Genomic DNA, 230,686 nt, shown 5'->3' with positions numbered 1-230,686 from the left:
TTCATCATCAGATAGTACCATTAAACTTGCTGTATCCTGACTAGGACGATCAAGATAAACAATAGGCGTTTTATTAGCTGTTTGCGGATAAAAATCCTGCGGATTAGGTAAACAGGTAGAAACGATTAACGCATCAACTTTCCGTAAAAAAAGATTTTTAGCACAATCTTTTTCGTTAGCAGGGTTATCGTTAGAACAAGTAATAATTAACTGATAACCATGTTCTCTACAACGGTTTTCTAACGCATTGGCTATTCTAGCATAACTACTATTTTCAAAATCAGGAATAATTAACCCTATGGTATTTGTCTTGCCTGCCCTTAACCCTGCGGCAATGGCGTTAGGTTTATATTGATATTGTTCAATAAGTGCGGTTACTTTTTGAATAGTTTTATCACTAACGCGGTATTCCTTTGCTTTACCGTTTACCACATAACTTACGGTAGTCCTTGATACGCCCGCAATTTTTGCGAGTTCATCTAACTTCACATTTCACTCCTTAAAATGCCGATCTAACGAATTGATTATACTTTTCGTCTTAAAAGAAAAGAAGTGCGAATTTAACGCACTACCTAGTATTTATTGTTTTTTTGATTAAAGACAATTTTTCTCGCCACGAGATAAGCTAATTAAGCCCGATCGCACCACTTCAATCACGCTTGTTTCTTGTTTCACTGCAGCAATGAAAGCATCAAGTTTATCTTTAGTACCACTTAACTGAATGGTATAAGATTTTGTGGTTACGTCCACAATTTGCCCACGAAATATATCCGCTAAACGTTTGATTTCATCACGGGTTGCCCCTTGTGCACGAATTTTTAATAGCATGACTTCTCGCTCAATATGTTCACAATCACTTAAATTCATTACTTTAAAAACATCAACTAATTTATGTAATTGTTTCTCAATTTGCTCTAATACCTGTTCATCGCCATAGGCTTCTATTGTCATACGAGATAAGGTGGGATCATCTGTAGGTGCAACAGTTAAGCTCTCAATATTAAAGGCTCGTTGGGAAAACAACCCTACTACACGCGATAACGCACCAGATTCATTTTCTAATAATACTGATAAAATTCTACGCATTATGCTGTCTCCGTTTTAGTTAAAATCATTTCATTCATTGCCCCACCCCTTACCAACATAGGATAAACATGCTCCGTTTCATCAACTTTAATATCAACAAACACCAATTTATTTTTAATACTAAACGCTTGTTTTAATTTTTCCTCTAATTCTTCAACATGATCAATAGCAATGCCCACATGCCCATAAGCCTCTGCGAGTTTGACAAAGTCTGGTAAAGAATCCATATAAGATTGAGAATGACGACCAGAATAAATCATATCCTGCCACTGCTTTACCATACCTAAAAAGCGGTTATTTAAACTAATAATCACAACAGGAATATTATATTGTTGTGCGGTGGATAATTCTTGAATATTCATTTGAATACTGCCATCTCCCGTTACACAAACCACCGTTGCTTCTGGGTGAGCTAATTTTACTCCTAAAGCCGCTGGCAAACCAAAACCCATTGTACCTAGCCCACCAGAGTTAATCCAATGACGAGGTTTATCAAAAGGATAATATAATGCCGTAAACATTTGGTGTTGTCCCACATCAGAGGCGACATAAGCCTGCCCTTGAGTGAGCCGATAAACCGTTTCAATGACCTGTTGTGGCTTAATAACGCCACTATTACGATGATAATCAAGGCATTTTTTTGCACGCCATTGCTCAATTTGTTGCCACCATTTTTGCAATTTATCACTGGTGAGTTCCGCCTGTTTATCCGCTAATAAGGCTAAGAATGTTTCTAATACATTTTCCGCACTGCCGACAATTGGAATATTGGCAACCACATTTTTAGAAATAGACGTAGGATCAATATCAATATGGATAACTTTAGCATTTGGACAATATTTTGCCAGATTATTGGTGGTGCGATCATCAAAACGTACACCCACCCCAATAATTAAATCGCTATGGTGCATCGTATTGTTAGCTTCATAGGTCCCATGCATACCCAACATACCTAGAAATTGAGGATCGGTACTTGGAAATGCCCCTAAGCCCATTAATGATGAAGTAACAGGTAAATTAAGTGCTTTAGCAAATTTAATCAATTTTTCACTGCAATTTGCGGTAATTGCACCGCCCCCTACGAACAATACGGGCTTTTTCGCCTCTAGAATAGCTTTAAAGGCTTTTTTAATTTGCCCTTTATGCCCTTGTAACGTTGGGTTGTAAGAACGTAAACTGACTTGCTCAGGATAATGATAAGGCACTTTGATTGCCGGATTCATAATATCTTTAGGTAAATCAATGACCACTGGCCCCGGCCGTCCTGTTGAGGCAATATAGAAAGCTTTTTTTACCACCGAAGGAATATCTTCAACCTGTTTCACTAAAAAGCTATGCTTTACCACAGGGCGAGAAATCCCCACCATATCACATTCTTGAAAAGCATCACTACCAATCAAATTACTCATTACCTGCCCAGAAAAAATGACTAAAGGAACAGAATCCATATAAGCGGTAGCGATACCTGTAATGGCATTTGTTGCCCCCGGACCAGAGGTAACCAATACGCACCCCACTTCGCCCGTAGAACGAGCATACCCATCAGCCATATGTACCGCCCCTTGTTCATGACGGACTAAAATATGCTCTATGCCCCCTAAAGTATGAATAGCATCATAAATATCCAGTACAGATCCCCCAGGATAACCAAATAAAAATTTAACGCCTTGATCACGCAAAGATTGTACGATCATCTCTGCACCAGACAATTTCTTCATACCTTTCTCCTATTCTCATTTATTCTTTTTATACTTTTTTACAACAGAACAACAGTTTTACCGAAAGTTAGCAATTTTGTCTAGCAAATATTAGTGCTTTAATCATTTTATTCTTCACTTTTTTATGGCTTAATAAAAATTCTCTATCACACCTTTTTATTCAGCACAGTTTTCTGCCAGTAAACAAAGTGATTGATGTACACAAGATAAGGTAACTTTGCTACCAATTTCAAAGGATTGATAATGTTGAACATCAATTTGCTGTTGATGAATATGTACTTTATATTGATAAAAATAACCAACAAATAATTTATCAACAATGACACCTTTACCTTGAGGATCAAGTTGAAGTTGAATATGTTGTGGGCGTAAAAGGCAATATAAAGGTTTTTGAGGGTCAATGGCTGTTCCATCAGTATAATAAAAGCCCTCGGGATTATGATGAAATCCCAATACAGTTTCAATTTGATTGGCGGAATGATAACGTGCTACAAGATAATTACAATGCCCGAGAAAATCTGCCACAAATTTATTAATAGGGTTTTCATACAGTTGTTGCGCTATACCAAGTTGTAAAATTTTACCTTGTTGCATAATGGCAATTTTATCCGCAAAGGCAAAAGCCTCCTCTTTACTATGGGTAACAAAAATAGCTGGAATATGTTGTTGTTTTAGTATAGAGCGAATTTCAGTGATCATTTCTTGCCGTACTTGGCTATCAATATTAGAAAAAGGTTCATCTAATAATAATAATCTTGGTTGGCAAGCTAAAGCTCGAGCAATCGCAACCCGTTGTTGTTGCCCACCTGAAAGTTGATGGGGATAGCGTTGTAATAAGCCATCTAAACGTACAAGTGCGGTCATTTTTTCCACTGTTTTTTGTTTTTTATCGGCGGATAAATGGGTTAAACCAAAGGCAATATTCTCTTGCACCGTCAAATGAGGAAATAACGCATAATCTTGAAAAATTAAACCAATATGACGATGTTCCACTGCAACCTGCGTTAAATCTTTTCCCGCTAAATGTATGCTACCTTGCTGAGCAGGTAATAAGCCCGCAATGGCTTTAAGTAAAGTGGTTTTACCGCAACCACTTGCCCCTAATAAACAAAGAATATCATTATCTTCTAAGGTTAAGTTTAAACCTGACAAAATGGGATTATTGCCATATTGACAAGTTAATTGATTTATTTGTAATACAGACATCATTTATCTCTCTTTATTACTTGTCATAATCAGAGAACGGGTCAATAAAATAACGGGGATTAATCCTGTTAGCACTAAGGCAATGGCAGGTAAAGACGCGCGTTCTAACTGTTCATCGGAGGTAAAAATAAATACATGGGTTGCTAAGGTATCAAAATTAAATGGACGAAGTAACAATGAGGCATTTAATTCTTTCATGCTTTCAATAAATACCATTAACAACGCCGTCAACATGCCTTTAGACAATAAAGGAAAATGCACTTTCCGTAACATCATAAACCCATTTTTTCCAAGGGTTTGGCTTGCCATATCTAACGACGGCGAAATTTTGCCAAAAGAGGCTTCTAAACTACCGATCGCCATAGCGGAAAAACGGATACAATAGGCAACGACTAGAGCAAAAATTGAACCAGAAAAAACCAAACCAACGGGGGATAAGCCTAAACTTTTTAACCAATGATGTAATTGATGATCCGCAAAAGTCAAAGGAGATAATAAACCAATGGCTAATACTGTGCCGGGAATGGCATAACCTAATGAAGAAACTTGTAACAAAGTACGAGTATTTTTAGGGGTTAATAATCCCCCTTGTAAACTTAAGCGATGGGTAAAATGCAACAATAAGGCAAAAAATAATGTAACAAAAGAAGCTAGACAAGATACGAGTAAGCTATTCTTAGCATATTGAACAAAATTCGCATTCCAAGATTGCTCAAAATATTCATAAGCCCAATACAATAACTGAGCAAGGGGCAAGAAAAACGCACAACTCAATAACCCCCAACACCATAATTGAGCCAACAAAGCTCGATACCCTGTTAATGTTTTTAACCTTTGTTTCTTTTCATAACCACGTTGATAAGTTTTTTGTTTACGCCGACTATAAGACTCTAGCACAACTAAAACAAAGATCATCAATAACATAAATAAAGATATTTGGCTTGCCGTTCCAATATCGTGAAAACCTAACCAAGCATCATAAATGGCTGTGGTCAAGGTAGGAACAGCAAAATAAGCTACCGTACCAAAATCCCCCAAGGTTTCCATTGCCACTAAGGTCATACCCACCGCCACAGAAGGGCGAATAAGCGGAAATGTGATTTTACGAAAAATGGTAAAGGGTGAAGCTCCTAAGGTTTTTGCACTTTGCACTAAATTTTCAGATTGTTCTAATAAAGCTACCCTAGCTAATAAAAAAATATAGGGATAAAGCACCAAGGCTAATACAAAACTTGCTCCGTATAAGCTACGAATTTGTGGAAACCAATAATCTTGCGGACTTGACCAAGCAAATAACTGACGTAAAAAAATTTGTAATGGCCCAGAGTAATCTAATAAATCCGTATATAAATAAGCAATCAAATAGGCAGGCATCGCCAAAGGCAAACATAGTAACCATTGTAAAACCTTATGTCCCCAAAAGCGATAATGGGTTACAAGCCAAGCACTGGGTAAGGCAAATAATAAAGCAAGTAATACCGTTGAACACACTAATATTACTGAATTCGCCACATAATGCCCCAGCATTGTTTGCCAAAAATGTTGTAAATTTTGCCATTGCCCATCAATGGCATGATAACCAATAGCCAACAACGGCAATAAAATAAAGCCAGTAGATAGCAAAGCAGATAATTGCCAACCAATAAATTTGGTGGAATAAGGACGTGAAAATTTTTTTTGCATAATATAACAGGAAAAAATATCCCCTTTATTTTGCCAATAAAGGGGATATAAATTTATGGATTATTGATCGAATTTCACTTCATCAACTAATTTTAGTGCTTTACCATAGTTCTCAGCAATTTTCTCTAATGGTAAAGAATCCGCTTGGAATGTTCCCCAGCTTTCTACCAATTCTGATAATTGAACGCCCGGTTTCACTGGATATTCATGGTTCAATTCAGCATACAATTTTTGCGCTTGATCGCCACTTAAATACTCAACTAATTTTACTGCATTTTCTTTGTTTGGAGCATATTTCGCCACCGCTACTCCACTGATATTCACATGGGTATTAAACTTGCCCGCTGGGAAATTAATAATGCTCGCTTCTGCCCATTCTTTTTGATTGTCGTCTTCAAGCATTTTGCCATAATAATAGCTATTGCCTAAAGCATAATCACAAACTCCTTCTTTGATTGCTTTCACTTGAACACGATCGCCACCTTGTGGTTTTTGTGCCAAATTCGCTTTTAAACCTTGTAAAAATTCTTTGGTTTTTTCTTCACCATAATGTTCAATCATCGCAGCAAATAACGAAACATTATAAGCATTTTTGCCTGAACGCACACAAACTTTGCCTTTATATTCAGGTTTCGCTAAATCTAAATAATCAAAATCAGCTGGCAATTTACCTACACGATCTTTAGAGGTATAAATTACTCTTGCTCTGGTGGTTAAACCAAACCATTGATCAGCAGAATCACGATATTGAGCAGGGATATTTTTTTCTAACACTTCAGAATGAACTGGCTGTGCCAAACCTGCATTAACAATATCCATTACTCGGCTAATATCAACAGTTAATAATACATCAGCAGGGCTTAACTCCCCTTCACTTTTAACACGCTCAACCAACCCTTTATCCGCAAAAATCACATTGACCTTAACGCCAGTTTCTTTTTCAAAATCTTTTAGCATTGGTTCAATTAAATAAGGCTGGCGGTAAGAATACACATTAACCTCGTTCGCGGCAAAAGCATTGGTACTTAGTACAGTGGCAATAGCAAGACAAGCAAGCGTTTTTTTCATAGGTAATCCTCTTTAAAGTTAGTTTAGATGTTATCTATATTAAGAAAGAAATTGACAAAAACAGCCATTACTTTACCAATAAAATTAAGATTGTCAATGATAATAATTATTATTTATTTTGTTTGTTTAAATAATAAAGAGAGGGGTTATTGGTAAAAGGATAACTATGTGAGTTAAAGTGCGGTGGGTTTTGGGATTTTTTTCACTGCTATTTCTCTGACTTCATAAATGTATTTCGCACATTCGTGCGACTTACTTTCTTTGCTTGCACAAAGAAAGTAAGCAAAGAAATGCCCCCCTAGAAAAATTCTGCTCCTGTGTTTCAACTTGAACCATCACGACACATTTCTGAACTCGCCTTGCTATGCAAGGCTCAAACAGCAGAAATGTGCCTATGGTTCTAAGTTTTACACAGGGAATTTTTAAGGGGGAATAGTCGGAAAATTAAGATTGTTAGGAAAATTTTTCTAAAACTGACCGCACTTTATTAATACAAAACAAATAAAGAGAATAACGCTCTCTTATCCCCCTTAAAAAGCCCCAGCCTAAACTTAGAACGATAGAATAATTTTGGCTGTTTGAGCGTAGCGAGTTCCAAAATTATTCGTATATCGTTCTTGGTGAAAGGCTGGAAAAAGGCTTTTTCTAGGGGCGTGTTTCTTTGCCTACTTTCTTTACACGAGTAAAGAAAGTAGGTCGCCTACGGCGAAATCCGTTCACTAAGTCGGAGAAATAAAAGAAAAAAATCCTAAAAAACACCGCACTTGAAAATAAAGACAAAAATAATGTCTAACCTAACAACTTTACCCCATACTCATAAACTTGCTGCAATAAGGCTAATTTATCGGGTTGATCCTGATATTCCTCGGCTAATTGTTGTAAACGTTGTTCAAAGTTGACCGCACTTTTTTCCAGCTTATTACGGCGATATTTCTCCCAACGTACTTGTTCTGCTCGTGTTAGACTGGCATAAAAATGCCTTGCCCGATAATGAAAAAGCAAATCAGCAATGCGTTTATCTTCAAAGGTTAAATGAGGTTGAGCCAGTTGTTCCGCTGATAAGGTACGCAAAATTGCAAGATTATTTTTATCCGCATAACTAAAAAATCCTGCATATAATTCCGTTTCCACATTATCGCTGGGTTCAAATGAATGTTCTTGATTAAAAATCTCAATGACTTTTTCACGAATATCTAAGCTAGCACGCAATTTTTTTAAGTTCATCAAACAACGCTCACGATTAATGCCTAAACGTTGAGCAGTTTCTGGTAACAATGTTTTGGCGGGAGCAATAATCGGGCATTTATTAATATGTACCAATTTTAATGGTACATGACGAATCCCCTGCGCTTCTAATTGTGCTTTTGGGGTATATAAATTGGTGCGTAATTGATCCGCACTTTCGTTTAATAAATCCTCAATATCAGCATCTAAATCGCATACAATTACCGCATTTTGGTTTGTTGGGTGCCAAGCTAAGGGAGCAATCCAAGTGGTATTACCTCGATAATTGCCTAACATACCAGATACATGCACCAATGGCGTCATTTCTGCGGTATCGAGCATCGCCTCAATCGCTTTTTTTCCACGATTTTCAAAGAAGAATTGAAATAATTTTGGTTGTTTTTGCTTTATTAGTTTTGCCATTTCAATAGTGGCATACACATCAGCCATTGCATCATGGGCTTGACTATGTTCAATACCATTGGCTTTCGTCAATTTTTCCAATTTAAAAGAAGGCATACCCTGTTCGTCATAAACCCAATTAATACCTTCTGGACGCAACGCATAACAAGCTCGCACTAAATCCAATAAATCCCAACGAGAATTACCGTTCTTCCAACTATATTCGTAGGGATCAATAAAATTTCGGTAGAAAGTATAGCGAGTCATTTCATCATCGTAACGAATGTTGTTATAACCGATAATGCAGGTTTGAGGCTGGCTAAATTGTTGTAAAATCTGTTCGGCAAATTCAGGTTCAGGTAAACCTTGTTGGTTGCAAATTTGTGGTGTAATTCCTGTAACTAATACTGCTTCTGGGGCAGGTAAATAGTCATTGGTTTGTTTGCAATACAACATTACAGGCTCGCCAATAATGTTAAATTCCATATCGGTACGAATACCCGCAAACTGAGCGGGGCGATCTAATGCAGGATTTACCCCAAAACTTTCATAATCATAGAAAAAAAAGGAAGGTTGTTGCATAACTTGCCTTATATAAGAAGATCCCAATAAAAAGACAGAGAATAGAAATTACCAAACCTATTCAATTTACTCATTTTTTCTTTAAAATAATATACTTGTTGAATTAATATCTTAGATTTCACGATTTTAAGCAAAATTACCACAGATACACTAAAAAAGATGGCAAGGATTAAAAATATCATAACCTATATCTTACACTCAATCTGTGACAACGTAACCAGTTTTCTGAATTAATTCTTTACCTTGTTCTGATTTAATCCATTGTAATAAGGCTAAAACTTGTTCTGTTTCACGCCCTGCAATAGTCACAGCATAAAAGTCATAGGTAAAGGGATAATGATTATTAGCAATATTTGTTTTATTTGGCATAACACCATCAATACTTAATAATTTAATTTGCTCATTCGTTACCATTTCAGTGGCATAAAGTAAAAATGAAAAACCGATAGCATTCTCATAATTACGATAATGAGCAACCTGACTAATAATTCCCCCCATATTAGTTGGGACATCTTCTTTTGGAGCGGGCATCAATTCAGTACCTTGCATAATCCGCTGTAAAGCCGTTTGTGAGCCTGAATTTTCTGGGCGTTGAAATGCTCTAATTTTCTTATTTCTGCCATTAAGAGGTTGCCAGTTTGTAATTTTTCCTGAATAAATATCAATAATATTTTGAATACTAAGATTTTCAACAGGGTTCTTTTTATGAACAAAAAAGACAAAGGCTTCGCGTCCTATAGGCAATAAATTAAAAGATAAGCCTTTTTCTTGAGCTTGTTTTAAATGATGCTTTGAAGGAGCTGGTACAAAAATAATATCAACCTCCCCTTCAAGCAAATTATTATAGGCTTGTCCTGTTTTACTTTGTCTTACTTGACGCCACAAATCAATCAACACCAATTTAGGATAGGTAGCATTAACAAATGCAGCATAAACAGGAAAAAGTGCCGTAGAACCATCTAAGCGAGGTAAGTTTTCTTTTGATAATTGTAATGTGCTTTTTTGTGCTAATTTCGCTAATTTATTATTTTCATTAAAAGGTTCATAATCATGGCGCGAAAACTCTGTCACTGTGGGTATTGCTCGCACATAATTGACATAACCAATATAACCTAAATAAGAAACGATACTGGAAACAAATAAACCAATGATAACTTTAAAGGTATTTTTCTTTAATTGATAAGAATGGGTATAAAAATAGTAAGTAGCAAAGTAGCTAATGATTGCCATAATAGGTAAAAAACCAGAGAATTTATAACCCGCAAAAACTAAACTAAGCCATAAGAAGAAAGCAATAACAACAACTGCAATAGCTCCTAAAATGAGAAATAATATTCTAATCATATTTGCTCCATATAAAGTGCGGTCAAAAATAATTTTATTTTTTAACCGCACTTTTTACCTTATTCGCTGGCACCAAATCCACGCAAGCCCACCACATGCACATGCTCTTGGTTACCTGCGATTTTACGCACTAATTTATAGGTTGTACCTTTTTCTGGGCTGATATTTTCAGGGGCGGCAATCAATAACTGCATATCTAAACGTTCACAAAGCTCAAATAAGGTGGATATGGATTTACCGTCTAAGCGAGCCGCTTCATCAAGGAATAATAAACGACATGGAATAATATCTTTACCACGAATACGGCGGCTTTCTTCTTCCCAGCTTTGTACCACCATAAGCAAAATGGACATACCTGTACCAATGGCTTCCCCCGTAGATAATGCCCCACTTTCCGCACGCAACCAACCATCAGCACCTCGGAACACTTCCACTTCTAGTTCTAAATAATTGCGATAATCTAGTAATTCTTCGCCAATGGTTTGGGCTGTGCGTTGTCCCATATCAATATGCGGATTAAGACGTTGATAAAGTTTTGCCATTGCCTCGGAAAAAGTAATTCGATGATCACTAAATAAATCTTGATATTGCTCTTGCCCTGATAAAGCATCAAGTAACATTGCGTGTGTATCACGAATATTGACTACTAAACGAACGGATTTTACCTGACCAAAGGCAATATTTTGTAACCCTTGATTTAGCAAGCGAATACGATTTTGTTCCCGTTGAATGGTTTTACGCATAATATTCGCCACACTCTCGGAACTGATCGCTAATTTATGTTCACGATTGGTAAGCTCGTCAGTCAATCTCGCTAACTCAATTTCCATTTGCTCAATGGCATCAATAGGATCATCGGTTTTGATAATATCTTGGCGAATACGCTCTCTAAGGTGTTGATAAACCGCAATAAAGAATTTTACTTTATTTTCAGGTTTGGCACTGTTTTCGGATAAACGTAAACTATCACGCAAATATTCATTATCCGCCACCGCATTACGCAATGCCCCTAAGGCTTTATCAGACATTGAACGTAGTTCATCAGCGGATAAATAGGCAAATTCTCGGCGGTGTAAACGTTTTTCCACATCGCTATTGCGTGATAAACGCAAGACCACACACCAACTCACTTTTGCACCAACCACTAATTGACGCTGATTTTTATATTCTTTTTCCGCTTTACGAATACGGCGAATTAAATTCTCGCTTTCACTCTCAATTAAGGTTAATTGTTTTTCCACATAATGATGACGCTGACGACTGGTGGAAAGCTGTTGCTGTAATTCATCACGCCGAGATCTCGCTCGTTGTTCTGCCCCTTGATCCGCTTTTACCCCCAAGCTATTAATTTCTTGGATTAACTCTTGTAACATTTGATTTTTTGCCTCAAAGCTACTGCGTAAACCAATAAATATTTGGTTAGATTGGCTAAAATATTGTTGAGCTTGGCGTAGGCTTTCACGTTGTTGTTCACGTTGTTGTTGAGCTTGCTCTAAGCGTTGGCGTAATTGATCATTTAACGAATGGCTTTCCGTTTGCTCCGCAGGCTGATAATTAAAATGATTTTTACGTTGTATAACGTCCGCTAGGGCAAATAAGCGTTGTTGAATTTGTTTTTGTAACTCAACCACTTGCTGATAATCTGCCGTCAGTTTGTCATAGTTCTCTGGATCGGATTGTAATACATTAACCATAGGCTCTAATTGTGACAATGTCACGCCATGCTGATTAAGATACATTTCATCTTGTTCCGCAATATCAAGCTGTTCTTGACATTCTTCTAAACGATCAAGCAAACTTTCATCGGCAAGCACATTCAATAATGGCAATAACTTATTCAGGGCTTGTAATTGCTCTTTGCTATTCTCCAATTTAATACGCAGTTGTTGTTCTGTGGTACTTAGTGAAGTTAACTCTCGTTCAATTTCACTACGTTCCGCTTGTAACTGTCGCATAATCTGTTCAGGGTTAGGCTGAAAAGCTAGAGCTAAATGCAAGCCAACAAATTGGCTAAATTGTTGGTGTAAACGTTGGCATTTTTGTACATCAAAAGCGATTTGAGCATATTGTTCTGACACTTGCTCTAATTGATTTTCAAGCTCCGCTAAATGTTTTTCTCTGGCGGCACGCCCAAATAATGGAATTTCTGGAAAACGAGAATAGCGTAATTGACGATCAGACACCTGTACAACCACCCCACAATCCAATTCTTGTGCGGAAAAAACATTATCATCAAATGCCGCTGGATCGCCTTCAATTAAATATAAATCATCAGGACAATCCGCTAAATTTGCTAATTGTTCACGCACCGCATTTAAATCTCTCACCACAATCGCATGGCGAGCAGGTCCATATAAGGCTGAAAAATAAGGGGCATCTTCAATCGGTACATCATCATAAAGTTCTGACAATAGCACCCCACCAAAACGCTCAGCTAAAACATTAAGACGAGCATCTTCTGAACCATCAGGTTGACTTAAGCGAGAAATTTGTTGCTCTAATTGTAAACGCTGTTGCTCTAATTGATCACGTTGAATGGTTAATTCTCGTTCTTTTACCAACTGAGCTTGCATAAAGTGAGTAACATCTTGGCTATCGGCAAAGTCTTGCCCTGTTTGCTCTTGTAAGCGTTCCAAGGCGGATTGTGCTGTTAGCCAAGCTGGCGCTTTATGTTCATTTTGCTGATAAAGACTGAGTAAGTTTTCTCGTTTTTGTCGTAACACTGAACGCTGTTCAACCTGTTCAGCAAGTTCCGCATTTAAATCCTCAACGAACGTTTCTTGCTCTGCATAATATTCTTCAATTTGCTCCGCACTCTCTAAATTTAATGCCGCACGTTGATTAAAATGTTTTAATAAACTGACCGCACTTTGTTGCTGTTCATAACGTTGTGTTAATTCGTGAAGTTTGGTGCGTAATTGTGGTGCTTGTTGAGCCTGTAAACGTTGCTCTGGATATTGACGCAACAATTCTTTCGCACTGTCAAACGCCGCTGAGCGTGGAATTTCCCCTGCAATTTTACACACTAATTGATAGGCTTTATCAAATTGCGATTTCGCCGCCTCGGAAATTGACATTTTTTGTTCAAGCCCAAGCACACGTTCAGTAATTTCTTCCGCTTGTAAAGCAAATTCATTATGGTATTCATCAATATTTTTTATAGATAAATCCGCTAAACCACATAAGTTTTTTGCTTTTTCCAAGGCTTGAATGGCTTGTTGATATTGCAAGGCTTGGGTTTGTTGTGCGTCTAAGGCTTGTTGATAATCGGCTAATTGACTGCGTAATTGATCGATCTCTTGTTCACTTTGCTCAAATTGAGCTTGTTTTTCCTCTAATGCCTCTTGAGCGGTTTCTAATACGATTTTTTGCTCTTCTAAACGTGCTAATAATTCATTTACGTCTTGTTGATATGTACTGATTTTTTCTTGATGACGTAACGCATTAAGCACTAAATTAAGATGATCTAATGCACTTTGATGATCAATCTCAAGGCTTTTTTCCAATTCTGCTAGCTCTTGGGCTTCTCGGCTTAATTCTACAAGGCGATATTGGGAAAGAGATTGTTCATCTTTGGCTTTATACCATTCTCGCCGAAATGCCAGAGCTTGTTCAATATTTCCACGACGTTCATTAGCATTACGCATATAATCCGCTGCCACATAATTGGTAGATTCGGTAATCAAATGTTTAAATAAATCTCGATCCGCCTGAGTAACCTTAATCGCTTCTAAGGTCATACGGTTTTCACGCAATGCCGATTCCATATCCTGAAAGGCTTTACGCACACCAAGATTTTCAGGCAAAAGATAATCTCGTAGAGAACGTGTAATGGCACTGGAAATACCGCCATATAAAGAGGCTTCAATTAATTTATAAAATTTACTTCTATCCGAAGAAGAACGTAATCGTTTAGGAATAATCCCCAAATCAAACATCATTCCATGATAATCGGTAATAGAATGATATTGTTTAAATTGGGCTTGCATACTATCCAGTTTTTCTTTTAGTTCAACCAGATTTAATACTCTTGCTTGGCGTTCTGTTAACTTTTCGGTAAATAAATCCGTAGGATTAACAGATAAAGGCAAACTTTGAATGGAAAAAGATTTAATATCTACTTTTTTATCTCGCCCTGCCACCTGTTGCAAACGCACACCTGTTAAAACACGTTGATGACGAGAATTGATACTATCCAAGACGGCATAACAAACCCCGGGACGCAATTTACCATGTAAACCTTTATCCCTTGAGCCTGTGGTTGCCCCAGCCTCTGTGGTATTACGAAAATGTAATAATGTCAGATCAGGAATAAGTGCGGTAACAAATCCTGCCATCGTGGTAGATTTCCCTGCCCCATTGCCCCCTGATAAGGTGGTAACTAATTCATCAAGATCAAAGGTACGAGCAAAAAAACCGTTCCAGTTAATTAAGGTTAAAGAACGAAACTTACCACGAGGCACAGACTGCACCAAGCCAGTAGCGGTTACATTGTCTGATATAGGGTTTAGGCTATCCATTTCATGTTCTAAGGTAATTTCTGACATTATTGTTGCTCCTCAGTGAGTTGTGCCATTTCATCGTCTTGGTCTAGTTGTTCTTTATCTTGTGGATCTTGCATTGCTTGCGTGGCGGCTAAAGAGTCTGGGTTGGCTGCCTCTCCCTCACGAATTAAACGCCGTTGTGCCTCTCTCGGATCATCACCACTTCTTACTTCTGCTCCAAAGCGGAAAACCGCCTCTGAAATAGTAAATTTACCACTATATTGATCGCCCACTTGGTGGATCATTCCTAAACGGCGTAAACGATTTAATGCTGCCCGTACTTTTTCCGCTAATTTTTGTTTATCTAAGTCAGAACCTGCTGATCGTTGATTAACCACTTTAAGTAACTTATTTTCTTCCGCCAAATTTAATAGCTCATCATAAACTTCTTGACTGGTAAAAATGCCTTGTTGTGCTAAACGTTCTGGGCTTAAATATAAATAGCACAATACTTTGCCCACTAACATTTCTAGTTCCGTTAGAACCGAACGGGCGATTAAGGTTGTAGCTTTAGGACGCAAATAGAAAAAGCCTTCAGGGGCACGAATTAATTCCACATTATAACGGCGATAAAAAAGGTCTAGTTCCGTTTGAAAATCCGCTAAAAAACTATAATGATCAAGATGCTCTTGCGCAATATGTTTACCTGAACGTAATTGACTATCCACTGTTGGAAATAATGGATTAGCAATGGCATTGGCTAATTGGGGAGAAATCACTTCAGCTTGTGTTTGTTCTATCATACTCTTCTCTTATAAAAATTTTTCAAAAAGACACCGCACTTTTCTATTTTGGGGTTAGACATTAATATTCATCAATAATATTAGCTTGTACCTCTGCACCTTGTGCATCAATTGGTTGCCATTGAGGATAATGCCCTGCAAAATCAGCACTTGCCATACCTAATCGTACGGCTTGATCCACAATAATACGTGCCACATCAAAATGACGGCTAGCAGGGAAATTTTCCAGTTGTTGTCTTAATACTTGGCTTAAATCAATGGCTTGATGATTTTCACGATATTGAATCAATAACATTTGCATATGTTCAATTAACTGTTCTTGTAAATCAGATAAGGACTCATACTGTAATTCTTCCGGCAATTCGCCTAAAGCATCTTCATCACGCAAAACAAGTTCTTCATCACGCAAATCCATTAAACGTTCCGCTTGTGCTGTCCACAAATACCAAGGATTATCCCAATAATCCGCAATAGAACGGCGTAAACGTTGTGAAAAGACACGATTTTTATCCATATCAATGGCGGTACGAATAAATTTATGTACATGGCGATCATAACCAATCCAAAGATCGATAGCTTGTTGCCCCCAGCTGATAATCCTATCTAATTTAGCCTGTAAATTGACAATAAGCTGATCGATAAAATAAAGTTCATCACGTCCAATCACACAATCTTGAATACGCAAAAGCTGTTCTTGCAATTTATCGCCTGCAGCATTTAAGGTATCTTGTAATTCTCTTAGATTTCCTGAGGTTTCATTTAATAATTGTTCACAACTGGCAATGGCTGCCTGCCAATCTTTGGTTAATAATTCCGCGATTTGCTCTTTAATACTTTGTTGGTTTTCGTCCATAATACGTTGCGATAAATCAATGCTATCAAAGATTTCTGCTACTGAATATTTTAACGGTGCAAACACATTACGCCGCCAAAAATATTCATCGCCATCTTCTTCTGCCGCTTCTGTGGCTCGATGAATTTCATCAGCCACAATGGATAACTGTACAGATAATCGCAAAGCGGAAAACTCACGTTGACGAATATAATAATCGGAAATTCCAATACCTAAGGGGGTTAAACGATAAATGGCTAATCCCTCGGTAAATTCGCTACTAAAACGGTTTAAAAAACGCTGTTTTACCAAATCATTAATGGCGTTATTGGCACGATATTGCACATTTTCTTCCGTTTGGGTAAAAGCATTGGATACATAACGGAAAATATCAACTAAATCGCTTTCTAACATTTCGCCATCTAAGCGATCGTTATTATAAATCGCAATGCCTAACAAAAAAGCCAAGCGTTCATTGGACAAGTTTAACGAAAATTCTCGTTCTTTCGCCCAAGAAACCAATTCAGGAATTGTTTGTGAAACTTCATTCATGAAAAATAATCCAAATTTTGACCGCACTTACTTGACGATCCATAAGATATAGCATTATTAAAAACTTAGTTATTATACAGATTTTTAGCTAATAGCCTAATAGTCAAATGGATTTATTTTTTATAAAGTAAAGAAGCTCCCCGCTATTATTGTCTTTTCAATTTAAAATAAGACAAGAGAGTACGCCGAAGTCAGTACAAAATTGCAGAGCAAGGGGTGCCAACACTGTATTGTTTTAATATGGAACGGCAACACCAATAAAAATTTGAAAATTCCCATTATTGATCATACTATACGCAACATTTTTAGCGGAAAAACCTTACATACTGATCAAAAACAAATGGAAATACTATGAACCAAACAGTGCCTTTTACCACCATACAACAAGATAAAAAACAACATTATAATTTGAACAAATTACAAAAAAGGTTACGCCGTAACGTAGGTAATGCCATTGCTGACTTTAATATGATAGAAAATGGCGATAAAGTAATGGTTTGCCTTTCTGGCGGTAAAGATAGTTACACTTTACTTGATATTTTACTCAATTTACGTCTGAATGCTCCTATTCATTTTGATATTGTGGCAGTAAACCTTGATCAAAAACAACCCGGCTTTCCTGAACATATTTTGCCAGAATATTTATCAAATCTAGGCATTGAATACAAAATTGTGGAAGAAAATACTTATGGCATTGTGAAAGAAAAAATTCCAGAAGGTAAAACCACTTGTTCACTTTGTTCTCGTTTACGGCGTGGTATTTTATATCGTACAGCAACAGAATTAGGGGCAAGCAAAATTGCCTTAGGGCATCATCGTGATGATATGTTAGAAACCTTATTTCTGAATATGTTTTATGGCGGTAAATTAAAATCCATGCCACCTAAATTAATCAGTGATGATGGAAAACAAATTGTTATTCGTCCACTGGCTTATTGTCGTGAAAAAGATATTGAAAAATATGCTATTGCTAAACAATTTCCGATTATTCCTTGTAATCTTTGTGGCTCACAACCCAATTTACAACGCCAAGTAGTCAAAGAAATGTTACAAAAATGGGATCGTCAATATCCCGGCAGAATAGAAACTATGTTTAGTGCTATGCAAAATATTGTTCCCTCTCATCTTTGCGATAAAAATTTATTTGATTTCAAACATATCCAACGAGGTCAAGCATTAACCGGCATTGAGGGAGATATTGCCTTTGATAAAGAAGAGATTACCAATCCTCTGACCTCTCAAGACAATGATTTTGCTCAAGAGGAAATGATTTTATTTAAACAAATAAAATAGCTTTAAGATTATAGTCGTTTCAATTTAAAATGAGACAAGGCGGTACGCCGAAGACAGTACAAGTAGTACGGCGAGGCGTACCAACACTGTATCATTTTAAAGTGGAACGACTATAAAAATACATACATAAAAAAAGTGCCTCTATTTGAGGCACTACTCGGAAAGCAAAATATGTTGGCTACTTACGATAGCACTTATTCTTTATGGTTGAAAGCATAGTTTATCCTGTGAAAATGTGCAAATAAAACCTTGCAAAATGTAAGACTAATTTTTAAATTTGTGATCTAGTGCAAAGTTTTAAACAACATTCTTCCCTTTCTTTCTTAACAAATCCTATTTTATCGTCATTTCATAAAGCACACCTTACTGTATTATTTTAAAGTGGGACGACTATAAATAATTTGTTAAAACTGACCGCACTCATTATTACATAATCATAACAATAAAATAAAATTGATAATTTATTCTTTCTACTAAATGAGAATGATTAATATTAAAATCCCCTTAAAAATTAATAACTTATGTGAAATTTTTTTATATTTACCTATTTCATTCTCATTAACTTTAGGCTACAATAGCCGCCGTTGTTTGTTATAGCGATCAATTTATCCCTAATTGCCTATAACAAATCATAAAAAAGGAAAGGAGCAAACTATGTTAAACAAAGCGATTACTGAAAAGTTAAACGATCAAATTAATTTGGAATTTTATTCTTCTAATGTTTATTTGCAAATGAGTGCTTGGTGCTATAACCATGGCTATGAAGGAGCAGCTGCATTTTTATTACGCCATGCTGACGAAGAAATGGAGCATATGCAAAAGTTATTTACTTATGTGAATGAAACAAGCGGTATGCCATTACTTGGCAAAATTGAAGCGCCAAAAAGCGATTACCAATCTTTGCGTGAAATTTTTGAAATTACCCTTGAACACGAAAAACACGTTACGGCGAAAATTAATGAATTAGTAGAAGTAACTTGGGCAAATAAAGACTACTCTACTTTTAATTTCTTACAATGGTATGTGGCTGAACAACACGAAGAAGAAAAATTATTTAGCAGTATTATTGATAAATTTAATTTAATGGGCGAAGACGGTCGTTCTTTATATTTCATTGATCGTGATTTAGCAACTTTAGAATAAGAGGAGAATAAAAATGTTATCTAAAAATGTTATTGATTTATTAAACGCACAAATGAACCTTGAGTTTTATTCTTCAAACTTATATTTGCAAATGAGTGCATGGTGTGAACAAAATGGTTTTGAAGGCACTGCAAAATTCTTAGCAGAACACGCAGCCGAAGAAATGCAACATATGCGTAAACTTTTCACATATCTAAATGAAACAGGTGCAATGGCGGTTATCACTGCAATTAATGAACCACCTCACGAATTTTCTTCACTAAAAGAAGTGTTAGAAAAAACTTACGAACACGAAAAATATATTACGCAAAAAATTAATGAATTAGTCGGCACAACCTTTGAAGAAAAAGACTATTCCGCCTTTAATTTCTTACAATGGTATGTTGAAGAACAACATGAAGAAGAAAAATTATTTAGTAGCGTACTAGATAAATTAAATCTATTAGGTACTGACGGTAAAGGTTTATACTTAGTAGATAAAGATTTAGGTAATCTTTCTAACAAAAGATAAATTTGCTAATAATGTGCGAATAAAAAGCCGATCATAGGATCGGCTTTTTTATGCTTAAAATGTTTTTTCCAATAATAATTGAAATTGTGATTTATCATAAGAATAAAACTCTGGAATATTAGAGTTTATTCGTTGATAACGATATTGCAGTTTTGGGGTAAAATTAAACCAATGCCAATCTCTTTTCCATAAAGTAAGATTAATGCGCATTTCTTTATCCTGTCTAATAATTTGTTTTAAATTATCCTTATCTTTAAATTTTCTTAAACCCAGTTGGATATGTAAATTGCTGGAAAGCCCATATTTCCATTCCTGTTGCCAGCCTAATCTCAACATATATTTATTAGACTGTTCAAGATTAATATTAGACCGCTCTACTAATATATCTGCGCCACCGTATAATAAACGTTTCGCATTAGCAATATACAATAAACTCCCCGAATATAATTGAGAATATTTTATTCTTTCTGAACGTTTATAACTTGTTTTACTTAATTCCAATGCAGTAACTAATTGCCATTGATTTGATAACCATTTATCCCCTTCTAGCCGAATGCCATAACCTTGGCTATATTGCTTGTTTGCATACCAATGTTTTTGATAAAGCGGTAATAATGCGAAACGATAATGTGCATTCTGGTATTGATAACCAAGATAAGTTCTATTCTCTGTTTCCGAATAATCTTTATTATTCCAATAATATTTTCCATAAGTATGATTTTCTAAATAAAGATAATGATGATCTATAAGGTTAAATAATTTACTTACATTCAAATTATAAGAAACCCCTTGCCCCTTTTGTGGCAAGTAACGGGGATCTTTCACAAATTGATATTGATCAAGATAAATATATTTAACCGAAGAAGCATTATTAATATTATTATCATTTAAATAACTTAAACCAAAACGGATTTTTAGTTCATTTTGTTTCTCTATGGTATGTAAATATTGCCCAATTCTAAAATGAATTTCTTTGGGTAAATATTCGGCATTTAATTTACGGAACTGATCTTTAGCCGCAGTAAATTGTTTATCTTCAAATAAAAATTGTGCCAATTTAAACCGCACTTTAATTAGATCAGGATAGTCCGCTAATAACTGGCGATAATTAGTGATTGCTTGTTGGTAATTCCCCTGTGATTGTGCATAAATACCTTGAGCATATTGAATTAAAATAGGATCTGCTTGAGAATAAACTTGATACATGGCTAATAGCTCAGGCAAAAGTTCCGCTCTATGCTGATCAATGGCTTGATTAATAAAAATTTCAATTAATGCTGGATTAGCAGATAATTCTTGATTATTAATATGATAAGTTTTTTGTGGTTCTTGTGAAAGTAATTGGGGCGGTTCAGGTTGCTCAAGTTGAGGCATTGCAACAGCGATTTCTTGTTCTAACTGATTTTCAAAAGATTGAGCTTGCCCCGAAATAACAATAATGCTAACAAGCAATAAAAAAGATAATGGAAATTTCATAATATCCTTATTAATTAAAATATGCCCTTATTAGCAGAATAAGGGCATTATTTTTAGTTAAAAACGAATTTCACCACCAATTAAGTAGCTACGTCCTCTAGCGTAATTAGTATAAGTGTATCCATCTCCATTGCCATTGGCTACATATTGTGAAGGGGTTGCATTTTGGCTATTAAGAGGATCAATGTAAAGAGAATTAAATACATTTTGCACTGATACCTTAAGCATAAAATTCTTATTGATTTGATAATTTAAATACAAATCCATAATCATCGGTTGGTTTGGTAAATCTTGAGCATCATCTAATCTTGCGAGATCTGTATTAATTCCCATTGGTGAAAGGCGTTTAGCTTTACCTGTATATTTTAGTAAACCACCAATGACTAATTTTTGATCTAATAACCTTGTACCAATATCTAAGGTTGCATAATGTTTAGGTAACTCATAAATATCACCAAATCTAAAGTTATCTGCCGCAGTTTGTACACTTAATGGCAGTGAGGTTTTCTCATAGCTATATGATAATCTTGTGAAAAAACTTTTCATATCATAGTTTAATTCTAGTTCTATGCCATTAGTACGTAGCTTGTTAGATGAATTTAAGGATATTTGAGCATGATAAGGAATATGTCCTAATAAATTAATATCACTAGTCAAATTCCCATAATGATCAAGATAGAAAGATTTTGAAGTAATAAAATCTTTAATATAACTACGATAATAAAGTAATTTTATTCCCAAAATATCCTGTTGCGTTAACCAATTATGCTTAAAGGTATTAAAACCAACTTGGTAAGTATTAGCTATTTCTGGTTTTAAATAAATATTCATCGATCCTCCACTCTGGTTATTAAAGAAGATTTCTTGAATATTTGGCATACGAGTAGTCCTAGAATAACTAATAAAAGGACTAAACCAATCATTTAGATTTAAAGATAACATTACTGATGGATCAACAGAATAATGTGTAATATCTACGTCATAAGCCCCAAAAGGAATACAAAGAACAGGAAGATAATACACATCTCCTCCCTCTACACCACAGTCAGGTTTAAAGCCCGTAAAATTAGATCGACTATAGACTAATCCTAAATCTAATTCATAAATACTCTTTTTCCAATTTAAATTAGTATAAGCACTTAAAATTTTCTGTTTACCCGGTGGAGAAAAAACTGTATAATCCAAATTATCTTGATCATCTCCTACAGCCTGACGACTATATTTATTATCAAAATAACTTATACCATTTGTCCAACTCAAATCAGAATTAAACCAATTTATATAGCTGGTATTATTTAAATCAAAATAAGTTGATTTATTTTTTGTATTTGCATCGGTTAACTTAAATATTGCTGAATCAGCATTATAAATTTGTTTATTCATGGTATAAGATGCTAATAAGGCTAAATCAATCCAATTAGATTCAGGCTGATAATTATAATTTAAACTATAATTTTTATTATCTAATTCTCGTCCACCAATATTAGTAAGATAGCTACGTCCAGAAAATAAAATTTTATGTTGCCGATTAGGTTTAATTTCTAATTTAGTCAACCAAGATTTAGGTTTTTGATCCATGCTTTTAACATAGCCGTTTTCTGTAGCATACCGTCCATCACCACGTTTATAATTTGCCCCAATATCACGTTGGCTATAAGCAAAAAATGCCCCTATGCTACCTGTATCGGTAAAGGCAGTTGTTTTACCGCCTACCGCTAACATGGCATTATAGCCTAGTTTATTAGTACCATAACCAAAACGAGAACGTATTCCCACTTGATTACCGGGCAAAACAATATCGTCAACTTCAAAGGTTCTATAAGAAACGGAACCAGCAAGGGCGTTGACCGCATTTGCCCCAGTAACAAATCCTTTATCCACCCGAATTTCAGTGAAAAAATTAGGATCAACCATCACACCGAATTGACCACTCGGACCTAGCCCTCCTTTTTCATCATGAAAACGTCTATCGCCATTTGCCGAAGTACCAAAAAAGGTTTGTGGAACACCATCTATCGTGGTATTAACACGTCCTAAACCACTCATACCTCGGATATTAACATTCACTGTTCCCTGTGCGGGATCAATATTACTATAAACCCCGGGTAAAGAACGTACCACACTGTCTAAAGATTGCATACGTTCATCAGCTTCACGAACAACCACACCGCCAGCTTGGCTAAAAACTTGATCCGCCTTATTATGGGTTACCTGCCCAGAAATATTAATATCATCAAGCACTAAAATATCTTCAGCAAATACGTAAGAACTTACTAGCCCTGCAATGGCAGTGGTAGCAACGAGAGATTTTCGGCTCATTACTTCGCCTCCACTGCACCAAAGCTAGCAAAGTTGCTACCACTGTTAATTTCACCAACCACTTCTTGAGCTTTATCTCCCGCAAATACTCCACCATAACCACCAACTGTTACTGTTTTTCCGGTATCTGGTGCGGCAAAACTTAATCCATCAGTAGGCTTACTAAAGGAAATGCGATTATTATGAACCGTAATATCGCTTTCTTCTAAATTAATCGGCAATGTTCTATAAGTATTTATCCGTTGCTCCATTTGCTCTTGAGTAATTAACTCAACCCAACCTGGGTCAACTGCTTCAGGATCAAGGGTATATTCTTTACCCATAGCACCTTCTGAATATTTAGCCATATTAGACAAAAGTTCATCATTACGATTGCTAATAACACCAGATATTTTCATACGGCTAAAATCAGCGTTTAAGGTAAGATTAGCTAAATGGAAATTACTGGTTGCTCTATTTGAATTAGCGATAACATGCCCTTTATAAGTGGCTTGTCCTTTTTGAGTAAGAATTTCACTATTGGCTGGCGTAAGGTTAGCAATATAAGAGGTACTAGAATCATATTCTGGATCACCATAGGGACTAGGTATTTTTTCTGATTTCCAGGTCATATAGCTGGCGTTTTGTTGATTAACAAAACCAACTTTCATTACAGACTGTCCACCTTTCTCAATATTATAAGTTTGTAATTTATCTGGATTTACTGCTGCTTGTTTTAAAAAATCAACATTATAATTTTCATCTCTAAGAGAATGAGTAGCACCTGTACTATCAACATAATAGAAACCTCCATTTAAATAGTTTGCTATTTGAGCTTGTTCGGTTGATACCCTAGGATTAGAGGCATGATAGGTAGGAGTGTCATTATCAAGTTTATCAATTTTTAATTCTTTCCAAACAACGGTTACCGTTGTTTGATTATTATTCGGTAAATTACTGCTTGAGCTAGTGGGATTTGTTACATTAGAGGAATTTTGTGTTGCCGTATTCGTTGTTGACGGGCTACTTGTTGCACTAGTTGACGATTGCGTTGTTGTTGATGACGAACTATCCGTTGTTGGGGTAGACTCGGATTGAGAGGATTGAGAAGATTGACTACTTGCATTTACCGTTTGAGAAGTGCTATCATTCCCCCCCCCCTACAGATACGGGCGTTGAATTATCGCTACTACCAGAACAAGCAGAAATTCCCATTGTACTAATTATGGCTAATGTCAATAATTTGATATTTTGATTCATAACGTTTTCCTTATTAACTAAATCAAATAATAAAAGAACATATTGCAAATTTATTTTGCTGACATTAGCGAAAACGGCTTTGCTCTGATAAGCAATAATAAATGTTGCAATAAAGTTTTGTATCACTATATAAATCACAACTTTTCATTACATAGTGGGCTTTTTGTGCTATATACTCCGTCAGTTAGCCTGAAACTACACCACAAATTTTTTTAAATTCTGTCTAAAAATATTTATCGTAATCAAAATTAATAGGCACAATAAACTGTAATGTTTGCCCTGAAACTAAATGTGCTGGCGGTTTAGGCAAAGGCGAGGCTCTTTTTACATTTGCAATGGCTTCATGATCAAATTCAGAACGACCACTGGATTGATGCAAAGATACCGTAAGAACTTTACCATTAGGATCAATGGTAATACGTACCATTGTCCGCCCTCGCCATTTTTTATTTAATGCCTGTTGGGGATAACGTAAATAACGCTCTAAATGAGAACGAACTAATGCATTCCAAGTTACCTGCTTAGCATTTCCTTTGCTACTACTGGTAAACTCTGCCGCAATTTTTTGACTATTTCCCTCTACTGGGGCAGTCGTTAAATGATTACTATGGGGCGATTCCACTTTATCAATAACCGCTTGTTTTACTTTATTTTCTCGTTGCTTTTTAATTAATTGTTGTTTGTTATGCGATACATTTTTATTGGTTTTTGCTTTCTCAATGGTTTCTTTATTTTCTTGCTTTTTCACCACAATTTCAGGTTCAACCTCTGGTGGCGAATATTCTTCTACACGAGGCAAATTATCCTGCTGAGCTTGATTTTCTTGGTGTTCAGGTAATTGTGTTTTCTTTACCATTTGTTGAACTGGCCCTATTGGCACTTGTTCCACAATAGAAATGGATTGTGGTGGATCGGAAAATTCCAACATAACAGCGGACATTAACAAAGGCGATTGAGGTTGTAATGGCGTACGAATAAAATAATAAATAACAAGACAATGCAATAACAAAGAAACAAGCATTGTTATACTCCATTGCTTATAATTATTCGTAGAACAACCTAATCCTTGTTGATTCATTGATTACTCCGCCGAACTTTCATTTAAGCCCACTAAACCAATTTTTAAATAACCATTTTTGCGTAGGCTGTTCATAAGTTGCATTAACAATTCATATTTCACTTCCTTATCAATACGAAAGAAAATAACGGTTTCTTTATTCCCTTTGGTTACCTCCTCAATATGTTGGGGAATATTATCCATAGCGATTAAATCATTACCAATAAAGAGTTCATGTTGGGCATTCAAACTTAAAATCACTGGTTGGCTATTATCTGAGGTAGATTCAGTAGTTACTGCAGGTAAATCAAGAGGAATATGTACCGTAGCAAGTGGAATTGTCGCCATAAAAATAATCAATAATACCAACATAACGTCAATAAAAGGGGTAACATTAATTTCACTCATTTCTTCTTGTTGATCATCATTCTGTATTTTTAACGCCATCACTTATTCCTTGCTATTTCCCACTTATTTCATTCCATTCTCACGACGTATTGCTAATAAAATAGATGAAGTAACACGTTGTAACTGTTCTGCATAGTTTTGTGTTTGACGCACAAAAAAGTTATAAATAACCACCGCAGGAATTGCTGCGACAAGACCTAATGCAGTGGCAAATAAAGCTTCGGCGATACCGGGGGCAACAGCAAAAAGATCAGCGGATTGATTTTGAGCGATACCAATAAAACTATTCATAATTCCCCACACTGTACCAAATAAACCGACAAAGGGAGTTACTGCACCAATAGAGGCAAGAATACCAATACCATAGCGAATATATTGCTGCATCATTTTACTTTGCTGAACCAAACGAAATTCAATACGTTCAATCAGATCCTTATCTTGCAGAGAGGATAATTGCTTTTCTTGTAAAACAATCTGCAAAAATTGTTGAGTGATAAAACTATAATCTCCCTTTTTTTCCATCTCCGAGAAAAGGCTATACTGAGGTAATATGCGTAAATCACGCTTTATTTTAGAACGAGCAACCATAAACTGATAAGATTTAAGCAATAATATTGCCCAAGTGATGACCGAACAAAACACCAATAACCAAATAACAACCTGTACAACAATATGGGCTTGTAAATACAAAGATTTTGGTGAAAAATCTAATGTTGGCGGGTTTAAATTCACTACCTCAGAGATAGCAATGCTATTCTCAGCATAAGCAAATAATGGAAAAAATAATAATAAACTCAATAATCCCTTGATACGCATAATCTTCTATCCTTAAATTTTATGGAATTAACCAAAGAAAATCAGCTTGCTCAACCGTAATCCCTTGTTGTTCATTGCTCATCATGATTACCGTTGCATTTGCTTGATTGCCTGATAGCTCTTGCAAATGCACTGGCACTCCAAATAAACGATTAACATGATGATTACCTGCAATTAATACATTAGTGGGTTGCGTTGATTGCCATAATTTTTCCGCCATACGGCGATCTCTAAATTGTTGCACCTCTACCATGCGATTGATTAACTCAGCGGAACAACAATTTCCCGAATGATTGGCTAAAATTAAATCGGCAATTTGTTGCTTAATTGCCACCGCCGTTGATGTTTTACCTCGTAAAGGTTCTGCCCCTCGCATAATGGTATTTACTTCTTGTTGAGTAAGATTTGTGGCTACCACGCTATAATCAGCAAATAAAGCACGTTCAATTAATTCGCCATACCAATCCCAACGCCAGCGATGATCCCATTGAATTAAATCTGCCAATTTATTTAAAGGGATCGATTGTTTTGGTAAATCATCTAATGCCGATTGCTGATTAACTGCTAACATTTCTAATAACAAGCTACCTTGTGGGCGTTTTTCTACCAGTTTATCTAAAAACCAATATTGAGCCTGATGATGTGAGAACTGATCATGAATTTCACCTAATAAAATAATAGGATCTTGAGCCACTCGTTCAATCAAATCCTGCGGTGTGATTTGTTGCCCTGAGTGTAAATCAATCACAATACCTAACTTACTAGGTTGTATTGACGTAATAGAATGAGAACAAGCAACCAGTAAAATGGATAAAAAGAGAATAACGGCTTTCAAAAAATCACCACTGATAATAAAAATAATTATCAATAATAATTTAAACAAAAATGTAACACAAGCTATTTTTAATAATTAAATAGATTAAATTAATGAAAGGTAAAGAACTAAGTGGTTAATGTATGGAAGTGCGGTTGGAAATTAAGATATTTTTGAAAAACATACCGCACTTTAATCCAATACTATAGCCATTTATTTTAAAGTGGGACGACTATATCTATAAAACTTTTCTATCTCAACATTTTCATCTTGCTTTCTAATCCCTCTAAAATGGGTTCAATAATCTTTCTTGGCAAATGTGCTGTATTAATCTCACTCACTAATGGATAAGATTTTACTAATTCATGTAAAATATCTTCTACTGTTTCTGAGGATAAATTGGCTAATTTAGCCGTATCAAAAATATGCCGTAATTTAATTTCTCGCCACCAATAATGACGGTTTTTGCCTTGCCAAGCCATTGCCATTTTTATTTTTTGTCGTTGTAATCCACTTGAACTGATTAGAGGATAAGCGGAAATTACATCATAAAATGGCGTTAAACGATAATGATTTTGTGGCTCTAAGTACAAACTAAAATTTTTTGCATGCCCATCAATAGCACAGAGTAACCAAAACACAATTTGAGCCTTAAAAAAGCGTTTACGGTCTTGGATAGGATCGGCAGATCCTTTGAGTAAATCCATAATCTTCACAATACCAATACCACTATCTGTCTCATATTTACGAGCAGGGGCAATTCCCAGAGCTTGGCACATATCCTCTTGTGGTAAGCGGATCAACCAATTTCCCCTAGATGACCAACGGCGATCAAAGCGTTCAACAATCAATACTTTGGTTTCACCAAATTGTTTAATCTCAGCATTGGGGACGGATAAACCAAATTTTTGTAAAATCTGTAAGCAAAACCATTCATTTTCACAACTATGCGATAAATCCAATTGTCCTTGTCCTACAATACCAATTGGTAACTTAAAAATATGGCTAGTTGCGGTTGCATGTAATGGGCGTTGCCATTGATTTTGATACCATAATAATGCGGTTTTTTCCTGTGCTCCCGCAAGAGAAATGCGGAAATCATCTAATTCGTCCATTCCTAGCGGTGAAGTGCGGTAGTTTTTTAATAAATTTTCAATCTCTTTCTCATTTAACGGTTGGGATTGAATTTGTTGAACTAAATGACTTTCCCCTTGATAAAGTTGAATAGCACCAACACAGTCTAACCCTATGGCAGAAAGTAAATCAAAGGGAGACTTGGTGATCGTTTGAAAACGTTGTTGAATTCGTGAGCGAATTTGCTCATTATCGGGCAACAAATTATCAAAGAAATTATAGACCACATCTCCTTTATGGGGAGTATGGGAAAGCGGTAACGATAATGAAATAGCCCGACAGCGAGGGAAACTTAACCAAGTGTCATCATATTGAAATTCTGTTCCTCCATTCGTATATTTTCGCCATTCCCCTACTTTTATTCCATTCATTGCCACTGTTAAAATATTAGAATTTACCATATATCCTCTACCTCATCTTGAGTTAATAATGAGATATTCTTTGGACGAGGTTGCACCACTAATTCCAATTCAAGTCCAGCCAACAACTTAAATAAGGTTTCTAATTTAGTGCTGTCAGGGGTATTTTCAAATGCTGACACTGTAGCTTGTTTCATACCTACAATTTTGGCTAAATCCGTTTGAGATAAGTGATTTTGATAACGAAATTCACGTAATATGTGAGCTAACATTTTACTTGAGGTAACTACCATTTTTTGTTTCCTTATCCTTTATAAAGGGTAAAATAGATTTTATCCCTTAAAAGGGATAAATGCAATATTATCCTTTTAAGAGGATAATAAGAATATATTAGAAAGATAGGAAATGATTAAAGTGCGGTTGATTTTGAAATTATTTTTTATAGCCGTTCCAGAGGAGGTATAACAGAGAACAGAATTCATTATTAAAATTCTCGTTTTTTGGGAAAAATAATTTAAAAACAGACCGCACTTTAGAAAATACCAAAATAACGATAAAAATAATCCCCTACCGTATAACGCATAGGGGAATTAAGGGATTATTGGTTAAATCAATGATGATAAATTATAACCAACCTGCACCTATTAAGAATTTCCACCATAATATACCTACGGTGCAATGGATAAGTAAACTACCAAAAGCAATTACTGCACCTGTTGCCCACCAAGATTTAATATCATTATAGCCTGCTCCAAAGGTAATTGGACCCGGACCGCCGCCATAATGGGTTACACTTCCGCCGTAGGAATTCGTAAATAATAATCCTAAAGCAAGTAATTCCACTGGTGCACCTGCTACTTTACCTACTGTGGCAAAGACAGGTACCATAGCGGCAACATAAGCACCACCAGAGGCAAACAAGTAACGTACTGCGACACTGATAAAGAGGATAACCATTAATGCGATATTGCCATGACCATCAAAGTTTAGATAGGTTTCAAAGGTTGTGGCTAACCATTTAAAGAAACCAGCTTTATCTAAAATTGATGACATACCGATAATACCACCGTACCAAATTAAGGTATTCCAGCCTGCTTTATTTTTTAGAATATCGTCCCAAGCAACAATGTTTAATATGATACATAGTACCATAACCGTTAGTGCCACAGTGGTCGCATTAACATTTAATACATTAGCAAAGATCCAGCAAAATAAGGCACCAATAAACAAGACTATGAGGGCTTTTTCACGAAACTTCATTGGCCCTAATTCTTCTAAGCCTTTGCGTGCGATTTCTTTATTATCCACTTCTTTTAATTCTGGCGGGCAAATAATATAACCGACCAATGGAATTAAAAATAGGCATAGCAATCCGGGTACAGAAGCGGCTAAGAACCAATGAATCCAATCTAGGTTAAAGCCTAAAATAGGTGCCATAAGAGATAAGGCTAACGCATTCGGTGCCATAGCGGTTAAAAAGATATAGCTGGTTGTTTTTACCACCATATAAACATTCATTAATAAATAACGTCCTGCTTTTTTAGGGGTTTCATTTGGGGTAGAACCTAATGCCACTGCAATACTGTTGATGATTGGGAAAATAATTCCCCCTGCTCTTGCGGTATTAGACGGCGTTGCGGGCGAAAGTAATAAATCTAGGAACATGGTAACATAGCCTAAACGTAAGGTGGTACTCCCTAGCCAGCCAATCATATGATAAGCAATACGTTTACCTAACCCTGTAATCACGAAAGCTGAACTTAAAGTAAAAGCGGTGAAGATTAACCAAGTTGTCCCTGATTGATAACCGCTTAATGTTTGTGAAACTTTTACCAACTCGCCTGCCCCTGCGGTATTCCCAATCACCACAGAAGATGCCGCAACGGCGGCTAATAAGATGACAGGTTCGCCATAAGGCTTAATGACTAGCCCCACTATTGTTGCTAAATAAATACCAAATAATCGCCACGCAATTAATGGTAAACCATCTGGAGCAGGGAGTAAGCCGATAATAATGGGAATTGCCACTAATATCGCTACTTTTTGCAATTTACTTAATGCCATATTTTCCTCGTAAGATTAATGATTAAAATAAAAAAATTGATAAATAAACCAAGAAAGTGCGAGTAAATCCGCACTTCCTCCGGGACTAATATTGTGATGAATACATTGTTGATTAAAGGTATTCAATGCTTGCTCTAATACTTCAATCTTTGTGATAATCTGTTGTTGTTCAAGTAATTGTTTCGCGGTAGAACGAAACCAATTTAATCCCTCCATACCTGCACGATGAATAACATTAGTATCTTGATTATTGGCACAGAGTTGTAGTAATGCCAATAATAAACCATGTTGTTCACCATAATCCTTTGATTGTAATAATTCTGATAAAGCATATTGCACTAATGGAAAGCCTTGCTCTGCCTCTCCCCTCGCTCCTTTTATGCCATAATGTTGATAAATCTTGATACCTGCTGTGGCTGATTGGCTAGGTTGTACTAATTCTTGACTAATGCCTTGACACATTTGTGCAATTAATGAAGACACATCTTGCCAATCAAAAGATTGTTGTTGAACAAATAAACGCCCTAATGCAGCACACGTCAGTCCAAAGGCAAAAATACTGCCTTTATGGGTATTGATGCCTTGGGTAGCATTGAACATTGCCTGCTCTGCTTGTAATCCTAAAGGACGTAACTCAGCCAATATTTGTGCAACAGGTTGTTGAGCGGTTTTTATTCCTTGATAAACAAAGGCTGCCCAAAACGGATAAAGAGCTTGGCTACTTAATAAGAAAGTAGCAAGATTCATATCTTGATGCGCCCCGTTGTCAGCTTGATCCACTAACCCCGGTTTTGGTGTTAACCTTGCTTCCGTTAATAAGGCTTGATTGACTAAATTTGCCACATAATCAGCAAAATAATGTTGTGTAACAATTTGTTGCATAATTTGATAAATATCAGACAGACTATGTTGACGGGATCTCGCACAATGTTTCGCTTCAGCTTGGCAAATTAAGCAACAACGTGGGGAATAATCAAAGTCTGAACGGCTAAGTAGCCTCCCTTTTTTATCAAAGACATCAATATCCCATAGGCGGGCAAGGGGCGAGCTTTGCTCTAAAACCATCGTCTGTTGTTTTAATCTTGTGGCATCAATATCCAGTACAAAAATAGCTTCATGCCCTGTATCTAAAGGGCGGATAAAAGAGGCGGTAGGCTTAATTGCCAATGTTTGCCATAACTGTTCAAGTTGTGTTAATGCTTGAGTAAATACATAATCAAGTAATTCATTCTTTTTAACTGCACCTGGTGCTAATAAAGTCAAACTCAGTAAGGATTGATGATATTGACTTAAGCATTGTTGTTGTAACAAGGCTCGTTGCTCTTTCGCAACAAGCAATTCCTCTAGCGAGATAGCCTTTCCCGCTAGAGAAAAGTCAGGCAAAAATTGACCAACATTAAACATCAGTGTTTGCCTGTTTGACTTGATAAACCACATCAATCACTGAACCATCACGATAACGCACGACCGCCACAGGTTTATTTGTAAATTCAATCGGTTTCGGCTTGCCTGTTAATTGATATGCACGTTCACATAATTGTTCAATAGTAAATAATTGAATACCTTTTTCTGTTAAGGTTTTGATTAAATCAGGACGCTTAGGATTGACTGCGACACCATGATCTGTAACCAAAATATCAATATTTTCGCCCGGCGTAACGCAAGTTAAAACATTCTCAACCACCGTTGGAATTCTTCCTCGTACCAATGGGGCAACAATAATGGCTAATTGCGCACTTGCGGCGGTATCACAATGCCCACCCGATGCCCCACGAATAACCCCATTTGAGCCAGTCAAGACATTAACATTAAATTGCGTATCAATTTCTAAAGCACTTAAAATCACAATATCTAATCGCTCAACAGAAGCCCCTTTAGAGCTATAATTAGCATATTGATTTGCACTTACCTCAATATGATTTGGATTACGAGCCAAAGATTCTGCCGCTGCCTTATCAAAACTTTGCACATCAAGCAATTTCTTAATTAAACCTGCCTCGTGCAATGCAACCATACTGGCAGTAATCCCCCCTAAGGCAAAATCAGCTTTAATATTTTGCTTACGCATTTTATCTTCAAGAAAACGGGTTACCGCCAAAGAAGCACCGCCACTTCCTGTTTGCATAGAAAAGCCATCTTTAAAATAACCACTGGCAAAAATCACTTCCGCTGTTTTACGTGCTATCAACAACTCACGAGGATTTTTGGTCATTCTTGTGGCTCCGCCACCAATTTTCTTTGGATCGCCAACTTGCTCAACTTTTACAATTAAATCCACTTGATCCTGTGCAATACTGATTGGGTGATGCGGATAAGCGACAATTTCCTCTGTTAATAACACCACTTTATCAGCAAATTCCGCATCAACACGTGCATATCCCAATGAACCACAAACATTTTTACCACTATAACCATTGGCATTACCAAAATCATCACAACTCGGTACGCCTAAAAATGCCACATCAATCTTGAGTTCACCGCTTTTAATTAAATGCACTCGCCCACCATGGGAATGAATTGTTGCTGGCTCGTCCATTAAACCTTCAGAAATTCTATCCGCTAATTCGCCACGTAAACCAGAACTATAAATCTTACGAATTACCCCATTTTTAATATGTTGTACTAAAGGGGCATGAATATCCGTTAAAGAACTTGAGGCTAAAACTAAATTCTTAAATCCCATTTCAGCCAGTTTATCCACCACCAAATTAACCACAAAGTCCCCTGCTCGGAAAGCATGGTGAAACGAAATAGTCATACCGTCTTGTAAACCACTACGACGAATAGCTTGTTCTAAAGAATCACATAATTTTCTGTCTTTATGATTTTTTGCCAAGGATTCTACTTTCGCAATTTGTTGATATTGTTGATAATCCTTATGTTGTTGGCAAATTGCATTGACCCGTTGTTGTCTATTATCCATCATTATCCCCTTATTCTTCTCTTATGCCAGAAAGTTCCGCACGTTGTAATACTAATTTCGCACGTTCAATGATCGGCGAATCCACCATTTTTCCATTTAATGACACAACACCACTGCCCGCTTTTTCTGCCTCTGCTGCCGCCTCAATAACACGCTGAGCAAAATCAACGTCTTTTTGCGTTGGGGCATATAAATTATGGATTAATTCAATCTGGCGAGGATTAATTAAAGATTTACCATCAAAACCTAATTGTTTAATTAAGCTGGCTTCTTGTAAGAAACCTTCTTCGTTATCAGCATTAGAATAAACTGTATCAAATGCCATTAAGCCATTAGCTCTGGCGGCTTGCAAAATACTGCAACGGGCAAATAATAGCTCAATGCCTTCTGGGGAACGCTCAGTTCTGAGATTACGCACATAGTCCTCAGCCCCCAAAGCGATACCCATTAAACGAGGGGAGGATTTGGCAATATCATTCACTTGCGTAATCCCTAAAGCGGACTCAATAGCGGCTAATAATTTGGTACTCCCTACTTCCCGACCACATTGCTTTTCAATTTCAGTAATGGCATTATCCATCGCAATCACATCTTGAGCAGTGTCGGTTTTCGGTAAACGAACAATATCTGTTCCCGCTCTTACAACGGCATTTAAATCCGCTAACCCAAATTCGGACTCTAAAGGATTAACCCGCACAACCGTTTCAATTTCTTGATAAAAAGGGTGTTGTAAAGCCTGTGCAACCAACATTCTGGCACTGTCTTTTTCCTTTAATGCTACCGAGTCTTCTAAATCAAACATAATAGAATCAGGTTTATAAATAAAACTATTACTCACCATTGCTGCATTTGATCCCGGCACAAACAGCATACTTCTTCTTAATTTCATAGTACGTTCTCCCAATTCACCGCTTCATCTGTGGCACGCAATAACGCAGCTTTAAGTCTTGCTCTCAAGACACAATCCAACGCCCCTTTATCCTCAATAATCAATTGCACTGCCTGAACATCTAATTGTTTTAATACGGCATGCACCGTATTTAAAATATCATCACCGAATTGTTCTATTACCGAGCTATTCAGTTCAATATCAATGTCATCATGAGGAGCAACACGAACCAAAACATCACTAGATTCCAATGTTCCCGCCACGGCTATCTTCGTAATTTGCATTTTTTCTCCTTAACCCTAAGGTTTAATACTAAAAATTTTTGTAAAAATGACCGCACTTCCCTAATCCTCTTATGTATTAATGATTAGGTTTGATGCCATTATTCGCCTCTAATAACGCTAAAGTGCTAGTAGGCACATAATGGGTTAATGCTGACCAGTTTTTTTGCTGTACCAATAACCTTACTTTTGATGCTGAAATTGGTTCGCCTTGATAGGTTTTTCTTTGAATTTCAACCACCTTAATAGAAGGGGCTTTCATATCGGCTTGTTGTAACCAATAGGACATATTTTGGTTATATAATGAGGTAACAGGACAATTCGGTTCTGTGCCAACAAAACGATGAGTTATGCCTAACGCAGGGGCAATATGACAACGGAATAATTTGAGATCAATTTCCATAAAACAATCATCAATTAAACCTTTATCTTTCAAAAAGTAACTTGGAAATGTTGCACGAGAAATAATATAACTTGAACTCGGATATAAACTGACTTTATCCACTAAATCAGCTATCCCCTGTTTAACTAAGGTAAATCTTTCCGTATAACTATATTTAGAAGCGTCTTCTTCAACTAAAAATAAATGTAAATAATCACATTGCTTAAGTGCCTGTTCAATCAAGTAACGGTGTCCCAAAGTAAAAGGATTGGCATTCATTACAATGGAACCTATTTTTTCGCCCGGTTGACGATATTGCGCTAATTTTTCACAATATTTTTTTAAACGCACCGCACTATTTTCCATTAACACCATATGAGGATAAGCCGTAGAAATGGTATGAAAACCACATCGTGCAAATAAGGCTTCATTTTCTGGTTTGGTATAAAGGAATAAACGGAAATAACCTAATTCAGTGGCAAAATTAATCAATTCGGTAGCAAGCTGTAAGCTGATACCTTGCCCTCGATAATCTGGGGAAACAGCAACACATTTAATAATATTAGGGGCAATGCCACCACAGGCAATGATTTGGTGATCTTCAGTACGATAAAAAACGATAAAATATTCAATTTGTGAATCCAGATCTAACTGGTTTTGTTGTAAAAAGACTTTAATTTGCTCAATTTTACTTGTATCGCTTATTGCGACAGTTTGCCAATAATAATTATGCTCAAACATATAAATCTCAAAATACGGTTAGCTACAATCAAACTATCAAAGGCATGATAGGACGTTTTTTACCTCTAAACGGACAGGACGATCATAGCATAAACAAGACAAGATTGATACGAAAAGAAATAAAAAATAATATTAAAAAACAATAATTTAACAGCATATTATAGCTTGTTTAACATTTTATTTAACAACGGTTATGGCTAGTAACTTTTAGGTAATCAAAGGACAGAAAATCAGGCCATTTAAGAAAAAATTGGGGCTGTATCAGATAAGCCCTAAATTTCACCGCATTTTCGCAAGATTTTAAGTTGCTCAGAAGGTGTCCCAAAGTTAAACCGAAACTCGCATTCTTTCAAGAATAAAGGAAAGAATTTTCGGTCAATGCCATTGATGTGATTTTTCTTTACCGCAAAATGGCTTTGATGATTAATCCGATAATGTTTAAACTCACTCACATCAAGAACATCATCACTGCGATAATAATCCGTATATACCATGCTATCTGGCTGAATTTTTCGTTTAATAACAGGAAGTCAAGTTTTCGTCTGTGTATTTTCAACTACAATGGTATAAACCTTACCTTGGCGTTTTAGCATACCGAAAACAGCGATTTTCTCTGCCTCCCCAGCCCTCGTTTTCCTTTCTTTACTAACGTTTATCTTGGCCAACTCCGCCCTCAAAAACGTCATGAACTTGTAGAGCAAGATGATAGCAAATCACTTGGTAAATTTTTACAGTAAAAAAGTGCTGAAGAATTAGGATTTATTCTTAATAGCTCAGCAGCTGCTCTTGCCGTTACTTCAAAAACCAAAAACTCAAGGAGCTTTAGCAGTTTTTCCTTTTAATTTACAAGGAGTTATATTCATTTTTGATGTCTATCATAACTTTAATCTAATACAGCCTCATAAAAAATTCTATTGAGTAAAGTGCGGTCAGTTTTACGATTTTTTTATAAATGTGTCTTAATAGTCATCTCAATTTATGAATACAAGGCGGTACGCTGAAGATAAAAGAGTACCGCGAGACCTGCCAACACTGCATTATTTTAAAGAGGGACGACTATAATAAAAAATCGGTACAATCCCCTACCCCAAACTCTTAATCAAATTTATAATTCGTTTATCTGAGATTGGATATTTGGTGCCAAGTTGTTGAGCAAATAAGCTCACTCTCAGCTCCTCAATCATATAAGGAATTTCTTGTACCTGCGGACTAAGGGGTTTGGCTTTAGGTAATTTATTTAATAACTGTTGATAAGTCTCGCTGACTTGCTCCACACGTAACATTGCGGCACGATCCCGATTAATATCTTGGGCTAATTTATCCATGCGTTTATCTATCGCTGTTAAATAACGCTGTAAATCCGCTAAACGCTCATAGCCTGTTTTTGCTACAAAATCAGGGTAAATTAAGCCTTGCAGTTGCTGTTTCATATCCGCCAAGGCAAATGCCTGCGTAAAATCCATTTTGCCTTTTAGTCGTTTATTTAACTGAAAACTGGTGGTAAGAATTTGTTCCACTTGTTGGGCTATGTCAATGGTAGTTTGGTTTAAATTCTCACGAATAAAATGGCGTAATTGCTCAAATTGTTGTTCGTTCCAAACTAAACCGCCAAAATCATTTATCAATTTATCCACTGCACAAGCAATACAATCATCAATCAACGCCAATACTGAGCCAAAGGGTGTAAAATATAAGCCTAATTTGGCTTTATTTGGCAATTTTTCGTGTAAATATTTAATTGGCGAGGGGACATTAAGTAACAATAACCGTCTTAGCCCTTGTTGCATAGCAATTTGCTGTTCATATTCGGTTTCAAACAGCTTAATTCCTACGGCATTTTTTTCATCTACTAAGGCGGGATAAGCCTTGATAGAAAAACCGCGTTTTTTTTGTTCGTAATATTGAGGTAACTGAGCAAAGCTCCAAATATGTAAGCCCGATTGCTCAATATCATCGTCTGCCACTGCCGCAATACTTTGTTGTACTTGTTGTTTTAACTCAAACTTTAGTTGATCTAAATCAGTGCTTTCCGCAATTTTGCGCCCTTTATCATCAATAACTCTAAAATTCATTTTGAGATGATGAGGTAATTGTTGCCAATTCCAATCTTCACTTTCTACACTTACCCCTGTCATACGCCGAAATTGCTCACTTAAACTTTGTAATAAGGGTTGTTGTAAGTCCGTTACCCTTGCTAAAAATGCCTCGGCATAATTTGGTGCAGGTACAAAGTTACGGCGTAACGACTTAGGTAAAGATTTAATTAATGCCACCACCAATTCTTGGCGTAATCCCGGGATTTGCCAATCAAAGCCCATATTCTCTATTTGATTAAGCAAGGGTAACGGAATATGTACGGTTACACCGTCCGCCTCTGTGCCAGGCTCAAATTGATAAGTTAATTTCAACTTGATATTGCCTTGATACCAAAAATTAGGAAAATCTAATTCACTTACTTGTGTGCCATTTTGTTTGGTTAAAAAAGATTTTTCAAAATTGAGCAAATCAGGCTGCTCAGCCCCTACTTTTTTCCACCAACTATCAAAGTGTCGCTGTGATACAACTTCGCTACCAATACGCTGATCGTAAAAATCAAATAAGGTTTTTTCATCAACCAAAATATCTCGCCGTCGAGATTTATGCTCTAAATCCTCGACTTCTCGGATCAAACGCTGATTTTGTATGAAAAACCGATGCTTTGTATGCCAATTTCCTTCAATTAACGCCGATTGAATAAAAATTTCTCGGCTTAGCACAGGATCAATCTTACCATAATTAACAGGGCGATTAACCACAATAGGGACACCATAAAGGGTAACTTTTTCCTTAGCCATCACCGCACCTTTTGTTTTTGACCAATAAGGTTCAGCATAGGATTTTTTGATTAAATGGGGAGCTAATGGCTCAATCCATTCAGGCTCAATTTGTGCAAGCATTCGTCCCCATAATTTTGAAGTTTCCACCAATTCCGCAGCCATTAGCCATTTAGGCTGTGATTTAAATAACACAGAATTTGGAAAAATTGCAAAATGGGCATTTCTTGCTCCTAAATATTGGGCTTTTTCTTGTTCTTTCTGTCCAATATGGCTCAATAAACCTGTTAAAAGTGCGGTATGAATTTGTTCATATTTCGCTTCAGTTGAATTAATCGGCAAGCCCATTTCTCGCACTGTTAAACGGATTTGCTGATAAATATCTTGCCATTCTCGTACGCGTAAATAATTAAGATAATCTTTTTGGCATAAACGGCGAAATTGGTTTTTACTGATGGCTTTTTGCTGTTGCTGTAAATATTTCCATAAATTCACAAACGCAAGAAAATCAGATTTTTTATCAACAAAACGGCGATGTTTATCCTCGGCGGATTGTTGCTTTTCCTGTGGGCGTTCACGTGGATCTTGGATAGATAAGGCGGACACAATGATCATAATTTCCTGTAAACAACCAAATTGTACCGCACTGACGAGCATTTTTGCCAAACGTGGATCCACAGGAAGTTGTGCAATTTGACGTCCAATCGGCGTTAATTGGCGACGATGTTTAACCATTTTTATCGCCTCTAACTCCTCTAGTAAACGCAATCCGTCTTGAATATGACGCTTATCGGGAGCATCAACAAAAGGAAATGCCTCAATATCCTCAAACCCCAAAGCCGTCATTTGCAAAATAACCGAGGCAAGATTGGTGCGTAAAATTTCTGGATCAGTAAATTCTGGGCGTGCATTAAAGTCTTGCTCAGAATATAAGCGAATACAAATTCCCTCTGACACCCGTCCACAACGCCCTTTACGCTGATTAGCCGAGGCTTGCGAAATAGGCTCAATGGGTAAACGTTGTACCTTGGTGCGATAACTATAACGTGAAATTCTCGCCATACCGGGATCAATCACATATTTTATATTGGGAATAGTTAAAGAGGTTTCCGCCACATTGGTGGCTAACACAATGCGATTTAAGTTAGTAGGTTGAAAAATACGATTTTGCTCTTGGGCAGATAAACGAGCAAATAGCGGTAAAATTTCGGTCAAAGGGAAATTTTGCTTTTCAAGTGCCTCCGCTGTATCACGAATTTCTCGCTCACCACTCATAAAAATAAGAATATCGCCCTTGCCTTCCTGTTGCAGTTCCTCAATGGCAGATAAAATCCCTTGCAACTGATCTTGCTCTTCATTCTCAATTAAAGGACGATAACGCACTTCCACAGGGTAAGTCCGTCCCGAAACCTCAATAATGGGGGCATTATCAAAATGCTTAGAAAAACGCTCTACGTCAATGGTGGCAGAAGTGATAATAACTTTTAAATCAGGACGGCGTGGTAATAATTGCTTGAGATAGCCTAAAATAAAATCATTATTTAAACTACGTTCATGTGCCTCATCAATGATTAACGTATCATATTGATTAAGATAACGATCTTGCTGGATCTCTGCCAATAAAATCCCATCAGTCATTAATTTTATTTGGGTATTTTCGCTAATGTGATCATTAAAACGCACCTTATAACCTACGGTTGTGCCGAGTTCCGTTTGCAATTCTTCCGCAATACGCGTTGCCACCGAACGTGCCGCAATACGGCGAGGTTGGGTATGCCCAATCATTCCCTTTTGCCCTAAACCAAGCTCAAGGCACATTTTGGGTAATTGGGTCGTTTTTCCCGAGCCTGTTTCGCCAGCAATTACTACGACTTGATGCTGTTTAATTTGTTGTAGTATTTCTTCACGTCTTGCACTAACAGGCAAATCAGGATAAGTAACTTGAGGGGTTAAAACTTTTCGCATTTCTAACCGCACTTTGGCTTGCTCAATACCTTGTTCAATTTCTTGAGCAAGCTGTTGTTGCTTTTCTACTTGACGGATTTTCTGCACCGCACGAATGCGTGCCAAAAGACGGCGAAAATCCACATTCATTAGTGGATTAGCGTTTAATTTTGCCAATAATTGTTGTAATTGATTAAATCTTTCTCTGCTCATTACGCTTTACCAATAAATAACGATAAAATCCCAGCGGCAATTAAAGGCCCAACAGGAATACCGCCGAGTAAGGCAACGCCAATAATTGTGCCAACAATTAATCCTGTTACAATAGTTGGGTGATGAGTCATCACAGACACCCCTCGCCCACCAAGCCAAGCCACAAAAATCCCCACTAGAACGGCTAATATCATTTTTAGATTTATAAATTGTGCCAAGCTATTAATTTGGATTTTGCCAGACACAATGGGGGCTAACACGCCAATAGTTAAAATAATAATACCAATTTTTAACCCATATTTTTCAACCACATCCACATATTTTGACAACAAAGTTTGTTGCATAATCAACAAAACCGCGGCAGCAATAGTAATCGGCGAATTATGGCTTAATATTCCTAAGACAATTAACACCACCAATAACATCGCCACAGAATTAAATTGTAATGACATCGTTTTCCCTCAACTTCAACCTAAGTTGCTCAATAATAGTAGGCTAAGCGGATAAGTCAATAAATGATTTTGTGCTTGTTTCAAGTGCGGTAAGTTTTTAAATTATTTTTGCTATGATTTTGCTTATTTTGCTATCTATTTTCACAATTAATCCGCATTTCTATTGATCAAAATCAAACATTCTCAAACTAACTGCCCTTTTTCCGTTGAAAATCCAAACATAATAACCTAGTATTACAGTCAAGTATTTATGTGAGGAAATTTTCAATGAGCCTAGATCTTATTTGCTACAAAAAAATGCCTGTTTGGACTAAACAAACCTTGCCTAAAATGTTTCAAGAAAAACATAACACTAAGGTAGGCACTTGGGGAAAAATTACTGTATTACAAGGGCAATTAAAGTTTTATGTATTAACGGAAGATGGCGATATCTTGAGTGAACATATTTTTACTGCCGATCAGGATACGCCTTTTGTTGAACCTCAGCTTTGGCATCGTGTTGAGGCGTTATCTGATGATTTGCAATGTTATTTGGAATTTTATTGCCAAAAAGCGGATTATTTTAGTAAAAAATATAATATGACGGCGACACATTCCGAAGTAAGAAATGCCACAGATTTATTTAAGGCTAATAGCCAAGTGTTAGATTTAGGTTGCGGACAAGGGCGGAATAGCTTGTATCTTGCATTACTTGGTCATCAGGTTACTGCTTTGGATCATAATCCAAACAGCCTTGCTTTTTTACAGCAAACCGCTGAAAAAGAAAATCTTGCAATTCAGACCGCACTTTATGATATAAACAGTGCCAATATTCAACAACAATACGATGTGATTATTTCTACTGTGGTATTGATGTTCTTAGATCGCAATGCCATTCCTCACATTATTGCCAATATGCAACAGCACACTAAATCAGGTGGTTATAATTTGATTGTAGCCGCTATGTCCACTGATGAAGTGCCTTGTCCGTTGCCATTTTCCTTTACCTTTGCAGAAAATGAATTGAAAAATTATTATCAGGATTGGGAATTGGTTAAATATAATGAAAATATGGGCGAATTACATAAGACCGATGAACAAGGTAATCGCATCAAAATGAAATTTGCCACATTATTAGCCAGAAAACCTTAATTAATTTTAGCCCCAATTTGGGGCTAATTTATAGTCGTTCCACTTTAAAATGATACTATATCCTTACTTTCACTAAACGTTGTGGACGAATAACGTTGTATTGATCAATGGTGGCTATGCCAAGAAATTGCTGGCTAGCTTGTGCAAACAATCTCACTTGCCCTTGTAACCGTTGAGGATTATCAAATTTTATCCGTTGCCCAAAGCCAATGGCTTTGCTTTGTTGTTCATCAAGCTGTAAAGCTGGCAAACTGGCGACAGCAGTATCTATGGGTAATAAATACTTATCTAGCTCAGTTAATGGCTTTTCTGTTGCCATTTGTTGTAAGTCCTGCCAACTTAACATTGCCTGACTAGGATAATCCGCTACGGCAGTACGGCGTAACTGAGTAACATGGGCTCCACAGCCCAAATATTCGCCCAGATCATCAACTAAGGTGCGAACATAAGTACCTTTTGAACAATGTACTGATAAAGTCAAATAAGGAGCTTGGTAATCCACCAATTCTAAAGCGTAAATATGAATAGGGCGAGCTTCTCGCTCAATGATAATCCCTGCTCTAGCATATTCATACAAAGGTTTACCTTGATGCTTCAAGGCTGAAAACATGGTTGGTACTTGTTTTATCTCGCCACGAAATTGCTCAAGTGCGGTCAAAATTTGGGATAAATTTACTGCTACGGGGCGAATTTCCACCACCTTTCCCTCCGCATCGGACGTGTCAGTACGTTCGCCAAGTTTAGCGGTTACTAAGTAACCTTTATCCGCATCAAGTAAAAACTGGCTAAATTTAGTTGCCTCACCAAAACAAATGGGCAACATTCCTGTTGCCAAAGGATCTAATGCACCTGTATGCCCTGCTTTGTTCGCTTGAAACAAACGCTTTACTTTTTGCATAATGTCATTAGAACTCATACCTTGTGGTTTATCTAATAGAAAAATCCCATCAAGATCTCGCCCTCGCTTACTTGGTCTAGCCACTATTCTTCCTCTTGATGACGCTGTTTATCTTCACGCACTACTTGGCTTACCAAATTGGACATTTTCATTCCTTCAATCAGAGAGTTATCATAAATAAAACGTAATTCAGGCACAATGCGTAAACGCATAGCTTTTGCTAATAGGCTACGCACATAAGGTGCTGCTTTTGTTAGGGCTTTCAAGCCATCTTGTACCGCTTGCTGATCTTCATCAAATAAGAAAGTAACAAACACTTTTGCATAAGCTAAATCGCTAGACACTTCAACATCAGATACCGTAACCATACCAATACGAGGATCTTTCACTTCGCGTTGTAAAATCACTGCGATTTCTTTTTGTAATTCCTGAGCAACACGCTCAGAACGTTTAAATTCTCTCGCCATGTTTATTCTCCTTACTTAGGATAAAAATAATAAAAAAGCACCGCACTTTAGTCTTTATTGATTAAAGTGCGGCTAATAAATTAAATGCTACGTTGTACTTCAACCACTTCAAAGACTTCGATTTGATCGCCGACTTTAACGTCATTGTAGTTTTTCACGCCAACACCACATTCCATACCGCTGCGAACTTCGCTTACATCATCTTTGAAACGGCGTAATGATTCTAGCTCCCCTTCAAAAATCACCACGTTATCACGCAACACACGAATTGGGTTATTACGTTTAATTACCCCTTCGGTAACCATACAGCCTGCAATCGCACCGAATTTCGGTGAGCGGAAGACATCACGCACTTCTGCCAACCCAATAATTTCTTGTTTAAATTCAGGGGCAAGCATACCGCTCATTGCCGCTTTAATTTCATTTAATAGTTCATAAATGATTGAATAATAACGTAAATCAATATTTTCATTTTCAATCACTCTACGAGCAGCAGCATCAGCACGCACATTAAAGCCAAGAATAATCGCATTAGAGGCGGCGGCTAATGTGGCATCTGTTTCGGTAATTCCACCAACGCCAGAACCCACCACACTCACTTTTACTTCAGAAGTAGAAAGTTCTTGTAAGGCTTGTACAATCGCCTCCACAGACCCCTGTACATCAGCTTTAACAATCACATTTAATTCAGCAACATCGCCTTCCGTCATATTGCTAAACATATTCTCAAGTTTCGCTTTTTGCTGACGAGCTAATTTCACTTCACGGAATTTGCCTTGACGATATAACGCAACCTCACGAGCTTTTTTCTCATCACGCACCACTGTCGCTTCATCACCAGCAGCAGGAACGCCTGATAAGCCTAGCACTTCAACAGGAATAGAAGGCCCTGCGGCTTGAATATCTTTACCGTTTTCATCACGCATAGCACGCACACGACCATATTCAAACCCACAAAGTACAATATCTCCACGATTTAATGTACCTGATTGTACAAGAATCGTTGCTACTGGGCCTCGTCCTTTATCTAGGTAAGATTCAATCACAACCCCACTTGCCATACCCTCTTTAACAGCGGTTAATTCTAGCACTTCAGATTGCAATAAAATCGCCTCTAATAAATCATCAACCCCAGTTCCTTTTTTCGCAGAAACATACACAAATTGGGTATCACCACCAAATTTCTCGGCGACCACATCATGTTGCAATAATTCCGTTTCTACTCGCTCTGGATTTGCCTCTGGCTTATCAATTTTATTCACTGCAACCACAATCGGTACACCTGCAGCTTTAGCGTGTTGAATAGCTTCAATGGTTTGTGGCATTACACCGTCATCAGCCGCCACTACAAGCACCACAATATCAGTCGCTTTCGCACCACGAGCGCGCATAGAAGTAAACGCTGCATGTCCCGGTGTATCCAAGAAAGTAATCATCTTACCATCATCGGTTTCCACATGATAAGCACCAATATGCTGCGTAATCCCCCCCGCTTCGCCTGCGGCCACTTTTGCTTTACGAATATAATCAAGCAATGAGGTTTTACCATGGTCAACGTGTCCCATAATGGTAACCACTGGTGCACGTGTAACCAATTCAGCATTGGTATCACGATCACTCATTAAGGCTTCTTCTAATTCATTTTCCTTACGAACAATGACTTTATGCCCCATTTCTTCCGCTACAACCTGTGCGGTTTCTTGATCGATCACTTGGTTAATGGTTACCATTTCGCCCATTTTCATCATAGTCTTAATGATTTCTGTGGCTTTCACTGCCATTTTATTGGCTAATTCTGCTACAGTAATAGTTTCGCCAATGACCACATCATTTTTTACACTTTGTACAGGTTTTGTGAAAGCTTGTTGTAATGCAGAACCTTTTTTACCATGCTTACCTTTAGCTCGATGATCTTTATGATTACGGCGATTGGCTTCACGCTCATTTTTATTTCCACTTTCGTCTTCGCGCCCACCTTTTTTCGCTTTAACCACTTTCTTACCACGCCCACGACTTTCATTACGGCGTTGCTCTTCATTTTCTGCCTCTAAGGCATAGCTTGAAGTAAGATTATAGTCTGCGTAGTCATCATCATTATCTTGACTATTATCATCAGCAAAATCTGCATAACGTTTTGCATCTTCCGCCGCTTTACGAGCTTGCTCTTCCATTTTCTGACGAGCTAACTCATCTGCTTTACGGCGTAATTCAGCCTCTTCTTCTTTACGTTTTTGCTTAGCTTGATCCTGTGGTTTCGCCTCTGCTTTAGCCACTTTCTCTTGCTTAGCTTGTGTTTTTTTCGCCTGCTCTGCTTTTTCTTTTGCCTGCTGTTTCGCCAATTCTTCCGCCGCTTTCTCAGCCTCTAATTTAGCTTTAGCCTCAGCTTGACGTTTCGCTTCTTCTTTAGCCCGTTGTTCTGCTTCTTGTTTAGCTTTTGCCTCTGCTTCCAGACGTGCTTTTTCTTCTTCTGCCGCTTTAGTATTAACAACCCGTTTTTTACGCACTTCAACTTGCACTTCTTTACTCTTACCCGTAGCCCCTTGTACTTTTAATGTGCTACGTTGCTTACGTTGTAAAGTTAATTTTTTCGGTGTTGTTGTTTTTTTCCCACTCAAAGCAGCCAATAACTTCGCTTCTTCATCAGCAGTAACCTCTGAATCTGCAGTTTTTTGGATTCCTGCATCAGCGAACTGTTTTAATAATTGTTCAACTGGCGTATGAATTTCCTCTGCCAGCTGGGTTATTTTTTTATCACTCATAACTTATTCAATCCCCTACGCTTCGTTTCCAAACCAACAAATTTGACGAGCAGCCATAATTAGCTCTGCCGCTTGTTCTTCACTTAGCTCCTCAATATCCGCTAAATCATCAACACTTTGTTCAGCCAATTCTTCCAAGGTGGTAATATTTTTACTTGCTAATTTAACAGCGAGGTGTCTATTCATACCTGCTAAATTTAGTAAGGCTTCTTCTGCGTTTGCTTGCGATAATACTTCCTGTTCAGCTAAGGCAATGGTAGTTAATGCGTTTTTCGCTCTAGTACGCAATTCTTCAGCTAACTCCTCATCTAAATCTTCAATATCTAATAATTCCTCTACTGGAATATAAGCAAGCTGTTCTAAGCTAGTGAAGCCCTCTTCAACTAATAATTCAGCAAACTCTTCATCAATTTCTAAATGTTCTACAAATAAATCCACTGATTTACGGCTTTCTGCTTGATGCTTATTTTTCAATTCTTGGCTGGTCATCACATTCAATGTCCACCCCGTTAATTGAGTCGCTAAACGTACATTTTGCCCGTTACGTCCAATGGCTTGTGCTAACGCCTCTTCTTCTACCGCAATATCCATTGAATGGCTATCTTCATCAACCACAATAGAACTGACATCAGCAGGTGCCATAGCATTAATCACAAACTGAGCAGGATTATCGTCCCATAATACAATATCCACACGTTCGCCACCTAACTCATTAGTAATGGCTTGTACACGAGAACCACGCATTCCCACGCAAGCACCAACAGGATCAATACGTTTATCATTGCTTTTCACTGCAATTTTAGCTCTTGAACCCGGATCCCTTGCTGCACCACGAATTTCAATCAATTCCTCGCCAATTTCTGGCACTTCTAAACGGAAAAGCTCTATTAACATTTCAGGTTTAGAGCGGGTAACAAATAGTTGTGCACCTTTTGATTCAGGGCTAACTCTATATAGAACACCACGCACACGATCACCCGGACGGAAATTCTCTCTCGGTAATAAGTCTTCACGCAAAATAACCGCTTCTGCTTGATTACCCAAATCTAGCACCACATTATCACGACTGACTTTTTTAACTGTACCAATAATCAATTCCCCTTCTTGCGAACGGAATTGCTCAACAATTTTATTGCGTTCAGCTTCACGAATTTTGCTACTAATAACCTGACGTGCTGTTTGCATGGTAATACGATCAAAGGCAATAGAATCAATTTGATCTTCAACATAATCGCCCACTTGCACATTAGGATTATCAAATTGTGCCGCTTCTAAGGTAATTTCCTTTGTTGGATTATGTACTTCCTCTACCACTAACCAACGGCGAAATGTATCAAATTCTCCCGTTTTCTTATCAATCACAACCCGAACGTCAATTTCTTGCTCATACTTCTTTTTAGTAGAAATGGCTAAAGCACTTTCTAAGGCTTCAAAAATTTTCTCACGCGGTAATAATTTCTCGTTTGATACCGCTTCAGCGGCTAATAAAATCTCTTTACTCATAGTCTTTTTACCTCTGTTAAACAGATAAAATCTCAATTAAAATTTAGGCACAATATTGGCTTTTTGGATATTACTAAAAATAAAATGCTGTTCTTGCCCTTCTACCAATAAGGTAATCGTATCACCTTCAACGGCTTGTAATATTCCCTGCCATTTACGGCGATCACCCATAGCAATACGCAAATGAATTAATACCTCTTGCCCCACAAAACGTTGAAAATGTGCCAACGTAAACAAGGGACGATCTAACCCCGGGGAAGACACTTCAAGATTGTATTTATCTGCAATAGGATCTTCTACATCTAGCACTGCACTGACCTGACGACTAACATCGGCACAATCATCAATGGTAACACCGCCCTCTTTATCAATAAATAATCTAACGGTTAAATAACGTCCCATACGCTGACATTCAATACCGACTAATTCAAAACCTAAGTCTTCAACACTGGGCGTTAATAACTCTTGTAAATTTTGTTCTAGGGTTGCCAACACAGCCTCCAATTTTCAGATATAAAAAAAGGGCTTATCGCCCACTTTATTGTTGCCAAATTGTTATAGTCGTTCCACTTTAAAATAATACTGTGTTGGCACGCCTCGCCGTACTATCTTCGGCATGCCGCCTTGTCTTATTTTAAATTGAAACGACTACACATAAAAAAAGCCCACTTGGGCTATTCTTATTTAAAAGTGGTTGCGGGGGCTGGATTTGAACCAACGACCTTCGGGTTATGAGCCCGACGAGCTACCAAGCTGCTCCACCCCGCGTCCGAAAGAAATATGGGCGGTATTATACACATTTCATACCAAATAGCAAGCCTTGTAAAAAATAAATTAAAAACTGACCGCACTTTATCTATTAATCAATTTCTTTCGCATAATGAGAAAGTAAATGATGTCCATCACTCGCCCCTTTCTCGTTAAATTGTGTTGGCTTAATTCCATTGACGCTCCAACGTTCATTAGAACGAATTAATTTACGATATTGTTTAGGAGAAATACCCACCATTTTTTGAAAATTATCATAAAATCGGCTCAACGAGCTAAAACCTGCTGTACTAGAAATATCAGAAATAGAACGTTCTGTATCGCTTAATAATGCCTTAGCATGATTAATCCGCATACTGGTAATATATTGTTTTATCGTCAATTTCATTACCGCTTGAAATAAACTCATGGCATAATTTGCGTTTAATCCCACAGCACTTGCTACCTGCTCTACGGTTAAAGATTGATTATAATGTTTAGCAATGTAGGAAAGCATCACATTCACATAATGTTGAGTATGGCGAGAAGCACCCGTTGTATTTAAACAAAGTGTTTTATTATTCAATAATGTTTGCCAACCATCTAATGCCATACGCCTTACCATTAATTGTACTTCATCACAAACTAACTGATGACGACTCATTTGCGGAAGTTTTAATTCAACAAGCCAACGTTTAATTTCAAATAAACTAACTAAGTTTGCTTGCTTTGATTGAATAACCTGCCCGTAAGTAATTTGATTAATAAATTCTTTTGGCAATGTCCAAGCTAAAAATTGTTGAATCGGAATATCCAATACAGCCATATTTTGACAACGATAACGCTCAACCAAACGATGAGGAATCGTTGCCCAAAATAAAGTAATATGATTCGCTTTTAATTCAATATTATGACCATTAAAAATATATTCTACCTTATCATCAAAAGGAATATTTATCTCAATTTGCCCATGCCAATGATAAGCTGGCATTGCCTCTGGCGGTTGTTGCAAATCAATATGTAAAGGTAAACTCTCGGCATAAAGTGATAGAGGGCTAATCTGTTCTGCACTAACGTTTTCTGTTCGTGTTTTTTTCTTTAACATCATTTTCCTCAACATAAATAATTTATTTTACACTATGATATTTTTTTGCAAAAAATTCCTAAAAACTCTGATTTTTCCAACCATATCACATAAACTAAGTTTTCAGGAATATTTTACATAAATTTAGTAAATATTTCTTTTGGAGTCTATGGCATTATCCTATTAACCTTTCTTAGATGAATATAAGGAGAAAACTATGTCAGCCCCTAAAATTACCTTTATCGGCGCAGGATCTACCGTTTTTGTCAAACATATTCTTAATGATGTCTTTCATAAACCAGCATTAAAACAAGCTGAAATAGCATTAATGGATATTGATCCCATACGACTACAACAATCTCATTTAGTCATTGAAAAATTGATGCATTCCACTGGAGCAACGGGCAAAATATGCTGTTACGATAATCAACGTGAAGCCTTGCAACAGGCTGATTTTGTGATAGTTGCTTTTCAAATTGGTGGCTATGAACCCTGTACCGTTACTGATTTTCGTATTTGTAAAAAATATGGTTTAGAGCAAACCATTGGGGATACCCTTGGGGTTGGCGGTATTATGCGAGCATTACGCACAATTCCACATCTTTGGAAAATATGTGAAGATATGCTCGCCGTTTGCCCAAATGCGACATTACTTAATTATGTGAACCCTATGGCAATGAATACATGGGCAATTTACGCAAAATATCCACAAATAAAGCAGGTTGGCTTATGTCATTCTGTACAGGGAACTGCTGAAGAACTTGCTCGAGATTTAGATCTTGATCCCCAAGAACTACGCTATGTTTGTGCTGGTATTAATCATATGGCATTTTATTTGAGCCTTGAAAAACGCCTTAGTAATGGTGAATACCAAAATATTTACCCTGATCTTTTAGACGCTTTCGCACAAGGCAAAGCACCTAAACCAAGAATGGACAACAATCCTCGTTGCAACAACTTAATTCGTTATGAAATGCTGAAAAAATTGGGGTATTTCGTTACTGAATCCTCTGAACATTTTGCCGAATATACCCCTTATTTTATCAAGCCTCATCGCCCTGATTTATTAGAACGTTATCAAGTTCCTCTTGATGAATATCCTAAGCGTTGCATTGAACAAATGGAAAATTGGCAACAAGATCTCAAGATGTATCAAACAGCAGATCGGATTGATATGCCAGAATCTCGAGAATATGCAAGCACGATTATCAATTCCATTTGGACAGGACAACCTAGTGTCATTTATGGCAATGTGAAAAATCAACATTTAATTACTAATTTGCCTGAGGATTGTTGTGTAGAAGTGGCGTGTTTAGTTGATGCGAATGGAATTCGTCCAACCAAAGTGGGCAAAATCCCAAGCCATTTAGCGGCATTAATGCAAACCAATATTAATGTACAACGACTTACAACAGAAGCCATTTTAACGGAAAACAAACAGCATATTTATCACGCAGCAATGCTTGATCCGCATACCGCAGCTGCACTTGGCTTAGAGGAAATCTATCAATTAGTTGATGAATTGCTAGATGCACACCGAGATTGGCTACCTAATTGGGTTTACCAACAATAATTCTGCTAGCCATACATACTGCTCGCAAACCATTTTGCGAGCGACTTTTCATCAAAAAGCGAGGTTATTATGAGCCTAACAATGAAAACAAAACTCAGCTATGGGCTAGGTGCTTATGGCAAAGATTTTGCTATTGCTATCGTATATATGTATTTAATGTACTATTATACCGATGTTCTTGGTGTTTCTGCGGCAATCGTAGGAACAATTTTTATGGTAGCAAGAATTTGGGACGCATTAAACGATCCAATTATGGGCTGGATTGTAACCAATACTCGCTCTCGTTGGGGAAAATTTAAGCCTTGGATATTTATTGGTACGATTCTTAATTCCATCGTGTTATTTTCTCTTTTTTGTGCTAACTATTTCTCAGGAACAGCCTTAGTCATTTATATTACAATTACTTATATTTTATGGGGAATGACTTATACCTTAATGGATATCCCATTTTGGTCATTAGTTCCTACACTTACCTTAGACAAAAGAGAACGTGAACAACTTGTTCCCTATCCAAGATTTTTCGCTAGCCTAGCAGGATTTGTTACAGCAGGTATAGCAATGCCTTTCATTGAGTATGTTGGTGGGCAGGATATAAGTTTTGGTTTTAGAATGTTTACCCTTGTGATCATTATTTTCTTTGTGGGATCAACTTTGCTAACCTTAATCAATGTAAAAGAACAATATAGCTCTGAAAGCCAACCTCAATCTAATCATATCCCACTAAAACAAGCAATCGCCTTAATCCCTAAAAATGATCAACTTAGTAGTTTATTACTTATGGCATTAGCCTATAATATTGCAACAAATATTATTACCAGCTTTGCGATTTATTATTTTACTTATGTAGTTGGCGACAAAGAATTATTTCCTTACTATATGTCCTATGCAGGTATCGCTAATCTTATTACTTTAATACTATTTTCTCGTATTGCTCGTTTATTATCTCGCCGAGTACTTTGGGCTGGAGCTTCTTTATTACCCATATTAGGGTGTTTAACCTTGATCTTTATGGCCCTTTTTAGCCCACAAAATATTATCCTTATTATTTTAGCTGGTATTTTACTCAACATAGGTACTGCATTATTTTGGATCTTACAAGTCATTATGGTTGCTGATACAGTAGATTATGGTGAATATAAATTAGGTATTCGCAGTGAAAGTATCGCTTATGCGGTACAAACCATGGTTGTCAAAGCAGGTTCTGCGGTTTCTGTCTTTCTAATCGGCGTATTACTCAGTGCAATTCACTATGTTCCTAATACCGCTCAATCTGCTCAAACAATTTTTTGGATGAAAGTTATTATGTGCGGTTTTCCTATCGCTTTCTTTAGCTTAACCCTGTTTATCTATTTCCGTTATTACAAACTTAATGGGGATTTACTCGCTAAAGTCAATATCAGATTATTAGATAAATATCGTAAAGAAAATTAAAGCTCATAAAGCTCTAAATTCATGTTTCAATCGCTAACCTAGTTAATTTTCTAGGCTGGCGATTTAATAAATTTATAACTAATTATCGCCGTTTCAATTTAAAATAACCTAATAACCCAATTAATGCCAATAAATCAGAGCCAGCAATAGGTTTAAGTGGGCGTAATAAATAATATAGCCAGCTAAATTTTGCCATAAAATTTAGGGTATCTTGCCAAATATGCGGTTCGCAGGCTTGTTGATAATGTTGTACTGTTTGCACAATATCTTGATGCGATAAATATTTAGAGCGGTAAAGGCTGTGAATAAATACCAAAATATCACGTCTTATACGGTAATTGAGATTTGTTTTTTTGGCACTTGCCTCTAAATCAATAAACTTTACTTTGCCATTTTGCCAAGCAATATCACGCAAGGCAGGGCGTCCATGGGTAAGCCCCTGTTGATGCAAGTTAGCTAATGCCACTGCTCCCTCAGCCAAGATCTGCATTTTTTGTTGAGGTGAAACCTGTGGATCTTCCAACCATTGATTAAGGGTGCGTCCTGCGTCTTCTAAAACCAAAAAATGCGAATTAAAATAGACTAATTTAGGGGTTACCTTAACGTCTTGTGTCGCTTTTTCAAGCAGTTGTAAATTCACAATTTCTCGTTGAAAGGCTTGTTGTGGCTTGGCTTTTAATAACCTTAACCAACCCTGTAACTTTTCAGGCTGTTTAAGCCAATAGCTTTTCCCCAGATAATCAAATTGGCAAATCCTTTGCCCTTTATGTTTGGCATAAATGCCTTGTACATATTGTTCAAACGCTTTGTCATTATTTGACATACTTATTCCCCAACATTCTTCCCTAAAACCAATAAAAAAGTGCGGAAAAGCACCGCACTTTAATGCCTATTCAATCCTCGTTATTTGCTGATTAAGCTCAACTTCACCACCCGATCCTGCGATAATTGACAATCCATTGTATAATATTGATTGCCATTTAAACGCAATTCAGCCAATAAACGATCGGCACTTTTCGCTTGATTTGCTGAGCTACGGAATACACGATTGGTTTGTGCCACTTGTTTAATTTTATCAATACATAAATAATTAAGTCGCTGATCTTTGGCAACACGTGCAATATTACGATCCGCTTTATTATAAGAAAAACGTTTAGCTAAATTATCCGCATAGCGTTGCAAACTCTGGGCTTTGTCGTCCAACGTAGTTAAATCAACTAAGTTTCCCTTTAAATCTACCGCTCTAACTAATTGCCCTGTGCTGTTAAATTCATATAACCCTGTCGCATCTTGTACGGCAAATAATTTTCCATTGCGATAGAATAACTTGGTTTCTTCTTTACCGTTATGGGCATTAATCAAAATCGGCTGGTTATCTAAATAAGTACGGTATTTTTCGCTATTATATTGATATTCAAATTGGTTAGCTTGTGAGGCTTGTTGCTCTAATTGCGATAAACTGCGAGCGAATTCATTATCGGCAACCTTACTTGCCACCTTGGCTGAGGACACCTCTGCCCCACCATTAAGCTGGCTACAAGCGGTTAATAATAAGGTTGATGCCACTAAGCTCCCTTGCATTATTTTCACTAAACTGGCTTTCATTTTTGCTCCTTAAAGGTTGATTTTATAGCATAAAAAAATAACAAGGCTTGATTATAACATTTTTTATGCTATTTTACAGAAATCATCATTCATCTTAGGATATTCATCTTATTATGTTGCATTATTTAAAACTGTTTGTGATTATTTTTATTGCTTATCCTTCCTTTGCTCAAGCCTCATTATTTAGCCTTAGCCAAGCTCAAATTAATCAATATTTGCAAAATAATGTACAAATTGAAGATCAATTTGGTTTAGCGGGCTTGCTAAACATTGATTATGTTATCAACGATATTCAAGCGGAAATTGGGCAGAATGATCCAAACCGTATTGAACTTTCCGCCAATTTACAAGGGTTATTTAAGCTGGCAAGCGATCAATTCAAGGGAAACATTCATTTAGTCATTGATACCATACCTTATTATGATCCTGACAAAGGAGCAATTTATTTAACCGATATTCGTATTTTGCGTTGGGCGGGAAAACCTGATGAATATATGAACCAACTGCAAAGCATTATGCCATTATTAAGTAAAAGTCTGCCTTTGCTATTTAATCATCAACCTATTTATCAACTTGATGAATCCGATCCCAAACAATTTATGATTAAAAAACTCGCCAAGGCAATTCGGGTAGAGAAAGGACGATTGGTATTAGAAGGTAATCTATTATAATAACGCTTAAACTATGAACCTAGCCAAACTAAAACGGGCGATTAATCATCAGTTTCGCCGTCAAATTAACCAGAAAAATCAGCAAAATTTACAAAATCAAGGCTTTTCTTTGTTATCAAGTAACTGTACTGGCGGTCTTATTTTGCACGACTTAGCTCAACCTTTTTTATCGCCTTTTGTTAATCTTTATGTTACGCCGAAAGATTTTATTCGTTATTTGCAAAATATTGAGCATTATCAACAAGCTAAATTGCAATTTATTGAGAATAAAATGCCTTATCCCGTAGCGTTGCTTGAGGACATTACCCTGCATTTTGTGCATTACACTTCACCACAACAAGCCCAACAAAAATGGCAGCAACGCTCAAAACGCATTAACTTAACCAATTTATTTATTATGATGACCGATCGAGACGGTTGCGAATATGGCGATTTAGTGGCCTTTGAACAATTACCCTTTGCCAACAAAGTGGTATTTACTCATCGCCCCTATCCTGAATTGCCCTCTAGCTATTATATTCAAGGGTTTGAACAACAGGGACAAGTGGGCGATTTATTTGCTTATACAAGCTGGTTTGGCGATAAATATTATGATCAGTTTGATTATATCAACTGGTTTAATCAGCGAAATAAATCATAAAAAAGCCAGAAAAAGACCTGATTTTTTAACAAAAAAAGCATACAATTAAACGGTTTTTTGTCCGCAACAATAAGAATAGTATCATCGTTTCAATTTAACATGGGACAATGATCAATCTGTTTACATTGGTTATCTCAACTAGCAATAACCACAAAGTGCGGTCAATTATTTTATTATTTTCATAGGAAAAGAGTATGACTCAAGAATATTTAGATTTTGAATTACCTATCGCCGAATTAGAGGCAAAAATTGAATCGCTACGTTCAGTAGCAAGCCAAGACAGCAAAATTAATCTTGATGAAGAGATTACTCGCTTACAGAAAAAAAGCAAAGAATTAACCAAAAAAACCTTTGCCGATTTGGACGCTTGGCAAGTTTCGCGTATGGCTCGCCACCCAAATCGTCCTTATACCCTTGATTATATTCAACATATTTTTACCGAGTTTGAAGAATTAGCGGGCGATCGTGCTTTTGCTGATGATAAAGCCATTGTGGGCGGTTTAGCCCGTTTAGACGGACGTCCTGTTATGGTTATCGGTCATCAAAAGGGACGTACGGTTAAAGATAAAGTCAAACGTAATTTTGGTATGCCTGCCCCAGAGGGCTATCGCAAAGCCTTACGCTTAATGCAAATGGCTGAACGTTTTAAGCTCCCTATTATTACCTTTATTGACACCCCCGGGGCTTATCCGGGTGTAGGCGCAGAGGAACGCGGACAATCCGAGGCCATTGCCCGTAATTTACGTGAAATGTCCACCTTAAGCGTGCCTATTATTTGTACGGTAATTGGCGAGGGCGGTTCAGGCGGTGCGTTAGCCATAGGTGTAGGCGATAAAGTCAATATGTTGCAATATAGCACTTATTCGGTCATTTCCCCTGAGGGTTGTGCCTCTATTTTATGGAAAAGTGCCGATAAAGCCTCTACTGCCGCTGAAGTTATGGGCTTAACCGCTGATCGGTTAAAACAATTAGACTTAATTGATAATATTGTGCCTGAGCCGTTAGGCGGTGCGCATCGTGATTATGAAGCCATGGCAAAAAATCTCAAAAAACGCTTATTAGCGGATTTAGCAGATCTTGATGTACTTGATCAAGAAAACCTCTTAGATCGCCGTTATCAACGCCTAATGAATTATGGCTACTGCTAATCAAACTAAGGATTTTTTTATGAAAAATGTATTATCTATCCAATCCCACGTGGTTTATGGTTATGCAGGCAACAAATCTGCGATTTTTCCTATGCAGTTATTGGGCGTTGATGCTTGGGCGTTAAACACCGTACAATTTTCCAACCATACCCAATATGGTCAATGGACAGGAATGGTTATCCCCAAAGAACAAATTGGCGAAATTGTGGCAGGTATTGATGCCATTGGTGAATTGCATAAATGCGATGCCATACTCTCTGGTTATATTGGCTCAGCGGAGCAAGTGGCAGAAATTGTCAACGCTGTCAATAAAATTAAAGCCATTAATCCACAAGCCATTTATCTTTGCGATCCTGTTATGGGACACCCTGATAAAGGCTGTATTGTGGCTGACGGCGTAAAAGAGGGATTATGTGATATTGCCCTTGCCGCCGCCGATATTACCACGCCGAATTTAGTAGAATTACGTGAACTTTCTGGCTTAAAGGTGGAAAATTTTGCCCAAGCCATTGAGGCAGTAAAAGCCATTTTAGCTAAAGGCGTGCAAAAAGTATTGGTAAAACATTTAAGCAAAGTAGGGCAAGATCCGAACCAGTTTGAAATGTTACTCGCCAACCAACAAGGCATTTGGCATATTAGCCGTCCACTGCATACTTTTGCCAAAGAACCTGTGGGCGTGGGCGATTTAACCGCTAGCGTATTTTTAGCCAATTTGCTTAATGGAAAATCCGATGTAGAAGCCTTTGAACATACCGCTAATGCGGTGAATGACGTAATGCAAATTACCCACGATCTACATTCTTATGAATTACAACTGATTGAGGCTCGCCACGTTATTGCCAATCCAGTGAGCCAATATAAAGCGGTAAAAATTGCTTAATCCAATGCTCACAAGAAAACAGGATAGTTTACAAGGTTGTTTAATCGGGCTTGCTTGTGGTGATGCCGTTGGCACAACCTTAGAATTTTGTCCTCGTCATCGAATTAAACAAGGTGTTCAGGATATGGTTGGTGGCGGAAAATTCCGTTTAGCCGCTGGAAAATGGACTGATGACACCTCAATGGCACTTTGTTTAGCCGAAAGTTTATTAAGCTCAAAAGGGTTTAATCTTAATAACCAATTAGAATATTATTGTCGCTGGGCTTTTGAGGGATATAATTCTTCACTTTCTTATGGCTTTGGTTTAGGACAAACTACCGTTTATTCTTTATGTCATTTTCGCCGTACAGGACAAGCCATTACAACACCAACCAAAGATGGCAATGGGGCATTAATGCGACTTGCCCCCATTGCGATTTTTTACCATAACAACTTAACGCAATGTATTCACTATGCGGAACAAAGCGTCAAAGCAACTCATCTCTCTGCGGATTGTTTTTCTGCTAATCGTTACTTTGCCGAAGTATTGTATAGAATATTTCAAGGCGAAAATGATAAAGATCGGTTATTTACTCATTTGCAACCTTATGCTTGGTCTAAAGCAATGGAGCGATTATTTAACCTTGAGTTTAAAAGTAAAAATAGCGATGAAATTAGCAGTTCAGGCTATGTAATAGATACATTAGAAGCGGCGATATGGGCGTTTTATCATAGTGATAATTTTGAGCAAACTATTCTCAATGCGGCAAATTTAGGCGAAGATGCAGATACGGTTGCGGCTGTTGCAGGGCAAATTGCAGGTGCGTTTTATGGGCTATCCCATATTCCTGAACAATGGAAACAAAGGCTATTCCAATATAAACGTATTTTAACCATAGCAAATCAATTAATCATCAATGCCCCTCTTGATTTAACGGAATAAAACCTTATTTAATACATATTCATCAATTAAATGATAGGAAAAATTATGTCAAACCCATTATTACAAGATCATCAACTGCCTGCTTTTTCGCAAATTAAACCAGAACATATCAAACCTGCCATTGAGCAATTAATTCAAGATTGTCGTGCTACCACAGAAAAATTATTGGAAAACGCACCGCACTTTAGCTGGGATAATTTTTGCCAGCCCTTAGCGGAAGTGAATGATCGGCTCAGCAAGGCTTGGTCGCCTGTGAGTCATCTTAATTCCGTAAAAAATAGCCCTGAATTACGTGAGGCTTATCAAGCCTGCTTGCCGTTATTATCCGAATACGGCACGTGGGTGGGGCAACACCAAGGCTTATATAATGCTTATTTACAACTCAAAAACAGCCCAGAATTTGCTCAGTTAAGCGTGGCACAGCAAACTGCCATTAATAACAGCTTGCGTGATTTTAAATTGTCGGGCATTTCCTTGCCTGCCGACAAACAACAACGTTATGGCGAAATCGTGGCACGTTTATCCGAATTAAGCTCACAATTTAGCAATAATGTGCTTGATGCCACTATGGGCTGGGAAAAAATTATCAGTGATAAATCCGAATTAGCTGGCTTACCCGAATCTGCCCTTGAGGCAGCACAACAATCGGCACAGAGTAAAGGACTTAAGGGCTATCGCTTTACCTTAGAATTTCCAAGTTATTTGCCTGTGATGACCTATTGTGAAAATCGTGAATTACGTGAAGAAATGTATCGTGCCTTTGTAACACGCGCTTCCGAGCAAGGTCCAAATGCGGGCAAATGGGATAACACCGCCATTATGGAAGAAATTTTAAATTTACGGGTAGAATTAGCCAAACTCTTGGATTTTTCCACTTATACCGAATTATCCCTTGCCACCAAAATGGCAGAAAGCCCACAACAAGTGTTAGATTTTCTTGATAATTTGGCGATCCGTTCTAAAGCACAAGGGCAAAAAGAATTGGCGGATTTACAAGCCTTTTGTCAGGCTGAATATGGCGTGAATGAACTTGAGCCTTGGGATATTAGCTTTTATAGCGAAAAGCAAAAACAAGCCTTATATGCCATTAATGATGAAGAATTACGCCCCTATTTCCCAGAACAACGGGTATTAAACGGGCTATTTGAAGTCATTCAACGTATTTTTAATATTCGTGCGGTAGAACGTTTTGATGTGGATACTTACCACCCCGATGTGCGTTTCTTTGATCTGATTGATGCTCAAGACCAAGTGCGGGGCAGTTTTTATTTAGATTTATATGCACGTGAAAATAAACGTGGTGGCGCTTGGATGGACGATTGTGTAGGCCGCCGCCGTAAATTAGACGGCTCACTACAACGCCCTGTGGCTTACTTAACCTGTAATTTCAATAAACCCATAGGCGACAAACCCGCACTCTTTACCCACGATGAAGTTACCACCCTATTCCACGAATTTGGACACGGTATTCATCATATGCTGACCTTAATTGATGTACCTGATGTAGCAGGCATTAATGGTGTGCCTTGGGATGCAGTGGAATTACCAAGCCAATTCTTGGAAAATTGGTGCTGGGAAGAACAAGCCCTTGCCTTTATTTCTGGGCATTATCAAACTAACGAACCGCTACCAACAGAAAAATTAGCCCAATTACTCAAGGCAAAAAATTTCCAAGCGGCAATGTTTGTGTTACGCCAATTAGAATTTGGCTTATTTGATTTCCGTTTGCATCATCATTATCAAGCCAACCAAGCTAACCAAATTCTGCCAACCCTTAATCAAGTAAAACAAGATGTGGCGGTTATCAAAGGGGTAGAATGGGCAAGAACCCCTCATAGCTTTAGCCATATTTTTGCTGGTGGCTATGCGGCAGGTTATTATAGCTACCTCTGGGCTGAAGTCTTATCCGCCGATGCCTATTCCCGTTTTGAACAAGAGGGAATTTTTAACCCTGTTACTGGGCAATCTTTCCTAGACGAAATCTTAACCAAAGGTGGCTCTGAACCGCCAATGACCTTATTTAAACGCTTCCGAGGACGTGAGCCTCAGCTTGATGCGTTGTTAAGACACAAAGGTATCAGCCAATAATTTTTATGTTAAAATCCCTTTAATTTCATAAAGGGATTTTTTATTCTTTCAAATAGGAGGCATTATGCAATGGTTATCCACATGGTCAATTTGGCATTGGCTTATTTTAGGCTTTATTTTGCTGATTGGCGAAATTATTATTCCGGGCATCTTTTTACTTTGGTGGGGATTAGCGGCTTTAACCTTAGCTGCTGTGGTCTTTCTCTTTCCTCAATTAGGTTTGCCTACTGCCTTTATCCTTTATGCCATACTCGCCATTGCCCTTAGCCTGATTTGGTGGAAAATTCAACATAATAAAGATCGCCAAGATCAATCACAAACGCATCTCAATCAACGAGATCACCTTATGCTAAACAAAATCGGCATTGTACAAAGCATACAAGCCAATGGCATAGGACGAGGGCATTTCGGCGATACCACTTGGCGAATCAAAGGTCAGCATCTACAACAAGGAGATAGCATTAAAGTTATCAAAGTAGAAGGCATTACCCTGTTCGTGCAAAAAATAGAGGAACAACAATGAACCATTTAATCATTATTGCTCACCCAAATAAGCAAAGTTTTAACCACGCTATTTTACAAAATGTGCTAGCAAGCAGTAAACAATTACAGGTTGAAACACAGATTCGTGATCTTTATCAACTGGACTTTAATCCTATTCTAAGCTGGCAAGAATTAACGGCAAGCTATCAAAATATCCTGCCTGCGGAAATTCAACGTGAACAACAATTTATCCACAATGCGGATTTGATTACCCTAATCTATCCATTATGGTGGATGGGCTTTCCTGCCATTTTAAAAGGCTATTTAGATCGTGTCCTTAGCCATGGTTTTGCCTATAAAACTGAGGGAGAGATTTCGCAAGGGTTATTACAAGGCAAGAAAATGCAGCAATTTATTACCCTAGGTAGTAATGTAGCTCAATACCAAGCCTTTGGTTGGGATAAATCTCTTGATGATTGCTTAGTCAATGGTTTATTCAATTATTGTGGCATTAACGATATTGATTACCAGCTATTTGGCGATATTCATTTAATTGATCAACAACAACGCCAAAATATCTTGCAACGGGTAAGCGAAAAAAACGCTCAAAATATTATGGCAATTCAAGTTAAAGATTAAACAAAAAAGTGCGGTAATTTTGACCGCACTTTTTATATCTACAACAATAATTAAGCGTGATTAGCACAACCACAATGATGATGGTGATGATGAGTAAAATCTAATACCATACGCCCTTGGATTTTACCGTCGTGCATTTCTTGGAAAATCGCCGCAACGTCCTCTAATGGGCGAGTTTGCACCACTGGCACAACTAAACCTCTTGCCCCAAATTCAAACGCCTCTGCGAGATCTTGTCGTGTTCCCACTAAAGATCCAATGACACGAATACCGTCTAGCACAATACGAGGAATAGACAAATCCATGGTATCCACAGGCAACGCCACAGCCACCACAGTTCCCCCTGCTCTTACCGCATTTACTGCACTATTAAACGCCGCTTTCGCCACCGCAGTAACCACTGCCGCATGCGCTCCCCCTTGGGTGATTTCAATAATCCGTTGTTCCGCATTTTCTTGAGCAGAATTAATCACCACATCAGCACCTGATTGTTGTGCCAAGGCTAATTTATCGTCATTCACATCAATGGCAATGACCTTTGCCCCAAAGACTTTTTTGGCATACTGTACCGATAAATTTCCCAAACCGCCTGCTCCATATAAAGCAATCCATTGCCCAGCCCGAATTTCCGATACCTTAATGGCTTTATAGGTGGTTACCCCTGCACAAGTAATACTACTGGCTTGTGCGGGATCTAATCCCTCAGGCACTTTTACCGCATAATCCGCCGCCACTACACAATATTCCGCCATACCACCATCAACGGTATATCCTGCATTCTTCACCGAACGGCAAAGCGTTTCACGCCCTGACACACAATATTCACAATGATTACAGCTTTCATATAACCAAGCAACACTCACACGATCGCCCACTTTTAACGTGGTAACATCATCGGCAACTTGTTGCACAATGCCAATTCCCTCGTGTCCTAATATCCGTCCAGGGTGTTTACCATAATCCCCTGCTGCTACGTGTAAATCCGTATGACAAACACCACAATACTCCATTTTTACTAATGCTTGCCCCGTTCCTATCGTAGGTACATCTTTCTCAACCACTTCTACCCCAGAACAATTTGTATTTACCACTGCTGCTTTCATTTTCATGGCTTAGCCCTCCATTTAGATCGAATTTGTCGTTGCCTACTTTTTACAATAAATTGCTAAAAAGCCATTTCAGCTTAACTATTAAGCAACAAAAATTCAACAAATATGCAAGATATTATTCTAGTTTTTGTAAAATTTGTGATAGAGAGCAAATTATTAACATGATGACAACATTAATAACACAAAAGTGCGGTAATTTTGACCGCACTTTTTATTATCTCAATATTACTTATCAAACAACTTATTATGCTTTTGTTGTAATAATTGAAAATCCTCAGAAAAGGTTAATGCTTGTTCTGCTCGTTGTAAAGAAGAGATAGCCAGTTGTAAAGCCGCCTCACGCACTCGTTGTTCTGGCGCATTTTGCCAAATGGTAGCTAACGTTTTTTGTAACAAAAGATCCACTTCTAATAAATTAACTCCATCTCGTGCAATAGGTGCAAAACCGCTTTTAATCCAGTCCGCCGCATCTAAAGGTTTAATGGCTAATCGATCATAATCTATGGTTGTTGCTTTAGCTTCTGGTTGAGTAATTAAAATCCGCATCATAATATGCATAACAGCAATGGCTGTACCGGGATCATTTGCCACTGGAGGCAAGGCTTTTTGAGCTGACTCCGCTAATACAATAAATCCCCATTCAGGATCTTCCTCGTAACTGCGTGAACCAGCCAATACAAAATATTGTGCTAATTTGTCTAATTGTTGCTGATCCTGCGGCGCATTTTCTATACAAATTAAAGGCATATTAGGAGAAATTAATTCACCGGGTCTCACTTTGATTTCTATATAACAATCTTGCTTTTCCGCATAACGTTGCAAAGACTGCATATCAATATGGGTTAAATAACCCACTTCATTTGCATAAACCACGCTGGCTTTTGCACTGCATTTACCTAACCAGCTTGCGCCCATTGTGGGATTAAGCCGATAATGTTGTAATGCTTTCTCTGCGGCACAATGAATTTTTTCCAAGGTGTTTTTCATACCGCCTAAATGAGAAATGGTGGCAACCCAACGAATTAAGGTAATAATTAAATAGAGCAACACCAATAAGGTACTGACAAAAAGTACAAAACGTCCATTTTGCCCATAAAATCCCATACCCAATACAGTTTTGGCGATAATGGCATAAATAAAGGCAGAAATAAAACTGGCAATTGCCATACGGGTATTATCATCGCCCATTACCAATTCGGTAGCTCTCGGCGTTGTTCCGCCTGATGCCGAAGCAAAAGCCGACACCATAATAGACAACGAAAAGGTACTTACTGCCAACATACTGGAAGCAATAATCCCTAATAAACCATCTAAGGTTTCCTGTTGAACCTCTGGTAAGACATTTTCAGCAATAAAAAAATTCACCGATTTAGCGGCAAAGGCAAAAATAATGGCTAACAATGCGCCTAATGTAGGGGTTATCCAGAGCGTATTCCCCGGCTTTTTTAAAGCTAATAACAAACGATAAAACATTGACTTAACTCCTATAAAAATCTGCAAGATATTATAATGATTTCAATAAAAATAACTATATCCTTAATAAAGTGCGGTTCATTTTTGAAAAATTTTATCTTGAGATATTAATAAATACACCCAATATCTAATATTCTTATTTTAAAGTGGCACAACCATAAAAGGGGCGATAAATGTTTAAGGAAAAATCCGCTAGCGTAGGATTAATTATTGGTAGTATCTTATTTGGTTTAGGCAGTATTATTGTGGCGAAGTTACCTATTGGGGCTTATGCCATTGCTTTTTGGCGTTTGGCAATTTCTGGATTGGCTTTTTTATTATTAGTATGGTTATTAAGAACCACCTTGCCAAAACAAAAAGCCACCTGTTATTATGCCTTATTATCTGGCGTATTCCTTGCCTTTGATTTAGCCTTATGGCACGAAAGCATTTATGCCATAGGACCGGGTATATCCACCCTGCTCAATAGCCTACAAATATTTTGGCTAACCCTTATTGGACTTATTTGGTTTAAGGAAAAACTGAATTTATATCAAATAGTTAGCCTATTTTTAGCGGTAGTTGGTGTGGGATTGATTGCCAGCCCAGAAATAGCACATAATCAACAAGCCTTATGGGGATTTGTTTCAGGGCTTGCCTCTGGTTTTTTCCTTGCTTTATCTATGGTTTATGTAAAAAAAGCCCAACAAACTGAGCCTATCAGCATTTTTGTTCTTATGCTATTACTTAGTATCGGCGGTATGTTAGCCTTAATCCTACCAATGTACCTATTTGATAGCGGCAAAATTCTGCCGACTACTATTCACCAATTAGGTTGGATTATTGTTTATGGCTTAATTATGCAATGTATCGCTTGGGGCTTAATCGCTTACTCTATCCCCTTACTCTCTTTATCCTTAACGGGCTTATTGCTCCTCTCCGAACCCGTTGCTGCTTTACTAATTGATTATTTTTTATTGGCAAAACCCATTAACCTCGTACAATGGTGCGGTGCTTTATTAACGCTTATCGCCATTTATTTAGGCATATTACAACGTAATAAATAAAGATAACAGCCAACTTTCCATGATCTTTATAACATATCGTTGTTTCAATTTTTATAGTCGTTCCACTTTAAAATGAGACAACTATAAATTGAAACACCTATAAATTCCGTCATTGAACGAAAACTTATTTTTTAATTAAAAATAAGTTTTGATAATCATTACTATCTAAGTTATAATCCACCACATTATTTCTCTATTAACGCCAAACTAAGGAAAATTTATGAAAAAAGGCATTCACCCAGAAAACTATCGTACAGTACTTTTTTATGATTCTAGTGCACAAACGGGCTTTTTAATTCGCTCTTGTGCCAGAACCACCAACACCATGAAATGGACGGACGGCAAGGAATATCCTGTTTATATGTGTGATACTTCTTCTGCCTCTCACCCATTTTATACTGGGAAAACTCGTCAAATTGCCAATGAAGGACGAGCCAGTGAGTTTGCTCATCGTTACGGCAAATTTGGGGCATTAAAATCCAAATAACCTACTAAATTCTCACTAAAAAATAAGGAAAAATTATGCAAGTTTTATCATCACTAAAAAGTGCTAAAACCCGCCACCCGGGTTGCAAAATTGTCCGCCGTCATGGCGTGGTTTATGTTATCTGCAAGGAAAATCCTCGCTTTAAAGCCCGTCAAGGCGGTAAAAAACGCAAATAAATCTTAATCCTCTTGCATAAAGAGGATTTTTTCTTTGTATGAACAGCCTCTTTTTTATCCTTAAATTTCTGTTATATTAAGGGTTTTAATCCACATTTAAGGAACTACACTTTATGCAAACATTATTAAAACTCACACATTTTTTCAGTAAAACCTTTGCCTTATGGGCTTTAGTCGCCGCAATTCTTGCTTTTTATTTTCCTGACACCTTTAAATTAATCGCCCCTTATATTCCTTATTTATTAGGCATTGTTATGTTTGGTATGGGGATTACCTTAACCTTTGCCGATTTTGGTGAAGTGGTTAAACACCCTAAAGCGGTGTTTATTGGTGTAGCAGGGCAATTTATCATTATGCCTGCCCTTGCTTATGCCCTCGCCAAAGGATTTAATTTACCTGCGGAATTAGCCATTGGCGTGATTTTAGTTGGCTCTTGTCCCGGCGGTACATCGTCCAATGTTATGACCTACCTAGCCAAGGGCAACACCGCATTATCCATTGCTTGTACCACCATTTCCACCTTGCTTGCCCCTATTTTAACCCCAATGATTTTCTATGCCTTAGCTAGCCAATGGTTAGAAATCAATGCCGCCGCAATGTTTATTTCGGTACTCAAAATGGTACTTTTCCCAATATTCCTAGGCTTAATCGTGCGTGCGTTATTTAAACAGAAAATCGCGGAAATCAGCCAAACCATGCCATTACTTTCAGTGATTTCCATTGTATTAATTTTGGCGGCAGTGGTTGCTGTCAGCAAAGAGCGTATTATTGAATCTGGTTTATTAATCTTTGCTATTGTGGTGTTACATAATAGTCTAGGCTATTTATTCGGTTTCTTAGTGGCTAAACTCGTTAAACTTGATAATTATGATAGCAAAGCCATTGCCATTGAGGTAGGTATGCAAAACTCAGGACTAGGGGCAGCCCTCGCCGCCGCACACTTTAACCCGATTGCCGCCGTACCGAGTGCGTTATTTAGTTTTTGGCATAATGTTTCTGGTTCATTATTGGCAAACTTCTTTGCCAATCTTAAAAATAAATAACTGATTAATATCAATTAAGCAATAAAACATTACCATTTAAATTTTAAACGGTAATGTTTTTATTTTTTATATAATAAACGAACTTATTTTGACTAAAAGTGCGGTAAGTTTTCGGATTATTTTTTCACTGCTATGTCTCTGACTTCATTAACGTTTTTCGCCTTTGGCGACCTACTTTCTTTACTCGTGTAAAGAAAGTAGGCAAAGAAACACGCCCCTAGAAAAAATCTTATCCAGCCTTTCGCTAAGAACGATATACGAATAATTTTGGAACTCGCTACGCTCAAACAACCAAAATTATTCTATCGTTCTAAGCTCAGACTGGGATTTTTTAAGGGGGTAAGGGAGCATTATTTTCTTATTTCTGTTAAATTTATTCAAAGTGCGGTCAATTTTTTAATTTTTTCCCAAAATAGAAATATTTCCGATCATTCCCCCTTAAAAATTCCCTGTGTAAAACTTAGAACCATAGACACATTTCTGCTGTCTGAGCCTTGCAAAGCAAGGCGAGTTCAGAAATGTGTCGTGATGGTTCAAGTTGAAACACAGGATCAGAATTTTTCTAGGGGGGCATTTCTTTGCTTACTTTCTTTGTGCAAGCAAAGAAAGTAAGTCGCCCAACGGGCGAAACCGTTCGCCAAGACGGAGAAATAGCAGTAAAAAATAATCCCAAAACTCACCGCACTTTGTACCAAACAACATAACCTATCAGTCTCTCAACCAAAATTACCCACACAAGTTCACTCTGAACCAATTTTTTGTTAAAATCCCTCCAATTTTTTGACAATAAAATAATTTACAAACAATGACAACCAACTATCAAGCACAAGATATTCGTGTTCTAAAAGATCTTGAACCTGTTCAATTACGTCCCGGTATGTACACCGATACTAGCCGTCCCAATCATCTCGGACAAGAAGTCATTGATAACAGTGTGGACGAGGCTTTAGCAGGGTATGCTAATAAAATTGAAGTCATTTTACATAGCGATCAATCCCTTGAAGTCATTGATAACGGACGAGGAATGCCAGTAGATATTCACCCTGTAGAAGGCGTCTCTGGTGTTGAGTTAATTTTATGTAAATTGCACGCTGGTGGAAAATTTTCCAATAAAAATTATCAATTTTCAGGGGGATTGCATGGCGTTGGAATTTCTGTGGTTAATGCCTTATCTGAATTTGTTCGTGTTACGGTTAAACGTGATGGGCAGGTTTATCAAATTGAATTTGCCAATGGGGTAAAAACCAAAGAACTGGAAATTATCGGCACTTGTGGACGGCGTACCACTGGCACCACTGTGCATTTTAAACCTAATCCTCATTATTTTGACTCTGCCAAATTTTCCGTCAGTCGGCTACGTCATTTATTACGTGCCAAAGCGGTACTTTGCCCCGGTTTGCATATTAAGTTTATTGATAAAGTCAATCATAACGAAGAGCAATGGCTCTACCAAGATGGTTTAAGCGACTATCTTAGCGAAGCAGTCAATGGCTTGACTTGCCTACCTGAAACGCCTTTTATTGGCAGTTATTCAAGCGAAAAAGAAACGGTAGATTGGGCATTATTATGGCTACCTGAAGGTGGCGAGTTAATCGGCGAAAGCTATGTTAATCTTATTCCTACCCCATTAGGTGGCACGCATGTTAATGGCTTACGCCAAGGTTTATTAGATGCCATTCGTGAATTTTGTGAATTACGCAATTTGTTGCCTCGTGGCGTAAAACTTACTGCTGATGATATTTGGGATCGCTGTGCCTATATTCTATCCGTCAAAATGCAAGAACCACAATTTGCTGGGCAAACCAAAGAGCGTTTGTCTTCTCGTCAGTCGGCAGTGTTCGTGAATGGCGTGGTAAAAGATGCCTTTAGTTTATGGCTTAATCAACATGTTCACATTGCAGAACAACTGGCAGAATTAGCCATTAACTCCGCTCAACGCCGTTTGCGTGCAGCTAAAAAAGTGGTGCGTAAAAAATTAGTGAGCGGTCCAGCCTTACCGGGGAAACTGGCTGATTGTAGCCAACAAGATATTGAACGCACCGAACTATTTTTAGTGGAAGGCGATTCTGCGGGTGGCTCAGCCAAACAAGCCCGAGATCGTGAGTATCAAGCGATTTTGCCGTTACGAGGTAAAATTTTAAACACTTGGGAAGTGTCTTCCGAACAGGTATTAGGTTCGGAAGAAGTTCATAATATTGCCATTGCTTTGGGGATTGATCCCGATAATGAAGATCTCTCACAATTACGCTATGGTAAAGTCTGCATTTTGGCGGATGCCGATTCTGACGGTTTACATATTGCTACCTTACTTTGTGCCTTATTTTTACGTCATTTCCCTAAGTTAGTTCAACAAGGGCACGTTTTTGTGGCAATGCCTCCCCTATACCGTATTGACTTGGGCAAAGAGGTTTTTTATGCCCTTGATGAAAGTGAAAAAGAAGCAATTTTAGCTCGCTTAAAAGGTAAAAAAGGCAAACCTAATGTACAGCGTTTTAAAGGGTTAGGGGAAATGAACCCGTTGCAATTACGAGAAACCACAATGGATCCCAACACACGCCGACTTGTTCAACTTACCTATGAACAAGATCAAGAAACCCTTGAGCTAATGGATATGTTGTTGGCAAAAAAACGTGCCGAGGATCGTAAAACTTGGTTACAAGATAAAGGGGATCAACTGGATTTAGCCCTATAATCTATGGCTAACATTCACTGATTTTTGAATACAGCGTTTAAATAAACATAAAAATTGATTATGACCAACAAGATAAACTATGACGGCATTGAGCAAATGCCATTACGCACTTTTACCGAAAGTGCCTATCTCAATTATTCCATGTATGTCATTATGGATCGTGCCTTGCCTTTTATTGGCGATGGGCTAAAACCTGTACAACGGCGTATTGTTTATGCCATGTCCGAATTAGGGCTTAATGCCACCGCAAAATATAAAAAATCCGCTCGTACCGTTGGTGATGTGCTAGGTAAATTCCACCCCCATGGCGACAGCGCTTGCTATGAGGCAATGGTATTAATGGCACAACCTTTTTCCTACCGTTATCCCTTGATTGACGGACAAGGCAACTGGGGGGCACCTGATGATCCAAAATCCTTTGCGGCAATGCGTTACACCGAATCTCGTTTAGCCAAAATTGCCGAAGTTTTATTGGCAGAACTCGGACAAGGCACAGTGGATTATCAAGCCAACTTTGACGGCACATTAGCCGAACCGCAATATTTACCTGCTCGCCTACCCCATATTTTATTAAATGGCACAACAGGGATTGCGGTGGGTATGGCAACAGATATTCCGCCCCATAATCTGAATGAAATCGCCCAAGCTACAATCATGTTACTGGATAATCCTCAAGCGAGCCTCGCAGATCTCTTAACCGTTGTACAAGGCCCTGATTATCCTACTGAGGCAGAAATTATCTCTAACAAAAATGATATTCGCAAAATTTATGAGCAAGGGCGTGGCTCTATTAAAATGCGTGCGGTGTGGAAAAAAGAAGAGGGCGAAATTATTATCACCGCCTTACCACACCAAGCCTCACCAGCAAAAGTCATGGCACAAATTGGCGAAATGATAAGCAATAAAAAATTGCCAATGGTAGAGGATATTCGTGATGAATCAGATCACGAAAATCCTGTGCGTTTAGTCATTGTACCGCGCTCTAATCGAGTGGATATTGAGGCATTAATGGGGCATTTATTTGCCTCTACAGATTTAGAAAAAAGCTATCGTGTCAATATGAATATGATCGGCTTAGATAACAAACCTGCGGTAAAGAATTTGGTGCAAATTCTTAATGAATGGCTAGATTTTCGCCGTACCACAGTAACTCGACGCTTACAATATCGCTTAGAAAAAGTGCTAGACCGATTGCATATTTTGCAAGGTTTAATGATCGCCTTTCTTAATATTGATGAAGTAATCCAAATTATCCGTTATGAAGATGAACCTAAATCAGTATTAATGGCAAAATTTAACCTTTCCGAACAACAAGCCGAGGCGATTTTAAACCTGCGATTGCGCCATTTAGCCAAATTAGAAGAACAAGAATTACAAGCGGAACAAGATAATTTAGCCAAAGAGCGGTCAAATTTAGAAAAGATTTTATCCTCAACCCAGCGTCTTAATCAGCTTATTAAGCAAGAAATTCAGCAAGATGCCAAAACCTATGCCAGCCCGCGCCGTTCGCCATTAATTGAACGCGCCGAGGCAAAAGCTATCGCAGAAAGTGAGATGACCCCAGCTGAACCTGTTACCGTTATTTTATCGGAAATGGGCTGGGTACGTTGTGCCAAAGGGCATGATATTGATGTGCAAGGCTTAAACTATAAAGCAGGCGATAAATACCTTGCTCACGCCTACGGCAAAAGCAATCAACCTGCTATTTTTATGGATAGCACAGGTCGCAGTTATGCCTTAGAACCGCTAAGTTTACCTTCCGCACGCTCACAAGGCGAACCTTTAACAGGAAGACTATCCTTACCCGCTGGGGCTTGTGTTGAACAAGTTATAATGGAAAACGAACAACAACCTTTATTAATGGCATCAGATGCAGGTTATGGCTTTATTTGCCAACAACAAGATCTGCTCACTCGTAATAAATCAGGTAAAGCAGTTATCAATTTGCCTGATAACGCCAAATTATTACCGCCATTAAAAATTGAACAATATCATTCATTATTAGTCGCCTTAACTTCGGCAGGAAGAATATTAATCTTCCCTATACAGGATCTGCCTGAGTTAAGCAAAGGAAAAGGCAATAAAATTATCAATATCCCAGCAAAATCAGCTCAACAACGCACAGAATTATTGGTGAAATTATTGCTAATTTCAGAACAAGCTCAACTCGTTTTCTATTCAGGTAAACGCAAAATCACCTTAAAACCTGAAGATTGGCAAAAATTCCGCGCAGAGCGTGGTCGGAAAGGCACACCACTACCAAGAGGATTACATAGTGATGCCACCATTGAAATTGTTGAGCCTGAATAAAGTATGGTATTAAAGTGCGGTTGTTTTTTGAATTATTTTCACTTTCTCTCTGATTTTGCCAACAGCAATCCCCATTAACAAAACCAGAGAAATAAAAGAAAAATCCCAAGTAATCCCTTGGGATTTTTATCATTAATACTATAATCCTTTTAATCTAAAACAAAGAAAGGCGACACACTGAAGACTGTACACTTAGCACAGCAAGACATGCCAACCTTGTATTATTTTAATGTAGGGCGATTATAAAACACCTACCTATTAGCGTTTTTCATAATCCTCGCTTTCGTGCGTTTCCATTCTTGTTCTTTAATATCTTCTCGTTTATCGTGTTGTTTTTTCCCTTTGGCTAAGCCTATTTTCACTTTTGCCCAAGCCTGTTTCCAATAAAGCGAAAGAGCGACAATAGTAAAGCCTTCACGATTAGCTTTACCAAAGAACGAATCCAATTCTCGTTTATTTAGCAATAATTTACGAGTGCGTGTGGGATCACAAACCACATGAGTAGATGCCACACTTAACGGCGTAATGGTTGCCCCGAATAAATAGGCTTCGCCCTGATTAAAAATCACATAACTATCGCTAATATTGGCTTTACCCGCTCGCATTGCTTTCACTTCCCAACCTTGTAAAGCAAGCCCAGCCTCAATTTCTTCCTCAATAAAATAATCGTGTCTTGCTCGTTTATTCAACGCAATGGTATTTGATCCTGCTTTAATTTTTTTCTTTGCCATAGTTTTATATCCTAAACTCAATGAGGCTAGATTTTACCTAATCTAAGCTCAGAGTACAACACAACGCCTTTTAGTCTTGTACAGTATCCTGATTTTAATTTGAATAATGACCATATAGTGATAATCTGCTTTGTTTGTTATACTTATTAGCTGATGTTTTTAAACCGCAAAATACGCCATTCAAGGGCAAATTTTACCTTATCTCACAACAAAGATAATAGAGATAAATATTGAGATTATACTATGTCAGACCAATGTTTAATTACCGCTAAAGGGCAACGCATTGCCATTGTTAGTGGTTTACGCACCCCTTTTCAGAAAAAAGATACGGGCTTCAAACATACTTTCGCCATTGATCTTAGCACAATGGTTACCAATGAATTGATTAATCGTGTTGCAGTTGATCCGCAATTACTGCAACAATTTGTTTTCGGTCAAGTCACTCAACACGCTGCCATTCAAAATATCGCTCGGGGCGTTGCTGTCAGTTTAGGACGGGTTAATGCTTCCGCCTATTCTATCAGCAGTTCTTGTGTTACAGGGTTACAAACTGTTATCAATGTTGCCAATGGCATTATTACAGGGTCTTCACAAGCAGGTATCGCTGGTGCGGCAGAATCTATTTCTAATTCTTCCATTAGCCTAAATCCTCGCTTAATTCAAAACATTAAAGATATTCTACAAGCGGAGGGCTGGGAGAGAAAATTTAACCTTATCAAGCAATTAACTTGGGCTGATTTAAAGCCTTATGGTGTTAATCCCAAAGAATATGTTACCGATCTCGCCTTGGAAGACGTTTCCGAACAAATGGCGAAAAATTTCCAAATTGATCGTCAACAGCAAGATCAATTCACCGTACTTTCTCACCAGCGTGCCAAACAAGCCTGGCGTGATAACAGTTTAAAACAACAAGTTATGTTATCTTTCCCTGCCCCCTATGAAAACTTTGTGGTGGCTGATAACCTTATTCAATCTAAACCTAAAGCTGAATATTATCAGAAACTTCCCCCTCTTACAGATAAACAACAAGGCTCTGTTACGCCATGGAATGTAAGCCAATCTTGCGACGGTGCCGCCGCTGTGATGTTAATGCGTGAAGATATTGCCAAAACTGAAGGACTTGATGTACTAGGCTATATCCGCAGTTATGCCATGACAGGAAATGATGTTTGGCAAAATATGCTTATTGGTTCAACGTATGCTTCATCGCTTGCCTTACAACGCGCCAATTTACAACTCAAGGATCTGAACTTAATTGATATGCACGAATCTTCCGCAGCTCAAACTCTTGCCAATATCCGTTTATTTGCCGATCATCAATTTGCCCAACAACAGCTTAATCGTACCTGTGCAATAGGTGAAATTGATATGGATAAGTTTAATGTGTTAGGGGGCTCACTGGCGTATGGTAATCCTCGTGCTGTCAGCAGTTTACGCCTTATTATTCAATCATTATTTGAATTAAAACGGCGAGGTGGGGGCTTATCTTTAGTTACAGGTTGCGGTCTAGGTGGACTGGGCGGTGCAATGGTTTTGGAGACGGAATAATTATGGAATATCAACAACAAACATTCTTTACACTTAGCGTACAGCATCAAATCGGTATCGTAACCATTAATGATCCCGCTCACCCTTTTAATCTGATTAATCTTCATTTTATTGATGAATTACGCGAAATCATTGGCACGATTTTACGTTCACAATTAAAAGGGTTAATTTTTGTTTCAGCCAAACCTCATCATTTTATTCGTGGTTTTGATCTTAACCAATTAGAGGGCAAAAGTGCGGTAGAATTAGAGAAATTTTCTGAACAAGCCCAACAACTCTTAAAAGAAATTGAATATTTAAAAATCCCTACGGTGGCGGCGATCCATGGCGATTGCTACGGATTGGGCTTAGAACTTGCCCTAGCCTGCCAATATCGTATTGCCAGTAACGATGTCTTAACTTCTTTTGCTATGCCACAAATACGCTCGGGCTTGCTTCCATTTGCTGGCGGAACGCAACGACTACCTGCGTTAATCGGCTTAAGACGGGGAGCAGAACTTATTTTAACGGGCAATAAAATTGATAGCAAAACCGCTTTATCACTTGGGCTAATTAATGCTCGTGTAGATAAAATTATTCTCATTTCCACCGCACTTGATTATATTAAACAATCAACGCAAACTCCCCCACAACAAACACCTTGGCAAACGCGTTTAATTCAACAAAAAAATCGTTGGATCAACCGTTCCTTTTCTCGCCATTATTTGCTTGAACGAGCCGAATCAACTATCCCAAAAGTGATTGATAATACAACGGCAATCAGTGCAATTCTTGAAGTTCTCAAGCACAGCGATAGCAAAAAAGGCTATCTTGCCGAAAGGCAACAATTTGCTCGTCTTTATCTTACAGAGCAATCACAAGCCCTACGTTTATTAGAACACACTGCAAGAGCAATGAAATCACAATACCGTATCCGAGGCGATGTACAAGATATTAGTAATGTTGCCATTTTAGGCAGTGGTTTTCTTGGTGCAGGAATTGCTTATATTACCGCCCACCACGCTAATATCCCTGTACGCATCAAAGATATTCACCCTGAAGGCATATTACAAGCCCTCAATAAAAGTTACCGTTTACTACAAAAAGAAGTGGAAAAAGGCACATTATCCGCTGGGCAAATGCGTCAACAAATGCAACTGATTACTGGGGGAGAACGGTTTATTGGGCAACATCGAGCGAATTTTATTATTGAAGCTGTCTATGAAGATTTAGCATTAAAACAGCAAATGGTGCGTGAATCTGAACATTATTATGGAGAAAACATTATTTTTGCCACCAATACCTCAACCCTCTCTATTGCCGATATTGCAGCCAAAGCCAAACACCCAGAAAATATTATTGGCTTTCATTATCTCAGCCCTGTTTCACAACGTAAAATGGTAGAAATTATCCCACATCAAGGCACATCAGAGCAAACCATTGCCACTGCAATCCATTTTGCCATTCAACAAGGCAAAATCCCTTTATTAGTCGCCGACCGAGCTGGCTTTTTTATCAACCGTATCCTTACCCCTTATTTATTAGAAGCCATTAACTGCCTTATTGATGGCGAAACCGTTGAATTTATCGATCGTGCCTTACAAGAATTTGGTTTTGCCCTTGGTCCTCTGGCAATGATTGACGAACTTGGCTTAGATATTTTGGTAAAATCCTTGCCTACCCTACAACAAAAATTGGGCGAACGCTTTGCCTTACCGCCTAAAGTCAATCTATTAATAGAAGATGAACGCAAAGGCATCAAAAATAAACGTGGTTTCTATTTATATGATCGTGATGACAATCGTACCGCTGTTGACGGCAGTATTTATTATGTATTAGAGGTCATTTCCGCTAATGATCTTGAAGCTGAACAGATCGTCCGCCGTTGTATCTTAATGATGCTAAATGAAGCCATGTATTGTTTACAAGAAGGCGTTATCGCTAACGCAGAAGAAGGCAATGTCGCCTCGGTACTTGGAGCATTTTTCCCCAATTTTCGTGGCGGAATTTATGCTTATATGCAAAAAATCGGTGCAAAAAATATTGTAGCGGAACTTAATCATCACGTTACCCTCTACGGCGAACGTTTTAAGCCTTGCCCATACTGGTTTGAATTACTCAACCAAAGCAACCCGCAAGAAAGTTAATCACATTAAATCCCCCCCAAAAAAAAGTGCGGTCAAATTAAAAATAATTTTTAAAATTGACCGCACTTTCTCAGCCACCTTATTATCGTCTTTCAATGTAAAATAAGACTGTGGTACGGCGAAGCATACCAACACTGTATCATTTTAAAGTGGAACGACTATACAATTCCAACAACGCCTGTTGAGCATCAACATTGCCCACTAACGCCGCTTTTTGATACCACATTTTAGCCTGTTGCAAATTTTTATTTACCCCCTGCCCTGTGGCATACAAATGCCCTAACGCCGTCATTGCTGGCGAAGCAATAATATCGCCACGTTGTGCCGATTGTTGATACCAATATAACGCCTTACTCAAATCTCGCTTAACCGCAATACCTTGTTCATAAAAATAACCTAACCAATACTGACTGGTAATATCGCCTTGCTCCGCACTTTGGCGAAAATAATCCAAGGCTAAAGCCAAATTTTGTGGCTCACCCCAGCCATTTAACGCTAACAACGCTAAATAACGAGGTGCTTTAAACTGCCCTAACCTCGCCGCTTGCTGAAATAACGACTTTGCTGTCTGATAATCCTGTTGTTGATAAGCACTAATCCCTTGATCAAGCATCTGCTTGGCTTGTTGCTTATTGGTAGTAACATTGCTACAAGCCACTAATGATAAAGCCAATATAAGATAAAGATATTTTTTCATTATGTGATTTCTCCGAAATTAAAAAGTACGGTCTATTTTAAAATAAATTCTCACTTCCCCATTTTGCCTCTTGCCTTTTAGCCAAAATAACGCTAACATAATTTCCGTTTTTTTACACAACAACAGATTTCATTACCTAACTATCGAGGCTATGATGTTATATATAAACCACTCCGCAAGCAAGCAAGCAAGCAAGCAAGCAAGCAATTTAACCCTTTCTCGCGGCTAAACGCAAGTCTTTTTCTTACTTTTTTTACGGGGCTTACCGCCTGTTCTTCCCAACCCAATAGCGAACTGCTGGCGCAATTACCTGAAAAAACCATTGAATATGGCTGGCAAGGCAAGGGCAATTATCTCTCTGCCGCTGACTTAGACCATCTACAACAACGCTTTAACCAATACAATCAGCAAGGGCAACAAAATTACGCCCACCTCAAAGCCCAATGTTTGCTGGATTTAGCTCATTGGACGTTCCGCGAGACCCGTAGCACGGGCATTACCGAATACCTCACCCAACAAGCCTTGTTGGCGGAACAAGCCGCGTTGGCGCAACGCAGCGCCCGTTTATTTACCCCCGCCATGCCGGGCTATCCGCGCCTTGAGCTGCCGCAACGCCAGCAATTACGCCAACTTGCTGTACAAAAAGGGGCAAATTGCGCCATGCAGGCTCTCGCTTGTGCCGATGTGGCTATTTTGGGCTTGGAATATGAAACCGCAGAGGACTATGGCAATTATTCCCAACATGGCGTTTATTTTCAGCAGCAAGCCGACCAATATCTCAAGCAGGTAGAGCAAGGTATTGCCCAATGTGCTGCACCGCCACAGCAAATGCAGCTCAACGCTGATGCCCTGTTCCGCTTTAACCAATGGCAATTTAACCAAATCTTGACACAGGGCAAGCAAGATTTACAGCAATTTGCCCAACAAGTAGCAAAATCAGGGCAAAAGGTGCAACGGATAGAAATTACCGGCTTTACCGACCGTCTCGGTACGGCAGCCTATAATCAACGCTTGTCGCAACGTCGGGCGGAAACCGTCGCTCGTTACCTTAAACAAGCCTGGCAAAAGCAAGGGCTGGACACTAAATCCATGCAATTTGTGGCGCAAGGCAAGGGCAGTCAAACGCCGTTAGTGCAATGTCAACAAAAAAATCGTCAGGCACTCAAAGCCTGTTTACAACCTAATCGCCGGGTAGAAATTCGGCTGCAATATCAAACCAATCCATAACCTATCAGCTAATTTAAGGAGCAATTTATGAACAAAATCTATAAAGTGGTGCGTAATCGCACAGGGCAAACGGCTGTAGTGCCAGAGTTTGCCAAGAGCAAAAAAACGTTGGCAATTTGCACCGCACTTTTTAGCGGTCTGATCTTTTCGCAAGGGGCTATGGCTACAGATCAAACGATTATTGATAATGAAAATAAAATAATTATATATGGTGTAAATAATACCTTTAAGAAAGCAGATGATAATGGACGTGATTATCATACAGTAGTAGGCGATAGCAATGCTATTATAAAAACTCTCCCTGCTGACGATTTTTTCCACCCTGATGGTACACAAACTCTTGATAGAAGTAGTAACATATTTGGAGATAAAAATATTTTAGATAGTGTAAACTCAAATATTTTTGGAGGAGCAAATACTATTAAAGGAGAACATTCTACTATTATAGGAGAAATTTCTAAAATAACGGGATATAAATCACATAGCTTTGGTTATGATAATAATGTGACAGGGAGTAACTCCCACGCATTTGGTACCAATATTACCATCAACGCCGATAACGCTATCGCCATCGGTAACGGCGCCACCAATAATCAATCAGAAACCGTTTCCTTTGGTAACGGCACCACCAACAACTACCGCCTTACCAATATTGCCGATGCTGTAAACAACAACGATGCGGTTACCCTCTCTCAACTCAATACCAAAATTACAGAGGTAAAAGACGCCAATAAAGCTGATGCAGAAGCAGCTAAACAAGCGGCTATTAATGCCAGCAACGCACAAACCGCCACTGAAAATGCCAAAACTGCCGCTGAAACCGCTAAAACACAGGCGGAAAGCGCCAGAGACCAAGCCAGCGGCTTTGCAACCCAAGCTGAAACCGCAAAAACACAGGCAGAAACCGCCAAAGAGCAAGCCAGTGGTTTTGCTACCCAAGCAGAAAACGCCAAAAACGCAAGCCAAGCCGCACAAGTGGCTGCCAGCACTTCTGCCGCTGAGGCAAAAACGTCTGAAAATAATGCAGAACAAGCCAAAAACCTTGCGGTAACAGCCAAAGATGCCGCACAAAAAGCCGAGAAAAACGCTAACAACTCCGCTCTTGCTGCCGCAAACTCGGCTAATGCCGCCAAAACGTCCGAAACCAATGCCAACAACGCTGCTAACACCGCGGCACAATCCGCTCAACAAGCGGAAAACGCTAAAACTGCCGCCGAAACCGCCAAAGAGCAAGCCAGTGGTTTTGCTACTCAAGCGGAAAACGCCAAAACGGCTGCAGAAAGCGCTCGCACCGCTGCCGAGCAATTTTCTTCAGCAGCTGCAAACTCTGCGGGCAAAGCAGAAAGCGCAAAACTTACCGCTGAAACAGCACAAAATGCAGCAGAAATCGCCCGTGACAATGCCGTAGCCGCCCAAGATAACGCTAAACAATCGGCCGACGAGGCTAAAAACTCTGCTCAACAAGCGGCACAATTTGCTAGCGATAGCCAAACAGCGAAACAAGAGGCGGTTAATGCCAAAGACCAAGCAGTCAACGCTCAAACCGCAGCAGAAAATGCGCGCAACCAAGCTCAACAATCTGCAAATCAAGCTGCAATCTCAGAAACAAATGCTAAAACTGCTGAAACCAATGCCAACGATGCCGCAACCCGTGCCGAAACTGCCGCCACCGCAGCAAAAACCTCAGAAACCAATGCCGATAATTCTGCCACTAAAGCGGAAACCGCCGCTAAACAAGTGCGCGCCCTCGCTAATTCTGGTTTAGGTGCCCTTGCCTATACCGATACACAAGGCGAAAGAGTGGTGCTTGGTAGCGATGGCAACTATTATTACCCGAAAGATGATGGCATTACCGCCGATGAAAACAAGCCTGCCAACATTAGTAGCAAAGAGCAAGTGCAAGTGGCGGTAGTCAACGGCAGCGGCTCCGCCAAAACCCCGACTACCCTGCGCAATGTCAAAGCTGGCAAGGTTAGCAAAGACAGTACCGAAGCAGTCAATGGCGGGCAATTACACAGCGCCATTAAATCCATCACCGGCGCCAACGATGATGAAATTATGATTAACCCAGATGGCACCATCGCTGTGACTGTACAATATGATACCTATGACAGCAGCGGCAACCGTTCACAAACCAACAATGTGAAAGACGTGGTCGCCAATATTCAACAAAAAGGCACCCAATATATGCGCACCAACAGCACCAATGCCCCTGCCATTGCCAGCGGCGAAAATGCCATTGCGGCGGGTGGTGGCTCTCAAGCCAGCGGCAATAACAGCGCAGCCTTTGCCAACAATGCCCAAGCTCTCGGCGACAATAGCCTTGCCATGGGAAATAATGCTGTAGCAAGTGGCACCAATAGCACCGCTATCGGTAACAGCGCCATAGCAAACGGCGCTAATAGCACGGCGATGGGCAACAATGCACAAGCCTTAGGCGACGATAGCTTAGCAATGGGAAGCAATGCCGTTGCCACCAATAACAATGACGTGGCACTCGGTGCAAACTCAGTAACAGGCGCAGCAGGTGCAAACCGCACTGGCACCGCCGAGCTTTCCGTCGGTAACAGCAACTTAAAACGCCGCATCACCAATGTGGCTGACGGCATCTTAGACAGCGACGCCGCCACCGTAGGGCAACTCAACCGCTCGGTAAATAGTTTACAAAATCAAGTGAACGAAAACCGCAAAGTGGCGGCTAAAGGGGTCGCTTCTGCCTTGGCGATGTCTGTGCAAGTGCCAAACCAACACCCCGGCGAGTTTTCCATCGGGGTCGGCACCGGCTATTATGACAGCCAATCTGCAGTAGCGGTTAATGGTAACTACCTCACCAAGTCTGGCAAAATGAACATCTCCGTGGGCGTAGGCACCTCCGTAGGCAACGGCAGCAAACCCGCCGCCAAAGCCGGCGTAGGCTGGGTGTTCTAATTGGCACTATTATCATTAAAAATAAAAACGGATCTTCGGATCCGTTTTTTTGTTTAGTGGAGGTTAAAGTGCGGTGAGTTTTGAGATTTTTTTGAAAATAATTGAAAAACTGACCGCACTTTGAATAAATTTAACAGGAATAAAAAAATAACACTCCCTTACCCCCTTAAAAAGCCCCAGCCTGATCTGCCCCCCAAAAGTTGGACTAACTAACCAACAGATTAAGGAGCAGATTTTTTATGACAAAATATAGCCAAGACTTTAAACAACAAGTGATTGATTTCTATTTTCAGCATAACAACGAACTTGCCCACACTTGTCGCCATTTTAACCTCGCGAAAAAGGTAGTAAGATGCTGGCTCCGCTTATTTAATTATGCTGGAAAAGAGGGATTAAAAGTGCGGCAGACCCGACAGGTTTATTCTCCTGAATTTAAACTTCAGGTACTTGAACCCATTCTGCGTGGAGATTGTACCGCCGAGCAAGCGATGGTTGACTTTGGTTTGTCTAATACAGGGCTTATCAGCCAATGGTTGAAAAATTATTTAGAACAAGGTATAAACGGGCTATTGTCGAAAAAACCTCAAGGTTCAAGCAAAATGAAAACCAAATACCCCCAAATGCCACCGCCACCGAAAACCGAAGAAGAACGCTTGCGTTATCGTATTTTAGAGCTTGAGGCGGAGGTCGCCATTCTAAAAAAGTGGCAAGAGTTAAGCCAGCAAAAAATCCGGAAAAAGCCGAAATAGTTAAGGCATTACGCCAACATTTTCCTTTAGAAATCTTGCTGACCTTGACAGGATTGAAACGGAGTACATTCTTTTACCATTTGCCGCCAAAAAGCGAGAAAAATGCGGAAATCACCGAGAAAATTCTGGAAATTTACGAGGAAAATCAGGGAAATTATGGCTATCGGCGTGTTTGTGCTGAATTGCGTAAGTCTATGATGATTAATCATAAAAAAGTGCAAGCGATTATGCAGCAGTTAGGCTTAAAAGGGAAATGTGTTCAGCAAAAATACCGCTCTTATCGCGGAAAGGTGGGCGATATTGCGGACAATCTTTTGCAACAAGATTTTCAGGCGAAAGCCCCTAATGAGAAATGGGTAACCGATGTGAGCGAATTTAAGTGTAAAGAGGGCAAGCTATATTTATCACCCATAAAGGATTTATTTAATGGGGAAATTATTGCTTATGATATTTCTCGCAGTGCGAATTTTGAGCAAATTAGGCGAATGATGGGGCAAGCTATTGCCAAACTTGATGGAAGCAAGCCGATACTGCATTCCGATCAGGGTTGGCAATATCAGATGATAGGTTATCAGCGATTATTGCAAGAAAAGGGTATCCGCCAGAGTATGTCTCGGAAAGGCAATTGCCTTGATAATAGTGCGATGGAAAGTTTTTTCGGGCGGTTAAAAACGGAATGTTATTTTGGTAAGGTTTTTGAGCGTTTTGAGCAACTGGAAACGGCGTTGCATGAATATATTGCATATTACAACAATAAACGTATTCAAGCTAAATTAAACGGATTGAGCCCGGTGGCGTATAGGGTTCAGTCATTGATGAGGTAAGTCTAAGTTTTTGGGGTCAGATCACCCTAAACTTAGAACGATAGAATAATTTTGGCTGTTTGAGCGTAGCGAGTTCCAAAATTATTCGTCTATCGTTCTTAGTGAAAGGCTGGAAAAAGGCTTTTTCTAGGGGCGTGTTTCTTTGCCTACTTTCTTTACACGAGTAAAGAAAGTAGGTCGCACGAATGTGCTAAATACATTTGTGAAGTCGGAGAAATAAAAGTAAAAAAATAATTCAAAAATCAACCGCACTTTAATCCCAAATTAGCAAAAAATAAGCCTTTTTGTTTAGATTTTACGCCACAAACACCTTTTGTAATAAAAACATATAAATTCCTGTCCCAGCTGCAATGGATAAAAATAAATTCCGTTTCCAGAAATGGAGTAATAAGGTTATCGCACCCGCAATAAAATTCGGGATACCATGGTGTCCTGTCAACAAATTCACATCTTTATAGCAATAAACCACCAACATTCCAAACATTGCAGCAGGCAACACTTGCCCTAGATAACGGATATATTGAGGAATTGGGCGATTAGCAGGGAAAACAATAAACGGTAACCAGCGTAATAATTGTACACCTAGCACGCCCATAGCAATGGTAATGATTTGTTCTGTTAAGGTCATTCTTTGATCTCCTGTAATTTAGCGGTTAATGCTTTACGGCGTAAGGTTAATAAAATCCAAATGCCCAATAATGTTGGCAGTAAAAAATGCGATTTGCCAAAAACTAACAAGGCGGTTAAGCTCACACCAATCCCAAGCAAGGCACTTTCGTGGCTAGTTTCTTTACACCACTGTTCGGCAAAAATCACTAAAAATAGTGCGGTCATAGCAAACTCAATACCAGTGAGATCAATCGGCATAAAACTACCAAATAATGCCCCCAAACTTACCCCAATAACCCAATAGAGATATAAAAATAAACTGACCCAGAACATAAACCAGCCTCGATCAATCTGTTTAGGAATGTCCGCAAGGTAATTTAAGGAAAAGGCTTCATCAACCAAAGTCGCAATTAAAAACCATTTTTTTCGCCCTACATCACGATATTTTTCTAGCATAGAAATGCCATAAAATATTTGTCGCCCACTTACCATTAATGCAATTAATAAGGCATTTAATGGGGCAAAGGGCATTACTAACAAACCTGCAACAATAAACTCTACTGAACCTGCATAAATCAGCATTGCGGTCAAAATAGGATAAAGAAAATGAAAACCTAAGGATTTCATATACACGCCATAGGCAATGCCTAGAAAGAGAAATCCTGTTGCAATAGGTAAGGTATAAGGTAACGCATGTTTCGCCGCAGTTCGTACGGGAGAATAAGTAGTCATAACAACATCATATCCTAGACAAAAATTCATAGTTTAACCATTAAACAAATCATTTTCATCAAATTTTTTGAATGCCGTTATTCTGCTTTGGCATAAGAAAAGAAAGACCAATAATACGGCGAGGCAAGCCAACGCCGTATTATTTCAATGTATAACAAGGATAAAATTGAAAACGCTCACTAAAGGCTTAACCCTGTTTTCACGCTGTTGACAATCCCATCAAGCCATTCTTGATGCCCATTAATCATGGGATTAGGGACGGTTTTTGCCAATTCTTTGGCAGGATTGCCGTTTTGCGTTTCTTGGGTCAGAATGCGTACTCGTCCGCCGTCAAGTTGTTCAATTAACCAAGCGTGATGAACATCAAGTCGGTCTTCCGCCCCTTGTTCGCCACTCCAACCATGCCAAGCAATGCGTGCAGGTTCACCGTTTTGAGCAGGGATATATTCCGTAATTTCTGCCTCAACAGGAAAACCGAAGGTTTTGAAGAAGAAACGTGCTTGCGGATAAAGTTCTGTGCCTTGATAATCCTGATAAAAACGAATATCGCTCACATTGCTATAATAATGTGGCCAATATTTTGTATCATTTAAATATTGCCAAACTTGTTCTACTTCAGCGTTAGCAATAATCACTTCGTTAGAACAAAAATTATCAGTAAAACCGGGAATATAGCCTGCTGGCCAATGAATTGAATGTTGCATAATATTTTCCTCAAAAATTTTTTATTTATCAACCGCACTTATCTTTGTTGATAAGCCTTTTGATGGCGACAGTATAAAATCCTTTGTAGATATAAGTAAAATCATAATAAAATATATGTAATATCATTTATTCTGATATATAGGTCTATGATGAAAAGTTTAAGAACCCTTGATTTAAATTTGTTAAAAGCCTTTGATGCGTTATGTGATGAACGCAGTGTCAGCAAAGCAGCTGAACGCCTTGCTATTAGTCAACCTGCGATGAGCGGTGTCTTGCTCCGTTTAAGAGAAAGTTTTGATGATCCTTTGTTTGTTCGGGTACAACGGGGTATTGAGCCAACCAATCGTGCCTTAGAGTTAGCCGTACCGATTAAAAATATTTTAAACGAGGTGGAGCAATTACTGCAAACCGAGCAATTTAATCCCCTTGAGGCTGACATGGTGGTAACTATCGCTTGCACTGATTATTCTTTGCGCGCCATTATTAAACCTTTTTTAATTGAGCTAAATCGCCAAGCCCCTAATATTAAATTGGCGACAGTAAATATTGATGAATCCCTAGTGCCGCAACAATTAACCAAAAGGCAAATTGATTTTGCCCTGACTACCGCTGATTTTCAGGCTGCGGATACCCATTTTCGCTATTTATATCAGGAAAAATATGTGTGTGCGATGCGGGCTACTCACCCTTTAGCCAAGCAAAGCCAATTAAGTTTGACGGATTTTTGCCGTTATCCACAAGCCTTATTTTCTTACTCAGGTGGCAGTTTTACAGGCGTTACAGACGAGGCATTAGCGGAATTAGGTAAACAACGCAATGTGGTATTATCCTCGCAAAATTTTTTGATCCTGCCTGAAATTTTACAACAAAGCGACTTGTTGGCTGTCGTACCAGCACGCTTAGTACAACCATTAGCTGATATTTATTATCTTGAACCACCATTGCCAATTAAAGGGTTTACTAAAACCTTGGTTTGGCACGAACGTACACATCGTGATCCTGCCTATATTTGGTTGCGCCATTTAATTGCTCAATGTTGCCAAGCAAAAGCTCATATCAGTGAAACTGATAACAACTATCAGCAAAAACCATAAGTCTTAATAAGAATATTTGGATTATATTAATACTTCAACAATAAAACAGGAGCAATAATGAATATTTTATTACTTAATGGAGCAAAAGCCTTTGCACATTCACAGGGAAAATTAAACCAGAGTTTACAACAGCAAGCCTCTCAATTTTTAAGTGAGCAAGGACATCAATTACACGAAACCCTGATTGATCAAGGCTATCATATTGAACAAGAAGTACAAAATTGGCTATGGGCTGATGTAGTTATTTGGCAAATGCCCGCTTGGTGGATGGGCGAACCTTGGATTGTCAAAAAATACATTGATGAAGTCTTTACAGCTGGACACAATAAATTTTATCACAGTGACGGGCGTCATCGTAGCAATCCAACGGAAGGATATGGTACTGGCGGTTTGTTACAGGGTAAGAAATATATGCTGAGTTTAACTTGGAATGCCCCCATTGAAGCATTTAATCGCCCCAATGAATTTTTTGCTGGGCAAGGGGTTGATGGTGTATATTTGCATTTTCACAAAGCTCACGAATTTCTCGGTATGACCGCATTGCCGACCTTTATTTGTAATGATGTGATTAAAAATCCACAAGTTGAACAATACTTGCAAGATTATCGCCAACATTTAAGCCAACTCTTTGCTTAAATAGCTTGCATAATAAAAAGATAATCGCTTTAATTTAAAGGATTACCAAAAGTAAAACCAATGATGAATAGGAGAACAATATGATCAATAAACAAGATATTCTCAAGGCTTATCATTATCGCCACGCTTGCAAAGCCTACGATCCTAATAAAAAAGTATCACGAGAAGATATGGATTTTATTTTAGAAACGGCACGCTTATCGCCAAGCTCTTTCGGCTTTGAACCTTGGCGTTTTTTAGTAATTGAAAATCCAGCAATTAAACAATTATTGCACGATAATGCATGGGGATTAAAAGAAAAAATCAATGATTGTAGCCACGTTGTGATTATTTTAGCCAGAAAGCAAGCCAGTTTATTGGCAGACAGCGACTACATCACCCATATGATGAAAGATGTTCATCATCTACCTGATGATATTATCGCCTTAAGACGAGAGTTTTACCGTCAATATGCCGACAATGAAGCCAATCTTGTAGGTAATGAACGGGCTTATTATGACTGGGCATCAAAACAAACCTATATTGCTTTGGGCAATATGCTTACTAGTGCCGCCATGATTGGCATTGACTCTACTCCCGTAGAAGGCTTTCCTTATGATAAAGTAAACGATCTTCTCGTAGAACAGGGATTATATAACGGCGATGAATTCCGCATTAGTGTGATGGCATTATTTGGCTATCGTTTACATCAACCAAGGGAAAAAACACGTCAAGCCACCGCTGATGTGATTGAGTGGGTTGAGTAATCTCTATTGCCCCAATAAAGCATAGCCACTTCCTATTAGTGGCTATTTTTCTCTCAAAATCATAGCATATTTATTTATAACTAATAGCTAAAAGTCATTTGTATAACCTCATAAAATTATTTAATGTAAATAACTTTTCAAGGTTATTCTAAATGGAGTATCAATGTTAATCCTAAACCTTATTTTATTTACTTTAGCCTTAATATTAGTTGGCTATATTTATCGTAAAACCCAAAAACTTGGCTTAAGCGTATTTATCGCAATGATCATTGGAGCTTTGGGGGGCATTTATTTACAAAGCACCGCCCCAGCCCATTTAACCACCTTACTGGATTGGATTAATTTGGTAGGTAATGGCTATGTACGCCTATTACAAATGATTGTTATGCCGTTAATTTTTATCTCTATTCTCTCGGCAATCACTAAATTAAATCAAGCCAGTGCCTTAGGTAAAATCAGCATTAGTGTATTAAGTGTTCTCCTCATTACCACTGCAATTTCCGCATTAATTGCAGTAGCAATGGTTTATCTCTTTGATTTATCTCATCTTGGACTTACATTAACAGGTGGCGAACGTGAGGCTGCCGCCCAAGCACGAGTAGCAAGCCGAGTAGATACCGTACAGGGACTTACCATACCTGCAATGTTACTTTCCTTTATCCCTCGCAATCCTTTTGCTGAATTAACAGGCGCTAATCCCACATCAATTATTAGTGTGGTCATCTTTGCCGCTTTTCTTGGTGTCGCCAGTTTAAGCCTACGCAAAGACAATCCACAACTAGGCGAACGCATTGCTCAAGGGGTAGAAAGTTTAAACCAATTAATTATGCGTGTTGTCCGCTTCGTTATTCGCCTTACTCCTTACGGTGTACTTGCATTAATGATCCGTATGGCGGCAACCTCTAAATGGGTAGATATTCTTAATCTAGCCAATTTTATTGTCGCCTCTTATGCCGCCATTATATTAATGTTTATTGTGCATGGACTATTACTCGCCCTCTCAGGCATTAATCCATGGCATTACTTTAAACAAAGTTTACCAACATTAACCTTTGCTTTTACTTCACGTTCCAGTGCCGCCTCTATTCCATTGAATATTGAAACCCAAACTAATAAATTGGGCAATCGTCCCGTCATTGCAAACTTCTCTGCCACCTTTGGCGCAACCATTGGACAAAATGGCTGTGCGGGCATTTATCCTGCCATGTTAGCGGTTATCATTGCCCCAATGGTAGGAATTGATCCCTTTACTTTACATTTTATTGCCTCATTAGTTTTAATTGTGGCAATTTCTTCTTTCGGCATTGCTGGCGTGGGTGGCGGAGCAACCTTTGCAGCGATTGTGGTGCTTTCTACGTTAGGCTTGCCACTAGAATTAGTCGGCTTACTTATCTCCATTGAACCGCTAATTGATATGGGAAGAACCGCTCTTAATGTCAATGGTGCAATGGTAGCAGGAACTTTGACGAATAAATGGTTGAAGTGATAGTTTAGGTAAAAGAGGACAGAAAATGGATACACTCATATTAACGCTGTCCTCTATTACCGAGCATTGTCCCTCAAAGTGCGGTCGGTTTTGCAATTATTTTTTCACTATTTGTTCTCCGCCTTTGCTAATGGTTTTGTTCTCCTTTCGTAAAAAGGGGCGAAAACCATGAATAAAGTCGGATAAATAAAACAACCTTAAACAAAATCTAATAAAACCGCAAAATTTTATAACAAACCCCAAATAAACATAAAAATAACCAAAAAATGAATAAAATCGCTTACAGTTCGGCAATTTATCTATATAATTAGCCATCTTATGATTTTTTAACCTTACTTCAACAGGAATTTTTTATGTTTATCATTGAAATTGCTATCGTTTTGCTTTGTATCCTCGTTGGTGCACGCATTGGCGGTATCGGCTTAGGGGTATTCGGTGGTTTAGGACTTGCCATTCTTTCTTTTGGCTTTGGTTTGAAACCAGCGGGTTTACCGATTGATGTTATGTTTATGATTATGGCAGTAGTTTCTGCCGCCGCCGCAATGCAAGCTGCGGGTGGTTTAGATTATATGATCAAAATCGCTAGCAACATTTTGCGTAAAAATCCCAAATATATTACCTTTATGGCACCTGCCGTTACTTGGTTATTCACCGTATTAGCCGGAACAGGGCATGTGGCATATTCTGTTCTCCCTGTTATCGCCGAAGTAAGTCGCCATAATGGTATTCGCCCTGAGCGTCCATTGTCTATGGCGGTCATTGCTTCTCAATTTGCTATTGTTGCAAGCCCAATTGCAGCGGCAGTAGTTGCGGTTGTTGCTTATCTTGAGCCACAAGGGATTCATCTTGGTGATGTATTAATGGTAACCATTCCAGCTACAATTCTTGGTATTGGCATTGCTTGTATTTTTGTCAATAAAATGGGCAAAGAACTCAAAGATGATCCAGAATATCAACGCCGTTTAAAAGATCCTGAATATGATTTAACTGCTAATGCCAATGCTTACCAAGATGTTACCATTACTAAGCAAGCAAAACTGTCTTTAGGTTTATTTTTGTTTGGTTCTTTATTGGTCGTATTAATGGGTGCAGTGCCTTCATTGCGTCCACATTTTACCGAAATCGTCAATGGTGTCGCTACCAGTAAACCAATGGGAATGGCACATACCATTGAAATTATTATGTTATCCGTTGGTGCATTAATCATTATGTTCTGTAAACCTGATAGTAATGCGATTACTAAAGGTTCGGTTTTCCATGCTGGTATGCGTGCGGTTATTGCAATTTTAGGTATTGCTTGGTTAGGCGACACCTTAATTCAAGCCCATATTGGCGAAATAAAAGACATTGTTTCTAGTTTGGTAGAAACAGCACCTTGGACATTCGCCCTAGCGTTATTTGTGCTTTCTATTTTAGTTAATAGTCAAGGGGCAACGGTAGCAACCCTATTCCCATTGGCGATTGCTATTGGTATTCCACCAGCGGTATTAATCGGGGTATTTGTGGCGGTTAATGGCTATTTCTTTATTCCAAATTATGGTCCAATTATTGCAACCATTGACTTTGATACCACTGGTACAACAAAGATTGGTAAATTTATCTTTAACCATAGCTTTATGTTACCGGGATTATTAAGTATGGTATTTTGTTTAGCTTTTGGTTTATTATTCTCTAACCTATTCTTATAATTTCTTAATGAAAAAAGAAGTCTTAGGACTTCTTTTTTATCTTTAGGGCATTTCATTCCTAATCATTCATATAAGATTCTTTATTGCTATATCTTTTAATTTAAATCCGCATTATGATCTAGCATTCAAGCTATTAGCCAATTATAATATCTACTCGTTTTTATAGTCGTCCCACTTTAAAATAAGCACGTATCGCCTTGCCTTATCTTAAATTGAAACGGCTATATTAAGATAAAATACAAATTATTGATTAACCCAATATCAAGCGAAAAATAGCGATGAAAAAATCTATTTATTCCTTAATTATGACATTATTACTCACTGCTTGTGCCACAGGTATTACAGATGAACAACCTGTGGTAGCAGGTCATTACATTAAAAATTTATGTGTAAATGGAAACTTTCGTGCTGTGCCTAAGGATTTTCTACCAAGTTTAGAAACAAGCCTTCAACGCAAAGGAATGAATATCGTTAAAGCCTCAGAAGATGAACAACAGATCCAATGTGATTATTTAATACGTTTCAAAGGCAAAGGCAATAAACGTATTCTAGCTATGGTTAAAGTGGATGTTATCGATCTCAAGAATGGCAAAAATAATATCGGTACAGTGCTTTATGAACGTCGTGGCGAAGAAAAAGCAAGAGTAAAAGAGTTGAGCTTACAAGGGCAAACTGATCTTATTATTAATCATTTATTTAAAAATTACTAATGAATAATCTTATTTCTCAATTTCATTTTAATCTCACTGACTGGCATATTGCCACCGATCATCAATTATCCCAACAAGACTGGATAGTTGATGATCTTAATCATTGGTATCAAGGATTAGAAAAAACCTCGCCTACCCTAAATTTTTTGCCTCCATTAAAACGACGTAGGCTAAGTGGTTCAGCCCGTTTATTTATTGATACTGTCTGGCAATTAGTAAAAGACAATGCCAATATTCCTGTGGTTTATGCCTCGACTAATGGTGAAATTACACGTAATTTTGAATTATGGCAATCGCTATTACAAGAAGGTGATGTATCACCTACGTCCTTTAGTTTATCAGTGCATAATGCCTTAGTAGGACAATGGTCAGAATTACGTCAAGTTAAAACCGAAACAACCGCAATTTCCGTCAGAATTGATAGCCTAGAAATTGCTTTATTAGAGGCTTATTTATTATTACAAGAAGGGGCAAAACAAGTATTAGTGGTACTTGCCGAATCTCCATTATCCGACAAATATAATCCTCAACCCGTTTATCGTCAGCCCTTTGGTTATGCTTTGAGCTTTATTGTTGAGCAAGGCAATGATTATCAGCTTAGTTTAATCAATGCCCCTTTAACCAATAAAATCAATATGGATAATGCCTTACTATGGGTAAGAAATCATCACTTAGCGGTGAATCAATGGCAAGCACCGAATGGTCAAGGAGGGCATTGGCTATGGGAAAGAAAATAAATTATTTACAACGTTTAATTGCAACAGGATTAGCTTTTTTATTTTGGGGAATTGCTGGAGCATTATCCCAACTTCTACTCTATCCCTATGCTAAAAGAACTGATTTCGCTAGCCATTTAAAAATAAGAAAAATCGTGGGTAAAATTTGGCTGTATTTTATTCGTTATCTCCAATGGTCGGGCGTGTTGGAAGTAAAATATGTGGGATTTGAACGCTTGGGGCAAGCAGGACAATTAGTTATCGCTAACCACCCATCACTCTTAGATGTGGTCTTAATTCTATCGCAAAAACCTGAATTAAATTGTATCGTTAAACAGGATTTACTAAATAATCCTACAATGCGTAATCAAATTTTAGCCTGTGGTTTTTTACCTAATAACCAATCTTTAGAATTATTAGATGACTGTGATCGGGTTTTACAACAACAAGCCTTATTATTATTTCCCGAAGGAACAAGAACAGGTTGGGATAATGTGGTAAAATTAAATCGTGGTGCGGTATCTATTGGCTTGCGTAGTGCGAAAATCATTACCCCAGTGGTAATAAAAATGTCGCCGTTAGCCTTAAAAAAGGGGCAACCTTGGTATAAAATCCCACCACAAAAAATGTGTTATCAATTTATTGTTGGTGAAGATATTGATCCACAACAATGGTTAAAAGACACATCAATCCCAATGGCTTCACGCCGTTTAACCAAACATTTAGAAGATTATTTTAACTCCGCAACTAAGGATAATAACAAATGGAACTAGAACAACAACTTAAACAACTTATTATTGATAGCCTTGCTCTTGAGGATATTCATATTGACGATATTGAAAATGATATGCCATTATTTAGTCAAGAGGGACTAGGACTAGATTCTGTTGATGCTCTTGAACTCGGCTTAGCCATTCAAAAAAAATTTAATTTCCAATTAGAAAGTGAACAACAAGAATTGAGAAATCATTTTACTAGCGTTGCAACATTAGCGAATTTTATTCGTTCACGTCAAGGTTAAGGAGAATATATGACAGAACAACAAATCCAAACCTTACTTACTGAGGCATTACATCAATTATTTGAGATTGATCCCAATAAAATTACGCCCACTACCCATTTATATGAAGATTTAGAAATTGATAGTATTGATGCCATTGATTTAATTGATTATATCAAGCGAAAAACGGGGCATAAATTACAAGCGGAAGATTTCCGTAATGTGCGTACCGTTGATGATGTAGTACAAGCAGTATTAAAAATCAGCCAAAATAATCCTTAATAATATGCTGACCTATCGCCCTGAAGATTTCATCGCTGATAACCCCGTTTGGCGTTATCAAGATTTTGCTTATCGAGCAAATCAAATCGCTTATACCTTACAGCAACAGCATATTCAGGCTGTTGCTGTATGGTTTGAAGATGCCGCAAAATTGGCTTGCTTTATGCTCGCCGCTTGGCAAGCAAAAGTGCGGTTAGTTTTTCCACCAAATTTAAATCAAGAAAGTATCACTTGGCTAACACAACATAGCCAAATTTTACTTACTGATATGCCAATTGAAACAATCCCCCCCCTTAAAATAGAGGTGGTGGATTTTGTACAATTTGGGCAAGGCACTGTGTGCAATACTCAACAACATTTTCAATTCCCTAATGATGTGGAAATTTGGTTACAAACATCGGGTAGCACAGGTAAATCTAAAACCATTATCAAAACTGCCCAACAATTATGGCTTGGTGCTAAAGTCTTAGCAAATAGCTTGCCACTAGATACAGATAATCATATTACCGCCATTAGTACAGTGAGTATTCAACATATTTATGGACTTACTGTACATATTATGATGTCCCTAGCTAAAGGTTGGCAAATTGATCGTAAGCAACAATATTACCCTGAATCCGTTTTTGCTACGGCACAACAAAGCCAACAAGCGGTACTAATCAGTAGCCCTACTCTGTTAAGCCATATTGATTGGGCAAAACAACCTCCGCATCATTATTTATTAGCTGTTATTTCTTCAGGCGGTGCATTAGCAGAGTCCCTTTCCCAACAAATTCGCCAAACCTTGCAAAAACCTGTGATTGAAATTTATGGTAGTACAGAAACAGGTCCTATCGCTATTCGTGATGATATTCAGCTTTGGCAACCTTTACCTGATAGCCAATTAGGCTGTTCCACTGAGGGAACATTATGGATTGAGGGAGCTTGGTTAGGTCAACGGGAACAAACCGCCGATGTGGTTGAATTTCATAACAAGGGATTTAAATTACTTGGGCGTAATGATCGTATTGTAAAATTAAGTGATAAACGCATTTCTCTTATTCAAGTAGAAAATCAACTACAAAAACACCTTTTTGTTGATGATTGTTATATCGCCCCTCATCCACAACAAGATCGCTTAGCTGCTTGGGTTGCCCTTACCCCACAAGGGATTGATTATTTTCGTGAAAATGGACGTAACGCTACGTTAAATCAGTTAAAACAATCTTTACAAACAACCTTTGCACCACAAGCTATACCAAGATTTTGGCGATTAACTGATAAACTGCCACGTAATAGCCAAGCAAAAATTAATAAATTACAATTTAATCAAATTTGTATTGAACAAATAAAAGATCCTATTTGGTTAGAGAAAAAATTTGAAAAACAGACCGCACTTTGTTGTGCAAAAGTGCCTTTAGAATTGATTTATTTAAAGGATCATTTCGCTCAATTTCCATTAGTTCCCGGTGTCATTGAACTACAATGGATACAAGAGCAAATCAATACATTAATACAAAAAAATGTGGTTATTCAACAAATTAGCAAGTTAAAATTTCAAAAATTCTTGCGTCCCAATGATATTTTTGAATTAACATTAACTTGGCAGCCAGATAAACATAGAGTTATTTTTACTATGCTTAGTGCTGATGAAATTTGTTGTAGTGGCATAGCACATTATACGGAATAGTGATGCCCAATAAGTCCCTCTGTCTTAGCATCGTCAATATACTACTTTTTTTAGTCGGTGCTTGTTACCCCATTATTTGGCTGATAAATCATCACGCTGAGGCATTATTTTATTTGCCTTGGTGTTTAAGCCTATTATGGTTAATCAAAGGTATTCTACAAACAAAGCAACAACGCTATTTTGCTTATGTCTTAGCCATAATATTGGCTTTTGTAGGGGTTAATAAGGCCAATCAAATGATGTATTGGTATCCTGTTATAATTAATGGATTAATGTTAATCCTATTTGCGGGTAGTTTATTTACCTCACAATCCTTAGTAGAACGCCTTGCCCGATTAAGTACACCAAACCTTAATGCCCAAGGTGTGATCTATACATATCGTGTAACATTACTATGGTGTGCGGTGTTTAGTTTTAATTTATTAGTAACCATTTGGTTTATTATGCAAGAAAATTATCAATATTGGGCATATTATACTGGCGTGGTATCCTATATCATTATTGCGATTGTAATGCTAAGCGAATGGCTAATACGACAACGAGTAAAAAAACAATATGAACAATAAACAATCACTTTATGACAATTATCCTGATGACAAAATTATTGCGTTAAATCCAACTTGGACTTGGCAACAATTTTGCTCTCGTAGTTGGCAAATTTATCATCAATTCAAACAAGATAAGATTCAATCTGTGGCGTTAATCTTGGAAGACTATGCTATGCAAACTTGCGTTATGCTTGCTTGTTTTAACGCTAATGTTACCCTTTTACTACCACCCCATTTACTGGATGACAATGTAGAATGGATCGAACAAAACGCTCAATTATTATTAACCGATGATAATATAAAATACTATGGTATAGACCAACCTAGCGAAAGCCCTTTGCCTATCATTGATAAACACAAGCAAAGCCAAGTCTGGCAAAAAACCTCTGGTAGTACAGGCAAACCTAAAATTTCAGTCATTAGTGCCGAAAAAATGTGGATTGAAGTAGAGGCTATCTACGCTGCTTTGCCCTTTAAACAAGCAAGACCTTTTCATTTAGTATCTAGTGTTTCCGCACAACATCGTTATGGGCTAATTTTTTGTACATTATTACCATTAAGAATGGGCTGGACATTGTCCCATCAACAACAACATTATCCTGAATTTATGCTTGAAGAAAGCCTAAAAGCCTCCTCAAGTATTTGGATTACTAGCCCCACTTTACTTAATAATCTCAATTTAGCCAATCAAAAATTAGCCAATTGTGGCGTGCATAGCATTATTTCCGCTGGTGGTGCGTTATCGCCTGATATCGCTCGTCAAATTGAAACTGCACTTCATTGCCAAGTTATAGAATGTTATGGCAGTACAGAAACGGGTACTATTGCCTTTAAAAATACAGAGGAAAATTGGCAAGCAACCCCTTTAACTCAAGTCGGTATTACCAAACAAGGAACATTATGGGTGGAATCCCCTTGGCAAAACCAACGAGAAGAAACTGCCGATGCAGTGGAATTTGATGAAAATCAACAGTTTAAGCTATTAGGACGTATCGATCGCATCGTGAAATTTGGCGATAAACGTATCTCACTAGTACATATTGAACAACAAATATTATCGCACCCTTGGGTCGCCGATTGTTATATTGCACAACACCCTCGTCATTTTCGCCCAGCTGCCTGGCTCGCTCTTTCGCCACAAGGACAGCAAATACTTGCTCAATCAGGTAAAATTTTTGTACAAAAAACCTTATGTCAGTATTTAGCAAAATCACAAGAAAGTATCGCTATTCCAAGATATTGGCGTTTTGCAGATAAACTACCAAGAAATAGCCAAGCGAAAATTTCCCGCCAAGCCTTTGAACAAGTGTTCCTTAATAAAGCACAGGATACGGATAATGGATAATACCCTCGTCATTATTCCCCATTATAACCATTCCACCACCATAAATGAGGTGGTAAAACAGGTTACTGACTTAGGGCTAGCCGTTTTAATCGTTGATGATGGTTCAAATCCCGAACATAAAAATCAGTTACACTCCTTAGCCAAGCAACCTATGGTTAGCCTCCATTTTTGCCCAACAAACCAAGGCAAAGGGGCTGCTATGAAAATCGGTTTCCAATTAGCCGCAAAATCAGGTTATCGTTATGCCATTCAAGTTGATGCCGATGGGCAACATCAACTTTCAGACATTACCAAAATGCTTGAACAAATAAAAGCTACTCCCGATGTCTTAATTTGTGGTCGCCCAATTTATGGCGATGATGCTCCTAAATCACGTTTATATGGACGTAAAATTACTAACTTTTGGAATGCTATTCATACCCATTCTTGTCAAATAAAAGACGGAATGTGCGGATTTCGCCTTTATCCACTGGTACATATTATTCCCCTTATTGAACAAGAATTTATTGGCAATCGAATGGATTTTGATATTGAAATATTAGTCAAAGCCTATTGGCATAACATTCCCATTGTTTGGTTAGATACTCCTATTCGCTACCAAGCAGAGGGGATATCGCACTTTAAAATGTGGCGTGATAATTGGCAAATTAGTAAAATGCACACTCGTTTATTTTTCACAATGCTATACCGATTATGTACAGGAAAAACAAATGGCAAATAAACATTGGTCAAAACAACAAGAACGAGGCAATGCCTTAGGCTTAAACATCATTCGCCTCGTAGTAAAATATTGTCCACTTTGGCTAATTCGTTTTGTTACATTTACTGTAGTTTGCTATTTTTTTGTTACCTCGCCACAAGCCAGAAAAAATATTAAACAATATCAACAAAATCTAACCCATTATGATCCTAAAGTGAAACTCGGACGCTTTTCCGTATTCAAACAATTCCTTGCCTTTGGCGAATCTATTATTGATCGCTTTGCCATTTGGCAACATCGCCTTTCCCCAGAACAAATTATTATTGATGATGCGGATAATCTTTCCCCTCAAATGGACGGTTCTGGCAGAGGACAATTAGTGGTTTGCTCGCATTTTGGTAATACAGAAATTTGCCTTACCTTAATTGGTCAAGGACAATACCAACATTTTCATCTCAATGCGTTAGTCTATAATCGCCATGCAGAAATCTTTAATCAAACCTTAGCTCAAGCAGGGGCAAATACCCTACCTTTTATCCAAGTGGATAGCCTTGATGCACAAAAAATGTTTGAAATTCATCAACGTATTGAGCAAGGAGAATGGTTAGCCATTGCCGCTGATCGTACCCCAATTAGGGGAGAAAAAAGTTTGCCCATTTCATTTTTAGGACAATATGCAGAATTTCCCCAAGGTGCTTGGTTACTTGCCAGTATCCTAAAAATTCCCATTAATACCGTATTCTGCTTAAAAGAAAATGGCAAATATCGTTTTAAAGTTCGCCGATTTTTACCTGAAATAACAGGAAGTGGTAAACAACGTGAACAACATATTGCTATAGCAATGCAAAAATATGCTGATCTATTAGCTGAAGAATGTCGCCAAAATCCTCTACTTTGGTTTAATTTTTACGATTTTTGGAATAAAGGTAACAAATGAAAATAAAAAAACATCAATATTGCCAACATCAATCAGAATATGAAATCCCCTTTTTTGATGTAGATTCGATGAATATTATGTGGCATGGTAACTATGTAAAGTATTTAGAAATGGCACGCTGTGCGTTTCTCGCCGAAATTGGTTATACCTACGATGTGATGCCACAAAAAGGTTATGGCTGGCCAGTGGTACAACTTAATATAAAATATATAAAACCCAGTTTATTTCGGCAAAAAATTCGTGTTGAACTTGCTGTGGTGGAATATGAAAGCTGTTTTCGTGTGAATTATGTTATCTTTGACGCACAAACACAACAAAAATTAACCACTGCCACCACAACTCAAGTCGCCGTTGATATTCATAGCAAAGAAATGCAATTACAAACCCCATTATGTTGGCGTAATGCTATTGAACAACACCCTAGTTTTAAGCCATTAGACACATCAAAGGAAAAGCAATGAAAAAAATTCTATGTTTATTACTCTGCCTTATTAGCAATTACAGCTTTGCTCTTACCGAGCATGAATTAATGGCGTTACTGCAACAACCTAAAAACCTGCAAGGCCAGTTTACTCAACAACGCTATCTCAATAATCTTTCTCAACCCATGACTACCAGTGGCGAATTTACCCTTGTTGCCCAACAAGGTTTACTATGGCAAATGGAAAAGCCTTTTAATCATTTATTAAAAGTAACACCACAAGGTATTATGCAATGGAACGGGCAGCAATGGATCGCTAATTCACATCTCGCTCAAAAAGAACAAATTAAACTTTTCCTTGGCTTACTTTCTGGCGATCTTAGCCCACTAAAATCGCAATTTCATCTACAATTAAACGGCACGCCCCAACAATGGCAACTTGAACTACATCCCCATAGTCTTATTATGCAAAAAATATTTCAAAAAATTGAAATTAGTGGCGATCAATATGTCAGAACAATCCATTTAATTGAACAACAAGGCGATAAAACAGAAATATCCTTTGAACAAATTCAACAGGATATTCCCTTATCTGAATTTATTCAAAAAAGTTTGTTCTAACAAAGGGGGCTAATCCCCCCTTTAATTAGAACAGCACTAATGTACGGCAAGGTGCAACCTTATCTTATTTTTAATTGAAACGACTATAAAAGAAAAAATCCCCAAAACCAACCGCACTTTGCTCATTTCCTTTAGAAAAACGTGGCGGCTAACCATTCTTTCCTTTGAAAAAAGGTTAAATTAATCATTTTTTCCTTTGGAAAAATGTATAAACTAATCATTTTTTCCTTTGAAAAAATGTATTTTACTTTTAAAATAACGACTAAACATAGTCAGAAAGGAAAATTATGCAACGAAAAATTACTCACTCCTTAGAAAAATGGAAAACAAAATCTCATCGCAAACCACTTATTATCCAAGGAGCAAGACAAGTAGGAAAAACTTGGATAATGAAACACTTTGGCGAGCAATTTTTTGATAAAGTAGCCTATATCAATTTTGATAATAATCCCCGTATGCAAACATTATTTGCCACTGATTACAATATTGAGCGATTAATCTTGGGACTAAAAATTGAAAGTGGTGTGGATATTCAAGCGGAAAACACGCTCATTATTTTTGATGAAATTCAAGAAGTCCCCAATGCCTTATCATCGCTGAAATATTTTTATGAAAACGCACCGCACTTTTATATTATCGCCGCAGGATCACTACTCGGCGTGTCTTTACATCAAGGTGTTTCCTTTCCTGTTGGCAAAGTAGATTTTCTTCCCCTTTATCCTATGGATTTTCATGAATTTTTAATTGCACTTGGTGAACAAAATCTTGTGCAATTATTAACGGATCAAGATTGGACGTTAATTTCAACCATGAAAACCCGTTATATTCATCTTCTTCGTCAATATTATTATGTTGGTGGTATGCCTGAGGCGGTAAAAGTATTTGTAGAAACACAAAATATGGAAGAAGTTCGCCAAATACAACGCAATTTACTGATTGCCTATGAACAAGATTTCTCTAAACATATCCACGATGGACACAGCGTACAAAAAGTACGAGCAATTTGGTCATCAATCCCCGAACAACTTGCCAAAGAAAATAAAAAATTTACTTATTCACAATTACAAAAAGGGGCAAGAAGTAAAGATTATGAGATTGCTTTGCAATGGCTTAAAGATAGTGGCTTAGTACATCAAATTCAGCGTATAAAAAAACCGCATTTACCCCTATCAGCCTATCAAGATAATGCCTTTAAATTGTACGGTTTAGACGTAGGACTACTTGCTGCTCAAAGCCATTTAGATGCTAAGGTATTGCTAGAAGGTAGCCGTATTTTTACTGAATTTAAAGGAGCCTTAACTGAACAATATGTGTTACAACAACTTATTGCAACCCAAAACAATCCCGTTTTCTATTGGGTAAACGAAAAAGGCACTGCTGAGGTTGATTTTGTGCTACAACGTGAACAAGCCATACTCCCCATAGAAGTAAAAGCAGAGGAAAATTTAAAATCAAAAAGTCTAAAAGTCTATGTAGATAAATTTAATCCAAAGCAAGCCTTTCGCTTTTCAATGTCAGATTTTATACAGCAGGATTGGGTAACCAATATTCCATTGTATGGGATTATTTGATAAGGAAAGAAAGAATGTCAAAACGCACCGCACTTCGCTGTTTATACCCTGTTTTTTTACTGATTAACTTGGGCTTGTTGGCTTTATTTATTTATCAAGGGAATTGGCTACAAACTGATCTGCAAGCGGTTTTGCCTCAAGATAGGACTTGGTCAAAGATACAACAACTTGCGGATAAACAACAGGAAACACAGTTAAATCGTCAAGTCATTGCGTTAATTGGGGGGATTAGTGATGAACAGCAAGTATTACATTTAACCGAACAAATTAGCCAACAATGGCAACAATCGGGTTTATTTAGTCAAGTCAATGGGATTTATCAACCTCATATTGAGCAATTACAGCAACAAGCAAAAGAGTTGGCCATTGCTACCCTGCCTGAACAAATACGTCAACAGTTACAAAATGATCCTGCTCAGTATTTTAACGAATATGCTCAACGGCTTGCTAATCCCTTTGCAGGTTATTCGTTACTCCCATTAAGTCAAGATTGGTTGGGGTTTAGCCAATTTGTCTTGCAACAATCACAAGGGCAATCCCCTATTCAATGGAATCCAACTTCTGGGTTATTGTATGTAATGCAAGAAAATAAGCTATGGGGTTTACTGAGAGCGGAACTGACCAACAGCAACAGCATTAATCCACCTATTGAGTTACTCTCATTGATCCAATCTTCTGAACACCTAGCTCAACAGCAACAGGCACAACTACTCGCTACGGGGGCTATGTTATTTTCCGCTCAAGCCAAACTGCAAGCGGAACAAGAAAGTCAATGGCTTAGTTTATTAGGTATAAGTTTAACCCTATTCTTATTATTAGGCGTTTTCCGTCATTGGCGAGTACTTTGGTTATTTTTGCCTATTTTCGCAGGATTATTAACTGGCACTGTCTGCACTATCATTTTATTTGGGCAAATTCATCTACTTACCTTAGTGATTGGGACAAGTTTAATTGGATTATTGCTTGATTACCCTGTTCATTGGCTCGCCTCTGCATTAGGTAACCGCCATTGGCAAGCCTATCAAGCCATGAAAAATTTGCGTTTTACCTTTATGCTAAGTTTATTCGTTACCTTGCTAGGTTATATCACATTGGGATTAACCCATTTGCCCATTTTACAACAAACCGCTCTCTTTTCTTCGGTGGCATTAGTCATTGCTATTTTGACTAGCTTATGGCGACTTCCTGCCCATTTTCGCCATTATTCTGCCCCTGATAAACCATTATTATTTTTCCCAACCAAACAAGTGCGGTGGTTTTTATCGTTGTTTTTTTCTCGCCGTTTTTATCCAGTTAAAATGTTGGTAATAACAATCTTTGTACTAGGCGGACTAAGCCAAACACAATGGCAAGATAATATTCGCCAATGGGTCAATTTATCCCCTCAATTAGTTGCACAAGCTCAACAAATTAGACAATTAACCGAAATCAATTTAAGCCAGCAATATTTACTGTTAATTGCAGAAAATGATCAGCAATTATTAGCCAAAGATGCTCTATTAACTAAACAATTAACCCAACTTCAACAACAAGGAAAGCTCAAACATTTTCAATCACTAAGCCAATGGTTTATTTCCGAATCGGAACAACAAGCAGTTATCCACCAATTACAACAACTTACCCCCAAAGACTATCAAATTCTCTCGGTTTTAAATATTCCCCTTGACGCCATAAGTCAATCTATTCAACAACTTACACAACAGCCGACAATTTCTTTATCCTCTGCTTTAGCCACTGATTTTGGGCAGGCTTGGCAACATTTATATTTAGGGGAAATTGCCCCGCATCAAGTTGCTGCGATAATTAAAATAGAGAATAGTCAAGATCTTGCTTATTTAGCAAATCAACAAGATATTTTTTGGCAAGATAAGGCAAATCATATTAGTGAAATCTTTCAACTCACACGCAATCAAGCGGCTTGGTTAAAAATTATTTCCCTCGCATTAGCCAGTTTATTACTGGGCTATTTGTTTGGCATTAAACAAACAATAAAAATGCTAAGTGTGCCAATCTTCGCTATAATAGGCACTATCGCCACCCTTGGTTGGTTACATTTACCAGTAAGTTTATTTGCGATGTTTGGATTATTACTCGTTTCTGCCATTACCCTTGACTATACGGTTTATCTGCAAACGGCAAAAGAACCTTTATTCAATAAAAAAATTGCAGTAACATTGGCAGCAACAACAACCTTTATCTCTTTTGCCCTATTGGCAACAAGCTCTACCCCTGTGGTTGCTAGCTTTGGTTTAACCGTAAGCCTTGGCATTATTTTTGGGATAATATTGACATTTATTTTATGGCAGAAAAAATAAAGTGCGGTGGGTTTTGCAAAAATTTTATCAAAGGGAAATATCAAGAATAAGAGTTATTATGCGTACAATGAAATCCTGTTTATATCTTTTCTGCTTGATGTTAATGGGTTGTCAAGGTTTACCCCCTGTGGCACATTTACCACCGCAACCACAACAAATTCAGTTATTCAAAGTTGAACAAGTTGATCAAGATAATCAAATGAAACAAACCAGCTTATTAACTTTGCAAATTGAGCCTGAACAATGGCGTTGGATTATGAGCGATCCATTAGGAACACCCTTAGCTCGCTTACGTTTAAGCACAGCAGGTTGGCAAAATGATGGCTTTGCTCCACCCAATACGCAAGCTAAATGGCTATTTTCTGCATTAGCCACCGCTTTAAATCCACATAATCCGCCTTTTGTTTTACCGAATATGCAATTTCAAGGAACAAGCCAACAATTTCAAATTGAGCAAAAAGCAACGTGGAAAATTAAGGCTCAACCGCCTAAATACCAGCTTTTCTTAGCGGATCAAAGTATTTGGCATATAGAAAAATTAAATTAGAGGAAACAGTGAAAATATTTTTAAATAAACCTGCTATATTAAGCAGTTTAGGCGAGGGCATTGCTCAGCATATTCAATGGTTACTTAATCATCGTCTCTCACCGATCGCTTTATCAGATACCCCGTTTCGCCGTTATCAATTAAACGGAAAATCAGGTATGTTTGCCGAAGTAAACACGCCATTGCGTGCTTTTGACCACCAATTAGCCTCGCAGCATCGTAGTCGTAATAACCAATTATTATGGCATAGCTTAGCACAAATTGAAGATCAAATTGACAATGTCATAAATCAATTTGGTCAAGCCAGAGTGGCGGTAGTTATTGGTTCATCAACCACAGGGGTAGATGAAAATATTGAGGTATTTAAAGCAGGGGCAATGTCTAATGATTGGTCAACGCCTACCTTTAAACAACAACAGCAATATTTTTCTGCCCCTGCGGATTTTGTTGCCGCTCAATATGGTTTAACAGGCTTATGTTACGGTGTTTCCACCGCTTGTACTTCTGGAGCAAAAGCCTTAATGACCGCAGCACGATTACTCAAAAATGATCTCTGTGATGCCGTTATTTGTGGTGGTGTAGATAGCCTATCGCCCTTGACGATCAGCGGATTTGCCTCATTGTCTGTTCTCTCAGCTCAACAAACTAACCCTTTTTCTCTCAATAGAACAGGAATTAATCTCGGCGAGGGGGCTGCAATTTTTGTCATGACCAAAACGCCTTTACAACATGATGCCATTGAATTATTAGGTTATGGGGCAAGTAGTGATGCCTATCATATGTCCTCGCCACACCCCGAGGGCGAAGGGGCAATCGCCGCTATGCAACAAGCATTAGCCAATGCACAATTAGATGCCAAACAAATTGGCTGGGTCAATTTACATGGTACAGGTACATTACATAATGATAAAATGGAAAGTTTAGCGGTTGCCAAGGTATTAGGAACACAAGTGCTTTGTACATCAACCAAACCTTATACTGGACATACCCTCGCAGCGGCAGGTGCTATTGAGGCGGCAATATTATGGGGGATAATTAGCCAACAATACAATCCGCAAGGACAGATCCCTGCTCAATTATGGGATAAACAACGAGATCCTGAACTAGCTGCGATTAACTTGACAGATCATCATCAATACTGGGCAAATTCTCCCCGCATAGGTTTAAGTAACTCTTTTGCTTTCGGCGGTAATAATGCCGTATTAATTATGGGGGAATCAGTATAATGGATTTAACTTGCCCTATTACACATATTGCCCCACTTATTCCCCATAGTGGCGAAATGATTTTATTAGATCGTATTCTTGATTTTAGTGAAGATCATCTTATTGCTGAAGCTGAAATTCGTCCCGATCATATCTTGCTCAAAAATAATCAGCTTACCACATTGGTTAGTGCCGAAATTATGGCACAAGGCATTGCAGCTTGGGCAGGTTGTAAAGCGATCAAAGCTAATAAAGCCATTGGACTTGGTTTTTGGTTAGGTTCACGTAAATTAACCTTGCATCGTGATCACATTGCCATAGGCACATTACTTAAAATCAAAATTAAAATGTCCATTGAAGATAGCACAGGTTTTGGCGTATTTGATTGCCAATTAATGGATCAACGTAATGATGAAATAATTATTGAGGGCATACTCAATGTACTTAGCCCTCCTCAACCAGAAAGAGAAACACAAAATGACTAAGACAGTGCTTATTACAGGATCAAATCGTGGTATTGGTAAAGCCATTGCCTTACAATTAGCTCGTTCAGGTTTTGATATTGTTGTTCATTGCCGTCAAGGTACACAACAGGCTCAAGCGGTTATTGAGCAAATCAAAGCATTAGGACAACAAGCAAGATTATTACAATTTGATGTGAGTGATCGTCAAGATACCGCCAACAAACTCAATGAAGATATTGAACAATATGGGGCATATTATGGTGTTGTGCTAAATGCGGGATTAACTCGAGATAATGCCTTTCCTGCCTTGAGCGATAATGATTGGGATAGCGTATTACGCACCAATTTAGACGGTTTTTATCATGTTTTACACCCCATTATTATGCCTATGATTAGACGGCGTAAAGCAGGTAGAATTGTGTGCATTACTTCAGTATCTGGCTTAATCGGTAATCGTGGGCAAGTAAATTATAGTGCCTCTAAAGCTGGAATTATTGGTGCTGCAAAAGCCTTAGCGATTGAATTAGCCAAACGCAAAATTACGGTAAATTGTGTTGCACCTGGGTTAATTGATACCGATATTATTGATGAAAATGTCCCTGTGGAAGAGATTCTCAAAACGATCCCAATGCAACGTATGGGAAGTCCAGAAGAAGTCGCCCATACGGTGGATTTTCTTATGCACGAAAATGCCGCCTATATTACTCGCCAAGTTATCTCCGTTAATGGCGGTTTATGCTAAGGTATATGAAGGAATAAAAAATGAAACGTGTTGTTATTACAGGCATTGGTGGCATTACTGCCTTTGGTAACCATTGGCAAAGCATTAAAACTGCTTTTCAAGCCAAGAAAAATGCAGTAAAAGCCATGCAATGGGATAATTTACCCGAACTTGAGGCAAAACTTGCCGCCCCAATTCCCAATTATCAAGCACCAACACATTGGACACGCAAACAATTACGCAGTATGGGAAAGGTTTCACAACTTTGTGTTGATGCCGCTGAACGTGCCTTACAACAGGCTAATTTATGGATTGATAATCATATAGATCCACAATTATGTGATGGCAGAATGGGGGTTGCTTGTGGTTCATCTACGGGAAGTACGCAAGACACCAGAGATGTAGGCTTAATGATGTCTGGTTTAGACAATCATTTTAATGCCAATACCTATATCCGTATGATGCCACATACCACAGCTGCCAATTTAGGCATCTTTTTTGGCTTAACAGGAAGAATTATTCCTACCTCAAGTGCTTGTTCATCGGGCAGTCAAGGCATTGGTTATGCTTATGAAGCCATTAAATATGGTCTTATTCCAATGATGTTAGCGGGCGGTGGCGAAGAATTTTGCCCCTCAGAGGTTTATGTTTTTGACTCATTATATGCAGCCAGTCGCAATAATGATCACCCAAGCCAAACACCACGTCCCTATGACCGAGATCGTGATGGCTTAGTGATTGGCGAGGGAGCTTGTATATTTGTCTTAGAAGAACTGGAACACGCTCTAGCAAGGAATGCCCCTATTATTGCAGAAATTGTTGGCTATGGAGCAAATAGCGATGGAGCCCATGTTACACGCCCACAAAAAGAAACTATGCAAACCTGTATGGCACTTGCCCTAAAAGACGCTAACTTAACTCCCCCACAGATTGGTTATGTCAATGGGCATGGCACAGCAACTGAACAAGGCGATATTGCCGAAACCTTAGCCACCGCTGACTTATTTGGCAAAATTGCCATTAGCTCGCAAAAAAGTTATTTAGGTCATACTCTTGGTGCTTGTGGTGCATTAGAATCTTGGTTTTCCATTGAAATGATGCGAGATAATTGGTTTGCCCCAACGCTGAACCTTGACAATATTGATCCACGTTGCGGACAGCTGGATTATATCCAATATGAAGGAAGAAACATTTATACCGATTATGTTATGAACAATAACTTTGCTTTTGGTGGGGTAAATACTTCATTAATTTTTAAACGCTGGCAAAGCTAACTTTTTGCACACAGGCTACTACCTGTGTGCTTTTCACTCATTCCCTATTCATAATCTGCTGAATTTCAAGGGTAGTATGCTGATCTGCTTCTAAAGCAATCTTTAATAATTCCTCATTTTCAAAAGCAGAAAGTTTCGGATCATAAACTTCCGCCATTAATTTAATACTATGACGATCACGATAAAAATAAGTGCGTCCGATCTCATTAACCATTTCTGCGTCCATACCCAATGCACGCAAGGCTTTTTTACCTAATCTTACCGAGGAATCAAAGGTTTCTCGCACTTGAATATCTGCCCCAGCATTATATAAATCAAATACATGGCGGCGATCGTAAGCACGCGCCAAAATTTTTATTTGTGGATTTAATTGACGAGCTTGGCGGACAATTTGTAAGGCTTTATGTTTATCATCTAATGCCACAATTAATAACCCCGCTTGATCAATCCCTGCCGCTTTTAATAATTCCGCTCTGGTAGCATCACCATAATAGGTTTTTACCCCTAGCTTTTTCATACCTTTAATCAAAGTAGGATCTTGATCAATTACCGTTGGTTTATGCCCTGTCATCACTAATAAATGATGCACAATTTGCCCAACTCGCCCAATACCAATCAAAATAATCGGATTTTGTTCATCAATAGGATCATCTTCTGGTGGTGGGGCATTTTGGCTCAGTCGTGGCAAGATAAATTTCTTATATACCACCATAACTAAAGGGGTAAATAACATAGATAGCACCACAATAGCAGTAACATTCGCTTGGGTATCTGCATCAATTACCGCATAATTGGCAGCTGCCGTAAATAATACAAAAGCAAATTCACCACCTTGAGCCATCATAATAGCACGATCTAATGCCTCAAGATGATTTTGCTTGGTTAGGCGCGCCACCACATAAATCCCTATTCCCTTGACCAACATAAAGGCAATAACGGCGGAAATAATCAGTAACCAGTTTTGCAAGACTACCGAGAAATTTAACGACATACCTACCGCAAGGAAAAATAATCCTAACAATAAGCCACGAAAGGGTTCAACGTCCGCCTCTAATTGATGACGGAAACTGGATTCTGATAATAATACCCCAGCAACAAAGGCTCCCATTGCCATAGAAAGCCCTGCCTCTTCCATTAATAAGGCTGCTCCTAATACCACCAATAATGCAGCTGCGGTCATCACTTCACGAGATTTGGTTTTCGCCAATATTCTAAACAATGGATTTAATAGCCATAAGCCTGCCACGACTAACAATAATAATGCTCCACCCGCAATGCTTAGCGATAGCCATAAAGGTTGGCTTGAGGCAACTTTTTCTGGGGCGAGAAATGCCACAAAGGCTAATAAAGGCACAATTAATAAGTCTTCAAATAATAAAATAGAAACGATTTTTTGCCCTGATGAAGTGGTAATACTACCACGATCGCTTAATTCTTGAATGACAATGGCAGTAGAAGTCAGCACAAAGCCTGCTGCCGCAATAAACGCCACCTGCCAACTTACGCCATAAGCAATGGCGACTGCCATTAATGCCCCAATACAGGTAAAAATTTGCAATGCACCTAAGCAAAAAATATGACGGCGTAACCCCCAAATATGTGAAGGGTTCATTTCTAAACCAATCACAAACAGAAAAATTACCACGCCCAATTCCGCAATACTAATCATACCCTCTGGATCAGTAAATACTCCCAAGCCAAAAGGGCCAATAATAATGCCTGCCGCTAAATAACCAAGAATTGCCCCTAATCCAAATTTTTTAAATAAGGGGACGGCAATCACTGCCGCCGCTAATAGGGTTACCACACTCACTAAGGGACTTGCTACCTCATTCACCATAATACGCTCTTTACATTCATTTTATGTCATCAAAATAGCAAGGGCTAAATTAGCCTTGTGCCAATTTTGCTAATAATTTTTGATGAATTCCACCAAAACTGCCATTACTCATTACCAAAATATGATCGGTAGGTTGTGCCTCTTGAGCAATAAAATCCACCAATAAATCCAGATCCGCACTCCATTTTACTGGTTGAATACAATGTTTGGCGATCTCTACCACGTCCCAAGTAATATGCTCTGGTTGCAGTAAAAAAACATAATCCGCACGCACCAAAGCAGGGGCGATTTCTTCCTTATGTACCCCCATTTTCATGGTGTTTGATCGTGGTTCTAATACGGCTAAAATACGCACACCGCCACCGACTTTATCACGAAGTGCGGTCAATGTTGCAAGAATTTCGGCAGGGTGATGAGCAAAATCATCATAAACCGTAATACCATTTACTTGCCCTTTCACTTCTAAACGGCGATTCGCATTCACAAAAGAATTTAACGCCGCACAAGCCTGCTCAATCTCAATACCAATATGATGTGCCGCTGCGATTGCCATTAGGGCATTGTGCATATTATGTTGCCCCACAATAGACCAATTAACCTCTGCCACAGCTTTACCTTGATGAAACACCTGAAATTGTTGGCAATCATTGCTGATCCGCTCGGCATACCATTCCTGATGTTTTCCCACAAATTGCTGTGGCGACCAACAGCCCATAGCTAAGGTTTGTTGTACACTTTGCTCTTCCGCTTGCGACAAAATCAAGCCTGTTGCGGGCATAATACGGATCATATGATGAAATTGACGTTGAATCGCGGCTAAATCATCAAAAATATCCGCATGATCAAACCCAAGGTTATTGATAATCAAAGTACGAGGATTGTAATGCACAAATTTGGAACGCTTATCAAAAAACGCCGTATCATATTCATCAGCCTCAATCACAAAATAAGGACTTTCTTCACTAAATCTAGCCGATACCCCAAAATTCCCTGCTATACCACCAATTAAAAAGCTCGGCTTTTTACCTGACTGCTCCAAGATCCAAGTTAAAATCCCCGTTGTCGTGGTTTTGCCATGCGTCCCCGAAACCGCTAATACCCAGCGATCACGCAATACATTATCATGTAGCCATTGCGGGCCTGAAGTATAAGGCACATTATGTTCAAGGATATATTCCACACAAGGATTTCCTCGTTTCATCGCATTACCAATAATCACCATATCAGGCATAGGATCAAGCTGCGACACCTCAAAGTGCGGTATGATTTCAATATTATTTTTTGCCAAAAAAGTACTCATTGGCGGATAAACATTGGTATCAGAGCCAGTAACATAATAGCCCATTCGTTTCGCTATAATAGCGATACCCCCCATAAAAGTGCCACAGATACCCAAAATATGGAGATGTTTTTTTGTCATAATTTGTCCTAATTCATACAAATATTGAATAAAAATATGGGCGAGATCACATTCTAGACAATCTATTTCATTGATAGCTTATCGCCACTTCATCAGCTTGCTATAATAATCCAAGTTACTCGTCCAGTAAATCCATAGCCCAGTTTTTATAGTCGTTTCAATTTAAAATGAGACAAGGCGGTACGCCGAAGACAGTACAAGTAGTACGGCGAGGCGTACCAACGCTGTATCATTTTAAAGTGGAACGACTATACTATGGCTTATTCACTTAATTAAACAAAGGATAAACAAATGAAAACCCTCGGTGAATTTATTGTAGAAAAACAAGCGGAATATCCTAATGCCAAAGGTGAACTCAGTGGTATTCTTTCCTCCATTCGATTAGTGGCAAAAGTCATTCATCGTGATATCAATAAAGCAGGACTAACCAATAATATTATTGGCAATGCCGATAGCGAAAATGTACAAGGCGAAACCCAAATGAAATTGGATATTTTCGCCAACGAAACCTTTAAAAAAGCCTTAATGGCAAGGGAAGATGTGGCAGGCATTGCCTCAGAAGAAGAGGAAAACGTTGTCGCCTTTGATAGCGAACGAGGACGCAATGCCAAATACGTTATTCTTACCGATCCCCTAGACGGCTCTTCTAACATTGATGTCAATGTCGCTGTCGGCACAATTTTCTCCATTTACCGCCGTATCTCCCCCATCGGCAGCCCTGTAACCTTAGCGGATTTTATGCAGCCCGGTCATCGCCAAGTGGCAGCAGGCTATGTGGTTTATGGATCTTCCACTATGTTAGTTTATACCACAGGTAACGGTGTCAATGGTTTTACCTATGATCCGTCCCTAGGGGTATTTTGCCTCTCACACGAAAATATCAAAATTCCTGAACAAGGCAAAATCTATTCCATTAACGAGGGGCAATATCTAAAATTCCCTATGGGCGTTAAAAAATACATAAAATACTGCCAAGAAGAAGATAAAGCCACGCAACGCCCTTATACTTCCCGCTATATCGGCTCATTAGTGTCTGATTTTCATCGCAATATGCTCAAAGGTGGCATTTATATTTACCCTAATGCTACCAACTACCCAAACGGAAAATTACGCTTATTATATGAAGGCAACCCAATGGCATTTCTCGCCGAACAAGCAGGCGGACTTGCCACTGACGGTTTTCAACGGATTTTAGATATTCAACCAAGGGAGCTACACCAACGAGTGCCTTTATTTATCGGCTCAAAACAAATGGTAGAAACCGCCCAGCAATTTATGCAACAGTTCTCTGGTGATGAAAAAGGGGAATAACACTCACGATAAACATCATAACTGCATTAAATAATAAACTTAACGGCTGGCAACTTAATACTTAGGGCAAAGATCTTTTCTACTTGCCCTTTATCCACCCATATTTACAACGACGAAAATTTGCCTTCAACAAAAAACTTTGCCAAAATCCACCGCACTTGTCTAACAAAGGCTTGACAGCGTTTTAATCATTTCGCAAACTAACCTTTTAATTTTTCATTAAAAAATGATGAAAACCGATTTACGCATTATCAAAACTCATCAACATATCCGCCAAGCCTTAGTGAGTTTACTGGCAGAGCAGGATTATCATAGCATCAGCGTACAAGCCATTATTGAGCGCGCGATGGTTAATCGTTCTACCTTTTATCAACATTATCAAGGCAAAGATGATTTAGTGGCGAAAATGATTGCCGATTTCAAACAAGAATATGCCGATATTGTGCAACAACGCTTGCATACCGAATGCCTTGCGGATTTTTTTCAACGCAGCATTGCGCGCCTATATCAACAACGTCAGTTGATTTTAGCGCTGTGGCAAATTCACACCCCACGTCATCATTTGTATCAAGATATGTTGCTTATGCTCAAACAGGCTTTTAGCCAGCTCGCCGATAAGCAACAGCAACAGGTCAATGATTTTCAAGCGACTTTATTTGCTACCATTACCCTAACGGCGATGAAATATCAACTTGAGCATCAGCCGTTTAGTTTTGCTCAATTTCTTCAATATCAACAACAAATTTTTAGCATAATGCAAACCGCCTAACGATATGGGCATTTTCTGTGGTTTATCCAACAAATTTCCCTATTTTGTCGGTTTAAGCAACATTATTGTCGGTTATCATCGCTTGTTACTTCAAACCCTGTTCGTCATAATTTGCCTTGTTTTTACAGCAAAATAAGGAGTATTTATGACATTCAACGTAACCACAAAAATTAACCAACAAATTGTTAGCCGTGAACAAATCCTAGCCAAAGAATTAGAACGCAGTCGTGTTGCCTTATTATTGTTAAAAGAAAAATTAGGCGCGGACAATATACGCGAATTATTGGCAGAAGATTGTGCCGAAATGGCAGAATTATTGCGTCAATGGTCAAAAAACAGCACAACATACAAACCCAGCATTACGCTGTTAGAAGTGGAAGACCTATCTAAAGAAGAATTTCTTGGCTGGTTTCATCAAATTAATCAAGATAACCAACAAGCAAAATTATTAGGCGCAATGCCAGAACATTACTTAATTGAGCCAAAAGACAATAGCCAAGAACTCATAGAAACCATGGGCTTATATGGCAAACCCGTGCATTGCCAGTTAATTTTTGCCGACCCAGAGCAAGCGGATATTCCCCTTGATCCTGACTATGAAACACAAATGTTTGTTAAAGGCGTGCATATAGACAACGGCGAAGACATACATATCCGTGCCTTGCACGAATTTAAAAACACCGCCACAGGTATGCAAGTGAAACTCGGTATCTATTTTCCAGAACATACCCCTGATGAAATGGTAACTGGTCATCAATGGCATTTAGCCATTGAATTCAATAATTGGCTAGAACAAGCCAAAGCGGATTTAGGGAAATAAATAGGATTGTTTTTAGGTAGCCTGAAACTTTTGCAAAACCCACCGCACTTTTATAACCTCGCCACTGCTAATCTTGCACTTTCCACTGCGCCTGCAAGAAAACCTGTGAAATTAGGGGAAAATTCACTGCTAATGCCATAGAGTTTGGCTTGCCAAGGTTCAGGTAATAAGGCTATTGGGGCGGTGGGGTGGGTTAAGTGTGGGGCTTGATCCGCTGGGGTGGCGATAAAGGGATCGGTTGCCCAATCTTTTAAATAGCTTGCACGCACCGCACTTGCCGATTGCCCAAATAGGCGTATGAATTGTGCTTGGCATTGCTGTATTAGCTTATCTTCGCCTAATTGCTGACGTGCTTTGGCAGATAGTCCGATAAAGCCAAATAATGCCCCAAATGTGCCTTGTTCATCGCTAATATCGTGAACTTCTACCATCGGTCCAACTTGACTATGTGCTTGTCCTGATAGCCCTTGTTCTCGCCAAAAAGGACGATCATAAACGGCAATATATTTCGCCTGTGAAGCCATCCAAGTGGCGGTCCCTTGCCATTGTTGTTGAATTATCGGTGGCAACGCTGGAAAAAACTGGATTTGTTGCACCGCAAGGCGAGGCGGTATCGCTAGTAACACTTGACTGGCTTGATAATGTTGATTTTGGCTTTGTATATGCAGTTTTTGCCCTTGTAAATGAATGCTTTTAACCCTTTGATTAAGATAAATGTTGCGAGGGTTTAAGCCTTGAGCAAGGGCGTGAATAAGGGCGGGCATTCCGCCTTGCAAGCGTTGTCCGTCCACATAAGGGCTAGCATAGGCTTTGGCGGGTTGATGAGCCTGATATTCCATTAAAAGTTTTCCTGTGCTGGCATCAAAAGTGGTTAAGCCAAGTTGTTGGATCAGTTGATCCAATTCAGCTTGAAAATCACGCCAGTACCAAGTTGCTCCCAATTCAAGTTGATGATTATCGGTAACGGCAATGCCTTTGGCTCGTCCGCCTAATTGGCTATCCGCCTCTAACAACTGATAATTTCGCCCTTGTTGTTGCAGTAAATAGGCGGCATATAATCCGCTTATACCGCCACCAATAATGATAATGTTGTCCATTTTTCCCTCTAATAAAGTTGTTCAAATTTAGTCGCACTTTCCTGCCCTTTTATCACAGGCAAATAGCTCGCACCTTGTAAGCATTTTTGCCATAAGCCTGTGGATAAACCATAGCGATCAGCTTGTTGTGGATCCAGTTCACTTCGCAATGGTTGTTCTGTGGCAATGCGTGCCACCCAATCAGGATTAAGCAAGGCGGCTTTACCTATAGCAAGAAATTCTGCCCAGCCTGTGGCAAAGGCGTGTTGAATTTTGTGAATATCCGTTAGGTTTCCTACCCCAATTAGGGGCAAACGCCCATTTAATTGTTGATGCACTAAGGCAATACGGTAGGCATTGGGATCTGCTCCTCGTCTGGCTTTTTTGAAAAAATCCCAAAGGGAAATATGTACATATTGCAAGGGAAGTTGGGCTAATTGTTCCACTAATTGCAAGGTTTCTGCCATGGTTAGCCCCTGCTCGCCTGCCTCTTCTGGGGAAAAACGATAGCCCACGATAAACGCGGGTTTTGCCTGTGCTTGAGAGAACACCGCTTGACAAACCGCTTGCACAAAGGCAAAAGGCTCGCCCCATTGGTCTTGGCGTTGATTGGTTTGCCGAGAAACAAATTGTTGCAGTAAAAAACCATTTGCCCCCATGATTTCCACGCCGTCAAACCCTGCGGCTAAGGCAATTTCTGTGGCTTGGGCAAAGGCATGGATAATCCGTTCAATTTGGCTAGAAGTTAATTGATTGACATTGAATATTTGCCCTTGTTGATTAACTAATGCACGCTGTCCGCCATGATGCAGTTGTAAAATCGCTTTCGCCCCCTGCGTTTGAATACTTTTCGCCCATTGGGTTAAAGAATCAAGCCATTGCCAACGGATTTCAGGCTGCCCCGCAAAGGCTTTGCCCTCTGGCGAAACCAATGCTGCCGCCGTAATTACCATTGCCGCCCCTTGCGCACGACTGGCTAAAAAAGCCAATTCTTCAGGCTGTACCTCGCCTTGTGGCGAAGAAGACCAAAGGGTCATGGGGGGCAAGCACTAAGCGATTTTTTAACCATACCCCATTATTGAAACAATAAGGTTGAAAAAGATCTGCCATACCATTCTCCTCGCTATGGATTGCTTTATTCAGACAGCCTTTCATCAAAGACTACCTGAAATTTTTCAAAAACTGACCGCACTTTGCACTATTTACCCGCCATTACACCGCCGTCAACAGGTAGCACCGTGCCTGTGATCCAAGCGGCTTGTTCACTGGCGAAAAATAAAATCGCTTCAGCAATATCCGCAGGTTGTCCGTTTCTGCCCAAGGGGTGAAATTGATTGAAACTCGGTAAAGTTTCTTTCACTTGTTCCTCTGTCATAAACGTATGATAAACAGGGGTTTCCACCACCGCAGGAGCAACGGTATTAATGCGAATATTGGCACTGGCTAGCTCAATGGCTAAATTCTTGGTTAAGGCGTGTACCCCAGCATTAGCCGCAGAATAAGCAGACGACGGGGTTGCTGCTACGGCTTGTAATGCCCAAAGCGAACCTGTTTGCACAATCGCCCCACCACCCCGTTTTTGCATCGCTTTGGCGGCTGCTTGTGCCATAAAAAATTTGCCTTTTAAAATCACATTTAAAAACTGGTCATATTCTTGTTCGGATAAGTCCAAAAAGGGCTTAGGATTAAAAATCCCAGCATTGTTGATCAAAATATCTACCCCACCAAAGGCTTGCTCCGCCAACTCAACTAAGCCTTGTGCGGTACTTGGCAAGGCAATATCCCCTGCTAAATAACGAATATGTTGCCCTGTGCGATCAATTTCTTGTGCCGCTTGTGCCAATTTGTCGGCATTACGCCCACCAATCACCACATTTGCCCCCTCGGCGACTAAACGTTTTGCCACTTCTTTACCAATACCTGAACCGCCGCCAGTAATAATTGCTGTTTTTAAAGAAAATCTTTTCATTTGATTACTCCATAAGATAAACTAAATATATTCAAAAGCACCCTTGCTTTTGATAAGGCTATGTTAAAGATAAACCGCTTAAACAACAACGCAGAATAACTTGAGATAATCTAAAGGAAAACTTTATATGAAAACCCCCTTTTTAAATGCCTTGCAGGCGGTAGAAGCCAGTTACCGCTTACAAAGTTTTTCCGCTGCCGCCGAAGAATTAAATGTTACCCCTGCTGCCGTTGGACAGCTGGTAAAAAGCCTAGAAGATTGGCTAGACAAGCCCTTATTTATCCGTAAAACAGGGGGCAAAGCTCGGCTACAAGCCACCGATATTACAGAACAAGCCCTGCCTCATCTCCGTTTAGGCTTAGAACAGCTCGCCCTTGGCTTACAAAAAATGAAAGATCATCAAGCCAATAAACGTCTTAACCTTACCCTTAGCCCCACTTTTGCCAGTAAATGGCTACTGCCCCACCTTGCGGATTTCCAGCAACAACACCCTGATATTGAGCTTTTTCTCAACGCAACCACGCGTTCATTGGATTATTTCAGCGAAAATATTGATATTGGTATTCGTTACGGCAACGGACAATGGGCAGGGCTAATTGCTGAAAAATGGCAAGAAGAACAAGTATTTCCTGTTTGCTCGCCTGCATTTCTTGCTCGCCAAGCCATTCATCACCCCAGCGATCTCTATCATTTACCACTGATTCACGATCTTTCCCTTGATAGCAAACAAGGCTACCTCGGTTGGGCGGATTGGTTCGCTGTCCATAGTCCAACCAATACCGCCATTCAAGGTATTCGTATCAATGACAGTGCTGCGGTGTTACAAATGGCAAGCAATGGACAGGGGATCGCCCTCGCACGTGAATTATTGGTCACAGACGATCTCCATAATGGCAGACTGGTTCGGCTTTTTCCTGAACGCAAGCTAAAATCCCCACTGGCTTACTATATTGTCCACCGCCCTGAAAGTTGCCAATTAGACAAAATTTGTCGCTTTAAACAGTGGTTAATGCGTTATGCAAAGGAGAAAGAAGGGAGCGATTAAAAAATATTTTGAAAACTGACCGCACTTCATTAGTGATACTAATATAGAATAATTTAGGCTAAGCATAGCCGTATCATTTGGCAATAAAAGACAAAAGAAAAGCAGTGATTAACCATTTTTAATCACTGCCTAGTATAAACCCTAATGATTTTGCCGATAAAAATCCCATTCCTCAATGATACGTCCATCAGGTAAATGACATTCGCCATATTCATTGCCTTGTGCATCACGTTTCACAACTGATTGCCCACCTTGTTCCACGCAATACACCGAAGCAGGATTTGCCAATCCTTCTAATTCAGGTTCATGAGAAATGGAATGGCAAGCAGATAACAATAATACTGGCAAAGGAAGTAAAAATTTATTCATCATCAAATCTCCTTAATAAAAAACAACCATAGTATAGCTTTCCACTGGTTAATTATCAAAGGATACCTATCTATTCAAAGAAATTTACCCCTTCCCTACCGATACCGCAAAGCATCAACCACCCGTTGGAATAAGTAAGAATGTCCGCGGCGATTGGGGTAATAGAGGTAGAGGGGATCGTAGCTGATAGCAAGTTGGGGTAAAAGCTCAATCAGTTGGTTTTGTTGTATAGTCGTTTCAATTTAAAATGAGACAAGGCGGTACGCCGAAGACAGTACAAAGAGTACGGCGAGGCGTGCCAACGTAGTATTATTTTAAAGTGGGACGACTATACCTTTTATTATGTGGCGGCTTATGCCTTTATCACTGGCTCGCCCTTTGTTTACATTGATTATTTTGCTATCGCCCCACAGCATTACGGTTTTTTATTTGCCTTGAATATCATCGGCATTACCAGCCTAAACCTAATCAATCGCCGTTTAGTGAATCGTTTTGCACTCTCTCGCTTGTTACTGGTTGCGAGTTTTATTGCCACCCTTGCTGCTTTTGTGGGTTGGCTCTGGATTGCAGTTAATCCACAACAGATTTTAGCGATTATTTTGCCGATTTTTGTGGTATTCAGTACCAACGGCATTATCGCCGCCTGCGCCAACGCCGCTGCACTGGATAGCGTCCCTGCCACAATAGCTGGCTCTGCGGCGGCATTATTAGGGGCATTACAATACGGCAGTGGCATTATTTCCTCGCTATTGCTCGCCCATTTTTCTAACGGCAGTCCACAAGTGATGATGAGTATTATCTTGATTTTTGTAGCATTAGCAACCGTTATGGCGGCGTTAAGTGGGCGAGAAAACGGTGTGGTAGGTTAAAATTTTTGCAAAATAAACCGCACTTTTCATTTCATTTTTGTCAATCAAAATCCCCTCAAAGGGGGATTTTGCTTACTGCTTTTATTCTAAAACAAGCCACGGCCGCTGACGCTTTGTTCTGGAACCGCTTGAATAACGTCCCAATGCTCAATAATTTTACCTTGCGGATCTAAACGGAAAATATCCACCACCGCTTCGCCTTTATCTTGCGGGGTTAAGGTGCTATGTACATGTAACACGACCAAGTCGCCTTCAGCGATAATACGCTTCACACTTGCTTGAGATTGTGGATATTGTTTTAAAAAAGGTGTAAAAGCCTCCACAAAGGCTTGCCCGCCGTCCGCTACCGTTGGATTATGTTGCCAATATTGTTCGCCAATATATTTCTCGGTCGCCTCTGCCACTTTATGTTGATTAAAAGCTAAATCATAAAAGGCTAACACATTGGCTTTATTTCGTGCCAAAATTTGTTGTGGGCTCAATGTAGCATTTTCTTGTACTGTTGTATTTGCTGACACATAGGGAGTTAATGAAGTTGCCAATAGCAAAGCAAATAATCCTTTCATCATTGTTTTTTTCATCATATTTTTTCCTTATATAACATTATTTTTCTCATTATTCAGTTATCACAACTGATAACAATATTCTATCAACCTCACTTATCTGTATAAATATTCACAGTAAAAAAACAATATTAACTAAAAATAAATAATCATCAGAAAAAACCATAAAAAAGGGCGTAAAAAACGCCCTCAAAACTGACCGCACTTTTATTATAAAATCGCCGCCAACGCCTCTATTTCTTCAGGGCGTGTTGACCAACTGGTGGCAAAACGGATAACCGTATGATGATCATCGTATTTTTCCCAAAAACCATAACAAACCTTTTCCGCTAATTGGGCAAGTTTTTGATTTTCTACAATCACAAATTGTTGATTAGTCGGCGAATCCAAATAAAAACGGTAACCTTTTTGTTGCAATAGGCTTTTTAAACGCTGTGCCATTTCAATCGCATGGCGACCTAATTGTTGATATAAATTGTTGCTAAATAAGCAATCAAACTGCACGCCGAGCAAGCGTCCTTTTGCCAATAACGCGCCATGCTGTTTAATCATCGTCATAAAATGGGCTGGGCGATTGCCTTTGGTAAATACGACCGCTTCCCCTACCAATGCCCCCATTTTTGTGCCGCCGATATAAAACACATCAACTAATTTAGCAATGGTTGGCAAATCCACTGCCCCTTTTACCGCCAGTCCATAGCCCAATCTTGCACCGTCTAAAAATAAAGGGAGTTGATATTGCTGGCAAATTTGTGCCAATTCGGTAAGCTCGCTTTCGCTATAAAGCGTACCATATTCAGTAGGGTGCGAAATATAGACCATACCAGGGAAAACCATATGTTCGTAGTTGCCATCTGCATAAAAATCGCTTAAATATTGACGCAATTCTTGTGCACACATTTTGCCTTGATGGGCGGGCAAGGTCAGCACTTTATGCCCACTGTATTCAATCGCCCCCGCTTCATGCACGCTAATATGCCCTGTTTCCACTGCCACCACGCCTTGATAAGGGCGTAACATTGCTGCAATCACCACTTGATTGGTTTGCGTTCCACCAACCAAAAAATCCACTTCCGCCTGTGGACAAGCACAAGCAGTTTTCATTTTTTCTTTCGCCCTTGCCGAATAAATATCCGCCCCATAACCTGCCAAACATTCATCATTGGTTTGTTGCAAAGCGTTGAGTAAAACAGGGTGCACCCCACGATTATAATCGTTTTCAAAATGTAGCATTTTAATGATTTTCCTTACATAAATAATGAAAAAATGGCTATTATACCCCCCCCCGCAGAAATAAAACAACTAATTGATTTTATTTCTAAATTTATTCTCTGTTCAATTTAAAATAAAACAAGGTTGACACGCCGAAGACTGTACACTTAGCACAGCAAGACATGCCAACCTTGTATTATTTTAATGTGGGGCGATTATATTATTATCACTAAAAATAGATTAAAAACAGACCGCACTTTCCCCCAATAAACAAAATCTCTTTGTTTTTTAAACATAAATCTGTTGTTTATATTGTTTAACTAATTCTATTGGAACATTATGTTCTTTTAAAGTAACCATAAAATTCATTGCAGGGGTGAAGTGGGCAAAGATTTGTTGGTAAGCGGCACAAAAATAATTGTGTTGTTCGCCATAGCGGTTAGTGATAAAGCGGTGTTTTGGGCAACCGCCGTAGCAAAGTTCTTTCCACTGACATTGGCGACATTCGGTATTAAGATTTTGTTTTTGCTCTGATAAGTTCATTACTTTTAAGGTAATTTCTGATTCAGAAAGTTGTTTTATATTGCCGATTTTATAGTCAGGATAAACAAAATGATCGCAAGAATACACATCGCCATTGGCTTCAAGGGCTAAATTCTCACCACCACAACGTTCACGATAAATACACATTGAGGCTTCAAAACCACAAAAGCGAGCAAAAATGGATTCAAAAAGTTGTACGGAAATATCGCCTACATCTTTGCTTAGCCATTCATCAAAAATTTTGATCATAAAGTTAGCATATTGCTTTGCACTCACAGAAAAAGAGCTTGTTACTGGCAAAATAGCAGGTTGGCTTAACCATTTTGGCTTAAATTTGTCGTCCACTTCCATAGTTTCCACCACAGGAATAAATTGCATAAATTTACTGCCAAGGGATTTTAGGAAGCTATATACCCGTAGTGGATATTGGGCATTAATGTTATTTACAACTGTGAGGGTGTTAAATTCCACTTCATAACGGCGTAATAATTCAATACCACGTTTAACTTGATCAAAAGTGCCATTACCTCGGTTATTGACCCGAAAGGTATTATGTAATTCTTCATCGCCGTCAATGGAAATGCCGATTAAGATATGATGCTGATGAAAAAATTCAGCCCATTTTTCATTAATTAAAATACCGTTGGTTTGAATAGCGTTATGGATCTTTTTTTGATATTTTTCGGCAAAATATTGCTGAATTTCGATCACTTGTTGATAAAAATCCAGTCCTGCCATTAACGGTTCGCCCCCTTGCCAAGTGAAGAAAACATCACTACTTTGAGTTTGTGAAATATGCTGTTCAATAAAATGGCGCGCGGTTTCTAGCGACATATTCGCCACTTTCTGATGATCGGGTGCCATAAAGGATTCTTTTTCTAAATAGAAACAGTAATCACATTTTATATTGCATTTAAAACTGGTGGGTTTTAGCATAAAACTTAGCATAGTCTTCTCCCTGTACGCAAAGCCATTAAGCATTAATTAAGAGAGGCAACCTTGCCTCTCTTTTCTCAGTGGCAACGATTATTCTGTTGCTTTTAATAATGCTTCATATTTAGGCACGTTATTATCTGTATTTGGTTTTTGTGCGGTGCGTAAATATTCATTCATTTTCGCTTTAAGACGTTTTACCACTTCTGGATTGTCTTTAGACACTTCTTTTAATTCGCCAACATCGCTGTTTTTGAATAATTCGATTTTTTGATCGCCAATCCAGTAATGTAATGTCCAATCTTTATCACGCACTGTCCAAGTAAATTTAGATAATTTTTCCATATATGGGTTATCTGGATAGTCATCGGATTTACTGGTGATATATTTGAAGTAATTATGCCAGAATGGGATATTTACTGGATCCCAGTGGAATGCACGAGGTTGCGCCCAATAAAGATATGGGTGTGGTTCGCCTTTATCTTCACCTTTAATAAATGGAATTAAGTTTACCCCATCAAGTTTTTTGCTTAAATCCTCAGGAACAGGAATTTCAGCCGCTGCTAATGCGGTAACCATAAAGTCTGTGGCAGAAACCATTTTGTTATAGTCTTGAGGTTTGAACTGTGCAGGCCAGCTAGCAAACATTGGCGTACGCACACCACCTTGTTGGGTTTCGCCTTTATAGCCTTTTAATACGCCGTTCATTGGCATTGGCGAATCTACCACCGCACCATTATCTGAAGTGAAGAAAATTAAGGTGTTTTGATCTTTACCTTGTTTTTTCAATTCATCTAAGATGCGTTTAACCCCTTGATCCACCGCATAAACAGAAGCATAGTAATTATCTACTTCTGAATTACCTGTATTAAAGATTTGATATTCTTTTGGTGCAGGTTGTTCCAACGGGATATGTGGTGCGTTATAAGCCAGATAAATAAAGGCTGGTTTGTCGCCTGCTTCTTTTAAGCGTTCAATGGCTTTGTCTGTGAATTGATCAGTAACATAGCCCACCGCTGGCGTTCTTTCACGATTTTCAAATAATGATGGCGAATCATAGTAAGAAACCCCTGAAGCATGGAAACCAAAGAAGTAATCAAAACCTCTTGCTTGTGGTTGGAATGGCGCATCACAATAAGTAGTGAAATTATCGTGATAATCACGAGTTTGTTTTTCTTTTGGTACAGGCACGTTAGTAATACGGCATAAATGCCATTTACCAATGGCTGAGGTTTCATAGCCGTAATCTTGGAATAATTCCGCTAAGAAAGTCTCATCAGCAGATACACCGTCCTGTGCATCATCATTACTATAAATTCCATAACGAGCTGGGAAACGAGAACTCATCATCGCTGCACGAGATGGACCACTCACGCCGTGAGCCACAAAACCTTGTGATAATTTCACGCCGTTATCTTGCAAGCTACGCAAGGTTGGGGTAGATTTTTTCGCCGCTTCAATGGCTTTATCAAGGGCAACTTGATAACGTTCTGGCACTTCACGATCTTTTAATACTTCTTTGTTGAATTGCGCATCATCGTAATTAAGCTGACCATAACCTAAGTCATCAACCGAAATTAAAATGATATTCGGTTTACCTTTTAGGCTATATTCTGTTGGCACAAAAGACTGGTTGAACGCTACATTGGTCGCTGTTCCCTTGTCTTTAACATTATCGCCATAGACTGCTCCCGAGGTAGTCGCAAGTACAGTTGCCACTGCTACGGATAATTTTGTTTTAGTAAGCATTGCTAACTCCTTAATTGTCATCATATTAAAAATAAATATGACATAAATTTAGATGATTAAAATAAAACATCAGATTAACAATGTAAGCTACTTCATATGAAGAACAAACTGATTAATTAGCTTGCTAGAAATCACCATAGAAATAACGATAAATAAGATAAAGCATAACTCCAATTCATTGTAAGCCACTTCTACGGTTATTTTTCCACAAAAATGAAGTAAAACTCACATTATGAAATTTATATGAAGTTAAATTTTTATTCAATAATTAATGATCAAATCTGTGAACAACATCACTATTTTGTAATTATTTTACAGAAAAAAATTAATTAGGTTGGCTAAAAGAGAACAAGAAATCAACAAAGTAAACTAAAAAATGTGCTAAAAAAGCACCGCACTTGGTGCTTAAATATAGGATTAAGAAAGTGGCAATAAATCGGGCAAAGTAGAAAAACTCTGAGACTTCACAGTTTGATAAAAATCATCAATAAAGGCAATCTCGGCATCAATTTCACGAAAAGCCGCATATAAATTACTGTATAGCCCTTGCTCGGTAATTTTTCTGGCGACCACATAACCTCGCTCCAAATAGGGTTTTACTGCCCAATAAGGCAACGCAGCAACCCCACGTTTGCTTGCCACTAATTGAATAATCGCAATGGTTAATTCGCTGGTGCGTCTAATAGGATTAATGCCTTTAGGGTGCAACACTTTACGCAATAGATCCAACATATCGTCAGGCACAGGATAAGTAATTAAGGTTTCGGTAATAAAATCCTCCGCTTGCCAAATGTCTTTTTGTGCCAGAGGGTGATCCTTAGAACAAATGCCAACCATTTCATAAGAAAACAACGGTTTATGCACAATGCCTGCAGTTTCTTCAATTTCTGCTACCACTGCCCAATCGGCACGATAGGTTAGTAATAACCCTAGGGTATCTGTATGAAATCCCGATACAATATCTAATTCCACTAATGGCCAATGCTGGCGAAAAGAATCCATTGCGGGCATTAACCAATCAAAACAGGTATGGCATTCCACCGCAATGCGTAATTCGCCCGCCTCGCCTTGTTTTACCCGAGTTAAATCACGTTCAGCCTCAATCACTTTTGGCAAAATATCATAAGCTAATTGGATCAACCGCTCCCCCGCGGCGGTAAAACGCAAAGGCTGGGTTTTGCGTTCAAACAGGCTTAAACCATATTGATCTTCTAATAATTTAATTTGATGAGAAAGGGCGGATTGCGTAAGATAAACACGCTTCGCCGCTAAAGAAACACTGCCTGTTTCTTTTAAAGCAAGCAAGGTTTTTAAATGTCTTAATTCTAAGAAAATGGGTTTCATAAAGGTAAATAATTAGAAAAATAACTCAAATTGGCATTATTATACCCTAGTCATCAGATGAACTGTACGGCTTTACCATGAGAATATTAAAAAAATTCATAGAAAACGTGAAAATTATGAGATTGCATAATTGGCTTAAATCAGTCATTCTGTTGCCAACGAAACAAATAGCCGTCTAAATGGCTAGACTGAACAACAATGAATTAAAGTTTATAAGGAGTACCTATGACAACATTACATTTTTCAGGCTTTCCTCGTGTTGGTGCCAAACGTGAATTAAAATTTGCTCAAGAACGCTATTGGCGTGGTGAAGTGGCAGAACAAGATTTATTAGATATTGCCAAAGCATTGCGTGAAAAAAACTGGCGTCATCAAGCGGAAGCCAAGGCGGATTTTGTGGCAGTTGGCGACTTTACTTTCTATGATCATATCCTTGATTTACAAGTGGCAACAGGGGCAATTCCTGCGCGTTTCGGCTTTGATAGCCAACAATTAACCCTTGATCAATATTTCCAATTAGCTCGTGGTAACAAAACCCAATTTGCCATTGAAATGACGAAATGGTTTGACACTAACTACCATTATTTAGTGCCTGAGTTTGCAGTAGATACGGAATTTAAAGCCAATCCAACCCATTATGTGAACCAACTTAAAGAGGCGCAAGCACAAGGTCATCAAGCCAAGCCTACGATTGTCGGTCCATTAACTTTCCTTTGGTTAGGGAAAGAAAAAGGCTCAACCTTTGACCGTTTAAGCCTCTTAAATAAATTAATCCCTGTTTATGTGGAAATTCTTAACGCTTTAGCTAACCAAGGGGCAACTTGGATTCAAATTGATGAACCTGCCTTAGCCCTAGATTTACCACAAGAATGGTTAAATGCTTATGCAGATACCTATGCTCAATTAAAACAAGCGGTTAATGCCAACTTACTTTTTGCCACTTACTTTGGTTCAGTGGCAGAACATGCTGATTTATTAAAATCTTTACCTGTTGACGGCTTACATATTGATTTAGTGCGTGCCCCTGAGCAACTTGCTCAATTTAAAGATTACGATAAAGTGCTTTCTGTCGGTGTAATTGACGGACGTAATATTTGGCGTGCAAACTTAAATAAGGTTTTAGAAGTCCTTGAGCCATTAAAAGCTCAACTTGGCGACAGATTATGGATTTCAAGCTCTTGTTCATTATTACATTCGCCATACGATTTAAGCGTTGAAACTCAATTACAAGCCAATAACCCTGACTTATACGCTTGGTTAGCCTTTACCTTACAAAAAGCAGACGAACTTCGTTTATTAAAAACAGCCTTAGATCAAGGACGTTCAGCAGTGCAAGCCGAATTAGATGCAAGCCAAGCCGCGGCTGATTCTCGTGCCAATAGCAAAGTAATCCATAAACCAGAAGTGGCAACACGTTTAGCCAACCTACCTGCGAATGCGGATCAACGTCAATCCCCTTATGCAGAGCGTATCAAAGTACAACATGATTGGTTAAAATTACCATTATTACCAACTACCAATATTGGTTCTTTCCCACAAACCTTAGAAATTCGCCAAGCTCGTGCCAAATTCAAAAAAGGCGATCTTTCAGCGGCTGACTATGAAACTGCAATGAAAAAAGAAATTGCTTATGTGGTGAAAAAACAAGAAGAATTAGATTTAGACGTGTTAGTGCATGGCGAAGCTGAACGTAACGATATGGTGGAATACTTCGGTGAACTGCTTGACGGTTTTGCCTTTACCAAATTTGGTTGGGTACAAAGCTATGGCTCACGTTGCGTTAAACCGCCAGTGATTTTCGGTGACGTTACTCGTCCTGAACCAATGACCGTCGCTTGGTCAACTTATGCCCAAAGCCTTACCAACAAAGTAATGAAAGGTATGTTGACAGGCCCTGTTACCATTCTACAATGGTCATTTGTGCGTAACGACATTAGCCGTGAAACCGTCTGTAAACAAATTGCGTTAGCCTTAAATGATGAAGTCTTAGACCTTGAAAAAGCAGGCATTAAAGTGATTCAAATTGACGAACCCGCTATTCGTGAGGGCTTACCACTCAAACGTGCAGACTGGGCAAGCTATTTGAAATGGGCTGGCGAAGCATTCCGTTTATCTTCTTACGGCTGTGCGGACACCACACAAATCCATACTCATATGTGTTACTCTGAATTTAACGATATTTTGCCTGCTATCGCCGATTTAGATGCTGACGTAATTACCATTGAAACTTCACGTTCAGATATGGAATTATTAACCGCATTCGCTGATTTCAAATATCCAAATGATATTGGACCGGGTGTTTACGATATTCACAGCCCACGTGTACCAGAACAAAGCGAAATCGAGCATTTACTGCGTAAAGCCCTTGACGTTATCCCCGCAGAACGCCTATGGGTCAACCCAGACTGTGGCTTAAAAACCCGTGCTTGGCCTGAAACCTTAGCGGCACTAGAAAATATGGTTGCCGTTACCAAAAAATTAAGAGCAGAATTAGCCGAAAAAGCACAATAAAATTTTTCTAAAACACACCGCACTTTGATGATAACTCAAGTGCGGTGTTTTTTTATTTTATAAAACTATCTACGCCGACAAACGGAAGTACCATATTTACTACCTCCAGGTAAACATTCACAAGCTTCACCGTCTCGATCCCGATCTAAATAATAAGCACCATAACGTAACATATAAGCCTGTGCTTCTGCTTGCGTAGAAAAATCAGAACAACGTGCTTTTCTCGCATCTGCAATAGGTATAATTAATAAAAAACTTAATACCATTATCATTTTATTAAACATTATTTTTTCCTCTTAGTTTATAAATAAAATTAAAGTGATACAGTGGTTTTAATTTAAAATAAGACAGTAAAATAGTACGGCGAGGCATGCCAACACTGTATTATTTTAAAATAGGACGACTATAATTTATTGATAAATAATATTTCATTGTTACAATAAGTATATTGTTAACTACCATTAAATAAGGAAGCTATATGAAAAAATATTTCATAATTTTATTTGCACTTATCTCAATACAAAGTTTAGCAAATGTTGTTAATAGTGTTGAGCAAGCACGTAATTTAGTTAATCAATCTATTAAAAAATACAATTTAATGTATATGCCCGAAGGCTGTTACTTTACAATAGATACCGAAACAGTAGAAACCTATGAATTTGATTTTTATGAAATTCATGACGATAAATGCGGTGGAGATCCTATGATCGCTCATAGAATGTTTAGTTATTTAGTAGATAAAAAAACAGGACAACTTTATACCTCAGCTCGGTTACCTCACTTAACGGATTGGGATATGAGCTATAACCCGATTGATTAAATTGATAAAATTTAAGGATAGTTTAACTATCCTTAATTCAATATTATAAGATTTAATAGCTTTTTTCACATTAACTACTATATAATTATAGTATATAAAAATTCTTTAACTTATTTTTCTTAGAAAAATAGTAACTCGAATTTATATACTTTATTATTAATAATAAACTAACAATTAGCATTTATTGAATGTATAAAATTTATTCCATAATAAGAAGATAAGCTAACTGTTGCTAAACAATTTTTTCTTACTTTTGTTACAGTATAATGATAACTAACCTCAAATTGTTCTGGAGATAATTGACGAATGTAATCCACTGTTAATGGTTGTTTCATGTTGGAATAAAATTTTGTCATTGAATATGAAGTAAAAGTACCCGTTTCTTGTTTACTTGGAATAATATAACTCACTGCTAGCTTTCCATTACCTTGTGTTAAAGCTTGATAAAAACCTTGTACTATCTGCAAATTAGATAATACTGGTAAGGTTGTTTTCACCTTGTCTTTTTGAGTTACGCCTAAAGATTCTAATTTTTCTTTAGCTGCTCCATATCCTGCTTCTGCAGCTAATTTATAATAATAAATGGCTTTATCCCTATTTATTTCAACACCTTGTCCATACTGATACATTATTCCTAAATACATTTGAGCCTGTGAATGTCCTTTATCAGCTGCCATAGTGTAATATTTAATCGCTCTCTGATAATCTTTTACCATATCAGCTTCAACGCCCAATTTAAATAATTCTTCTTTCGTTCTTTGTATAGTCGTTGATTTCCTTTCTGATTTAGTGGTTTGAGCTTGAGCTTGAGCTTGAGCTTGAGCTTGAGCTTGAGCTTGAGCTTGAGCAAGTGTATCCACATTAGGCAAAGTTTGCTTTTCTATTTTTATCTGGCTTTTGTCTTCCTTTTTCTTACCTAAAGAGAAAAGACGTTCACAAGCAATTAAATATTTTAAATCACAACCTTGCTGATAATAAAATTCTGCTTTATGTTGATTATCTTCACCGCCCTGCTGTTGATAAAGTTGTCCTAGCTCAAATAAAGCCATAGGGTGTTTTTGTTGTGCAGCTTGCTGAAAATAATGCTCAGCTTGTTCCTTGTTATTTTCATCTAGTGCTTTTTTCCCTAATTGATATTGAGCATTAACATCACCATTTTTAGCCGCCTTTTCACAATAAGATGAAGCCAATGAGCTTATCTCACTATTTGATAAATCTTGGCACTTTTCACTGTTTTCATCAGAACAAGACATCAAAAAGAATAAGCTTATAATTAATAAAAAAGAAAATTTCATTATTTTTTACCCTTATTATCTCTATTATCTTTATTCTCTTCTAATTGTGAAGTAATCTCACCAAGTTTCTTTAATAAGATCTTATTATTTTCATCAATATTTTCTATTTTATTTTTTACTTCTATTATTTCATTTTTCAATATAGGACTGACTCTATCATCTTTATCATTCTTATTCTCATAAATAAATATTAAAATACCAATAATTACTAAAAATATAATCGAAATAGCTGCAAAAATCCAAGTGTAAATAGATTCCTTATATTCTATTGGTTTATTAACCGATTCAACTTTTTTAGATTGTTCCTTAATTTCAGAAGACAATCTATCAATATAAGGTTTAATAACTGAATTAAGCTGATTTCTTGAATGTGTATTAGATATTTCTACTAAATTATATCTTGTTAATGCCTCTTTATGGTTAGTTAGCTCTCCAAGTATTTTCTTACCTAAGTCAATAAAAATTTGCTCTTGCTCAATTTTATCTTGTATTTTGTGTAATTGTTCTTTTTCTTCACCAATAACAATACTCACTCTCCTATTAATCTCTTGTTCTTTCTCTTTTTCTTGTTGTTCTAATAAACTTTGTAATTTAACATTATTTTCTTTTAACTGATTTTCCTTATCCATTAGACTTTTAATATCTTTATGTAAAGCCAAAATTTCTTGCTGATAAGAAATAGTAAAATAACTCGATTTAAATAAATCTTTAGTAAAATCTATAACATCAACATTCTTTCTTTGTTTAATTTTGTTAGTTATTTCAGTACTTGAAGAAAAATAAATATGTTTATACTGATGATAAACTTGTTGCTCTAATAAAAATTTCATAATATTTATAACGCTTATATTTCCAGTATAAACAAATAAACTTTCTTTAATATTAACATGATTTATAAATTTAGGTCTAAGTGCGGTTAGTTTTTGTGAAATTTTATCTAAATTCGGTAACTCAATCACCTTTTTTCCGTCAATTAACTCGCTATACATCATATCTTGTGTATCAATAAAAGATTTATACTGATATAGATTTAAATTATATAAGTCAGAAAATAATATTTTAAGATCTGCCTCATTGGTAGAAAAGTTGCTATTGATACATTCAATAAAAGATCCAAAATAGCTTCCCGTACGATTCTGTCCCATTTCTTTTACTGAACGATACTCGGCAATGCCTAATAACGTATAACCTGAAATTTCACGATAAGTTAAATAATATAAAGTTGATTCTCCTCTATCTTTTATAGGATCTGGTAAACATTGCCCTATATTCTGATCGAGATCGAATATACCCGCTTGGTTAATTTGCTCATCTAATCCAGCACTGGCTCGCTGTCTGCCTTTTGGTGTTCCGACAATCCCCCAGCCTAATAAACCTTTTGCTTCTGCCATTGTTGTTTTCCCTTTTACTATTTTCCTTTTAACCACGCCATAAATTTATCCCAGCAACTTTGCTCTTTAATTGGTGAAATCCCACCAGTACCTGTCATATAGAGCCATCTAAATAACCGTTCAGGACATTCTTTATCAAATTCTAGTAATAGATCTGAATTCGTTGAAAATTTGCCCATTTGATAGAATATGGTTTTATTTTCTGGTGATTCATTAAAAAAACTATTTGCAAACGCAGGTATTTTATACACCGCATAAGTCATAGCATCACCACCACAACGTTCTACAGTAGAATAATCCGAGGCATAAATACGATCTGATTTAGACATTAATAATGCTTTAGGAAAGAACTTATTATGCCGTTTTTGAATATGCTGAATATGGATAAAAACAGCATCTAAAACATTCACTTGCGGAATTGAACCTCTTTCATCTTGTAAAGATTGATCATAAACAAAGACTAACTTAGTTTTCACATTAGATTCTAAAATTGCAGTTAAATAATTTGGTAACTGCCCCGAGTTATTATTATGTTTAGTTCTAAAACCTTGTTCAGAATGTTCCCCTGAAGCATCAATAAACACCATATTAATCGGTGGTTTACTAGAATCTTTTGGAGTAAAACAAATATGGAATTCAAAATATTGTTTAGTATCCGTACTCGTAATTTTCTCCGCATGAATTACCCCATTGAAGCGATCTTGTAATTGGTAAAATAATTCTTCTTCGCTTTCAGTGGTTTTCTGTGTATCTAAATAAACCGTACCGCCCAGATAATTTTTCATATAATGTAGAATACTACCAATAATCCAAGTTTTTCCTGAAGCAGGTTGCCCAAAAAATAAAATATAATGCTTATTTTCAGCATCAGTATTTAGTTCCACCAAACGCTGATGATACTCTTCATCATTAAGATCCTGTTCAATATCACGTTTTTGTAATTTATCGGTTTTAATTTGTGATTGGTATTTATATTCATTACCATTAAATTTGTTAAAAGTATAACTATTTACAGGCTCTGAAGAACTGACTAAAGGCTTATTATCCTCTATTACTGGTTCTATGGCTTTCAAAGTTGAATCAAATTTATCTTGTTGACCTATTTCTTCTTCCTCAGTAATAAAAGGATCGCTCTCTTGTTCAGCATGATCTTTGCTTTCAAATGCATCAACGAAATCTGACTGTTCTTTTTCTAAATTGTCATCATTTTTAAAAGGATTTTTTAACATTGTTTGCTCCTATTACATTGAATGTCCTGAGTAAATTGGTTTTGTCGTTTCTTTCTCTCGTCCACCAAAAAAGACCAATAAACTTAGCACTACTGCCCAATCAATAAATAGGCAAAGAATGGTAAATAGAATGCCAACTAAAGTATGTTGGACAAAAGCTGATTTAAATGAAAAAGCAATTTTTCCAATTTCTTGGCTTTCAAAAGGTACTGGTTCAAATTTAAAAATTGCAGTATCGTTAATAAATTCTTGCACAGTAGAACCAATTTCATTGACCACATTAACTGCTTTTAAATTGGCTTCAAAACCGTAATCTTTAACAGATTGGCTCGTAAGTAATACATTATCAATAAGACGAATAGTTTCAGTTTCTTTTTGTTTAATACTTTCGCGCACATCTTCAATTTTTTCATAGTCTTTACTGGTTAATTTACGTCGTGCAATTTGATCAATATTTTCACGATAACGCTGTGCAATCGCATTCCAATCGCTCCCTCTTGTACCAAATTCCGTCAATTTTTCGCCTAATACCGATTCAATTTCAGCAATCAGCTCTAATGCTCGTTTCCCTAACCCGGGGCGAGCAGGATCGGTAATTTGGCTAACTAATTGTTCTGTTAAACTTTCTAAACGATTACGTTTTTCAGTAATCTCAGGGCTAAAGCTATTTAAGGCTTTATTGGCTGCATTTACGACATCATGTAATTGCTGTTTATGTTTTAATAATTCATCACGAAATAATTGCTCTTTCTGATAAGAGGTATAAACCGCATTGAAATTTCCCGTAAAAGAAAACAGTGAAATAAAGAAATAGCCAATTAAGAAACCTATTACAGGTAAACGATTAATACGCCGATAACCAATCAATACGGTAAATCCATACATTAATATGGTTAAAGCTATGGAAAATGCCCATGCAAAGGCTTGTCCAAATAAATCTTGAAAACCTAGTGCCGTCTGCACTAAGCTAATTGCCATAAATACTGCTAATGGGATATGTACCCAGCCCGGTAATTTTTTCGTTGTTGATTTCATTTTAGACCTCAAATTATTACAAAAATAAAGGTGTTCAACACACCTAAATGAAAAATAAAAAATTTTTCCTATTGAAAAAAAAAAACGGTTTGTGTCAAGATAAAAAAGTGAATTTTTTGCAAAATTCGTACTTAAACCGAGAATAATTTACGATTTGCATAAAAATATAGGCTTGCTAACAGAAAAAGTTGCTATTAACGTAAATGGTAGATTAATGATCCGCTATCCAACTGCATGGTTCATTATATGTTGTAGGTTTTATACCTTAAACAACTATACTTTTAACCTAGCAATCCCTATAATGTAGCTTTATTTTATTTGAGAAAATCAATCAACTTAGGAAAAATTATGACTGACATCAATGTTGTTCTCGCGGAACTCAAGCGCGGTGTAGATGAAATTCTTTCCGAACAGGATTTAGTAGAAAAATTAAAAGAAAATCGTCCGTTGCGGATAAAACTTGGTGCTGATCCTACTGCACCCGATATTCATTTGGGGCATACCGTTGTGCTGAATAAATTGCGTCAATTTCAACAATTTGGGCATGAAGTCATTTTCCTGATTGGCGATTTTACTGGTATGGTGGGTGATCCTTCGGGTAAAAATACCACTCGTCCACCGCTTAGTCGTGAAGACGTTTTACGTAATGCGGAAACTTATAAACAGCAAATTTTCAAAATTCTTGATCCACAAAAAACCCGTATTGTGTTCAACTCTGATTGGTTAGGGCAATTAGGTACAGAGGGTATGATTCGTTTAGCCAGCAATTATACCGTTGCACGTATGTTAGAACGTGATGATTTCAAAAAACGTTTTAATAATAATCAACCCATTGCCATTCACGAATTTATTTACCCATTATTACAAGGGCATGACTCTGTGGCATTAGAAGCCGATGTGGAATTAGGCGGAACAGACCAGAAATTCAACCTGTTAGTAGGGCGTGAGCTACAAAAATCAGCAGGGCAAAAACCTCAAGTCGCCATTACTCTACCGCTATTAGTGGGATTAGACGGCGAGAAAAAAATGTCTAAATCCTTAGGCAATTATATTGGGGTAACCGATTCGCCGTCAGAAATGTTTGGTAAAGTGATGTCCATTTCCGATGAATTAATGTGGGATTGGTATAACCTGCTTTCTTTCCGTCCATTAAGCGAAATTGAGCAGTTAAAACAAGAGGTTGCTCAAGGCAAAAATCCGCGTGATGTCAAAATCTTGTTAGCCAAAGAAATTATTGCCCGTTTTCATCATGAACAAGCGGCTGATAATGCGGAACAAGAGTTTATTAACCGTTTCCAAAAAGGGGCGATGCCTGATGAAATGCCTGAATTTACCTTTACTGGCGAAATTGGCTTGGCAACCTTGTTGAAAGAGGCGGGCTTAGTCGCTTCAACCTCGGAGGCTATTCGTATGGCACAACAAGGTGGGGTAAAAATTAATGGCGAAAAAGTGGAAGATGTCAAAGCCAATGCTCAATCAGGCACAGCGGTTTATCAAGTAGGTAAACGCAAATTTGCTCGTGTTACTGTGGCATAAACAATAGTATAGTCGTCTCAATTTAAAATGAGACAAGGCGGTACGGCGAAGACAGTACAGGTAGTACGGCGAGGCGTACCAACGCTGTATCATTTTAAAGTGGGGCGACTATATTTTCTTCATCAACGCTCTATCCCCTCTTTCTTCAGAGGGGATTTCACATATTATTAAATAAGGATTGCTTTATGAACAAAATTTGGGTAACTGGCGATGCGGTGGTAGATTTAATTCCTGACGGCGAACAACATTATCTAAAATGTGCTGGTGGCGCACCTGCTAATGTGGCGGTTGGCGTTTCTCGTTTAGGTTGTCAAAGTGCATTTATCGGGCGAGTGGGTAAAGATCCCCTTGGCGAATTTATGCGTAACACCTTAAAAGCAGAAAAGGTCAATACTGAACACCTTATTTTAGATCCACAACAACGCACTTCTACGGTCATAGTGGGATTGGATAATGGCGAACGCAGTTTTACCTTTATGGTCAACCCGAGTGCTGATCAATTTTTACAGGTGGCTGACTTGCCTAACTTCCAAGCCAATGAATGGCTACATTGTTGCTCTATTGCCTTAATTAATAACCCCTCAAGGGAAGCCACTTTTGAGGCAATTCGCCGTATCAAATCCGTAGGCGGTTTTTTCTCTTTTGATCCAAATTTACGCGAAAGTTTATGGTCATCTTTTGAAGAAATGAAAAATGTGGTTAATCAAGCCATTGCTTTAGCCGATGTAATTAAACTTTCAGAAGAAGAACTCACGTTATTAACCGATACCGATAATTTACAAGAGGGATTTAACAAAATCATAGCCTTACACCCTGAGAAATTAATCATTATTACCCTTGGCAAAGAAGGGGCATTATACCATATTAATGGGCAACAAAATACGATCAAAGGCAAAGCCATTCAACCTATTGATACCACTGGTGCAGGCGATGCTTTCGTGGGGGGATTATTAGCAGGACTTTCCCAGCATCAAGATTGGCAAAAAATGGACACCTTAGAAAAAATTATTCGCCAAGCCAATGCCTGTGGTGCTTTAGCCACCACCGCTAAAGGGGCTATGTCCGCCTTGCCAAATCAACAGCAACTTGCTACCTACTTGGCACAATAAAGAGGCGAGGGAAATTTATGCAACATATCTTTAATCAAGGCAAATATCGCAGTATCTTATCCGCTCAAGCTGAAGAATTAGCCCAACTAAAAAGTGCGGTGGATTCTGACCAAAATTTTCGTCCCCATTATCATATTACCCCGCCCACAGGATTGCTCAACGATCCTAATGGGCTAATTTTTGACGGCAAGCACTATCATATTTTTTACCAATGGTTTCCCTTTGATGCCTTACATGGTATGAAACATTGGCAACATTTAATTACTGCCGATTTGTTACATTACCAACAAGGGGAAACCCTAATCCCAGATCAACTGTTTGAATCCCATGGTTGCTATTCTGGCGGCGCATTACCCCTTGATGAACAACATTTTGCGGTGTTTTATACCGGCAATACTAGACGAGCGAGCGATAATCAGCGTATTCCATTCCAAAATCTTGCGATTTTCCATAAAAATGGCACATTGATCCGTAAACGTGCATTAATTGAGCAAGCCCCTAAAGGCTATACCGAACACGTCAGAGATCCTAAACCTTACTATACGGAACAAGGCAAAATCCGTTTTATTTGTGGCGCACAACGGCAAGATCTCTCAGGAACTGCCCTTATCTATGAAATGGATAACATTGAGGATAGCCCACGTTTATTAGGCGAGCTTTCAGTGCCTGAGTTTAATAATCAACAGGTGTTTATGTGGGAATGTCCTGATCTGTTCAAACTGGCTGGACAAGATATTTTTATTTGGTCACCACAAGGCAAAGCACGTGAACACAGTCAATATCAAAACAATTACCACGCCGTCTATGCCATTGGTAAACAGCAAGATCTGCATTTTCATGCTGAACATATTGCTGAACTCGATCAAGGTTTTGATTTTTATGCCCCACAAACCTTTGCAGGTTTAGACAATTCCTCGCAAACCATTATGCTCGGCTGGGTAGGGTTACCTGATTTAACCTACCCTACGGATAAATTTAAATGGCATTCCATGCTTTCGCTACCAAGAGCCATTTCACTGCAACAAGGAAAATTAATCCAACGCCCTGTTGCCCAAATTTATCAAACATTACACCAAAAGCAACACTTAACCTTAACTGCTGGACAACATAACATTGATCAATTAGATCGCGCCTATCTCAACCTAAAATTGGACAATCAACCCTTTAAGATAAAATTATTCAACAACAGCGAACAACAACATTTAATCCTAAGCTATGCACAGGGAATGTTATGCCTAGATCGTAGCCATACGGAGCAAACAGAACTAATGCGACAATTTGGTAGCCAGCGTTATTGTCAAGTGAATAAACTTGAACAAATTGAGCTGTTTTTTGATCAATCTGTTTTGGAAATTTTTATTAATCAAGGGGAAAAAGTAATGACCTCTCGTTTCTTTATCGCCGATAGACAACCAGTGATAGAAAGCGATATCCCCCTCAATATTGAACTGGCGTATCCGCAGGCGATTGAAAATAAATAAAAAAGTACCGCACTTGTTGTTTTTTTAGTATAAAGTGCGGTGGGTTTTGGTATTTTTTTGCTTTTCTTTCTCCGACTTTGCCAACGGGTTTCGCCCGTTGGGCGACTTACTTTCTTTGCTTGCACAAAGAAAGTAAGCAAAGAAATGCCCCCCCTAGAAAAATTCTGATCCTGTGTTTCAACTTGAACCATCACGCCACATTTCTGAACTCGCCTTGCTTTGCAAGGCTCAAACAGCAGAAATGTGTCTATGGTTCTAAGTTTTACACAGGGAATTTTTAAGGGGGAAAGATCGGAAGTATCTATACCTTGAGGAAAAAATTAAAAAACTAACCGCACTTTATTAATACAAAACAAATAAAAAGAATAACGCTCCCTTATCCCCCTTAAAAAGCCCCAGGCTGATCTGACCCCAAAAACTTAGACTTACCTCATCAATGACTGAACCCTATACGCCACCGGGCTCAATCCGTTTAATTTAGCTTGAATACGTTTATTGTTGTAATATGCAATATATTCATGCAACGCCGTTTCCAGTTGCTCAAAACGCTCAAAAACCTTACCAAAATAACATTCCGTTTTTAACCGCCCGAAAAAACTTTCCATCGCACTATTATCAAGGCAATTGCCTTTCCGAGACATACTCTGGCGGATACCCTTTTCTTGCAATAATCGCTGATAACCTATCATCTGATATTGCCAACCCTGATCGGAATGCAGTATCGGCTTGCTTCCATCAAGTTTGGCAATAGCTTGCCCCATCATTCGCCTAATTTGCTCAAAATTCGCACTGCGAGAAATATCATAAGCAATAATTTCCCCATTAAATAAATCCTTTATGGGTGATAAATATAGCTTGCCCTCTTTACACTTAAATTCGCTCACATCGGTTACCCATTTCTCATTAGGGGCTTTCGCCTGAAAATCTTGTTGCAAAAGATTGTCCGCAATATCGCCCACCTTTCCGCGATAAGAGCGGTATTTTTGCTGAACACATTTCCCTTTTAAGCCTAACTGCTGCATAATCGCTTGCACTTTTTTATGATTAATCATCATAGACTTACGCAATTCAGCACAAACACGCCGATAGCCATAATTTCCCTGATTTTCCTCGTAAATTTCCAGAATTTTCTCGGTGATTTCCGCATTTTTCTCGCTTTTTGGCGGCAAATGGTAAAAGAATGTACTCCGTTTCAATCCTGTCAAGGTCAGCAAGATTTCTAAAGGAAAATGTTGGCGTAATGCCTTAACTATTTCGGCTTTTTCCGGATTTTTTGCTGGCTTAACTCTTGCCACTTTTTTAGAATGGCGACCTCCGCCTCAAGCTCTAAAATACGATAACGCAAGCGTTCTTCTTCGGTTTTCGGTGGCGGTGGCATTTGGGGGTATTTGGTTTTCATTTTGCTTGAACCTTGAGGTTTTTTCGACAATAGCCCGTTTATACCTTGTTCTAAATAATTTTTCAACCATTGGCTGATAAGCCCTGTATTAGACAAACCAAAGTCAACCATCGCTTGCTCGGCGGTACAATCTCCACGCAGAATGGGTTCAAGTACCTGAAGTTTAAATTCAGGAGAATAAACCTGTCGGGTCTGCCGCACTTTTAATCCCTCTTTTCCAGCATAATTAAATAAGCGGAGCCAGCATCTTACTACCTTTTTCGCGAGGTTAAAATGGCGACAAGTGTGGGCAAGTTCGTTGTTATGCTGAAAATAGAAATCAATCACTTGTTGTTTAAAGTCTTGGCTATATTTTGTCATAAAAAATCTGCTCCTTAATCTGTTGGTTAGTTAGTCCAACTTTTGGGGGGCAGATCAGGCTAAACTTAGAACGATAGAATAATTTTGGCTGTTTGAGCGTAGCGAGTTCCAAAATTATTCGTATATAGTAAAATCCAATTAAATACGCTACAATATTCACATGGCATACTCAAAAGACTACCGACAAATGATATTAGCCAAACTCAAAGGTGGCGCAAGCTTTCGAGAATTGGCACAAGCGTTTCAGCTCAGTACTAACACCATCCAGAGATGGAAGAAAAACCCTGAACGAAAGAAACGTATTGTTAAACCTTATAAGATTGATAATGACCTCCTCAAAGCCGATGTTGAAGCTTATCCCGATGACTATCAATGGCAGCGGGCACAGCGTTTAGGTTGTCGCCAAAACGCCATTTGTACAGCTTTGAAAAGGCTAGGAATAACGCGTAAAAAAAAGACATTAGCGCATTCTCAAGCAGATACTGAAAAACGAAAGTCTTTTCTTAATGCGCTAAAAGCATTTAAAAAAGCGGGAAGAAAAATCATTTATTTAGATGAGAGCGGTTTTAAAATGCATGACAACAGACCGTATGGGTATGCTCAAAGAGGTAAGCCTTGTTTTAGCCAATCCAACTGGCAACTTAAAAACCAGAGCAATGCCATCGGTGCTGTGCTTAATCAACAGCTGTTTGCTGTGGGGTTGTATGATTGCAGTATTAATAGCGATGTTTTTCATGGTTGGGTCCAGCAGTGATTACTTCCGCAACTTCCTGATAACAGTGTTATTGTGATGGATAATGCCGCTTTTCATAAAGGTTCAGACACAAAAGCATTAATAGAAGCCGCGGGGCACACCATTCTCTGGCTCCCACCTTACAGTCCTGACCTTAATCCAATTGAACGTACTTGGGCTTGGATAAAGCAAAAACGTAAAGAATGTCGGTTAAATTGCATCGACCGTCTATTCTTTTATTTTATGTGGTTTCGTGGCGATTTTTAATGGGTTTTACTATAAATTATCTAAAACTATAAAAATTATCAATTAAAATCTAAATCTGAATTATAAACAATATATATTCTAGTTAACTCTTCATGACAATATTTATCAAACCACTTACTTTCAAAAACACTAACTGAGTTTAAAATACCTAAATTCTCTAATGCATTCTTAATAACAAGATTTTTAGTAAGATCTAATTTTGGATAATTTAAAATATCTTTAAATAAGTATTTTTTCCTTGTAACCATAAAACTTGGATAAAATATTTCTTCAAATGGATCATAAGTAATACAAATAAAAAATTTGTTATATTCTTCTTCTGATAAAATATTTTTAGCATAAATTTTTGTTGTATTTATATGAGATATTGCCAAATTTAATAAAAACTCTTCAAGATATTTATCTTTAATTATTTTACGAATACTATTTATATCATCATAAAAATTATATAATGGTGGTTCTTCAAATGTTTCATAATCGAATAAAAGCTCTTCAACTTGAATACTATCGTTATTAAAAATTTCACTAATTTTTTTATTCAACATAATTATATCCTTTATACTATTTTTTTATTTACCATTATTTTTAAATATGAAATTAACTTAGGAAATAGAATATACCATTGAATATAGAAAGAAATAGTAGAAACAATAGCAATCATAATAACATCAATTATATTTTTTATTTCTAAACTTAAATTTATATCGATGAAATCAATTAAAATAGAATAAAGTATTATCATAATAGACCCTAAAGGAAAACTAAGATAAAATAAAGCTGAAAAATAAAACAAATGAGCTTCCCATTTCAAAAAATCACTATTAGCAGAGTTTACCTTAAATATTAAATCAAATATTAAAATTACGATTAAAACAAGCCATATAATCATTAACTTTATTTTTATCATATATTACTCTCTTATCTATAAAATTAAAAATAAATTATACTTATATGGGCTATAAATATAACCTAGTGAACTTATAAAGCTATTTAATAAACTTAATTATTCTAGAGTATGTGTTTATATCTACATAAAGCTTTGTTGGATACCAATAATCATTTTCATTATAATCATAATCTAATTTATTATTAATATCACATATTTCATAACATTCCTCTCTAGAGTTTAAAAGTTCAAAACAATTAACATTAAACTTAGAATTATCTTTTTTTAATATATATCTACCATTATTATTTAAAAGATATATAGGATAACGTCCATCAGTAAAAGCCGAACCAATAGAACATCTAGGATTCCAACCAACAAAAACTAAATTATTCATAACATCATTATATATACTTTTCAAATAGAACTTATTATTAGTACCAATACTTGAGTTTATATCAACAGCTGTAAATATAGAGTAATATCCACAGTATTTTAATTTATCAAAAAAAGAAATATTTTTTATATATAAATAATCCGTAGCATAACAGTCATTACTATATTCTGTTGAGACTGTTTCTTTTATATAGGATAGGTACTTAGAATCATCCCAAATGATTGGTTTCCATAACTCAGGAATAATTAAACATTTATTATCTAATAAATAATAATCATTAAATACTTCTAAATATTCAACTTTAAACACTAAATATTCTCCATAATGTATCTAATTTATTAGATTCTACTAAAATATTTAAATTATGCCTAAACTTTGATATTTTTTCTATCTAATAAATTAGATTTATAAATCTAATCCATTTTCTTTAGCTTTTTCTAACCAATATTTAGCTTCTTCGAGATCTTTAGGAATTTCTTCATATCCTCTAGAATAAATTTGATACAATGCATACATTGAAAATGCGATATTATGACTATTAGCAGCATCTAAATATAAGTTTAATGCTCTCAGCCTATCTGGTTCTATTCCTTGACCATTAAATAACATATTAGCTAAATTATTCTTAGCCATTCCATGATCTAAATCGCTCGCTATACTATATAATTCTAAAGCTTTGAAATAATTTTTCTCTATAGATTTAGAACCATTTTTATAAATAGTTGCTAAAATAAAAAAAGCTTCTGGATATTTTTTATCCATAGCTTTATTTAACCAATATAAAGCTTTTTCTGCATTTGGTTTTGTTCCTATCCCTTCAGAAAATAAAAAACCTAAATTAGTTTCTGCAACTTCACTATCTAATTCTGCTGCTTTTTTAGTCCATACAAATGCTTCTACATTATATCCCAAATGTTTATAAACACCTCCCAAATTGGTCATAGCTACAATTCTCATTTCTAGATTATCTGAGTTTGTAGCATCTAATAGCAATTCTATAGTTTTATTTGGGGATTTTTTACTATTAATTTTTTCAAAAAATAACATAGCTAAATTTATCTTAGCAATATCTAAATTTCCTTTTTCTATAGCTTCTTGATAGTAATAAATGCTTTTATTTATATCAATAGGTACTCCTATTCCATATTGATAATAATCTCCTAAATTATTCAATGCTAAAACCTAGCCTTGTTCTGCAGCTTCTTGTGATAATAAAAATGCGGTATGATAATCTTTCTCTACAATAACCCCTTTTTCATAAAATATAGAGAGTAATACTTTAGATTTTTACTTATAGCTAAAGAAGATAAACAAAAGGATAAAATATTATTTTTTTCATAATAATCAACAGCCAAATCGTATAAATAATCGCCACCTATTATTAAACTGGGATTATATTTCTCAACTATATTAATACCATCATTGTTTGAAGTTATATTCGCATTAAAAATAGTTGATATTAATAATATCAATATAAAACAATATCTCATATATATTCCTACAGAATCATCTTAATTTTCATTAATAAAATCATCTATAATAAAAATCAAATTCTTAATATTATTTCTATAATATTGAGAAAATGATTGATATGAATAATAAATAATAATATATTTAAACCAATTAAATAATTTTGTTATATCTTTTTTATCTAGAATATCTAATAACTTAAATATATTATTACCATATGTTATATGAAATATAAACTCTCCCATAAAAAAATCAATAGTGTTGTTATAATTATGAAACCATTCATATTGCAATTTTGGTAAAATATAGGACCATCCATTCCAACTTATATAAAAAGATCCTCCTGAGAATTTTGAAAAATCAATTTTACTTCCTTCTGTTAAAGAATTTAGATAATTATATTCAGCTATTCCTAGAGGATATTTATCTTCAACATATTTTCTATTGAATTGCAAAAAGTCAATTGGAAATTTTTTATTGCTCAACCAAAAATTAAGATCATTATCTTTCAAATCAATATTCTTGATTATATTTGTTATTGCTTTATCACAATAAATAGCAAAGTCTCTATTATAATCATAAATTAAAATATACTCTAACCACTCTTTAAATCTTTTTAGATTATCTAAATCAAATAACTTTAAGAGCTCAGAAAATTCAAGTTTATTTTCAAAAACAGAGAAGAATGTTTCTAAAAAACTATTAATATCATCATTAAAATTATTTAACCATTCTCTCTGAGCAATAGGTAATAAATAAAACCATCCTTCAATACTTATATAAATAAATACACCTGGTGAAGATAATAATGAGAAATTTATTTTATCATTTTTACTAAGTTGAGACATATAATCATATTCTTTTATATCCTCAGGATGTCGAGATATAACGTATTCTCTATTATATTTCACTATACTATCTGGAAATTTTTGTAAATTAAGTAATTTAAATTTTATATATTTCATCTTCTGGTTATATAACTCCTTTGCCCTACTAAAAATTCCCCAATTATTTCCTGTTTCATTAAACATTATCTTTAAACTAGGCATTTATAAATTCAGCCCATTTTCCTTAGCTTTTTCTAACCAATATTTAGCTTTTTCGGGGTCTTTAGAAATATTTTTTGTACCTTCTTTATAGAGTTCTGATAATGTATACATTGCATAAGGATTATTACTCTCATTCGCTGCTTTTAAATACCACTTTAAGGCTTCTTTTTCATCTTTTTTAACAAATCGTCCATTTAAAAACCAATTACCTAAATTATTCTGAGCATTTCCATTACCTAACTCTGCCGCTTTTTGATAATAGGAAAATGCTTTGCTATCATCTTTTCCTAATATACTCTGCTCAGAATACAAGCTGCCTAAGATAAAATAAGCCTGAGGATCTGACTGTTTCACTGCTTTATTTAACCAATATAAGGCTTTCTCTTTATTTGGTTCTACTCCTATACCTTTAGCATAAGAAAATCCTAAATTAGTTTGAGCTAAAGAGTTGTCCATTTTGGCTGCTTTATCAAACCAATAAAATGCTTCTTTATTATTATTTAAATGTTTATAAAAAGTACCTAAATTATTCATTGCTAATGTATCATCTTGCTCGGCAGCTCTTTTAGTAATTTCAAAAGCTTTGCTAATATTTACATCTGTACCTATACCATAAAAATATGCATGCCCTAAATTTACTAAAGCTGTACTTGGCGCTCCTTTTTCAACAGCTAAAAAATAATATTCAAATCCTTTTTTTAAATCCTTTGGTGTACCAATTCCTTGTTGATAATATTTTCCTAAATTATTCAATGCCATTGTATATCCTTGCTCGGCTAACTCTTTTATATATTTAAAAGCTCTCTCCTTATCTTGTTGTACACCTATTCCTTTTTCATAGAAAAGACTTATATTAAATATAGCTTCAGGTAATTGCTGTTCTGCCGCTTTATTCAACCAATAAAATGCTTGAGAAAAATCTTGTTGTACATTTCTACCATATTGATAACTTAGCCCTAAATTATATTGGCTAATTGAATAGCCTTTCTCTGCACAATGAATCAATAAATCAGTATTATTCATTTGCAAATCATAATCATCACAAATTGTATTATTTTCAATAGAAAATAAAAAGTTATTGAAAAACAATAAATATAGAAATAATATAAAATTTATCATTATTAATTAATCTTAAATTTATAATCACTAATTAAACTTACTTATGTCAAACTTAAAAAATGGATAAATATAAAATTCATAACCTTCTCCACCTTGATTAATAAATTCATTTTTTGATAATAACACCACATCATTACACATATAAAAAACTTTATTATCTACATTGGTAACAATATTGTCATCATTATAATAAATTGTCATTGAATATCCTTTGCCACATCCTTTTTTATAAACTTTCCATGGATAAACTATAAAACCTTTCGCAACTAAATTATCAATATATCTTATCCCTATTACTTTTTCTAACTCAGATATATTTAGACCTATTAAATCACTAGTAATATTTTTATATTTCATATCTAAATCTATTATTAGATATAATAGTATAATAGGAAATATATATAGAATAATAGATTTTTTCATAAACAACTTATTCTAAGTTAATATATCATAACATCATTTAATAAATAATATTTTTATTAAAGTAACAGTCCTCTACCTTATTAAATAAAAAAGTTTTATCATTAAAAAAAGATTTATGAAAAGTACAGGATTTAAAAGTATTATTCCCAAACTGGCTTGAAATTAAAACTGAATTTAAAAACCTACACCGTTGAAAAATTGTATTATCACAAACAACAGTAATAAAAGAACAGTTAAGAAAAATACAATTAGAAAAAATACTCTGTTCAATAAATGCACCTCTAAATGAACAAAATTTAAAAATAGCTCCTATCAAATGCTTATCCCTAATCTCAACTCTATGAAAGTTTAGATTGGACATTATCTTACTATTTAAAGGTTCATTTAATGGATTAATATCAGTTTTTACAGAATTTGACTCAATTTCTTTTAATAAAGCTTCAATATTTTTCATATTAATAATTAAGTAATATTATTAAACTAATAATATAGATATTAAAGGAGTTAATTTTTCTCTATCATCTCATAAATCAAAAAATACTTCAAATTTAATCTCATCTCGATTAATATCAGTATCATAGTAACGAATTATCCTTTCAGCTAAACTATTACTTGTTCCCCAATAATTTGTTAATTCATATCTTTCGATGAGTCCTTTATCTTTTTTAACACTTAAATTATGTTTAACAGCAAGTGCATTAACATTCATTGAAATGATTATTACCTAAGTCAACTAATTTTCCTCCTAAACCATAGACATTTTTTTTGAGTCCTTTAAATTGGGAAGCAATAATATCATAAAGTCTAACCTAATAGCGAATATAAAGCTTAGTTGACGTAATATATATGTTAATATTTTATAGATATATTTTTTCTAAAATAAGAAAGGATTACAATTACATTAAATAGAAGTCTATCCCCCCATTTAAATTTATTACATAACCATAAGGCGTTTCCCCACCCAATAAACCAATCGGGTCAGGACATAAATAGCAAGCAGTTTCAGGATCGTAGTAGCGGAAGCGGTTGTAGGCTAAGCCACTTTCTGAGTCATAATATTGTCCTGCAAAAAGCAGTTGTGGGTCAAGAGGTTGTATTTTGCTATATTGGCTAAAAGTTAAGCCCCATAACGATTGAGTTTCGGCTTGCCATTGTAGTTTGCCGGTAGGGTCAAGTAAGCCTAGCACTTTGCCGTTGGGTTGAACAACTGCAAAGCTGGTAGAGTTAACCCATTTATTATTTTAAAGAACAAATCTATTAATAATAGCTTACTTTTAATATAAGTTAATTTATAACCCTACTCTTTCCCATTTATTATCTGGATATGAAAACCTTTCTTTTCTATCTATCTTAAATTGTTTATCTCTATTTTTTACTACAAAAATTCTGTATAAATTCTCAAATTTATTGGTTTGTTGTATATAAACAATAAATTTATTTTTCTCTTTTTCAATCTTTTTTATAATATTATGCTTAAGGTCATAATTGGGTGGGTTGCCAGCTGATAGCGCATTAGGACGACCATATTTTCTATCTTTTTTAGTACAATATTTATCAAATATATCCTTTATTTCTATAGCCAGCTTTGGAGCAGAGCTATTGCGGCAAAATTTCTTTTCCCATTTATTCATCATATTAGTAAACTCAATAATAATCTTTCTTACTTGTAGTTCATCATTAATTGTTAAATGTTCGCTCATTAATTTTCCTTATTGGATAAATACAATTCAATATTTATTAGTGTAATATGATTTGTTTTTGTAAGTTATATTGTATCTAAAATCCATTTTTCATCATATAAAGATAACCATTCTTTTTTGGATATAAACCATTTATTTTTATATATTAGTGTATATCTATATTTATTTTTAGATGAGTTTATTTGTATTCGTCTTCTTCTGCTTTAGCTAAAAAATAGTCTTGTAAACATCCCTGAATATCTTCATTATTATATTTTAATATATATTCACCATCAGCATCCTTTATAAATGTTGTACCATCTATAGCTCCTAATATAGTAGAAGCGGTATCAATGATAACGGTCTTTAAAAAATTAAAAAAAACTTCTTTTTGTTCATTATTAAGATTCAATAATATATTTACTATAGAATTGCAAGTATCATTAGGATTTATATTTTCAGCATTTGATAGGCTATTTATATAATATTTTAAATTAAAATTAATTAATTCGTTATAGATAGCTTCACTAACATCTTTATCCAACATAGTAACTCCTTATTTATTCATTTCTGGATACATAGATTTATTTAATTTTATTATTTCTCTAATTTTTGATTTTGGAATTTCTGGGTATACTCTTTTTAATTCTTTTATATCTCTAGCAAGAAGTTCTCTAGCTGATTTAATTTTTTGCCCAGTTTTAGGATTAATATTACTTCTAGATACTACTCCAATATTAAGTTTAGAAACAGTATGACCTTCTTTAGGTACAAGAATAGCAGGCCCCGTATTAGGTCATAATTTTTAACCAGTTTTTTCATTAGTGCTTTTTGACCGATATGATGAGCATCTAATTCTAATCTATGATTTTTTACAGAACTTCTAAGTTGTTGATATGATCCAACATCCCATTTTTTTCCTTTACACCCTGCCAACCCAAACCAATCCACCCAATCCAACGGATTAGCCACATAACTATAAGGCGTTTCTCCATCCAATAAACCAATGGGGTCAGAACATAAATAGCAAGCTGTTTCAGGATCGTAGTAGCGAAAACGGTTGTAGGCTAAGCCACTTTCTGGGTCATAGTATTGTCCAGCAAAAAGCAGTTGTGGGTCAAGAGGTTGTGTTTTGCTATATTGGCTAAAGGTTAAGCCCCATAACGATTGGGCTTCGGCTTGCCATTGTAGTTTGCCGGCTATCAAAAAACGGCGAGACTTTTCAGTAGCCGTTTATATTTAGCTTATTTTATTTTTAAAGAACAAATTTATTAATACTTATTTTCTAATGAATTAAAAATATCATGTAAATATTCTTGTTCTGGATCATTCAATAGAACTTTTATTTTTTCTTTAATATAAAATAGTTCAAGGTGCCCATGCTCATTATCAAAAGTTCTTACATCATCTATGATACAAAACAAACCAAACAGAGCTGTATCAGCAGTGTAAGATATAATTTTTTTTATCATTTCTTTGCTATTTTCATCTTGAGATTTGAAGAAATTAGACATTTCTACCAGATATTGTGCTGGTCTTCTGCCTGGTGGGTCATCTAATAAATCAATGACATCATCACAAGTCCCTTGTCCGATTAGTTCTTTTAATATTTCTACAAATTCTAATTGTGTCATTATATATCCTTTTGTTAGTAATAATCTATTCTATATATATTTTTGATTGTAAATAAGGTTTCCATAGATGAGTTATTATCCAATTATCCTTATTTAAGAATAAAGATTTTGCTATTAATTCAAAATCATCAGATAAATAAGAAGCAATTTCTTCATTACCAGTTTTCAAGTATACATTTTTAAATGATATCTCTCTAATTTCATTTATTAACTTTATCATCTAGTCTAACATCATTAAGAATAGAGTATTCATTTAACCATTTTTCTTCAAATGTATGGCTATCTCTAATATCCCAAAAATCATTTTCAATGATTTCTTTTAATTTATATAAACCATTTATTATCATAATTATTTTATATCTATTTATATAGGTAATCTAATTCAATAGTTATAATATAGATTTTTCCCAAGTAACTCCATCGTCATAACTAACTTCTCTTTTATCTATAAGCCATTTTTTATTTTTATATTGCAAAGTATATCTATAATTTAAATTTCCTAATATTGTGAGTTTAGTATATATTGAACATTTTTTATCTGCCTCATCTATTTTATATATATATTGATCATTCATATTATATTTAGATGGCCAACCATAGCTGATATTATTTGGTTTTCCATATTTTCTTTTTTTAGGGGGGCAGTATTTTTCAAATATTTTTACTAAAATTTCTCTTGCATTATTTTCATTTTCAATATTTATTGTTTCATTAGAAATCATAGAGGATTCCCATTCATACATGCTATTCATAAAATTTAAAAATATTTCTTTTGGAGATTCAGAATTATTCATATATTTCCCTAGTTATTGAAAATTTTGTAAGTAATTTTATTTCCTTTGTTGTAGACTTCATAAATAATCTTATTGAAAGGTCCATTTTAGATTTAAGTCGTTGTATTTGCTTAACAAGTGTTTTATTTCAGCTTCAAATTCTCTATAATCTCCCCGATTAATATGCGGAGATTGTGGGAATCAATAAATCTATTAATAATAGCTTACTTTTAATATAAGTTAATTTATAACCCTACTCTTTCCCATTTATTATCTGGAGATGAAAACCTTTCTTTTCTATCTATTTTGAATTGCTTATCTCTATTTTTTACTACAAAAATTCGGTATAACTGCTTAAATCTATTGGTTTGTTGTATATAAACAATAAATTTATTTTTTTCTTTTTCAATTTTTTCTATTATATTATGTTTAACATCATACTCAGGTGGATCTCCTGCTGAGAGTGCATTAGGACGACCATATTTTCTGTCTTTTTTAGTACAATATTTATCAAATATATCCTTTATTTCTATAGCCAGCTTTGGATCGGAGCTATTGCGACAAAATTTCTTTTCCCATTTATTCATCACATTAGTAAATTCAATAATAATGTTTTTTACTTGTTGTTCATCATTAGTTGTGGAATGTTTGTTGAGCGATTCTTTTTCCATTTTTAAATACCTCATAAAAAATTTCTGACGGTCTTGTTGAATTACCTTGATACTTAAATTGCCATTTTAGATCTAAATTTCCTTTATTTCCTCGAAGATGCTCTAAAATTAATTTTTCAAATTCTCTATACTCTCCCCGATTAATATGCGGAGATTGTGGGAATATATTTCCTTTTCCTCCTTTTCCACCTAAGATTTTCGCTAGAATATGTCCCGCATCATCGGTTGGATGACCAAGAGAACGAGCATAATCTCTAGCCGCTTTATTAACCGAAGTACCTGTACCTATCATTGATTTATCAATTGTTGCTTTAGCTTGTGTTATTCTTCCTAAGCTATCTTTTTTTACCGTTGGACAAATAGCTAATCCAAAAAAGTCTAACCAATCCAACGGATTAGCCACATAACTATAAGGCGTTTCCCCACCCAATAAACCAATTGGGTCAGAACATAAATAGCAAGCAGTTTCAGGATCGTAGTAGCGGAAGCGGTTGTAGGCTAAGCCACTTTCTGGGTCATAATATTGTCCAGCAAACAGCAGTTGTGGGTCAAGAGGTTGTGTTTTGCTGTATTGGCTAAAGGTTAAGCCCCATAACGATTGGGCTTCGGCTTGCCATTGTAGTTTGCCGGTAGGGTCGAGTAAACCTAGCACTTTGCCATTAGGTTGAACAACCGCAAAGCTGGTAGAGTTAACCCATTTGGTGAGATTGCCCTCAAGGCTTTGGCTGGTTTGCTGGTAATAATCTTGTTGAGCAACTAATTGCCATTGATAGAAAACGGAATGGCGTTGGCTAATCAGTTGATCTTGTTTAAACTGTTGGCTAAAAGCAAGCTCATCGCCGTCCCAAAGGTATTCGGTGCGTAAACCTTTTGCCGGACATTCCTTGCTAATGCGTCTGCCGAGATTATCATATTTATAAAACCACGTCTCGCCAGCAGCGTTAGTTAGGCTAATAAGTTGATTATTGCCATTCCAGCGATAACGTATTTCCTGTTGGCGAAAGCCTTGCCGTTGCTTGGTTTTGCTAATTAACCGCCCAGCTTTGTCATAGCGATAATACTGATTATTGAGCCGATAAAGCTGGTTGCCAGCTTGATAAATATCTGCGTGCGACACCATTTGCCGTTGCTGGGCAAAAGCAGGGTGCTGTTGGTCTAGGATTAAACCATAGCTTTCTTGCCCCACTTGTCGCTGAGTGAGATAGCCTTGGCTATCATAATGGTAGGCTTCTCGTGGCTGTTGATTATCATAAACCTCAGTGATTTGATAATTTTTATTCAGTTTAAACTGCAAATCCGCCTGTTTATCACGACAAGCCAGAGTATTTAACGCCTTATCATAGCCATAAGTGCGGTCAATTTCAGCAAAACTTGGGGCAGGAATGCCTGTTGCGCGCAGTTCTTGACTGTCAAAAAAACGGCGAGGCTCATAACCAGCACGCTGTGTAAGCAAGCAATCCATTTCATCATAATGCTGATTAAGGATAAAACCTTGGGGTGAGGTGCGTTGAATTTCATTGCCGTTGGCATCGTAATGGAATTGCAACCTTTGCTGTTCGGGTAAATCAAGGGCGATGAGCTCGCCTAACGTATTATAATGAAAATGGCTAACAATGGGGTTATCTTGTCCTTTAAGCCATAATTGGCGGGTCATTATCCGCTTTTCATCGTCATAAGTGCGGTGGATTTCGCCAAAATTTTGCGTTTCTTTGATAACGCGGTCTTGCACATCGTAGCAAAAGGTTTGTTGGCTATAAATGGATTGAATGGCAGTGATTCGCCCAACGGCATCATATTGATAACGGTAGTTATCATCGCTTGTCATCAGTTGTATCAACTGCCCACAGGCATCATACTGATAATAGCAATGTTGCTGTTCGCCATTGATTAAATGCTTTATTCGCCCGTTGCTATAAAAACGGCGAGGTTTTTCAGTCGCCGTTTATATTTAGCTTAGTTTATTTTTAAAGAACAAATTTATTAATATTTATTTTCTAATGAATTAAAAATATCATGTAAATATTCTTGTTCTGGATCATTCAATAGAACTTTTGTTTTTTCTTTAATATAAAATAGCTCAAGGTGCCCATGCTCATTATCAAAAGTTCTTACATCATCTATGATACAAAACAAACCAAACAGAGCTGTATCAGCAGTGTAAGATATAATTTTTTTTATCATTTCTTTGCTATTTTCATCTTGAGATTTGAAAAAATTAGACATTTCTACCAGGTGTTGTGCGGGTCTTCTGCCTGGTGGGTCATCTAATAAATCAATGACATCATCACAAGTCCCTTGTCCGATTAGTTCTTTTAATATTTCTACAAATTCTAATTGTGTCATATTGTTACTCCTATTTTTTAAAGCTATGTGGGTACATTTTTTTATTTAAGTTAATTAACTCTTTAATTTTAGAATTAGGGGCTTTTGTATATTTTCTTAGATCTTTAATATCTTTAGCTAATAATTCTCTTGGCGAGCCTGAATACTTACCTTTTATTGTAGGAATTTCTCTATGTTCTTTTCTAGGAATAGCTATTGCTGGAGCAGTATTTCTATTATAATTAGGAATAACTTGATTGCCTGGGTGAGCTTGAACTACATGGTGAATATCTAATTGATCTCCAGAAACAGAACGTTTTTTTAAATCATTATATGTGCCAACTTCATATTTTTGCACAGGATTTTTACATCCTGCCAATCCAAACCAATCCACCCAATCCAACGGATTAGCCACATAACGATAAGGTGTTTCCCCACCCAATAAACCAATGGGGTCAGAATATAAATAGCAAGCGGTTTCAGGATCGTAGTAGCGGAAGCGGTTATAGGCTAAGCCACTTTCTGCATCATAATATTGCCCTGCAAAAAGCAGTTGTGGGTCAAGAGGTTGTGTTTTGCTGTATTGGCTAAAAGTTAAGCCCCATAAGGATTGGGCTTCGGCTTGCCATTGCAGTTTACCCCATTTATTATTTAAAGATTTTTAAAGAACAAATTTATTGATTAATTAAAACCTATTCTAATATAGAATAGTTATTGCATTATATTTCCTCAATAAAAGCCTAAATCTATATCATACAACATTAAATTAGATTTACTGTTTAATATAACTCGGCAATACATTTTCCAAAGGAAATTTATTCTCATTAGAAATACAAAATAATTTTTCTAGTATATTTAAGTATAAAGTATTAATTCTCTAAATAAGGTAGATCAAAACTATCTCCATACCATTCCTCAATATAAGAAACAACTATTTTTGCAAATTCTTTTGCTTCAAAAATAATTGTTTCTGTATAATTTAATCGAGGAAATATAGATAGATATATATTATTATCTATTAACTCTGGAATATATTCTGTCAGAAATTCCTCCAGCTCAATACATACTGGTTTTGAATTACTCCATTCATTAATGGCACACATTTCAGCAAACTCTTTTTCTGGCCAAATGGGAAAATATTGATTATTATCATTATCTCCATAATAAAGAATATTGTCTTTATCGCATAAAATCCATATTTTTTCACTATCAGAAATTCTAAGTAAAAAGGTTTTATATAGTTTTTCTTTTGATAGAGATAATACTGATTCTATTTCTTTAATATTCATATTAATTTCCCCATATTACATTTTTGATACTTTTAGTTTATTTAATTTTTATCATATTTATTCTACAAAGAAGCCTCATTATTAATGATGATAAATTAAGTAATAAAAATAAAGATAAGTAAGATTATAATATTATTTGCTATTTTTTATTTTTTCTAACAACTCTTCTTTTGTGGCATTATAAGGAATTTTCCAAGGAACGTAATCTGTTTCTAAAAAATCCAGAAATTCTTCATATTCTTCATAAGAACGATTTTTTAATTCAGAGTATAAATCACTTCTAATATGAGCTAGCCTATCTAAAATTTTTTCTTGTTTAAAAAATAGGAATAATGCCAGTGCAAGAGTTTCTTTATCATCATATGATGATGCTATTTTATCTATAACAGGTATAGTTTTTTCTAAACTAATCAGATTTTTAATTAACCGATCTTTAAACATAATCAACATTTCCTTGAATAAAATTTAGTATTTTCTTTGTCAAGAAGAACATTACTTTTAATTTTGTATTCAATAACACTTAAATTATTTTTCTGTAAAATAGATCTCCTATAGAAATCCTTTTTTCTAATTTAGAGCCTATAATATTAGAAATAGTTGTAAATTGACTTATTGCCGTGGATTATCCCCATATTGATTAGCTTGATTTTTTCCTTGTTTAAAGAGTAATAATAATAGAAAAATGAATGAAATAATTAAGGTAATATAGGCTGTATTATTGGCTATAATATAAAAATCTTGTTTTATTCTTAAATGGAAAAAGCTGTTGGTTAGATTTTTATTTGAGTTTTCTATCAAATAAAGCATGGGAATAAGATTAATGAGATAGTTAATAAGATATAATACTAATTGCCACCAACCAGAATAACCAAGATCATGTAGTCGCCGACAAGTTAAGCTGATTATGGCGAGAAAAGATATTGAGCTATAAAGTAAAACTGAGCTAATAAATATAATAAAAAATGTGATAACTAATGGCATAAAAAAGGCTGTTACATCAAAAGCAATCCACAATAAAGCGAATATTCGTATTGAAAGCATAATTAATAATATGACAAGAAAATTAATTATGGTGAAATAAGCAAACTCTGCTCGGGTTGCTCGTCCTTGATAATGAAATATTTGTTTAAATCCTAATAGAAAATAATTCATTTTTAGTCTTCCTTATGTTTGGTAGTACAAATATTCATACTAAGATCTTCTAATTGTTGCCAAATATCGCTACTAAAATCCTGTTTAATCGCTCGTTCAATTTCGGCGAGTTGACGATAGGTTTGAAATAATTGGCGATAGGTAAAGCGTTTTAATATGGCTAAAAATAATGGACGACGATTTTGCCAAATCTTTAATTTTGAGAAAATATCATTTAATTGTTGATGGGGTAAAGATTGATCTAAATAAATTTTTTGCTGTGGTTGGGAAATTTCTAGCAAAGTATTGAGTTCTTTTTGCAAGATTCTTAATAGGATAATAGGTTGAATATCTTCTTGTTGTAAGCCTTCTAGTATGCGTTTTGCACGTTTTTCTTTGCCTTCTAATAAGGCATCAATCCATTGATAGGGGGTAAATACGGAAGATTGCTCAACAACCTCTTTAACTCTGGGATAACTTAATTTGTGATCAGGGTAAAGCAAGGCGAGAAGTTGTAAGGTCTGGTGTAGGGCTAATAGGTTATTTTCATAACTATAACTTAATAATTGGGTGGCTTCTTGGTCAAGATTTAGCCCCATTGTTTTCGCTCGCTGTGCGATCCAACGAGGATATTGAGCAATATTTGGCGTTTGGCAATTTACTTGGAGCAGTTGAGGTTCATATTCATTGGCTTGTTGATACCATTTTTGTTTTTCATACTCTTTCGTTAGCTTATTAAACTGCAAAATAAGCAAAATATCTTGATGCAATAATGTAATAAGTTCAGCAAGTTTTTGCTGTAAGGTACTGGTTAATTTATCAGGTAGAATTAAGCTAATCACTTGCCGACTAAAAAATAATCCCATAGCTTGGCAACGTTCAAATAACGCATTCCAGTCAGTAGTGTTATCAATAATTAGTTGATATTTTTCATCAAACTGCTGAGCTTGAGCCGCTTGAATAATTTGTTGGTTACTTTCTTCTAATAGCAAGGGATCTTGCCCAACCAAATAATAGATACGGTTTAAATGCTGGGCAAGGTGGCTGTTTAATTGTTCAGCAAAAATACGAATCATTGTGCTTCTGGAATTGTTTTATAGGGAACAGCAGCCATTTTGATAATAAGTTGGCGAGCTGCTTGTTCATACATATCACGCCAGATCATTTCTTTTTCTGCGGACTTTGCTAACGCGGCACGAGAATTATCAAAGAATGTGCGAGTAACATGGGCAGAAATAGGATAAGCCACTTGGTTTGGTAATTTTACCGAAGCCTCAACATTTAAAATAAGAATTTTTTCTGCTTCTCGCCCTTGTTTAAAAACAGACGCCACTGAAGAATCTGTACTGGTTTTATTTAAGCGTAGAACCGTAACATTATGTTCATTTTCCACAATATTGATATTGCGTAATTGTAATTGATTGCGTAAGGCTCTTGCCATATCGCTATAAGGATCACTACTTTCTAACTGGATAGTTTGTACTTCTTTCGGTAGGATTTGTTCATTTTGAAAATGAAAACCACAAGCAGAAAGTAATGATAAACTACTGATTATAAAGATTGTTTTGATTTGTTTTAACATAAAAAATTTCTCTAAAAAACACCGCACTTTTCATAAAAGTGCGGTCAATATTAGACATTATTTTGCCACAAAGCTAAATAATTTACCCGGTACATAAATGGTTTTCACTACGGTTAAACCATCAAGGAATTTTTGCACATTGTCTTCCGCTAAAGCACGTTGTTTAATTTGCTCCTCCGCCATATCCGCAGGTACAGTAATTTTGGCTCGCACTTTGCCATTAACCTGTACCACCACCAATTTTTCTTCATCGATCATCGCTTGCGGATCAGCAACCACCCAAGGGGCATTATCAATGGTTTCTTGATTGCCAAGGGCTTGCCATAATTGGAAACAAATATGTGGCGTGATAGGGTAAAGCATACGCACCACCGCACTTAATGCCTCTGCCATCAAGGCTTTATCTTGTTCAGTGGCAAGGCTCGCACGGGTTAATTTATTCATTAATTCCATAATGGCAGCAATAGCGGTATTAAAGGTTTGACGGCGACCAATATCATCGCTGACTTTGGCAATGGTTTTATGCACATCTCGGCGTAATGCCTTTTGTTCGCTAGAAAGTGCGGTTAAATCTAGCGTTGTTTTAGCTGGAGCTTTTTGATATTCATAAACTAAGTTCCATACACGTGCAAGGAAACGTTTCGCTCCCTCTACCCCAGATTCTTGCCATTCTAAGGTCATTTCCGCTGGCGAAGCAAACATCATAAATAAACGGACAGTATCAGCACCATATTTCTCCACCATTTCTTGCGGATCAATGCCATTATTTTTTGATTTTGACATTTTGGTCATACCGCTATGAACCAACTCTCGTCCTTCAGGATCAGTGGCTTTAATAATCCGCCCTTTTTCATCACGCTCAAGGGTAACTTGCGTTGGCGAAACCCAAATGCGTTCATTGGTTGGGCTGGTATAATAAAAAGCATCAGCCAACACCATACCTTGACATAAGAGTTTTTTAGCTGGTTCATCAGAATTGACTAAGCCTGCATCACGCAATAATTTATGAAAGAAACGGAAATAAAGTAAGTGCATAGTAGCGTGTTCAATGCCGCCAATATATTGATCTACAGGCAACCAATAGTTAGCTTCATCACTATCTAACATCGCCTTATCGCAATTTGGCGAGGTGTAGCGTGCATAATACCAAGAAGATTCCATAAAGGTATCAAAGGTATCGGTTTCTTTTAACGCAGGCTGCCCTTGATAAGTGGTTTTCGCCCATTCTGGATCGGCTTTGATCGGGCTTTTTACGCCGTCCATTACCACATCTTCAGGTAAAATAATCGGTAAATCTTGTAATGGAGCAGGCACAACCTCACCGTTGGCTAAGGTCAACATCGGAATTGGCGCCCCCCAGTAACGTTGACGAGAAACGCCCCAATCACGCAAGCGATAATTTACTTGGCGTTTACCTACGCCCATTGCCTCTAATTTATCGGCAATGCCATTGAACGCAGCGGTAAAATCTAAACCATCAAATTCAGCGGAATTTACGGTAATACCATGCTCGGTAAAAGCACATTTACTCAGATCAATGCTTTCATTATTAGCTGGGGCAATCACTTGTTTAATAGGTAAATCATATTTGCTGGCAAACTCAAAATCTCGTTGATCGTGAGCTGGTACAGCCATTACTGCCCCTGTACCATAGTGCATTAACACAAAATTGGCGACCCAAATTGGCACTTCTTCGCCTGTTAAAGGGTGAATAGCGAATAAACCTGTCGCCATACCTTTCTTTTCCATAGTAGCTAATTCTGCTTCTGCCACTTTGGTATTTTTACATTCTTGGATAAATTGAGCTAAAGCAGGATTATGCTGTGCCGCTTGCTCCGCTAAAGGGTGTCCAGCGGCTACCGCCATATAAGACACACCATAAAAAGTATCAGGACGAGTGGTATAAACCGCCACTGTTTGTTCGCTGTCTTTTAATTTAAAGGTAATCTCAACCCCTTCAGAGCGCCCTATCCAGTTACGTTGCATGGTTTTTACCATATCCGGCCATTCATCAAGCTGATCTAAGCCACCAAGTAATTGCTCGGCATAATCGGTAATTTTAATAAACCATTGTGGAATTTCTTTTTGTTCTACTGGGGTATCACAACGCCAACAGCACCCCTCGTGTACTTGCTCATTGGCTAATACGGTTTCATCATTAGGACACCAGTTTACCGTTGAGGTTTTTTTATATACCAAGCCTTTTTTATATAACTCAGTGAAAAACCATTGCTCCCATTTATAATACTCAGGGCGACAAGTGGTTACCTCACGATCCCAATCATAAGCAAACCCTAACACCTTCAACTGGTTTTTCATATATTCAATATTTTCATAAGTCCATTTTGCTGGTGCAGTATTGTTTTTAATGGCGGCTCCTTCAGCAGGTAAACCAAAGGCGTCCCACCCCATAGGTTGTAATACATTTTTGCCATTCATACGTTGATAACGAGATACCACATCACCAATGGTATAATTACGGACGTGTCCCATATGCAAACGCCCAGAGGGATAAGGCAACATAGAAAGGCAATAATATTTCTCTTTGCTTGTATCTTTTACGGCTTTAAATGTTTTGTTGTCAGCCCAGTACTGTTGCACTTCAGGCTCAATTAAATCAGGACGATATTGTTCTAACATTACGATACCTTAAAAACTAAATAAAAAACCACCGCACTTTTAGATATGGTCGTTCCACTTTAAAATAATATGCCATTGGCACTTGCCGTACTACTTGTACTGCCTTGTGTTATTTAAAGTGAGACAACTATAAAAAAGAGCGGTCAATATGGCTGTTGAAATTTAATCAGCACTATTTTACAAATGGGATATAGGATAGCTCAAAATAGCAAAAAAAAATAGGGTATATTATGGGGTTTTGTGAAGAAGTAAATAACTTAATAGCTTTTATAATCAATTAAAAAAACAAAATAGCATAGTAACATACTTCCTCGTTCTGAATATAAAGGGTATAGAAGGGAAAATATTACCTAATGTAAAGTGCGGTGAGTTTTGAGATTTTTTACTGTTATTTCTCTGTATTAAAATACATTTGCAAAGTCATAGAAATAAAAAAATAATCTCAAAAAACTCACCGCACTTAAAATTAGCCCCAAATATACCGCACCATTTATAACCAAATGGTGCAATATCTTCTCTACTTACTCCACAAAAACCACATCATCTTTCGGATCAAAGTCGGAAATATGAATAGGTGAATGTTCTTCAAAATATTTTTTCAGCATTTCCGCATCAATAAAGCCCGTATTCACATAGCTAGGGTGTTGTTTTAGCACAGGGTAGCCATCGCCACCTGCTGCACAATAATCTGGCAACGAAAGTTTATAAACCTTATTAAGCTCCAATGGCTGACCGCCAATTTTAACGTTAGACACTTTTTGAGCCTTACGATCGACAATCATAGACACACCAGCAAATTGAGGATAAGCCCCCATATCCACTTCTTTCAATGCCACCACATTTAAATAATCCAGCAACTCTTGCCCCGTTAGCTCTACAGTAGAAATCATATTGCCAAAAGGTTGCACTGTAAGCAAATCTTTATAACTTACTTTTCCTTGCTCAATAGAAGTCCGAATACCGCCAGAGTTCATAATCGCAATATCCGAGCCAACACGTTCCATTTGAGATTGAGCAATTAAACGCCCTAAATTGGTTTGTTGGAAACGGATAATATCCCGATCTCCCACTAATTTACCGCCAATAACTTCCCCCACTTCAATGCCAAGCAATTTATCGCCTTGATCTTGGTATTGTTTTAAATGGGTAAACACTGCTTGATCTTCAAGGATTTCAGGTTGATACAATTCATAGCTTACTTTGCCATCTTCTTGTTTTACACGTTGTTTTAAATTCACTGGAATAAGCTGATAATTCACTAAGCTTAGCTCACCATTTTTAAATTCAAAATCCGCACGTCCAAGATATTTTCCCCATTCGCCAGCTTGCATAATCCAAGTATCATTTTGATAATCAGGTTGGCAACTTTCCCCTGGGGTATAAGTTTGTTTAAATTGCCCTTGTTCATCAATACACAAGGTATCATGGGTATGTCCACCCACAATAATATCTAACGATTTATGCGGTAAACTTCGTGCTAAAGATACATCACCCGGGGCATTCATACCATGTTGCCCATCAAAATAGTAGCCTAAATGGGTTAAAGCAATACGTACATCAGGTTGTTCCGTTTGATTAATTTCACTTAGCAAGGTTTTAGCAGTAGCGATCGGATTTTCAAAACTCACTTTCTCGGTTACCTCTGGATTACCTAACTTAGCCGTATCCTCTGTGGTTAAACCAATCACCGCAATTTTTAACCCTGCTTTATCAAAAATCGCATAGGGTTTTACCAAAGGTTGATTATTGCTTTTATTAATCACATTTGCCGATAAAAACGGAAAACTCGCCCATTCTTCCTGCATACCTAATAATTGCAAAGGGGAATCAAATTCGTGGTTACCCAAGACTAGGGCATCAACCCCCAACATATTTAATCCCTCAATATCAGGCTTAGCGTTTTGCACATCAGACTCTGGCACGCCAGTATTAAAATCCCCTGCATGCAATAAAATTACTTCGCCTTGTTGTTCAGCGACTTCACGCCGAATAGTATCAATCAAGGTTTTTTGTGCAGCAAAGCCATATTCCCCTCGTGCATTTTTCCAAAAATGCCCATGGGTATCATTAAGGTGTAATAGGGTAAAACGGTAGGTTTTATCCGTTTCATAAGCAAATAAGCTACTACTTGCTAATAATGCCACAGAAAGTAAGGTTTTAGTCAATTTCATTGTTGTATCCTTGAGTAAATGAACCATAATAAAAAACTAATCATTTTGCCGATAAGCCAAATATTCTTCTAATAACTCAATCGCCTCTAAACAACGTTTTTTACGTTGCTGAGTAATTTCAATTTGTTGCTGATAATAGGCTTTATGTTGTGCTAATTGTGCGTCATAAAGTAAAGAAACCTGCTCATCAAGTTTATTATTTAACGCTTGCAAAGCCTCATAATATTTTTCTAACCGCTGTTTTGGTGGCAATTTATGAATATCTTGTTTACGTTGTTTGCCTTGTGTGGAAGAAGCAGATATTGTAGCAACAGGATTTTTTCTTATGGAATAATGGGGCTTATTTTGTAAAGCATCGGTTAATGCTCGGCATTGAGCCAATAATTTATCCGTTAAAAAAGCCCCTTGCTGTACCGCATTTTCTTGCAAAGTGGCTAATTGATCTAACGTCTGTTGAATTTCTTGTAGATATTGTGAAAGCGTTGCAAAACTCTCACTAAATAAAGTGCGGTCAAATTTAGCAAAAATTTTTTTATCAAGCTGATGTTGATATTGTTGATATAATTGATTAATTTGCTGTGAAAGCCGTTGGACAAGTTGCTGTTTATTCAGCATAGCACCATACTCTATCATAATAATTTGACTAACTTCGCCAATTATAACTAATTTTAACGCTATCGCCTATATAGAAAAATAGTCGTTTTACTTTCTGGCGTATGAGGTTAAAGTAAAACAATAATCCCTCGTATTAATCAAACAACAAGGTAAAATCCTCATTAATTTGTGAACCATATCACAATTTTGAAAATAAATTTCAAAAATAAAAAGAAAAAATGATTTAATTGCTCCAAAAATAAAGAAATAATTTTTTTATTATGCAATTCAATAAGTTATAACAACAAAAACTTTCTTTACTCCAAATGAATGTAAATTTTTGTGATATTAGTAGCATTTTTAGCCATTTTTCCCTCTTTGTAAAATTAATCTAACTCTTTGTTTTTATTATTTATTTACAAATTAAAACAAAAGACCTTAATTTTGACAGAAATTTAGGTTTTTGTTACTTTGAACCTGAGCTAAATAGGTTAGTAAATAATACTCATTATTTTATTACTCTATTGCTGTATAGCCTTGACGTAACCAATTAACAAATAACAAAAAGGTGATTATATGAAAAAGACACTTATCGCACTAGCTGTAACAGCTTTAGTATCCACCACTGCAAATGCAACTGTTATTTATCAAAATGATGGCACAAAAATTGATTTAGACGGTCGTGCAAGTTTTGAATTAAGAAACGATAGCAATAATCGTACCGATTTAAGAGATGTGGGGTCTCGTGTACGTTTTCGTGCTTATCAAGATTTAGGGCATGATTTCACTGCACTAGGGGCGATTGAATTACGTTTTTCTAATGACAATGGCGGTGCAAGTGCAATCGGCGGTAATTTACGCACGCATCGTCTATTCGCTGGATTTACGAACAAAAACATTGGTACTTTAACCTTTGGTCGCCAACTACATTTAGGCGATCATATTCCTAAAGCCAACTATACCTATGAATGGGGTGGCAATATTCTGTTTGATGCACACAAAAAAGCAGCACACTTTATGTCCGTTCCATTCGGTGGTGTACGCGTTGCGGCTGATTACTATTTTGGTACTTCAACCAAAAGCAATGATACCTCAAGCGGTACGACAGGTTGGGACGAAGGACAAGGCTATGGGGTAGGTTTATTCTATGACGGTAAATGGAATGACCTCGCTGTACGTTTTGGCTCTGGTTATTCTGAAGTAACGCAATCCGCTGACGGCACAAAAACCACCCAATATGATTTAAAACGTGGTGGCGTAGGTTTTGATATTCGCTATAAAATGGTAACAGTGGGCTTTGACTGGGCATTTGGTAAAGCTACCAAAGGCTATGATTCTGGCAACTTAGTTTTCCAAAAAATTGCTGGCTATAATACCCCATTAAATAAAATTAATCGTTTCTTGGTCGGTGCTAAAGTCAATGTAACCGAAAAAAATGCGGTTTATTCACAATATTATTTTGCTGAGGGTAAAAAAGCAGATACAAGCATTGAAAAATACAAAATGCGTGGTTGGATGATTGGTGCGGATCATCGCTTTAATCGCCATGTCGCTGTTTATATTGAGGGCGGTCAAGGAAAAGTGAAACAAGGCGGTGAAACCATGAATGTTAATGGTAAAACCAATCATCGTGTGTTAATTGGTACAAGAATTTTATTCTAATCGTTTAAAATTTAGACTAAATTAACATAAGATTTATTTATTGATTAATAAATAAACGATAAAAATTGTGATCTAAGTCAACAATTTAAGATTGTTGGCTTTTTTTTATTGACAGGATTATAGCTTTTTGTAATTATGCTATCGCATTGACATTTCATTTATGAAAAAGTTCAATGAAAAAACAGGAAACAATAAAAATTAATCAAATCTAAGAGGATTAATCTTATGAAAAAGACATTAGTTGCATTAGCTGTTGCTGCCACCGCAGCCACTTCCGTACAAGCTGCTACCATTTATGAAGCTGAGGGTACCAAAGTAGAAGTTGGCGGATCTGTTCGTTTATTCTTAGGTCGTGTTGGTGATGAACAACGTGGTGATTTAAGAAACGATGGTTCTCGTATCAATATTAAAGTAAACCAAGAGTTAGGTAATGGTTTATCTGCTTTTGGTGCATACCAAATCCGTTTTACTGAAGGAACTTCAGGCTCAAAAGACGTTAATACATTTGGTAATCCAAGCACTAAACACTTGTATGCAGGTTTTGCACATAAAAATATCGGTGCTTTAAGTTTCGGTCGTCAAGCTACCAATGCTGATGATATTATTAATGACGGTGCTTTCTTTGGTAGTGCAGCCCTAAACCCATTAACAACTGATGGGAAAAAAACAATCAAATTCCGTTCTGCTGAAGCAAATGGTTTAAGTTTTGGTTTAGATTACCTATTTGGTGATTCAAACAAATCTGACAGTACAACCTATGATTATAAACAAGGTTATGCAGGTAGTGTATTCTATGATTATGCATTAGGCGATCATAAATTCAAATTATCTGGCGTTTACGCACAAGATAAATATGATGGTCAAGGCTATTCAGCAACTGTAACAACCCGTAAATATACCACTTGGGTTACCCATTTTGACTATAACTATGGTATTTTTGACTTATGCTTAAATTATGGTCAATATAGAAATAAATTTGAAAACGGTGGTGCTTTAGCAACATTTGATAGTTCTGATTTAACCTCAACTAGTAAAAAAGGTAATTACATCCTTGCTGAAGCTGGTGTTCGTGTGATTGAACCTTCTCGTGTTTATTTCCAATGGGAACGTTTAGACGGTAAAAGTGATGTTACGGTTGCAAGTGGCGATGAAAAATCTGCTATCGTAAACCGTTATGTTGCAGGTGTGGATTATCGTTTACATAAAAACGTATTAACCTATGTTGAATATGCACAACAAAGAGCGAAAGTATCAGTACAAGGCGAAGCTCACCAAACTGATATTGATAACACATTCGGTGTAGGTTTACGTGTATACTTCTAATCAACACTAGTTTTATTTCTATTGTAATAAAAAAGCCAACTTTATGTTGGCTTTTTATCTATTATATGTTTCTTAAATTACATTACCACCACATCAAATTGATCCTGATGATAGAATACCTCAGTTTTAATTTGAATTTGTTTACCAATAAAGACTTCTAATTCCGCCAATAAGCCATGAGATTCTTCATTAATCAGATAATCCGCCACTGCTCTTGAGGCATAAACCAAAAATTGTTCGCTACTATATAAGTGATGAACACGAATGATTTCACGCATAATTTCATAACAAACCGTTTCTACGGTTTTCACTCTCCCTCGTCCTTTACAAGCAGGACATTCGCCACAAAGAACATGTTCAAGACTTTCTCGGGTTCGTTTACGGGTCATTTCCACTAAACCTAATTGGGTAAAACCATTAACATTGGTTTTCACTCGATCTTTGGCTAAAGCCTCTTGCAAGGATTGCAAAACTCGCTGGCGATGCTCATCAGTTTGCATATCAATAAAATCAATAATGATAATTCCACCAAGATTACGCAGTTGTAATTGTTGAGCAATGGTTTGCGTGGCTTCAATATTGGTATTAAAAATGGTTTCTTCTAAATTGCGATGCCCCACAAAACCACCTGTATTAATATCAATGGTGGTCATTGCCTCAGTTTGTTCAATTATCAAATAACCGCCTGATTTTAAGTTGACACGATTATCTAAGGCTTGCTGAATGGCTCGCTCAATACCATACATATCAAACAACGGTTGATTGCCTGAATATAATGCCAAACGATCAACTAACGCAGGCATAAATTCTTCGGCAAATTGTTTAACTTCGCTAAAACATAATTTAGAATCAATACGAATAATATCTAGTTCCGCCCCAATAAAATCGCGTAACAGACGCTGTGCTAATTTTAGTTCGCCATAGAGCATAGATTTGGTTGGATATTTTCCTTTACGTTCAAGCACTTTACGCCATAATCGCTTTAAAAATTCCGCATCTTGACGCAGTTCTTGCTCGTTCACACCTTCCGCAGCGGTGCGAATAATAAAACCGCCTAATTCATCGCAAAAGGGTAGAACTAAATCTTTTAAACGAGCACGTTCTTCTTCGCTTTCAATTCGTTGAGAAACGCCCACATGGCTATTTTCTGGCATAAACACCAAATAGCGAGAAGGTAGGGTAATATCGGTGGTTAATCTTGCTCCTTTTGTTCCAAGGGGATCTTTGACCACCTGCACCACAATATCCTGTCCCTCTCGTACCAATTCCGCAATATCTTTTACTACAAATTGCTTTTGTTCACTTTCTTCCACACATTCTGTATGGGAAACAATATCCGAGGCGTGCAAAAACGCCGCTTTTTCCAAACCAATATCCACAAAAGCGGATTGCATTCCCGGTAAAACTCTTGTTACTCGTCCCTTATAAATATTACCCACAATCCCTCGCTTTGCCTCACGTTCAATATGCATTTCCTTTAACACGCCTGTATCCACTAAGGCAATGCGTGTTTCGCTTGGGGTAACATTCATTAATAATTCTATGCTACTCATTGTTTTCCTTACAATAATCCATTGATTTTGGCAATAGTCTAACTAAAAGGACTGTAAAATAATAGTGATAAATTAGAGTTAATTCAAATAGAAATAAGTACAATTAGTATTGATGCGGTTTTGCGATCAAAGTATAGTATTAAACCAATTACAACAACCCTGCCAAAATAATAGATTCAGGTTCAATATAAGCCCAAACTGTTTGGTTGGGGTTAAAATGTTCACTGTTATCCTGTAAAGCGCAAAATTCAATATTGTTTCCTACTTGTATTGTTATTTCTTGATGATTTCCTTGTGTTGTAATCGTTTTGATATGACCTTTAAAACAATTTTTACGTGGGAGAGGAGAAGGCGGTTGTGATGATAATTTTAACCAAGGGGCTTTAAACATAAGCATAATTTCTTTATTTAAAATTAATTGTAAACGCACCGCACTTTTTTGGGTAATGGTGGCATAAATAAGTTGGCTAAGCCCTGTAATATCAATGCCGATAAGTGTTTGAGCGTGATGTTGTTCAATAATTTTAACTTTACCAAATAATTGATTACGCGCGCTACTTTGTAGGGAAAACTGGGCGGTTGCATTTAGTACATTGTTTAATGGAATATTTTCATCTTGCAGAATAGCAAAGGCTTTTTGTTGAGTTTGTGCCAATAATTCATAGAGTTGCAATAAACGAATTGCGTAGTGAGTCAGTTGAGTACCGCCACCGTATTTTCCGCCAGTGGTGCGTTCTAGTAGAGGTTTGGGGCTGATTTCATTCATTGCTTGGAGATGATCCCAAGCACTTTTATAGCTGACTTTGGCATTTTTTGCCGCTTGATTGATTGAGCCACATTGAGCAATTTCTTGTAATAAGCGGATACGTTTAGGATCGACAAATAATTGTTGATGAAGTTTTATGCTTAATAAGATTTCGCTGTCATTGATATTTTGTGGTGTGAGCTTGTTTGCCGACATGATTTGCCTCTTTTATTATTCGGTCTGTCTAGGTTATTTTAGAATAATTTTTATTGATACAGTAGCTTTTATTTTTTAATTCATTATATAATTATTTACATATATTTTTTGTTATATAACCTAATAAGGAGCGAATATGTTATCCATTAAGAAAAAATTAGGGCTGATTTTTGCTGTATTAGCTTTGTTTATTAGTTCGGTCGCCAGTGCTAAAACCACTGTTTATGCAGCCGCCTCTTTAACCAATGCGTTACAGGATATTGCGGTAGCCTATGAAAAACAATACCCTAACCATGAATTGGTGTTTTCTTTTGCCTCTTCTTCTACCTTAGCTAAACAAATTGAGCAAGGAGCGCCAGCGGATATTTTTATTTCAGCAAATAATAAATGGTTGCAGCATCTTTCCGCACAGGGGCTAACGCAAAAAGACAGCGAAAAGCCGTTATTAGGCAATGATTTGGTGTTAATTGCCCCAATTAGTTCAAACTTAACAGAGGTGGATATTGCACAAGGCGAATGGACTGCTTTGTTGGATCAACAGTTTTTATCGGTGGGTGATCCTGATCATGTACCTGCAGGACAATATTTTAAAGAGGCTTTGACCAATTTAAATTTATGGGATAAGGTGGAAGCTAAATTAGCCAGAGGAAAAGATGTGCGTGCCGCATTGGCATTGGTAGAACGTGGAGAAGTACCGTTGGGTGTGGTATATGGTACAGATGCGAAAGTCAGTGAAAAAGTCAAAATTGTTGGTGTCTTTCCGCAGCAGTCTTATACTGCCGTTGAATATCCTATGGCGATCTTAAAAGGGCATAATAATCCAGAGGTGGAGGATTTTTATCACTATTTACAATCACCTACGGCAAAAAATATTTTTGCTGGTTATGGTTTTTCCATTAAATAATCTCTTATAGAGAAAGTGCGGTGCAATAACGCCGAGAAACAATATAAATGGGTTTACAATGACAGAACTATTGATAGCATTAGGTTTAACTCAGGTAGAAATAAGTGCCATTGAATTAAGCCTATCAGTTGCACTTAACGCAATGTTATGGAGTTTACCTTTTGCTATATTACTCGCTTGGTTATTAGCGCGTAAAAGATTTTGGGGTAAATCATTGTTAAGCGGTATTATCCATTTGCCTTTGGTATTGCCACCTGTTGTTATCGGCTATTTGTTATTAGTGGCTATGGGGCGTAATGGTTTTATTGGTAAATACTTGTTTAATTGGTTTGGGATTAGTTTTGCCTTTAGCTGGAAAGGGGCTGTATTAGCTTCGGCTGTGGTGGCGTTTCCGCTGTTAGTAAGGGCTATCAGGCTTTCTTTAGAAAGCATTGATATTAAATTAGAACAAGCAGCAAGCACATTAGGGGCATCAGCTTGGCGAGTGTTTTTTACCATTACGTTGCCTTTATCCTTACCCGGGGTATTAGCAGGGGTCATATTAGGCTTTGCGCGTTCCTTGGGGGAATTTGGTGCGACCATTACTTTTGTGTCTAACATTGTGGGCGAAACACAAACGATCCCATTAGCGATGTATGCCTTTATCCAAACACCGGGGGCTGAATCACAAACAGCAAGGCTTTGCCTATTTGCGATTATTTTATCTCTTATATCATTATTGTTGTCAGAATGGTTGGCAAAAAGAATGCAAAAACGCTTAGGGAATGACTATGTTGCAGATTAATGTCAAAAAACAATTAGGACAAATGTTACTTGATGTTAATTTAACCATTCCAGCTCAAGGCGTTACCGCTATTTTTGGTTTATCAGGCTCAGGAAAATCTTCGTTGATTAATTTGATTAGCGGTTTATTGCAACCCGATCAAGGAAAAATCCAGTTAAATCAACAGGTTTTAGTTGATGATAAACAAAGTTTGGCAGTGCATAAACGTAATATCGGCTATGTTTTTCAAGATGCTCGTCTATTTCCCCATTATAAGGTCAAGGGCAACTTATTGTATGGAGTAAAACGACCAGATAAACAAAAATTTAACCATATTATTCATTTATTAGGGCTTGAACCTTTATTGACACGCTATCCTACGACATTATCGGGCGGAGAAAAGCAACGGGTAGCAATAGGACGAGCTTTATTATCTAACCCCACTATTTTATTAATGGACGAACCTTTATCCGCCCTTGATTTACCTCGTAAACAAGAGTTAATGGGCTATCTGGAACAACTGGCAAAAGAGATCCATATTCCCATTTTATATGTTACTCACAGTTTAGATGAGCTTATTCGTTTAGCCGATCAAGTGATTTTAATGCAGGCGGGAAAAGTGCTTGCTTACCAACCTATTGAACAGTTGTGGCACAATCCTTTATTTATCCCTTGGAAACAGCAACAAATTGAACAGCGTTCAATCCTTTGTTTACCTATATCCTATCATCACCCCGTCTATCAAATGACCGCATTGGCACTTGACGGCTTAAATGGACAACAACGTCTATGGGTCAAAGCGATTAATCAATCAGTAGGAGATATTGTTAGGGTTTGCGTGAATAGCTCTGATGTATCCATTTCCCTTTGTTTACCTCAACAAACCAGTATTCGCAATATTTTGCAAGGACAAATTAGCAAAATTAAACTTAAAACCGATCAAGTTGATCTTGAATTAAAAATCTCACAGCATAAAATATGGGCAAGTATTAGCAAATGGTCGCTACAAGAATTAAACTTACAACCTCAACAATGGGTTTATGTGTTGATTAAAGCGGTTTCTGTGGTGCAATAATAGGATATTGATTTATCTAGCTTCTATAAATCTTAAATAATTATTGGTTGTTTAGAGATGAAACGAGTTATTCTGTGTAGGTTCATTATTTACTTAACGTTCTTAATAAGTTGTTTATTAACTTTTCTAAATTTATCTTTCCCTTTTAGACATGATTGGGTTTATCAATTTTATGCTATATTTAGTCCTATATATATTATTTTTATATTTTTTAAATTAAAATCTATTATATTTAACTTTATTAAAGGTTTTTTAATTACAATTATAACTTATTTGATTATGATGATCTATTTTAAATATACTTATTTTGGTATAGAAGATTTTATGGTAATAGGTGTTATTACTTATTTCTTTACTGGAGTTTTTATACTAAATATTATTGAAAGTATAGCTATACTATTGCTAAATAAATTAATCAGAAAAAGTGTTGAGTGATTATTATAGTAATTCTTAATGCTAAGGATAAAATAATGAAGAAAATTATTGTCCCTAAGAATAAACTAGCAATGAAAAAACTAGATTTAGATCAATGTGAAGATAAGGAACTGGTTGAATTAAATTTATCAGATGAAGAATTTCTGTTTTTATATAATTTGGGAGTATTTGCTAAAATAAATATAATATTAGATAAATATATTGGTGATTATGAAGATGATAGTGTGATAGGTCAATCAGATTTAGTTATTCTAAGAGAAATATTCAAAAGTTTTGGTGAGCATACTCATCATTTATTAAAATTAACAGATATAGCGATAGAAAATAATACAGGTATGTTTTTTATTTCTAGTTTAAATATGATAATTTAATATAGAATTGTAAAGAATCTAGCGATGAACAATAGCTTTATTGAACAAATATTTTTACATTATAAAAGAATTTGGAAATTTGAATATTATCAAATATACCAATTAACTAACGGTCCAATGAGGATATTATTTAAAGAGTTTAGTATTTTAGTTATCCCCCCTTATAATGATCGTAATATGTGGACGTACGCAACTTTAGGAATGAGCCTAGATTCTAGTTTAGGAATGGAGTTGCATATGTTTTCTAAATTTGAAAATAAAAAGTTAATTGAGATATTAACCGCTATAGCTTATTATCATATGACAGAAAAAACATTGTCTTTAAATGATACTGTAAATTTTGGAATACCTTGGCAAGAAGGATCTCAATGTGATTATGGTCTTATTTCATTACCTTATTTAGATGGATCTGATTTGGAAAATTTGGGAGATAATATAAAATTTTATTGGTTAATCCCTATTACTGAAGCGGAACGTAATTATAGGTGGCATTATGGTGTAGAAAAGCTAGAACAATTATTTGAGGATAAAAATTTTAATTATTTAGATTTTTATAGATATTCTGTAGTGTAAACTATTATATTGTTAATACTCTAATAGAATTGGATTTTATGATAAGGTTAGATAAGTTATTATGCTAGATCACTCAAGAGTATATAATAATTATTTAGATTTTTTTCACTTAAATGGAAATGCAATAATAAAACTTACGCCTTCTGCAGCCATTGAATTATGTTATTTTTGTACAGAAAATAACCTGATTGTTGGTTATATTGAAGGAGGGATTTGGAGAAATAAATTATTTCAAGCTAGGATAGATTGTATTTGGGGAAGTTCATTATCTTCTAATTCTACCAAAAGCTCTATTAGAGATAATAATAGATTAGCAATAAAGTTTATAAAAGAAGAAAGTGATATTCATAATGCTTTTATTCTGACAATATTTAGGTACAAATATAATAGAATGATTTTTGCTTAAAAATATATTGATAATTATTTAAAAACTATAGTGTTATGAAAATAAATAAATTTCTCTTTGTATTTATTTTATCTACTTTAATAATAGAAGGAAAAGCTAATATAGTGGATGATATGATTGCTATTTATGATCCTATTAATAGTCCTTGCTTTTCAGGAAGTGAGTTACAGGATGATTTGTTAATCTGTGTTACAAAATATTATCTTAATAGTATAGAGGACTTAAATGAAAATTTTGAAATTGCAATTAAGCAAAAGAATAATAATATCAAAGATTATATTATTAATAGGCAAAAGTATTGGGATAGAGTAAAGTTTAAGTCTTGTAATAATATTTTAGATGAGGATGGGCGAGAAAGAGATATAGATTATATTAGTTGTATTGCACAAGAGGTAAAAGATAGAAGTGATCTTATAGAGTTATTATTTGTGTGTGGAGATTATAATTATAGGTATCCTTGTGATATTGACGAATATAATTTTTATAAGAAAATAAAAAGATCTGGTTTCTAATTATATATGAGCTAATATAGAATAAAATGAAGTCTTTAAAAGATTCTATGTGGAGAAATAAAAGTAAATTAACACTAAAGGATTTACTAAAATATATACCTGATAATCATTTTATTTGGTATATCTATGAGCTTGATGCAATTGGTATTGCTCCACAAGGTTTATCAATGCCTGATTTTGAAGATATTATTATTAACTCTCAATATGGATATCAATTATCTTGGGCGGATTTAAATGAGTTAGCAAATAACTTATTGGATATAAATGATTGTTTAATTACAGCCAATGTTGGAAAAATATCATATGATGATATTAAAAGTAAAAATAATAATGTTTTATATAAAATAGAAATAACAGACAGTACATATTGGGAAATTAATCTAAGATAGTTTAAATAGGTGTTTAATGGTATTTTTCATAATAGGTGGTTTATTATGCCTTTATTTATCCTCCATTTATAAAAAAAGACGGTTTCTTATTATTTTGTTTATTTTATTATGGTGTCTTATACATTTACTTGATAAAAATAGAGAATTTCTTAATACATATGTAAGTGTTATTACTTTACGTGAAATTATTACCTTTGTTTCATTAGTTTTTGGTCATACTTTTTTTATGACTTTTTTACCAACATCAATAAAAATTATTTTTGGAAAATATCGATTTTATAATTTTGTTAAATATGCTTACTTTGTTGTAATCTATTTTATGATAATGTTTGGTTTTTATATGTATTTTATTCGAGGAGAAATTTACAAATAGCTAAATTTTCATTTTTTATTAATAATATTCTATTATGAAAAAGTTATTTATTTTTATTCTAGTTGCTCTTGTAATTTTTAATAACATTAGATCAGAAATAATTTTTAAGAGTATAGATGGAAGTGATTTTATTATAAAGGTTAGCGAACTTGATTGGAACATTAAACATTTATATTCATCTAATGGTATGGTTAAATATAAATTCCCAATTTATTGGTATTCGGGGAATGTAGCCTTCTTTTACAAAGGAAATAGTGAGTTGTTTAATAAAGAAGATATTAATTTTTGTAAAATAGTTTTATTTATAGATAATAAAGGAAATGTTATATTTCATGAAAAGCATAATGGTATTTGTTTAAAACCATTTTAAATATGGTATAAAGCAATTTTATTATAATTATTAGAAATAATAAGTATTCTTGCTAATTTATTATTACTTAAGTTAAGTAATAATAAAAGTTAATTCTGTTTTTATTTTATTAAGCATTTTACCTATAGTTTCTATTATCAGTTTTGAGGATGTTTCTAGTTCTTTTTTATCTATGCAAATAAAAGAAAACTCACGCTATTTTGGTTTAAATTTATAAATTATATTCGTAGGTTAGATTTGTTACTTGCAATAATAGCAACTATTTTTATGTGATATTTACTTTTTATCGTTAAAATAATTTAATAAATATATTTAAGATAAAATGAGCTTTTAGAAATTTATTCTATGATTAAGGATTTATTGTCCTTTGGTAGTACAGTGCGTTTATATAGTAATAATGAATAGAATTTACTGACTATGAAAAAAAGTAACCACTTGCAAATCTTATTATTATTTTTTAATCAACAATTCATTCAGGATCTTTATTATGTGGGTGTTTATCCGTCATTAAACACCAAGACTAGTTGATTAGATAGAGATATTAGGAAAGAATGGCAGATTTAGCTCTGGCTCTTTCTATTAGAGGAGAAAAATATTGGGAGAGTGATAATGAAACATATCAAGAGTAAATAGCGATAGATTGGAAAAAACATTATAAGTGTTTAGGAGTAAATGTTAAATGATAGATAATTTACTAACGCTAACTATAAGAAGTTATCCTTTAGATGGTATTTTTAAAAAAGAATATATAAATTATTCTTACTTTATTTATGAAAATTATGATGAAATTAATTATTTTGAAAAAACTTATATTGATAATATAAATTTCAATAATAAGTATTTATTATCATGGGATTGTTTTTCTATTGAAGGGATAAGATATTTATTACCTCGTATATTGATAGTTATTCAAAATAGTGTTGATTATTTTCCTATAATGATAGAGGAATTTATATGTAATATTACTTTAAATAACACTATAAAAATAGTAATGTTAATGATGCCAAAGGAAGATTTAATAATTATAAAAAACATATTAGAAAATATATTTTTTGGAGAAGTAAATAGTTTAATCGATAGTGTAGGAGAACGTTATTTCTTTTTAGATTTAGAATTTTTAGAAAGAATAATTTATAAATAAAGTTATAGGATGTATATTTACAAGATGATTACTCTGTGCATTATAGATATTTATATGGACTTAAAATGAAAAAAATATTAAGAATAAAATATAGAGAGTATCCTAAAAATGGTCTTTTTAGAAAAAAATATAGAAATGATCCTTATATTGTTTATGAGTATTTAAATGACTTTATTTATGGAACTGTACTAGATAACTGACAAATTTTCCATTTAGGGCACAATAGTCCAATGAGAAAAAGTCGTCCAAGTCAGTATAAACAACACAAACTTATTGAACTTTTCCTTACAGGCATTACGGCACGAACAGCCGCTGAACTCGTGAATGTCAATAAAAATACAGCAACCTTTTATTTTCATCGTTTACGCTTACTCATTTATCAAAATAATCCTCATTTAGAAATGTTTGAGGGAGAAATTGAAGCCGATGAAAGTGATTTTGGCGGCGCTCGTAAAGGCAAACGAGGACGTGGTGCAGCAGGTAAAGTCGCTGTATTCGGGCTTTTGAAGCGTAATGGTAAAGTTTATACCGTTGCTGTTCCTAATACAAAATCAGCGACATTACTGCCTATTATTCGAGAAAAAGTAAAACCTGATAGTATTGTTTACACCGATACTTATCGCAGTGATGATGTACTTGATGTGAGTGAATTGAGTCATTTTCACATCAATCACAGCACACATTTTGCTGAAAATCATAATCATATTAATGGCATTGAGAATTTTTGGAGTCAAGCAAAACGCTATTTACGTCAGTTTAATGACATTCCTAAAGCCCATTTTGAGCTGTATTTAAAAGAGTGTGAATGGCGTTTTAATCACAGTAACATAAAGTCTCAAATTTTCATTTTAAAACAACTCGTTAAAGAGTATTTGTTCTAATTATCTAGCCCCCTAGATTTATCCAAAAACTTGCTTGACAACACTAAATATCTAAATAGTAGTTGGCTTAAATAAGTTTGTAAGCTATTGATATATTTAATAAATTTGGTGGAGATAATCGGGATCGAACCGACGACCTCTTGAATGCCATTCAAGCGCTCTCCCAACTGAGCTATATCCCCAAGAGATTTGATGTTTGGTAAGTGGCGACAATGATAATGTTCGCCACTTCATCTGTCAATATACAAGATTGTTAATTTTATTTGATTGCTTAAAATTAACCCATTATGCTTGTTTTTTGATAAATTCAATAGCCTTTTCAATACGAGCTAATACACGCTGTTTGCCAATCGCCACTAATGTAACGTCCATAGACGGCGATTGTCCTGTCCCCGTTACTGCCACTCGCAAAGGCATACCTACTTTTCCCATACCCACACCTAATTGTTCGGCGGTTTGTTCAATGGCTTGATGTGTGGTGGTAAGATCCCATTGCTCAAGTGCGGTCAGTTTTTGCAAAATTTTTTGTAATGGTTCAAGTGCAGCGGCTTTGAGATGTTTTTGTGCGGCTTTTTCCTCAAAGCCCTCAAATTCTTCAAAGAAATAACGGCTAGTTAATGCCATTTCTCTAAGGGTTTTACAACGTTCACCCAGCATAGTCACAATTTCTGTTAATGCTGGTCCATTGCGAGTATCAATGCCTAATTGCTGATAATGCCACGCTAAATGTTGTGCCACATATTCCGCAGGCAAACTCCGGATATAATGTTGATTTAGCCACAATAATTTATCGGTATTAAATGCACTGGCGGATTTGCTGACGGAATGTAAATCAAATAATTCGATCATTTCTTGCCGAGAAAAAATTTCTTGATCACCATGTCCCCAACCTAAACGCACTAAATAATTCACGAGTGCCTCAGGTAAATATCCTTCATCACGATACTGCATTACGCTCACTGCGCCATGACGTTTGGATAATTTTTGTCCATCATCGCCATTGATCATTGAAACGTGAGCATAAACAGGAATAGGGGCATTTAATGCTTTTAGAATATTAATTTGACGTGGGGTATTATTAATATGATCTTCGCCACGCACAACATGAGTAATCCCCATATCCCAGTCATCAACTACAACACAAAAATTATAGGTTGGCGAGCCATCGGTACGGCGAATAATTAAATCATCAAGTTCTTGATTGCTGATTTCAATGCGTCCACGTACCGCATCATCAAAAACTACCGAGCCTTCAGTAGGATTTTTAAAACGCACCACGTGAGGTTCATCAGGAGAATGTTGATGATCGTGCAAACAATGGCGGTCATAACGTGGTTTTTGTTTGTTTTGTTCTTGTTGATGACGTAATTGTTCTAATCGTTCTTTACTACAATAACAACGATAAGCTAAACCTTGTTCCAGCATTTGATCAATAACTTGATTATAACGATCAAAACGCTTGGTTTGATAATAAGGGCCATGTTCCCAACCTAATTCCAGCCATTCCATTGCCTCTAAAATAGCTTGCGTTGCTTCTGGGGTTGAGCGTTCTAAATCCGTATCTTCAATACGCAAAACAAATTCACCTTGATGATGCTTAGCATATAACCAAGAATAAAGTGCAGTTCTTGCACCGCCTACATGCAAATACCCCGTTGGACTAGGTGCAAAACGGGTACGCACGTTAACATTAGGATCTAACTTAAATAAGGGTTCAATATTCATTTCATTAACCTTATGATAAAAATAAAAAAGTGCGTACATTCTACTATGACTTTGGTTAAAAGCCACGCCAAATTAATAGACAATGTTTATTTTTAATGCAATCAAACAAAAATTATAAAAATTTGATTGACTGAAATTCTATTGTCTTTATAATGCGTCCACATCAACGGGGGCGATTAGCTCAGTTGGGAGAGCACCTCCCTTACAAGGAGGGGGTCACTGGTTCGAGACCGGTATCGCCCACCACTTTTTTTAAAGTGTTCTTGTTGATAATGTTAAACTAACGTGGGCGATTAGCTCAGTTGGGAGAGCACCTCCCTTACAAGGAGGGGGTCACTGGTTCGAGACCGGTATCGCCCACCACTTTAGTTTAAAATATTCCCATTATCTTAATAGATAATCTTAAAATTTAGTCAATGGTTGTACTAAATTCTAAGGGCGATTAGCTCAGTTGGGAGAGCACCTCCCTTACAAGGAGGGGGTCACTGGTTCGAGACCGGTATCGCCCACCACTCACTTCTCTGCTTTATCTATAATAAAATAATGAATAAATCTTACAGGCTATTACTATAATTATGAATAAAAATACCCTTATTGTTGGCTTTATGCTATTTGCTATGTTTTTCGGTGCAGGTAATCTTATTTTTCCACCACGCCTTGGGTTAGAAAGCCAACAATATTATTTACCCACCATTCTTGGCTTTATTGCCACTGGCGTAGGATTACCTTTATTAGGCATTATTGTGGGATCATTTTATCAAGGTGGCTATCAAAAAGCCCTTGATAAAATTAATCCTTATTTCTCAATCATTTTCCTTTCCGCCATTTATCTCAGCGTAGGACCTTTTTTTGCCATTCCTCGTACAGGTGCAACCGCTTACGAACTGGCTGTACAACCTTTTTTCAGCCAATATTCCATTTGGATACAATTATTTTTCAGCTTATTATACTTTTTAGTTTCCCTTTGGCTTGCCCTAAATCCGTCAAAAATGGTGGAACGAATTGGTGCAGTACTCACGCCCCTATTACTTCTCGCCATTTTTATATTGGTCGTGAGTGCATTATTTCAACCAAGTAGTGAAATAACACCAATCCAAAGCACCACACAAACCGCATTTTTCAAAGGCTTTGTTGAAGGCTACCTTACCATGGACGCCCTCGCCTCAATCGCCTATTCCATGATAGTGATTTTGGCTATTCAAGCAAAAGGGGTAACAAAACAAGCACTAACAAAACAAACCATTATTTCCGCTTTAATTGCAGGTTTAGCCCTTGCCCTAATTTATCTATCATTAGCTTGGATTGGCAATAAAATTTACATCGATCCCACCGAACTACAACTATTAAAAGAAAAAAATCAAGACATCGGTACTTACATTCTCAATAGCGTAACCAATCGTGCCTTTGGCGATTTTGGACGTATTATGCTCGGTATTATCGTTTCTCTTGCCTGTCTTACTACTGCCATAGGGCTAATTGTTTCCGTCAGTGAATATTTTAATAGTATTTACCGAAAAATATCCTATAAAACTTACGCCACAATTTTTACCTTAATCAGTTTTATGATTGCCAATCAAGGACTTAATTTTGTGATTAGCAAATCAGTCCCTGTATTATCTATCCTTTACCCTATCGCCATGAGCATTATTTTTATCTTATTACTTAATTTATTTATCCCCGTTCCTATGCTTGCTCAACGAACGGCTATTGGATTTGTGTGTATCATAGCAATCTTATCCATTATGGATATTCCGCTATTCCACCATTTACCGCTAAAATCCTACTCAATGGAATGGCTATTATTTGGTATCCTTGGGCTAGCGTTAGGTTGGGGAATAGCATTGATACAACAGAAAAATAAAACAGAATAAAATAAAAGTGCGGTATAAATTATAGTCGTTTCAATTTAAAATGAGACAAGGCGGAACGCCGAAGACAGTACAAGTAGTACGGCGAGGCGTACCAACACTGTATCATTTTAAAGTGGAACGACTATACAATAATTTTTACCGCACTTTCTTCCTTCATATAAACTAGTTAGATACAATAATCCTCAAATTCCGCACTGCTTGTTTGCATTAAAAACTGTTTAGTACGTTCTTGTTGAGGATTGCTAAAGAAGTCTTTAGCATTATTACTTTCTACTACCACACCACCGTCCATAAACAGAATTTTATCGGCAACTTCTTTGGCAAATTTCATTTCGTGCGTAACGATAATCATCGTCCAGCCCTCTGCGACAAGCATTTTCAATACTTGCAATACTTCGCCTACCCATTCAGGGTCAAGGGCGGAGGTGGGTTCATCTAATAAAATTAAATCAGGTTGTACCGCTAATGCTCGAGCAATACCGACACGTTGTTGCTGTCCGCCTGATAACTGGCTAGGATACAAGTCCGCCTTATCTTGTAAGCCTACTTTGGCTAACAGGGCTAAAGCTTGTTGTATTGCTTGTTCTTTAGCTTTCTTTTGCACAACAACCATTCCCTCCATCACATTTTCTACAGCGGTACGATGAGGAAAAAGGTTATATTGTTGAAAGACCATTGAAGAGCGGCGGCGTAATTGCAAAATTTTACTTTTGCTTATTTTTTCTGCAAAGTTTAATGATAGCGAACCGTCGGTAAATACAATTTCGCCTTGATCAGGTTGTTCCAAATAATTTAAACAACGTAAAAAGGTGGTTTTACCTGAACCTGAGGGACCAAGAATTGCCACCACTTCGCCTTTATTAATGGTCAAATCAATGCCTTTTAAAATGGCATTGCCATTAAATTGTTTGTGAATATTTTTAATTTCTAACATAGCTACTCAATTACAAATGACGAGAAAGTCGGATTTCTAGCCGTTCTTGTAAAATGGAAAGAACAAAACAAACCAGCCAATAAATTAACGCCGCCTCGCTATAAATTAAAATAAATTCATAACTGCTGGCGGTAATATTTTGTGCCACACGAAACAGCTCAGTTACCAATACTAACGAGGCAAGAGAGGTATCTTTGACAGTGCTAATAAAGGTATTGGATAGGGGCGGTACGGAAATTCGCATTGCCTGCGGCATAATGGTACGCACAAAGGCTTGGCGATAATTCATACCTATGGCATAAGAGGCTTCCCATTGTCCTTTGGGTATCGCCAAAATTGAGGCGCGCACAATCTCTGCGGCATAGGCACCAATATTTAATGAAAAGGCAATAACCGCAGTAGGAAAGGGATCAAGCACAATATTTAAACTTGGCAACCCATAAAAAATAATAAAAATCTGTACCAATAAGGGTGTGCCACGAATAATGGAAATATAACAGCGACAAAGTGCGGTCAAAATTTTATGTATTTTTGATTTAGCTGGCGTTGTACGAATTAACGCAATAATTGTTGCAATCATCAAACCGCCCACAAAAGAAAGTATCGCAAGGGGAATGGTATTGATGATCGTCGCCTGTAACATTGGCAAAAACGAGCTGATCGCTAAATCAGCTCGTTCTGCATTCATAAAAGGTAATTGGGCAAGTAAATTATTCAGTAATGTCATCGCCAAACCACTTGATTGATAGGGCTTTTAATGTGCCGTCAGCACGCATTTGAGCAAGCACTTGGCTAAATTGTTCAGCCACATCTTCATTGCCTTTTAAGAATGTAAAGGCAGAACCAATGGTTTCATCATTTTTCACTGCAATTTTTAAACCCGCATTTGGGTGTTTGCTGAAATAATCTAGTACCGCAATTTGTTCATTCACTGTGGCATCAACACGCCCTTGTTTTACCAATTCTAAATTTTGTGCCAAGCTATCAACCGTTACTAAATTCGCCCCGTATTTTTTCGCTAATTCAGTATAGTTACTGGTGGCAGACTGTGCGGATTTTACCCCTTTTAAATCGGCAAAGGACTGAATTTTGTCATTGTCAGCGCGTGTAACAATTACAGCACGAGAAACATTATAGGGCGCAGAGAATACATATTTTTTCGCTCGCTCTGGGTTTGGGCTTACCTGATTAGCAATCACATCAAAACGTTTAGCATTTAAGCCCGCAAACATACCGTCCCACTGGGTTTCTTTATATTCAACGGTTAAGCCTAAACGTTTCGCTACTTCGTTCATCACGTCAATATCATAACCTGTTAATTGCCCATCTTTATGAAAAGTAAAAGGGGCATAAGTGCCTTCTGTTCCCACACGAATGGTTTTCGTTTTTTCAAGCTGTGTTGCTAATTCAGAGGCATTAGCTGTTTGTATCCCTAAAACAAGGGCAAGGCTAGCAAATAAAGTTTTCGCAAATAATTTCATTTTGATTTCCTTTATAACAAAAATAATTTCGGCGTGGCGGGATTATAAAAGAGAATATCAAGGTATGACAAGAAGAATACCTTATTTTATATATCATTTTCTTATAATAACCAGCAACAATGATAATTTTTATTCAAGCCATTCTTTTTATTAGACTTAATCCCATATTTTGTTTAAACTTTGTAGCCAAATGTCAGTTATCTGCAAAAAATGGAGAATGCTATGTCAGATCAAGATCCTTGGGGAAAGCCGGGACAACAAGGCGGGCAACAGCCCGGACAAAATAATAATGGCGGGAATGGTTGGCAAAATCAAGATCGTTCTCGTAATGAACAAAGTCCACCAGATTTAGAGCAAATATTTAGTAATTTACTGAAAAAACTCGGTGGTAACAAAAACGGTAACGCAAATCACAACGGCAACGGTGGCAATATTAAATTCGGTAAATTATTGCCAATTGCTGCGGTAATTGGTGTTGCGATCTGGGGATTAAGCGGGCTTTATACCATTAAAGAGGCTGAACGTGGCGTTGTGATGCGGTTTGGAGAACTGCATTCTATCGTCCAACCGGGTTTAAATTGGAAACCAACCTTTATTGATCGTGTTATCCCAGTGAACGTGGAACAAGTTAAAGAGCTAAGAACCCAAGGGGCAATGCTAACCCAAGATGAAAATATGGTTAAAGTGGAAATGACGGTGCAATATCGGGTGCAAGATCCAGCCAAATATCTGTTTAGCGTTACCAATCCTGATGACAGCTTAAATCAAGCCACCGACAGTGCCTTACGTTATGTTATTGGTCATATGCCAATGGACGATATTTTAACCACTGGACGTTCTGTGGTAAGAGAAAATACTTGGCGTTCCCTTGAAGAAATTATTCAGCCTTATGATATGGGGCTAAATATTATTGATGTAAACTTCCAATCCGCACGTCCGCCTGAAGAAGTAAAAGCGGCATTTGATGATGCCATTAAAGCTCAAGAAGATGAACAACGTTATATTCGTGAGGCAGAGGCTTATGCAAGAGAGCGTGAACCTATCGCGCGAGGTGAAGCACAACGTATGATCGAGCAAGCTACGGCATATAAAGATCAAGTGGTGTTAGATGCACAAGGGGAAGTGGAACGTTTCACTCGCTTATTACCAGAATTTCGTGTTGCCCCTGAAGTGATGCGTGAACGTTTATATATTCAAACCTTAGAAAAAGTTATGGCGAATACACCAAAAGTAATGTTGGATAGCCACAATGGCAATAATCTCACTGTATTACCATTGGAACAAATTTTACAAGGTAAAGCATTAAAAAACGATGAACTTTCCAGCAGAGAAAATAGCAGTCAAGCAAGCAATCCACCTCAGCTAAAAGGCTCATCAAGTCAATCTGATGCCAAACAAACCTCATCGTCATCAAGTATTGAACAACGTAACACTACACGCCAAGGGAGATTTAACTAATGCGTAAGTTTTTAACTCCAGTTATTTTAATTATTCTTGCCCTTTTATATTCCAGTATTGTGATTGTCCAAGAGGGATCACGAGGCATTATGTTACGTTTTGGTAAGGTGCATCGTGATGCAGACAATAAAGTGGTGGTTTATGAACCCGGTTTACATTTTAAAACCCCATTTATTGATAGCATTAAAATTCTTGATGCCCGTATTCAAACCTTGGACGGACAACCTGATCGCTTTGTTACCGTAGAGAAAAAGGATCTTTGGGTGGATTCTTATGTGAAATGGAAAATTAGTGATTTTGGACGTTTCTATACCACTACTGGCGGTGGCGATTATACCCAAGCCGCTAACTTATTACGCCGTAAAGTCAACGACCGTTTACGTTCAGAAATCGGTTCAAGAACCATTAAAGACATTGTTTCTGGTACGCGTGGCGAATTAATGGCTGGTGCAAGACGTGCTTTAAATACAGGGGCAGATAGCACTTCCGAATTGGGTATTGAAGTAATTGATGTAAGGGTAAAACAAATTAACTTACCTGACGAAGTTTCTTCTTCTATTTATCAACGTATGCGTGCCGAGCGTGATGCAGTAGCAAGAGAGCATCGTTCACAGGGTAAGGAAAAAGCAGCCTTTATCCAAGCGGATGTAGATCGTAAAGTTACCTTAATTTTGGCTAATGCCAATAGAACCGCCCAAGAATTACGCGGCACGGGTGATGCTACTGCGGCGAAAATCTATGCCGATGCCTTTAGCCAAGAACCCGAATTTTATAGCTTTGTGCGTAGTTTACAAGCCTATGAGAAAAGTTTTAAAGACAATGATAACAATATCATGATTTTAAAACCTGATAGTGATTTCTTCCGCTTTATGCAAGCACCACAGAAATAACTTACCCCCTTAACCGCACCCCAAAAGTGCGGTTATTTTTTGCAAAATTTTCCGCTTAACATTATATCGTTATTTTAAAGACAAAACCTGCCAACATAGTATGAAATAACTATACAAATAATTATCATTTACTTTCTAAACATTAACCTTTAACATAGCTCCCATAAATAGAACAACTATATAATCAATGTTAAGGATAACCAATGACAGAAAAAACTGCCATTAACGATATAAATCGTAAATTAGATATTATTGAGCATGTGAATGATGATCATCATCAAGAATTGCTTGCTATTGCTCAGGTATTTATTGATCCTAAGGTTGAACACGCCCATTTTGCCGATCTCTTTGAACAAGGTATGCAATTAGAGATTACTCTCGAGGGGCAAAAGCAAAGCCATTTTGTTCCCTTTTTAACGGAGGGAGAAATAGAATTCAACGTTAGACAGCTCGCCATAACAGCGATACAACAATGTGAAAAGCCTATTACAAACTCCCATTATTATTTCCAAGTACAACAAAGCCAAGCAATCAGTGCTAACTTTTTACGCCTTTGGCTTATCCCCTTGCAACCATTAGTGCAAGCAGAAGCTGGCTTAGCTTGGGTCTTTACCCTAGCGCGCTTTCCTCAACGTCCTAGCGAACAACAATTAGCAGGGCAAGCCAAACGTTATTACAGCTTACGCAAATATGAAAAGCAGTACATTGATCATCAAACCCTTGAATTAGCGGTGGTGGATATTTACCTACATAATGATAGCCTTGGTTCAAACTGGGCTAAATCCTTACAAGTTGGCGATATTTTACACGCCAGTTCTCTACATTATGAAAAAACAGCCCATTTGAACACTGGGCAAGCCGTATTATTCGGCGATGAAACCGCTTTCCCAACATTAGCCAAATTATTGGAAGATTGGAAAAATCCCCTTGCACCTATTGTTATTAGTATCGCTCACCAAAATTCAGAACAAGCGTATTTAAAGGATTATCTCCCAACAAATAGCCAAGTCTATTATCTTGATCAACAGAATTTAACAGAAAAATTAATTGATATTCTGCAACAGCAGCCTCGTATTGACAAAGTTTGGGGAGCAACGGAACAAAAAACCGCCAAAGCACTACGTAAATATTTGCGAGAAACACGACAACTTCATGCCGAGAATAGCAAGGTTAAGGCTTATTGGGTAAAACGTTAAAATTCGTCCCACTTTAAAATAGTACAGCATAACACTCTTTGTTGTACTATTTCTTGTTTATATCAAATTAAAACGATATAACCTAAAAATTTTGCTAGAAACAACCGCACTTTAAAGAGAAATTAGCCAATTCAAAAAATTGGCTAATTTTTAGAAGTTAAGTTAATACTTTATTCTACACATTAAAACGGAAATGCATTACATCACCATCTTGTACAATGTAATCTTTTCCTTCTAAACGCCATTTTCCTGCTTCTTTCGCCCCATTTTCGCCTTGATATTGGATAAAATCTTGATAGGCAATTACTTCGGCACGAATAAAACCTTTTTCAAAGTCGGTATGGATAACCGAGGCAGCTTTTGGAGCTGTTGCCCCAATAGAGACTGTCCAAGCTCGCACTTCTTTAACGCCAGCAGTAAAATAAGTTTGTAAATTCAATAATTTATAACCCGCTCGGATAACACGATTTAAACCGGGTTCATCTAAACCTAATTCTTGTAAAAAATCGGTTTTTTCTTCCTCTTCTAATTCAGCAATTTCTGCCTCAATCGCCGCACATACAGGCACAACAACCGCTCCCTCTTTTTCAGCAATTTCTCGCACACGATCAAGATAAGGATTATTTTCAAAACCATCTTCATTCACATTAGCAATATACATGGTTGGCTTTAACGTCAAGAAATTGTAGCCTTTGATCGCCTGTAATTCCTCTTTATCTAAACCAATAGCACGGATCATTCCAGCATTTTCCAACACAGGCAAGATTTTTTCCATTACTGCTAATTCAAATTTTGCCTCTTTATCACCACCTTTCGCTCGTTTGGTTAAACGTTGAATGGCTTTTTCACAGCTATCTAAATCCGCTAAAGCCAATTCGGTGTTAATGGTGTCAATATCTTCAGCGGGATCAATTTTCCCTGCCACATGAACAATATCGTCATTTTCAAAACAACGAACCACATGTCCAATGGCATCTGTTTCACGAATATTCGCAAGAAATTTATTACCAAGCCCTTCGCCTTTACTTGCTCCAGCCACTAATCCAGCAATGTCCACAAACTCCATGGTAGTAGGTAATACCCGCTCAGGCTTTACAATATCTGCTAAGGCTTGTAAGCGAGGATCAGGCATCGGTACGACCCCAGTATTTGGCTCAATCGTACAAAACGGATAATTTGCCGCCTCAATGCCAGCTTTGGTTAACGCATTAAAAAGTGTGGATTTCCCAACATTGGGTAACCCAACAATACCACATTTAAATCCCATAATGTTTCCTTTCGTTAATAAACTCGTTCAGCCTAGGGCTGATTTAATTATAATCGTTTCAATTTAAAATAAGACAAGACGGCGTGCCAACACTGTATTATTTTAAGTGGAATGACTATAAATTTGCTTTAAACGCATTTAATTGATTAGTGGCTTTTACAATGCCTTGCTTAAACAATAAATCAATAGACTTAACTGCTTGCTGTAAGGCTTGCTCAATTAAAGCTCGATCATTTGGCGAGGGCTTACTTAGCACATAAGGCGCAACCAATTCCTTGCTGCCCGGGTGTCCAATCCCAATACGCAAACGGTAAAAATTTTTATTATTGGCTAATTGTGCAATGCTATCACGCAAGCCATTATGTCCACCATGTCCCCCACCTTGTTTTATTTTTGCCACGCCTGCCGGTAAATCTAATTCATCATGAGCAATTAAAATTTGCTCAGGCTGAATACGATAGAAATTCGCCAGAGCAGCAACGGCTTTGCCACTTAAATTCATAAAGGTGGTGGGAATTAAAAAGCGAACCTCTTCGCCATTTAATAAAGTGCGGGCAGTTTTGCCAAAAAATTTTGCCTCCATTTTTAATTGAAAAGCAAAATGCTCGGCTAACTGTTCAATTAGCCACTCACCCGCATTATGTCTTGTTTCGGCATATTTTTCGCCGGGATTTCCCAATCCCACAATTAATTTAATATCAGCCATATTTTATCTTGTTAGCAGTTACCGTAAAAATAAACGGCTATTGTAGCGGAAAAGGGGAAATGGCTCAATCATTACCAAGCTAACACTAAAACGCCTGCCACAATCAAACTTGCCCCAATGATTAATTGCCAGCTAAGAGGTTCACCTAAAATCACAATGCCGAGAATAATGGCAATTACCACACTTAATTTATCAATGGGGGCAACCCAAGAGGCGGGGGCGAGTTGTAACGCACGATAATATAATAGCCAAGATAACCCTGTGGCAACACCTGATAAAATCAAAAAGGTCAAGGGTTTAGCCACAATATGCTGAGGTAATCGCCATTCATTGCGTAATGTGATAATTAACCCTGCGACAAGCAACACCACAATAGTGCGAATAAATGTGGCTAAATTGCTATTTAACCCCTCTACCCCAAGTTTACCCAAAATAGCCGTTAAACCGGCAAAAAATGCTGAACCTAAGGCAAACCATAACCAACTTACTGATTGAAACATATTTTTCCTTAATTTCTGGTTAAGTTTTGCATATAATAACCGAAAACATGAAATTAGATAACGAGAAAATGCCACAAATTACCACTTCTGCCTTAGTACCTTATAGCTGTCAGCAAATGTATCAACTGGTTAATGATTATGCTCGCTATCCCGAATTTGTGCCGGGCTGTATTGCCACTCGTTCTATTTTACAACAAGAAAATGAACTTATCGGCGAATTAACCATTAGCAAAGCGGGCATACAACACAGCTTTTCCACGCGTAACCTTTTAACGCCTTATCGTACAATTCAAATGCAACTGGTTGAAGGCCCTTTTAAACATTTGCAGGGCGAATGGTGTTTTGATGAAATTGATGAGCAAAGTTGTCAAATTCGCTTAAATCTCAATTTTGAATTTGCTAATCCGCTGATTTCCTTTGCTTTTGGCAAAATTTTTACCGAACTTACGCAACGTATGGTGAATGCCTTTAAACAACGTGCCAAAGAGGTTTATGATGTCTAAAATTCAGATTGAATTGGCTTATGCTTTACCTGATCATTATTATTTAAAAACCTTGCAAGTGGATAGGGGTAGCACAATTCAAAGTGCTATTTTACAATCAGGGATTTTACAACAATATACGGAAATTGATTTACGCCAAAATAAAATCGGTATTTTCAGTCGTCCTGCTAAATTAACCGATGTGGTCAATCCGGGGGATCGTATTGAGATCTATCGCCCTTTATTAGCTGATCCTAAAGAAATTCGGCGTAAACGGGCGGAACAGCAAAAAGAAGCCGAGAAATTAAAACGCCAAAACGAAAAAGCACAGAAAAATCAGTCGCCAGCCCATTAAGCAAAAATAAGGAACAAACTATGCAACATTGTTTACCCAAAGAAATCACCGCAGAACGCTTCTTATCTGAATATTGGCAAAAAAAACCGTTAATTATTCGCCAAGGTTTACCTGAAATTGTGGGCTTATTTGAGCCTCAGGATATTATTGAATTAGCTCAACAACAAGAAGTAACGGCTCGTTTATTACAACTGCATCAAGGGGATCATTGGAGTTTTAAAGCCAGCCCACTTACCGCTCAAGATTTTAGTCAACTGGCAGAAAAATGGTCAGTGTTAGTACAAAATATGGAGCAATGGTCAACGGAATTAGGCGATTTATGGCAAAAATTCAGCTTTATTCCACAATGGCAACGTGATGATATTATGGTGTCCTATGCGCCGAAAGGCGGTTCAGTGGGAAAACATTATGATGAATATGACGTTTTTTTGGTACAAGGCTACGGTCATCGCCGTTGGCAATTAGGTAAATGGTGTGATCCCAGTACTGAATTTAAGCCAAATCAACCTATTCGTATTTTTGATGATATGGGCGAATTAGTGCTTGATGAAGTGATGGCTCCCGGTGATGTGCTTTATGTGCCTTCGCGTATGGCACATTATGGCGTGGCTCAAGATGATTGTTTAACCTTTTCCTTTGGCTTGCGTTATCCTAATATGGCTGATTTAATGGAAAATATTAGCCAATATCTTTGTCAAGCTAACTCTGAGTTTAACTTAACGGATTTTCATTTGCCTGTACGTCTAAGCCCACAACCTCAAACCACTGGCGAATTAGCCCCACAGGATATACAACAAATTAAACAATTATTATTGGCTACCCTCAGCAACTCGCCACAATTTGATCAACTTTTTCAGCACGCTTTAGCCACCACCGTTTCTTCACGCCGTTATGAACTGTTAGTGAGTGAGGAAGTGAGTATGCCAGAAGAGATTATGGACGTCTTGCAACAACAAGGTTGGCTTAGTCAAGATAACAATTGCAAATTAATTTATACTCAGCAACCGCTAAGAATTTATGCCAATGGCGAATGGATTGATGAGCTTAATCCTTTAGAAAGTCAACTATTACAACGATTAGCCGATGGCGAGCTTATTTATTGGCAGGATATTCAGGATTTATTATCGCAGGTAAATGAAAAAGAAAATGCCTTGGCATTATTATTGGATAGCATTTGTAATTGGTTAGATGATGGTTGGGTATTATTAAATGAATAATAGCATCTATTCGGTTAGTCAGCTTAACCAAGCGGCACGTTTATTACTTGAACAACTAGGCTTCATTTGGTTGACAGGGGAAATTTCAAACTTTAGTCAACCTGTTTCTGGACATTGGTATTTAACCCTAAAAGATGAAAATGCACAGGTAAGATGCGCTATGTTTAGAATGAAAAACGCCAGAGTGAGCTTTCGCCCCCAAAATGGTATGCAGGTTTTAGTACGAGCAAATGTCAGTTTATACGAACCTCGTGGCGATTACCAACTGATTATTGAGAGTATGCAACCCGCAGGCGATGGGCTATTACAACAGCAATTTGATGCCCTTAAAATGAAATTAGCTAGCGAAGGATTGTTTGCCCAAAATCTCAAGAAAAACTTACCGCACTTTAGCCGTAAAGTAGGGATTATTACCTCGCTTACAGGGGCGGCTTTACAAGATATTTTACATATTCTTGCACGCCGAGATCCCACGCTCGCGGTTGTCATTTACCCCACCGCAGTGCAGGGCGATGAAGCCAGTGCAGAAATAGTCCAAATGATCGAATTAGCCAACCAACGTCAAGAAGTGGACGTGTTAATTGTCGGACGAGGTGGCGGTTCGTTGGAAGATTTGAACTGCTTTAACCAAGAAAATGTTGCTCGTGCTATTTTTCGCTCCGTTATTCCCATTATCAGTGCCGTAGGACACGAAACAGATATTACTATCGCTGATTTTGTTGCCGACGTACGAGCTGCCACCCCCTCTGCGGCGGCAGAATTAGTGAGTCGTGATCAAAAAGAATTACAACAACAACTCCTCTATAAACAACAACGCTTAGAAATGGCAATAGATCGCCTTTTTCAATATAAAAATCAACAACTTAAACAAGCATTATTACGCTTACAAGCTCAACACCCTTTAACCCAATTACATCAACAACATAAACAAATCCAACAATTACAACATCGTCTTCAATTTGCCTTGCAACAGCAATATGAAAAAAAATCGCAAAAACTGACCGCACTTTATACTCGTTTGCAACAAAATCCGTTGCCTTACCAACTAAAACGCCAGCAACAAACCCTCAATCAACTGCATATACGCTTACAATTTGCCATAAAAAAATATTGTCAACAGCAACAATATCATTTTACTAAGTTAACAGGGCAACTTGATCATCTTAGTCCATTAAAAGTATTAAACCGTGGCTATTCCGTTACCCAAAATATGAACAATATTCCTCTGACAAGCATTGAACAACTTTCGCAAAATCAACAAGTTAAGACCCAACTTGCTGACGGCTATTTTTTCAGCCAAATTACGGCGTTACATAAAGAAAAATAAAAGGAAAAATTCATTAAATTTATCAATAACTTGCAATACAGTCAAAATTAATCTAGTATATTCCACTACTCTTTATGGGTAAGTTTGATATTTTATGCTAAAAATAATGATGATTTAGCTTATTTATTTTGGAACGGAGATTTTTTGATTATGTTTAAACAATCTATCAGCATTGCACTAGCAATTGTTGGTTTAATCGTTGGAGCAGGCTTTGCCTCTGGACAGGAAGTATTACAATATTTTATTGCCTTTGGTTCAGCGGGTATTTGGGCTGCATTAATTACCGCTATCATTATGAGCGTTGCTATTTTTGCCATTGTGCAATTAGGTAGCTATTTTGGTGCAGATGAACATACCGCCGTCTTTGATAGTGTCGCCCACCCAATTATTTCTAAGATTTTTGATTTTATTGTGGTTTTCGCTTTATTTTGTATCGGCTTTGTAATGTTTGCAGGAGCGGGGGCAAATCTCAACCAACAATGGGATTTACCTACTTGGGTTGGATCGACTATTATGCTCGCCCTAGTGTTAGTTTGTGGCTTACTAGACGTGGATAAGGTTTCTCGTGTCATAGGTGCTATTACGCCTTTTGTGATTATTGCTGTGGTATTTTCCGCTATTGTGTCTTTTATGCAAATTGAGCAACCTTTTAGTTACTACGATCAAATTGCCCAAACCGTTAGACCTGCCTTACCCAACACTTGGATAACCGTTATTAATTATGTAGGGCTTGCCTTAGTCTTGGCTGTTTCTATGATGATCGTCATTGGTGGTAATCAACTTGATCCACGCACCGCAGGTATAGGTGGATTAGCGGGTGGCTGTTTATTTGGCTTCCTATTAGTAACCTCCACATTAGCCCTATTTTTTGAAGTGGAAAACATCAAAGATTCGGATATGCCAATGCTTACCTTGATCAATAATGTCAATCCAATTTTAGGTATCATTATGGCACTTATTATCTATGGTATGATTTTTAACACCGCAATTGGACTATTCTATGCCTTGGGTAAACGCCTTAGTGCAAATAAACCACAGCGTTTTTATCCCTATTTTATCCTCACTTGTTTAGCTGGATTTGCCTTTAGTTTCCTTGGTTTCCGCTCCTTGGTCGCTTATGTTTATCCAATTCTTGGTTATGCTGGTGCATTTCTCATTATCTGTTTAGTGGTGGCTTGGTTTAAAGATCGTGCGGTCATCAAAAAAGAAATTTGGCGTCGTAACCGTATTCGTGAATTAGTAAACTTAAAGTTACACCCAGAAGAAGAATTTACCAAAAAAGATGCTGCAGAATTAGATTTTCGTGTCAACAATTCTAATTTAGACAACGATGAACTCGCTGAACAAGTCCATCAAGAAGTAGCAGAAGAATTAGTGAATGACGATAGCGTAGATTTTGACAAAAAAGATGCCAAAAAAGCCCTAAAAGAATATCAAAATTCTTAATCCAGTTAAGCCAGCGTTGCTGGCTTATTTTTTTCGCAAAGACACTTCCCCCCCATTAAACAAAAGACGTTGTTGCTCCTTTGTTATTAGCTGTAAACGCCCCTGCAAATCAATGCCTTCAGCAATACCAATAATCTCCTTTTGCTCCGTAATTACTCTCACTTCTTGTACAAAATACGCATCAAAAGAACACCACTGCTGTTGTAAATAAGGGGTTATGCCATAATGCTCAAAATAATGTAAATATCGCTCAATATGCTTCACCAATGCAACAATCAACGAATTACGCTCAAGCTGTGGTAACGCTTCATTCAAATTTGCCCAAGGCTGATCGATCTGTTGTTGCAATGGCAAACATACATTAATCCCAATCCCAATAACAAGATGCCATAAATTATCACTTGATTTGGCAAGCTCAATCAAAATCCCACCTAATTTACGCTGTTGATACAACAAATCATTCGGCCATTTTAATTGAATATCCGCCCCTTGCTGCTGCAAACAGTCCGCAATCGCCAACCCAATAACAGAACTTACCCCTTCAATATTACGATTAATCGGTAATGTCCAATACAAACTCATAATAATCTGGCGACCAAATGGCGATTGCCATTGCCGCCCACGCCGCCCACGCCCTGCGGTTTGTTGCTCCGCTAAACAAATTGTACCTTTGGATAATAATGTAAGATTGTTAAGAATATATTGATTGGTAGAATCTATATTTTCGTGCAGGATGACCTGAGCAGGCGTTAAAGCTTTAGTTAAATAATCTATATCCAGTTTTTGCATACTTATCGTACTTCATTATTATGAAACAGATTGATTATTCTACCTTAATCCGAAATAAAATTAAGTGGTAAAGATTAAGTGCGGTCTGTTTTATAGTTATTTTTATTTGAAATTAAGATAAGACGATAAAATCATCGCTGAATATTTGACCCTAACCCAAAATCCGACTAAAATTCGTCAGTTTTATGGATATTTAACTCGTATAAATTGGAGTAGATTATTTTAACTTATATTAAAAAATTATTTGGCAATAAAAAGCAGGTTGTTTCAGAAAATCACAGCATAGCGATACAAGCCTCAGCATCTCGCCAAAATAAACAAAAACCTGAGCCGATAATAACCAATAAAAATGTTATCAAAGCGAGTTCACAAGGTATTACCCCTCGTCTTATTAGCAAAAATGCCCTGACAGTGGTGGAAAAACTTCAACGTCATGGCTTTGAGGCTTATGTGGTTGGTGGTTGTTTGCGTGATATTTTGTTGGGTAAAAAACCGAAAGACTTTGATATTGCCACCAACGCCCGCCCAGAACAAATTCAAAAAATCTTTTTACGTCAATGCCGTTTAGTGGGACGCCGTTTTCGTTTAGCCCATATTATGTTTGGGCGAGATATTATTGAGGTGGCAACTTTTCGGGCTAATCATGAAAATCAGCAAAATAAAAACCAAGCTCGGCAAAGTGCTGAAGGTATGCTATTGCGGGATAATGTGTATGGTACGCTTGAACAAGATGCGGCACGCCGAGATTTTACCGTTAATGCCTTTTATTATGATCCGCAACGTAACCAATTATACGATTACTATCAAGGTCTTGAGGATTTAAAAGCAGGTAAATTGCGTCTTATTGGCGATCCTGTTACCCGTTATCAGGAAGATCCTGTGCGAATGTTGCGTTCTATTCGTTTTATGGCAAAACTAGATATGTTTTTAGATCAAGATAGCCAAAAGCCCGTTAAAACCTTAGCCCCTTTGCTAAAAAACATTCCGCCAGCACGTTTGTTTGATGAATCGTTAAAATTATTGCAAGCAGGTTATGGTTTAAAAACCTATCATTTATTACGTCAATTTGGTTTATTTGAGCAGCTCTTTCCTGCTTTAATGCCTTATTTTACTGAGCGACAAGACAGCTTTGCTGAACGCATGATCATTACAGCATTAACATCAACAGACGAGCGTGTCGCTGATAATTTACCAATTAACCCAGCTTTCCTATTTGCCGCTTTCTTTTGGTATCCTTTACGGGAAAAAGTGGACGTGCTGAAAAATGAAGGGGGATTAAATAATCACGATGCCTATGGATTAGCCACGAATGAAATCTTGGATTTACTCTGCGCCTCGTTGGCTGCCCCTCGCCGTCATACCACAGTGATTCGGGATATTTGGACGTTACAGCTACAATTAATAAAACGTACAGGAAAAAATCCTGAACGCACTATGGCACACCCAAAATTTCGTGCTGCTTTTGATTTGTTGGCGATGCGAGCCAATATTGAGGGCGGAGAAAGTATTGAGCTGGTTACTTGGTGGCATGAATATCAATTAAGTAATCCACAGCAACGAGATAATTTGGTTAAGCAACAACAAAAGCTGTCGCCAGCACCAAAACGGAAAAAATACTATCGCCGAAAATCAAATAAAAATAACACAAAGAAAATATGAAAAATTCAGCTTATATCGCATTAGGCAGTAACTTGGCACAACCTATTCAACAATTAAATACCGCTTTACAAGCCATTGCTCACTTACCTGATACTCGCTTAGAGGCCGTCAGTAGCTTTTATCAAAGCAAACCGCTTGGCCCACAGGATCAACCTGATTATGTAAATGCAGTGACTTGTATTACCACCACTTTAACCCCATTGGCATTGCTCGATCACTTGCAACAAATTGAGCAACAACAAGGACGAGTACGCTTACGCCGTTGGGGCGAACGCACGTTGGATTTGGATATTTTGTTATATGGCGATTTAGTGCTACAAACAGAACGCCTTACTATTCCCCATTACGATATGCAAAATCGTGAGTTCGTGATTATTCCTCTTATTGAAATTGCCCCTGATTTAATCTTGCCTAATGGAAAAAAACTGGAAGATCTCGCTGAAAAATTTGTGGGGCATAGTATGTTAAAGTGCGGTTGATTTTTGCAAAATTTTTATAGTTTTTGCCATTTAAAACAAGGCTATACGCTGAAAACAGTACAAAGAATACCTAATATATTACTTTTGATTAAAACAACTATAACAATAACCACATTGCCTCCTCCCAAACTTTTTTATACAATAACTGCTCTTTTCATAGTATTAAGGTTTAATCTATGTTTATTTCAGGCTTATTTGTTGGGCTATTATTAGGCTTTATTTTGCAACGTGGACAATTTTGTTTGTCCGCTCAACTGCGTAATATCGCATTTCAACCTAACCTTGTTTCTTTCACACCATTATTATTAGCCATTGCCATTCAATCCATAGGCTTTTTTCTATTAGAACATTTTCATTTGATTACCTTTCCTCGTTCACCTATGCCTATTCTGGCAACATTACTCGGCGCATTTTTATTTGGTGTAGGTATGGCAATCGCTCATCGTTGTATTACAGGGCAACTCTATCGTGCTGGTGAAGGTTTAATTAGTAGCTGGTTAGTCTTAGCGATTTTTGCTTTAACCACCACAATGTGCCAAACTGGACCATTAAAATTTTCAATAAATACTTTATTAATCAGTCCACATAGCCAATTAGTTACCTTACCGCAAAGTTTCGCTCTTTCTCCACTCTTTTTTATTATTCCTCTGTGCTTATTGAGCCTTTTCGCCTGTTATCATTATCAAAAAACACAAAAAAAGCCATTCTTTCCCAAACAAATCTTACAGCAAACTTGGTCGCCCTTATTTACCGCTACCCTATTAGGATTATTAAGTATCCTCGCTTGGTATCTCAGTGCAAAAACAGGACGAGAGTTTGGCTTAAGTTTTAGTATTCCCTTAGCAAATAGCTTGCAATATGCCACCACAGGGCAACAACGCTATTTAAACTGGGGAACTTATCTGGTTATAGGGATCATCATAGGCTCTGCAATCGCCGCTTGGTTAAGTGGGAAATGTCTTTGGCGAGCCCCTTCTCCACAAGGCTATTTACAAGCAATAATTGGTGGTGTCTGTATGGGCATTGGAGCAAGCCTTGCGGGCGGCTGTACTATGGCAAATACTGTTGTCGCAACAGCCTATTTTTCTTGGCAAGGTTGGATAGCCAGTTTAATGATGATCATAGGGTTAATTTGTGTAGAACGATGCAAGCAGCGATTCTTCACTCTCCACAAACAACAATAAGGAAAACAAAATGAATTACAATACCAATATTACGAGTCTCGCTTTAATATGCTTTCTCTCCGCCTGTGGGGAACAAAAAGCCACAGAAATCAGCCTAGAGGAATTACTACAAAAACAAAATAACCCTCAATATGTTATCGTTGATACTAGAGGGGATAGCCATTATAACGGGTTTAAAAGCCCACAAGCCGCAAGAGGTGGACATTTACCAAATGCAATACAATTTAGTGCCGATTGGTTAGAAGCCATAGATCCAAGCTATTTTGAACAATTTGCCGCCGATAAAGGATTAAGCAAAGATAAAACCTTGATATTTTATGATCATAATTTGGATAATTTAGAAAAAGTTAGTGCGGAATTTATCGCTAAAGGCTATCAAGTCCGCTTATTTAAAGACTTCATTGCTTACAGCAATAATGATCAATTACCTTTGCAATCCTTTGCTAATTATCCTCTACTGGTTTCAGCTCAATGGCTCAGACAAGCACTTGATGGACAACGTCCAGAAACCGATCAAGGTAAACCCATTATGGTTTTTCATGTTTCTTGGGGTGATGTTGAACAAGCACAAGGCTATAAACAACATATTCCTAACGCTTATCATTTCAATACAGATTGGATTGAAAATGGCCCTGTCTGGAATTTATCCGCTCCTGAAGTTATTGAGCAAAATCTTATAAAAAACGGAATTAGTAAAGATAAAACGATTGTGCTTTATTCAGAAAATCCGTTGGCTGCCTTTAGGGTATTTTGGGCATTACGCTGGGCAGGTGTTGAGGATGTGAGAATACTCAATGGTGGAATGAATGCTTGGATCAATAACGAATACCCTATTGATCTCCAAGTCAATACGCCTACCCCTGTTACCAGTTTTGGGATCAGTATCCCTGCTAATCCTCAATTCAATATTGAAACTGCTCAGCAGGCTTACCAACAACAGCAACATCAAGGGCTAAAATTAGTGAGTATTCGCTCATGGGATGAATATTTAGGCAAAGTCAGTGGTTATGATTATATTCCACAAGCAGGAGAGCCTGAAGGAGCGATTTGGGGCTATGCTGGCACTGATGCCTCCAATGTGGCAGATTATTATGATCCTGATGGTTCTCTACGCAATCCATACGAAATTTTTGCCCTATGGGAAAAGCAAGGCATTAAACAAGGGGATAAGTTAGCCTTTTACTGTGGCACTGGTTGGCGAGCTGGCGTGCCTTGGTTTATCACTCAATTAGCAGGTTGGGATAATACCCTTATTTATGATGGTGGCTGGAATGCGTGGCAAATGGATAGCCGTTTACCTGTGAGCAAACAATCCAATAGCCATTTACAAAAACCTAATGCACATAATGCGTTTGGTATGACGGTAAGAACTGGGTTATCTTGTAAAAGTTAATCCTAGTGCGGTCAGTTTTTGGATTATTTTTCACTTTTATGTCTCTAACGTTACTAATGCTTTCTCCCCTTTTTACAAAGGGGAATACTTACTTTCTTTAATATAGTCGTTTCAATTTAAAATAAGACAAGAAAATGGAATAACTATAAACCACCAACAGCGAAACAGTTAGCAATATCGGAAAAATAGCAATGAAAAAATAAGCTGAAAACTGACCGCACTTCGGATAAAATCCCTTCCCTTTTTACAATAAATTACTTGCCTTGTTGCTCCGCTAACAAATCCAACTGTTTTAACCACGCCAGTTTTTCTTTTATTTTTGCCTCCATACCTCGTTCGGTGGGGAAATAAAATGTTGTGCCTTTTAATGGTTCTGGGAAATAATTTTCCCCAGCCGCGTAGGCATTGGGTTCATTATGGGCGTAGCGGTATGCTTTACCGTAATCTAAGGATTTCATTAGATTCGTAGGGGCATTGCGTAAATGTAAGGGAACATCAAAATCAGGGCTTTCGCTAGCAAGCTGTTTAGCCGCTTTAAAAGCCGTATAGATTGCATTACTTTTCGGAGCAACGGCAAGATAGACAATGGCTTGTGCTATGGCTCGTTCCCCTTCATATGCTCCCACTCGGGTAAAACAATCCCAAGCGGCAATGGCTACTTGCATTGCTCGGGGATCAGCATTACCAATATCTTCCGATGCTATGGCTAATAAACGGCGAGCCACATAGAGAGGATCGCCACCTGCGGTAATAATTCTCGCATACCAATAAAGCGCCGCATCTGGGGCTGAACCTCTTACTGATTTGTGCAAGGCAGAAATTAAATCATAAAAGCGATCACCACCTTTATCAAAGCGTGCTTGCCGTTCGCCTAATACTTCGCTCAATAAAGTGCGGTCTAATTTCTTGCCATTTTTCCCCTGCTCAGCCATATCGTTCATTAATTCTAAGCAATTTAAGGCTAAACGAGCATCGCCGTTCACATAATCTGCGAGCAAAGCTAGCAAGCCGTCCTCAATGTCAAAATGCGTTTGCCCTAGCCCCTTATCAGAATCATGCAGGGCTTGTGTTAGTACTTGTTCAATCTCTTGATTGGTTAGCGCTTTTAGCACATAAACTCTGGCACGAGATAGCAAGGCATTATTTAATTCAAAGGAGGGGTTTTCGGTGGTTGCTCCAATAAAAATAATCGTACCGTCTTCAATATGGGGTAAAAAAGCGTCTTGTTGGCTTTTATTAAAACGATGCACTTCATCAACAAACAACAAGGTTCGTAAGCCTGTTAATTTATTATGTTGAGCTTGTTCAATGGCTTCACGAATTTCTTTAACTCCACTGGTTACCGCCGATAAACGCACCACTTGAGCATTCATTCGTTGAGCGATAATTTCTGCTAAGGTGGTTTTTCCTGTACCCGGCGGGCCCCATAAAATCATAGAATGGCTTACCCCAGCTTCAATGGCTTTGCGTAATGGTTTGCCCTTGGCTAATAAATGTTGCTGCCCTACATAATTTTCCAAAGTTGTGGGACGCATACGTGCCGCTAAGGGCAAAAATTCATTATCACTAAAATCTAAACTGAGGTTAGCCATTTTTAGATACCATTATTTTTTGCGCTGATCGTCAAATTCTACCCCTTTAGGCGGACTAAATTGAAAAAGTTTATCCGCTAAAGGTTGATTACTAATATTACGCAAGGTATATAAATTACTTTGTCCGTCTTGCTCAATGGTGCTGAAATTGCGTAATACACCATTACTATCAATACGAATACTAAATTGTTTTAATGGGCTATTAATTGCTTTAGGCGTTAAGACAAAAGTATCCACTTGTTGCTCCACCGCATAAGCAGCCCAATGATTTTTATCATTACTGGTAAGTAAGACAAAAGGGGTATTATTTACCACATCTGTTACCCAATTTGCGGTAACTTGCTCCACAAAGGGATCATAAAACCAGAGGGTTTTGCCGTCAGAAATCATTTCTGTTTGTTGTGGCGAGGTGCTTTCCATACGGAATAAATTAGGACGTTTAAGTTGTAATTTACCGCTGCCCTGTTGCACATTTTTACCCTCTGGTGAGGAAACCGTTTGTTGATAATCCGCAGTGAGGTTTTGCACTAAGTTTAGGCGTTTCTGAAGCTCACCACTGGCATCTGCCCAAGCCACACCATTGATAAACAAGATAAAAAGTGCGGTCATTTTTACCATTATTTTTTTCATCTATCTTCCTTTTTTGATAATTAATAATATATTGATTAATAATCGCTGTTGCGAGCCAATACTTCCCGTTTTCCATTTTGCATAGCTGATACAATGCCCTGTTCTTCAAGCTGATCCATAATACGAGCAGCACGATTAAAGCCCACACGAAAACGGCGTTGAATTGATGAGGTTGAGGTTGTACCTGTACTTACCACAAATTCCACCACTTCATCAAATAAGCCGTCAAGCTCATCATCAATAGGCATACGGCTATTGTCTTCGTCCTCTGCACTATTTTCTAAAATGGCGTCAATATAATGAGGTTTCGCCCTTGCTCGCCAATCATCAGCTACGCGGCGAACCTCTTCATCACTCATAAAAGCACCATGTACACGCACTAAATCCGTTGTGCCATTACCGAGATATAGCATATCACCTCGCCCTAATAATGCTTCAGCCCCATTTTGATCCAAAATAGTGCGTGAGTCATTACGTTGCACCACCGTAAAAGCAATACGGCTAGGGATATTAGATTTTATCAAGCCTGTAATCACATCAACTGACGGGCGTTGTGTCGCTAAAATCACATGGATTCCTACCGCACGTGCTTTTTGGGTTAATCGGGCAATTAATTCCTCAATTTGTTTGCCTGCCACCATCATTAAATCAGCAAATTCATCAACGATAACCACAATATAGCTCATTTTTTCTAATGCTGGCGGCATAGTATCCATACTATCGCCCGGTTTCCACAACGGATCAGGAATCGGTAAATTCATGGCCGCCGCTTGATCAATCTTTTCGTTGTAGCCTTCAATATTGCGTACATAAAGTTTTGATAATAATTGATAACGGCGTTCCATTTCCTCAACACACCAACGCAAGGCATTTGCTGCCTTATTCATATCTGTTACCACTGGCGTGAGTAAGTGAGGAATATCGTTGTAAATGGATAATTCCACTACTTTAGGATCAATCATAATAAATTTGACGCTTTCAGGTTTTACCTTAAACAATAAGCTTAATATCATTGTATTAATCCCAACGGATTTTCCTGACCCCGTTGAACCCGCCACCAATAAATGCGGTGTTTTGGCTAAATCAATCACAATCGGCTTACCACTAATGTCCTTACCCAATGCCATTGGCAACAAGAAATTAGATTGCAAAAATTCCTTAGAGTTCAACACATCTCGCAGCCACACCACTTGTCGCCGTTGATTAGGCACTTCAATGCCAATATAGGGCTTGCCGGGGATAACTTCTGCCACACGAATAGAGGTAAAACTCAAGGCACGAGCTAAATCACGATCTATACTCGTTACCTTAGCGGCTTTTACACCGGGTTGTAAGGCTAATTCATAGCGGGTTACCACTGGTCCAACTAACACGCCCTCCACACTGGCTTTAACACCAAAATCTTGTAATTTTTGGCTAATATGTTGTGCTGTTTGTAGGGTTTCCTCTCGCGTAACTTGATTTTCTTGTACAGTATGACGCTCCAATAAATCCAAGCTCGGCATAGGTGTAGTCGGTTTTGCCATATTGGTTTGCGTAGGCTGTAATAAAGGGTGAATTAAACTACCTTCATAAGGTTTATAGACAGGTGATTCATGCTTATCGGTTGCTTCTTCAACATGGGATAAAGACACCTCTGGCTCGCCATGGGGTTGTTGTTTCTCAACATTTGGCTTGCTTGCCATTAATGGGCTATTTTCTTGCTCAAGCTCAATATCTTTAGGTGCTTTATCCACTTGAACTAAACTCACTTTTGGCATTTCAGGTAAATCCAAAGTGGAATTAGACGGCTCAAAAGAAGCATTTAATGGCAATGGCGGTTCTTGATAGCTCTCCGCAATGCTCACTTTAGGTAATTCACTTTCTTGTTCAGTGTTAAAATGAAAATCAATGCTTTCTCGCTGTGTTTCCGCAAGGGTTTGAGCGAAAAATGGTGTTGCCTCCTGAGAGATTGAGCGATGCTCTTCATTCTCAATATGTTGCCCAGTAAGAGATTCTGATATGGTAGGCGTTAAACCTGTGATATTCGGTTTCACTAAACTCGCCACATCAACCATTTTATTTTCAGTTTGCTTAACACTTGGTTCAGCAGTAATAGGTGGGGTGTTACCACTTGTTTTTTGTGTAGGTATTTGTTCATCATTATTACCCGTCAACCAACGGTAAAACTTGAGCAATATACTTACTAATACTGTGCCAGAACAACAAATAAAGCCAATAATGGTGGCACAAACAGCTAATAACACCACCCCAAAATCACCGATATAAGGAGCAAGCTCAACGTTTAACCAACTGGCTAATGCCCCACCAGATAAATAATCATTTGAATTTGGCAAGGCAAATTTTGCCAATAGGCTAAGCCCCAATAAAAATAACACAAAGCTAATTAATGTAATAAATACGGTTAATTTTGATAACGCTTTGGCTTTTTTACTGCACAAAATATAAACAGGCACCATAAAGCATAAAAATGGCAATAAATTTCCCACATAGCCAAACAAGGTAAAAAATAAATCAATTAACCAAGCACCCAATGCCCCTGCTTTATTGATACTCTCTTGTTGATAGCTGGACACTGACCAAGCATTATCAAGAGGGCTATAACTTGACCAAGCTACAATAAGATATAAGCCAAATAAAGCCAAAAACAAAAATACTAACTCTGCCAAATATTGCTTTGGGGTAAAACCTATTTTCATGCGTTCAATCATCTTATCGTTATTTTAATTGTAAAAAATTCGTCTGTTTCACTTCTTCCATGACTACATAAGTACGAGTATCATTAACACCGGGTAAACGTAGCAAGGTTGTGCCTAATAATTTACGATAGGCTGCCATATCCGCCACTCTTGTTTTAAGTAAATAATCAAAATCCCCTGAGACTAAATGACATTCTTGAATTTCGTCAAGCTGTTGTACTGCCGCATTAAATTCTTCAAAAACATCAGGTTTGCCCCGTACTAAAGTAATTTCCACAATCACCAATAATGGCGAATCCAATAGCTCTGGGTTTAATAAGGCACGATAGCCCATAATAACCCCTTGTTTTTCTAAACGTTTTACTCGCTCTAAACAAGGCGTTGGCGATAAGCCCACTTTTTTAGACAAATCAATATTTGAAATTTTACCATTGCGTTGTAGTTCATTTAAAATTTTTATATCAATGTGATCCAGTGCTTTAACTAATTTCTTATCCATACTCCTGTCCTATTTTATACACATACTTCATCATTACTGACTTCATTTGACAAACTTGCTTATTCTACACTATTTTTCCTTGCTATTAACCTTATTATTCCCCACAATCCTCATCAATCAAATTGTTCCAATATTGCTAAAGCATCTACCAATTTTTTTACGGTAAAAACTTGCATATTTTTGACCGCACTTTTCGGTTTATTAGCAAAAGGTACGATAGCACGTTTAAAACCATGTTTCGCTGCTTCATAAATGCGTTCTTGCCCACTAGGCACAGGACGAATTTCGCCCGCCAACCCCACTTCACCAAAAACCACTAAATCTTGCGGTAAAGGGTTGTTACGAAAACTGGAAATCAAGGCGAGTAACAAAGCAAGATCCGCACTGGTTTCACTCACCTTAACACCGCCCACCACATTAACGAACACATCTTGATCGGACATTTGCAAACCACCATGCCGATGTAACACTGCTAATAATAAGGCTAAGCGATTTTGCTCTAATCCCACAGCAACTCGGCGAGGGTTAGCTAACATTGAATGATCCACCAAGGCTTGAATTTCCACCAAAAGAGGGCGAGTTCCTTCCCATAACACCATTACCGAACTCCCTGAGGTTTGCTCATCGCCTCGGCTAAGAAAAATGGCTGAAGGGTTTTTCACTTCACGTAAACCTTGTTCCGTCATGGCAAATACTCCAAGTTCATTTACCGCCCCAAAACGATTTTTATGGCTACGCAAGGTACGATAGCGAGAATCCGTTTCTCCCTCTAACAATAAGGAGCAATCAATCACGTGTTCCAAAACCTTTGGACCAGCCAAGGTACCGTCTTTAGTAACATGCCCCACCATCACAATCGCCACCTGACGGGTTTTCGCATAACGGGTTAAAAATGATGCACATTCTCGCACCTGTGCTACACTTCCGGGCGAAGACTGAATATCCGCAAGGTGCATAACTTGAATTGAATCAATCACAATGAGTTGAGGTTTAAGCTGATCCGCCAAATGGCAAATTTGCTCCACTGAGGTTTCCGATAACATTTGTAACTGATCCGTAGGCAAACCTAAACGGTTGGCACGCATCGCTACTTGTTGCAAAGATTCTTCCCCTGTAACATAAAGTGTGGTCATTTTTTGCGATAATTGACACATCACTTGCAACAATAAGGTGGATTTGCCCGCCCCCGGGTGCCCACCAATTAAAATCGCCGATCCCGGTACAATGCCGCCCCCTAATACTCGATCTAATTCATTAAAACCACTGCCAAATCTTGGCGTTTCTTGTAAGCTAATCTCAGCTAAGGTCTGAATTTTCGCTTGAGTTTCCCCCGCATAGCCACTAAAACGATCGCCCTTTGCCGACTTGGCTGGGGCTAAACGCACTTCAGTAATGGTATTCCAAGATTTACAAGCGGAACATTGCCCTTGCCAACGCGGATAATCTGCCCCACATTCATTGCACACATAAGCGGTTTTTGCTGCTTTCGCCATGATTTACTCCTGAGTTAGCCATAATAAATTGATTAATCTTGGCACATAACTGCCTAAATGCAACAATTCAATTAACGCCTGCATTGCTTGTTGATTATTTTGCTTTTCACTATGTTGGCGAATAATTTGTTTTATCCCTTGATAGAGATAATCATTCGTTTCAATAAGCTCTTGAATAATATCTTCATCTATTGGCACAATGGATTGCCTTTGTTCAAGGGTTTGTCCCAATAATTTAGCGTTATCTTGATAATAATGATAAAGATTGAAAAACGCTCCAACTCGCTCTACAGTATGAATAAAGGTATCCGCAAAATAATCAGCACCTAATCCCACCGTTTCTTCAATTAACTGCTGTTCATATTGTAAAAGTGCGGTCAAAATTTGACGAGAATTTTGCTGTTGTACATGAGTCAAAAAATGACACCATTTCGCCACCCAATCCTGTGGGGATAATTCAGTAATTTTTGCTAATTGATAGCCTCGCTCCGCTTTACTGCAAGAACTTAAACGAATACCGTCAGTTAAGGTTAAATTTTTAATAAAGCGGAATAAATCAGCAAGATTACCTTGAGTTAATTCAAATTCTACTTCGCAAATTGGCATTTTAGCCTTTTCACTCACAATAATCTCCCCTCGATCTAACGCCACTTCCACTTCACTATTATTGGCTAAATCAATTTGCCAGCTCTGACGACAAAAATCGGTACGAAAAATTGGTATTAATTGTTGTTCTAATTGGTATAAATCCTTGTCTGCCAATTCGTCAATGGGATTATCGGCAAAATGCTCAGCAAATTGCTGCAATGTTGGCGATGAAGAAAATAAAGGCATATTATATTCTGGGCGAATATGTAACCCTGCTTGCACTTGTCCTTTGGTTTTTAAGGTCAAGACAAAATGTTCATTTTCGCCTCGTACACGCAAGCCCATTTGATGTTTGGCAAAGAAATGTTCAGCGGTATCATAATAACAATTTGTCAAAAAACGTTCTTTTTGCTCTAAAAGATGAAAATCACTGATTTGCTGGCTCAAAAAATCAGCAAAAGCCGAGTTTACTGTCAATTTTAATTCAATTTCTTTATTCATCATAAAACCTTATTAAATCAAATAGTTAGCAATAATTTTTAGTCAAAAACTTATTTTGTTCACCAATAAAAACAAAGTTTTTCACTGAAAAATCGTGAATTTCAATGCTATATCTTGTAATATTCGCATAAATTTTACTGGTTAGCATAAATTTTTATGCTTATTGTAACAGTATAGTGGTTTCAATTTAAAATAAGACGACACGCCGAAGACAGTACAAAGAGTACAGTGAGGCGTGCCAATGTGTATTATTTTAAAGTGGGACGATTATAATGACCATAGAAATGATTAATTTATCGGAGTAACCTGATATGGCGATGAATAATATTTTGGGATTGTTTGCTCATTCCCCATTAAAACCTTTACAAAAGCACTCCGCAAAGGTAACGGATAGCTGTGCGTTATTAGTGCCTTTTTTTGAAAAAACCTTTGCGGATCAATGGGAAGAAGCAGAAGAATTACGCGTGAAAATTTCTGAATTGGAACGCCGAGCGGACACATTAAAACGTGAAATCCGTCTAAAACTGCCAAGAGGTTTATTCCTGCCTATTGATCGTACCGATTTACTTGAATTAGTCACTCAGCAAGATAAATTGGCGAACTATGCTAAAGATATTGCCGGGCGTGTTATTGGGCGTCAATTAGCAATCCCTACCCTTATTCAAAAGGATTTTCTTCACTTTTTACAACGCAGTATTGATGCTGCACAACAAGCTCATAAAGTGATTGATGAAATGGATCAACTGCTTGAAACGGGCTTTCGTGGACGTGAATTGACGTTAGTTAATAATATGATCAATGAATTAGATGCCATTGAAGACGATACTGATCGTATGCAAATTAAATTAAGACGTGAATTAATGAAAATTGAAACAGAATATAACCCTATTGATATGATGTTTTTATACAAAATTATTGAATGGGTCGGTGTACTTGCGGACCAAGCTCAACGTGTTGGCTCACGCATTGAACTAATGATTGCTCGCTCGTAATAATGTTTATATTAAATAGGAAAAGACAATGGAAATTATCAACCAGTATGGCTCCTTATTTATTATTTTAACCGCAATTTTTGGCTTATTAATGGCATTTGGTATTGGTGCTAATGATGTCTCCAACGCCATGGGTACCTCAGTAGGTTCAGGAACGATTACCGCTAAACAAGCCATTCTTATCGCAATGGTTTTTGAATTTGCTGGGGCTTATCTTGCCGGTGGCGAAGTTACCGAAACCATTAAAAGTGGAATTATTGATCCAACCCAATTTGCCGATACACCAGATACCCTCGTGTTAGGTATGATGTCAGCCTTATTAGCCGCCGGTGTTTGGTTATTTATTGCTTCTAGAATGGGCTGGCCTGTATCTACCACTCATTCCATTATTGGAGCAATTATTGGTTTTGCCTTAGTTACTGTGGGTTCACAAGCGGTAGAATGGGGCGAAATTCGCAATATTGTAGGCAGTTGGTTTATTACCCCTGTGGTAGCGGGTATTGTTTCTTATAGTATTTTTATCAGCACGCAAAAACTGATCTTTGATACGGAAGAACCCCTGAAAAATGCCAAACGTTTTGGGCCTTATTATATGGGGTTAACCGCCTTTATCCTCTGTATTGTTACCTTAACCAAAGGATTAAAACACGTTGGTTTACACCTTACCTTAACAGAAACCTTTTTTATTTCCCTCTCTATTGCAATTCTTGCCATTATTGCTTGCCACTTTTATTTACGCAGCGAATCCTTCAAAAATCGTATTCAAGGAGGAACATTCGGTGGGGTTGAAAAAGTCTTTAGTATTTTAATGTTAATGACCGCTTGTTCTATGGCATTTGCCCATGGTTCTAATGACGTTGCCAATGCTATTGGCCCCTTATCAGCAGTAGTATCCATTATTGAACATAACGGCGAAATCGTCGCCAAATCTCAATTAGTGTGGTGGATTTTACCGCTAGGAGCATTTGGCATTGTGCTAGGTATGGCGGTTATGGGCTATCGTGTTATGGGAACCATTGGTACAGGAATTACCGATTTAACCCCAAGTCGTGGTTTCTCCGCTGAATTTGCTTGTGCCATTACCGTAGTCATTGCTTCTGGTACAGGCTTACCTATTTCCACTACGCAAACCCTAGTAGGTGCAGTATTAGGGGTGGGCTTTGCCCGCGGTATCGCCGCACTAAATTTAAATGTGATCCGTAATATTGTGGCTTCTTGGGTAGTTACTCTACCAGCAGGTGCTATTGGTGCAATTATTATTTACTCTATTTTAAACGCGATTTTCCGTTAATTCCACAAGAGAGTACTATGATTAATATAGTCGTTTCAATTTAAAATGAGACAAGGCGGTATGCCGAAGACAGTACAAGTAGTACGGCGAGGCGTACCAACGCTGTATCATTTTAAAGTGGAACGACTATAGCACTCTCTCAAACATATTTAAGGATATTATGAAAACTATCACAAAAATCTTTCTTCCTATTATCTTATGCCTAGCTTTTGCTCAACAAGTAATTGCTGAAACACGCTATGTGAGCGAAAACTTAAATACCTTTCTACGTCGTGGTGCAGGTGATCAATACCGTATTGCAGGTGCAATCCAAGCTGGCGAAAAAGTTACCGTATTAAACCAAAAAGATAAATATAGTTTGATTCGTGATAGCCGTAATCGTGAGGCTTGGATTCTCACTAGCGAACTTAGCGATAGCCCAAGTAGTCGTGAAGAAAATCCACAATTAAAACGCCAAATCCAAGAGTTAACCTTAAAACTCAATAAATTAGATGAAGACTGGCAACAGCGTACCGCCGAAATGCAACGCCGTACCAAACAAGCCGAGCAACAAAGTAGCGAATTATTAGAACGCAATTCACAGCTTAATCGTGAACTTGAAATAACACGCAATAAAAACCGTGATTTAGAAGCGATGCTTGATGCGGGCAAACGGGAAATCGCTATCCAATGGTTTATTTATGGTGGTTCTGTACTCGGCGTTGGGCTTATTCTAGGATTAATTATCCCATTTATTTTACCAAAACGCCGTCGCCGTCGTGATGGTTGGGCATAAAATGCAAATTTATTTAGTCGGCGGAGCGATCAGAGATCAGCTCCTTTGTTTACCCATTAAAGATAAAGATTGGGTGGTAGTAGGGGCAAGCCCTGAACAATTATTAAAACAGGGATTTCAACCTGTGGGCAAAGACTTCCCTGTTTTTCTTCACCCCCAAACCAAGCAAGAATATGCCCTCGCTCGTACCGAACGCAAAGCAGGACAAGGTTATACTGGCTTTATCTGCGACAGCAATCCCAATGTGAGCCTAGAGCAAGACCTTTTACGGCGTGATCTCACGATTAATGCTATTGCCCAAGATCAACAAGGCAATTTCTACGATCCTTATGGCGGAATTCAAGATTTAAAACAAGGCATATTACGCCATATTTCCTCCGCATTTAGCGAAGATCCGTTAAGAGTATTAAGGGTAGCACGCTTTGCCGCACGTTTTCATTATTTAGGGTTTAAAATCGCAGAAGAAACCTTAGCCTTAATGCAACAAATTAACCAAGCAGGTGAATTAACCACACTTTCAGCGGAACGTGTATGGCTAGAAACCGAAAAGGCATTAAATGAAAATAACCCTGAGGTTTATTTCCAAGTATTACAACAAGTTGGCGCATTAACTGTCCTTTTTCCAGAATTAGACAAATTAAATGGTGTACCTAATCCCGCCAAACACCACCCAGAAATTGATAGTTTTATTCATAGCCTAATGGTTTTACAACAAGCCACTGCACTTAGCCAACATTCCCCCCATAAAAGTGCGGTTCGTTTTGCAGCAATTTGTCATGATTTAGGCAAAGGTTTAACTCCAAAATCTCTTTATCCTCATCATTATGGACACGAACAAAAAGGGCTTATTCCCCTTGCTAATCTTTGTCAACGGCTAAAAGTCCCAAATGAATTTTACCAATTAGCACAAATCTGTTGCCAATATCATAGCCATATCCATCGTGCCTATGAACTTCGCCCTGAAACCCTTATCCGACTATTTAATCATATTGATGTATGGCGTAAACCTGATCGGCTACAAAATTTACTATTAGTTTGTCAAGCAGACAGCCAAGGTCGTCTAGGTTTTGAACAACGCCCTTATCCACAAAAAGACTATATACAGCAAGCCTATCAATTAGCTCGCCAAGTTGATGTGCAACAAATTATTGCCGAAGGCTATCAAAAACAAGGCATTAAAAATGAACTAGATAAAAGACGCACCCAAGTAGTGAGGGAGTATAAAAATAGGGTTAAAAATCCCCTACACCAATCCTCAATTTAGCATTATAATGGCAAAATTAATGACTTTAATACATAGACTATGAAATTAAAATCCCTTTTATTCCTATTCTGTTATGGCTTACCTAGCTTACTTTTCGCCCAATGGAAAATGGTAGGCAAAGCCGATTATACTTGGGGGCCTTTTCATGTCTATACCATTGCACTTTATACTGAAACAGGGGAATATCAAGCAGGTATTCGCCCTTTAATGCTAACCATCAAATTTAATAAACCCGTAGAGGGAAAAAGTTTTGCCATAACCCTAATGAAAGAAATGAATTCCCTCAATATTGAAGGATTTGATAAACATAAAGTATTAGAAGATTTACAAGCCATTTTTCCTGACTTACAACCCAATGATCAACTTAGTTATATTGCTATGGAGAATGAAGGCTATTTTGTATTAAATGATACAGTGCTTAACCATAATTTTGATGCGGCATTTAGTGATGCCGTTATTGCTATTTGGCTAGCGGAAAATAGCAATTTTTCACGTTTACAGAAAGCCTTATTAGGCGACAATAATAAAAATAAAACGGAAAAATTGCCAACAGATAATCCCAATATTGCCCCTAAAAAACAAGAAAATATTGATCCTAAACTTGATTCAGAAACCATAATCCCGCTTAGCTAAATTATAATATTACTGGAGATTAGGATTATTTTCCCTTTCTGTCGCAGGTAAGGTTTTAATCCAAAAAAAGAAAAACCAATATTGAATAACCAATAAAATAATAATACTCATTCGTCCATAAATATTAGACATAAAATAAAAGGAAAGTCCCATCATAGAAGTAGAAAGGCACAAAATAGCAATCTTGGATTTCAGAGTTAATGCACGTTGTTGATGAAAGGTTTTTAAATGCTTATGATAAATTTGCGTTTGCATAAACCAATTTGATAGACGTTCTGAACTTTTGGTAAAAAAGAATAGCGTACATAATAAAAAAGGCGTAGTCGGCAATAACGGGAGAAAAATGCCAATAATACCCAATGCTAAACAAAGAAAACCTAATAAAATATAAAGAATTCGCATAAACAACACTTAATGAATGAAAACAAAAATGGTTTTCAAGTATATCGGATTTTGTTAATTTTTACATGATAAATATTATTGAATTTAACTATCAACATCATCACAATAATATATGATTGAACAACAATTTATTGAGCAACTACAACAATATTATCGCCCACCACAAGCCTTTTTAATCGCTTTTAGTGGTGGCTTAGACTCCACTGCCTTACTCAGTTTATGCAAAAAACTTCGCGAAAAACAACCGCACTTTTCCTTGCGTGCAATCCATATTCATCATAATTTAAGCCCCCATGCAGATCAATGGTTAGCACATTGTCAACAGCTTTGCTATCAATGGCAAATTCCTTTTATTAGTGAAAAAGTACAGGTGCAATCAAAACAAGGTATTGAAGCTGGTGCAAGGGAAGCGCGTTATCAAGCCATCAAAAAACACCGTTTTAGCCATGAAATCTTAGTTACCGCCCACCATCAACAAGATCAAACCGAAAGTTTTTTATTGGCGTTAAAACGTGGTAGTGGTATTCAAGGTCTAGGAGCAATGCAAATACAAAGCCAATTATTTGATATGCCTATTTTTCGCCCGCTATTAAACTTTTCCCGTTGGCAATTACAAGATTATGTACAACAACAAGGCATCTGTTGGATCAATGATGAAAGTAACCAAGATAACCAATATGATCGAAACTTTTTACGCAATCAAGTGTTGCCCATTTTACGCCAACGCTGGCAACATTTTGACCAAGCAGTACAACGTTCGGCACAGCATTGTTACCAACAGCAACAATTAATCAATGAGTTGTTAGCAAACGAGTTCGCTCAAATCTATAATCCAACGGAAAAAACGCTATATACAGCGAAATTTCCACAATATTCACCTTTAAAACAAGCGGCACTACTTCGTTTATGGTTACAACAGCATCAGCTTGCCATGCCTTCAAGCCAACAACTGGCACATATCCTCGCCGAAGTAGTTTTTGCCAAAATGGATAAAAATCCTGAATTTCGTTTAGGACAAGTGATCCTACGCCGTTACCAACAACGACTATTTATTACCCCGCCTTATCAAGATTTGAGCCAAGTAAAGCTTGAACTCCGTATTGATACCCCTCTTTCTTTACCCGATCAATTAGGTATATTAACCTTACAAAAAAAAGGTAAAAAACTTACCGCACTTTGGCAAACAGAAAACAAAAACTACCACAGTGAATTTTATGCACAAGGCGATCAATTTGAAGTAACATTCGGTTATTCAGGCAAAATAAAACTTGACGCAAAACGCCCAAATCAAGATATTAAAAAAGTTTGGCAACAACTCAACGTTCCCGTTTGGCAACGTTCACGAATCCCACTTATTTCTGAGCAACAACAATTAAAAAGTGCGGTAGGTTTTTTTGTTGTTTTAGAGTAAAAAATATGGTTGTGTTAAGTTGAAATAAGATAAAGCGATAAATTAATAATCAACACGCTCTCTCAATTCTTTTCCAGCTTTAAAATGAGGAACATATTTAGATTCTAATTTAACTTGTTCACCTGTTTTTGGGTTTCTACCAATGCGAGGTTGACGGAAATGCAATGAAAAACTACCGAACCCACGAATTTCAATACGATTTCCTTTTTCTAATGCCAACGCCATTTGATCAACGATTTCTTTTACTGATGCTTCCACATCTTTCATATTGATCTCTGGATTTTTATCAATTAAATTTGCAATAAGTTCTGATTTAGTCATAACGATTCCCTATTATGTTTTAGGCCATGGACAAATAGCCATTTAGATTAACTACGCTTTTCATCAATTTAGCTAAATTCTTCAAATAATACAAGGATACCAACGCTGTATTATTTTAAAGAGAAACGATGATAAAAACATAATTAAACCAAAAAACTATAAATCTCATCATAAATAAATATGGTGAGAAAATTCTCACCATATTTTGCTAAAAATTATTCGCCTTTCGCTGCTTTAAAGGCTTCAGCCATTGCATTTGGAATAGCAACATCTTCTTGCTTATTCACATTAGCAACTGCTGCAGCTTCTTCCGCTTGGTCTTTAGCACGAACAGATAAGTGAACGATTCTTGCTTTACGATCAAGACCAGTATATTTCGCTTCAACTTCATCGCCAGCGTTCACTTCGCTAGTTAAATCAGCTGCACGAATATAACCTTCTACGCCACCTTCTAATTCAACTTTCGCACCTTTAGCATCCGCTTCAACAACTTTCGCTGTTAATACCGCACCTTTTTTGTTAGCAGCAACAAAGTTATTGAATGGATCCTCTTCAAGCTGTTTGATACCTAAAGAAATACGCTCTTTCACTGCATCAACTTGTAACACAACAGCGGCAACTTCATCGCCTTTTTTGTAGTTACGAACTGCTTCTTCGCCTGGTACATTCCAAGAAATATCCGATAAATGTACTAGACCATCAATACCACCTTCTAAGCCGATAAAGATACCAAAATCAGTGATTGATTTGATTTTACCTTCAACTTTATCGCCTTTATTGTGGGTTTCAGCAAATTGTTGCCATGGGTTTGGTTTGCATTGTTTTAAACCTAAAGAAATACGACGACGTTCTTCATCGATTTCTAATACCATGACTTCAACTTCATCGCCTAAGCTAACCACTTTAGATGGATGAATATTTTTGTTTGTCCAATCCATTTCAGACACGTGAACTAAACCTTCAACACCGTCTAAAATTTCTACGAAACAACCATAGTCAGTTAAGTTAGTTACTTTACCCGTTAATTTGCTACCAACTGGGTGATTTTCTGCAATCGCAATCCAAGGATCTTGACCTAATTGTTTTAAGCCTAAAGAAACACGAGTACGATCTTTGTCAAATTTTAATACTTTAACGGTAATTTCATCACCAACATTAACGATTTCACTTGGGTGTTTAACACGTTTCCAAGCCATATCTGTGATATGTAATAAACCATCAACGCCACCTAAATCAACGAAAGCACCGTAATCAGTTAAGTTTTTCACTGTACCTTTAACTTCTGCACCTTCCGCTAGGCTCGCTAATACTTCTTCACGATCTTGGCTATTTTCAGACTCGATCACTGCACGACGAGAAACAACCACATTGTTACGTTTTTGATCAAGTTTGATGACTTTGAATTCTAATTCTTTACCTTCTAAATGTAAGGTATCACGCACTGGGCGAGTATCTACTAATGAACCCGGTAAGAATGCACGCACACCGTTTAGCTCAACTGTGAAACCACCTTTCACTTTACCGTTGATTAAACCGACAACAGTAGCCTGTTCTTCGTATGCTTTTTCTAATTCAATCCAAGACTCGTGGCGTACCGCTTTTTCACGAGAAAGTTTGGTTTCACCGAAACCATCTTCTACTGCGTCTAAAGCAACATTTACCACATCGCCCACTTGAACTTCTAATTCACCTTGAGCATTTAAAAACTCTTCCACAGGAATTGCGGATTCAGATTTTAAACCTGCGTCAACAAGCACAAAGCCTTTTTGAATAGCAACAACAGTACCGCTAACGATTGAACCTTGACGAGTTTCAAGTTCTTTTAATGATTCTTCAAATAGTTGAGCAAAAGATTCTGACATAATTAATCTTCTAAATTTATACAAATAACGACCACTTTAATTCCCTTAAAAGTGGGGTTGATCATAATCGTTTATTCATTCCTTGAATAAACAAAACCTATTATAATTTTAGCTTTTGATCAATATAAGCTAAGGCTTGTTCCACAACTTGTTCTATGGATAACGCTGTAGAATCTAGCAACAAAGCATCTTGCGCTGGAACAAGCGGTGCAACCGCCCGATTTCTATCACGCAAATCTCGTGCTTTTATCTCGGCTAAAATCTGGCTAAAGTTACCATTAATTCCTTTACTTTGCAACTGTTTAAGGCGTCTTTTCACCCTTTCTTCCGCACTTGCATCTAAAAATAATTTAACGGACGCCTCTGGAAAAACCACTGTTCCCATATCTCGCCCATCGGCAATCAGCCCTTTGTTGTTCGCAAAATCTCGTTGTCGTTGCAATAATGCCGACCTAACTTGTGCAAAAACCGCCACTTTAGATGCCGCTTCCGCCACAGGTTGAGTACGAATGTCAGCACTGACATCTTGCCCATCAAGCAAGACTTTGACCTCACCTTGCTCGGCTAAAAATTGAATATCTAGCTGACTGGCTAAATTGGCAAGTTGTGTTTCATCGGCAAGATCTATGGATTTCTTTAATGCGGCTAAAGCAGTAACACGATAAATAGCACCACTATCCAACAGTGCAAAACCTAATTTCTGTGCCAAGGCATAACATAATGTTCCCTTTCCTGCACCGCTCGGTCCATCTACCGTAATAATATTATTCATTTCAATTAATCCTTAATTTATCAATAAACTGCACTATAGTCATTTCAATTTAAAATAAGACAAGGCGGCACGCCGAAGACAGTACAGATAGTACGGCGAGGCGTGCCAACGCTGTATTATTCTAAAGTGGAACGACTATATTATACGCTATTTTAGATTCTGTTTATTATCACTACACCTATTTATTTCAGGATTAATACGGGCTTATTACCATATTTTGCCACACGCCTTGTATTACTACTTAACCCTGCCATATCAGGTTGACTACTGGCTAACATTAAAATTAATTCAATATCCTTTTCTTCTGCAATACGATTAATTTCTTCATAAATAGTACCATGGGCAACAATATGTTGCACTTTGGCTTGCGCAGGAAAATGTTGTTGAGTAAACTGGTGCAGTGCTTTATTGACTTCTTCTACCAGCGATTTATCAAAGTTTTTCGGTAAAAATGCGGAGATAAAACTGTCATCAACTGGCTCTACAATGGTTACTACACGAAAAATAGGGTTTTCTACCTTTTCTGTTAATTGTAAAGCCGTATCCACCACATATTTCGCAGTTTCTTGATTATTTAAATCAATAACGAGTAATAATTTGCTATACATAATCATTTATCCTTTGTAATCAAAACAAGAAAAGTGCGGTCAATTTTCAGAAAATTTTGCTAAAAATGACCGCACTTTCGTTTATTTACCTTTTATTCTACGATGTTGATTTAGCATAACGCCAGCAATCAACAATAATGCAGGAATAAATATCCATTCTTTTGCCAATGCAGGCTGTGGTAATGCCACATCAAGAATGGTTTGATCCCAATTCAAGCCAGCTTTAGCCGCTGGCGAATCAATTTCTACATTATCAATTAAGATTTTTGATATTGATTTTCCATCAACCGTTATTTTTTCGCCCGTATCTAACAACATTAAGCCTAGAGCTTGTAAACGTTGCTCCGCATTTTCGCCAGCGGGGACAGCTAACTGGGCATAGAACGTGATTTCTTTACCATAAGGATTTAAGCCCGATACTTCTAACTTAATTTGTTCCCCTTGTGGCAATGTAGCTAATTCCTGTTCAAATTGAATAGGTTCAATATGGCGTTCTGACGGCGAAATATATTCCATAAAAAAGCCCGGACGGAATAACATAAAGGCCGCCATAATCAATACCAAACTTTCCCAAAGTTTATTTTTGGTTAAGAAATACCGCATCGTACCCGCAGTAAAGACCAAGATCCCTACCGTTGCGGTAATAAACACCAAAATACCCTTTGCCCAGCCTACATCAATCAACAATAAATCCGTATTGAAAATAAACAAGAAGGGTAAAATGGCGGTTCTTAGGCTATAATAAAACGCCTCAACCCCTGTTTTTATTGGGCTACCCCCTGAAATGGCTGCTGCCGCAAAAGAAGCAAGCCCCACTGGTGGCGTTACGTCTGCCATAATACCAAAATAGAATACAAATAAATGCACAGCAATCAGCGGTACAATCAGCCCATTTTGACGTCCCACCTCCACAATAACCAATGCCATTAAGGAAGAAACCACAATATAATTCGCCGTTGTCGGCAAGCCCATACCTAAAATTAAACTAAAGACCGCCACTAAAATTAACATTAATAAAATATTACCCATTGATAACATTTCAATAATGCCCGATAGCTGAACGCCGAAGCCTGTCAAAGCAACCACGCCCACAATAATCCCAGCGGTGGCAGTAGCAATGCCTATGCCAATCATATTTCTCGCACCAGCTTCTAAGCCATCAATAAATTCCGTTACGCCTTGTTTAAATAATTGACTTTTATCGGCTTGATCTTGACGGAAAAGGCTTAATAATGGACGCTGAGTGAGTAGAATTACCATTAACGCCATTGTTCCCCAGAAAGCAGATAAGCCCGGCGACATACGTTCAATCATTAAACACCAAAGTAAAACTACTACAGGTAAGAGATAATGTAAGCCCGCATTTACCGTTGGTTTAGCTGAAGGTAATTTCACGATTTTTGCATTAGGATCATCAGGCTCTAATTCTGGGAAACTCGCCACTCGACGCAATAATAGCAAATAGACAATCGCTAATAATAAACACACAATAGCAAAAGAGAAATCAGGGAAAACATTTTTTATCCAGCCCAAAGTAAACTCTAAAGCAAAATATAAGGCACAAATAATTAAGAAATTCGCCAAGGTACGAATTAACATTACCAACATCGGACGAGGTAGATCTGTGCGTTCTAGCCCCCTTAATCCCATTTTGCAAGCCTCTAAATGCACAATATACACCAAGGCAATATAAGAAATTAATGCAGGTAAAAAAGCGTGAGTAATTAATTGGCTATAAGGCATATTGACATACTCAATCATCAAAAATGCCGCCGCCCCCATAACGGGTGGCATAATTTGCCCATTAACCGAAGAAGCCACTTCCACCGCCCCTGCTTTTTCTGGGGTAAAACCGACTCGTTTCATCATTGGAATGGTAAAAGTCCCTGTGGTTACCACATTAGCAATGGAAGAGCCTGATACTAATCCCGTTAATGCGGAGGAAACCACCGCGGCTTTCGCTGGACCACCACTTAAATGCCCTAAATAAGCAAAAGCGGTTTTAATAAAATAATTCCCAGCGCCTGCTTTATCCAACAAAGCGCCAAAAAGTACAAAAAGGAAAACATATTTGGTAGATACACCTAAAGCAACACCAAACACGCCTTCAGTGGTAATCCATTGTTGATTAATAATTTGTGATAAAGATCCCGAACGATGGCTGATTAACCAATTAGTGGGCAAATATTGCCCTAAATAGTTATAGAGTAAGAAAACGGAAGCAATAATAACTAACGGTAATCCTAAACTACGGCGACACGCCTCAAGCAATAAAATAATCCCTAGACAACCGGCTAAAATATCTTGTGTATTCGGTGCACCAAAACGGGTAACTAAACCTTCATAAAAGAAAATGTAGTAAGCCCCTAAAAATGCCCCCAAGGTTGCAAATAGCCAATCTTGATAAGGCACTCTATGTTTAGGAGAGGTAGCAAAAGCAGGAAATGAAAGATAGGCTAGAAATAATGCAAAAGCAAGATGAATAGAACGTGCTTTAGTATCATCAATAACCACATTTAAATTAACTCCCCAATCTCTTAACACCTCTTGTAACCAAAAGGGGAAAGGAGAAGTATAATAAAGTTGAAAAACCGACCATAATATTGCGGTAACAACAATAATTCTTTTGGTTAGTCCTGTAGGATTACGACCACCTGAATCATTTGAAGCCACCATATCCTGTAAATCATCATAATCTACTTTTTTACTTGTTGCCGACATATTTCCTCCGACAAAATAATCTAATGCAATGAATTAAGCTATAATTCATAAGATATGAATAAAATAATGAAATAAGGCAGACAAGCTGCCTTTAATCACGAGGAAAAAGAATTATTGAATCCAACCACGTTCTTTATAATAACGCACTGCACCCTCATGCAATGGTGCTGATAGAGCATTTTTAATCATTTCTTGCTCTTTTAAATTAGCAAAGGCTGGGTGTAAGCGTTTAAAACGGTCAAAATTATCAAATACCGCTTTCACAACCGCATAAACTTTATCATCATCAACATCGGCAGAAGTCACTAAAGTAGCATAAACCCCAAAGCTTTCTACAGGTTCATCACTTCCCTTATATAAACCACCCGGGATAATTGCTTTCGCATAATAAGAATGATCGGCAACTAACTTATCGATCGCTTCGCCAGTAACAGGAACTAAATGGACATCACAAGAAGCGGCAGCCTCTTTTAATGCCCCATTTGGATGTCCTACATTATAAGTAATGGCATCTAAGTTATTATCACACATTACCGATGCCATTTCCGCTGGTTTTAACTCAGAAGCAACTTTAAATTCTTTATCCGTCCAACCCTTAGCGCCTAAAATAACATTCATTGTTGCTCTTGTGCCTGAGCCGGGATCGCCCACATTCACACGTTTACCTTTTAAATCATCAAAAGATTGAATACCTGAATCATCACGAGCCATTAAGGTAAAAGGTTCGGCATGTAACGAAAAGATTGCACGCAACTTATCGTTTTTCTTGCCTTCAAAAGAACTTGTGCCATTATAAGCGTGATATTGCCAATCTGATTGTGCAATCCCCATATCCATTTGTTGGGCGGCAATGGAATTTAAATTCCCTACCGATCCCCCCGTAGATGGTGCATTACATTTTACTTGCGTTTTTGCTGTATCACGATTAACTAACTGACAAATAGATTGCCCAACCACATAATACACCCCTGTTTGCCCACCTGTCCCAATGGTAATAAATTTCTCTTGAGCCTGTACAGACAACGCCCCCATCGCTAATGCAGAAACTAAGGTATATTTAAATAATTTTTTCATAAATAAGCCCCTTACATTTAAGTTAATTGTTAATAATGTTGTGCTATCTCTAAAATAGAGAGAATTTAGATATACTCAACTTTTTTGACTTACACAATCTTATTGCAGAGAAAAAGTGAATAATTTACATTAATTTACCCATAACACAACAAACTGCTTTTTTAAAAAACAGACCAATCTACTGAATTTAACGCCTACACAGAAAATTTGCTGAACCTCAGTAATTTCTTATACAATAATCCCTATGATTATTTACTCAAGAGAAAAATTATGAAGCAAAACCAATATATTATTGATATTAATGAACAAAATCTCAGCGAAATTTTACAACTCTCGCAACAAACGCCCTTAGTTTTTAATTTTTATGCGCCTAGCCACCAAGAATCTGCTGATTTTTTAGCCTTATTAGAAAAAATTGCTGACCAATTTGCTGGACAATTTATCCTCGCAAAAGTCAACTGCGAAACGCAACAAATGATTGCTGCTCGTTTCCAAATTCAAGCCTTACCCACCACCTATTTATTTAAAAATGGCGAGGCATTAGATGCTTTCCCTGGGGCATTATCAGAACAAGATCTTCAACAACGTTTATCCGTTATTCTGCCCAAAGAAGAAGAGATTAAATTTAATCAGGCATTAGATTTATTAGCCAACCAAAACTATACTGATGCACTTCCATTACTAAAAGATGCTTGGACATTGTCAGATAAAAAAAATAGTGAAATTGCCTTGCTTTATGCTGAAACCTATATTGCGATAAAAAAAATTGAACCGGCACAAGACATCTTAAATCAAATACCCATTCAAGATCGTGATAGTCGTTGGCAAGGTTTACAAGCACAAATTGATCTATTAATAAAAGCAGCCGATACCCCAGAAATTCAACAATTACAAGCGGATTATCAGCGTAATCCCTCCTCTGAGATTGCCTTAAAATTGGCATTACAATTACATCAAGCACACCGTAATGAAGAAGCATTGGCGTTATTGTTTAATATTCTTAAACAAGATCTCTCTGCTGAAAATGGCGAGGTAAAACAACAATTTTTAGCCATTCTTTCTGCTATCGGTAATAATGATCCTATTACCACTAAATACCGTCGCATGATGTATTCCCTATTATATTAATTACTGGTATAGAAATTACCTATTTTTTATAATTTAACCCACAAATTATTTTTTAAGGATTGATTATGACTGAAGTGAAACATTGTAAATTATTAATTCTTGGTTCAGGCCCAGCAGGTTATACCGCAGCAATTTATGCCGCTCGGGCAAACTTACACCCCGTTTTAGTAACAGGTATGCAACAAGGTGGGCAACTTACCACAACGGACGAAATTGAAAATTGGCCGGGCGATTTTGAACACACCACAGGACAAGGATTAATGCAACGCATGTTGCAACATGCGGAAAAGTTTGACAGCGAAATTGTATTTGATCATATCAATAAAGTGGATTTATCTCAGCGTCCTTTCAAATTGTACGGCGACATTAATACCTTTAGTTGTGATGCCCTAATTATCGCCACTGGTGCATCTGCCAAATATTTAGGCTTACCCTCAGAAGAAGCCTATAAGGGCAAAGGGGTATCTGCTTGTGCCACCTGTGATGGTTTCTTTTATCGCAACAAACCTGTTGCCGTTGTTGGGGGAGGAAATACAGCAGTAGAAGAGGCACTTTATTTAGCAAATATCGCTAGTGAAGTCCATCTTATTCATCGCCGTAATAGCTTTCGTGCCGAAAAAATCTTACTTGGACGCTTAGAGAAAAAAGTCGCTGAGGGCAAAATTATTCTGCATACTGACCGCACTTTAGAAGAGGTATTAGGCGATAATATGGGCGTTACAGGGGTACGTATTAAGGACACGCAATCTGAACTCAGAGAAGAAATTAAACTAGATGGCGTCTTTATTGCCATTGGACATGCGCCAAATACAGACATTTTCGCTGATCAACTTGCCTTACAAAATGGTTATATCTTAGTAAAATCAGGTCTTGATGGCAATGCCACCGCAACATCAGTAGAGGGAGTATTCGCCGCGGGTGATGTTATGGATCATAACTACCGCCAAGCTATTACTTCCGCTGGCACTGGCTGTATGGCAGCATTAGATGCTGAACGTTTTTTAGATGCCCAAGCATAAATTAAGCGAAAATTAAATGAAAAAGTGCGGTGGGTTTTGAGATTATTTTTTCACTTTCATTTCTCCGACTTCACAAATGTATTTCGCACATTCGTGCGCCCTACTTTCTTTACTCGTGTAAAGAAAGTAGGCAAAGAAACACGCCCCCTAGAAAAAGCCTTTTCCAGCCTTTCACTAAGAACGATATACGAATAATTTTGGAACTCGCTACGCTCAAACAGCCAAAATTATTCTATCGTTCTAAGTTTAGGCTGGGGCTTTTTAAGGGGGTAAAGGAGCGTTATTGTTATTTTGTCGGTAAATTATTGATAATAAATTATTTTTAAGTTTTAATTTTATTCAAAAGTGCGGTGGTTTTTTAATTTTTTCCCAAAAATAGAGATATTTCCGATCATTCCCCCTTAAAAATTCCCTATGTAAAACTTAGAACCATAGGCACATTTCTGCTGTCTGAGCCTTGCAAAACAAGGCAAGTTCAGAAATGTGGCGTGATGGTTCAAGTTGAAACACAGGATCAGAATTTTTCTAGGGGGTGCATTTCTTTGCTTACTTTCTTTTGTGCAAGCAAAGAAAGTAAGTCGCCAACGGCGAAAACCGTTATCAATGACGAAGAAACAAAAGCAAAAAATCCCAAAAACCACTTAACTTGATTTTAAACAAATCTTAACCTTGAATTTCTTGATTGATAATATTTATCCTAAGCCCAAAGTAGCGTATCATATTCACTATAAATCAAGTTAAAATTATCATCATAAATATGCAGAAAACTCGACAACGTTATCTACAAAAATGGCTTAGACAACAGCAACAACCAATAAAAAAGTTACTCAATATCAATATCTTATTAGCCAGCTTCAGTTCAATTATTTTAGTGGCACAAACAGCTTTACTTGCTTATCTCCTTGATCATTTGATTATGCAACAAACCACAAGTTCCGAGCTCATTGTTCCCTTTTTATTGTTAATTGTTGGCTTTGCCCTACGTGCAACAATACTTTGGTTGAGAGAGCGTATCGGATTTCGTTGCGGTCAGCAATTACGCAATATTCTGCGACAAAAAATACTAGATAAAATTCATCAGGTAGGTCCAGCCATTATTCAACAAAAACCCGCTGGTGCTTGGGCAAGTATTATGTTGGAACAAGTAGAAAATTTACATAATTTCTACGCACGTTATTTGCCCCAACAAATGCTTTCCCTTATTGTGCCTATTGTAATTTTAATTGCTATATTGCCCTTAAACTGGGTTGCTGCGGCAATTTTATTGGTTACTGCGCCGCTTATTCCTATTTTTATGATTTTAGTAGGGCTTGCTGCCGCCGATAGTAGCCAACGTAATATGGCTACATTAGCTCGCCTTAGCGCTCAATTCTTAGATCGCTTACAGGGATTAGAAACCCTGCGTCTGTTTCATCAAGCTCAACAACAAACTCAACATATTGAAAAAAGCACTGAGGATTTTCGTAAAACCACTATGGACGTGCTAAAAATGGCATTTTTATCCTCCGCAGTACTGGAATTTTTTACCTCAATTTCCATTGCGATTATGGCGGTCTATTTTGGTTTTAGTTATTTAGGGCAGTTAAACTTCGGGCATTATGATACAGGGATTACATTATTTACTGGCTTTTTCTGCTTAATTCTTGCCCCTGAGTTTTATCAACCTCTCCGAGATTTAGGCACTTATTATCATGATCGCTCAGCAGCGATTGGGGCAGCTGATGCCATTGAGGAGTTTTTACAACAAACAACCATTGAAACACAACATACACCAGTGCCAACTTTTTCCCCAACTCAAGCAATCACTATTGAAGCACAAGATTTAGTAATACTTTCGCCACAAGGAAGCCCTTTAAGCCAGCCTTTAACTTTTTCGCTCCCCGCTTATAGTCATACCGCATTGGTAGGGCAAAGTGGTGCTGGAAAAAGCTCGCTAATGAATGTATTACTTGGTTTTTTACCTTATGAGGGTAGCTTGAAAATTAATGGGCAAGAACTCAAGCAAATTGATCCCTCTTTATGGCGTAAGCAAATTGCTTGGGTTGGGCAAAATCCATTGTTATTACAAGGAAGTATAAAAAACAACCTCTTATTAGGAGAACTACAAGCCACAGAGCAACAAATTGAACAAGCATTGAAACAGGCACTCGCTAAAGACTTTACCGATAAATTAGGCTTAGATTATGAAATTAAAGAGGGAGGCATTGGACTTTCCGTTGGTCAAGCACAACGTTTAGCCATAGCTCGAGCCTTATTAAAACAAAGTAAACTGTTACTGCTTGATGAACCCACCGCAAGCCTTGATGCACAATCTGAAAATCAAGTTTTAAAAAGTTTACAGCAAATAAGTCGTTTACAAACGACATTAATGATTACCCATCGTATAGAAGATTTGCAACAATGCGACCAAATTTTAGTGATGCAACAAGGAAAAATCTTGCAACAGGGTCATTTTTCACAATTAAAAAACACTGGCTTCTTTGCTCAATTATTAGCCGATAGACATTTGGAAATCAATTAATATGCGTACATTATTCCCCTTTATTCGTTTATTTAAGCATAATAAATTTCAACTTTTTTTAGGTATTCTATTGATGATTACGGGGCTTGCTGCCAGTATTGGTTTATTAACCCTGTCAGGTTGGTTTCTTGCCGCTACCGCAATTGCAGGGGCAGGCACATTATTTAACTTTTTTTATCCCTCTGCAGGCGTGAGAGGATTAGCTATTGGACGCACCGCCGCTCGTTATGTGGAAAAAATTATTACCCATGATGTTACCTTTCGCATTCTTGCGAAATTACGTGTCAGCATTTTTACTAAAATTATTCCTCTTTCTCCAGCCGTATTAAATCGCTATCGCCATAGTGATTTACTTAATCGTTTAGTGGCAGATGTAGATACGTTAGATAGCCTGTATTTACGCTTACTTGCCCCTTTTATTAGTGCAATCATTGTAATCAGTGGGATTACCATTGGATTAAGTTTTATTCATGTAAAAATTGCATTATTTATTGGTATAACCCTATTCATATTACTTTTGGTTATTCCTATAATTTTTTATCACTTAGGTAAAAAATTTGGCTATCAATTAGTACAACAACGTGCCAAATATCGCACTCAATTTATTGAGTTTATTCAAGCCCAAGCAGAATTATTATTATTTAATGCCCAAAATCAGCATAAGCAAGTACTTAACCAGACAGAACAACAATGGCAATCTCTGCAAGCTAAAGAAGCAAATTTAGCGGGATTTTCTACCGCACTTTTATTATTTTGTAATGGTCTATTGGTAGTTGCAGTACTTTGGTTATCCGCCAATGCCGAATTAGGGCAAGGGCTTTATAAAGCGGCAATGATTGCATTATTCACGTTTTGTGCTTTAGCAACTTTTGAAATTCTGATGCCTATCGGCACAGCATTCTTACATATAGGTCAAGTAATCGCATCAGCAGAACGAGTTAATGATATAACTCAGCAATCCCCTTTAGTAAATTTCAGTGGTAAACAAAATTGGTTAACCTCTCCCCAAACCACGCCACTGATTCACATAGAGCAACTGAGTTTCTATTACCCACAACAGAGCAATCCTGCTTTGCAAAACATTCATCTAACCATTTACCAAGGTCAAAAAATTGCTATTTTAGGCAAAACAGGGAGCGGAAAATCAAGTTTATTACAATTATTAGTACGCAATTATGATCCTAACCAAGGTAAATTATTGCTAAATGGGCAGCCTATTACTGTTTATAAGGAAAATGTATTACGCCAACAAATTTGTATGCTTACCCAGCGAGTACATATATTTAGTGATACCTTACGTAATAATTTACAAATAGCCACTGATATTCCATTAAGTCAGCAGCAAATCCTTCTTGTCCTGCAACAAGTAGGCTTAAACCATTTAATAAATAATAAACAAGGTATAGATCTATGGTTAGGTGATGGCGGGCGTCCCCTTTCTGGTGGCGAACAACGCCGTCTTGGTCTCGCGAGGGTATTACTGAGCAATGCCCCAATATTATTATTAGATGAACCTACCGAAGGCTTAGATCGTGAAACAGAACGACAAATCCTTGCCTTATTACTTGAACATAGCAAAAACAAAACCCTTATTATGGTAACCCATCGTTTAACCGCATTAGAACAATTTGATCAATTATATTTAATTGATAACGCCAAACTGATCGAACAAGGCAATTACCATAGCTTACTTCAAGCAAATGGCTATTTCAGTGGCTTAGTTAAACGTATTGATTAAATTTGAGGAGAGTTGGGTGGAAGTCCTCCCAGCTTAAACTCGGCACACAAACATTCTGACTTTGGCTGCTTTCTTCCGAACCTGACCGAGTAAATCAGAGGTTGTTGCGAGGAACCGAAAGGACTTCCATAGATAAGCGTGATAAAATCACATTGGCTATTATGCTATAGAGCAAAAACGATTGCAAAGGTTTTAAACAAATTAATGTCTAATTGAATAAAAAATAATTAAAGGGAAAAATATTTCCCTTTAATCCGATTAATGACCAATGATACCAATTCCACCCATATAAGATCTTAATACTTCTGGTACAATAATTGAACCGTCTGCTTGCTGATAATTCTCTAAAATGGCAACAAGTGTACGACCTACGGCTAAACCAGAACCATTTAACGTATGCACTAAACGTGTTTTCTTATCGCCTTTAGCACGACAACGAGCTTGCATTCTACGAGCCTGAAAATCCCACATATTAGAACAAGAAGAAATTTCACGATAAGTATTTTGGGCAGGTAACCATACTTCGAGATCATAGGTTTTACAAGCGCCAAATCCCATATCACCACTACATAATAATACTTTACGATAAGGTAAATTAAGCAGTTGCAATACACGTTCAGCATGTCCCGTCAATTCTTCTAATGCTTCCATAGATTCTTCTGGAGCGACAATTTGTACCATTTCCACTTTATCAAATTGATGCATACGGATTAATCCCCTCGTATCACGTCCATAAGATCCTGCCTCAGAACGGAAACAAGGAGTATGTGCGGTCATTTTCAACGGTAAATTTTCTTCCTCAAGAATTTCATCACGCACAAGATTAGTAACAGGTACTTCCGCAGTGGGGATTAACGCATAAGGTTGTTCTCCTTCTAAAGGCTGTGTATGAAAAAGATCTTCACCAAATTTAGGTAATTGCCCCGTACCATATAAACTCGCATGATTAACCAAATAAGGCACATAAGTTTCCGCATAGCCATGCTGTTCCGTATGCAAATCTAACATAAATTGCGCCAATGCTCGGTGCAATTTAGCAATTTGCCCTTTCATCACCGCAAAACGAGCACCACTCAATTTTACGCCAGCGGCAAAATCAAGCCCCTTTAATTGCTCGCCTAAAGCCACATGATCCTTTACTTCAAAATCAAAGGTTCTTGGTGTCCCCCAACGTAAAATTTCTTGATTATCTGCTTCATCTTTACCTAAAGGCACTTCATCAGCAGGAATGTTTGGAATAGTCAAGGCTATTTGATTTAACTCCGCCAAAACTTCATCTAAATGGCTTTTAGCTAAAGTTAACTCCACCCCAAGATGATCAACCTCAGACAATAACCCACTAATATCTTCTCCCCTTGCTTTAGCCGCACCAATAGATTTAGAGCGAGTATTTCTTTCTGCTTGCAAAGACTCGGTTTTTACTTGTAAGGCTTTACGTTTTTCTTCTAATTGATTAACTTTATCAATATCTAATTCAAAATTACGTCTTATTTTTAATTTTTCTGCTACTTCAGTTAAATTATTACGCAATAAATTTGGATCTATCATACTCTATACCTATTTGATTATATTTATCTTTAAGTTAATTATTCTAGATCGATTTATCTTGTTTTTCAAAAATTTATAACCAATTTTAGTAAAATATTTAGATAAGAGGTTTAAATAAAGTGCGGTTAGTTTTAAAATATTTTTTCTTAATTCTTAATAAACAAAAACCCCCGTTGCTTCACAACAGGGGCGCTATTCATAACAACCTGGCGGTGACCTACTCTCACATGGGGATACCCCACACTACCATCGGCGTTACGGCGTTTCACTTCTGAGTTCGGCATGGGGTCAGGTGGGACCACCGCACTATCGCCGCCAAGATAATTCCTTTGATGATTTTACTTCGATTCTGTCCTTTCTTTATTCTTCTTCTCTTTAACTTCAAAAACAAGCTGTCTACTTTAACTCTCTATTCTCTATCGTCTGAATCTTTATTCTTTATTTGTCGTTTTCTTTACTTCACTTTATTTTCGCTTTGTTTCGCTACTTCCTCTACTCAGCAAAAACACTACAGCGTTGTATAGTTAAGCCTCTCGGGCAATTAGTACTGGTTAGCTCAATGTATCACTACACTTACACACCCAGCCTATCTACGTCTTCGTCTCAAACAACCCTTACAATCCTTAGATTGGGATAACTCATCTCAAGGCAAGTTTCGTGCTTATATGCTTTCAGCACTTATCTCTTCCGCATTTAGCTACCCAGCAATGCCTCTGGCGAGACAACTGGAACACCAGTGATGCGTCCACTCCGGTCCTCTCGTACTAGGAGCAGCCCCTCTCAATTATCCTACGCCCACGGCAGATAGGGACCGAACTGTCTCACGACGTTCTAAACCCAGCTCGCGTACCACTTTAAATGGCGAACAGCCATACCCTTGGGACCTACTTCAG

At 37.3% G+C, this 230,686-nt stretch carries 208 protein-coding genes, 5 tRNA genes, 2 rRNA genes, 1 other RNA gene and 2 pseudogenes (2 of these 218 cut by a window edge); 100 read left to right on the top strand and 118 right to left on the bottom strand.

What is annotated here, in order from left to right; all coding sequences use genetic code 11:
- The 11 genes from cra to mukF all read right to left on the bottom strand — a co-directional run.
- A protein-coding gene (cra, locus tag A6A20_RS12225) for a catabolite repressor/activator (protein ID WP_279573684.1) crosses the window boundary here: on the bottom strand, positions 1–489 show its start. Its footprint begins 510 nt before the window's first position; only the first 489 of its 999 coding nucleotides appear in the window; it begins with the start codon at positions 487–489; the stop codon falls past the left edge of the window.
- A gap of 105 nt (positions 490–594) precedes the next feature.
- Positions 595–1,086 carry an acetolactate synthase small subunit gene (gene ilvN, locus A6A20_RS12220; protein WP_132688519.1) on the bottom strand — a complete coding sequence of 164 codons (492 nt, stop codon included), beginning with the start codon at positions 1,084–1,086 and terminating at the stop codon, positions 595–597.
- Positions 1,086–2,804, bottom strand: coding sequence for an acetolactate synthase 3 large subunit (locus A6A20_RS12215; RefSeq protein ID WP_279573683.1), 1,719 nt, complete (start codon positions 2,802–2,804; stop codon positions 1,086–1,088). Before A6A20_RS12215 ends, ilvN begins: the two co-directional genes overlap by 1 nt.
- A gap of 156 nt (positions 2,805–2,960) precedes the next feature.
- Positions 2,961–4,010, bottom strand: a complete 1,050-nt coding sequence (locus A6A20_RS12210; protein WP_279573807.1) for an ABC transporter ATP-binding protein — start codon at positions 4,008–4,010, stop codon at positions 2,961–2,963.
- 3 nt (positions 4,011–4,013) lie between these two features.
- Positions 4,014–5,693: an ABC transporter permease gene (locus A6A20_RS12205; RefSeq protein ID WP_279573682.1), complete on the bottom strand. Its 1,680-nt coding sequence runs from the start codon at positions 5,691–5,693 to the stop codon at positions 4,014–4,016.
- Positions 5,694–5,753: 60 nt separating this feature from the next.
- Complete coding sequence (locus A6A20_RS12200; protein ID WP_279573681.1) at positions 5,754–6,761, bottom strand: Fe(3+) ABC transporter substrate-binding protein; 1,008 nt, start codon at positions 6,759–6,761, stop codon at positions 5,754–5,756.
- A gap of 789 nt (positions 6,762–7,550) precedes the next feature.
- A complete protein-coding gene (sbcB, locus tag A6A20_RS12195) occupies positions 7,551–8,969 on the bottom strand; it encodes an exodeoxyribonuclease I (protein WP_279573680.1) in 1,419 nt (472 codons plus the stop codon).
- 198 nt (positions 8,970–9,167) lie between these two features.
- The gene (locus tag A6A20_RS12190; protein ID WP_279573679.1) at positions 9,168–10,313 is read right to left on the bottom strand and encodes a PstS family phosphate ABC transporter substrate-binding protein; all 1,146 of its coding nucleotides are present in this window, start codon (positions 10,311–10,313) and stop codon (positions 9,168–9,170) included.
- Between the two features lie 59 nt (positions 10,314–10,372).
- Positions 10,373–14,833, bottom strand: a complete 4,461-nt coding sequence (gene mukB / locus A6A20_RS12185; protein WP_424585452.1) for a chromosome partition protein MukB — start codon at positions 14,831–14,833, stop codon at positions 10,373–10,375.
- 26 nt (positions 14,834–14,859) lie between these two features.
- A complete protein-coding gene (mukE, locus tag A6A20_RS12180) occupies positions 14,860–15,600 on the bottom strand; it encodes a chromosome partition protein MukE (RefSeq protein ID WP_279573677.1) in 741 nt (246 codons plus the stop codon).
- A 61-nt stretch (positions 15,601–15,661) separates the two neighbouring features.
- On the bottom strand, positions 15,662–16,984 hold the full coding sequence (mukF, locus tag A6A20_RS12175) for a chromosome partition protein MukF (protein WP_279573676.1): 1,323 nt from the start codon (positions 16,982–16,984) through the stop codon (positions 15,662–15,664).
- 351 nt (positions 16,985–17,335) lie between these two features.
- Here mukF and ttcA point away from each other — a divergent pair, with 351 nt between their 5' ends.
- The 3 genes from ttcA to ftnA (A6A20_RS12160) all read left to right on the top strand — a co-directional run bounded on the left by ttcA (position 17,336) and on the right by ftnA (A6A20_RS12160) (position 19,931).
- Complete coding sequence (gene ttcA / locus A6A20_RS12170; RefSeq protein ID WP_279573675.1) at positions 17,336–18,277, top strand: tRNA 2-thiocytidine(32) synthetase TtcA; 942 nt, start codon at positions 17,336–17,338, stop codon at positions 18,275–18,277.
- A gap of 654 nt (positions 18,278–18,931) precedes the next feature.
- Positions 18,932–19,420, top strand: a complete 489-nt coding sequence (gene ftnA / locus A6A20_RS12165) for a non-heme ferritin (RefSeq protein WP_279573674.1) — start codon at positions 18,932–18,934, stop codon at positions 19,418–19,420.
- A gap of 13 nt (positions 19,421–19,433) precedes the next feature.
- The gene (gene ftnA, locus A6A20_RS12160; protein WP_279573673.1) at positions 19,434–19,931 is read left to right on the top strand and encodes a non-heme ferritin; all 498 of its coding nucleotides are present in this window, start codon (positions 19,434–19,436) and stop codon (positions 19,929–19,931) included.
- 54 nt (positions 19,932–19,985) lie between these two features.
- Here the strand turns inward: ftnA (A6A20_RS12160) and A6A20_RS12155 are convergent, their stop codons facing one another.
- From A6A20_RS12155 to A6A20_RS12065, 19 genes and pseudogenes are all read right to left on the bottom strand, one after another.
- Positions 19,986–21,407, bottom strand: coding sequence for a surface lipoprotein assembly modifier (locus A6A20_RS12155; RefSeq protein ID WP_279573672.1), 1,422 nt, complete (start codon positions 21,405–21,407; stop codon positions 19,986–19,988).
- Positions 21,408–21,464: 57 nt separating this feature from the next.
- Positions 21,465–23,726: a TonB-dependent receptor domain-containing protein gene (locus A6A20_RS12150; RefSeq protein WP_279573671.1), complete on the bottom strand. Its 2,262-nt coding sequence runs from the start codon at positions 23,724–23,726 to the stop codon at positions 21,465–21,467.
- Positions 23,726–24,376: a hypothetical protein gene (locus A6A20_RS12145; RefSeq protein ID WP_279573670.1), complete on the bottom strand. Its 651-nt coding sequence runs from the start codon at positions 24,374–24,376 to the stop codon at positions 23,726–23,728. The genes A6A20_RS12150 and A6A20_RS12145 overlap by 1 nt, the downstream gene beginning before the upstream one ends.
- Before the next feature lie 308 nt (positions 24,377–24,684).
- On the bottom strand, positions 24,685–24,831 hold the full coding sequence (locus A6A20_RS12140; RefSeq protein ID WP_279573669.1) for a hypothetical protein: 147 nt from the start codon (positions 24,829–24,831) through the stop codon (positions 24,685–24,687).
- 357 nt (positions 24,832–25,188) lie between these two features.
- Positions 25,189–26,043 carry a cell envelope integrity protein TolA gene (gene tolA, locus A6A20_RS12135; RefSeq protein ID WP_279573668.1) on the bottom strand — a complete coding sequence of 285 codons (855 nt, stop codon included), beginning with the start codon at positions 26,041–26,043 and terminating at the stop codon, positions 25,189–25,191.
- 3 nt (positions 26,044–26,046) lie between these two features.
- Positions 26,047–26,469, bottom strand: a complete 423-nt coding sequence (locus A6A20_RS12130; RefSeq protein WP_279573667.1) for a biopolymer transporter ExbD — start codon at positions 26,467–26,469, stop codon at positions 26,047–26,049.
- Positions 26,470–26,493: 24 nt separating this feature from the next.
- Positions 26,494–27,246 carry a tonB-system energizer ExbB gene (gene exbB, locus A6A20_RS12125; protein ID WP_279573666.1) on the bottom strand — a complete coding sequence of 251 codons (753 nt, stop codon included), beginning with the start codon at positions 27,244–27,246 and terminating at the stop codon, positions 26,494–26,496.
- 19 nt (positions 27,247–27,265) lie between these two features.
- Entirely contained in the window at positions 27,266–28,081 is an 816-nt protein-coding gene (locus A6A20_RS12120) for a ChaN family lipoprotein (RefSeq protein ID WP_279573665.1), read from the bottom strand.
- A gap of 230 nt (positions 28,082–28,311) precedes the next feature.
- On the bottom strand, positions 28,312–29,595 hold the full coding sequence (locus tag A6A20_RS12115) for a type II toxin-antitoxin system HipA family toxin (RefSeq protein WP_279573664.1): 1,284 nt from the start codon (positions 29,593–29,595) through the stop codon (positions 28,312–28,314).
- Positions 29,589–29,846, bottom strand: coding sequence for a helix-turn-helix domain-containing protein (locus A6A20_RS12110; protein WP_279573663.1), 258 nt, complete (start codon positions 29,844–29,846; stop codon positions 29,589–29,591). Before A6A20_RS12110 ends, A6A20_RS12115 begins: the two co-directional genes overlap by 7 nt.
- A gap of 331 nt (positions 29,847–30,177) precedes the next feature.
- Positions 30,178–31,617: an anion permease gene (locus A6A20_RS12105; RefSeq protein WP_279573662.1), complete on the bottom strand. Its 1,440-nt coding sequence runs from the start codon at positions 31,615–31,617 to the stop codon at positions 30,178–30,180.
- A 15-nt stretch (positions 31,618–31,632) separates the two neighbouring features.
- Positions 31,633–33,021: a triphosphoribosyl-dephospho-CoA synthase CitG gene (gene citG / locus A6A20_RS12100; protein WP_279573661.1), complete on the bottom strand. Its 1,389-nt coding sequence runs from the start codon at positions 33,019–33,021 to the stop codon at positions 31,633–31,635.
- Positions 33,014–34,540, bottom strand: a complete 1,527-nt coding sequence (citF, locus tag A6A20_RS12095) for a citrate lyase subunit alpha (protein WP_279573660.1) — start codon at positions 34,538–34,540, stop codon at positions 33,014–33,016. Before citF ends, citG begins: the two co-directional genes overlap by 8 nt.
- Before the next feature lie 10 nt (positions 34,541–34,550).
- On the bottom strand, positions 34,551–35,429 hold the full coding sequence (citE, locus tag A6A20_RS12090; protein ID WP_279573659.1) for a citrate (pro-3S)-lyase subunit beta: 879 nt from the start codon (positions 35,427–35,429) through the stop codon (positions 34,551–34,553).
- On the bottom strand, positions 35,426–35,713 hold the full coding sequence (gene citD / locus A6A20_RS12085) for a citrate lyase acyl carrier protein (RefSeq protein ID WP_279573658.1): 288 nt from the start codon (positions 35,711–35,713) through the stop codon (positions 35,426–35,428). The genes citE and citD overlap by 4 nt, the downstream gene beginning before the upstream one ends.
- A 76-nt stretch (positions 35,714–35,789) precedes the next feature.
- Complete coding sequence (gene citC, locus A6A20_RS12080) at positions 35,790–36,833, bottom strand: [citrate (pro-3S)-lyase] ligase (RefSeq protein ID WP_279573657.1); 1,044 nt, start codon at positions 36,831–36,833, stop codon at positions 35,790–35,792.
- Between the two features lie 272 nt (positions 36,834–37,105).
- A pseudogene (locus A6A20_RS12075) lies at positions 37,106–37,696 on the bottom strand (transposase).
- 219 nt (positions 37,697–37,915) lie between these two features.
- Complete coding sequence (hrpA, locus tag A6A20_RS12070; RefSeq protein WP_279573806.1) at positions 37,916–41,740, bottom strand: ATP-dependent RNA helicase HrpA; 3,825 nt, start codon at positions 41,738–41,740, stop codon at positions 37,916–37,918.
- A 62-nt stretch (positions 41,741–41,802) separates the two neighbouring features.
- On the bottom strand, positions 41,803–42,255 hold the full coding sequence (locus tag A6A20_RS12065; protein WP_279573656.1) for a DUF441 domain-containing protein: 453 nt from the start codon (positions 42,253–42,255) through the stop codon (positions 41,803–41,805).
- A 267-nt stretch (positions 42,256–42,522) separates the two neighbouring features.
- On the opposite strand from A6A20_RS12065, the gene tehB reads away from it, so the two are divergent.
- Positions 42,523–43,386, top strand: a complete 864-nt coding sequence (tehB, locus tag A6A20_RS12060; protein ID WP_279573655.1) for an SAM-dependent methyltransferase TehB — start codon at positions 42,523–42,525, stop codon at positions 43,384–43,386.
- Positions 43,387–43,441: 55 nt separating this feature from the next.
- On the opposite strand, the gene truB is transcribed toward tehB, so the two are convergent.
- The 7 genes from truB to melR form a co-directional block, all read right to left on the bottom strand.
- Complete coding sequence (gene truB / locus A6A20_RS12055) at positions 43,442–44,368, bottom strand: tRNA pseudouridine(55) synthase TruB (protein WP_279573654.1); 927 nt, start codon at positions 44,366–44,368, stop codon at positions 43,442–43,444.
- Entirely contained in the window at positions 44,368–44,751 is a 384-nt protein-coding gene (rbfA, locus tag A6A20_RS12050; RefSeq protein WP_279573653.1) for a 30S ribosome-binding factor RbfA, read from the bottom strand. The genes truB and rbfA overlap by 1 nt, the downstream gene beginning before the upstream one ends.
- A gap of 80 nt (positions 44,752–44,831) precedes the next feature.
- Positions 44,832–47,510, bottom strand: coding sequence for a translation initiation factor IF-2 (gene infB / locus A6A20_RS12045; RefSeq protein ID WP_279573652.1), 2,679 nt, complete (start codon positions 47,508–47,510; stop codon positions 44,832–44,834).
- A gap of 15 nt (positions 47,511–47,525) precedes the next feature.
- Positions 47,526–49,013, bottom strand: coding sequence for a transcription termination factor NusA (gene nusA, locus A6A20_RS12040; RefSeq protein WP_279573651.1), 1,488 nt, complete (start codon positions 49,011–49,013; stop codon positions 47,526–47,528).
- Positions 49,014–49,049: 36 nt separating this feature from the next.
- Complete coding sequence (gene rimP, locus A6A20_RS12035; RefSeq protein ID WP_279573650.1) at positions 49,050–49,505, bottom strand: ribosome maturation factor RimP; 456 nt, start codon at positions 49,503–49,505, stop codon at positions 49,050–49,052.
- A 199-nt stretch (positions 49,506–49,704) separates the two neighbouring features.
- Positions 49,705–49,781: transfer RNA gene (locus A6A20_RS12030), tRNA-Met, on the bottom strand.
- 91 nt (positions 49,782–49,872) lie between these two features.
- Entirely contained in the window at positions 49,873–50,865 is a 993-nt protein-coding gene (melR, locus tag A6A20_RS12025) for a transcriptional regulator MelR (RefSeq protein WP_279573649.1), read from the bottom strand.
- Between the two features lie 196 nt (positions 50,866–51,061).
- On the opposite strand from melR, the gene melA reads away from it, so the two are divergent.
- Both melA and melB read left to right on the top strand, forming a co-directional pair.
- Entirely contained in the window at positions 51,062–52,417 is a 1,356-nt protein-coding gene (gene melA, locus A6A20_RS12020) for an alpha-glucosidase/alpha-galactosidase (protein WP_279573648.1), read from the top strand.
- 81 nt (positions 52,418–52,498) lie between these two features.
- The gene (melB, locus tag A6A20_RS12015) at positions 52,499–53,848 is read left to right on the top strand and encodes a melibiose:sodium transporter MelB (RefSeq protein WP_279573647.1); all 1,350 of its coding nucleotides are present in this window, start codon (positions 52,499–52,501) and stop codon (positions 53,846–53,848) included.
- A gap of 82 nt (positions 53,849–53,930) precedes the next feature.
- Here melB and A6A20_RS12010 read toward each other — a convergent pair whose 3' ends face one another.
- On the bottom strand, positions 53,931–54,671 hold the full coding sequence (locus tag A6A20_RS12010; protein ID WP_279573646.1) for a BUD32 family EKC/KEOPS complex subunit: 741 nt from the start codon (positions 54,669–54,671) through the stop codon (positions 53,931–53,933).
- Positions 54,672–54,751: 80 nt separating this feature from the next.
- On the bottom strand, positions 54,752–55,453 hold the full coding sequence (locus tag A6A20_RS12005) for a hypothetical protein (protein ID WP_279573645.1): 702 nt from the start codon (positions 55,451–55,453) through the stop codon (positions 54,752–54,754).
- A gap of 113 nt (positions 55,454–55,566) precedes the next feature.
- On the opposite strand from A6A20_RS12005, the gene A6A20_RS12000 reads away from it, so the two are divergent.
- The 8 genes from A6A20_RS12000 (at position 55,567) to A6A20_RS11965 (ending at position 62,924) form a co-directional block, all read left to right on the top strand.
- On the top strand, positions 55,567–56,124 hold the full coding sequence (locus tag A6A20_RS12000; RefSeq protein WP_279573644.1) for a YceB family lipoprotein: 558 nt from the start codon (positions 55,567–55,569) through the stop codon (positions 56,122–56,124).
- A 13-nt stretch (positions 56,125–56,137) separates the two neighbouring features.
- Positions 56,138–56,764, top strand: a complete 627-nt coding sequence (locus A6A20_RS11995; RefSeq protein ID WP_279573643.1) for a DUF1919 domain-containing protein — start codon at positions 56,138–56,140, stop codon at positions 56,762–56,764.
- Between the two features lie 194 nt (positions 56,765–56,958).
- Positions 56,959–57,912: an acetyl-CoA carboxylase carboxyl transferase subunit alpha gene (gene accA, locus A6A20_RS11990; RefSeq protein WP_279573642.1), complete on the top strand. Its 954-nt coding sequence runs from the start codon at positions 56,959–56,961 to the stop codon at positions 57,910–57,912.
- A 19-nt stretch (positions 57,913–57,931) separates the two neighbouring features.
- Entirely contained in the window at positions 57,932–58,792 is an 861-nt protein-coding gene (pdxY, locus tag A6A20_RS11985; RefSeq protein WP_279573641.1) for a pyridoxal kinase PdxY, read from the top strand.
- Positions 58,785–59,714 (top strand): ADP-ribosylglycohydrolase family protein, encoded by a 930-nt coding sequence (locus A6A20_RS11980; protein ID WP_279573640.1) that lies wholly within the window; start codon positions 58,785–58,787, stop codon positions 59,712–59,714. The genes pdxY and A6A20_RS11980 overlap by 8 nt, the downstream gene beginning before the upstream one ends.
- A 45-nt stretch (positions 59,715–59,759) precedes the next feature.
- Entirely contained in the window at positions 59,760–61,802 is a 2,043-nt protein-coding gene (gene prlC, locus A6A20_RS11975; RefSeq protein WP_279573639.1) for an oligopeptidase A, read from the top strand.
- Positions 61,803–61,866: 64 nt separating this feature from the next.
- Positions 61,867–62,325 (top strand): NfeD family protein, encoded by a 459-nt coding sequence (locus tag A6A20_RS11970; protein ID WP_279573638.1) that lies wholly within the window; start codon positions 61,867–61,869, stop codon positions 62,323–62,325.
- A complete protein-coding gene (locus A6A20_RS11965) occupies positions 62,322–62,924 on the top strand; it encodes an NAD(P)H-dependent oxidoreductase (RefSeq protein ID WP_279573637.1) in 603 nt (200 codons plus the stop codon). The genes A6A20_RS11970 and A6A20_RS11965 overlap by 4 nt, the downstream gene beginning before the upstream one ends.
- A 50-nt stretch (positions 62,925–62,974) precedes the next feature.
- Here the strand turns inward: A6A20_RS11965 and adhP are convergent, their stop codons facing one another.
- Together adhP and A6A20_RS11955 are read right to left on the bottom strand one after the other, a co-directional pair.
- Positions 62,975–64,033 carry an alcohol dehydrogenase AdhP gene (adhP, locus tag A6A20_RS11960; protein ID WP_279573636.1) on the bottom strand — a complete coding sequence of 353 codons (1,059 nt, stop codon included), beginning with the start codon at positions 64,031–64,033 and terminating at the stop codon, positions 62,975–62,977.
- A gap of 225 nt (positions 64,034–64,258) precedes the next feature.
- On the bottom strand, positions 64,259–65,506 hold the full coding sequence (locus tag A6A20_RS11955; RefSeq protein WP_279573635.1) for a DUF2254 domain-containing protein: 1,248 nt from the start codon (positions 65,504–65,506) through the stop codon (positions 64,259–64,261).
- Between the two features lie 173 nt (positions 65,507–65,679).
- On the opposite strand from A6A20_RS11955, the gene A6A20_RS11950 reads away from it, so the two are divergent.
- The 7 genes from A6A20_RS11950 (at position 65,680) to parC (ending at position 73,260) form a co-directional block, all read left to right on the top strand.
- Complete coding sequence (locus A6A20_RS11950; protein WP_279573634.1) at positions 65,680–66,552, top strand: DMT family transporter; 873 nt, start codon at positions 65,680–65,682, stop codon at positions 66,550–66,552.
- 220 nt (positions 66,553–66,772) lie between these two features.
- A complete protein-coding gene (locus A6A20_RS11945; protein ID WP_132688043.1) occupies positions 66,773–67,039 on the top strand; it encodes a type B 50S ribosomal protein L31 in 267 nt (88 codons plus the stop codon).
- Between the two features lie 35 nt (positions 67,040–67,074).
- A complete protein-coding gene (ykgO, locus tag A6A20_RS11940; RefSeq protein ID WP_132688040.1) occupies positions 67,075–67,215 on the top strand; it encodes a type B 50S ribosomal protein L36 in 141 nt (46 codons plus the stop codon).
- Positions 67,216–67,328: 113 nt separating this feature from the next.
- Positions 67,329–68,258 (top strand): bile acid:sodium symporter family protein, encoded by a 930-nt coding sequence (locus A6A20_RS11935; protein WP_279573633.1) that lies wholly within the window; start codon positions 67,329–67,331, stop codon positions 68,256–68,258.
- A 578-nt stretch (positions 68,259–68,836) separates the two neighbouring features.
- The gene (locus tag A6A20_RS11930) at positions 68,837–68,962 is read left to right on the top strand and encodes a hypothetical protein (protein WP_279573632.1); all 126 of its coding nucleotides are present in this window, start codon (positions 68,837–68,839) and stop codon (positions 68,960–68,962) included.
- Between the two features lie 101 nt (positions 68,963–69,063).
- On the top strand, positions 69,064–70,950 hold the full coding sequence (parE, locus tag A6A20_RS11925; protein WP_279573631.1) for a DNA topoisomerase IV subunit B: 1,887 nt from the start codon (positions 69,064–69,066) through the stop codon (positions 70,948–70,950).
- 60 nt (positions 70,951–71,010) lie between these two features.
- Positions 71,011–73,260: a DNA topoisomerase IV subunit A gene (gene parC, locus A6A20_RS11920; RefSeq protein WP_279573630.1), complete on the top strand. Its 2,250-nt coding sequence runs from the start codon at positions 71,011–71,013 to the stop codon at positions 73,258–73,260.
- Between the two features lie 251 nt (positions 73,261–73,511).
- Here parC and smpB read toward each other — a convergent pair whose 3' ends face one another.
- Positions 73,512–73,991 carry an SsrA-binding protein SmpB gene (gene smpB, locus A6A20_RS11915; RefSeq protein ID WP_279573629.1) on the bottom strand — a complete coding sequence of 160 codons (480 nt, stop codon included), beginning with the start codon at positions 73,989–73,991 and terminating at the stop codon, positions 73,512–73,514.
- A gap of 243 nt (positions 73,992–74,234) precedes the next feature.
- Between smpB and A6A20_RS11910 the strand changes: the two genes are divergently transcribed.
- Together A6A20_RS11910 and A6A20_RS11905 are read left to right on the top strand one after the other, a co-directional pair.
- Positions 74,235–75,539, top strand: a complete 1,305-nt coding sequence (locus A6A20_RS11910; protein WP_279573628.1) for an acetyl-CoA C-acyltransferase — start codon at positions 74,235–74,237, stop codon at positions 75,537–75,539.
- 2 nt (positions 75,540–75,541) lie between these two features.
- Positions 75,542–77,665, top strand: coding sequence for a 3-hydroxyacyl-CoA dehydrogenase NAD-binding domain-containing protein (locus tag A6A20_RS11905; protein ID WP_279573627.1), 2,124 nt, complete (start codon positions 75,542–75,544; stop codon positions 77,663–77,665).
- A 139-nt stretch (positions 77,666–77,804) separates the two neighbouring features.
- Here the strand turns inward: A6A20_RS11905 and A6A20_RS11900 are convergent, their stop codons facing one another.
- Complete coding sequence (locus tag A6A20_RS11900; RefSeq protein ID WP_279573626.1) at positions 77,805–78,362, bottom strand: tetratricopeptide repeat protein; 558 nt, start codon at positions 78,360–78,362, stop codon at positions 77,805–77,807.
- Between the two features lie 447 nt (positions 78,363–78,809).
- On the opposite strand from A6A20_RS11900, the gene A6A20_RS11895 reads away from it, so the two are divergent.
- The 3 genes from A6A20_RS11895 (at position 78,810) to A6A20_RS11885 (ending at position 84,090) form a co-directional block, all read left to right on the top strand.
- Positions 78,810–79,589, top strand: coding sequence for an OmpA family protein (locus tag A6A20_RS11895; RefSeq protein WP_279573625.1), 780 nt, complete (start codon positions 78,810–78,812; stop codon positions 79,587–79,589).
- A 27-nt stretch (positions 79,590–79,616) separates the two neighbouring features.
- The gene (locus A6A20_RS11890; protein ID WP_279573624.1) at positions 79,617–82,517 is read left to right on the top strand and encodes a YadA-like family protein; all 2,901 of its coding nucleotides are present in this window, start codon (positions 79,617–79,619) and stop codon (positions 82,515–82,517) included.
- Positions 82,518–82,756: 239 nt separating this feature from the next.
- A protein-coding gene (locus A6A20_RS11885; protein WP_279571979.1) for an IS3 family transposase occupies positions 82,757–84,090 on the top strand; the annotation gives its coding sequence in 2 pieces (ribosomal slippage) (positions 82,757–83,213 and positions 83,213–84,090; 1,335 coding nt in all).
- 295 nt (positions 84,091–84,385) lie between these two features.
- On the opposite strand, the gene A6A20_RS11880 is transcribed toward A6A20_RS11885, so the two are convergent.
- From A6A20_RS11880 to A6A20_RS11870, 3 genes are all read right to left on the bottom strand, one after another.
- Positions 84,386–84,718: a branched-chain amino acid transporter permease gene (locus A6A20_RS11880; RefSeq protein ID WP_279573623.1), complete on the bottom strand. Its 333-nt coding sequence runs from the start codon at positions 84,716–84,718 to the stop codon at positions 84,386–84,388.
- Positions 84,715–85,461 carry an AzlC family ABC transporter permease gene (locus A6A20_RS11875; RefSeq protein WP_279573622.1) on the bottom strand — a complete coding sequence of 249 codons (747 nt, stop codon included), beginning with the start codon at positions 85,459–85,461 and terminating at the stop codon, positions 84,715–84,717. The genes A6A20_RS11880 and A6A20_RS11875 overlap by 4 nt, the downstream gene beginning before the upstream one ends.
- 149 nt (positions 85,462–85,610) lie before the next feature.
- Entirely contained in the window at positions 85,611–86,135 is a 525-nt protein-coding gene (locus A6A20_RS11870) for an SRPBCC family protein (RefSeq protein ID WP_279573621.1), read from the bottom strand.
- 150 nt (positions 86,136–86,285) lie between these two features.
- Here A6A20_RS11870 and A6A20_RS11865 point away from each other — a divergent pair, with 150 nt between their 5' ends.
- The 24 genes from A6A20_RS11865 to A6A20_RS11750 all read left to right on the top strand — a co-directional run bounded on the left by A6A20_RS11865 (position 86,286) and on the right by A6A20_RS11750 (position 108,832).
- Entirely contained in the window at positions 86,286–87,230 is a 945-nt protein-coding gene (locus A6A20_RS11865; RefSeq protein ID WP_279573620.1) for a LysR family transcriptional regulator, read from the top strand.
- Between the two features lie 57 nt (positions 87,231–87,287).
- Positions 87,288–87,866, top strand: coding sequence for an NAD(P)H-dependent oxidoreductase (locus A6A20_RS11860; RefSeq protein WP_279573619.1), 579 nt, complete (start codon positions 87,288–87,290; stop codon positions 87,864–87,866).
- An 80-nt stretch (positions 87,867–87,946) separates the two neighbouring features.
- A complete protein-coding gene (locus tag A6A20_RS11855; protein ID WP_279573618.1) occupies positions 87,947–88,612 on the top strand; it encodes an NAD(P)H-dependent oxidoreductase in 666 nt (221 codons plus the stop codon).
- A gap of 163 nt (positions 88,613–88,775) precedes the next feature.
- Positions 88,776–90,098 carry an L-cystine transporter gene (locus tag A6A20_RS11850; protein WP_279573617.1) on the top strand — a complete coding sequence of 441 codons (1,323 nt, stop codon included), beginning with the start codon at positions 88,776–88,778 and terminating at the stop codon, positions 90,096–90,098.
- A gap of 353 nt (positions 90,099–90,451) precedes the next feature.
- Entirely contained in the window at positions 90,452–91,786 is a 1,335-nt protein-coding gene (locus A6A20_RS11845; protein WP_279573616.1) for an anaerobic C4-dicarboxylate transporter, read from the top strand.
- Positions 91,787–92,064: 278 nt separating this feature from the next.
- On the top strand, positions 92,065–92,496 hold the full coding sequence (locus tag A6A20_RS11840; protein WP_279573615.1) for a putative periplasmic lipoprotein: 432 nt from the start codon (positions 92,065–92,067) through the stop codon (positions 92,494–92,496).
- Positions 92,496–93,233 carry a beta-ketoacyl synthase chain length factor gene (locus tag A6A20_RS11835; protein WP_279573614.1) on the top strand — a complete coding sequence of 246 codons (738 nt, stop codon included), beginning with the start codon at positions 92,496–92,498 and terminating at the stop codon, positions 93,231–93,233. Before A6A20_RS11840 ends, A6A20_RS11835 begins: the two co-directional genes overlap by 1 nt.
- Entirely contained in the window at positions 93,218–93,985 is a 768-nt protein-coding gene (locus tag A6A20_RS11830) for a lysophospholipid acyltransferase family protein (protein WP_279573805.1), read from the top strand. Before A6A20_RS11835 ends, A6A20_RS11830 begins: the two co-directional genes overlap by 16 nt.
- Positions 93,976–94,233: a phosphopantetheine-binding protein gene (locus tag A6A20_RS11825; protein ID WP_279573613.1), complete on the top strand. Its 258-nt coding sequence runs from the start codon at positions 93,976–93,978 to the stop codon at positions 94,231–94,233. Before A6A20_RS11830 ends, A6A20_RS11825 begins: the two co-directional genes overlap by 10 nt.
- A gap of 9 nt (positions 94,234–94,242) precedes the next feature.
- Positions 94,243–94,494 (top strand): acyl carrier protein, encoded by a 252-nt coding sequence (locus A6A20_RS11820; protein WP_279573612.1) that lies wholly within the window; start codon positions 94,243–94,245, stop codon positions 94,492–94,494.
- Positions 94,495–94,498: 4 nt separating this feature from the next.
- Positions 94,499–96,163, top strand: coding sequence for an ApeI family dehydratase (locus tag A6A20_RS11815; protein ID WP_279573611.1), 1,665 nt, complete (start codon positions 94,499–94,501; stop codon positions 96,161–96,163).
- A 2-nt stretch (positions 96,164–96,165) separates the two neighbouring features.
- A complete protein-coding gene (locus A6A20_RS11810; RefSeq protein WP_279573610.1) occupies positions 96,166–96,729 on the top strand; it encodes a COG4648 family protein in 564 nt (187 codons plus the stop codon).
- Complete coding sequence (locus A6A20_RS11805) at positions 96,719–98,056, top strand: AMP-binding protein (protein ID WP_279573609.1); 1,338 nt, start codon at positions 96,719–96,721, stop codon at positions 98,054–98,056. The genes A6A20_RS11810 and A6A20_RS11805 overlap by 11 nt, the downstream gene beginning before the upstream one ends.
- A complete protein-coding gene (locus tag A6A20_RS11800; RefSeq protein WP_279573608.1) occupies positions 98,049–98,777 on the top strand; it encodes a glycosyltransferase family 2 protein in 729 nt (242 codons plus the stop codon). The genes A6A20_RS11805 and A6A20_RS11800 overlap by 8 nt, the downstream gene beginning before the upstream one ends.
- Positions 98,767–99,693 (top strand): LpxL/LpxP family acyltransferase, encoded by a 927-nt coding sequence (locus A6A20_RS11795; RefSeq protein ID WP_279573607.1) that lies wholly within the window; start codon positions 98,767–98,769, stop codon positions 99,691–99,693. Before A6A20_RS11800 ends, A6A20_RS11795 begins: the two co-directional genes overlap by 11 nt.
- Before the next feature lie 2 nt (positions 99,694–99,695).
- On the top strand, positions 99,696–100,154 hold the full coding sequence (locus tag A6A20_RS11790) for an acyl-CoA thioesterase (protein WP_279573804.1): 459 nt from the start codon (positions 99,696–99,698) through the stop codon (positions 100,152–100,154).
- On the top strand, positions 100,151–100,735 hold the full coding sequence (locus A6A20_RS11785) for a LolA family protein (RefSeq protein ID WP_279573606.1): 585 nt from the start codon (positions 100,151–100,153) through the stop codon (positions 100,733–100,735). The genes A6A20_RS11790 and A6A20_RS11785 overlap by 4 nt, the downstream gene beginning before the upstream one ends.
- Before the next feature lie 287 nt (positions 100,736–101,022).
- Entirely contained in the window at positions 101,023–102,306 is a 1,284-nt protein-coding gene (locus A6A20_RS11780; protein WP_279573605.1) for an ATP-binding protein, read from the top strand.
- A 14-nt stretch (positions 102,307–102,320) separates the two neighbouring features.
- Positions 102,321–104,621 (top strand): MMPL family transporter, encoded by a 2,301-nt coding sequence (locus A6A20_RS11775; protein ID WP_279573604.1) that lies wholly within the window; start codon positions 102,321–102,323, stop codon positions 104,619–104,621.
- A 58-nt stretch (positions 104,622–104,679) separates the two neighbouring features.
- Positions 104,680–105,168: a hypothetical protein gene (locus tag A6A20_RS11770; RefSeq protein ID WP_279573603.1), complete on the top strand. Its 489-nt coding sequence runs from the start codon at positions 104,680–104,682 to the stop codon at positions 105,166–105,168.
- An 8-nt stretch (positions 105,169–105,176) separates the two neighbouring features.
- On the top strand, positions 105,177–106,394 hold the full coding sequence (locus A6A20_RS11765; RefSeq protein WP_279573602.1) for a beta-ketoacyl-ACP synthase: 1,218 nt from the start codon (positions 105,177–105,179) through the stop codon (positions 106,392–106,394).
- The gene (locus A6A20_RS11760; RefSeq protein WP_279573803.1) at positions 106,391–106,858 is read left to right on the top strand and encodes a hotdog family protein; all 468 of its coding nucleotides are present in this window, start codon (positions 106,391–106,393) and stop codon (positions 106,856–106,858) included. Before A6A20_RS11765 ends, A6A20_RS11760 begins: the two co-directional genes overlap by 4 nt.
- Entirely contained in the window at positions 106,851–107,579 is a 729-nt protein-coding gene (gene fabG, locus A6A20_RS11755) for a 3-oxoacyl-ACP reductase FabG (protein ID WP_279573601.1), read from the top strand. The genes A6A20_RS11760 and fabG overlap by 8 nt, the downstream gene beginning before the upstream one ends.
- 20 nt (positions 107,580–107,599) lie before the next feature.
- Positions 107,600–108,832: a beta-ketoacyl-ACP synthase gene (locus tag A6A20_RS11750; RefSeq protein ID WP_279573600.1), complete on the top strand. Its 1,233-nt coding sequence runs from the start codon at positions 107,600–107,602 to the stop codon at positions 108,830–108,832.
- A 37-nt stretch (positions 108,833–108,869) separates the two neighbouring features.
- Here the strand turns inward: A6A20_RS11750 and A6A20_RS11745 are convergent, their stop codons facing one another.
- Positions 108,870–110,672 carry a monovalent cation:proton antiporter-2 (CPA2) family protein gene (locus A6A20_RS11745; protein ID WP_279573599.1) on the bottom strand — a complete coding sequence of 601 codons (1,803 nt, stop codon included), beginning with the start codon at positions 110,670–110,672 and terminating at the stop codon, positions 108,870–108,872.
- A 49-nt stretch (positions 110,673–110,721) separates the two neighbouring features.
- A complete protein-coding gene (gene mpl, locus A6A20_RS11740) occupies positions 110,722–112,092 on the bottom strand; it encodes a UDP-N-acetylmuramate:L-alanyl-gamma-D-glutamyl-meso-diaminopimelate ligase (RefSeq protein ID WP_279573598.1) in 1,371 nt (456 codons plus the stop codon).
- A 291-nt stretch (positions 112,093–112,383) separates the two neighbouring features.
- On the opposite strand from mpl, the gene fbp reads away from it, so the two are divergent.
- From fbp to A6A20_RS11725, 3 genes are all read left to right on the top strand, one after another.
- Complete coding sequence (fbp, locus tag A6A20_RS11735) at positions 112,384–113,403, top strand: class 1 fructose-bisphosphatase (RefSeq protein WP_279573597.1); 1,020 nt, start codon at positions 112,384–112,386, stop codon at positions 113,401–113,403.
- 226 nt (positions 113,404–113,629) lie between these two features.
- Positions 113,630–114,172, top strand: coding sequence for a TetR/AcrR family transcriptional regulator (locus A6A20_RS11730; protein ID WP_279573596.1), 543 nt, complete (start codon positions 113,630–113,632; stop codon positions 114,170–114,172).
- A gap of 145 nt (positions 114,173–114,317) precedes the next feature.
- Positions 114,318–114,992: a hypothetical protein gene (locus A6A20_RS11725; protein WP_279573595.1), complete on the top strand. Its 675-nt coding sequence runs from the start codon at positions 114,318–114,320 to the stop codon at positions 114,990–114,992.
- Positions 114,993–115,042: 50 nt separating this feature from the next.
- On the opposite strand, the gene A6A20_RS11720 is transcribed toward A6A20_RS11725, so the two are convergent.
- From A6A20_RS11720 to A6A20_RS11710, 3 genes are all read right to left on the bottom strand, one after another.
- Positions 115,043–116,089, bottom strand: a complete 1,047-nt coding sequence (locus A6A20_RS11720) for a flavin monoamine oxidase family protein (protein WP_279573594.1) — start codon at positions 116,087–116,089, stop codon at positions 115,043–115,045.
- 8 nt (positions 116,090–116,097) lie between these two features.
- Entirely contained in the window at positions 116,098–117,105 is a 1,008-nt protein-coding gene (locus A6A20_RS11715; protein ID WP_341670556.1) for an oxidoreductase, read from the bottom strand.
- Positions 117,106–117,266: 161 nt separating this feature from the next.
- Positions 117,267–118,037: an SDR family NAD(P)-dependent oxidoreductase gene (locus A6A20_RS11710; RefSeq protein ID WP_279573593.1), complete on the bottom strand. Its 771-nt coding sequence runs from the start codon at positions 118,035–118,037 to the stop codon at positions 117,267–117,269.
- Positions 118,038–118,164: 127 nt separating this feature from the next.
- On the opposite strand from A6A20_RS11710, the gene A6A20_RS11705 reads away from it, so the two are divergent.
- Positions 118,165–119,082, top strand: a complete 918-nt coding sequence (locus tag A6A20_RS11705) for a LysR substrate-binding domain-containing protein (protein WP_279573592.1) — start codon at positions 118,165–118,167, stop codon at positions 119,080–119,082.
- Positions 119,083–119,223: 141 nt separating this feature from the next.
- Here the strand turns inward: A6A20_RS11705 and A6A20_RS11700 are convergent, their stop codons facing one another.
- On the bottom strand, positions 119,224–119,454 hold the full coding sequence (locus A6A20_RS11700) for a putative hemolysin (protein ID WP_279573591.1): 231 nt from the start codon (positions 119,452–119,454) through the stop codon (positions 119,224–119,226).
- A 341-nt stretch (positions 119,455–119,795) separates the two neighbouring features.
- Between A6A20_RS11700 and A6A20_RS11695 the strand changes: the two genes are divergently transcribed.
- Positions 119,796–120,320: an MFS transporter gene (locus tag A6A20_RS11695; protein WP_279573590.1), complete on the top strand. Its 525-nt coding sequence runs from the start codon at positions 119,796–119,798 to the stop codon at positions 120,318–120,320.
- Between the two features lie 86 nt (positions 120,321–120,406).
- On the opposite strand, the gene A6A20_RS11690 is transcribed toward A6A20_RS11695, so the two are convergent.
- From A6A20_RS11690 to A6A20_RS11670, 5 genes are all read right to left on the bottom strand, one after another.
- Positions 120,407–120,889 (bottom strand): nuclear transport factor 2 family protein, encoded by a 483-nt coding sequence (locus tag A6A20_RS11690; protein WP_424585451.1) that lies wholly within the window; start codon positions 120,887–120,889, stop codon positions 120,407–120,409.
- Positions 120,890–121,093: 204 nt separating this feature from the next.
- Positions 121,094–122,116, bottom strand: a complete 1,023-nt coding sequence (locus tag A6A20_RS11685) for a threonine aldolase family protein (protein ID WP_279573588.1) — start codon at positions 122,114–122,116, stop codon at positions 121,094–121,096.
- Positions 122,117–122,383: 267 nt separating this feature from the next.
- Positions 122,384–123,574, bottom strand: coding sequence for an anaerobic sulfatase maturase (locus A6A20_RS11680; RefSeq protein ID WP_279573802.1), 1,191 nt, complete (start codon positions 123,572–123,574; stop codon positions 122,384–122,386).
- A gap of 90 nt (positions 123,575–123,664) precedes the next feature.
- Positions 123,665–125,320, bottom strand: a complete 1,656-nt coding sequence (locus tag A6A20_RS11675; protein ID WP_279573587.1) for a sulfatase-like hydrolase/transferase — start codon at positions 125,318–125,320, stop codon at positions 123,665–123,667.
- Positions 125,321–125,737: 417 nt separating this feature from the next.
- On the bottom strand, positions 125,738–126,664 hold the full coding sequence (locus tag A6A20_RS11670; RefSeq protein ID WP_279573586.1) for a LysR family transcriptional regulator: 927 nt from the start codon (positions 126,662–126,664) through the stop codon (positions 125,738–125,740).
- A gap of 225 nt (positions 126,665–126,889) precedes the next feature.
- Between A6A20_RS11670 and metE the strand changes: the two genes are divergently transcribed.
- On the top strand, positions 126,890–129,175 hold the full coding sequence (gene metE, locus A6A20_RS11665; RefSeq protein WP_279573585.1) for a 5-methyltetrahydropteroyltriglutamate--homocysteine S-methyltransferase: 2,286 nt from the start codon (positions 126,890–126,892) through the stop codon (positions 129,173–129,175).
- A gap of 65 nt (positions 129,176–129,240) precedes the next feature.
- Here the strand turns inward: metE and A6A20_RS11660 are convergent, their stop codons facing one another.
- Entirely contained in the window at positions 129,241–129,459 is a 219-nt protein-coding gene (locus tag A6A20_RS11660) for an excalibur calcium-binding domain-containing protein (protein WP_279573584.1), read from the bottom strand.
- A 194-nt stretch (positions 129,460–129,653) separates the two neighbouring features.
- On the opposite strand from A6A20_RS11660, the gene A6A20_RS11655 reads away from it, so the two are divergent.
- A complete protein-coding gene (locus tag A6A20_RS11655) occupies positions 129,654–129,995 on the top strand; it encodes a hypothetical protein (RefSeq protein ID WP_279573583.1) in 342 nt (113 codons plus the stop codon).
- A gap of 167 nt (positions 129,996–130,162) precedes the next feature.
- Here A6A20_RS11655 and A6A20_RS11650 read toward each other — a convergent pair whose 3' ends face one another.
- From A6A20_RS11650 to A6A20_RS11635, 4 genes are read right to left on the bottom strand one after another with little or no spacing between them, the layout of a single operon-like run.
- Positions 130,163–131,290 (bottom strand): tetratricopeptide repeat protein, encoded by a 1,128-nt coding sequence (locus A6A20_RS11650; protein WP_279573582.1) that lies wholly within the window; start codon positions 131,288–131,290, stop codon positions 130,163–130,165.
- Positions 131,290–132,681: a hypothetical protein gene (locus A6A20_RS11645; protein WP_279573581.1), complete on the bottom strand. Its 1,392-nt coding sequence runs from the start codon at positions 132,679–132,681 to the stop codon at positions 131,290–131,292. Before A6A20_RS11645 ends, A6A20_RS11650 begins: the two co-directional genes overlap by 1 nt.
- A 17-nt stretch (positions 132,682–132,698) precedes the next feature.
- Positions 132,699–133,910: a ribonucleoside-triphosphate reductase gene (locus A6A20_RS11640; RefSeq protein ID WP_279573580.1), complete on the bottom strand. Its 1,212-nt coding sequence runs from the start codon at positions 133,908–133,910 to the stop codon at positions 132,699–132,701.
- A gap of 12 nt (positions 133,911–133,922) precedes the next feature.
- Positions 133,923–134,945 carry a coiled-coil domain-containing protein gene (locus A6A20_RS11635; protein WP_279573579.1) on the bottom strand — a complete coding sequence of 341 codons (1,023 nt, stop codon included), beginning with the start codon at positions 134,943–134,945 and terminating at the stop codon, positions 133,923–133,925.
- 348 nt (positions 134,946–135,293) lie between these two features.
- Here A6A20_RS11635 and tyrS point away from each other — a divergent pair, with 348 nt between their 5' ends.
- From tyrS to A6A20_RS11620, 3 genes are all read left to right on the top strand, one after another.
- Entirely contained in the window at positions 135,294–136,481 is a 1,188-nt protein-coding gene (gene tyrS / locus A6A20_RS11630) for a tyrosine--tRNA ligase (RefSeq protein WP_279573578.1), read from the top strand.
- A gap of 185 nt (positions 136,482–136,666) precedes the next feature.
- A complete protein-coding gene (locus A6A20_RS11625; protein WP_279573577.1) occupies positions 136,667–137,590 on the top strand; it encodes an aminoimidazole riboside kinase in 924 nt (307 codons plus the stop codon).
- 17 nt (positions 137,591–137,607) lie between these two features.
- A complete protein-coding gene (locus A6A20_RS11620; protein WP_279573576.1) occupies positions 137,608–139,071 on the top strand; it encodes a glycoside hydrolase family 32 protein in 1,464 nt (487 codons plus the stop codon).
- Positions 139,072–139,496: 425 nt separating this feature from the next.
- On the opposite strand, the gene A6A20_RS11615 is transcribed toward A6A20_RS11620, so the two are convergent.
- Positions 139,497–140,830 (bottom strand): IS3 family transposase gene (locus tag A6A20_RS11615; protein WP_279571979.1). Its coding sequence is split into 2 segments (ribosomal slippage): positions 139,497–140,374 and positions 140,374–140,830, totalling 1,335 coding nucleotides; the frame shifts between segments, so codons are not numbered across the junction.
- A gap of 160 nt (positions 140,831–140,990) precedes the next feature.
- On the opposite strand from A6A20_RS11615, the pseudogene A6A20_RS11610 reads away from it, so the two are divergent.
- Positions 140,991–141,830: pseudogene (locus A6A20_RS11610) on the top strand (IS630 family transposase).
- 38 nt (positions 141,831–141,868) lie between these two features.
- On the opposite strand, the gene A6A20_RS11600 reads toward A6A20_RS11610, so the two are convergent.
- From A6A20_RS11600 to priC, 27 genes are all read right to left on the bottom strand, one after another.
- Positions 141,869–142,375 (bottom strand): Imm15 family immunity protein, encoded by a 507-nt coding sequence (locus tag A6A20_RS11600; RefSeq protein WP_279573573.1) that lies wholly within the window; start codon positions 142,373–142,375, stop codon positions 141,869–141,871.
- A gap of 11 nt (positions 142,376–142,386) precedes the next feature.
- On the bottom strand, positions 142,387–142,737 hold the full coding sequence (locus A6A20_RS11595) for a hypothetical protein (RefSeq protein WP_279573572.1): 351 nt from the start codon (positions 142,735–142,737) through the stop codon (positions 142,387–142,389).
- A gap of 79 nt (positions 142,738–142,816) precedes the next feature.
- On the bottom strand, positions 142,817–143,422 hold the full coding sequence (locus tag A6A20_RS11590; RefSeq protein ID WP_279573571.1) for a hypothetical protein: 606 nt from the start codon (positions 143,420–143,422) through the stop codon (positions 142,817–142,819).
- Positions 143,423–143,518: 96 nt separating this feature from the next.
- Positions 143,519–144,286, bottom strand: coding sequence for an SEL1-like repeat protein (locus A6A20_RS11585; RefSeq protein ID WP_279573570.1), 768 nt, complete (start codon positions 144,284–144,286; stop codon positions 143,519–143,521).
- A gap of 338 nt (positions 144,287–144,624) precedes the next feature.
- Positions 144,625–145,614 (bottom strand): hypothetical protein, encoded by a 990-nt coding sequence (locus A6A20_RS11580; protein WP_279573569.1) that lies wholly within the window; start codon positions 145,612–145,614, stop codon positions 144,625–144,627.
- 18 nt (positions 145,615–145,632) lie between these two features.
- Positions 145,633–146,655 carry a tetratricopeptide repeat protein gene (locus A6A20_RS11575; protein ID WP_279573568.1) on the bottom strand — a complete coding sequence of 341 codons (1,023 nt, stop codon included), beginning with the start codon at positions 146,653–146,655 and terminating at the stop codon, positions 145,633–145,635.
- Positions 146,656–146,778: 123 nt separating this feature from the next.
- Positions 146,779–147,108, bottom strand: coding sequence for a hypothetical protein (locus A6A20_RS11570; RefSeq protein ID WP_279573567.1), 330 nt, complete (start codon positions 147,106–147,108; stop codon positions 146,779–146,781).
- Positions 147,109–147,697: 589 nt separating this feature from the next.
- Positions 147,698–147,883: a hypothetical protein gene (locus tag A6A20_RS11565; RefSeq protein WP_279573566.1), complete on the bottom strand. Its 186-nt coding sequence runs from the start codon at positions 147,881–147,883 to the stop codon at positions 147,698–147,700.
- Positions 147,884–148,070: 187 nt separating this feature from the next.
- Complete coding sequence (locus tag A6A20_RS11560) at positions 148,071–148,361, bottom strand: RHS repeat domain-containing protein (RefSeq protein WP_279573565.1); 291 nt, start codon at positions 148,359–148,361, stop codon at positions 148,071–148,073.
- Between the two features lie 102 nt (positions 148,362–148,463).
- Complete coding sequence (locus A6A20_RS11555) at positions 148,464–148,874, bottom strand: NTF2 fold immunity protein (protein WP_279573564.1); 411 nt, start codon at positions 148,872–148,874, stop codon at positions 148,464–148,466.
- A 65-nt stretch (positions 148,875–148,939) separates the two neighbouring features.
- Positions 148,940–149,020: a hypothetical protein gene (locus A6A20_RS12800; RefSeq protein ID WP_424585450.1), complete on the bottom strand. Its 81-nt coding sequence runs from the start codon at positions 149,018–149,020 to the stop codon at positions 148,940–148,942.
- Positions 149,021–149,052: 32 nt separating this feature from the next.
- The gene (locus A6A20_RS11550; RefSeq protein ID WP_279573563.1) at positions 149,053–149,400 is read right to left on the bottom strand and encodes a hypothetical protein; all 348 of its coding nucleotides are present in this window, start codon (positions 149,398–149,400) and stop codon (positions 149,053–149,055) included.
- 179 nt (positions 149,401–149,579) lie between these two features.
- On the bottom strand, positions 149,580–150,059 hold the full coding sequence (locus tag A6A20_RS11545) for an RHS repeat domain-containing protein (RefSeq protein WP_279573562.1): 480 nt from the start codon (positions 150,057–150,059) through the stop codon (positions 149,580–149,582).
- A 65-nt stretch (positions 150,060–150,124) separates the two neighbouring features.
- Positions 150,125–150,487, bottom strand: coding sequence for a hypothetical protein (locus A6A20_RS11540; RefSeq protein WP_279573561.1), 363 nt, complete (start codon positions 150,485–150,487; stop codon positions 150,125–150,127).
- 389 nt (positions 150,488–150,876) lie between these two features.
- The gene (locus A6A20_RS11535) at positions 150,877–151,281 is read right to left on the bottom strand and encodes an NTF2 fold immunity protein (protein WP_279573560.1); all 405 of its coding nucleotides are present in this window, start codon (positions 151,279–151,281) and stop codon (positions 150,877–150,879) included.
- 224 nt (positions 151,282–151,505) lie between these two features.
- Complete coding sequence (locus A6A20_RS11530; protein WP_279573559.1) at positions 151,506–151,931, bottom strand: NTF2 fold immunity protein; 426 nt, start codon at positions 151,929–151,931, stop codon at positions 151,506–151,508.
- On the bottom strand, positions 151,894–153,819 hold the full coding sequence (locus A6A20_RS11525; protein ID WP_481584978.1) for an RHS repeat-associated core domain-containing protein: 1,926 nt from the start codon (positions 153,817–153,819) through the stop codon (positions 151,894–151,896). The genes A6A20_RS11530 and A6A20_RS11525 overlap by 38 nt, the downstream gene beginning before the upstream one ends.
- Before the next feature lie 92 nt (positions 153,820–153,911).
- Positions 153,912–154,274 (bottom strand): hypothetical protein, encoded by a 363-nt coding sequence (locus A6A20_RS11520; RefSeq protein ID WP_279573557.1) that lies wholly within the window; start codon positions 154,272–154,274, stop codon positions 153,912–153,914.
- A 10-nt stretch (positions 154,275–154,284) separates the two neighbouring features.
- Complete coding sequence (locus tag A6A20_RS11515) at positions 154,285–154,887, bottom strand: RHS repeat domain-containing protein (protein ID WP_279573801.1); 603 nt, start codon at positions 154,885–154,887, stop codon at positions 154,285–154,287.
- Positions 154,888–155,122: 235 nt separating this feature from the next.
- Positions 155,123–155,542 carry a DUF2750 domain-containing protein gene (locus A6A20_RS11510; RefSeq protein ID WP_279573556.1) on the bottom strand — a complete coding sequence of 140 codons (420 nt, stop codon included), beginning with the start codon at positions 155,540–155,542 and terminating at the stop codon, positions 155,123–155,125.
- A gap of 132 nt (positions 155,543–155,674) precedes the next feature.
- A complete protein-coding gene (locus tag A6A20_RS11505; protein WP_279573555.1) occupies positions 155,675–155,983 on the bottom strand; it encodes a hypothetical protein in 309 nt (102 codons plus the stop codon).
- 168 nt (positions 155,984–156,151) lie between these two features.
- Complete coding sequence (locus A6A20_RS11500; RefSeq protein ID WP_279573554.1) at positions 156,152–156,694, bottom strand: DUF805 domain-containing protein; 543 nt, start codon at positions 156,692–156,694, stop codon at positions 156,152–156,154.
- A 2-nt stretch (positions 156,695–156,696) separates the two neighbouring features.
- Complete coding sequence (gene holA / locus A6A20_RS11495) at positions 156,697–157,749, bottom strand: DNA polymerase III subunit delta (RefSeq protein WP_279573553.1); 1,053 nt, start codon at positions 157,747–157,749, stop codon at positions 156,697–156,699.
- The gene (locus tag A6A20_RS11490) at positions 157,746–158,255 is read right to left on the bottom strand and encodes an LPS-assembly lipoprotein LptE (protein ID WP_279573552.1); all 510 of its coding nucleotides are present in this window, start codon (positions 158,253–158,255) and stop codon (positions 157,746–157,748) included. Before A6A20_RS11490 ends, holA begins: the two co-directional genes overlap by 4 nt.
- Before the next feature lie 57 nt (positions 158,256–158,312).
- Positions 158,313–160,895: a leucine--tRNA ligase gene (gene leuS, locus A6A20_RS11485; RefSeq protein ID WP_279573551.1), complete on the bottom strand. Its 2,583-nt coding sequence runs from the start codon at positions 160,893–160,895 to the stop codon at positions 158,313–158,315.
- A 521-nt stretch (positions 160,896–161,416) separates the two neighbouring features.
- The gene (gene ushA, locus A6A20_RS11480) at positions 161,417–163,066 is read right to left on the bottom strand and encodes a bifunctional UDP-sugar hydrolase/5'-nucleotidase UshA (RefSeq protein WP_279573550.1); all 1,650 of its coding nucleotides are present in this window, start codon (positions 163,064–163,066) and stop codon (positions 161,417–161,419) included.
- A 36-nt stretch (positions 163,067–163,102) separates the two neighbouring features.
- Complete coding sequence (gene priC, locus A6A20_RS11475; protein WP_279573549.1) at positions 163,103–163,681, bottom strand: primosomal replication protein PriC; 579 nt, start codon at positions 163,679–163,681, stop codon at positions 163,103–163,105.
- Between the two features lie 555 nt (positions 163,682–164,236).
- On the opposite strand from priC, the gene A6A20_RS11470 reads away from it, so the two are divergent.
- The gene (locus A6A20_RS11470; RefSeq protein WP_279573548.1) at positions 164,237–165,322 is read left to right on the top strand and encodes a porin; all 1,086 of its coding nucleotides are present in this window, start codon (positions 164,237–164,239) and stop codon (positions 165,320–165,322) included.
- Positions 165,323–165,547: 225 nt separating this feature from the next.
- Positions 165,548–166,645 (top strand): porin, encoded by a 1,098-nt coding sequence (locus A6A20_RS11465; RefSeq protein WP_279573547.1) that lies wholly within the window; start codon positions 165,548–165,550, stop codon positions 166,643–166,645.
- 77 nt (positions 166,646–166,722) lie between these two features.
- On the opposite strand, the gene rng is transcribed toward A6A20_RS11465, so the two are convergent.
- Complete coding sequence (rng, locus tag A6A20_RS11460; RefSeq protein WP_279573546.1) at positions 166,723–168,198, bottom strand: ribonuclease G; 1,476 nt, start codon at positions 168,196–168,198, stop codon at positions 166,723–166,725.
- Positions 168,199–168,346: 148 nt separating this feature from the next.
- A complete protein-coding gene (locus A6A20_RS11455; RefSeq protein ID WP_279573800.1) occupies positions 168,347–169,129 on the bottom strand; it encodes a TOBE domain-containing protein in 783 nt (260 codons plus the stop codon).
- Positions 169,130–169,295: 166 nt separating this feature from the next.
- On the opposite strand from A6A20_RS11455, the gene modA reads away from it, so the two are divergent.
- The 11 genes from modA (at position 169,296) to A6A20_RS11400 (ending at position 177,352) form a co-directional block, all read left to right on the top strand.
- Complete coding sequence (gene modA, locus A6A20_RS11450) at positions 169,296–170,063, top strand: molybdate ABC transporter substrate-binding protein (protein ID WP_279573545.1); 768 nt, start codon at positions 169,296–169,298, stop codon at positions 170,061–170,063.
- Positions 170,064–170,121: 58 nt separating this feature from the next.
- Positions 170,122–170,847, top strand: coding sequence for a molybdate ABC transporter permease subunit (gene modB / locus A6A20_RS11445; protein WP_279573544.1), 726 nt, complete (start codon positions 170,122–170,124; stop codon positions 170,845–170,847).
- Complete coding sequence (gene modC / locus A6A20_RS11440) at positions 170,834–171,901, top strand: molybdenum ABC transporter ATP-binding protein ModC (protein ID WP_279573543.1); 1,068 nt, start codon at positions 170,834–170,836, stop codon at positions 171,899–171,901. Before modB ends, modC begins: the two co-directional genes overlap by 14 nt.
- 470 nt (positions 171,902–172,371) lie before the next feature.
- Complete coding sequence (locus A6A20_RS11435; protein WP_279573542.1) at positions 172,372–172,707, top strand: hypothetical protein; 336 nt, start codon at positions 172,372–172,374, stop codon at positions 172,705–172,707.
- A 24-nt stretch (positions 172,708–172,731) separates the two neighbouring features.
- The gene (locus A6A20_RS11430; protein WP_279573541.1) at positions 172,732–173,280 is read left to right on the top strand and encodes a suppressor of fused domain protein; all 549 of its coding nucleotides are present in this window, start codon (positions 172,732–172,734) and stop codon (positions 173,278–173,280) included.
- A gap of 61 nt (positions 173,281–173,341) precedes the next feature.
- Positions 173,342–173,686, top strand: coding sequence for a hypothetical protein (locus tag A6A20_RS11425; RefSeq protein WP_279573540.1), 345 nt, complete (start codon positions 173,342–173,344; stop codon positions 173,684–173,686).
- Positions 173,687–173,721: 35 nt separating this feature from the next.
- Complete coding sequence (locus tag A6A20_RS11420) at positions 173,722–174,198, top strand: hypothetical protein (RefSeq protein WP_279573539.1); 477 nt, start codon at positions 173,722–173,724, stop codon at positions 174,196–174,198.
- 26 nt (positions 174,199–174,224) lie between these two features.
- Complete coding sequence (locus A6A20_RS11415) at positions 174,225–174,587, top strand: hypothetical protein (RefSeq protein ID WP_279573538.1); 363 nt, start codon at positions 174,225–174,227, stop codon at positions 174,585–174,587.
- Between the two features lie 407 nt (positions 174,588–174,994).
- Positions 174,995–175,330, top strand: a complete 336-nt coding sequence (locus A6A20_RS11410) for a hypothetical protein (RefSeq protein ID WP_279573537.1) — start codon at positions 174,995–174,997, stop codon at positions 175,328–175,330.
- Positions 175,331–176,009: 679 nt separating this feature from the next.
- Positions 176,010–176,471: a hypothetical protein gene (locus tag A6A20_RS11405; protein WP_279573536.1), complete on the top strand. Its 462-nt coding sequence runs from the start codon at positions 176,010–176,012 to the stop codon at positions 176,469–176,471.
- A 230-nt stretch (positions 176,472–176,701) separates the two neighbouring features.
- Positions 176,702–177,352 (top strand): IS1595 family transposase, encoded by a 651-nt coding sequence (locus A6A20_RS11400; protein ID WP_279573535.1) that lies wholly within the window; start codon positions 176,702–176,704, stop codon positions 177,350–177,352.
- A gap of 106 nt (positions 177,353–177,458) precedes the next feature.
- Here A6A20_RS11400 and A6A20_RS11395 read toward each other — a convergent pair.
- Positions 177,459–177,534: transfer RNA gene (locus A6A20_RS11395), tRNA-Ala, on the bottom strand.
- 103 nt (positions 177,535–177,637) lie between these two features.
- Positions 177,638–179,077: a glutamate--tRNA ligase gene (gene gltX / locus A6A20_RS11390; RefSeq protein ID WP_279573534.1), complete on the bottom strand. Its 1,440-nt coding sequence runs from the start codon at positions 179,075–179,077 to the stop codon at positions 177,638–177,640.
- A gap of 170 nt (positions 179,078–179,247) precedes the next feature.
- On the opposite strand from gltX, the gene A6A20_RS11385 reads away from it, so the two are divergent.
- From A6A20_RS11385 to brnQ, 4 genes are all read left to right on the top strand, one after another.
- Positions 179,248–179,323, top strand: a tRNA-Val gene (locus tag A6A20_RS11385).
- A 41-nt stretch (positions 179,324–179,364) separates the two neighbouring features.
- Positions 179,365–179,440, top strand: a tRNA-Val gene (locus A6A20_RS11380).
- Between the two features lie 73 nt (positions 179,441–179,513).
- Positions 179,514–179,589: transfer RNA gene (locus tag A6A20_RS11375), tRNA-Val, on the top strand.
- 63 nt (positions 179,590–179,652) lie between these two features.
- Complete coding sequence (brnQ, locus tag A6A20_RS11370; protein WP_279573533.1) at positions 179,653–180,948, top strand: branched-chain amino acid transport system II carrier protein; 1,296 nt, start codon at positions 179,653–179,655, stop codon at positions 180,946–180,948.
- Between the two features lie 166 nt (positions 180,949–181,114).
- Here brnQ and A6A20_RS11365 read toward each other — a convergent pair whose 3' ends face one another.
- From A6A20_RS11365 to A6A20_RS11355, 3 genes are read right to left on the bottom strand one after another with little or no spacing between them, the layout of a single operon-like run.
- Positions 181,115–181,882 (bottom strand): amino acid ABC transporter ATP-binding protein, encoded by a 768-nt coding sequence (locus A6A20_RS11365; protein ID WP_279573532.1) that lies wholly within the window; start codon positions 181,880–181,882, stop codon positions 181,115–181,117.
- Between the two features lie 10 nt (positions 181,883–181,892).
- Positions 181,893–182,609, bottom strand: coding sequence for an amino acid ABC transporter permease (locus tag A6A20_RS11360; RefSeq protein ID WP_279573531.1), 717 nt, complete (start codon positions 182,607–182,609; stop codon positions 181,893–181,895).
- Positions 182,593–183,363 (bottom strand): amino acid ABC transporter substrate-binding protein, encoded by a 771-nt coding sequence (locus tag A6A20_RS11355; protein WP_279573530.1) that lies wholly within the window; start codon positions 183,361–183,363, stop codon positions 182,593–182,595. The genes A6A20_RS11360 and A6A20_RS11355 overlap by 17 nt, the downstream gene beginning before the upstream one ends.
- 210 nt (positions 183,364–183,573) lie before the next feature.
- Here A6A20_RS11355 and hflK point away from each other — a divergent pair, with 210 nt between their 5' ends.
- The 3 genes from hflK to A6A20_RS11340 all read left to right on the top strand — a co-directional run bounded on the left by hflK (position 183,574) and on the right by A6A20_RS11340 (position 186,907).
- A complete protein-coding gene (gene hflK / locus A6A20_RS11350) occupies positions 183,574–184,821 on the top strand; it encodes an FtsH protease activity modulator HflK (protein WP_279573529.1) in 1,248 nt (415 codons plus the stop codon).
- Positions 184,821–185,711 carry a protease modulator HflC gene (hflC, locus tag A6A20_RS11345; protein ID WP_279573528.1) on the top strand — a complete coding sequence of 297 codons (891 nt, stop codon included), beginning with the start codon at positions 184,821–184,823 and terminating at the stop codon, positions 185,709–185,711. The genes hflK and hflC overlap by 1 nt, the downstream gene beginning before the upstream one ends.
- A 203-nt stretch (positions 185,712–185,914) precedes the next feature.
- Positions 185,915–186,907: a siderophore-interacting protein gene (locus A6A20_RS11340; protein WP_279573527.1), complete on the top strand. Its 993-nt coding sequence runs from the start codon at positions 185,915–185,917 to the stop codon at positions 186,905–186,907.
- Between the two features lie 175 nt (positions 186,908–187,082).
- Here the strand turns inward: A6A20_RS11340 and ychF are convergent, their stop codons facing one another.
- The 3 genes from ychF to A6A20_RS11325 all read right to left on the bottom strand — a co-directional run bounded on the left by ychF (position 187,083) and on the right by A6A20_RS11325 (position 189,380).
- The gene (gene ychF, locus A6A20_RS11335; protein ID WP_279573526.1) at positions 187,083–188,174 is read right to left on the bottom strand and encodes a redox-regulated ATPase YchF; all 1,092 of its coding nucleotides are present in this window, start codon (positions 188,172–188,174) and stop codon (positions 187,083–187,085) included.
- 115 nt (positions 188,175–188,289) lie between these two features.
- Positions 188,290–188,880, bottom strand: coding sequence for an aminoacyl-tRNA hydrolase (gene pth, locus A6A20_RS11330; RefSeq protein WP_279573525.1), 591 nt, complete (start codon positions 188,878–188,880; stop codon positions 188,290–188,292).
- A gap of 71 nt (positions 188,881–188,951) precedes the next feature.
- Entirely contained in the window at positions 188,952–189,380 is a 429-nt protein-coding gene (locus A6A20_RS11325; protein WP_279573524.1) for an EamA family transporter, read from the bottom strand.
- Between the two features lie 68 nt (positions 189,381–189,448).
- On the opposite strand from A6A20_RS11325, the gene A6A20_RS11320 reads away from it, so the two are divergent.
- The 5 genes from A6A20_RS11320 to A6A20_RS11300 all read left to right on the top strand — a co-directional run bounded on the left by A6A20_RS11320 (position 189,449) and on the right by A6A20_RS11300 (position 194,207).
- Positions 189,449–189,883 (top strand): type II toxin-antitoxin system RatA family toxin, encoded by a 435-nt coding sequence (locus tag A6A20_RS11320; RefSeq protein ID WP_279573799.1) that lies wholly within the window; start codon positions 189,449–189,451, stop codon positions 189,881–189,883.
- Positions 189,873–190,217: an RnfH family protein gene (locus A6A20_RS11315; RefSeq protein ID WP_424585431.1), complete on the top strand. Its 345-nt coding sequence runs from the start codon at positions 189,873–189,875 to the stop codon at positions 190,215–190,217. The genes A6A20_RS11320 and A6A20_RS11315 overlap by 11 nt, the downstream gene beginning before the upstream one ends.
- A gap of 20 nt (positions 190,218–190,237) precedes the next feature.
- Positions 190,238–191,434 carry a ribosomal protein uL16 3-hydroxylase gene (locus A6A20_RS11310; RefSeq protein ID WP_279573522.1) on the top strand — a complete coding sequence of 399 codons (1,197 nt, stop codon included), beginning with the start codon at positions 190,238–190,240 and terminating at the stop codon, positions 191,432–191,434.
- Positions 191,427–192,761, top strand: coding sequence for an exodeoxyribonuclease VII large subunit (gene xseA / locus A6A20_RS11305; protein WP_279573521.1), 1,335 nt, complete (start codon positions 191,427–191,429; stop codon positions 192,759–192,761). Before A6A20_RS11310 ends, xseA begins: the two co-directional genes overlap by 8 nt.
- Positions 192,762–192,911: 150 nt before the next feature.
- A complete protein-coding gene (locus tag A6A20_RS11300; RefSeq protein WP_279573520.1) occupies positions 192,912–194,207 on the top strand; it encodes a YkvI family membrane protein in 1,296 nt (431 codons plus the stop codon).
- A gap of 24 nt (positions 194,208–194,231) precedes the next feature.
- Here the strand turns inward: A6A20_RS11300 and birA are convergent, their stop codons facing one another.
- On the bottom strand, positions 194,232–194,996 hold the full coding sequence (gene birA, locus A6A20_RS11295) for a bifunctional biotin--[acetyl-CoA-carboxylase] ligase/biotin operon repressor BirA (RefSeq protein WP_279573519.1): 765 nt from the start codon (positions 194,994–194,996) through the stop codon (positions 194,232–194,234).
- Positions 194,997–195,284: 288 nt separating this feature from the next.
- On the opposite strand from birA, the gene pcnB reads away from it, so the two are divergent.
- From pcnB to A6A20_RS11275, 4 genes are all read left to right on the top strand, one after another.
- Positions 195,285–196,655: a polynucleotide adenylyltransferase PcnB gene (gene pcnB, locus A6A20_RS11290; RefSeq protein WP_279573798.1), complete on the top strand. Its 1,371-nt coding sequence runs from the start codon at positions 195,285–195,287 to the stop codon at positions 196,653–196,655.
- Positions 196,652–197,134 (top strand): 2-amino-4-hydroxy-6-hydroxymethyldihydropteridine diphosphokinase, encoded by a 483-nt coding sequence (gene folK, locus A6A20_RS11285; RefSeq protein WP_279573518.1) that lies wholly within the window; start codon positions 196,652–196,654, stop codon positions 197,132–197,134. Before pcnB ends, folK begins: the two co-directional genes overlap by 4 nt.
- 176 nt (positions 197,135–197,310) lie before the next feature.
- Positions 197,311–198,318, top strand: coding sequence for a YeeE/YedE family protein (locus A6A20_RS11280; protein WP_279573517.1), 1,008 nt, complete (start codon positions 197,311–197,313; stop codon positions 198,316–198,318).
- A gap of 10 nt (positions 198,319–198,328) precedes the next feature.
- A complete protein-coding gene (locus A6A20_RS11275) occupies positions 198,329–199,711 on the top strand; it encodes a rhodanese-like domain-containing protein (protein WP_279573516.1) in 1,383 nt (460 codons plus the stop codon).
- A 254-nt stretch (positions 199,712–199,965) separates the two neighbouring features.
- Here A6A20_RS11275 and A6A20_RS11270 read toward each other — a convergent pair whose 3' ends face one another.
- The 6 genes from A6A20_RS11270 to A6A20_RS11245 all read right to left on the bottom strand — a co-directional run bounded on the left by A6A20_RS11270 (position 199,966) and on the right by A6A20_RS11245 (position 207,713).
- Entirely contained in the window at positions 199,966–201,303 is a 1,338-nt protein-coding gene (locus A6A20_RS11270) for a replication-associated recombination protein A (RefSeq protein ID WP_279573515.1), read from the bottom strand.
- Positions 201,304–201,315: 12 nt separating this feature from the next.
- A complete protein-coding gene (gene lolA, locus A6A20_RS11265; protein WP_279573514.1) occupies positions 201,316–201,933 on the bottom strand; it encodes an outer membrane lipoprotein periplasmic chaperone LolA in 618 nt (205 codons plus the stop codon).
- Positions 201,934–201,968: 35 nt separating this feature from the next.
- On the bottom strand, positions 201,969–204,644 hold the full coding sequence (locus A6A20_RS11260) for a DNA translocase FtsK (protein ID WP_279573513.1): 2,676 nt from the start codon (positions 204,642–204,644) through the stop codon (positions 201,969–201,971).
- Between the two features lie 7 nt (positions 204,645–204,651).
- A complete protein-coding gene (lrp, locus tag A6A20_RS11255) occupies positions 204,652–205,131 on the bottom strand; it encodes a leucine-responsive transcriptional regulator Lrp (protein WP_279573512.1) in 480 nt (159 codons plus the stop codon).
- 113 nt (positions 205,132–205,244) lie between these two features.
- On the bottom strand, positions 205,245–206,624 hold the full coding sequence (gene radA, locus A6A20_RS11250) for a DNA repair protein RadA (RefSeq protein WP_279573511.1): 1,380 nt from the start codon (positions 206,622–206,624) through the stop codon (positions 205,245–205,247).
- 3 nt (positions 206,625–206,627) lie between these two features.
- Positions 206,628–207,713: a CYTH domain-containing protein gene (locus tag A6A20_RS11245; RefSeq protein ID WP_279573510.1), complete on the bottom strand. Its 1,086-nt coding sequence runs from the start codon at positions 207,711–207,713 to the stop codon at positions 206,628–206,630.
- A gap of 311 nt (positions 207,714–208,024) precedes the next feature.
- Between A6A20_RS11245 and A6A20_RS11240 the strand changes: the two genes are divergently transcribed.
- From A6A20_RS11240 to A6A20_RS11220, 5 genes are all read left to right on the top strand, one after another.
- Positions 208,025–208,705, top strand: a complete 681-nt coding sequence (locus tag A6A20_RS11240; RefSeq protein ID WP_279573509.1) for a TIGR00153 family protein — start codon at positions 208,025–208,027, stop codon at positions 208,703–208,705.
- Positions 208,706–208,733: 28 nt separating this feature from the next.
- On the top strand, positions 208,734–209,996 hold the full coding sequence (locus tag A6A20_RS11235) for an inorganic phosphate transporter (protein ID WP_279573508.1): 1,263 nt from the start codon (positions 208,734–208,736) through the stop codon (positions 209,994–209,996).
- 160 nt (positions 209,997–210,156) lie between these two features.
- Positions 210,157–210,771, top strand: a complete 615-nt coding sequence (locus tag A6A20_RS11230; RefSeq protein ID WP_279573507.1) for a TIGR04211 family SH3 domain-containing protein — start codon at positions 210,157–210,159, stop codon at positions 210,769–210,771.
- A 1-nt stretch (position 210,772) separates the two neighbouring features.
- Positions 210,773–212,035: a multifunctional CCA addition/repair protein gene (locus tag A6A20_RS11225; protein ID WP_279573506.1), complete on the top strand. Its 1,263-nt coding sequence runs from the start codon at positions 210,773–210,775 to the stop codon at positions 212,033–212,035.
- A 39-nt stretch (positions 212,036–212,074) separates the two neighbouring features.
- A complete protein-coding gene (locus A6A20_RS11220) occupies positions 212,075–212,668 on the top strand; it encodes a chalcone isomerase family protein (RefSeq protein ID WP_279573505.1) in 594 nt (197 codons plus the stop codon).
- A 9-nt stretch (positions 212,669–212,677) separates the two neighbouring features.
- On the opposite strand, the gene A6A20_RS11215 is transcribed toward A6A20_RS11220, so the two are convergent.
- Positions 212,678–213,070, bottom strand: a complete 393-nt coding sequence (locus tag A6A20_RS11215) for a YbaN family protein (RefSeq protein WP_279573504.1) — start codon at positions 213,068–213,070, stop codon at positions 212,678–212,680.
- Positions 213,071–213,182: 112 nt separating this feature from the next.
- Between A6A20_RS11215 and tilS the strand changes: the two genes are divergently transcribed.
- Positions 213,183–214,481, top strand: a complete 1,299-nt coding sequence (gene tilS, locus A6A20_RS11210) for a tRNA lysidine(34) synthetase TilS (RefSeq protein WP_279573503.1) — start codon at positions 213,183–213,185, stop codon at positions 214,479–214,481.
- Positions 214,482–214,523: 42 nt separating this feature from the next.
- On the opposite strand, the gene A6A20_RS11205 is transcribed toward tilS, so the two are convergent.
- The 6 genes from A6A20_RS11205 to A6A20_RS11180 form a co-directional block, all read right to left on the bottom strand.
- Entirely contained in the window at positions 214,524–214,802 is a 279-nt protein-coding gene (locus A6A20_RS11205; protein WP_279573502.1) for an integration host factor subunit beta, read from the bottom strand.
- Positions 214,803–215,017: 215 nt separating this feature from the next.
- Entirely contained in the window at positions 215,018–216,664 is a 1,647-nt protein-coding gene (gene rpsA / locus A6A20_RS11200; protein WP_132691581.1) for a 30S ribosomal protein S1, read from the bottom strand.
- A 100-nt stretch (positions 216,665–216,764) separates the two neighbouring features.
- Positions 216,765–217,436, bottom strand: coding sequence for a (d)CMP kinase (gene cmk / locus A6A20_RS11195; RefSeq protein ID WP_279573501.1), 672 nt, complete (start codon positions 217,434–217,436; stop codon positions 216,765–216,767).
- Positions 217,437–217,618: 182 nt separating this feature from the next.
- Positions 217,619–218,044: a universal stress protein gene (locus A6A20_RS11190; protein WP_279573500.1), complete on the bottom strand. Its 426-nt coding sequence runs from the start codon at positions 218,042–218,044 to the stop codon at positions 217,619–217,621.
- A gap of 81 nt (positions 218,045–218,125) precedes the next feature.
- Positions 218,126–220,765, bottom strand: coding sequence for a TRAP transporter permease (locus A6A20_RS11185; RefSeq protein ID WP_279573499.1), 2,640 nt, complete (start codon positions 220,763–220,765; stop codon positions 218,126–218,128).
- Between the two features lie 111 nt (positions 220,766–220,876).
- Positions 220,877–221,839, bottom strand: a complete 963-nt coding sequence (locus A6A20_RS11180; RefSeq protein WP_279573498.1) for a TAXI family TRAP transporter solute-binding subunit — start codon at positions 221,837–221,839, stop codon at positions 220,877–220,879.
- A 270-nt stretch (positions 221,840–222,109) separates the two neighbouring features.
- On the opposite strand from A6A20_RS11180, the gene A6A20_RS11175 reads away from it, so the two are divergent.
- The 4 genes from A6A20_RS11175 (at position 222,110) to cydC (ending at position 228,245) form a co-directional block, all read left to right on the top strand.
- Complete coding sequence (locus A6A20_RS11175) at positions 222,110–222,967, top strand: co-chaperone YbbN (RefSeq protein WP_279573497.1); 858 nt, start codon at positions 222,110–222,112, stop codon at positions 222,965–222,967.
- A 65-nt stretch (positions 222,968–223,032) separates the two neighbouring features.
- Entirely contained in the window at positions 223,033–223,986 is a 954-nt protein-coding gene (gene trxB, locus A6A20_RS11170) for a thioredoxin-disulfide reductase (RefSeq protein WP_279573496.1), read from the top strand.
- A gap of 757 nt (positions 223,987–224,743) precedes the next feature.
- Complete coding sequence (cydD, locus tag A6A20_RS11165; RefSeq protein ID WP_279573495.1) at positions 224,744–226,507, top strand: heme ABC transporter permease/ATP-binding protein CydD; 1,764 nt, start codon at positions 224,744–224,746, stop codon at positions 226,505–226,507.
- 1 nt (position 226,508) lies between these two features.
- Positions 226,509–228,245, top strand: coding sequence for a heme ABC transporter ATP-binding protein/permease CydC (gene cydC / locus A6A20_RS11160; RefSeq protein WP_279573494.1), 1,737 nt, complete (start codon positions 226,509–226,511; stop codon positions 228,243–228,245).
- Positions 228,246–228,268: 23 nt separating this feature from the next.
- Here the strand turns inward: cydC and ffs are convergent.
- The 4 genes from ffs to A6A20_RS11140 all read right to left on the bottom strand — a co-directional run.
- Positions 228,269–228,365: signal recognition particle sRNA small type (gene ffs / locus A6A20_RS11155), an RNA gene on the bottom strand.
- Positions 228,366–228,503: 138 nt separating this feature from the next.
- Entirely contained in the window at positions 228,504–229,793 is a 1,290-nt protein-coding gene (gene serS, locus A6A20_RS11150; RefSeq protein ID WP_279573493.1) for a serine--tRNA ligase, read from the bottom strand.
- A 204-nt stretch (positions 229,794–229,997) separates the two neighbouring features.
- Positions 229,998–230,113, bottom strand: a 5S ribosomal RNA gene (rrf, locus tag A6A20_RS11145).
- 200 nt (positions 230,114–230,313) lie between these two features.
- A 23S ribosomal RNA gene (locus A6A20_RS11140) occupies positions 230,314–230,686 on the bottom strand (it continues 2,638 nt past the right edge of the window).

The organism is Volucribacter amazonae, assembly GCF_029783845.1.
Taxonomy (GTDB): Bacteria; Pseudomonadota; Gammaproteobacteria; order Enterobacterales; family Pasteurellaceae; genus Volucribacter; species Volucribacter amazonae.
The sequence above is the reverse complement of the archived record's forward strand: the minus strand, read 5'-3'. Positions and strand labels throughout refer to the sequence as shown.

What these genes read in the sequence shown, in the direction of transcription:
- ilvN (WP_132688519.1), bottom strand. Translation starts at nt 1,086, where the DNA reads ATGCGTAGAATTTTATCAGTATTATTAGAAAATGAATCTGGTGCGTTA.
- A6A20_RS12215 (WP_279573683.1), bottom strand. Translation starts at nt 2,804, where the DNA reads ATGAAGAAATTGTCTGGTGCAGAGATGATCGTACAATCTTTGCGTGAT.
- A6A20_RS12210 (WP_279573807.1), bottom strand. Translation starts at nt 4,010, where the DNA reads ATGTCTGTATTACAAATAAATCAATTAACTTGTCAATATGGCAATAAT.
- A6A20_RS12205 (WP_279573682.1), bottom strand. Translation starts at nt 5,693, where the DNA reads ATGCAAAAAAAATTTTCACGTCCTTATTCCACCAAATTTATTGGTTGG.
- A6A20_RS12200 (WP_279573681.1), bottom strand. Translation starts at nt 6,761, where the DNA reads ATGAAAAAAACGCTTGCTTGTCTTGCTATTGCCACTGTACTAAGTACC.
- sbcB (WP_279573680.1), bottom strand. Translation starts at nt 8,969, where the DNA reads ATGCAACAACCTTCCTTTTTTTTCTATGATTATGAAAGTTTTGGGGTA.
- A6A20_RS12190 (WP_279573679.1), bottom strand. Translation starts at nt 10,313, where the DNA reads ATGATTAGAATATTATTTCTCATTTTAGGAGCTATTGCAGTTGTTGTT.
- mukB (WP_424585452.1), bottom strand. Translation starts at nt 14,833, where the DNA reads ATGGATAGCCTAAACCCTATATCAGACAATGTAACCGCTACTGGCTTG.
- mukE (WP_279573677.1), bottom strand. Translation starts at nt 15,600, where the DNA reads ATGATAGAACAAACACAAGCTGAAGTGATTTCTCCCCAATTAGCCAAT.
- mukF (WP_279573676.1), bottom strand. Translation starts at nt 16,984, where the DNA reads ATGAATGAAGTTTCACAAACAATTCCTGAATTGGTTTCTTGGGCGAAA.
- ttcA (WP_279573675.1), top strand. Translation starts at nt 17,336, where the DNA reads ATGAACCAAACAGTGCCTTTTACCACCATACAACAAGATAAAAAACAA.
- ftnA (WP_279573674.1), top strand. Translation starts at nt 18,932, where the DNA reads ATGTTAAACAAAGCGATTACTGAAAAGTTAAACGATCAAATTAATTTG.
- ftnA (WP_279573673.1), top strand. Translation starts at nt 19,434, where the DNA reads ATGTTATCTAAAAATGTTATTGATTTATTAAACGCACAAATGAACCTT.
- A6A20_RS12155 (WP_279573672.1), bottom strand. Translation starts at nt 21,407, where the DNA reads ATGAAATTTCCATTATCTTTTTTATTGCTTGTTAGCATTATTGTTATT.
- A6A20_RS12150 (WP_279573671.1), bottom strand. Translation starts at nt 23,726, where the DNA reads ATGAGCCGAAAATCTCTCGTTGCTACCACTGCCATTGCAGGGCTAGTA.
- A6A20_RS12145 (WP_279573670.1), bottom strand. Translation starts at nt 24,376, where the DNA reads ATGAAAGTTGGTTTTGTTAATCAACAAAACGCCAGCTATATGACCTGG.
- A6A20_RS12140 (WP_279573669.1), bottom strand. Translation starts at nt 24,831, where the DNA reads ATGCAAGTAGTCAATCTTCTCAATCCTCTCAATCCGAGTCTACCCCAA.
- tolA (WP_279573668.1), bottom strand. Translation starts at nt 26,043, where the DNA reads ATGAATCAACAAGGATTAGGTTGTTCTACGAATAATTATAAGCAATGG.
- A6A20_RS12130 (WP_279573667.1), bottom strand. Translation starts at nt 26,469, where the DNA reads ATGGCGTTAAAAATACAGAATGATGATCAACAAGAAGAAATGAGTGAA.
- exbB (WP_279573666.1), bottom strand. Translation starts at nt 27,246, where the DNA reads ATGCGTATCAAGGGATTATTGAGTTTATTATTATTTTTTCCATTATTT.
- A6A20_RS12115 (WP_279573664.1), bottom strand. Translation starts at nt 29,595, where the DNA reads ATGGTAAATTCTAATATTTTAACAGTGGCAATGAATGGAATAAAAGTA.
- A6A20_RS12110 (WP_279573663.1), bottom strand. Translation starts at nt 29,846, where the DNA reads ATGGTAGTTACCTCAAGTAAAATGTTAGCTCACATATTACGTGAATTT.
- A6A20_RS12105 (WP_279573662.1), bottom strand. Translation starts at nt 31,617, where the DNA reads ATGGCATTAAGTAAATTGCAAAAAGTAGCGATATTAGTGGCAATTCCC.
- citG (WP_279573661.1), bottom strand. Translation starts at nt 33,021, where the DNA reads ATGTTTAATGTTGGTCAATTTTTGCCTGACTTTTCTCTAGCGGGAAAG.
- citF (WP_279573660.1), bottom strand. Translation starts at nt 34,540, where the DNA reads ATGGATAATAGACAACAACGGGTCAATGCAATTTGCCAACAACATAAG.
- citE (WP_279573659.1), bottom strand. Translation starts at nt 35,429, where the DNA reads ATGAAATTAAGAAGAAGTATGCTGTTTGTGCCGGGATCAAATGCAGCA.
- citD (WP_279573658.1), bottom strand. Translation starts at nt 35,713, where the DNA reads ATGCAAATTACGAAGATAGCCGTGGCGGGAACATTGGAATCTAGTGAT.
- citC (WP_279573657.1), bottom strand. Translation starts at nt 36,833, where the DNA reads ATGTTTGAGCATAATTATTATTGGCAAACTGTCGCAATAAGCGATACA.
- hrpA (WP_279573806.1), bottom strand. Translation starts at nt 41,740, where the DNA reads ATGAATGTGGATTTTCGCCGTCTTTTGGCACGCATTCGTGCGGTGCAG.
- A6A20_RS12065 (WP_279573656.1), bottom strand. Translation starts at nt 42,255, where the DNA reads ATGTCATTACAATTTAATTCTGTGGCGATGTTATTGGTGGTGTTAATT.
- tehB (WP_279573655.1), top strand. Translation starts at nt 42,523, where the DNA reads ATGAGCCTAGATCTTATTTGCTACAAAAAAATGCCTGTTTGGACTAAA.
- rbfA (WP_279573653.1), bottom strand. Translation starts at nt 44,751, where the DNA reads ATGGCGAGAGAATTTAAACGTTCTGAGCGTGTTGCTCAGGAATTACAA.
- infB (WP_279573652.1), bottom strand. Translation starts at nt 47,510, where the DNA reads ATGAGTGATAAAAAAATAACCCAGCTGGCAGAGGAAATTCATACGCCA.
- nusA (WP_279573651.1), bottom strand. Translation starts at nt 49,013, where the DNA reads ATGAGTAAAGAGATTTTATTAGCCGCTGAAGCGGTATCAAACGAGAAA.
- melR (WP_279573649.1), bottom strand. Translation starts at nt 50,865, where the DNA reads ATGTTAAAGAAAAAAACACGAACAGAAAACGTTAGTGCAGAACAGATT.
- melA (WP_279573648.1), top strand. Translation starts at nt 51,062, where the DNA reads ATGTCAGCCCCTAAAATTACCTTTATCGGCGCAGGATCTACCGTTTTT.
- melB (WP_279573647.1), top strand. Translation starts at nt 52,499, where the DNA reads ATGAAAACAAAACTCAGCTATGGGCTAGGTGCTTATGGCAAAGATTTT.
- A6A20_RS12010 (WP_279573646.1), bottom strand. Translation starts at nt 54,671, where the DNA reads ATGTCAAATAATGACAAAGCGTTTGAACAATATGTACAAGGCATTTAT.
- A6A20_RS12005 (WP_279573645.1), bottom strand. Translation starts at nt 55,453, where the DNA reads ATGAAAGCCAGTTTAGTGAAAATAATGCAAGGGAGCTTAGTGGCATCA.
- A6A20_RS12000 (WP_279573644.1), top strand. Translation starts at nt 55,567, where the DNA reads ATGTTGCATTATTTAAAACTGTTTGTGATTATTTTTATTGCTTATCCT.
- A6A20_RS11995 (WP_279573643.1), top strand. Translation starts at nt 56,138, where the DNA reads ATGAACCTAGCCAAACTAAAACGGGCGATTAATCATCAGTTTCGCCGT.
- accA (WP_279573642.1), top strand. Translation starts at nt 56,959, where the DNA reads ATGACTCAAGAATATTTAGATTTTGAATTACCTATCGCCGAATTAGAG.
- pdxY (WP_279573641.1), top strand. Translation starts at nt 57,932, where the DNA reads ATGAAAAATGTATTATCTATCCAATCCCACGTGGTTTATGGTTATGCA.
- prlC (WP_279573639.1), top strand. Translation starts at nt 59,760, where the DNA reads ATGTCAAACCCATTATTACAAGATCATCAACTGCCTGCTTTTTCGCAA.
- A6A20_RS11970 (WP_279573638.1), top strand. Translation starts at nt 61,867, where the DNA reads ATGCAATGGTTATCCACATGGTCAATTTGGCATTGGCTTATTTTAGGC.
- A6A20_RS11965 (WP_279573637.1), top strand. Translation starts at nt 62,322, where the DNA reads ATGAACCATTTAATCATTATTGCTCACCCAAATAAGCAAAGTTTTAAC.
- adhP (WP_279573636.1), bottom strand. Translation starts at nt 64,033, where the DNA reads ATGAAAATGAAAGCAGCAGTGGTAAATACAAATTGTTCTGGGGTAGAA.
- A6A20_RS11955 (WP_279573635.1), bottom strand. Translation starts at nt 65,506, where the DNA reads ATGTTTTATCGTTTGTTATTAGCTTTAAAAAAGCCGGGGAATACGCTC.
- A6A20_RS11950 (WP_279573634.1), top strand. Translation starts at nt 65,680, where the DNA reads ATGTTTAAGGAAAAATCCGCTAGCGTAGGATTAATTATTGGTAGTATC.
- A6A20_RS11945 (WP_132688043.1), top strand. Translation starts at nt 66,773, where the DNA reads ATGAAAAAAGGCATTCACCCAGAAAACTATCGTACAGTACTTTTTTAT.
- ykgO (WP_132688040.1), top strand. Translation starts at nt 67,075, where the DNA reads ATGCAAGTTTTATCATCACTAAAAAGTGCTAAAACCCGCCACCCGGGT.
- A6A20_RS11935 (WP_279573633.1), top strand. Translation starts at nt 67,329, where the DNA reads ATGCAAACATTATTAAAACTCACACATTTTTTCAGTAAAACCTTTGCC.
- parE (WP_279573631.1), top strand. Translation starts at nt 69,064, where the DNA reads ATGACAACCAACTATCAAGCACAAGATATTCGTGTTCTAAAAGATCTT.
- parC (WP_279573630.1), top strand. Translation starts at nt 71,011, where the DNA reads ATGACCAACAAGATAAACTATGACGGCATTGAGCAAATGCCATTACGC.
- smpB (WP_279573629.1), bottom strand. Translation starts at nt 73,991, where the DNA reads ATGGCAAAGAAAAAAATTAAAGCAGGATCAAATACCATTGCGTTGAAT.
- A6A20_RS11910 (WP_279573628.1), top strand. Translation starts at nt 74,235, where the DNA reads ATGTCAGACCAATGTTTAATTACCGCTAAAGGGCAACGCATTGCCATT.
- A6A20_RS11905 (WP_279573627.1), top strand. Translation starts at nt 75,542, where the DNA reads ATGGAATATCAACAACAAACATTCTTTACACTTAGCGTACAGCATCAA.
- A6A20_RS11900 (WP_279573626.1), bottom strand. Translation starts at nt 78,362, where the DNA reads ATGAAAAAATATCTTTATCTTATATTGGCTTTATCATTAGTGGCTTGT.
- A6A20_RS11890 (WP_279573624.1), top strand. Translation starts at nt 79,617, where the DNA reads ATGAACAAAATCTATAAAGTGGTGCGTAATCGCACAGGGCAAACGGCT.
- A6A20_RS11880 (WP_279573623.1), bottom strand. Translation starts at nt 84,718, where the DNA reads ATGACCTTAACAGAACAAATCATTACCATTGCTATGGGCGTGCTAGGT.
- A6A20_RS11875 (WP_279573622.1), bottom strand. Translation starts at nt 85,461, where the DNA reads ATGAATTTTTGTCTAGGATATGATGTTGTTATGACTACTTATTCTCCC.
- A6A20_RS11870 (WP_279573621.1), bottom strand. Translation starts at nt 86,135, where the DNA reads ATGCAACATTCAATTCATTGGCCAGCAGGCTATATTCCCGGTTTTACT.
- A6A20_RS11865 (WP_279573620.1), top strand. Translation starts at nt 86,286, where the DNA reads ATGAAAAGTTTAAGAACCCTTGATTTAAATTTGTTAAAAGCCTTTGAT.
- A6A20_RS11860 (WP_279573619.1), top strand. Translation starts at nt 87,288, where the DNA reads ATGAATATTTTATTACTTAATGGAGCAAAAGCCTTTGCACATTCACAG.
- A6A20_RS11855 (WP_279573618.1), top strand. Translation starts at nt 87,947, where the DNA reads ATGATCAATAAACAAGATATTCTCAAGGCTTATCATTATCGCCACGCT.
- A6A20_RS11850 (WP_279573617.1), top strand. Translation starts at nt 88,776, where the DNA reads ATGTTAATCCTAAACCTTATTTTATTTACTTTAGCCTTAATATTAGTT.
- A6A20_RS11845 (WP_279573616.1), top strand. Translation starts at nt 90,452, where the DNA reads ATGTTTATCATTGAAATTGCTATCGTTTTGCTTTGTATCCTCGTTGGT.
- A6A20_RS11840 (WP_279573615.1), top strand. Translation starts at nt 92,065, where the DNA reads ATGAAAAAATCTATTTATTCCTTAATTATGACATTATTACTCACTGCT.
- A6A20_RS11835 (WP_279573614.1), top strand. Translation starts at nt 92,496, where the DNA reads ATGAATAATCTTATTTCTCAATTTCATTTTAATCTCACTGACTGGCAT.
- A6A20_RS11830 (WP_279573805.1), top strand. Translation starts at nt 93,218, where the DNA reads ATGGGAAAGAAAATAAATTATTTACAACGTTTAATTGCAACAGGATTA.
- A6A20_RS11825 (WP_279573613.1), top strand. Translation starts at nt 93,976, where the DNA reads ATGGAACTAGAACAACAACTTAAACAACTTATTATTGATAGCCTTGCT.
- A6A20_RS11820 (WP_279573612.1), top strand. Translation starts at nt 94,243, where the DNA reads ATGACAGAACAACAAATCCAAACCTTACTTACTGAGGCATTACATCAA.
- A6A20_RS11815 (WP_279573611.1), top strand. Translation starts at nt 94,499, where the DNA reads ATGCTGACCTATCGCCCTGAAGATTTCATCGCTGATAACCCCGTTTGG.
- A6A20_RS11810 (WP_279573610.1), top strand. Translation starts at nt 96,166, where the DNA reads ATGCCCAATAAGTCCCTCTGTCTTAGCATCGTCAATATACTACTTTTT.
- A6A20_RS11805 (WP_279573609.1), top strand. Translation starts at nt 96,719, where the DNA reads ATGAACAATAAACAATCACTTTATGACAATTATCCTGATGACAAAATT.
- A6A20_RS11800 (WP_279573608.1), top strand. Translation starts at nt 98,049, where the DNA reads ATGGATAATACCCTCGTCATTATTCCCCATTATAACCATTCCACCACC.
- A6A20_RS11795 (WP_279573607.1), top strand. Translation starts at nt 98,767, where the DNA reads ATGGCAAATAAACATTGGTCAAAACAACAAGAACGAGGCAATGCCTTA.
- A6A20_RS11785 (WP_279573606.1), top strand. Translation starts at nt 100,151, where the DNA reads ATGAAAAAAATTCTATGTTTATTACTCTGCCTTATTAGCAATTACAGC.
- A6A20_RS11780 (WP_279573605.1), top strand. Translation starts at nt 101,023, where the DNA reads ATGCAACGAAAAATTACTCACTCCTTAGAAAAATGGAAAACAAAATCT.
- A6A20_RS11775 (WP_279573604.1), top strand. Translation starts at nt 102,321, where the DNA reads ATGTCAAAACGCACCGCACTTCGCTGTTTATACCCTGTTTTTTTACTG.
- A6A20_RS11770 (WP_279573603.1), top strand. Translation starts at nt 104,680, where the DNA reads ATGCGTACAATGAAATCCTGTTTATATCTTTTCTGCTTGATGTTAATG.
- fabG (WP_279573601.1), top strand. Translation starts at nt 106,851, where the DNA reads ATGACTAAGACAGTGCTTATTACAGGATCAAATCGTGGTATTGGTAAA.
- A6A20_RS11750 (WP_279573600.1), top strand. Translation starts at nt 107,600, where the DNA reads ATGAAACGTGTTGTTATTACAGGCATTGGTGGCATTACTGCCTTTGGT.
- A6A20_RS11745 (WP_279573599.1), bottom strand. Translation starts at nt 110,672, where the DNA reads ATGGTGAATGAGGTAGCAAGTCCCTTAGTGAGTGTGGTAACCCTATTA.
- mpl (WP_279573598.1), bottom strand. Translation starts at nt 112,092, where the DNA reads ATGACAAAAAAACATCTCCATATTTTGGGTATCTGTGGCACTTTTATG.
- fbp (WP_279573597.1), top strand. Translation starts at nt 112,384, where the DNA reads ATGAAAACCCTCGGTGAATTTATTGTAGAAAAACAAGCGGAATATCCT.
- A6A20_RS11730 (WP_279573596.1), top strand. Translation starts at nt 113,630, where the DNA reads ATGATGAAAACCGATTTACGCATTATCAAAACTCATCAACATATCCGC.
- A6A20_RS11725 (WP_279573595.1), top strand. Translation starts at nt 114,318, where the DNA reads ATGACATTCAACGTAACCACAAAAATTAACCAACAAATTGTTAGCCGT.
- A6A20_RS11720 (WP_279573594.1), bottom strand. Translation starts at nt 116,089, where the DNA reads ATGGACAACATTATCATTATTGGTGGCGGTATAAGCGGATTATATGCC.
- A6A20_RS11715 (WP_341670556.1), bottom strand. Translation starts at nt 117,105, where the DNA reads ATGACCCTTTGGTCTTCTTCGCCACAAGGCGAGGTACAGCCTGAAGAA.
- A6A20_RS11710 (WP_279573593.1), bottom strand. Translation starts at nt 118,037, where the DNA reads ATGAAAAGATTTTCTTTAAAAACAGCAATTATTACTGGCGGCGGTTCA.
- A6A20_RS11705 (WP_279573592.1), top strand. Translation starts at nt 118,165, where the DNA reads ATGAAAACCCCCTTTTTAAATGCCTTGCAGGCGGTAGAAGCCAGTTAC.
- A6A20_RS11700 (WP_279573591.1), bottom strand. Translation starts at nt 119,454, where the DNA reads ATGATGAATAAATTTTTACTTCCTTTGCCAGTATTATTGTTATCTGCT.
- A6A20_RS11690 (WP_424585451.1), bottom strand. Translation starts at nt 120,889, where the DNA reads ATGATGAAAGGATTATTTGCTTTGCTATTGGCAACTTCATTAACTCCC.
- A6A20_RS11685 (WP_279573588.1), bottom strand. Translation starts at nt 122,116, where the DNA reads ATGCTACATTTTGAAAACGATTATAATCGTGGGGTGCACCCTGTTTTA.
- A6A20_RS11680 (WP_279573802.1), bottom strand. Translation starts at nt 123,574, where the DNA reads ATGCTAAAACCCACCAGTTTTAAATGCAATATAAAATGTGATTACTGT.
- A6A20_RS11675 (WP_279573587.1), bottom strand. Translation starts at nt 125,320, where the DNA reads ATGCTTACTAAAACAAAATTATCCGTAGCAGTGGCAACTGTACTTGCG.
- A6A20_RS11670 (WP_279573586.1), bottom strand. Translation starts at nt 126,664, where the DNA reads ATGAAACCCATTTTCTTAGAATTAAGACATTTAAAAACCTTGCTTGCT.
- metE (WP_279573585.1), top strand. Translation starts at nt 126,890, where the DNA reads ATGACAACATTACATTTTTCAGGCTTTCCTCGTGTTGGTGCCAAACGT.
- A6A20_RS11660 (WP_279573584.1), bottom strand. Translation starts at nt 129,459, where the DNA reads ATGTTTAATAAAATGATAATGGTATTAAGTTTTTTATTAATTATACCT.
- A6A20_RS11655 (WP_279573583.1), top strand. Translation starts at nt 129,654, where the DNA reads ATGAAAAAATATTTCATAATTTTATTTGCACTTATCTCAATACAAAGT.
- A6A20_RS11650 (WP_279573582.1), bottom strand. Translation starts at nt 131,290, where the DNA reads ATGAAATTTTCTTTTTTATTAATTATAAGCTTATTCTTTTTGATGTCT.
- A6A20_RS11645 (WP_279573581.1), bottom strand. Translation starts at nt 132,681, where the DNA reads ATGGCAGAAGCAAAAGGTTTATTAGGCTGGGGGATTGTCGGAACACCA.
- A6A20_RS11640 (WP_279573580.1), bottom strand. Translation starts at nt 133,910, where the DNA reads ATGTTAAAAAATCCTTTTAAAAATGATGACAATTTAGAAAAAGAACAG.
- A6A20_RS11635 (WP_279573579.1), bottom strand. Translation starts at nt 134,945, where the DNA reads ATGAAATCAACAACGAAAAAATTACCGGGCTGGGTACATATCCCATTA.
- tyrS (WP_279573578.1), top strand. Translation starts at nt 135,294, where the DNA reads ATGACTGACATCAATGTTGTTCTCGCGGAACTCAAGCGCGGTGTAGAT.
- A6A20_RS11625 (WP_279573577.1), top strand. Translation starts at nt 136,667, where the DNA reads ATGAACAAAATTTGGGTAACTGGCGATGCGGTGGTAGATTTAATTCCT.
- A6A20_RS11620 (WP_279573576.1), top strand. Translation starts at nt 137,608, where the DNA reads ATGCAACATATCTTTAATCAAGGCAAATATCGCAGTATCTTATCCGCT.
- A6A20_RS11600 (WP_279573573.1), bottom strand. Translation starts at nt 142,375, where the DNA reads ATGTTGAATAAAAAAATTAGTGAAATTTTTAATAACGATAGTATTCAA.
- A6A20_RS11595 (WP_279573572.1), bottom strand. Translation starts at nt 142,737, where the DNA reads ATGATAAAAATAAAGTTAATGATTATATGGCTTGTTTTAATCGTAATT.
- A6A20_RS11580 (WP_279573569.1), bottom strand. Translation starts at nt 145,614, where the DNA reads ATGTTTAATGAAACAGGAAATAATTGGGGAATTTTTAGTAGGGCAAAG.
- A6A20_RS11575 (WP_279573568.1), bottom strand. Translation starts at nt 146,655, where the DNA reads ATGAATAATACTGATTTATTGATTCATTGTGCAGAGAAAGGCTATTCA.
- A6A20_RS11570 (WP_279573567.1), bottom strand. Translation starts at nt 147,108, where the DNA reads ATGAAATATAAAAATATTACTAGTGATTTAATAGGTCTAAATATATCT.
- A6A20_RS11565 (WP_279573566.1), bottom strand. Translation starts at nt 147,883, where the DNA reads ATGAATGTTAATGCACTTGCTGTTAAACATAATTTAAGTGTTAAAAAA.
- A6A20_RS11555 (WP_279573564.1), bottom strand. Translation starts at nt 148,874, where the DNA reads ATGAGCGAACATTTAACAATTAATGATGAACTACAAGTAAGAAAGATT.
- A6A20_RS11550 (WP_279573563.1), bottom strand. Translation starts at nt 149,400, where the DNA reads ATGTTGGATAAAGATGTTAGTGAAGCTATCTATAACGAATTAATTAAT.
- A6A20_RS11540 (WP_279573561.1), bottom strand. Translation starts at nt 150,487, where the DNA reads ATGACACAATTAGAATTTGTAGAAATATTAAAAGAACTAATCGGACAA.
- A6A20_RS11535 (WP_279573560.1), bottom strand. Translation starts at nt 151,281, where the DNA reads ATGAATAATTCTGAATCTCCAAAAGAAATATTTTTAAATTTTATGAAT.
- A6A20_RS11530 (WP_279573559.1), bottom strand. Translation starts at nt 151,931, where the DNA reads ATGGAAAAAGAATCGCTCAACAAACATTCCACAACTAATGATGAACAA.
- A6A20_RS11520 (WP_279573557.1), bottom strand. Translation starts at nt 154,274, where the DNA reads ATGACACAATTAGAATTTGTAGAAATATTAAAAGAACTAATCGGACAA.
- A6A20_RS11510 (WP_279573556.1), bottom strand. Translation starts at nt 155,542, where the DNA reads ATGAATATTAAAGAAATAGAATCAGTATTATCTCTATCAAAAGAAAAA.
- A6A20_RS11505 (WP_279573555.1), bottom strand. Translation starts at nt 155,983, where the DNA reads ATGTTTAAAGATCGGTTAATTAAAAATCTGATTAGTTTAGAAAAAACT.
- A6A20_RS11500 (WP_279573554.1), bottom strand. Translation starts at nt 156,694, where the DNA reads ATGAATTATTTTCTATTAGGATTTAAACAAATATTTCATTATCAAGGA.
- holA (WP_279573553.1), bottom strand. Translation starts at nt 157,749, where the DNA reads ATGATTCGTATTTTTGCTGAACAATTAAACAGCCACCTTGCCCAGCAT.
- A6A20_RS11490 (WP_279573552.1), bottom strand. Translation starts at nt 158,255, where the DNA reads ATGTTAAAACAAATCAAAACAATCTTTATAATCAGTAGTTTATCATTA.
- leuS (WP_279573551.1), bottom strand. Translation starts at nt 160,895, where the DNA reads ATGTTAGAACAATATCGTCCTGATTTAATTGAGCCTGAAGTGCAACAG.
- ushA (WP_279573550.1), bottom strand. Translation starts at nt 163,066, where the DNA reads ATGAAATTGACTAAAACCTTACTTTCTGTGGCATTATTAGCAAGTAGT.
- priC (WP_279573549.1), bottom strand. Translation starts at nt 163,681, where the DNA reads ATGCTGAATAAACAGCAACTTGTCCAACGGCTTTCACAGCAAATTAAT.
- A6A20_RS11470 (WP_279573548.1), top strand. Translation starts at nt 164,237, where the DNA reads ATGAAAAAGACACTTATCGCACTAGCTGTAACAGCTTTAGTATCCACC.
- A6A20_RS11465 (WP_279573547.1), top strand. Translation starts at nt 165,548, where the DNA reads ATGAAAAAGACATTAGTTGCATTAGCTGTTGCTGCCACCGCAGCCACT.
- rng (WP_279573546.1), bottom strand. Translation starts at nt 168,198, where the DNA reads ATGAGTAGCATAGAATTATTAATGAATGTTACCCCAAGCGAAACACGC.
- modA (WP_279573545.1), top strand. Translation starts at nt 169,296, where the DNA reads ATGTTATCCATTAAGAAAAAATTAGGGCTGATTTTTGCTGTATTAGCT.
- modB (WP_279573544.1), top strand. Translation starts at nt 170,122, where the DNA reads ATGACAGAACTATTGATAGCATTAGGTTTAACTCAGGTAGAAATAAGT.
- modC (WP_279573543.1), top strand. Translation starts at nt 170,834, where the DNA reads ATGTTGCAGATTAATGTCAAAAAACAATTAGGACAAATGTTACTTGAT.
- A6A20_RS11435 (WP_279573542.1), top strand. Translation starts at nt 172,372, where the DNA reads ATGAAGAAAATTATTGTCCCTAAGAATAAACTAGCAATGAAAAAACTA.
- A6A20_RS11430 (WP_279573541.1), top strand. Translation starts at nt 172,732, where the DNA reads ATGAACAATAGCTTTATTGAACAAATATTTTTACATTATAAAAGAATT.
- A6A20_RS11425 (WP_279573540.1), top strand. Translation starts at nt 173,342, where the DNA reads ATGCTAGATCACTCAAGAGTATATAATAATTATTTAGATTTTTTTCAC.
- A6A20_RS11420 (WP_279573539.1), top strand. Translation starts at nt 173,722, where the DNA reads ATGAAAATAAATAAATTTCTCTTTGTATTTATTTTATCTACTTTAATA.
- A6A20_RS11415 (WP_279573538.1), top strand. Translation starts at nt 174,225, where the DNA reads ATGAAGTCTTTAAAAGATTCTATGTGGAGAAATAAAAGTAAATTAACA.
- A6A20_RS11410 (WP_279573537.1), top strand. Translation starts at nt 174,995, where the DNA reads ATGAAAAAGTTATTTATTTTTATTCTAGTTGCTCTTGTAATTTTTAAT.
- A6A20_RS11405 (WP_279573536.1), top strand. Translation starts at nt 176,010, where the DNA reads ATGATAGATAATTTACTAACGCTAACTATAAGAAGTTATCCTTTAGAT.
- A6A20_RS11400 (WP_279573535.1), top strand. Translation starts at nt 176,702, where the DNA reads ATGAGAAAAAGTCGTCCAAGTCAGTATAAACAACACAAACTTATTGAA.
- gltX (WP_279573534.1), bottom strand. Translation starts at nt 179,077, where the DNA reads ATGAATATTGAACCCTTATTTAAGTTAGATCCTAATGTTAACGTGCGT.
- brnQ (WP_279573533.1), top strand. Translation starts at nt 179,653, where the DNA reads ATGAATAAAAATACCCTTATTGTTGGCTTTATGCTATTTGCTATGTTT.
- A6A20_RS11365 (WP_279573532.1), bottom strand. Translation starts at nt 181,882, where the DNA reads ATGTTAGAAATTAAAAATATTCACAAACAATTTAATGGCAATGCCATT.
- A6A20_RS11360 (WP_279573531.1), bottom strand. Translation starts at nt 182,609, where the DNA reads ATGACATTACTGAATAATTTACTTGCCCAATTACCTTTTATGAATGCA.
- A6A20_RS11355 (WP_279573530.1), bottom strand. Translation starts at nt 183,363, where the DNA reads ATGAAATTATTTGCGAAAACTTTATTTGCTAGCCTTGCCCTTGTTTTA.
- hflK (WP_279573529.1), top strand. Translation starts at nt 183,574, where the DNA reads ATGGAGAATGCTATGTCAGATCAAGATCCTTGGGGAAAGCCGGGACAA.
- hflC (WP_279573528.1), top strand. Translation starts at nt 184,821, where the DNA reads ATGCGTAAGTTTTTAACTCCAGTTATTTTAATTATTCTTGCCCTTTTA.
- A6A20_RS11340 (WP_279573527.1), top strand. Translation starts at nt 185,915, where the DNA reads ATGACAGAAAAAACTGCCATTAACGATATAAATCGTAAATTAGATATT.
- ychF (WP_279573526.1), bottom strand. Translation starts at nt 188,174, where the DNA reads ATGGGATTTAAATGTGGTATTGTTGGGTTACCCAATGTTGGGAAATCC.
- pth (WP_279573525.1), bottom strand. Translation starts at nt 188,880, where the DNA reads ATGGCTGATATTAAATTAATTGTGGGATTGGGAAATCCCGGCGAAAAA.
- A6A20_RS11325 (WP_279573524.1), bottom strand. Translation starts at nt 189,380, where the DNA reads ATGTTTCAATCAGTAAGTTGGTTATGGTTTGCCTTAGGTTCAGCATTT.
- A6A20_RS11320 (WP_279573799.1), top strand. Translation starts at nt 189,449, where the DNA reads ATGCCACAAATTACCACTTCTGCCTTAGTACCTTATAGCTGTCAGCAA.
- A6A20_RS11315 (WP_424585431.1), top strand. Translation starts at nt 189,873, where the DNA reads ATGATGTCTAAAATTCAGATTGAATTGGCTTATGCTTTACCTGATCAT.
- A6A20_RS11310 (WP_279573522.1), top strand. Translation starts at nt 190,238, where the DNA reads ATGCAACATTGTTTACCCAAAGAAATCACCGCAGAACGCTTCTTATCT.
- xseA (WP_279573521.1), top strand. Translation starts at nt 191,427, where the DNA reads ATGAATAATAGCATCTATTCGGTTAGTCAGCTTAACCAAGCGGCACGT.
- A6A20_RS11300 (WP_279573520.1), top strand. Translation starts at nt 192,912, where the DNA reads ATGTTTAAACAATCTATCAGCATTGCACTAGCAATTGTTGGTTTAATC.
- birA (WP_279573519.1), bottom strand. Translation starts at nt 194,996, where the DNA reads ATGCAAAAACTGGATATAGATTATTTAACTAAAGCTTTAACGCCTGCT.
- folK (WP_279573518.1), top strand. Translation starts at nt 196,652, where the DNA reads ATGAAAAATTCAGCTTATATCGCATTAGGCAGTAACTTGGCACAACCT.
- A6A20_RS11280 (WP_279573517.1), top strand. Translation starts at nt 197,311, where the DNA reads ATGTTTATTTCAGGCTTATTTGTTGGGCTATTATTAGGCTTTATTTTG.
- A6A20_RS11275 (WP_279573516.1), top strand. Translation starts at nt 198,329, where the DNA reads ATGAATTACAATACCAATATTACGAGTCTCGCTTTAATATGCTTTCTC.
- A6A20_RS11270 (WP_279573515.1), bottom strand. Translation starts at nt 201,303, where the DNA reads ATGGCTAACCTCAGTTTAGATTTTAGTGATAATGAATTTTTGCCCTTA.
- lolA (WP_279573514.1), bottom strand. Translation starts at nt 201,933, where the DNA reads ATGAAAAAAATAATGGTAAAAATGACCGCACTTTTTATCTTGTTTATC.
- A6A20_RS11260 (WP_279573513.1), bottom strand. Translation starts at nt 204,644, where the DNA reads ATGATTGAACGCATGAAAATAGGTTTTACCCCAAAGCAATATTTGGCA.
- lrp (WP_279573512.1), bottom strand. Translation starts at nt 205,131, where the DNA reads ATGGATAAGAAATTAGTTAAAGCACTGGATCACATTGATATAAAAATT.
- radA (WP_279573511.1), bottom strand. Translation starts at nt 206,624, where the DNA reads ATGGCGAAAGCAGCAAAAACCGCTTATGTGTGCAATGAATGTGGGGCA.
- A6A20_RS11245 (WP_279573510.1), bottom strand. Translation starts at nt 207,713, where the DNA reads ATGAATAAAGAAATTGAATTAAAATTGACAGTAAACTCGGCTTTTGCT.
- A6A20_RS11240 (WP_279573509.1), top strand. Translation starts at nt 208,025, where the DNA reads ATGGCGATGAATAATATTTTGGGATTGTTTGCTCATTCCCCATTAAAA.
- A6A20_RS11235 (WP_279573508.1), top strand. Translation starts at nt 208,734, where the DNA reads ATGGAAATTATCAACCAGTATGGCTCCTTATTTATTATTTTAACCGCA.
- A6A20_RS11230 (WP_279573507.1), top strand. Translation starts at nt 210,157, where the DNA reads ATGAAAACTATCACAAAAATCTTTCTTCCTATTATCTTATGCCTAGCT.
- A6A20_RS11225 (WP_279573506.1), top strand. Translation starts at nt 210,773, where the DNA reads ATGCAAATTTATTTAGTCGGCGGAGCGATCAGAGATCAGCTCCTTTGT.
- A6A20_RS11220 (WP_279573505.1), top strand. Translation starts at nt 212,075, where the DNA reads ATGAAATTAAAATCCCTTTTATTCCTATTCTGTTATGGCTTACCTAGC.
- A6A20_RS11215 (WP_279573504.1), bottom strand. Translation starts at nt 213,070, where the DNA reads ATGCGAATTCTTTATATTTTATTAGGTTTTCTTTGTTTAGCATTGGGT.
- tilS (WP_279573503.1), top strand. Translation starts at nt 213,183, where the DNA reads ATGATTGAACAACAATTTATTGAGCAACTACAACAATATTATCGCCCA.
- A6A20_RS11205 (WP_279573502.1), bottom strand. Translation starts at nt 214,802, where the DNA reads ATGACTAAATCAGAACTTATTGCAAATTTAATTGATAAAAATCCAGAG.
- rpsA (WP_132691581.1), bottom strand. Translation starts at nt 216,664, where the DNA reads ATGTCAGAATCTTTTGCTCAACTATTTGAAGAATCATTAAAAGAACTT.
- cmk (WP_279573501.1), bottom strand. Translation starts at nt 217,436, where the DNA reads ATGAATAATATTATTACGGTAGATGGACCGAGCGGTGCAGGAAAGGGA.
- A6A20_RS11190 (WP_279573500.1), bottom strand. Translation starts at nt 218,044, where the DNA reads ATGTATAGCAAATTATTACTCGTTATTGATTTAAATAATCAAGAAACT.
- A6A20_RS11185 (WP_279573499.1), bottom strand. Translation starts at nt 220,765, where the DNA reads ATGTCGGCAACAAGTAAAAAAGTAGATTATGATGATTTACAGGATATG.
- A6A20_RS11180 (WP_279573498.1), bottom strand. Translation starts at nt 221,839, where the DNA reads ATGAAAAAATTATTTAAATATACCTTAGTTTCTGCATTAGCGATGGGG.
- A6A20_RS11175 (WP_279573497.1), top strand. Translation starts at nt 222,110, where the DNA reads ATGAAGCAAAACCAATATATTATTGATATTAATGAACAAAATCTCAGC.
- trxB (WP_279573496.1), top strand. Translation starts at nt 223,033, where the DNA reads ATGACTGAAGTGAAACATTGTAAATTATTAATTCTTGGTTCAGGCCCA.
- cydD (WP_279573495.1), top strand. Translation starts at nt 224,744, where the DNA reads ATGCAGAAAACTCGACAACGTTATCTACAAAAATGGCTTAGACAACAG.
- cydC (WP_279573494.1), top strand. Translation starts at nt 226,509, where the DNA reads ATGCGTACATTATTCCCCTTTATTCGTTTATTTAAGCATAATAAATTT.
- serS (WP_279573493.1), bottom strand. Translation starts at nt 229,793, where the DNA reads ATGATAGATCCAAATTTATTGCGTAATAATTTAACTGAAGTAGCAGAA.